This window comes from Ruegeria sp. B32 (assembly GCF_025141855.1).
GTDB classification, from domain to species: domain Bacteria; phylum Pseudomonadota; class Alphaproteobacteria; order Rhodobacterales; family Rhodobacteraceae; genus Ruegeria; species Ruegeria arenilitoris.
This window is the reverse complement of record NZ_CP081106.1, coordinates 369633-600318: the sequence shown is the minus strand read 5'-3', so window position 1 is coordinate 600318 and position 230686 is coordinate 369633. Positions and strand designations below refer to the sequence as shown.

216 protein-coding genes, 2 tRNA genes and 1 riboswitch (2 of these 219 only partly in view) are annotated in these 230686 nt (G+C 62.3%); of the genes, 101 read left to right on the top strand and 117 right to left on the bottom strand.

Annotated features, from left to right (window positions below; translation table 11 throughout):
* A protein-coding gene (locus tag K3752_RS03165) for a tryptophan halogenase family protein (protein ID WP_170339897.1) crosses the window boundary here: on the bottom strand, window positions 1-1641 show its 5' portion. 45 nt of this gene lie to the left of the window's left edge; 1641 of the gene's 1686 nt are visible here — the first part of the coding sequence; the start codon lies at window positions 1639-1641; its stop codon lies beyond the left edge, outside the window.
* A 239-nt stretch (window positions 1642-1880) separates the two neighbouring features.
* Complete coding sequence (locus tag K3752_RS03160; protein WP_170420223.1) at window positions 1881-2396, bottom strand: hypothetical protein; 516 nt, start codon at window positions 2394-2396, stop codon at window positions 1881-1883.
* Between the two features lie 216 nt (window positions 2397-2612).
* Here K3752_RS03160 and K3752_RS03155 point away from each other — a divergent pair, with 216 nt between their 5' ends.
* Window positions 2613-3092 (top strand): YHS domain-containing (seleno)protein, encoded by a 480-nt coding sequence (locus K3752_RS03155; protein ID WP_170371751.1) that lies wholly within the window; start codon window positions 2613-2615, stop codon window positions 3090-3092.
* Window positions 3093-3122: 30 nt separating this feature from the next.
* Here the strand turns inward: K3752_RS03155 and K3752_RS03150 are convergent, their stop codons facing one another.
* From K3752_RS03150 to miaB, 10 genes are all read right to left on the bottom strand, one after another.
* Window positions 3123-3740, bottom strand: a complete 618-nt coding sequence (locus tag K3752_RS03150; RefSeq protein WP_260064906.1) for a d(CMP) kinase — start codon at window positions 3738-3740, stop codon at window positions 3123-3125.
* Window positions 3737-5083 (bottom strand): 3-phosphoshikimate 1-carboxyvinyltransferase, encoded by a 1347-nt coding sequence (gene aroA / locus K3752_RS03145; protein ID WP_260064904.1) that lies wholly within the window; start codon window positions 5081-5083, stop codon window positions 3737-3739. The genes K3752_RS03150 and aroA overlap by 4 nt, the downstream gene beginning before the upstream one ends.
* 68 nt (window positions 5084-5151) lie before the next feature.
* Window positions 5152-5862: a tRNA (guanosine(46)-N(7))-methyltransferase TrmB gene (locus tag K3752_RS03140; RefSeq protein ID WP_260064902.1), complete on the bottom strand. Its 711-nt coding sequence runs from the start codon at window positions 5860-5862 to the stop codon at window positions 5152-5154.
* Window positions 5863-5989: 127 nt separating this feature from the next.
* The gene (gene metK, locus K3752_RS03135) at window positions 5990-7171 is read right to left on the bottom strand and encodes a methionine adenosyltransferase (protein ID WP_170434363.1); all 1182 of its coding nucleotides are present in this window, start codon (window positions 7169-7171) and stop codon (window positions 5990-5992) included.
* A 5-nt stretch (window positions 7172-7176) separates the two neighbouring features.
* Window positions 7177-7225: riboswitch (SAM-SAH riboswitch) on the bottom strand.
* Between the two features lie 42 nt (window positions 7226-7267).
* Window positions 7268-8773, bottom strand: coding sequence for an apolipoprotein N-acyltransferase (gene lnt, locus K3752_RS03130; RefSeq protein WP_260064901.1), 1506 nt, complete (start codon window positions 8771-8773; stop codon window positions 7268-7270).
* Window positions 8770-9654: a hemolysin family protein gene (locus K3752_RS03125; protein ID WP_170357079.1), complete on the bottom strand. Its 885-nt coding sequence runs from the start codon at window positions 9652-9654 to the stop codon at window positions 8770-8772. Before K3752_RS03125 ends, lnt begins: the two co-directional genes overlap by 4 nt.
* Before the next feature lie 36 nt (window positions 9655-9690).
* Window positions 9691-10185 carry an rRNA maturation RNase YbeY gene (gene ybeY, locus K3752_RS03120; protein WP_260064899.1) on the bottom strand — a complete coding sequence of 165 codons (495 nt, stop codon included), beginning with the start codon at window positions 10183-10185 and terminating at the stop codon, window positions 9691-9693.
* Between the two features lie 40 nt (window positions 10186-10225).
* Window positions 10226-11248, bottom strand: coding sequence for a PhoH family protein (locus tag K3752_RS03115; RefSeq protein WP_093964591.1), 1023 nt, complete (start codon window positions 11246-11248; stop codon window positions 10226-10228).
* Window positions 11249-11412: 164 nt separating this feature from the next.
* On the bottom strand, window positions 11413-12177 hold the full coding sequence (locus tag K3752_RS03110) for an outer membrane protein (RefSeq protein WP_170527593.1): 765 nt from the start codon (window positions 12175-12177) through the stop codon (window positions 11413-11415).
* A gap of 183 nt (window positions 12178-12360) precedes the next feature.
* Window positions 12361-13680 (bottom strand): tRNA (N6-isopentenyl adenosine(37)-C2)-methylthiotransferase MiaB, encoded by a 1320-nt coding sequence (miaB, locus tag K3752_RS03105; protein WP_260064894.1) that lies wholly within the window; start codon window positions 13678-13680, stop codon window positions 12361-12363.
* A 122-nt stretch (window positions 13681-13802) separates the two neighbouring features.
* On the opposite strand from miaB, the gene K3752_RS03100 reads away from it, so the two are divergent.
* Window positions 13803-14666: a glycosyltransferase family 2 protein gene (locus tag K3752_RS03100; RefSeq protein WP_170339870.1), complete on the top strand. Its 864-nt coding sequence runs from the start codon at window positions 13803-13805 to the stop codon at window positions 14664-14666.
* Between the two features lie 15 nt (window positions 14667-14681).
* Here K3752_RS03100 and K3752_RS03095 read toward each other — a convergent pair whose 3' ends face one another.
* Entirely contained in the window at window positions 14682-15479 is a 798-nt protein-coding gene (locus K3752_RS03095) for a phytanoyl-CoA dioxygenase family protein (RefSeq protein ID WP_260064891.1), read from the bottom strand.
* Window positions 15480-15565: 86 nt separating this feature from the next.
* Between K3752_RS03095 and K3752_RS03090 the strand changes: the two genes are divergently transcribed.
* Window positions 15566-16462 (top strand): LysR family transcriptional regulator, encoded by an 897-nt coding sequence (locus tag K3752_RS03090; RefSeq protein ID WP_170434355.1) that lies wholly within the window; start codon window positions 15566-15568, stop codon window positions 16460-16462.
* Here the strand turns inward: K3752_RS03090 and irrA are convergent, their stop codons facing one another.
* Entirely contained in the window at window positions 16463-16882 is a 420-nt protein-coding gene (gene irrA, locus K3752_RS03085; RefSeq protein ID WP_170340427.1) for an iron response transcriptional regulator IrrA, read from the bottom strand.
* 186 nt (window positions 16883-17068) lie between these two features.
* Between irrA and fabA the strand changes: the two genes are divergently transcribed.
* Genes fabA through K3752_RS03065 form a run of 4 tightly spaced genes read left to right on the top strand, consistent with a single transcriptional unit; the run spans window position 17069 to window position 19894 of the window.
* Window positions 17069-17578: a bifunctional 3-hydroxydecanoyl-ACP dehydratase/trans-2-decenoyl-ACP isomerase gene (gene fabA / locus K3752_RS03080; protein ID WP_093964585.1), complete on the top strand. Its 510-nt coding sequence runs from the start codon at window positions 17069-17071 to the stop codon at window positions 17576-17578.
* Between the two features lie 48 nt (window positions 17579-17626).
* Window positions 17627-18856 carry a beta-ketoacyl-ACP synthase I gene (gene fabB / locus K3752_RS03075; protein WP_170357074.1) on the top strand — a complete coding sequence of 410 codons (1230 nt, stop codon included), beginning with the start codon at window positions 17627-17629 and terminating at the stop codon, window positions 18854-18856.
* A gap of 5 nt (window positions 18857-18861) precedes the next feature.
* Window positions 18862-19653 (top strand): enoyl-ACP reductase, encoded by a 792-nt coding sequence (locus K3752_RS03070; protein ID WP_093965010.1) that lies wholly within the window; start codon window positions 18862-18864, stop codon window positions 19651-19653.
* 58 nt (window positions 19654-19711) lie between these two features.
* Window positions 19712-19894, top strand: coding sequence for a hypothetical protein (locus K3752_RS03065; RefSeq protein WP_170340421.1), 183 nt, complete (start codon window positions 19712-19714; stop codon window positions 19892-19894).
* Between the two features lie 11 nt (window positions 19895-19905).
* Here the strand turns inward: K3752_RS03065 and K3752_RS03060 are convergent, their stop codons facing one another.
* Complete coding sequence (locus K3752_RS03060) at window positions 19906-20334, bottom strand: peptidylprolyl isomerase (RefSeq protein ID WP_170339858.1); 429 nt, start codon at window positions 20332-20334, stop codon at window positions 19906-19908.
* A gap of 127 nt (window positions 20335-20461) precedes the next feature.
* Here K3752_RS03060 and K3752_RS03055 point away from each other — a divergent pair, with 127 nt between their 5' ends.
* From K3752_RS03055 to K3752_RS03015, 9 genes are all read left to right on the top strand, one after another.
* Window positions 20462-21148 (top strand): haloacid dehalogenase type II, encoded by a 687-nt coding sequence (locus K3752_RS03055; RefSeq protein ID WP_170390854.1) that lies wholly within the window; start codon window positions 20462-20464, stop codon window positions 21146-21148.
* Window positions 21148-21975, top strand: coding sequence for an alpha/beta fold hydrolase (locus K3752_RS03050; protein WP_260064881.1), 828 nt, complete (start codon window positions 21148-21150; stop codon window positions 21973-21975). Before K3752_RS03055 ends, K3752_RS03050 begins: the two co-directional genes overlap by 1 nt.
* On the top strand, window positions 21972-22946 hold the full coding sequence (locus K3752_RS03045) for a threonine/serine dehydratase (protein WP_170357070.1): 975 nt from the start codon (window positions 21972-21974) through the stop codon (window positions 22944-22946). The genes K3752_RS03050 and K3752_RS03045 overlap by 4 nt, the downstream gene beginning before the upstream one ends.
* Window positions 22947-23019: 73 nt before the next feature.
* Window positions 23020-23808: a 3-oxoadipate enol-lactonase gene (gene pcaD / locus K3752_RS03040; RefSeq protein ID WP_170405383.1), complete on the top strand. Its 789-nt coding sequence runs from the start codon at window positions 23020-23022 to the stop codon at window positions 23806-23808.
* A gap of 11 nt (window positions 23809-23819) precedes the next feature.
* The gene (locus K3752_RS03035; RefSeq protein WP_260064879.1) at window positions 23820-24533 is read left to right on the top strand and encodes an alpha/beta fold hydrolase; all 714 of its coding nucleotides are present in this window, start codon (window positions 23820-23822) and stop codon (window positions 24531-24533) included.
* A gap of 124 nt (window positions 24534-24657) precedes the next feature.
* Window positions 24658-25857 carry a TCR/Tet family MFS transporter gene (locus K3752_RS03030; protein WP_093964576.1) on the top strand — a complete coding sequence of 400 codons (1200 nt, stop codon included), beginning with the start codon at window positions 24658-24660 and terminating at the stop codon, window positions 25855-25857.
* Window positions 25858-25937: 80 nt separating this feature from the next.
* Window positions 25938-27032 (top strand): Zn-dependent alcohol dehydrogenase, encoded by a 1095-nt coding sequence (locus tag K3752_RS03025; protein WP_260064876.1) that lies wholly within the window; start codon window positions 25938-25940, stop codon window positions 27030-27032.
* A 31-nt stretch (window positions 27033-27063) separates the two neighbouring features.
* Window positions 27064-28296, top strand: a complete 1233-nt coding sequence (locus K3752_RS03020; protein ID WP_260064874.1) for a mandelate racemase/muconate lactonizing enzyme family protein — start codon at window positions 27064-27066, stop codon at window positions 28294-28296.
* 115 nt (window positions 28297-28411) lie between these two features.
* Complete coding sequence (locus K3752_RS03015) at window positions 28412-28699, top strand: helix-turn-helix transcriptional regulator (RefSeq protein WP_170340532.1); 288 nt, start codon at window positions 28412-28414, stop codon at window positions 28697-28699.
* Between the two features lie 5 nt (window positions 28700-28704).
* Here the strand turns inward: K3752_RS03015 and K3752_RS03010 are convergent, their stop codons facing one another.
* Window positions 28705-31701 (bottom strand): cyclic nucleotide-binding domain-containing protein, encoded by a 2997-nt coding sequence (locus K3752_RS03010; RefSeq protein ID WP_260066246.1) that lies wholly within the window; start codon window positions 31699-31701, stop codon window positions 28705-28707.
* A gap of 272 nt (window positions 31702-31973) precedes the next feature.
* Here K3752_RS03010 and K3752_RS03005 point away from each other — a divergent pair, with 272 nt between their 5' ends.
* Window positions 31974-32309: a DUF3307 domain-containing protein gene (locus K3752_RS03005; RefSeq protein ID WP_254437045.1), complete on the top strand. Its 336-nt coding sequence runs from the start codon at window positions 31974-31976 to the stop codon at window positions 32307-32309.
* On the opposite strand, the gene K3752_RS03000 is transcribed toward K3752_RS03005, so the two are convergent.
* Complete coding sequence (locus K3752_RS03000; protein WP_244952314.1) at window positions 32310-32771, bottom strand: Lrp/AsnC family transcriptional regulator; 462 nt, start codon at window positions 32769-32771, stop codon at window positions 32310-32312. It lies immediately after the preceding gene.
* Window positions 32772-32910: 139 nt separating this feature from the next.
* Here K3752_RS03000 and K3752_RS02995 point away from each other — a divergent pair, with 139 nt between their 5' ends.
* Window positions 32911-36339, top strand: coding sequence for an indolepyruvate ferredoxin oxidoreductase family protein (locus K3752_RS02995; protein WP_260064868.1), 3429 nt, complete (start codon window positions 32911-32913; stop codon window positions 36337-36339).
* Here the strand turns inward: K3752_RS02995 and K3752_RS02990 are convergent.
* The 7 genes from K3752_RS02990 to K3752_RS02960 form a co-directional block, all read right to left on the bottom strand.
* Complete coding sequence (locus tag K3752_RS02990) at window positions 36327-37058, bottom strand: hypothetical protein (RefSeq protein WP_260064866.1); 732 nt, start codon at window positions 37056-37058, stop codon at window positions 36327-36329. The two genes, K3752_RS02995 and K3752_RS02990, sit on opposite strands and share 13 nt — an antisense overlap.
* Before the next feature lie 54 nt (window positions 37059-37112).
* Window positions 37113-38417, bottom strand: coding sequence for an FAD-binding oxidoreductase (locus tag K3752_RS02985; RefSeq protein WP_260064865.1), 1305 nt, complete (start codon window positions 38415-38417; stop codon window positions 37113-37115).
* Window positions 38404-39090, bottom strand: a complete 687-nt coding sequence (locus tag K3752_RS02980; RefSeq protein ID WP_260064863.1) for a TetR/AcrR family transcriptional regulator — start codon at window positions 39088-39090, stop codon at window positions 38404-38406. The genes K3752_RS02985 and K3752_RS02980 overlap by 14 nt, the downstream gene beginning before the upstream one ends.
* Before the next feature lies 1 nt (window position 39091).
* Window positions 39092-40636, bottom strand: a complete 1545-nt coding sequence (locus tag K3752_RS02975; protein ID WP_260064861.1) for a trimethylamine methyltransferase family protein — start codon at window positions 40634-40636, stop codon at window positions 39092-39094.
* 2 nt (window positions 40637-40638) lie between these two features.
* Window positions 40639-43041, bottom strand: a complete 2403-nt coding sequence (locus K3752_RS02970) for an FAD-dependent oxidoreductase (protein WP_260064859.1) — start codon at window positions 43039-43041, stop codon at window positions 40639-40641.
* A 78-nt stretch (window positions 43042-43119) separates the two neighbouring features.
* Window positions 43120-43749: a glutathione S-transferase family protein gene (locus K3752_RS02965; RefSeq protein ID WP_260064858.1), complete on the bottom strand. Its 630-nt coding sequence runs from the start codon at window positions 43747-43749 to the stop codon at window positions 43120-43122.
* A gap of 92 nt (window positions 43750-43841) precedes the next feature.
* Window positions 43842-44339 (bottom strand): class I SAM-dependent methyltransferase, encoded by a 498-nt coding sequence (locus K3752_RS02960; protein WP_170390841.1) that lies wholly within the window; start codon window positions 44337-44339, stop codon window positions 43842-43844.
* A 231-nt stretch (window positions 44340-44570) separates the two neighbouring features.
* On the opposite strand from K3752_RS02960, the gene K3752_RS02955 reads away from it, so the two are divergent.
* The 5 genes from K3752_RS02955 to K3752_RS02935 are packed head-to-tail and all read left to right on the top strand — an operon-like array spanning window position 44571 to window position 51788.
* The gene (locus K3752_RS02955; RefSeq protein WP_170390840.1) at window positions 44571-46343 is read left to right on the top strand and encodes an ABC transporter ATP-binding protein; all 1773 of its coding nucleotides are present in this window, start codon (window positions 44571-44573) and stop codon (window positions 46341-46343) included.
* A complete protein-coding gene (locus K3752_RS02950) occupies window positions 46336-48249 on the top strand; it encodes an ABC transporter substrate-binding protein (RefSeq protein WP_260064854.1) in 1914 nt (637 codons plus the stop codon). The genes K3752_RS02955 and K3752_RS02950 overlap by 8 nt, the downstream gene beginning before the upstream one ends.
* 13 nt (window positions 48250-48262) lie before the next feature.
* Window positions 48263-49291 (top strand): ABC transporter permease, encoded by a 1029-nt coding sequence (locus tag K3752_RS02945; protein ID WP_170436309.1) that lies wholly within the window; start codon window positions 48263-48265, stop codon window positions 49289-49291.
* On the top strand, window positions 49288-50442 hold the full coding sequence (locus K3752_RS02940) for an ABC transporter permease (protein WP_170357056.1): 1155 nt from the start codon (window positions 49288-49290) through the stop codon (window positions 50440-50442). Before K3752_RS02945 ends, K3752_RS02940 begins: the two co-directional genes overlap by 4 nt.
* A complete protein-coding gene (locus K3752_RS02935; RefSeq protein ID WP_170420196.1) occupies window positions 50439-51788 on the top strand; it encodes a CoA transferase in 1350 nt (449 codons plus the stop codon). Before K3752_RS02940 ends, K3752_RS02935 begins: the two co-directional genes overlap by 4 nt.
* Before the next feature lie 84 nt (window positions 51789-51872).
* Here K3752_RS02935 and K3752_RS02930 read toward each other — a convergent pair whose 3' ends face one another.
* Window positions 51873-54245 (bottom strand): mechanosensitive ion channel family protein, encoded by a 2373-nt coding sequence (locus tag K3752_RS02930; protein WP_260066244.1) that lies wholly within the window; start codon window positions 54243-54245, stop codon window positions 51873-51875.
* Window positions 54246-54618: 373 nt separating this feature from the next.
* Here K3752_RS02930 and K3752_RS02925 point away from each other — a divergent pair, with 373 nt between their 5' ends.
* Genes K3752_RS02925 through K3752_RS02895 form a run of 7 tightly spaced genes read left to right on the top strand, consistent with a single transcriptional unit; the run spans window position 54619 to window position 61117 of the window.
* Window positions 54619-55833 carry a glycosyltransferase family protein gene (locus tag K3752_RS02925; protein ID WP_170369778.1) on the top strand — a complete coding sequence of 405 codons (1215 nt, stop codon included), beginning with the start codon at window positions 54619-54621 and terminating at the stop codon, window positions 55831-55833.
* Window positions 55830-57077 (top strand): glycosyltransferase family 4 protein, encoded by a 1248-nt coding sequence (locus K3752_RS02920; protein WP_260064850.1) that lies wholly within the window; start codon window positions 55830-55832, stop codon window positions 57075-57077. Before K3752_RS02925 ends, K3752_RS02920 begins: the two co-directional genes overlap by 4 nt.
* Window positions 57077-58153: a glycosyltransferase family 4 protein gene (locus tag K3752_RS02915; RefSeq protein WP_260064848.1), complete on the top strand. Its 1077-nt coding sequence runs from the start codon at window positions 57077-57079 to the stop codon at window positions 58151-58153. The genes K3752_RS02920 and K3752_RS02915 overlap by 1 nt, the downstream gene beginning before the upstream one ends.
* Window positions 58150-58734, top strand: coding sequence for a histidine phosphatase family protein (locus K3752_RS02910; RefSeq protein WP_260064846.1), 585 nt, complete (start codon window positions 58150-58152; stop codon window positions 58732-58734). The genes K3752_RS02915 and K3752_RS02910 overlap by 4 nt, the downstream gene beginning before the upstream one ends.
* Entirely contained in the window at window positions 58731-59873 is a 1143-nt protein-coding gene (locus K3752_RS02905; RefSeq protein WP_260064844.1) for a glycosyltransferase family protein, read from the top strand. Before K3752_RS02910 ends, K3752_RS02905 begins: the two co-directional genes overlap by 4 nt.
* On the top strand, window positions 59870-60622 hold the full coding sequence (locus tag K3752_RS02900; protein ID WP_260064843.1) for a polysaccharide deacetylase family protein: 753 nt from the start codon (window positions 59870-59872) through the stop codon (window positions 60620-60622). Before K3752_RS02905 ends, K3752_RS02900 begins: the two co-directional genes overlap by 4 nt.
* Before the next feature lie 18 nt (window positions 60623-60640).
* Window positions 60641-61117, top strand: a complete 477-nt coding sequence (locus tag K3752_RS02895; RefSeq protein ID WP_093964551.1) for a class I SAM-dependent methyltransferase — start codon at window positions 60641-60643, stop codon at window positions 61115-61117.
* Here K3752_RS02895 and K3752_RS02890 read toward each other — a convergent pair whose 3' ends face one another.
* Window positions 61118-62260 (bottom strand): alpha-D-ribose 1-methylphosphonate 5-triphosphate diphosphatase, encoded by a 1143-nt coding sequence (locus tag K3752_RS02890; protein ID WP_260064841.1) that lies wholly within the window; start codon window positions 62258-62260, stop codon window positions 61118-61120.
* A gap of 52 nt (window positions 62261-62312) precedes the next feature.
* Here K3752_RS02890 and K3752_RS02885 point away from each other — a divergent pair, with 52 nt between their 5' ends.
* Entirely contained in the window at window positions 62313-62996 is a 684-nt protein-coding gene (locus K3752_RS02885) for a DUF1045 domain-containing protein (protein ID WP_260064840.1), read from the top strand.
* Here the strand turns inward: K3752_RS02885 and phnN are convergent.
* The 7 genes from phnN to phnG all read right to left on the bottom strand — a co-directional run bounded on the left by phnN (window position 62972) and on the right by phnG (window position 68225).
* On the bottom strand, window positions 62972-63526 hold the full coding sequence (gene phnN / locus K3752_RS02880) for a phosphonate metabolism protein/1,5-bisphosphokinase (PRPP-forming) PhnN (protein ID WP_170367846.1): 555 nt from the start codon (window positions 63524-63526) through the stop codon (window positions 62972-62974). The two genes, K3752_RS02885 and phnN, sit on opposite strands and share 25 nt — an antisense overlap.
* The gene (phnL, locus tag K3752_RS02875; protein ID WP_170367844.1) at window positions 63523-64206 is read right to left on the bottom strand and encodes a phosphonate C-P lyase system protein PhnL; all 684 of its coding nucleotides are present in this window, start codon (window positions 64204-64206) and stop codon (window positions 63523-63525) included. The genes phnN and phnL overlap by 4 nt, the downstream gene beginning before the upstream one ends.
* A 24-nt stretch (window positions 64207-64230) precedes the next feature.
* On the bottom strand, window positions 64231-65001 hold the full coding sequence (gene phnK, locus K3752_RS02870; RefSeq protein WP_170585243.1) for a phosphonate C-P lyase system protein PhnK: 771 nt from the start codon (window positions 64999-65001) through the stop codon (window positions 64231-64233).
* Window positions 64998-65858, bottom strand: coding sequence for an alpha-D-ribose 1-methylphosphonate 5-phosphate C-P-lyase PhnJ (locus tag K3752_RS02865; protein ID WP_311201681.1), 861 nt, complete (start codon window positions 65856-65858; stop codon window positions 64998-65000). Before K3752_RS02865 ends, phnK begins: the two co-directional genes overlap by 4 nt.
* A gap of 238 nt (window positions 65859-66096) precedes the next feature.
* Window positions 66097-67188 carry a carbon-phosphorus lyase complex subunit PhnI gene (locus K3752_RS02860; protein ID WP_260064834.1) on the bottom strand — a complete coding sequence of 364 codons (1092 nt, stop codon included), beginning with the start codon at window positions 67186-67188 and terminating at the stop codon, window positions 66097-66099.
* Between the two features lie 3 nt (window positions 67189-67191).
* The gene (gene phnH, locus K3752_RS02855) at window positions 67192-67767 is read right to left on the bottom strand and encodes a phosphonate C-P lyase system protein PhnH (protein WP_260064832.1); all 576 of its coding nucleotides are present in this window, start codon (window positions 67765-67767) and stop codon (window positions 67192-67194) included.
* Window positions 67764-68225: a phosphonate C-P lyase system protein PhnG gene (phnG, locus tag K3752_RS02850; protein ID WP_260064830.1), complete on the bottom strand. Its 462-nt coding sequence runs from the start codon at window positions 68223-68225 to the stop codon at window positions 67764-67766. The genes phnH and phnG overlap by 4 nt, the downstream gene beginning before the upstream one ends.
* Window positions 68226-68327: 102 nt before the next feature.
* Here phnG and phnF point away from each other — a divergent pair, with 102 nt between their 5' ends.
* On the top strand, window positions 68328-69044 hold the full coding sequence (gene phnF, locus K3752_RS02845; protein WP_260064828.1) for a phosphonate metabolism transcriptional regulator PhnF: 717 nt from the start codon (window positions 68328-68330) through the stop codon (window positions 69042-69044).
* Window positions 69045-69050: 6 nt separating this feature from the next.
* Here phnF and K3752_RS02840 read toward each other — a convergent pair whose 3' ends face one another.
* From K3752_RS02840 to phnC, 5 genes are all read right to left on the bottom strand, one after another.
* Window positions 69051-69668, bottom strand: a complete 618-nt coding sequence (locus K3752_RS02840) for a chloramphenicol acetyltransferase (protein ID WP_260064826.1) — start codon at window positions 69666-69668, stop codon at window positions 69051-69053.
* Between the two features lie 24 nt (window positions 69669-69692).
* On the bottom strand, window positions 69693-71060 hold the full coding sequence (gene phnE / locus K3752_RS02835; RefSeq protein ID WP_260064824.1) for a phosphonate ABC transporter, permease protein PhnE: 1368 nt from the start codon (window positions 71058-71060) through the stop codon (window positions 69693-69695).
* Window positions 71057-71938 carry a phosphonate ABC transporter, permease protein PhnE gene (gene phnE / locus K3752_RS02830; protein WP_260064822.1) on the bottom strand — a complete coding sequence of 294 codons (882 nt, stop codon included), beginning with the start codon at window positions 71936-71938 and terminating at the stop codon, window positions 71057-71059. Before phnE (K3752_RS02830) ends, phnE (K3752_RS02835) begins: the two co-directional genes overlap by 4 nt.
* 66 nt (window positions 71939-72004) lie before the next feature.
* A complete protein-coding gene (phnD, locus tag K3752_RS02825) occupies window positions 72005-72907 on the bottom strand; it encodes a phosphonate ABC transporter substrate-binding protein (protein ID WP_170339782.1) in 903 nt (300 codons plus the stop codon).
* Window positions 72908-72975: 68 nt separating this feature from the next.
* Window positions 72976-73797 (bottom strand): phosphonate ABC transporter ATP-binding protein, encoded by an 822-nt coding sequence (gene phnC, locus K3752_RS02820; protein ID WP_170357035.1) that lies wholly within the window; start codon window positions 73795-73797, stop codon window positions 72976-72978.
* Between the two features lie 184 nt (window positions 73798-73981).
* Here phnC and rpe point away from each other — a divergent pair, with 184 nt between their 5' ends.
* Entirely contained in the window at window positions 73982-74671 is a 690-nt protein-coding gene (gene rpe / locus K3752_RS02815; RefSeq protein WP_260064818.1) for a ribulose-phosphate 3-epimerase, read from the top strand.
* A gap of 153 nt (window positions 74672-74824) precedes the next feature.
* Here rpe and K3752_RS02810 read toward each other — a convergent pair whose 3' ends face one another.
* From K3752_RS02810 to K3752_RS02785, 6 genes are all read right to left on the bottom strand, one after another.
* Window positions 74825-76315, bottom strand: coding sequence for a class I adenylate-forming enzyme family protein (locus K3752_RS02810; protein ID WP_260064817.1), 1491 nt, complete (start codon window positions 76313-76315; stop codon window positions 74825-74827).
* A 39-nt stretch (window positions 76316-76354) separates the two neighbouring features.
* Window positions 76355-76774, bottom strand: coding sequence for a PaaI family thioesterase (locus K3752_RS02805; protein ID WP_093964533.1), 420 nt, complete (start codon window positions 76772-76774; stop codon window positions 76355-76357).
* A complete protein-coding gene (locus tag K3752_RS02800) occupies window positions 76755-77882 on the bottom strand; it encodes an acyl-CoA dehydrogenase family protein (RefSeq protein WP_260064814.1) in 1128 nt (375 codons plus the stop codon). The genes K3752_RS02805 and K3752_RS02800 overlap by 20 nt, the downstream gene beginning before the upstream one ends.
* 1 nt (window position 77883) lies before the next feature.
* Window positions 77884-79074: an acyl-CoA dehydrogenase family protein gene (locus tag K3752_RS02795; RefSeq protein ID WP_260064812.1), complete on the bottom strand. Its 1191-nt coding sequence runs from the start codon at window positions 79072-79074 to the stop codon at window positions 77884-77886.
* A 102-nt stretch (window positions 79075-79176) separates the two neighbouring features.
* Window positions 79177-80352: an acetyl-CoA C-acyltransferase gene (locus tag K3752_RS02790; RefSeq protein ID WP_170444345.1), complete on the bottom strand. Its 1176-nt coding sequence runs from the start codon at window positions 80350-80352 to the stop codon at window positions 79177-79179.
* Window positions 80352-82448, bottom strand: a complete 2097-nt coding sequence (locus K3752_RS02785; RefSeq protein WP_260064810.1) for a 3-hydroxyacyl-CoA dehydrogenase NAD-binding domain-containing protein — start codon at window positions 82446-82448, stop codon at window positions 80352-80354. Before K3752_RS02785 ends, K3752_RS02790 begins: the two co-directional genes overlap by 1 nt.
* Window positions 82449-82699: 251 nt before the next feature.
* On the opposite strand from K3752_RS02785, the gene K3752_RS02780 reads away from it, so the two are divergent.
* The 3 genes from K3752_RS02780 to K3752_RS02770 all read left to right on the top strand — a co-directional run bounded on the left by K3752_RS02780 (window position 82700) and on the right by K3752_RS02770 (window position 84258).
* Window positions 82700-83518 carry a cyclase family protein gene (locus tag K3752_RS02780; RefSeq protein ID WP_260064808.1) on the top strand — a complete coding sequence of 273 codons (819 nt, stop codon included), beginning with the start codon at window positions 82700-82702 and terminating at the stop codon, window positions 83516-83518.
* A 2-nt stretch (window positions 83519-83520) separates the two neighbouring features.
* Window positions 83521-83916 (top strand): carboxymuconolactone decarboxylase family protein, encoded by a 396-nt coding sequence (locus K3752_RS02775; RefSeq protein WP_260064806.1) that lies wholly within the window; start codon window positions 83521-83523, stop codon window positions 83914-83916.
* Window positions 83917-84039: 123 nt separating this feature from the next.
* On the top strand, window positions 84040-84258 hold the full coding sequence (locus K3752_RS02770) for a hypothetical protein (RefSeq protein ID WP_093964526.1): 219 nt from the start codon (window positions 84040-84042) through the stop codon (window positions 84256-84258).
* On the opposite strand, the gene K3752_RS02765 is transcribed toward K3752_RS02770, so the two are convergent.
* The 6 genes from K3752_RS02765 to K3752_RS02740 are packed head-to-tail and all read right to left on the bottom strand — an operon-like array spanning window position 84255 to window position 91874.
* Window positions 84255-85553 (bottom strand): aspartate aminotransferase family protein, encoded by a 1299-nt coding sequence (locus K3752_RS02765; RefSeq protein WP_260064803.1) that lies wholly within the window; start codon window positions 85551-85553, stop codon window positions 84255-84257. The two genes, K3752_RS02770 and K3752_RS02765, sit on opposite strands and share 4 nt — an antisense overlap.
* Window positions 85554-85563: 10 nt before the next feature.
* Window positions 85564-86670, bottom strand: a complete 1107-nt coding sequence (locus K3752_RS02760) for a mandelate racemase/muconate lactonizing enzyme family protein (protein WP_260064802.1) — start codon at window positions 86668-86670, stop codon at window positions 85564-85566.
* Complete coding sequence (locus K3752_RS02755; RefSeq protein WP_260064801.1) at window positions 86667-87773, bottom strand: mandelate racemase/muconate lactonizing enzyme family protein; 1107 nt, start codon at window positions 87771-87773, stop codon at window positions 86667-86669. Before K3752_RS02755 ends, K3752_RS02760 begins: the two co-directional genes overlap by 4 nt.
* Window positions 87770-88348 carry a dimethylsulfonioproprionate lyase family protein gene (locus K3752_RS02750; protein WP_170365233.1) on the bottom strand — a complete coding sequence of 193 codons (579 nt, stop codon included), beginning with the start codon at window positions 88346-88348 and terminating at the stop codon, window positions 87770-87772. The genes K3752_RS02755 and K3752_RS02750 overlap by 4 nt, the downstream gene beginning before the upstream one ends.
* Entirely contained in the window at window positions 88345-89424 is a 1080-nt protein-coding gene (locus K3752_RS02745) for an alcohol dehydrogenase family protein (protein WP_260064799.1), read from the bottom strand. Before K3752_RS02745 ends, K3752_RS02750 begins: the two co-directional genes overlap by 4 nt.
* Window positions 89421-91874 (bottom strand): FAD-dependent oxidoreductase, encoded by a 2454-nt coding sequence (locus tag K3752_RS02740; RefSeq protein WP_260064797.1) that lies wholly within the window; start codon window positions 91872-91874, stop codon window positions 89421-89423. The genes K3752_RS02745 and K3752_RS02740 overlap by 4 nt, the downstream gene beginning before the upstream one ends.
* A gap of 68 nt (window positions 91875-91942) precedes the next feature.
* On the opposite strand from K3752_RS02740, the gene K3752_RS02735 reads away from it, so the two are divergent.
* The 10 genes from K3752_RS02735 (at window position 91943) to K3752_RS02690 (ending at window position 100122) form a co-directional block, all read left to right on the top strand.
* On the top strand, window positions 91943-92830 hold the full coding sequence (locus K3752_RS02735) for a MurR/RpiR family transcriptional regulator (protein WP_260064795.1): 888 nt from the start codon (window positions 91943-91945) through the stop codon (window positions 92828-92830).
* A complete protein-coding gene (locus tag K3752_RS02730; RefSeq protein ID WP_170581900.1) occupies window positions 92827-93951 on the top strand; it encodes an aromatic ring-hydroxylating dioxygenase subunit alpha in 1125 nt (374 codons plus the stop codon). The genes K3752_RS02735 and K3752_RS02730 overlap by 4 nt, the downstream gene beginning before the upstream one ends.
* The gene (locus tag K3752_RS02725) at window positions 93935-94327 is read left to right on the top strand and encodes a carboxymuconolactone decarboxylase family protein (protein WP_170357019.1); all 393 of its coding nucleotides are present in this window, start codon (window positions 93935-93937) and stop codon (window positions 94325-94327) included. Before K3752_RS02730 ends, K3752_RS02725 begins: the two co-directional genes overlap by 17 nt.
* Before the next feature lie 191 nt (window positions 94328-94518).
* The gene (gene pcaF / locus K3752_RS02720; protein WP_260064792.1) at window positions 94519-95721 is read left to right on the top strand and encodes a 3-oxoadipyl-CoA thiolase; all 1203 of its coding nucleotides are present in this window, start codon (window positions 94519-94521) and stop codon (window positions 95719-95721) included.
* Between the two features lie 15 nt (window positions 95722-95736).
* Window positions 95737-96729: a 1,2-phenylacetyl-CoA epoxidase subunit PaaA gene (gene paaA / locus K3752_RS02715; RefSeq protein ID WP_170339747.1), complete on the top strand. Its 993-nt coding sequence runs from the start codon at window positions 95737-95739 to the stop codon at window positions 96727-96729.
* Between the two features lie 23 nt (window positions 96730-96752).
* Window positions 96753-97037, top strand: coding sequence for a 1,2-phenylacetyl-CoA epoxidase subunit PaaB (paaB, locus tag K3752_RS02710; RefSeq protein WP_005978248.1), 285 nt, complete (start codon window positions 96753-96755; stop codon window positions 97035-97037).
* Window positions 97037-97798 (top strand): 1,2-phenylacetyl-CoA epoxidase subunit PaaC, encoded by a 762-nt coding sequence (gene paaC, locus K3752_RS02705; RefSeq protein ID WP_260064790.1) that lies wholly within the window; start codon window positions 97037-97039, stop codon window positions 97796-97798. The genes paaB and paaC overlap by 1 nt, the downstream gene beginning before the upstream one ends.
* Before the next feature lie 6 nt (window positions 97799-97804).
* Window positions 97805-98266, top strand: coding sequence for a 1,2-phenylacetyl-CoA epoxidase subunit PaaD (gene paaD, locus K3752_RS02700; protein WP_170440437.1), 462 nt, complete (start codon window positions 97805-97807; stop codon window positions 98264-98266).
* A 10-nt stretch (window positions 98267-98276) separates the two neighbouring features.
* Window positions 98277-99350, top strand: a complete 1074-nt coding sequence (locus K3752_RS02695) for a 2Fe-2S iron-sulfur cluster-binding protein (RefSeq protein ID WP_170339742.1) — start codon at window positions 98277-98279, stop codon at window positions 99348-99350.
* Window positions 99351-99363: 13 nt separating this feature from the next.
* The gene (locus K3752_RS02690; protein ID WP_170365211.1) at window positions 99364-100122 is read left to right on the top strand and encodes a Phenylacetic acid catabolic protein; all 759 of its coding nucleotides are present in this window, start codon (window positions 99364-99366) and stop codon (window positions 100120-100122) included.
* On the opposite strand, the gene K3752_RS02685 is transcribed toward K3752_RS02690, so the two are convergent.
* From K3752_RS02685 to paaG, 5 genes are all read right to left on the bottom strand, one after another.
* Entirely contained in the window at window positions 100123-100338 is a 216-nt protein-coding gene (locus K3752_RS02685; RefSeq protein ID WP_170365208.1) for a hypothetical protein, read from the bottom strand.
* Window positions 100339-100409: 71 nt separating this feature from the next.
* Window positions 100410-101006 (bottom strand): TetR/AcrR family transcriptional regulator, encoded by a 597-nt coding sequence (locus K3752_RS02680; protein WP_005978266.1) that lies wholly within the window; start codon window positions 101004-101006, stop codon window positions 100410-100412.
* Between the two features lie 3 nt (window positions 101007-101009).
* A complete protein-coding gene (paaK, locus tag K3752_RS02675) occupies window positions 101010-102320 on the bottom strand; it encodes a phenylacetate--CoA ligase PaaK (RefSeq protein ID WP_260064781.1) in 1311 nt (436 codons plus the stop codon).
* Window positions 102321-102335: 15 nt separating this feature from the next.
* Window positions 102336-102764, bottom strand: coding sequence for a hydroxyphenylacetyl-CoA thioesterase PaaI (gene paaI, locus K3752_RS02670; protein ID WP_170438675.1), 429 nt, complete (start codon window positions 102762-102764; stop codon window positions 102336-102338).
* Window positions 102765-102766: 2 nt separating this feature from the next.
* Entirely contained in the window at window positions 102767-103552 is a 786-nt protein-coding gene (gene paaG, locus K3752_RS02665) for a 2-(1,2-epoxy-1,2-dihydrophenyl)acetyl-CoA isomerase PaaG (RefSeq protein ID WP_222457264.1), read from the bottom strand.
* Between the two features lie 166 nt (window positions 103553-103718).
* Here paaG and K3752_RS02660 point away from each other — a divergent pair, with 166 nt between their 5' ends.
* The 13 genes from K3752_RS02660 to K3752_RS02600 all read left to right on the top strand — a co-directional run bounded on the left by K3752_RS02660 (window position 103719) and on the right by K3752_RS02600 (window position 117155).
* On the top strand, window positions 103719-104738 hold the full coding sequence (locus K3752_RS02660) for a TRAP transporter substrate-binding protein (RefSeq protein ID WP_260064777.1): 1020 nt from the start codon (window positions 103719-103721) through the stop codon (window positions 104736-104738).
* 56 nt (window positions 104739-104794) lie between these two features.
* Window positions 104795-105301 carry a TRAP transporter small permease gene (locus tag K3752_RS02655; protein WP_260064775.1) on the top strand — a complete coding sequence of 169 codons (507 nt, stop codon included), beginning with the start codon at window positions 104795-104797 and terminating at the stop codon, window positions 105299-105301.
* Complete coding sequence (locus K3752_RS02650; protein ID WP_170340272.1) at window positions 105298-106650, top strand: TRAP transporter large permease; 1353 nt, start codon at window positions 105298-105300, stop codon at window positions 106648-106650. Before K3752_RS02655 ends, K3752_RS02650 begins: the two co-directional genes overlap by 4 nt.
* 43 nt (window positions 106651-106693) lie before the next feature.
* Complete coding sequence (gene paaZ, locus K3752_RS02645) at window positions 106694-108724, top strand: phenylacetic acid degradation bifunctional protein PaaZ (protein ID WP_260064773.1); 2031 nt, start codon at window positions 106694-106696, stop codon at window positions 108722-108724.
* Window positions 108725-108775: 51 nt separating this feature from the next.
* Window positions 108776-109576 carry a PaaX family transcriptional regulator C-terminal domain-containing protein gene (locus K3752_RS02640; RefSeq protein ID WP_170339721.1) on the top strand — a complete coding sequence of 267 codons (801 nt, stop codon included), beginning with the start codon at window positions 108776-108778 and terminating at the stop codon, window positions 109574-109576.
* 72 nt (window positions 109577-109648) lie between these two features.
* Window positions 109649-111130 (top strand): NAD(P)/FAD-dependent oxidoreductase, encoded by a 1482-nt coding sequence (locus K3752_RS02635; protein ID WP_260064770.1) that lies wholly within the window; start codon window positions 109649-109651, stop codon window positions 111128-111130.
* Window positions 111127-112101, top strand: a complete 975-nt coding sequence (locus K3752_RS02630; RefSeq protein ID WP_260064768.1) for an alpha/beta fold hydrolase — start codon at window positions 111127-111129, stop codon at window positions 112099-112101. The genes K3752_RS02635 and K3752_RS02630 overlap by 4 nt, the downstream gene beginning before the upstream one ends.
* Window positions 112102-112172: 71 nt before the next feature.
* Window positions 112173-112249 (top strand) — tRNA-Met (locus K3752_RS02625).
* A gap of 232 nt (window positions 112250-112481) precedes the next feature.
* Window positions 112482-113861, top strand: coding sequence for an amidohydrolase family protein (locus tag K3752_RS02620; RefSeq protein ID WP_260064767.1), 1380 nt, complete (start codon window positions 112482-112484; stop codon window positions 113859-113861).
* Between the two features lie 4 nt (window positions 113862-113865).
* Window positions 113866-114672, top strand: a complete 807-nt coding sequence (locus K3752_RS02615; protein ID WP_260064765.1) for a DUF3299 domain-containing protein — start codon at window positions 113866-113868, stop codon at window positions 114670-114672.
* A complete protein-coding gene (locus K3752_RS02610; RefSeq protein WP_260064764.1) occupies window positions 114669-115850 on the top strand; it encodes a carbohydrate porin in 1182 nt (393 codons plus the stop codon). The genes K3752_RS02615 and K3752_RS02610 overlap by 4 nt, the downstream gene beginning before the upstream one ends.
* A gap of 52 nt (window positions 115851-115902) precedes the next feature.
* Window positions 115903-116913, top strand: coding sequence for a dipeptidase (locus tag K3752_RS02605; protein WP_260064761.1), 1011 nt, complete (start codon window positions 115903-115905; stop codon window positions 116911-116913).
* Window positions 116889-117155: a hypothetical protein gene (locus K3752_RS02600; RefSeq protein ID WP_260064759.1), complete on the top strand. Its 267-nt coding sequence runs from the start codon at window positions 116889-116891 to the stop codon at window positions 117153-117155. Before K3752_RS02605 ends, K3752_RS02600 begins: the two co-directional genes overlap by 25 nt.
* Here the strand turns inward: K3752_RS02600 and K3752_RS02595 are convergent.
* From K3752_RS02595 to K3752_RS02545, 11 genes are all read right to left on the bottom strand, one after another.
* Window positions 117152-118264 (bottom strand): alpha-hydroxy acid oxidase, encoded by a 1113-nt coding sequence (locus K3752_RS02595; RefSeq protein ID WP_260064755.1) that lies wholly within the window; start codon window positions 118262-118264, stop codon window positions 117152-117154. The genes K3752_RS02600 and K3752_RS02595 overlap by 4 nt on opposite strands.
* Complete coding sequence (gene comE, locus K3752_RS02590; RefSeq protein ID WP_170365073.1) at window positions 118264-118818, bottom strand: sulfopyruvate decarboxylase subunit beta; 555 nt, start codon at window positions 118816-118818, stop codon at window positions 118264-118266. Before comE ends, K3752_RS02595 begins: the two co-directional genes overlap by 1 nt.
* Window positions 118815-119321: a sulfopyruvate decarboxylase subunit alpha gene (comD, locus tag K3752_RS02585; RefSeq protein ID WP_170339639.1), complete on the bottom strand. Its 507-nt coding sequence runs from the start codon at window positions 119319-119321 to the stop codon at window positions 118815-118817. Before comD ends, comE begins: the two co-directional genes overlap by 4 nt.
* 49 nt (window positions 119322-119370) lie before the next feature.
* Window positions 119371-119781: a universal stress protein gene (locus K3752_RS02580; protein ID WP_170340249.1), complete on the bottom strand. Its 411-nt coding sequence runs from the start codon at window positions 119779-119781 to the stop codon at window positions 119371-119373.
* Between the two features lie 22 nt (window positions 119782-119803).
* A complete protein-coding gene (locus K3752_RS02575) occupies window positions 119804-120784 on the bottom strand; it encodes a zinc-binding dehydrogenase (protein WP_260064752.1) in 981 nt (326 codons plus the stop codon).
* Entirely contained in the window at window positions 120781-121542 is a 762-nt protein-coding gene (locus K3752_RS02570) for an SDR family NAD(P)-dependent oxidoreductase (protein WP_170369875.1), read from the bottom strand. The genes K3752_RS02575 and K3752_RS02570 overlap by 4 nt, the downstream gene beginning before the upstream one ends.
* Window positions 121535-122842 carry a histidinol dehydrogenase gene (hisD, locus tag K3752_RS02565; RefSeq protein ID WP_260064749.1) on the bottom strand — a complete coding sequence of 436 codons (1308 nt, stop codon included), beginning with the start codon at window positions 122840-122842 and terminating at the stop codon, window positions 121535-121537. Before hisD ends, K3752_RS02570 begins: the two co-directional genes overlap by 8 nt.
* A 12-nt stretch (window positions 122843-122854) precedes the next feature.
* Entirely contained in the window at window positions 122855-124183 is a 1329-nt protein-coding gene (locus K3752_RS02560; protein WP_170340241.1) for a TRAP transporter large permease, read from the bottom strand.
* 11 nt (window positions 124184-124194) lie between these two features.
* Window positions 124195-124707, bottom strand: a complete 513-nt coding sequence (locus tag K3752_RS02555) for a TRAP transporter small permease (protein ID WP_260064746.1) — start codon at window positions 124705-124707, stop codon at window positions 124195-124197.
* A gap of 96 nt (window positions 124708-124803) precedes the next feature.
* Window positions 124804-125949 (bottom strand): TRAP transporter substrate-binding protein, encoded by a 1146-nt coding sequence (locus K3752_RS02550; protein WP_260064744.1) that lies wholly within the window; start codon window positions 125947-125949, stop codon window positions 124804-124806.
* A gap of 24 nt (window positions 125950-125973) precedes the next feature.
* Window positions 125974-126156 carry a hypothetical protein gene (locus K3752_RS02545; protein WP_260064742.1) on the bottom strand — a complete coding sequence of 61 codons (183 nt, stop codon included), beginning with the start codon at window positions 126154-126156 and terminating at the stop codon, window positions 125974-125976.
* Between the two features lie 135 nt (window positions 126157-126291).
* Here K3752_RS02545 and K3752_RS02540 point away from each other — a divergent pair, with 135 nt between their 5' ends.
* Window positions 126292-127317, top strand: a complete 1026-nt coding sequence (locus K3752_RS02540; protein ID WP_260064741.1) for a LacI family DNA-binding transcriptional regulator — start codon at window positions 126292-126294, stop codon at window positions 127315-127317.
* Between the two features lie 14 nt (window positions 127318-127331).
* On the opposite strand, the gene K3752_RS02535 is transcribed toward K3752_RS02540, so the two are convergent.
* Complete coding sequence (locus tag K3752_RS02535) at window positions 127332-128303, bottom strand: LysR family transcriptional regulator (RefSeq protein ID WP_170420139.1); 972 nt, start codon at window positions 128301-128303, stop codon at window positions 127332-127334.
* Window positions 128304-128393: 90 nt separating this feature from the next.
* Entirely contained in the window at window positions 128394-130829 is a 2436-nt protein-coding gene (locus K3752_RS02530; protein ID WP_260064737.1) for an FAD-dependent oxidoreductase, read from the bottom strand.
* A 185-nt stretch (window positions 130830-131014) separates the two neighbouring features.
* Here K3752_RS02530 and K3752_RS02525 point away from each other — a divergent pair, with 185 nt between their 5' ends.
* Both K3752_RS02525 and K3752_RS02520 read left to right on the top strand, forming a co-directional pair.
* On the top strand, window positions 131015-132532 hold the full coding sequence (locus K3752_RS02525) for a trimethylamine methyltransferase family protein (protein ID WP_260064735.1): 1518 nt from the start codon (window positions 131015-131017) through the stop codon (window positions 132530-132532).
* An 83-nt stretch (window positions 132533-132615) separates the two neighbouring features.
* Window positions 132616-133584 (top strand): agmatinase, encoded by a 969-nt coding sequence (locus K3752_RS02520; RefSeq protein ID WP_260064733.1) that lies wholly within the window; start codon window positions 132616-132618, stop codon window positions 133582-133584.
* Here K3752_RS02520 and K3752_RS02515 read toward each other — a convergent pair.
* The 8 genes from K3752_RS02515 to K3752_RS02480 form a co-directional block, all read right to left on the bottom strand.
* Window positions 133581-134561, bottom strand: coding sequence for an arginase family protein (locus tag K3752_RS02515; RefSeq protein WP_170390782.1), 981 nt, complete (start codon window positions 134559-134561; stop codon window positions 133581-133583). The two genes, K3752_RS02520 and K3752_RS02515, sit on opposite strands and share 4 nt — an antisense overlap.
* Before the next feature lie 62 nt (window positions 134562-134623).
* Window positions 134624-136213 (bottom strand): proline/glycine betaine ABC transporter permease, encoded by a 1590-nt coding sequence (locus K3752_RS02510; RefSeq protein ID WP_260064732.1) that lies wholly within the window; start codon window positions 136211-136213, stop codon window positions 134624-134626.
* The gene (locus K3752_RS02505; protein WP_170339611.1) at window positions 136206-137243 is read right to left on the bottom strand and encodes a glycine betaine/L-proline ABC transporter ATP-binding protein; all 1038 of its coding nucleotides are present in this window, start codon (window positions 137241-137243) and stop codon (window positions 136206-136208) included. Before K3752_RS02505 ends, K3752_RS02510 begins: the two co-directional genes overlap by 8 nt.
* Window positions 137244-137327: 84 nt before the next feature.
* Entirely contained in the window at window positions 137328-138278 is a 951-nt protein-coding gene (locus K3752_RS02500) for a glycine betaine ABC transporter substrate-binding protein (protein ID WP_093964480.1), read from the bottom strand.
* Window positions 138279-138625: 347 nt separating this feature from the next.
* Window positions 138626-139402 (bottom strand): heme ABC transporter ATP-binding protein, encoded by a 777-nt coding sequence (locus K3752_RS02495; protein ID WP_260064728.1) that lies wholly within the window; start codon window positions 139400-139402, stop codon window positions 138626-138628.
* Window positions 139403-140476: a FecCD family ABC transporter permease gene (locus K3752_RS02490; RefSeq protein ID WP_409233609.1), complete on the bottom strand. Its 1074-nt coding sequence runs from the start codon at window positions 140474-140476 to the stop codon at window positions 139403-139405.
* Window positions 140473-141321, bottom strand: coding sequence for an ABC transporter substrate-binding protein (locus K3752_RS02485; protein WP_311201680.1), 849 nt, complete (start codon window positions 141319-141321; stop codon window positions 140473-140475). The genes K3752_RS02490 and K3752_RS02485 overlap by 4 nt, the downstream gene beginning before the upstream one ends.
* Complete coding sequence (locus tag K3752_RS02480) at window positions 141321-142373, bottom strand: hemin-degrading factor (protein WP_260064723.1); 1053 nt, start codon at window positions 142371-142373, stop codon at window positions 141321-141323. Before K3752_RS02480 ends, K3752_RS02485 begins: the two co-directional genes overlap by 1 nt.
* A gap of 298 nt (window positions 142374-142671) precedes the next feature.
* On the opposite strand from K3752_RS02480, the gene K3752_RS02475 reads away from it, so the two are divergent.
* Genes K3752_RS02475 through K3752_RS02450 form a run of 6 tightly spaced genes read left to right on the top strand, consistent with a single transcriptional unit; the run spans window position 142672 to window position 147275 of the window.
* A complete protein-coding gene (locus tag K3752_RS02475; RefSeq protein ID WP_260064720.1) occupies window positions 142672-144645 on the top strand; it encodes a TonB-dependent receptor domain-containing protein in 1974 nt (657 codons plus the stop codon).
* 23 nt (window positions 144646-144668) lie between these two features.
* The gene (locus tag K3752_RS02470; protein WP_174819620.1) at window positions 144669-145115 is read left to right on the top strand and encodes a hypothetical protein; all 447 of its coding nucleotides are present in this window, start codon (window positions 144669-144671) and stop codon (window positions 145113-145115) included.
* Between the two features lie 4 nt (window positions 145116-145119).
* Window positions 145120-145785, top strand: coding sequence for a MotA/TolQ/ExbB proton channel family protein (locus K3752_RS02465; protein ID WP_170405232.1), 666 nt, complete (start codon window positions 145120-145122; stop codon window positions 145783-145785).
* 31 nt (window positions 145786-145816) lie between these two features.
* A complete protein-coding gene (locus K3752_RS02460) occupies window positions 145817-146146 on the top strand; it encodes a biopolymer transporter ExbD (RefSeq protein ID WP_260064715.1) in 330 nt (109 codons plus the stop codon).
* The gene (locus K3752_RS02455; protein WP_170524668.1) at window positions 146143-146538 is read left to right on the top strand and encodes a biopolymer transporter ExbD; all 396 of its coding nucleotides are present in this window, start codon (window positions 146143-146145) and stop codon (window positions 146536-146538) included. The genes K3752_RS02460 and K3752_RS02455 overlap by 4 nt, the downstream gene beginning before the upstream one ends.
* Window positions 146535-147275, top strand: coding sequence for an energy transducer TonB (locus K3752_RS02450; RefSeq protein WP_260064711.1), 741 nt, complete (start codon window positions 146535-146537; stop codon window positions 147273-147275). The genes K3752_RS02455 and K3752_RS02450 overlap by 4 nt, the downstream gene beginning before the upstream one ends.
* 23 nt (window positions 147276-147298) lie before the next feature.
* Here K3752_RS02450 and K3752_RS02445 read toward each other — a convergent pair whose 3' ends face one another.
* A complete protein-coding gene (locus K3752_RS02445) occupies window positions 147299-148228 on the bottom strand; it encodes a LysR family transcriptional regulator (protein ID WP_260064709.1) in 930 nt (309 codons plus the stop codon).
* Between the two features lie 111 nt (window positions 148229-148339).
* On the opposite strand from K3752_RS02445, the gene K3752_RS02440 reads away from it, so the two are divergent.
* Together K3752_RS02440 and K3752_RS02435 are read left to right on the top strand one after the other, a co-directional pair.
* On the top strand, window positions 148340-148783 hold the full coding sequence (locus tag K3752_RS02440; RefSeq protein WP_170339584.1) for a cupin domain-containing protein: 444 nt from the start codon (window positions 148340-148342) through the stop codon (window positions 148781-148783).
* A 5-nt stretch (window positions 148784-148788) separates the two neighbouring features.
* The gene (locus K3752_RS02435; RefSeq protein WP_170405241.1) at window positions 148789-149598 is read left to right on the top strand and encodes a glutathione S-transferase family protein; all 810 of its coding nucleotides are present in this window, start codon (window positions 148789-148791) and stop codon (window positions 149596-149598) included.
* A gap of 172 nt (window positions 149599-149770) precedes the next feature.
* Here K3752_RS02435 and xylA read toward each other — a convergent pair whose 3' ends face one another.
* From xylA to xylF, 4 genes are all read right to left on the bottom strand, one after another.
* On the bottom strand, window positions 149771-151078 hold the full coding sequence (gene xylA / locus K3752_RS02430) for a xylose isomerase (protein ID WP_170405243.1): 1308 nt from the start codon (window positions 151076-151078) through the stop codon (window positions 149771-149773).
* Window positions 151079-151086: 8 nt separating this feature from the next.
* A complete protein-coding gene (locus K3752_RS02425; RefSeq protein ID WP_093965003.1) occupies window positions 151087-151818 on the bottom strand; it encodes an ATP-binding cassette domain-containing protein in 732 nt (243 codons plus the stop codon).
* A gap of 71 nt (window positions 151819-151889) precedes the next feature.
* Complete coding sequence (locus K3752_RS02420; protein WP_170340195.1) at window positions 151890-153188, bottom strand: sugar ABC transporter permease; 1299 nt, start codon at window positions 153186-153188, stop codon at window positions 151890-151892.
* A gap of 63 nt (window positions 153189-153251) precedes the next feature.
* Window positions 153252-154271, bottom strand: coding sequence for a D-xylose ABC transporter substrate-binding protein (gene xylF, locus K3752_RS02415; RefSeq protein ID WP_170340192.1), 1020 nt, complete (start codon window positions 154269-154271; stop codon window positions 153252-153254).
* Between the two features lie 151 nt (window positions 154272-154422).
* On the opposite strand from xylF, the gene K3752_RS02410 reads away from it, so the two are divergent.
* Complete coding sequence (locus tag K3752_RS02410; protein WP_170581974.1) at window positions 154423-155640, top strand: ROK family transcriptional regulator; 1218 nt, start codon at window positions 154423-154425, stop codon at window positions 155638-155640.
* Window positions 155630-157141 (top strand): CRTAC1 family protein, encoded by a 1512-nt coding sequence (locus K3752_RS02405; protein ID WP_260064705.1) that lies wholly within the window; start codon window positions 155630-155632, stop codon window positions 157139-157141. The genes K3752_RS02410 and K3752_RS02405 overlap by 11 nt, the downstream gene beginning before the upstream one ends.
* On the opposite strand, the gene K3752_RS02400 is transcribed toward K3752_RS02405, so the two are convergent.
* The 4 genes from K3752_RS02400 to K3752_RS02385 all read right to left on the bottom strand — a co-directional run bounded on the left by K3752_RS02400 (window position 157142) and on the right by K3752_RS02385 (window position 162815).
* Complete coding sequence (locus tag K3752_RS02400; protein ID WP_170365093.1) at window positions 157142-158443, bottom strand: cytochrome-c peroxidase; 1302 nt, start codon at window positions 158441-158443, stop codon at window positions 157142-157144.
* A complete protein-coding gene (locus K3752_RS02395) occupies window positions 158440-159333 on the bottom strand; it encodes an aldose epimerase family protein (RefSeq protein ID WP_260064703.1) in 894 nt (297 codons plus the stop codon). The genes K3752_RS02400 and K3752_RS02395 overlap by 4 nt, the downstream gene beginning before the upstream one ends.
* A gap of 59 nt (window positions 159334-159392) precedes the next feature.
* Window positions 159393-160847, bottom strand: a complete 1455-nt coding sequence (gene xylB / locus K3752_RS02390; RefSeq protein ID WP_260066240.1) for a xylulokinase — start codon at window positions 160845-160847, stop codon at window positions 159393-159395.
* 474 nt (window positions 160848-161321) lie between these two features.
* Window positions 161322-162815: a BCCT family transporter gene (locus K3752_RS02385; protein ID WP_260064702.1), complete on the bottom strand. Its 1494-nt coding sequence runs from the start codon at window positions 162813-162815 to the stop codon at window positions 161322-161324.
* A 173-nt stretch (window positions 162816-162988) separates the two neighbouring features.
* On the opposite strand from K3752_RS02385, the gene K3752_RS02380 reads away from it, so the two are divergent.
* From K3752_RS02380 to K3752_RS02370, 3 genes are all read left to right on the top strand, one after another.
* Complete coding sequence (locus K3752_RS02380) at window positions 162989-164071, top strand: AI-2E family transporter (protein ID WP_260064700.1); 1083 nt, start codon at window positions 162989-162991, stop codon at window positions 164069-164071.
* Window positions 164072-164143: 72 nt separating this feature from the next.
* On the top strand, window positions 164144-164419 hold the full coding sequence (locus tag K3752_RS02375; protein WP_170367714.1) for a hypothetical protein: 276 nt from the start codon (window positions 164144-164146) through the stop codon (window positions 164417-164419).
* A gap of 11 nt (window positions 164420-164430) precedes the next feature.
* Window positions 164431-164901 (top strand): phage holin family protein, encoded by a 471-nt coding sequence (locus K3752_RS02370; protein WP_170339560.1) that lies wholly within the window; start codon window positions 164431-164433, stop codon window positions 164899-164901.
* Between the two features lie 14 nt (window positions 164902-164915).
* Here the strand turns inward: K3752_RS02370 and K3752_RS02365 are convergent, their stop codons facing one another.
* The 8 genes from K3752_RS02365 to napF are packed head-to-tail and all read right to left on the bottom strand — an operon-like array spanning window position 164916 to window position 171413.
* The gene (locus K3752_RS02365; RefSeq protein ID WP_093964456.1) at window positions 164916-165173 is read right to left on the bottom strand and encodes a hypothetical protein; all 258 of its coding nucleotides are present in this window, start codon (window positions 165171-165173) and stop codon (window positions 164916-164918) included.
* Window positions 165174-165185: 12 nt separating this feature from the next.
* Window positions 165186-165881, bottom strand: a complete 696-nt coding sequence (locus tag K3752_RS02360; protein WP_170356964.1) for a NapC/NirT family cytochrome c — start codon at window positions 165879-165881, stop codon at window positions 165186-165188.
* Between the two features lie 30 nt (window positions 165882-165911).
* Window positions 165912-166349: a nitrate reductase cytochrome c-type subunit gene (locus K3752_RS02355; protein ID WP_170339556.1), complete on the bottom strand. Its 438-nt coding sequence runs from the start codon at window positions 166347-166349 to the stop codon at window positions 165912-165914.
* A gap of 12 nt (window positions 166350-166361) precedes the next feature.
* Window positions 166362-167279 carry a quinol dehydrogenase ferredoxin subunit NapH gene (napH, locus tag K3752_RS02350; RefSeq protein ID WP_260064698.1) on the bottom strand — a complete coding sequence of 306 codons (918 nt, stop codon included), beginning with the start codon at window positions 167277-167279 and terminating at the stop codon, window positions 166362-166364.
* Window positions 167276-168094, bottom strand: coding sequence for a ferredoxin-type protein NapG (gene napG / locus K3752_RS02345; protein ID WP_170454116.1), 819 nt, complete (start codon window positions 168092-168094; stop codon window positions 167276-167278). Before napG ends, napH begins: the two co-directional genes overlap by 4 nt.
* Before the next feature lie 27 nt (window positions 168095-168121).
* Complete coding sequence (napA, locus tag K3752_RS02340) at window positions 168122-170614, bottom strand: nitrate reductase catalytic subunit NapA (RefSeq protein ID WP_170369926.1); 2493 nt, start codon at window positions 170612-170614, stop codon at window positions 168122-168124.
* A complete protein-coding gene (locus K3752_RS02335; RefSeq protein WP_260064695.1) occupies window positions 170611-170904 on the bottom strand; it encodes a chaperone NapD in 294 nt (97 codons plus the stop codon). Before K3752_RS02335 ends, napA begins: the two co-directional genes overlap by 4 nt.
* Window positions 170901-171413, bottom strand: coding sequence for a ferredoxin-type protein NapF (napF, locus tag K3752_RS02330; RefSeq protein ID WP_170434145.1), 513 nt, complete (start codon window positions 171411-171413; stop codon window positions 170901-170903). Before napF ends, K3752_RS02335 begins: the two co-directional genes overlap by 4 nt.
* 281 nt (window positions 171414-171694) lie before the next feature.
* Between napF and K3752_RS02325 the strand changes: the two genes are divergently transcribed.
* Window positions 171695-174994 (top strand): adenylate/guanylate cyclase domain-containing protein, encoded by a 3300-nt coding sequence (locus tag K3752_RS02325; RefSeq protein ID WP_260064692.1) that lies wholly within the window; start codon window positions 171695-171697, stop codon window positions 174992-174994.
* A gap of 5 nt (window positions 174995-174999) precedes the next feature.
* A complete protein-coding gene (locus K3752_RS02320; RefSeq protein WP_260064690.1) occupies window positions 175000-176208 on the top strand; it encodes a hypothetical protein in 1209 nt (402 codons plus the stop codon).
* On the opposite strand, the gene K3752_RS02315 is transcribed toward K3752_RS02320, so the two are convergent.
* The gene (locus K3752_RS02315; RefSeq protein WP_260064688.1) at window positions 176189-179857 is read right to left on the bottom strand and encodes a flavoprotein; all 3669 of its coding nucleotides are present in this window, start codon (window positions 179855-179857) and stop codon (window positions 176189-176191) included. The genes K3752_RS02320 and K3752_RS02315 overlap by 20 nt on opposite strands.
* Before the next feature lie 350 nt (window positions 179858-180207).
* On the opposite strand from K3752_RS02315, the gene speB (K3752_RS02310) reads away from it, so the two are divergent.
* Window positions 180208-181173, top strand: a complete 966-nt coding sequence (gene speB, locus K3752_RS02310; protein WP_170356956.1) for an agmatinase — start codon at window positions 180208-180210, stop codon at window positions 181171-181173.
* A 12-nt stretch (window positions 181174-181185) separates the two neighbouring features.
* Here speB (K3752_RS02310) and K3752_RS02305 read toward each other — a convergent pair whose 3' ends face one another.
* Complete coding sequence (locus K3752_RS02305; protein WP_170365069.1) at window positions 181186-181704, bottom strand: DUF2796 domain-containing protein; 519 nt, start codon at window positions 181702-181704, stop codon at window positions 181186-181188.
* 284 nt (window positions 181705-181988) lie between these two features.
* Between K3752_RS02305 and K3752_RS02300 the strand changes: the two genes are divergently transcribed.
* From K3752_RS02300 to speB (K3752_RS02255), 10 genes are all read left to right on the top strand, one after another.
* Window positions 181989-183260 carry an imelysin family protein gene (locus K3752_RS02300; RefSeq protein ID WP_260064682.1) on the top strand — a complete coding sequence of 424 codons (1272 nt, stop codon included), beginning with the start codon at window positions 181989-181991 and terminating at the stop codon, window positions 183258-183260.
* 116 nt (window positions 183261-183376) lie between these two features.
* Window positions 183377-183670: a bacterioferritin-associated ferredoxin gene (locus tag K3752_RS02295; protein WP_170365157.1), complete on the top strand. Its 294-nt coding sequence runs from the start codon at window positions 183377-183379 to the stop codon at window positions 183668-183670.
* Window positions 183618-184103, top strand: coding sequence for a bacterioferritin (gene bfr / locus K3752_RS02290; protein WP_260064678.1), 486 nt, complete (start codon window positions 183618-183620; stop codon window positions 184101-184103). The genes K3752_RS02295 and bfr overlap by 53 nt, the downstream gene beginning before the upstream one ends.
* Window positions 184075-185610: a di-heme oxidoredictase family protein gene (locus K3752_RS02285; RefSeq protein WP_409233608.1), complete on the top strand. Its 1536-nt coding sequence runs from the start codon at window positions 184075-184077 to the stop codon at window positions 185608-185610. The genes bfr and K3752_RS02285 overlap by 29 nt, the downstream gene beginning before the upstream one ends.
* A 3-nt stretch (window positions 185611-185613) precedes the next feature.
* Entirely contained in the window at window positions 185614-186624 is a 1011-nt protein-coding gene (locus K3752_RS02280; protein WP_260064674.1) for an imelysin family protein, read from the top strand.
* Window positions 186625-186627: 3 nt separating this feature from the next.
* Complete coding sequence (locus K3752_RS02275; protein WP_260064671.1) at window positions 186628-187716, top strand: DUF1513 domain-containing protein; 1089 nt, start codon at window positions 186628-186630, stop codon at window positions 187714-187716.
* 99 nt (window positions 187717-187815) lie between these two features.
* Window positions 187816-189705: a biosynthetic arginine decarboxylase gene (speA, locus tag K3752_RS02270; RefSeq protein ID WP_260064669.1), complete on the top strand. Its 1890-nt coding sequence runs from the start codon at window positions 187816-187818 to the stop codon at window positions 189703-189705.
* 23 nt (window positions 189706-189728) lie between these two features.
* Window positions 189729-190940, top strand: coding sequence for a saccharopine dehydrogenase family protein (locus K3752_RS02265; RefSeq protein WP_260064667.1), 1212 nt, complete (start codon window positions 189729-189731; stop codon window positions 190938-190940).
* 130 nt (window positions 190941-191070) lie between these two features.
* A complete protein-coding gene (gene nspC, locus K3752_RS02260; RefSeq protein WP_260064665.1) occupies window positions 191071-192240 on the top strand; it encodes a carboxynorspermidine decarboxylase in 1170 nt (389 codons plus the stop codon).
* Entirely contained in the window at window positions 192237-193079 is an 843-nt protein-coding gene (gene speB, locus K3752_RS02255) for an agmatinase (RefSeq protein ID WP_170340135.1), read from the top strand. The genes nspC and speB (K3752_RS02255) overlap by 4 nt, the downstream gene beginning before the upstream one ends.
* Here the strand turns inward: speB (K3752_RS02255) and K3752_RS02250 are convergent.
* Window positions 193076-193666: an HD domain-containing protein gene (locus tag K3752_RS02250; RefSeq protein ID WP_170339515.1), complete on the bottom strand. Its 591-nt coding sequence runs from the start codon at window positions 193664-193666 to the stop codon at window positions 193076-193078. The two genes, speB (K3752_RS02255) and K3752_RS02250, sit on opposite strands and share 4 nt — an antisense overlap.
* A 104-nt stretch (window positions 193667-193770) precedes the next feature.
* Between K3752_RS02250 and K3752_RS02245 the strand changes: the two genes are divergently transcribed.
* Window positions 193771-194607 (top strand): LysR family transcriptional regulator, encoded by an 837-nt coding sequence (locus tag K3752_RS02245; protein ID WP_260064660.1) that lies wholly within the window; start codon window positions 193771-193773, stop codon window positions 194605-194607.
* Window positions 194608-194609: 2 nt separating this feature from the next.
* On the opposite strand, the gene lptF is transcribed toward K3752_RS02245, so the two are convergent.
* From lptF to K3752_RS02205, 8 genes are all read right to left on the bottom strand, one after another.
* On the bottom strand, window positions 194610-195749 hold the full coding sequence (lptF, locus tag K3752_RS02240) for an LPS export ABC transporter permease LptF (protein WP_260064658.1): 1140 nt from the start codon (window positions 195747-195749) through the stop codon (window positions 194610-194612).
* Window positions 195750-195800: 51 nt separating this feature from the next.
* On the bottom strand, window positions 195801-197240 hold the full coding sequence (locus K3752_RS02235; RefSeq protein ID WP_260064656.1) for an NAD(P)/FAD-dependent oxidoreductase: 1440 nt from the start codon (window positions 197238-197240) through the stop codon (window positions 195801-195803).
* Between the two features lie 11 nt (window positions 197241-197251).
* A complete protein-coding gene (locus K3752_RS02230) occupies window positions 197252-198559 on the bottom strand; it encodes a radical SAM/SPASM domain-containing protein (protein ID WP_260064654.1) in 1308 nt (435 codons plus the stop codon).
* A complete protein-coding gene (locus K3752_RS02225; RefSeq protein WP_260064652.1) occupies window positions 198556-200313 on the bottom strand; it encodes a ferritin-like protein in 1758 nt (585 codons plus the stop codon). The genes K3752_RS02230 and K3752_RS02225 overlap by 4 nt, the downstream gene beginning before the upstream one ends.
* Entirely contained in the window at window positions 200306-202006 is a 1701-nt protein-coding gene (locus K3752_RS02220) for a hypothetical protein (protein WP_260064650.1), read from the bottom strand. Before K3752_RS02220 ends, K3752_RS02225 begins: the two co-directional genes overlap by 8 nt.
* Before the next feature lie 44 nt (window positions 202007-202050).
* Window positions 202051-203610 carry an FAD-binding oxidoreductase gene (locus K3752_RS02215; RefSeq protein WP_260064648.1) on the bottom strand — a complete coding sequence of 520 codons (1560 nt, stop codon included), beginning with the start codon at window positions 203608-203610 and terminating at the stop codon, window positions 202051-202053.
* A gap of 123 nt (window positions 203611-203733) precedes the next feature.
* Window positions 203734-207048, bottom strand: a complete 3315-nt coding sequence (locus K3752_RS02210; RefSeq protein WP_260064646.1) for an adenylate/guanylate cyclase domain-containing protein — start codon at window positions 207046-207048, stop codon at window positions 203734-203736.
* A 204-nt stretch (window positions 207049-207252) separates the two neighbouring features.
* A tRNA-Trp gene (locus K3752_RS02205) sits at window positions 207253-207328 on the bottom strand.
* A 144-nt stretch (window positions 207329-207472) separates the two neighbouring features.
* Here K3752_RS02205 and K3752_RS02200 point away from each other — a divergent pair.
* Window positions 207473-208177, top strand: a complete 705-nt coding sequence (locus K3752_RS02200) for a lysophospholipid acyltransferase family protein (RefSeq protein WP_260064644.1) — start codon at window positions 207473-207475, stop codon at window positions 208175-208177.
* Here K3752_RS02200 and K3752_RS02195 read toward each other — a convergent pair whose 3' ends face one another.
* The 4 genes from K3752_RS02195 to K3752_RS02180 all read right to left on the bottom strand — a co-directional run bounded on the left by K3752_RS02195 (window position 208178) and on the right by K3752_RS02180 (window position 212947).
* The gene (locus K3752_RS02195; protein WP_170365191.1) at window positions 208178-208441 is read right to left on the bottom strand and encodes a hypothetical protein; all 264 of its coding nucleotides are present in this window, start codon (window positions 208439-208441) and stop codon (window positions 208178-208180) included.
* Between the two features lie 177 nt (window positions 208442-208618).
* On the bottom strand, window positions 208619-209794 hold the full coding sequence (tuf, locus tag K3752_RS02190; RefSeq protein WP_170343064.1) for an elongation factor Tu: 1176 nt from the start codon (window positions 209792-209794) through the stop codon (window positions 208619-208621).
* A 116-nt stretch (window positions 209795-209910) separates the two neighbouring features.
* On the bottom strand, window positions 209911-210501 hold the full coding sequence (locus K3752_RS02185; RefSeq protein ID WP_170361569.1) for a hypothetical protein: 591 nt from the start codon (window positions 210499-210501) through the stop codon (window positions 209911-209913).
* Window positions 210502-210598: 97 nt separating this feature from the next.
* Window positions 210599-212947, bottom strand: a complete 2349-nt coding sequence (locus K3752_RS02180; RefSeq protein WP_170530239.1) for a DNA topoisomerase IV subunit A — start codon at window positions 212945-212947, stop codon at window positions 210599-210601.
* Between the two features lie 199 nt (window positions 212948-213146).
* On the opposite strand from K3752_RS02180, the gene K3752_RS02175 reads away from it, so the two are divergent.
* The 6 genes from K3752_RS02175 to K3752_RS02150 all read left to right on the top strand — a co-directional run bounded on the left by K3752_RS02175 (window position 213147) and on the right by K3752_RS02150 (window position 217525).
* Window positions 213147-213773 carry an SH3 domain-containing protein gene (locus K3752_RS02175; RefSeq protein WP_260064639.1) on the top strand — a complete coding sequence of 209 codons (627 nt, stop codon included), beginning with the start codon at window positions 213147-213149 and terminating at the stop codon, window positions 213771-213773.
* A 68-nt stretch (window positions 213774-213841) separates the two neighbouring features.
* Window positions 213842-214669 carry an SDR family NAD(P)-dependent oxidoreductase gene (locus K3752_RS02170; RefSeq protein ID WP_260064637.1) on the top strand — a complete coding sequence of 276 codons (828 nt, stop codon included), beginning with the start codon at window positions 213842-213844 and terminating at the stop codon, window positions 214667-214669.
* Between the two features lie 80 nt (window positions 214670-214749).
* Window positions 214750-214953, top strand: coding sequence for a twin transmembrane helix small protein (locus K3752_RS02165; protein WP_093965306.1), 204 nt, complete (start codon window positions 214750-214752; stop codon window positions 214951-214953).
* A complete protein-coding gene (locus tag K3752_RS02160) occupies window positions 214954-215526 on the top strand; it encodes a cob(I)yrinic acid a,c-diamide adenosyltransferase (protein WP_093965304.1) in 573 nt (190 codons plus the stop codon).
* A gap of 311 nt (window positions 215527-215837) precedes the next feature.
* A complete protein-coding gene (locus K3752_RS02155; protein WP_093965302.1) occupies window positions 215838-216596 on the top strand; it encodes an electron transfer flavoprotein subunit beta/FixA family protein in 759 nt (252 codons plus the stop codon).
* Complete coding sequence (locus K3752_RS02150; RefSeq protein WP_170392199.1) at window positions 216596-217525, top strand: electron transfer flavoprotein subunit alpha/FixB family protein; 930 nt, start codon at window positions 216596-216598, stop codon at window positions 217523-217525. The genes K3752_RS02155 and K3752_RS02150 overlap by 1 nt, the downstream gene beginning before the upstream one ends.
* A gap of 49 nt (window positions 217526-217574) precedes the next feature.
* Here K3752_RS02150 and K3752_RS02145 read toward each other — a convergent pair whose 3' ends face one another.
* Window positions 217575-218402, bottom strand: coding sequence for a DUF6473 family protein (locus tag K3752_RS02145; RefSeq protein ID WP_260064634.1), 828 nt, complete (start codon window positions 218400-218402; stop codon window positions 217575-217577).
* A gap of 165 nt (window positions 218403-218567) precedes the next feature.
* On the opposite strand from K3752_RS02145, the gene K3752_RS02140 reads away from it, so the two are divergent.
* On the top strand, window positions 218568-219443 hold the full coding sequence (locus K3752_RS02140; RefSeq protein ID WP_170361563.1) for a 3-hydroxybutyryl-CoA dehydrogenase: 876 nt from the start codon (window positions 218568-218570) through the stop codon (window positions 219441-219443).
* 56 nt (window positions 219444-219499) lie between these two features.
* Here K3752_RS02140 and K3752_RS02135 read toward each other — a convergent pair whose 3' ends face one another.
* Genes K3752_RS02135 through K3752_RS02105 form a run of 7 tightly spaced genes read right to left on the bottom strand, consistent with a single transcriptional unit; the run spans window position 219500 to window position 224921 of the window.
* The gene (locus K3752_RS02135; protein ID WP_170343441.1) at window positions 219500-220399 is read right to left on the bottom strand and encodes a lysophospholipid acyltransferase family protein; all 900 of its coding nucleotides are present in this window, start codon (window positions 220397-220399) and stop codon (window positions 219500-219502) included.
* A gap of 41 nt (window positions 220400-220440) precedes the next feature.
* Window positions 220441-220710, bottom strand: a complete 270-nt coding sequence (locus K3752_RS02130; protein ID WP_170343440.1) for an HPr family phosphocarrier protein — start codon at window positions 220708-220710, stop codon at window positions 220441-220443.
* A gap of 17 nt (window positions 220711-220727) precedes the next feature.
* On the bottom strand, window positions 220728-221120 hold the full coding sequence (locus K3752_RS02125; RefSeq protein WP_093965293.1) for a PTS sugar transporter subunit IIA: 393 nt from the start codon (window positions 221118-221120) through the stop codon (window positions 220728-220730).
* Window positions 221117-221998, bottom strand: coding sequence for an RNase adapter RapZ (gene rapZ / locus K3752_RS02120; protein WP_170462001.1), 882 nt, complete (start codon window positions 221996-221998; stop codon window positions 221117-221119). Before rapZ ends, K3752_RS02125 begins: the two co-directional genes overlap by 4 nt.
* Window positions 221995-222417, bottom strand: a complete 423-nt coding sequence (locus K3752_RS02115) for an HPr kinase/phosphorylase (RefSeq protein ID WP_254437156.1) — start codon at window positions 222415-222417, stop codon at window positions 221995-221997. The genes rapZ and K3752_RS02115 overlap by 4 nt, the downstream gene beginning before the upstream one ends.
* Before the next feature lie 51 nt (window positions 222418-222468).
* Window positions 222469-224181: a sensor histidine kinase gene (locus K3752_RS02110; protein WP_170361560.1), complete on the bottom strand. Its 1713-nt coding sequence runs from the start codon at window positions 224179-224181 to the stop codon at window positions 222469-222471.
* A 35-nt stretch (window positions 224182-224216) separates the two neighbouring features.
* Complete coding sequence (locus K3752_RS02105; RefSeq protein ID WP_170342637.1) at window positions 224217-224921, bottom strand: response regulator transcription factor; 705 nt, start codon at window positions 224919-224921, stop codon at window positions 224217-224219.
* A 346-nt stretch (window positions 224922-225267) separates the two neighbouring features.
* On the opposite strand from K3752_RS02105, the gene K3752_RS02100 reads away from it, so the two are divergent.
* The 3 genes from K3752_RS02100 (at window position 225268) to K3752_RS02090 (ending at window position 228107) form a co-directional block, all read left to right on the top strand.
* Window positions 225268-226866: a phosphoenolpyruvate carboxykinase gene (locus K3752_RS02100; RefSeq protein WP_170407992.1), complete on the top strand. Its 1599-nt coding sequence runs from the start codon at window positions 225268-225270 to the stop codon at window positions 226864-226866.
* 348 nt (window positions 226867-227214) lie between these two features.
* Window positions 227215-227532 (top strand): hypothetical protein, encoded by a 318-nt coding sequence (locus K3752_RS02095; RefSeq protein ID WP_260064627.1) that lies wholly within the window; start codon window positions 227215-227217, stop codon window positions 227530-227532.
* 32 nt (window positions 227533-227564) lie between these two features.
* A complete protein-coding gene (locus tag K3752_RS02090; protein WP_254440858.1) occupies window positions 227565-228107 on the top strand; it encodes a hypothetical protein in 543 nt (180 codons plus the stop codon).
* A 4-nt stretch (window positions 228108-228111) separates the two neighbouring features.
* On the opposite strand, the gene K3752_RS02085 is transcribed toward K3752_RS02090, so the two are convergent.
* Window positions 228112-228876 (bottom strand): sulfite exporter TauE/SafE family protein, encoded by a 765-nt coding sequence (locus K3752_RS02085; RefSeq protein ID WP_093965287.1) that lies wholly within the window; start codon window positions 228874-228876, stop codon window positions 228112-228114.
* 144 nt (window positions 228877-229020) lie between these two features.
* Here K3752_RS02085 and K3752_RS02080 point away from each other — a divergent pair, with 144 nt between their 5' ends.
* Window positions 229021-230686, top strand: the 5' portion of a protein-coding gene (locus K3752_RS02080; RefSeq protein ID WP_260064623.1) for an acyl-CoA dehydrogenase family protein. Its footprint extends 26 nt past the window's final position; the window shows 1666 of its 1692 coding nt (coding positions 1-1666); the start codon lies at window positions 229021-229023; the stop codon falls past the right edge of the window.

Sequence of the window (230686 nt, the reverse complement as noted above, 5' to 3'; positions counted from 1 at the left end):
GTTCGGCATGTTCTGGATGACCACCGGCTCGGGTGCCGCACCCGGCATCGGAACAGTCGGCTGTGCCGCCTTGGCCATCGCAAAGGTGGGTTGCTTGAGCTCTCCGCGAATGTCGCGCAGCAGGGTTTTGTGATCCGGCATCGCTTTCAGGATCTGCGCCAGGTCCACTTTCGCGCCCTTCCACCATTGGAACCAGATGTCCTTCCGCAATGGTCGAATGCGATCACGAATTCCTGTGCCATACCCCGTGTCATAGACCTGCTTGCCCAGCAGAACCGTCTGATAGACGCGATGATCAAACAGCGTTGCAAACTCGACATCGTGCTGCATCGGAAGGCGGTTTTTCCAAAGCTCGAGGTTTTCAGCAAGCCTGTCCGGCACCTTCATCTCGGTCCGCGCGTCGATCCAGTATTGATCATCGGTACGATTGTTCAGCTTGTAATGCAGGCAAATGAAATCCAGCACCTCGTCATAGAGCTTGTTCATCTGACGATTGTACCTGTCCCTCAATGAGGGTTCGATATCGCGGGTCGGCAAATGCTCGGCGAACCAGCGCACAGCATGGTCGACCATATGGATCGCAGTGCTTTCCAGCGGCTCGATGAACCCACCGGCCAGCCCGATTGCAACGCAGTTCTTGACCCACGCGTTGCGCACGCGCCCGATCCGCATGGGGATCACCCGCGGCGTCGCGCCTTTGCCGCTGTCACCCAGCCACTCCAGATATTCGTCCGCCGCTTGATCATCCGTCCGGTGCGCGGATGAATACACGTATCCCGTACCCACACGGTTGTAGAGCGGCACGCGCCATGTCCAACCAGCGCCAAGTGCAGTCGATCGCGTGACGCTTTCGATCTTCCGCGGATTGGGGTGTTCGATCTGCAACGCCATGGCACGGTCGTTCGGAAGATAGTCCGAATAATCCATGAACGGCTCGCCCAGTGCCTGATTGATGATCAGGCCGCGGAAACCGGTGCAGTCCACGACCATTTCAATATCGTGGCGTCCTGCACGCTCAAGCATCAGATGGCTGACATTGCCCTGTTCATTCAACTCGACCGACTGCACCTCGTCTCGGATATGTTCGACGCCACGCTGCGTACAGACCCTGGTCAGCATGCCTGCAAATTTTACAGCGTCCAGGTGATAGGCATAGCCAAACCGCTGCTCGAATTCGGGTTGCCCCAGAAGCCGCGCGCCCTTGCACAGCCGGGCCAGGTCATCATGCGGCGAGATGGACTGAGTGAAATCCCGGTCCCCGTTGCCAAACCGAAGGAAGTATTCGGCGGCCTCGAGTCCTTCCAGCATCTGGCCATGGGCAAATGGGTTCACATAGTCGATGCGCTTTCCCTTTGCGTCCTTGTTCCAGTTGCAGAATTTGACGCCCAGCTTAAACGACGCATTGGTTTCGCGGAAAAAGTCTCGCTCGGAAATCCCAGCCTGACGGAGCGTGACCGGCATACGCGGCACGGTCGCTTCACCAACGCCGACCGTGGCGATGTTCGGGCTTTCGATCAGGCAGATCCGCGGACGGTCCTTGGGTGCTGACGTGCGCGAAAACACCATCTCGAGAAGCAGCGCCGTCATCCAGCCGGCAGTACCGCCACCCACGATGGTGATTTTTTGCAAACGATTATTCATGTTGTTCTGTCCCTGTTGGCTGTGAGGATTATGCGGCCGCCTGCCCGTTTTGCCGGGCCTCGGTGGCGACCTCCCCTTATCGCTAAGGGAAACTATAGCAGCTTTCAGGCATCCAGCTAGGGCCAATGGCGGCATCAAGTAGGCCCAAACGGGCGCCTTTGCCAAAGCAACGCATGGTCACGACCTGTTTCCCCGGCACCTAACGGCCAGTGATGACGGATGAGCCTTTCGAGGCAGCCTCAGATGTCCTCGCCTTTCTTCAGAAGGTCGTCGATCAGTTCGCGTTGCAGATCATGGCTGTCGCCACCGCCGAACTCGGCCGCACCCCCGGAATAGAGAGTGCCATAGGTCAGGGCGATATTGACGGTCTGCGCCAGGCCCGAGATCAGTTGATCCTTGTTCAGCCGTGACAGCGGGTGGATGAACACGGCCCACAAGGTTCCGTTGGCGATCGCATAGCGCGCGTCCAGCGTGCTATCGAAATTGGCCTGCATCATGCGTTGCAAGTCTTCGGCCGAAAGCTCTGAGGTGCCGCTGATCGCAACCATCGCCCGCATCCGGTCTGCATGCACATCAGTAACAACCAGTACCGGCACATCGGAAATCGTCATGGTAAAGCCCGGACCCTGCGGCTCGGCATCGGGGTCGAGGGCAAAGATGATCTTGCCCAGTCTCTCGTAGGTCATCGGTGGCTCGGCTTCCTGTGCCAACGCATGGCCGGCCAACAAAATCCAGATCAAGGCAAATCGGATCATCCGCTCTCTCCACCATAGACGCGTTCAGCCTAAGCGGGGACTGATCAACTGGCCAAACACAGCTTGGTGAGCCGGTTTGGCTGGCTCTCGGCAAGTGCGAACGATCTGCAAGGTTTTCCGTTCGCGCTGCGATTACGCGTCCGCACGCCCGCATTTATCTGTTCTGCACCGGTCGGCGCGCGTGCCGGCCACAACTGAACACGAAAGGAACACACAATGAAATCTGTTGTACTCAGCGCCCTTGTCGCCGTCCTGCCGATGATCGCCGCACCGGCTTTTGCGGCGGATGAGATCAATGTCTCGAACGGGATCTCGGCCGGCGGTGCGCCGCTGGCTGCTCACGGGGTCGATCTGGTGGCGCTGGTCACTGAAGGCAACCCGGTGGAAGGGTTCGCCACGCATTCGGCCACCTATAGTGGCGCGTCCTACTACTTCACCTCGGCCGAGAACCGCGAAGCTTTCGAGGCCAACCCCGAGGCATACCTGCCGCAGCACGGCGGCTTCTGCTCGTATGGTGTTTCCGTGGGCAAGAAGTTCGATGGCGATCCGGATCAGTACCTGCTGGCCGATGGCAAGCTGTATCTGTTTCTGAACGCGGCAACCCGCGCTAAGTTCCTCGAAGACGTGTCCGGCACCGCCAAGACCGCGGATGACCAGTGGGCGAATATCAAGTCGATTGCGGTCGGCGAACTGTAATCGGACTGTCGCCAAGCGCTGTCCGCGGTCTCACCTTGCCGAGGGCAGCTTTCCTTGAATAACCGCGACCGCCTTTTCCAGCGCGGCCTCGATGCTCAGGTCCGAAGTGTCCAGAATTACGGCATCGTCGGCCGGTTTCATCGGGGCCGTGCTGCGTTCGGCGTCTCGCGCGTCGCGCTCGCGGACATCGGCCAGAACCTGCGCGCGCGTTATTTCCGCGCCTTTGTCAGCCAGTTCCAGATAGCGTCGCTCGGCGCGCACTTCGGGGCTGGCGGTGACGAACAGCTTCACCTCGGCCTCGGGGCAGATCACCGTGCCGATATCCCGCCCGTCCAGCACCGCGCCGCCGGCCCGCAGGGCAAAGCTGCGCTGGAAATCGATCAGCGCTGTTCGCACCTCGGGGATCACGGCCACTTTCGACGCCGCTTGCGCGATTTCGGCGGTGCGCAGGTCGCCCTGCTTCAACTCCTCGGCCGTCAGGGACCGCGCCGCCTCGACCGGGTCGGTGCCGTCCAGCGTGCGCCGGCCGACCGCGCGATACAGCAGACCCGTATCCAGATGCGCCAGCCCGAAATGAGCAGCCACGGCCTTGGAGATCGTGCCCTTGCCCGCAGCGGCCGGGCCGTCGATGGCGACGGTAAAGCTCATGTGCGCTCGACCTTGGCGCCAAGGCCCTTCATCAACGGCTCGAAGATCGGGAACGAGGTCGCGATGGGGCTGCCGTCATCGACCGAGACCGCCTGTTGCGCGCCCATGCCCATCACCATGAACGACATTGCGATGCGATGGTCCAGAAAGCTTTCGCAGGTGCCGCCGCCGGGCACGCCGCCAATGCCCAGCCCGTCGACCGACCACCAGTCATCGCCCTCGTCAACCGTGACGCCGTTGGCCCGCAAGCCACGCGCCATGGCGTCGATGCGGTCGCTTTCCTTGACGCGTAGCTCCTTGACGCCGCCCATCATCGTCTTGCCGGTGGCGTTGGCCGCAACCACCGACAGCACCGGGTATTCGTCGATCATCGAGGCTGCGCGTTCGGGCGGGACGTCGATGCCCTTCATGTCGGGCGAGTAGCGCGCGCGCAGGTCGGCGACCGGCTCGCCACCTTCCTCGCGCATGTTCTCATAGGTCAGATCGGCGCCCATCTCGCGCAGCGTGGTGAACAGGCCGGCGCGCGTGGGGTTCAGGCCGATGCCCGGCACCAGAACGTCCGATCCCGGCGTGATCAGCGCCGCGCAGACCGGGAAGGCCGCGCTGGAGGGGTCTCGCGGCACGGCGATCACCTGCGGTTTCAACTCAGGCCGGCCGGTCAGGGTGATGACCCGGCCTTCGTCGGTATCCTCGACCGTGATTTCGGCGCCGAACCCGGCCAGCATCCGTTCGGAATGGTCACGGGTGGCTTCCTTCTCGATCACCACGGTCTTGCCGGGCGCGTTCAGGCCGGCCAGCAAAACGGCGGATTTCACCTGGGCCGAGGGCACCGGCACTTCGTACCACACCGGCACCGGATCGGCCGCGCCGACGATGGTCATGGGCAGACGCCCGCCCGAGCGGCCCACGGCCTGTGCCCCGAACAGTGCCAACGGATCGGTCACCCGCGCCATCGGGCGTTTGTTCAGGCTGGCGTCGCCGGTGAAGGTCGCGCTGATCGCGCTGGTCGCCATCGCGCCCATGATCAGGCGCACGCCCGTGCCCGAGTTGCCGCAGTCGATCACCTGATCCGGCTCGGCAAAGCCGCCCACGCCGACACCATGCACCGTCCATTCGCCATTCCCGTGCGAGATCACCTCGGCCCCGAAGGCGCGCATCGCCTTGGCGGTGTCCAGAACGTCTTCGCCTTCCAGCAGGCCCGAGATCCGGGTCTCGCCCACGGCCATCGCCCCAAGGATCAGAGAGCGGTGCGAAATCGACTTGTCGCCCGGCACTTCGGCCGTGCCGGTCAGCGGGCCGCAGGGATGCGAGGTCATCGGGATGGGCGTGCCGTGTCCGGACATGAGGGCTCCTTTTGCGCTATCAGTGCCTCTGCCGATTAGCGAATTGGCGCCGCAGCGTCCAGCCGCAATCACCCGTTGCAGCGGAAGGTCAGATAGTGTGGCGTGCGGCCTTCACGCAGGGCCTTCTGCTCGTAGCGGGTAGAAATCCAGTCGTCCCACGGCTTGCGCCAATCCTCGGGGCCCTCGGCCAGCCATTCGAAACCGGCACGGGGCACCTCCTCGAGCGTCTGGCGGACATAGTCCGGGATGTCGGTCGCCACGCGGAAAATCGCGCCGGGTTTCAGCACACGCGCCAGCGGGTCCAGATGCTCGGGCGTCACGAAGCGGCGGCGATGGTGCCGCTTTTTGGGCCACGGATCGGGATAGAGCAGAAACGCGCGCGAGATACTGGCATCGGGCAGCACGTCGAACAGGTCGCGCACATCGCCGGGATGTACCGCCAGGTTGGTCACTTCGGCCCGGCGGATCTTGCCCAATAGCATGGCCACGCCGTTGATGAACGGCTCGGCCCCTATGATGCCGATATCGGAGTTCTGCTGCGCCTGATGCACCAGATGCTCACCACCGCCGAACCCGACCTCAAGCCATACCGGCTTGCCGCCGAACAGCGCGTCCAAGTCGATCGGGGTGCGGTCGGGGTTGCTGTCCCAATCCACCGCGCCCGGCGACAGGGCGGCCAGGTCCTCGGACAGATAGGTCTTTTGGCTGGGCTTCAGGGTCTTGCCCTTGAAGCGGCCATAGAAGTTTCTGCGGGGGCGTTCGGGTGACTGGGTGCTCATGCCGGTGCCCTTACTGCGGTGGGGTTTGCGTTGCAAGGGGAGGGCTGTGCCGGAGGGGCGACCTTCGAAACGAAAAAGGCGCGCCACATCGGACGCGCCTTGCCGTGTTTGATTTCCCGGTGCTGGCTCAGACAGCCTTTTTCAAGGCCTCAACCAGATCGGTCCGCTCCCAGCTGAAGCCGCCGTCCGCATCCGGCTCGCGCCCGAAGTGCCCATAGGCCGCCGTGCGCTGGTAGATCGGCTTGTTCAGCTGCAGGTGTTCGCGGATGCCGCGCGGGGTCAGGTCCATCACCTGTCCGACCGCCTTCTCGATCTCGGCGTCGGCAACCTGTCCGGTGCCGTGGGTGTCAGCGTAGATCGAAAGCGGCTTGGAAACGCCGATCGCATAGCTCAGCTGGATCGTGCAACGCTCGGCCATGCCGGCGGCCACGACGTTCTTCGCCAGATACCGCGCGGCATAGGCCGCCGACCGGTCGACCTTGGTCGGGTCCTTGCCCGAGAACGCCCCGCCGCCGTGCGGGGCCGCACCGCCATATGTGTCGACGATGATCTTGCGCCCGGTCAGACCAGCATCCCCGTCCGGGCCGCCGATGACGAACTTGCCGGTAGGGTTCACATGCCATTCCGTCTGGTCGCTCAGCCAGCCATCGGGCAGAGATTCGCGGATGTAGGGCTCGACGATCTGGCGAATATCGTCCGAGGTCAGCGCCTCATCCAGATGCTGGGTGGACAGCACGACCGAACTGACACCGACTGGCCGCCCGTCACGGTAGATCACCGACAGCTGCGATTTGGCATCAGGACCCAGAGCGGGCTCAGACCCGCTCTTGCGCACCTCAGCCAGACGGCGCAGGATGGCGTGTGCATATTGGATCGGAGCCGGCATCAGGGCTGGGGTTTCGGTAGTGGCATATCCAAACATGATGCCCTGGTCACCGGCGCCTTCATCCTTGTCAGCAGACGCATCGACCCCTTGGGCGATGTGCGCGGACTGTTCGTGCAGCAGGTTCGTCACCTCGACCGTTTCGTGGTGGAACTTGTCCTGCTCGTATCCGATGTCCTTTATGCAAGCGCGGGCGATCTCTTCGATCTTGCCCATGTAGTCGTGCAGTTTTTCCTGATCCGACAGACCGACCTCGCCGCCGATGACCACCCGATCAGTGGTGGCAAATGTTTCGCACGCGACACGCGCTTCGGGCTCTTCATTCAGAAAGGCATCCAGGACCGCATCTGAAATTCGGTCGCACACCTTGTCGGGATGCCCTTCGGAAACGGATTCCGAAGTGAAAATGTAGTTCTGTCGGGACATGAAAGCGCTCCATTAAGATTTCCCCGTCACGCCAGGAAGCCGTTGTGACAGGCATTCGACGGGATACGCCCGAAGAAACAGGGGGTCAATCGGTAATTATGCCCTGCCAAACCGAACGTTGCGCCCAAACAGCAGCAGAAGCACCAACAATAGCCCAAGCGTCAGCCCGTCGCCGGTTCGCGCATACAGTGTCGGAGGCAATGGCGCCGGAAGATGAGCATCCACGAAACCCGCCTGTCCCAAAGGCAGGGAGGCGATTACGTTGCCATAGGGATCGACCATCGCCGAAACACCGGTATTTGCCGACCGCGCCAGCGGCAGACCCTGTTCGATGGCCCGCATCCTTGCCTGCGCCAGATGCTGGAATGGTCCTGTACGGGTTCCGAACCAGGCATCATTGGTTATCTGCAGAAGGAAATCCGGGCGCTGCGGCGCCGCCGAGACATCCTGCGGAAAGATCGCCTCGTAGCAGATCAGCGGCAGAGCCAGACCCAGCTTGCCGGAGTTCAGCATCGCCGCTCCGGGCCCGGCGCTGAAGCCACTTCCCGTGGTCGCGGCCATACCGTGTATTCCGAACCTGTCCATCAGATCGCCAAAGGGGACATACTCGCCGAAGGGCACCAGATGATGCTTGTCGTACAGGCCGGTCTGACGCCCCTGCTCGTCGAGGTAGATCATTGAGTTGTAGATGCGCGGCCCGTCTCCGCGTTGGATACCGAGGATGACGGGCGTTCCCTGAGCGGCCTCGGCAATCGCTTCCAGATAGGGACCCGCACTGCCCAGCCACGCCGGAACCGACGTCTCGGGCCATACGATCAAGTCGGGACGCGGATCGGCGGCAGTGAATTCAATCTGTCGAGCGAAAAACAGCGGGGCAAAAGAAGGGTCCCATTTCTGCTCTTGCGGCGCGTTGGGCTGGACCAGACGAACAATATGACCGGTCTCTGCAACCCTCGGGCGGTTGCTGGCTTGAACCAGCGCCAAACCCGCAAAGATGACAACTGCAACGACGGGCCAAAGTAAAGCCTTGCCGTTGCGAGGACCGGCGACGGCAGCGCCCAACGGCAGGGCAAGCAAAAAGGTCGCGGCCCCAAGGCCATATGGACCAACCCATGCCAGGAGTTGCCCGGCCGGGGCATCCACCCAAATCTGTGCCATTCCCGCCCAAGGAAACCCGGTCAGAACGTAGCCGCGCGCCATTTCAACCAGCGACAGGGTCAGGGCCAGAAAGATGACCTTCCGCGGCCCCACCTCTCGGGTTCCGCGCGCGAGCCAGAAAGCAAACGCCCAGAACAAGGCCAAGCCAGCAGCCATGAACACAAGCGCAAAAGGGGCCATCCAGGCATAACGCTCAGCGTCGATCTGAAAGGGCTCGATGATCCAGCTCAGGGCATTGGCGAAGTAACCGGTTGCGAAAGCCCAGCCCACCCATGCCGCGCGAGCGCGCGTGGAACTGGCCAGAAACAACGGCGCGACGGATGCAAGCGCAATGCAGCTGATTATCCAATAGCCATACGGCGCCAAGCCAAAGGCCGCCAACGCGCCGAGTATCGCGGCCAGTACCACGCGCAGCCAATGCGGCCACCGCAAGGCAGGATTCATGCAGCCATATCCGGCAGCATCACCCGCAGGCGCTTGATGCGCCGCGGATCCGCGTCGATAACCTCGAACTCGGGGCCTTCGGGGTGCAAAACCACCTCACCGCGAGCTGGAACCCGCCCAGAAAGCATGAAGACCAGCCCGCCCAGAGTCTCGATCTCTTCCTCGTCGACATCCTCGTGGCTGGTCAGCGACCGGCCAATTTCGGCCTCGAAATCCTCAAGCGGTGCTTTGGCCTGAACGATATAGCACCCGGGCTTTTCTTGCACCCACAGCTGGTTTTCGTCGGCGTCATGCTCATCGGCGATTTCTCCGACGACCTGTTCGATCAGATCTTCGATCGTGACAAGCCCGTCGACGCCGCCATATTCATCGATCACCAACGCCATGTGGCGACGCTCGGTCTGCATCTTGGTCAGCAAAACACCGATCGGCATCGAAGGCGGAACGAACAGCAACGGGCGGAGCATCGAGATCAGATCGAATTCCGCCGACCCACCGTTGAACCCATGCGTCAGCGCAAAATCCTTGAGGTGAACAAAGCCCAGCGGCGTGTCCAACGTCCCCTCGTAGACAGGTATTCGCGACAGACCGCTATCCCGGAAGACCTGGGCCAGTTCCTCCTTGGTGATGGTCGAAGGCACTGACACGATGTCGGCGGAAGGAATTGCCACATCCTCGACCCGCATGCGCCGCAGATTGATCATGCCGCGTGGCTGAGGGGTTACGGCCTCGTTCCCGTTCACGACGACTTCGGCGTCATCCTCGGCGGAAGAAAAAGCATCAAGAATACGAGAGAAAAGCCCGCTTTTCTCTTTGGTTTCATCGCTGCTCTGCGAGTGCGCGCTCTGCGCCGCTCCAGAACTGCCGTCAATATCGCCCATTTTCCTGTTCCAATAGATCGGGCACCAAGGCCCACATTACTCATTATATGGGTCATCAATACCCATTTTGCCAAGTATCTCGACCTCGGCACGTTCCATCAAAGTGGCGTCAAGGTCACGAATGTGATCATACCCCAGCAAATGCAACACTCCGTGAACCAGCAAATGGGTCACGTGGTCATCCATGGATTTCCCGGCTTCCTGAGCCTCGCGCCAGCAAGTGTCATACGAGATCGCGATGTCTCCAAGCGCGATGTCACCCGTGAAATCCGGCTGGGGCACGAGCGGTGTGCCGCCGGGCTGATCTGCAGCAAGGTCCTCGGCGGGCCAGCTCAGCACATTCGTCGGCGCAGGTTTTTCACGAAATTCAGCGTTCAACTCGGCAATCCGGGCGTCGTCGCAGCCCAGCACGCTGACTTCGCACAAATCGGCATCCACGCCGCAATGCGCCAACGTCGCGGCCACGGCCTTGTGCGCCAACGGCTCAAGACCCTGCCAGCGCGGGTCTTCGATCGTGATTTCCAAGTTCATCTCGTGACGCTCCGAGGCCGATTTGCCCGGGCCCGACGGTTCAACCCGTTTCCCGGCCCGAGTCGGCCTCATACGCCTCGATGATCGCCGCGACAAGCGGATGGCGCACCACGTCCTTGGATGTGAAGTAGTTGAAGCTGATATTCGGGATCGTCTTCAGCAACCGCTCGGCATCCGCAAGCCCCGAAGCCACGCCGCGCGGCAGATCCACCTGCGACCGGTCGCCGGTGATCACCATCCGGCTGCCCTCGCCCAACCGCGTCAGGAACATCTTCATCTGCATCGTCGTGGCGTTCTGGGCCTCGTCCAATACAACGAAGGCATTGGCCAGTGTCCGCCCGCGCATGAACGCCAGCGGGGCAATTTCGATCCGCTTTTCCTCGATCAGCTTGGCCAGTTGCTTGCCTGGCAGAAAGTCATTCAACGCGTCGTATAGCGGCTGCATATACGGATCGACCTTGTCCTTCATGTCACCAGGCAGGTAACCCAGCTTTTCGCCGGCTTCGACGGCTGGGCGGCTGAGAATGATTCGATCCACATGTCCGCCGATGAACATCGACACACCCACGGCCACGGCAAGGTAGGTCTTGCCCGTTCCCGCCGGGCCGATGCCAAAGGCGAGTTCGTTGTTGAACAGCGACTGCACATAAGCCTTTTGCGCGTCAGTCCTGGGTTCGACCAGCTTTTTGCGGGTCTTGATTTCGACAGTTCCACCCTTGAACATTTCAAGCTGGTCGCCATCACGCGAGCCGGTTCCGGCTTCGGAATTGCCCATCCGCAATTCGCGATCAACGTCGGCAGCTTCGACGTCACGCCCGCCTTCCAGTCGGGTGTAGAGGGCCTGCAAAACCTCGATCGCCTGCTTCTGAAGCTCGTCTTCGCCCATGACGACCAGTTGGTTGCCGCGGCGCACGATCTGAACGGACAGTTTCCGCTCGATCTCGGCCAGATTGCGGTCGTATTCGCCGCAAAGATCAATCAATAGTCGGTTGTCAGGGAATTCAACAAACGCCTCGTTCGCGGGCATTTCATCTTGCGGTGGGGTAAGGGCACCGATGGCCAATCCGTTCTCCTGTCTTGGCGTTGTCACCCCAAGCGTAGACAACAAGAGTCGGTCGGCGCAAGCCACAGATTCAAAAATCTGAGCAACTGATCGCAAATCGGTCAGGCGGAAAGGAATTCATGGCCCGGCGCGATGAAATCTCAGGCCGGAATCCGCCTTTGGGATCAGAACTTGTAGTTCAACCCGACGCGAATCCCCTGGTAGCTGGGCGTTGATTTGGTCGAGAAGCCCGAGCCAAAGTCGACGACCTTCGACTGGAACTGCACATATTCGAGTTCGCCAGTAACGGACCAATTGTCGTTCAACTGATGCTCGGCCCCGATGCTGGCCACGAATCCGTTGCGTCGGTCATCGCTTGCGAAAGACTGAGTGGTGCCGCCGCTGGACAGGCTGTTGGTCGTTTCGATTTCACCCTGAACGAACCCGACGGTAACGAAATACAGAACCGAACCGCTGGGGTTGGTCAGCCCGTTCTTGAACCGCAACGACAGCACATCCGATATCTCGGAACCGCCCTGAACGGTCGTGGTGCCTATCTGCGTGGTGACACTGTCATCCAGCGAAGCGAAATCGTACCCGATCTCGAACCCGTAGACGTAATCGCGCCCGCCACGCGCAGGTAGAACACCGCGCCAACCGCCCCGTATCCCGCCATAGGCACCGCTCAGGTCAAGTTTGCCGATGGGAAAGGTGCCCGCATTGGTAGCGAGCCCGAACTGGTCTGTTCCGCCTGATCCATACCCGGCGCTGAACCCCAGATAGAAGGCGCTGACGTCTTTGGAATAACGCTCCGGCCCCAACACGACCGGATCGGAAACGGCGCCGTCCAAATCCCCCGCATGAGTAGGAATACCTGCGCTGGCGGCCAGCAATAGGCCGGCCAGAACTCGGCCCACCCCTGTTTGTCGAATACCTGCCTGACGTGTCACTCGTACCCTCCATTGCGGTGCCCGGGCGACCGGAAGCCCCGCCGATGTAAAGCCCGAAGGCCACCTGAAACACGGCCCCGAGAATTCTGGCTATTCTCCGACCATAGTTCCAAGCGATAAATCAAGGGTAAATTTTGGAAACAAACGCCACGAGTGTTGCGTGAGCGGTGAACCGCGGCCCTGTCACAGCACCTCGCCGGCCAGTGAATTGGCGCCCGAAGCCGTAATCCGGACGTTGCGAAGATCTCCCGCCGAAAGATCGGCTCCGGAAACGTGGACGGCATGCAGATACTCGGACTTGCCAACCATCTGTCCGGCCAGACGCCCGGGTTTCTCAAACAGAACCCGGACTGTCCGACCAACCATCGCATCCTGGATCTCGCGCTGGTGCCGGGTGATCAGAGCCTGCAAGCGTTGGAGACGGTCGTCAGCTTCCTGTGGATCGACCTGCGGACGCTCGGCCGCGGGCGTGCCCGGCCGTGTCGAATACTTGAAGGAATACGCATAGCCATAGCGGACCTGCTCGACCAGATCCAACGTGGCCTGGAAATCCTCTTCGGTTTCTTCGGGGAAGCCCACGATGAAATCGCCCGACATCAGGATATCGGGGCGCGCCTCGCGGATCCGCTCGATCAGACACAGATAGCTTTCGGCGGTGTGGCTGCGGTTCATCCGCTTGAGGATCTTGTCCGACCCCGACTGCACCGGCAGGTGCAGATAGGGCATCAGTTTTTCGCAGGTGCCGTGTGCCTCGATCAGGTCGTCGGTCATGTCGTTGGGATGCGAGGTGGTGAACCGGATGCGCTCCAGCCCGTCGATCTTGTTCAACTCCCAGATCAGCCCGGCAAGGGTCATGTCACCGTTCGGACCTGCCCCGTGATAGGCGTTGACGTTCTGGCCCAGCAGCGTGATCTCGCGCACCCCGCGCTCGACCAGGTCCTGCGCCTCGCGCAGGATACGATCGGCGGGGCGGCTGACCTCGGCCCCGCGGGTATAGGGCACGACGCAGAAGGCGCAGAACTTGTCACAACCTTCCTGCACGGTCAGAAACGCCGTCGGGCCGCGTTTGGCCTTGGGACGGTTCTTGAGCTTCTCAAACTTGTCCTCTTCGGGGAAATCGGTATCCAGCGCCTTTTCGCCCGCACGCGCTTTGGCTTCCAGTTCGGGCAGGCGGTGATAGCTCTGCGGGCCGACGACCAGATCGACCAGCGGCTGCCGGCGCATGATCTCTTCGCCCTCGGCCTGCGCCACGCAACCAGCCACGCCAATCTTCAGATCGGGCTTTTCGGCCTTCAACCCCTTGAACCGGCCCAGTTCGGAATACACCTTCTCGGCCGCTTTTTCGCGGATGTGGCAGGTGTTCAACAGGATCATGTCCGCATCTTCGGGCGACTGCGTTTCCACATAGCCCTGTCCGCCCAACGCCTCGGACATGCGTTCGCTGTCATAGACGTTCATCTGACAGCCATAGGTCTTGATATACAGCTTTTTCGGTTCGGACATGGGCTGGGCCTTTTGCGTTCGCTGGACCGGCGTCGTCTATACCCATCGAACGCCGCTTGCAATGCTAGCGCAATTACCCGAATTTGACGGATATTTCCAGCAAGGCAGGCTACAAGCGGGCAATGAAATACGAATCCCTCGACCACTTTCTGAAATCGGGCCGGGCAGCGTTGACCAAGGGGCCGGTCGCATTGGTTTTTGCCGAAGACGATGTCGAGCTTGATGGGACCTTGCGCCATCACTTGGACTTGGGGTTCAAATCCGTGATCGTATTTGCACCGGCCCAGTTTTCGATCCTGCCTGAAATCTTGGACCGGGTGCACCGGGTCACGATGCGCTGCTCGCCCAGAAACGTGGTGTTCGACACCATAAATCGCGTCATTCAGGCGGCGCCAAACATCTGGCTGTACTACTGCTACAACTCGGAATACCTGTTCTTTCCGTTCTGCGAAACGCGCACGGTCGCAGAGATGCTGGCCTTTCACGCCGAGGAGCGGCGCGACGCGATGCTCTGCCACGTGATCGACATCTACGCCGACGACCTGTCCGCCTATCCCAACGGCGTGGCCCCGGATCATGCGATGCTGGACAGCACTGGATATTATGCTCATTCCCGGCACGACCGATCGGGACAACCGCTGGAGCGTCAATTGGATATGTCGGGTGGCTTGCGTTGGCGGTTCGAGGATCACATCCCGTATGAACGGCGCCGGATCGACCGGATCGCGCTGTTCAAAAGCTGCAAGGGTCTGACCCTCCAACCCGATCACACCTTTAACGAGCCCGAGTACAACACCTATGCCTGTCCCTGGCATCACAACCTGACGGCCGCAATCTGTTCGTTCCGCGCCGCCAAAGCGCTGAAAAGCAACGCGGGATCGACCTTTGATATTCCCAGTTTCCGCTGCCCGTCCTCGGTTCCTTTCCAATGGAACTCGCACCAGTTGCTGGACCTTGGCCTGATGGAACCTGGCCAGTGGTTCTGAGCGGGCCGGAACGGCTCAGCGATTGAGCAGAACCGGGAACCAGTCCTCGCGCAACCGTTGTCCAGCCCGCATGTCATGCCCCGGAAACGGCGGCGACGTCCGGCCCGGACGCTCGACATAACAGGCGTCATCCCCGACCAGCCGCAGCGAGAAGGCGCGGCGCCGGCTGTCGGACTGGTTTCCTCGGGCACCATGCAGGGTACGAAAGTTGAAGGCGACCGCATCGCCGGGTTCCATTTCGAACTCAACGATCCGCATCCCTTCGGCCTCGGGGTCTGGTACCGCGATGTACTGGCCCTCGTCAGGAAAGAAACCCTCCTCCGAAACCCAACGCGTCGGCAACACTTCCTTTTCCCACAGGTGAGACCCCGCCACGCAACGCAGAGTCGCCTGCGTCACCGGGTCGAGCGGCGACCAGAAGCTTATCGTCTGACGCCCTTCCACAAAGTAATAGGGCCCATCCTGATGCCACGGCGTGGCCATCGAGGTGCCGGGCTCCTTGACCAGAACGTGGTCATGGAACATCTGGACCGAACGGGACTCCATCAGGTCGGCAGCGACCTCAGCAACCGGAGAGGCTTGAATGACCTGCCGAAACTCGGGGATGCGAGACCAGTTGCAGTAGTCGTCAAAGAAACGGCCGGTTTCGCCTTCTTTCTTGTTTTCCGACGCATATGGCCCGGGATCAGCCATGTTGCGTGCCACCCCTTCCCGCAAGGCATCGACGTGATCGGCGAACAGGCCCTTGACCAGAACAACCCCGTCATTGCGATAGGTTTCGATCATCTCCGGTGAAACAAGAGGGTGTGGCATTTCGGTCTCCGTCATTTGCTGAGGCCGATTTGCACATGTCTGGCACCCCTGTTCAAATCATATCTTTCAAAATAAGCATTAACTCCATGTTATATATCACCTTGCGCCAGTACGAATATGTTTGCGCCATTGGGCGACACGGAAGCCTGTCCGCCGCGGCACAGCACCTGAACGTTTCGCAACCTGCGCTTTCAAACGCGCTGACCCGGGTCGAAGAACACCTGGGCCACCCACTGTTCTCGCGCCGACGCGGCGCGGCAATGTCGCTGACGCCTCAGGGGCGCGAGTTCATCGACAGGGCCGAAGCCTTGCTGACGAGCGCTGCCCGGATCGAAGAGGCGAAAGCCCTGGTTGCCGGAACAAGCCGTTTGAAGTTGGGTTGTTTTGTAGATCTTGCACCGTTCCTGCTGGCGCGGGCAATGCAAACGATCAGGGACACCCTTCCCGATATCGTTCTGACCCACGGGGTAGACACTTTCGAAGGCTTGATCAGCGGATTGACCGACGGCCGTTTCGATCTGGCGCTCACCTATGATCTGGGCCTCGATGCCGGTTTCTCACGCCACAAGCTGCTGGACAGTACGCCAAACGCGCTGGTCAGTCCCGCGCACCCTTTGGCCGGGCAAGGCAGCGTTTCACTTGCCGAGCTTGAGCAATACCCGCTCATCCTGTCCAAAGAAGGTCTGTCAGCGCAGCATGTCTTGGGCCTGTTCCGGCGTCATGGGCTGCACCCCAGCGTGTCCTACCGCGCGGAATCGCTCGAGATCCAACGCAGTCTTGCGGCCCATGGTGAAGGGGTGGGCATCAGCTATGCCAGCCCGCAAAACGGCCTCAGCTATGATCGGATGCGGCTGCTGAGCCTGCCGATCAGCGACCCCGATGCCACCGAGGCCGTGATTCTGGTTCGTCACGGCACCGGCCCTGCGGACACGACAATCTCTGCTGCTGAACAGGCTCTGGTTAGGTCGCTTGGGAAACTGTGATCAGCGCTTTTTGCGCAGCCGGATGACAACGTCCACCGACGCGATCTCGACCCCGGCCGGCGCTTCGGGCAGACGCTGGATAACCAGTTGCTCGGACGGCGCATCGCTCAGGCGGCCCTCGTCCTCCCAGAAGAAATGCGGGTGGTCATGGGTGTTGGTGTCGAAATAGCTTTTTGAGCCGTCCACGGTGATTTCCTGCAGAACGCCGGCATCGCAGAAGGCACGCAGGGTATTGTAGACCGTAGCAAGGGAAACCGCGTCGCCCTTGTTCTTGGCCGACTCGAACAGGCTTTCGGCGGTAACATGTCGGTGGCGGCCATCGCCCACCAGCAATTCGGCCAAGGCAACACGCTGGCGCGTCGGGCGCAGCCCGGCGTCAACCAACCAGTTCGTAGCGATGTCCCGGCTTTGAGCTGTCATGAAACCATTACCCAATTTCCCCTGCCCCAATATATAAGTGCCGACCACCACCAATTTCAAATGAAATTCATTCGCAACCAACGGCTATGGCGGGCCGGATGTGTTCGGGTGGTCTTGCAGGACCTTGCAAACGGGTGGTAGACGAGGCGAGATTGAATACAGACCCCTGGCAGGAGACGCGGCAGAATGGCCCAATTCCCAAGCAGCTTTGACAAGGACGACCTGCTGAAATGCGCCCGCGGCGAACTCTTCGGCCCCGGAAATGCTCAGCTTCCGGCTCCCCCGATGCTGATGATGGACCGCATCACCGACATTTCAGGCGACGGCGGCGCGCACGGCAAGGGGCATGTCGTGGCGGAATTCGACATCACACCGGACCTTTGGTTCTTCGATTGCCACTTTCCAGGAAACCCGATCATGCCGGGTTGTCTGGGTCTTGACGGACTGTGGCAGCTGACTGGTTTCAACCTCGGCTGGCGTGGCTGGCAGGGTCGCGGCTATGCGCTGGGTGTGGGCGAAGTGAAACTGACAGGCATGGTGCGCCCCGACCGCAAGATGCTGACCTATTACGTGGACTTCACCAAGGCAGTCCAGACCCGCCGCCTGACCATGGGTGTGGCGGATGGCCGGGTCGAAGCGGATGGCGAAGTCATCTATCAGGTCAAGGACATGAAGGTTGCATTGTCGGAAAGCTGACCCCAGCTGACTGACAGTCAACAGGGAATGGAACACAGGAGAACGCAAATGCGTCGCGTCGTCGTCACCGGTTTGGGGGTTGTCTCTTCCATCGGGAACAATGCCCAAGAGGTTCTGGCCTCGCTCAAGGCGGGTAAGTCCGGCATCGAGGCCAGCGAGCAGATGGTCGAGCACGGCTTCCGCAGCCAGGTTGCAGGGACGCTCAAGATCGATGTGTCGGAACAGGTCGACAAGCGCACTTTGCGGTTCATGGGACCAGGCGCCGCGTATGCCCATATCGCGATGAGCCAGGCAATCGCTGACGCGGGACTGAGCGAAGATCAGGTCGTCAACCCGCGTACCGGTCTTGTTGCCGGGTCCGGTGGACCGTCCACCAGCGCCATGCTGACGGCGCACCAGACCGTTCTGAAAACCGGCGCAACCAAGCGCATCGGACCGTTTGCCGTTCCGAAATGCATGTGCTCGACGATCTCGGCCAACCTGGCGACCGCGTTCAAGATCAAGGGGATCAACTACTCGATCACCTCGGCCTGTTCGACGTCGCTGCATTGCATCGGAAACGCGGCCGAGCAGATCATGCTGGGCAAACAGGACGTGATGTTCGCCGGTGGCGGCGAAGAACTGGATTGGACCCTGTCCTGCCTGTTCGATGCGATGGGCGCGATGTCCTCGAAATACAACGACACCCCCGAAAAAGCCTCGCGCGCGTTCGATCAGAACCGCGACGGGTTCGTGATCTCGGGCGGCGGCGGCATCGTCGTTCTGGAAGAGCTGGAACATGCTCTGGCCCGGGGCGCGAAGATCTATGCCGAGGTGACGGGCTATGCCGCAACCTCGGACGGGCACGACATGGTCGCGCCCTCGGGAGAAGGTGGAGAGCGCGCGATGCGCCTGGCCTTGTCCACCCTGCCCGAAGGCCGCAAGGTCGGCTACATCAACGCCCACGGGACCTCGACACCGGTCGGGGATGTGGGCGAAGTCGAAGCCGTCCGCCGGATTTTCGGCGAGGGCAATGTGCCGCCGATCTCCTCGACCAAGTCGATGACCGGCCACGCTCAGGGTGCTGCCGGCGCGCTCGAGGCGATTTTCTGCCTCTTGATGCTGCAGCATGATTTCATTGCGCCGTCGATCAATGTCGACACGCTGGCCGAAGGCATCCAGCCCGGCGAAATCGCAACTGAGGTTGTTGAAAACGCAGGTTTGGACAGTGTCATGACCAACAGCTTCGGCTTTGGTGGCACCAACGGTTCCATGATTCTGTCCAAGTATAACGGGTGATTATGATGTCGGATTCTATGAAGGGTAAGCGCGGGCTGATCATGGGCGTCGCCAATGACCGGTCGATCGCCTGGGGCATTGCCAAGGCCATGCACGAGGCAGGCGCTGAACTGGCATTCACCTACCAGGGCGAGGCTTTCGGAAAACGGCTGGAACCGCTTGCACAGAGCCTGGGCAGCGACTTCATGGTCGATGCGGACGTGACCGATGACGCATCGCTGGACCGAGCCTTCGACGAACTGGCCGCCCGTTGGCCAACGATTGATTTCCTCGTCCATGCCATCGCCTACTCGGACAAGACCGAGCTGACCGGGCGGTTCCTGAACACCACGCGGGCGAATTTCAAGCACTCGCTGGATGTCTCGGCCTATTCATTCATCGAAGTGGCCCGTCGCGCCTATCCGATGATGAAGGAAAACGGCGGGACGCTGCTCACCCTGACCTATCAGGGTTCGAACAAGGTCGTGCCGAACTACAATGTCATGGGTGTCGCAAAGGCTGCACTGGAATCGGCGACGCGCTATCTTGCAAACGATCTGGGCCCCGACGGGATCCGAGTCAACGCCATCTCGCCCGGACCTATGAAAACCCTGGCCGGCGCGGCCATCGGGGGGGCTCGCAAGACCTACAAGTTCTGCGACCAGAACGCCCCGCTGCGATCGAATGCTACGCTCGAAGCGGTTGGCGGCACGGCCGTCTACCTTGCGTCAGACGCGGGGGCCTGCACCACCGGTGAAATCATTCGCGTAGACGGCGGTTTCCACATCCTTGGAATGCCTCAGCCCGACTTCATGTGACGCGATCTTTCCCTGTCGTTGCCAAGATTTTACCAAACTTCCGCGGCAGGGATATCACATGAGCAAACTAGACCGGATAATCGCGACCAATACGCGTGCATCTCACTCTCGTCGCAAGACCGGAGTGCTCAGCAGCCGCGCGCGAACGCTGCTGCTGACCCTGACGACATTGTTGGTATTGTGGATCTTCTATACCCAACCGCAGCTTCGTGAGGCGGTTGGGTCATTGTTGGGCGGCTGAACGCGCGCTGATCAGTTGATCGAAACGACCTCGATGTCGAAGATCAGATCCTGGCCCGCCAGCGGATGGTTTGCGTCCAGGGTCACGGTTTCTTCGTTGGCGTCCACTACCGTCACAGGCAGCGCCTGGCCATCGGGGGTCTGCATCTGCAGCTGGGTGCCGGGGTCCAGCGGGATGTCGTCTGGGATGCCTTCGCGCGGGACGTCCTGGCGCATAGCGGGATTGATCGGCCCATAGGCGTCCTGACAATCCACTTCGACCCGCTTCTTCTCGCCGATTTCCATACCCGGCAGAGCGGCGTCCAGACCGGGAATGATCTGGCCGGACCCCACGGCGAACTCAAGTGGATCGCGTCCTTCCGAGCTGTCGAAAACGTTGCCGTCCCGCAAAGTTCCAGTGTAGTGAATGCGAACTGTGTCGCCTTGTTTGATTGCGGTCATGACTGTCTCCGACCTGAGTTTGGAATGAGCGGTCCAACCTAGAGACTGACCCGGCAATGTAAACCCTTTTACGCTTTAACCCGCGCATGGCCTGTGCCAACCTGCCCCGGAAGATGGGGAGAGGCAGATGGCGATCACAACCTGCGTTTTCGATGCGTACGGAACCCTTTTCGACGTGGCCGCAGCCGCACGTCAGGCGGCCGCCGAACCGGGCCAGGATGCGCTGCGTGACAAGTGGCCTGAACTGGCCAACCACTGGCGGTTGAAGCAGCTGCAATACACGTGGCTGCGTGCTGTGGCGGACGCACATGCCGATTTCTGGGACGTAACGCAGGATGGCCTGGACTGGGCGCTCGAGGCGACAGGCTTGCAGAGGGACCCAGCGCTGCGGCAGAGACTGCTGGACCTGTATTGGGAACTGCAGGCCTATCCCGAGGTTCCCGCCATGCTGAAGGCGCTCAAGGATGGCGGGATGCAGACCGCGATCCTGTCCAACGGATCGCCGCCCATGCTGGAAGGCGCGGTCAGATCTGCGGGTATCGGCGGCGTATTGGACGACATTCTGTCAGTCGAAAGCGTCGGCGTCTTCAAACCGCATGCACGGGTCTATGATCTTGTGTGCGACCGTTTCGGGTGCGAACGATCGAACGTTCTGTTCGTCAGCTCGAATGGTTGGGACGCCGCCGGAGCCAGCGGATACGGGTTCGTTACGGCCTGGGTCAACCGCGCCGGCGAGCCGATGGACCGATTGCCGTGGACCCCGGCGCATGTCCTGTCCGACCTGACCTCGATCCCGGAACTGGCAGGCGTTTGATGCCACAATTCACGACGTCTGACGGTCTGCGCCTGGCCTACGAAGATACAGGCAGCGGCAAGCCACTGCTGTGCCTTGCCGGCCTGACCAGAAACAGCCGGGATTTTTCCTTCTTCGCGCCGCACGCCAACGGACTGCGTGTCATTACGATGGACTATCGGGGGCGCGGCGACTCGGATTTTGATCCGGATTATCGCAACTATTCCGTTCCGCGCGAGGCACAGGACGTGATCGAGTTGCTGGATCACCTCAAGCTAGATCGGGTCAGCATCCTTGGCACCTCGCGTGGCGGGTTGATTGCCATGACCCTCGCCGCAATTTGCCCCGAACGTCTGAGTGCCGTCATTTTGAATGATGTGGGCCCCGTAATCGAACCGTCGGCCATCGGGCGCATCATGGATTATGTCGGCAAGGTTCCTGTCGCAACAACGCTGGAACAGGCCGCGTTTGCGCTGAAACAGGCGATGGACCCGCAGTTTCCGGGCGTATCGGTTGAAACCTGGAGAAAGCAGGCCTCATTCCAATACGAAGAAACCGGCACCGGCCTACGGTTGCGCTATGACCCCGCATTGAGAACCGCATTGCAAGAACAGATTGCTGCGGGCCCGCCCGCTGATTTGTGGCCATTGTTCGAAGCCCTGAACCCGCTTCCCACCGGAGTGATCCGTGGAGCGAACTCGGACTTGCTGAGCGCCGAGACCCTTTCAGCGATGCAGCAGCGTCATGCGGGGTTGATTTCGGCCGAAGTGCCCGAACGGGGCCATGTTCCATTTCTGGACGAACCGCAGTCCATTACCGTCATTCGCAAAGTACTGGATTTGATATGAGCACAATTGACCTGATCGAAGCCGCTGCCGTGCGCCTGCAAGGGCACGCGCGCGAAACCCCGATCCTCACATCGCCGTTTCTGGACGACCTTGCCGGGCGGAGCGTTCTGGTCAAGCCCGAGTGTCTTCAACACACCGGAAGCTTCAAGTTTCGCGGCGCGTGGTCTGCGATTTCCGCCCTGGATTCCGAGGCTCGCAAACGCGGGGTGATCGCGTATTCATCAGGCAACCATGCGCAGGGCGTGGCGCATGCCGCTACGCTTCATGGTGTTCAGTCCGTCATCATCATGCCATCCGACGCACCGGCTCTGAAAATCAAAAACACTCGCGCGTTGGGCGCCGAGGTCATCCTATATGATCGCGCCAATGAAAGCCGCGAAGAGATCGGCGAGGCGTTGTCCCGGGAGCGCGGTCTTACGTTGATCCGCCCGTATGACGAACCGCAGGTGATCGCCGGTCAGGGCACCGTCGGCCTCGAGGTGGCGCGGCAGGCGCGCGATCTCGGTGTGACCGACGCCGATGTTCTGGTATGCTGTGGTGGCGGTGGACTGACCTCAGGCGTGGCACTTGCCCTGGAAAAACATGCGCCGGGTCTCAGGGCGCGCCCCTGCGAACCCGAAGGATTCGACGATGTCAAAAGATCCCTGGCCTCGGGGTCCGTTCAGACCAACAACGCAGCCGCAGGCAATATCTGCGACGCGATCCTGACACCGCGGCCCGGTGATATTACCTTTCCGATCCTCCGTCGCCTCTGCGGACCGGGATTGGCGGTATCGGAAGACGAGGCTCTCCGCGCCATGGCCTTGGCGTTCCTGCGCCTCAAGGTCGTTCTGGAACCGGGCGGGGCAGTCTCGTTGGCGTCGGCGTTGTTCCGCAAGAACGAGATCCAGGGCGACGCCGTTATCGTCGTGGCATCGGGCGGGAATGTCGATCCGCAGGTCTTTGCCCGCGCGTTGGAATTCCTTACCTGACAACGGGTTAGGACAGATGCAATAAATCGCGGCGTAAACTGTCGGAATGATCGCAGCAGAAAAGGCTGACCAGATGCACATCGCTGATTTCGGAGATGTTCAGATTCACTATCGCCTGGACGGTGACCCGGATGGTCCACCTTTGGTTTTTGCCAATTCGTTGGGCACCGACATGCGCTTGTGGGACCCCGTGCTACCTCTGCTTCCCAAAGGTCTGCGCATCATCCGCTATGACAAACGGGGGCACGGCCTGTCTTCGCAACCGGATGGTCCCTATTCGATGGGAAGTCTGGTGCGCGATGCCGAGCGGCTTCTGGACTTTCTCGAGGTGCGGGATTGCGTCTTCGTCGGCCTGTCGATCGGCGGAATGATCGCGCAGGGACTGGCCGTCAAGCGGATGGATCAGATCCGGGCGATGGTCCTGTCAAACACGGCCGCCAAAATCGGGACGCCCGCCATGTGGGCCGATCGGATGGCCGCCGTTCGTGCAGGTGGGATCGAGGCGCTGGCCGACGCAACCATGGAGCGCTGGTTTTCGAAAGCATTTCGGGATACCCCCGATGTCGAGCTATGGCGCAACATGATGGTACGCCAACCGGTGCAGGGGTATCTGGGCTGCTGTTCCGCCATCTCCGGCACGGATTTCTATACGCCAACCAGCGGGCTCAGACTGCCGACGCTGGGAATTGCGGGCTCGGAAGATGGCTCGACCCCTCCCGATCTGGTGCGCGAAACCGTCGACCTGATCCCCGGCTCCCGGTTCGAGCTGATCCGCAAGGCCGGGCACCTGCCCTGCGTCGAGCGGCCCGAGGTCTACGCCGAGCTGCTGAACGCTTTTCTGCGAGAAACCGGACATATCTGAAGGAGGTCACGGTGGCGGAATTTCTTCTTGTTCACGGGTCTTGCCACGGCGCATGGTGCTGGCGCGATCTGATACCGGAACTTGAGAATCTGGGGCATTCGGTCCGTGCGATCGACCTGCCCAGCCATGGATCGGACCCGACCCCAGTATCCGAGGTCACGCTCGAGACATGTCGAGATGCGGTTTTGAATGCCACGACCCCGCAAACGATCCTTGTCGGCCACTCCTGGGGCGGCTACCCGATCAGTGCGGCCGCCGAATTCGCCCCAGACCGGATGCGGGCCCTGATCTATGTCTGCGCCTACGTGCCGGTCCCCGGGCTGTCGATGATAGAAATGCGCCGGCGTGCACCAAGGCAGCTGATTGGCGATGCGGTCGAGAAATCGGCAGACGGACTGTCCTACAGCGTGTTGCCGGAACGGGTGCAATCCCTCTTCTACCACGACTGTCCGGCCGACGTTGTCACCTATGCCCTGGCCCGCCTGTGCCCGCAGGCGATCCGCCCGCAGGACACGCCGTTGGGCCTGAGCGAGCGTTTTGACGGAATTCCCAAGGCCTATATCCGCACTATGGATGACCGGACAATTCCGACTGAATACCAGGAAGAGATGAGCCATTGCGCGCCGCCCGAACTGCGCCTGACGATCGACAGTTCCCATTCTCCATTCTTCTCGCATCCCGCGGATCTGGCCCGCCAATTGGACGCAATCGCTACCCGCGTCTGAGATCCGGCCAGGCCGAGGCTGACGTGCCGTCAGTCGAGATTTTCGCCTCGATCACAAAAGACCGGGTTACAACACGACAGGCGGGCGACTAAGGTCCTGCAAAATAAGTCATTCGTGCGGGTTCATGCGTCTTCCTTTTCTGTTCGTCCTCGGCACTGTCATGATCGATGCCATGGGCATCGGACTGGTCATGCCGATCATGCCTCAGCTGATCGTTGAGGTTCAGGGCGGCTCTCTGGCATCGGCAGCCATCTGGGGCGGGATCCTCAGCACGGCCTTTGCCGCGATGCAATTCCTGTTCGGTCCGGTGCTGGGCAACCTGTCGGATGCTTACGGACGCCGCGCGGTCTTGCTGGTTTCCCTGTTTGTCATGAGCTTGGACTACGTGGTCATGGCCATGGCCGGCAGTATCTGGCTGCTGCTGATCGGCCGCATCGTGGGTGGCATCACCGCGGCCACCCACTCTACCGCAGCGGCCTTTATGGCGGACGTTTCGAAACCTCATGAAAAGGCCGCCAATTTCGGTCTCATCGGAGCAGCTTTTGGTGTGGGTTTCGTCCTCGGCCCTTTGATGGGCGGATTGCTGAGCGAATACGGAACCCGCGCCCCGTTCTGGGCGGCTGCCGGATTGTCATTTGCGAATTTCCTGCTGGGCCTCGCGGTCATGCCTGAGACGGTCACGGACAAAAACCGCCGCGGATTCCGCTGGCACCGCGCGCGTCCTGACAGCGCATTGCGTGCCATCGCCGCCCTGCCCGGCATCCGACCGTTGCTGTGGGTATACTTTTTGTACTCGGTATCGATCTACGTCTATCCCGCCATCTGGTCATACTTCACGACCGAGCGTTTCGGTTGGTCACCGCAGATGATCGGGTTGTCACTCGCGGTCTACGGATTGGGCATGGCGGCGGTTCAGGGCGGCTTGATCCGCCCCGCCACCCGCCACTTGGGAGAGCGGACCACGATCGTTTGGGGCATGATCTTCGAGATCGTCAGCTTTCTGGCCCTGGGTTTTCTCACAAACGGCACGATTGCGTTGATGCTGATTCCGATCACCGCACTGGGCGCCGTCGTGACGCCGGCCCTTCAGGCACAGATGTCACGCGCAACGCCGGATTCGCAGCAGGGAGAGCTTCAGGGGGTTCTGGCCGCGCTCCACGCGCTGTCGATGGTGATCTCCCCGTTGGTGATGACCACCGTTTTCGCCCAATTCGCGCGCGTTGATGCAGCATTCTACCTTCCAGGGGCCCCGTTCCTGTTGGCATTGCTGCTGATGCTGGCCGGATTCGTCCTGTTTCTGCGCGCACATCCCAGCGAAACGTAACAACGACACGGGAATGACGGTTTCTACCTTGCGGACCGCAGATTCCCGCGTCACCGTGGCCCAAACCAAACGAGGGATCCATGCAGACCATCAAAGCCGCCGTATGCCGCGCCTTCAACGAACCGCTTGTCATCGAAGACATCCAGATCGCGCCGCCCGGCATGGGCGAGGTCGAAGTCACGCTGGATGCGGTGGCGATCTGCCATTCCGACATCACCTATGCCAGCGGCGCTTGGGGCGGGTTTCTGCCCGCCGTCTACGGGCACGAGGCCGCCGGTGTGGTCTCGGCCGTCGGAGAAGCCAGCGGAGGGTTCAAGGTTGGCGATGCGGTCGTGGTGACCCTGATCCGCGCCTGCGGGTCCTGCCCGTCCTGCGCCAGCGGCAAGCCGGTGATCTGCGAAACGCCCTATGACACCGTCAAGGGCCCACTGCGCACTGCGGATGGCGGGCCGCTGGAACAGGCGATGGCCTGCGGAGCCTTCGCCGAAAAGGTCGTGGTCAGCCACCGCCAGATCGTCAGGATACCCGACGCGATGCCCAAGGACGTGGCCAGCCTGCTGTCCTGCGGGGTGATCACCGGCGTGGGGGCCGCGGTCAACGCCGCGCAGTTGCGCCCGGGTCAGGATGTCGTGGTCATCGGCGCTGGCGGGGTGGGTCTGAACGCCATCCAGGGCGCGCGGCTGGCCGGGGCCCGGCGGATCGTGGCCGTCGACATGACCGAGGAAAAGCTGGAAATCGCCCAGGAATTCGGCGCCACGCATGGGGTTCTGGCCACGCTGAAAGAACCGTGGAGAGCAGCCTACAAGGCCCTTGGCGGTCGCGGGGCCGATGCCGTTCTGATCACCGTCGGTGCGATCCCCGCCTATGATCAGGCGCCCCGCTATCTGGGTCGCGGTGGCAAGGCGGTGATGATCGGTATGCCGCATTCCGGCGCGCAATCCAGCTATGAGCCGGTCATTCTGGCGGCTTTGGGTCAGGGCATGGTCGGGTCGAAGATGGGCGACGTGGTGATCCAGCGCGACATTCCGTGGATGATCGATCTGTATGAACAGGGAAGGCTGAAGCTGGACGAGCTGATCTCGGGTCGCTGGACGCTGGAGCAGATCAACGAGGCCATCGAGGACACCAAGACCGGGTCGGCCAAGCGCAATGTGATCGTATTCGACCGGGGCTGACGGCCCCGGACAACCGGCGGGAGGAGACAGGATGAAACTGCAGGAACTCGACGTCATCGTGACCGCTCCGCCCGCGCCGGGCTGGGGCGGGCGCTATTGGATTCTGGTGAAACTCACCACTGATACCGGCGTCACGGGCTGGGGCGAGTGTTATGCCTCCTCGGTCGGTCCCGAGGCGATGAAACACGTCATCCGTGACGTCTTCGACCGCCACATGGCCGGCGAAAACCCCGAGAATATCGAGCTGATGTTCCGCCGCGCCTATTCCAGCGGCTTCACCCAGCGCCCCGACCTGACGGTGATGGGCGCATTTTCGGGGCTGGAAATCGCGTGTTGGGACATTCTGGGCAAGGACCGGGACCGCCCGGTATACGCTCTGATCGGCGGCCGGATGAACGACCGCATCCGCGCCTACACCTATCTCTACCCGCTGCCCCAACACAACTTGACCGATTTCTGGACCTCGCCCGAACAGGCCGGGGAAAGCGCCGCCGAAATGGTCCGGCGCGGCTTCACCGCGGTCAAGTTCGACCCCGCCGGCCCCTACACGATGCGTGGAGGGCATATGCCGGCCATGTCCGACATCTCGATGTCGGTGGCCTTCTGCAAGGCGATCCGTGACGCCGTGGGCGACAAGGCCGACCTGCTGTTCGGCACCCATGGCCAATTCAACACCGCGGGCGCCATCCGTCTTGGGCAGGCAATCGAGCCTTATTCGCCGCTGTGGTTCGAAGAGCCCACCCCCCCGGACATGATCGAGGACATGGCGCGCGTCGCCCGCAGTGTCCGCATCCCCGTGGCCACGGGCGAGCGGATGACCACCAAGGCCGAATTCGGCGCGGTTCTGCGCGCCGGCGCGGCCGAGATCCTGCAGCCCGCCTTGGGCCGGGCCGGTGGTATCTGGGAGATGAAGAAGGTCGCCGCCATGGCCGAGGTCTTCAATGCGCAGATGGCGCCGCATCTCTATGCCGGGCCGGTGGAATGGGCCGCGAACATCCATCTCGCGGCCTCGATCCCGAACCTTTTGCTGCTCGAGACCATCGAAACGCCGTTTCATGACCAGCTGATCAAGGGCTCGATCCGGGTCGATAACGGCTTTGTCGAGCCGCCTTCGGCCCCCGGCCTGGGCATCGAGGTCGACGAGGAACTGGCCCGTGCCCACCCCTATTCCGGCGACGGTCTGCACCTGCAGATGCAGGAAGCCCCCTGCGACTATGTCAACGGCAATGCGTTTCAGGGCGGGGCCCCGGCAACCGAGGGATGACAATTTCAGACAAGTTGGTGCATACTGCGTCTACCCCTTATTTCCATCCCCAAGGTACCACGTGACTTTCACTGACGCCGAATTGACGACCCCACAATCCGAATTGCCCTCGGAAATGGAGGAAAGCGCCGCGCAAGCAGCGGCTTTCCTCAAGACGCTGGCGCATCAGGGCCGCTTGATGATCCTGTGCCATCTCGCCGCTGGAGAACGCTCGGTGGGCGAGCTTGAAGCCTTGCTCAAGTTGCGCCAGGCCGCGGTCAGCCAGATGCTGGCGCGCCTGCGAACCGAAGGCCTGGTTTCAACCCGCCGAGAGGGCAAGACGATCTACTATTCGCTGCGCGACGGCAAAGCCAAGCAGGTGATCGAGTTGATGCATTCCCTGTTCTGTAGCCCGCAGGCCTGATCCTGTCAGCGTGATACATAGCCTGCGATCACCTGCAACAGCTTGAACGCGGTCGCAGCATCGTTTTCGACCACCGCAAGGAACTCTTCCTCGCCGATACGCAGACAGGTGAGATCGGTTTCAGCCACCATGCTGAGCGCACGGGGCTCTTTGCGGATCAGGCCCAGTTCGCCCACCAAGGTACCGCTGCCGACGCGGGTCACCAGCCGATCCTCCTCGGGCGGCTGCGGCAGGTACAGACCCGCTTCGCCGTCGATGATCATGTAGGCACCATCGGTCGGCTGGTCATCCTTGAGGAACACGACTTCGCCGGCCTTTGCCTCGTACCAGCGCGCACCAAAGGCCAGCAGCCGCAGCTGACGACGATCCAGCCCCGAAAACAGCGGCGTCTGTTCCAAGGCACGCAGCTTTCGCGTGAGGTCCGCCGAGGCTGCACTGTCACCTTCAACATCCGACGGAACCTGATCGGACACTACGCGCCCCTGTCGGATCTCGACAAACATGTCGAAAGCGCCGGGGTTCTTGAACTGTTCGTTCAGGTAGATGATCGTGGCGTCCGGAAGCAGCTCACGCAGGTTCCTGAACACAGCCACCTGCGTGTCCATGCCATAACTCGCCAGTGCGTTTTCCAGTATCAGGATATCCGGCTTCTTGATCGTCGCGCGGGTAAAGGCCAAAGGCTCGGCCAGCGCGGCCGGCAGGTTCTGCCCGCCCAGCGCGACCGGTACATCGTAGATCAGTTCAACCACCAGCGGACGGGCTCCGTTTTCGGTCAGTACGTCTGCGATCACTTTCCGTACCTCGTCCGACCGCGCGCCCCCGATCTGGCTGACCTTGCCAAAAAGCGCATTCTCCATAACCGTCAATCCCGGCGCAAAGGTGGCCGGGTCCAGCGGCTCGAACACGTCGTTCAGGCGCTCCATCAACTTGTCGGAATGGCTGTGCCGTAGTTCGAGGATGCGATTCTTGAGCTCTTCGGAAAAAGCCGGCCCAATCTGTTCGGCCGAGATCACGAAAGGCACCGCCAGCAGGCTGGCCAACTGGTCATCGTCCAACCCCGATGCGCCGGTTTCCCGGGTCCTCTCTACCAGGTCGACAGCAGCTTCGTAGGTGGCGGCCTCGAGTCCCAGCTTGCGGAACAACGGGTGATCCGTCCCGTCCAGACCAAAGATCTGACGCAGCATTTCGATCACGTCACGTGTCAGGCCGACCAGTGTTTCATCCAGACCCAACTCGCGCAACTGCCCGAGGAAAACGGTCTGCCGGGCCAGCAACTCTTGCGTCACCTGCACGCGTGGCACAGCAAACAGCAGGTTTTCGGCAACGGGCAGTGCAGCGTTGTACGTCATGCGGTCGAAAATCAGGGCTTGCGACTCCAGACCAGCCTTTTTGACGGCGTCCTGCACCAAGGGCCGCAGCTCGATCAGCTTGGCAGCAAGGTCGGGATGCTTTTCAGGATCGAAACCCAACTCGGCCCCGCGTTGGAACAAGATGGGCCCGGAGCCCAGTCCGTCGATCAGCTTCAACCACCAATCGCGCAGCTGCTCGGCCGTTTCGAACCCGGCCAGTGAAGGGTCCAGCCAAGTGGCCCGGAAGGGATCGGGGCTGTTTCCCGCACGCAGCGTTTCAAGGTGGTCCGCGTCCTCCGGTGGAGCGGTCAGAGGCCTGAGCTGCATCGGCATCATCACGTTGCCGCCAACGGTTCCCTGGAACATCACCGGTCGCGATGTGGCATGACCGATCCGGGCCGCCACGACGGCCTGATGCAGCGAGGACAGGTTAACACCCCCGATTTCGACCCTGCCCGAACTTGGCAGGATCTCCCGGGTCAATAGATCCGCCAGGGCCCGGCGGTCCTCTTCGCTGGGGGCGGCGATCCCTATGGTCTTACCGGCGGGGAAGGTCAGGTTCAGATCATCCAGAACCTGATTGCCATCCAGATCACGCACCGAGACTTGCTCCAACTCGATCGGGCCATTCAGGTGCGGTCGGCTGTCGGGCTCGCCTTCGAACAGGGTTTCATCCAGCATGCCGCTCGGGGCGAACCGTTCGATGACCACCTCCCAGCGCAGAGACATGTCCTGTGTCTGGTTGTAATAGGTCAGCAGTTCCTTCCAGGGCGAGCTGAGGTCCTTGTAGGCAGCGAGCGCGGCCACGAGAGCACCGAGCGAAACTGACCCCTGCAGAACCAGCAAACCACCGACCAGGTAGAATAGGAACGGAGTCAATTGAGAGATGAAGTTGTTGATGAACTTCATGAAGAATTTTTTCTGGTAGATCTCGAACCGGATGCTGAACAGCCGGGACAGTTGATCTGAAATCAGCGCTCGGCGGTGGCGCCAGCCGCCGTTCTGCCGCAGGGTTGCCGCGCCTGCTGCATTCTCGCCGATCTGAGCCGCCAGTACGCGCACCTCTTGGATCCGGCGCTTGTTCAACAGGTTGATCTGGCGCTGCAATCGCGGGATCAGCCAGGCCTGCAATGGGATCAGCGCGACAGCAGCCAATCCGAACCAGACGCTTTGCAGGAATAGAAAGGACAGGATTGTCAGCATCTGCCCCGCCTGAAGGACAGGCTGGCTGATCGCATCGCCCATCAGCCCGCCCATCGGCTCGCTTTCGGCGGTGATCATCGAGACCAGTTCGCCCTGACTGACGCGCTCGAAATAGGGTTGAGGAAACAACAGTGCGCGATTGATCAACTGGTATCTGAACCGGCGCAGCATTCGTTCGCTGAGAACGCCTTTCATCGTGTTGATGCGCATCTTCATCAAACCATGCGCCAACACCGCCGCCAAAAAGGCGAAGCACAAAATTACCAGAAACGTCGTCTGCGACAGACTGTATCCCCAGGCATCCACGATCTCGCTGGAGGCGCCGATTGCGTCGTTGATGATGCGTTTGGGCAATTCAAGCGTCAGGTACAGCAGCGGGAACAAAGTTGCCGTCACGGCCAGCAGAACAAGCTGATCACGCTTGGAATACTTCCAAATAAATCCAAAAATTGAACGTTCTATGGCCCCTGCCCCTACTGGTGACCCGAAACTGTTTTGCAGCGATCCTGCCGCGGTCAAAGCAGCACGACGGTACTGCAATCGCGCTTGGATAGGCAAATGGTTTCCAAGGCGAAAACTATTTCGACTTGTGTGAACTAGTTCATTTGCGATCCTGTCTCATAGCCCTTAGTCTGAAGGTCAGGACGATATCGGGAGGGTAGTTTTTGCCTGCTACACTTGGCACTGTGTTGCTTCTGCTGTGTGCACTGCAGATCAAACACATGTTTGCCGATTTCTACCTTCAAACGCCCAAGATGCTGTCTGGGCGGGGGGAGTACCTGCATGTCGGGCGCGCACAGCATGCTGCGGTGCATGTTGTGGGTTCAGTCGTGGTTTTCCTGATATTCGGCGCGCCGCTTTCATTCATTTTGATCATCGGTGCGCTTGAGTGGATCGTGCATTTCAATATCGATTTCGCCAAAGCCAGCTATTCCGACAAGAAACAATTGCAACCTGATCAGGCCGCCTTTTGGCGGGCCGCCGGTTTGGATCAATGCCTGCACAACCTCACTTACATCGCCATGGCCTGGGCCTGGGTTGAATTCGTCGCGCGCTAGTCAGAACTCGACCGAACGATTGCGTTTGACCGCGCGCAGTACCACATTCGTTTGCGCACTTGCCACGGCCGGCAAACGAAACAGAAACCTCTCCAAAAAGACGTTGTAGGCGGCAAGATCGGGACACTGCACTCGCAGGTGATAGTCTGCTTGACCGGTCGTTGCGAAACATTCCTGAACTTCCTTGCAGGTTTCGATTGCCCGGATGAACTCCACGATCTTGTCGGGATCATGCCGCGTCAGATGCACATGTACGATCGCCTCGAACCCCAACCCCAGCGCGACCGGGTTCACAACTGCGCCGTAGCGTTCAATGATCCCGGCCTCTTCCAATGCGCGCACCCGTCTCCAAAGGGCCGAGGTCGACATACCGACCGCGTCGGCTAGGTCCGCATTCGACACACGGCTGTCCCTTTGTAGCAGGGTCAGAATCCGGCGATCTCTGTCGTCCAGCTGCATCATTTGGTAAACCTTTTCGTCTTCTTAGCGTTTATCGGCAAATTTTTTCGAAATGTTATCAAGCTTGCGGACCCATTGGCACAACATTTCGCAAATACCGAACTACAGTTGTTCAATCTCAAAGCCAATCCAGGTCCAAGCCATGAGCCGCCACGACAGCACTCTTCGCACTTATCAACTCACAGACCGGTACGAACAGACCGAGGGTCGCGTGTTCCTGACCGGCACGCAGGCGCTGGCGCGCATCCTGATGGATCAGGCGCGGCGCGACCGCGATGCAGGGCTGAACACGGGCGGGTTCGTCTCGGGCTATCGCGGCTCGCCCTTGGGCGGGCTGGACCTGGAGCTGTGGCGCGCGCGCGAACGGCTGAAATCCGACCGCATTACGTTTATGCCCGCCGTGAACGAAGATTTGGGCGCAACCGCCGTTCTGGGAGCGCAGCAGGCGACGCTGGACCCGCAGTGCAAATTCGAAGGCATCTTCTCGATGTGGTATGGCAAGGGGCCGGGCGTCGACCGCTCGGGCGATGCGCTGAAGCACGGCAATGCCTATGGCTCGGCGCCTAAGGGCGGCGTGCTGGTCGTGGCCGGCGACGACCATGGCTGCGTCAGCTCCTCGATGCCGCACCAGTCCGACGTTGCCTTCATGGCATGGTTCATGCCCACGCTGAACCCCGCCTCGGTCGAGGAGTATCTGGAATTCGGCGAATACGGCTTTGCACTGTCGCGGTTTTCCGGCACCTGGGTCGGGTTCAAGGCGATCTCGGAAACCGTCGAAAGCGCCCGCTCGGTCGAGCTGCGCCCCGACCGTCAGTTCATCCTGCCCGAGATCGACCTGCCCCCCGGCGGGTTGCACGTGCGCGCCGCCGACCTTCCCTCGCCCGCGATCGAGACCCGCATCCAGCACAAGCTGCGCGCCGTGCGCGCCTTTGCCGAGGCCAACCCGATCGACCGGCGCATCTATGACATCGACCACGCCAAGTTCGGCTTTGTCACCACCGGAAAGGCCCATCTTGACCTGATGGAGGCGTTGCGCCTGCTGGGACTGGACGAGGCCGCCTGCCGCCGTCTGGGCATCGACATCTACAAGGTCGGCATGGTCTGGCCACTGGCGCGGCGCAACGCGCTGCGCTTCGTGAAGGGCAAGGCCGAGGTGCTGGTGGTCGAAGAAAAGCGCGGCATCATCGAAAGCCAGTTCAAGGAATATTTCTATGACTGGCCCGGCGACAAGCCGCACAAGATGGTGGGCAAATACGACAGCCACGGCGAGCCGCTGATCCCCTGGACGGGTGAACTCAGCCCGCTGATGCTGGTGCCCATCGTGGCCGACCGCCTGCACCGGTTTTTCCCCGAAGAGGATCTGCCCGCCAAGGCCAAGGCGCTGACGGACCAGCCGCCGCAACTGATCAACGTGCCCGGTGCGACCCGCACGCCCTATTTCTGCTCGGGCTGTCCGCACAACACCTCGACCAAAGTGCCCGATGGTTCGATCGCGGCCAGTGGCATCGGCTGCCACGTCATGGCCTCGTGGATGGATCGCCACACCGTCGGCTATGCCCAGATGGGCGGCGAAGGCGTGCCGCATGTGGTTGCGTCCAAGTTCAACGGCGGAAAGCACATCTTCCAGAACCTCGGCGAAGGCACCTGGTATCACTCGGGCTCGCTGGCGATCCGGCAGGCGGTCGCGGCCGGGACCAACATCACCTACAAGATCCTCTACAACGACGCCGTGGCCATGACCGGCGGCCAACCGGTGGACGGCCCGGTCAGCGTCGCCGGCATCGCCCAGACCTGCCGCGCCGAGGGCGTGGAGCGGATCGCCATCGTGTCTGACGACATCTCGAAGTTCCACCACGCGGATTTCCCGTCGGAAACCACGTTCCACGACCGGGCGGAGCTGGACACCCTGCAGCGCGAACTGCGCGAGATCCCGGGCGTGACCGTTCTGATCTACGAACAGACCTGCGCCACCGAAAAACGCCGCCGCCGCAAGCGCGGCACGATGGAGGACGCCAAGCGGTTCGTCTGGATCAACGATCTGGTCTGCGAAGGCTGTGGCGACTGCTCGGTCGAATCCAACTGCCTGAGCGTCGAGCCGCGCGAAACCCCGCTGGGCCGCAAGCGCAAGATCAATTTGAGCTCGTGCAACAAGGATTTCTCGTGCCTCAACGGATTCTGCCCCAGCTTCGTGACCATCGAAGGCGGCGAACGCCGCAAACGCATTACAAAGCTGGATCTGGGAACACTCGAGGACGGGCTCCCCGACACTACCCTGCCCCGCCTGGACAAACCGTTCGAGTTGCTGGTAACCGGCGTGGGCGGCACAGGCGTGGTGACGGTTGGTGCGCTGATCACGATGGCGGCCCATCTCGAAGGGAAAGGCGCCTCGGTCCTGGATTTCACAGGCTTTGCTCAGAAATTCGGAACCGTTCTCAGCTATATCCGTTTAGGAGACACTCCAAACGCGCTGAACCAGGTCCGCATTGATCAGGGCGCGGCCGATGCGGTGATTGGTTGCGACGTCGTCGTCAGTTCGGCCCCCAAAGCCTCGGCGCATTACCGCAAGGGTACGCGCGTGGTCCTGAACCGGGCTGAAATGCCGACCGGCGATATCGTTCTGCGCCGCGACGCTCAGTTGCAGGCAAATGCCCGTGAACAGGCCATTCAGAACGTGGTCGGGGCTGAAAACCTGTTCGGTTTCGACGCCAACGCGGTGGCGGAAACCCTGCTGGGTGATGCGGTGTTTGCCAATGTGATAATGCTGGGTTTTGCGTGGCAGCACGGTCTTGTGCCGGTATCGCATGTCGCGCTGGGTCAGGCGATTCTGCTGAATGGCGTCGCTGTCGAGAAGAACCGTCTGGCTTTTGCAATCGGGCGCAACATGGCAGTTCGTCCGGACGTTCTGGCGCTGCCTTCCGACGACGTTGGTTCAGAAGAAACACTGGATCAGATGATTGCGCGCCGTTCCGCCTACCTGACCGAGTATCAAAGCGCGAAATACGCGCAGGCCTATGCCGATCGAATCGCCACCTTCCGCTCGGCTCTGCCGCAGGCTGACGAGACCCTGCTGCGCAGCGTCGCTCGCAACCTGTTCCGCTTCATGGCCTACAAGGATGAGTTCGAAGTCGCGCGGCTGATGACTTCGGACCATTTCGCGCAGGATCTGGCCAACCAGTTCGAGGGCGATTTTGCGGTCCGCTTCCATATGGCCCCGCCCCTGCTGAGCCGCAGAACGGACGCCCGGGGCCGACCGCTGAAAAAGGCGTTCGGACCTTGGATGCAGCCGGTTCTGCGGGGCCTGTCAAAGATGCGGGCACTGCGCGGAACAGCTCTCAATCCGTTTGGCTATCATGCCGAAGCGCGCCTGCACCGCGATCTGCTGAATTGGTACCAGGGGCTGTTGGACCGCCTTGTGGCCGAGTACGGGGATCGGGATACCGAAACGTGGCAAAGCATCCTGTCCTGCGCTGACGAGATCCGCGGTTACGGCCCGGTTCGGATACAAGCGGCCGAGACCGCCAGACGAAAGGTCGATGACTTGTTGCGCGCGCCGCGCGCTCAGGCCGCCTGATCCAGCGCCGAGGCTTTGTAGGCCGCAAGCCAAGCCGCATCCAGCCGGTCGACAACGGCTGGATTGAACCGGTCTTCGACCTCCCAATACCGGCCGGATGGCACCATGTAGCCCGCCTCGTACTCGGCCTGCAGCAGAGCATCGACGTGTTCAGTGCGCGGCCGGGCCTCGGGGATCTTTTCGGTATGAGAGACGGACGGATAGACCAGCCGGCTGGGTCCAACGGACAACCGCACCACGTTGCAATCCTGACGCGCCGCCAGCAGCGCCAGCCGTGCCGATTTCGCCTCGAGCGAGCGCAGGGTGACGTCGGCGCGCAAGGGATCGGCCGTTCCCTGGCCGTAGAAATGGGTATTGCCCGAGCGCGGATAGACCATGTCGCAGCCAAAGAAGGCCATCACCGATGGTTTGAGAGCACCCAGCGCCCAGTACCCGGCGGTAAAGGCCATGGTGCCACCGGCATAGACGAAGCCGCCATACGCGTTCTGGATCGGGACATAATCCTGCGCCGTTACGATGCGCTGCGTCACTGTCAGACAGTCGGGGCGGTTCTCGGCCGGGAAATCCTCGGGGTGGATCAGGAAATCCCAATCTTCGCGGATGCGCCAGGCGTTGTTGATGGCCACGATATGAGTGAACGGCCCACGCGCCCATTCCCGCGCCGCCAGCGCTGCGGGCGCACTCCCCAAGATCAGAACTCTGGTGTCATTCTCTACCATCCCACACGCCCTTTCTCAGTGTTTCCCGAGAGCTAGCGCATTTGTCCGGCATGGCTAGCCAAGGACGGAAAAACTGCTTTCCTCGTTGATGGGTCGCTTGCGAGAGTAAAAGCCCACGTCGATGGTGCGTTTGATATGAGGCAGCTCGAATTGCAGGGGCTGGGCGTCGTGATCCGCCCCGCCCTCGCAATACGCGACCAGCGTGGCCATCATTTTGCCCGCGATCGGCGCGTTCTTGTACTGGTTCCCACTGGTGCCGCAGGCCATGTAAAACCCTGGCAGGCTGGACTTGTCATAGATCGGGATCCAGTCGGTCGAGGCGTCGTACAGATCGACCACTCCTCGCGTTCTGGACGGGATGCCCAGGCTGGGAACGCGCTGCGCGTATCGCATAGCCTGCGTCGTCCACTGGTCGGTGAAGTCGTGGTTGTAGTGCACATCGTCCTCGCACCACTGATGCGGGTCGCAGTCCGGGTCCTCGGATCCGATCAGGATATGGTTGCCATGTTCCGGCCGGCAGTAGCAGGCGATATCGCTGTCCGATACGATGGTTCCCTGACGCTCGAAATCGAACCCTTCGGGCGCCGGAACGTGGACCACCTCCTGTCGCAGCGGGCGGGTTTCGATGGTCATGTCGTCCAGCACACCCGCCATGCGGTTGATGATCGACGATCCCGGCCCGGCCACGTTGATCACCACCGGCGCATGAATCTCTTCGCCCGAGGCCAGTCGGACGCCTTTGACCCTGCCACCTTCCTGCAAGATTTCGACGACCTCGGCCCCGGTCCGCACCTGCGCGCCGCGCTGCGTGGCCGCTTGCATCAGGTTCTGCGCGGACAGGGCCGGGTCTGTGACATAGCCGGCCTTGGGCCAGAACACCGCCCCCTGCATCCTGCTGCCATTGGGCTGACCAAAGGCTGGGTCATCCATCCGTTTGGCCGGGGCAAAACTGTCCAGAGAATAGATCGGCAGGCAATCGTGTATCTGTTCGGCGGACCATTCCTCAAACGGGCAATCCAACTCGGCGCTGTATTTCATGTGCTTTGACAGGTGGCCGTTGGCCTCGGTCTTCATGACCAAGCAGCCCTTCTCGCGGAACTGCGCCAGATCGGCCCCGTCGGACAGGCCCAGATACTCGGCCCAGTCGCGCCAGAAATGATAGCCCTCCCACGCAAAGGCGGTGCCGTCGAAGGTTGAATAGTGCATCCGGATGATCGCACAGGACCCGGCGGTCGAGCCATGCCCCACCTGCGCGTTGCGGTCCAGCGACAGGGTCTTCCAGCCGGCCTTGGCCATCTCGAACGCGATGGCCGCGCCGATCACGCCGGTTCCGATGATGATTGCGTCAGGCTGGCTCATGGCTTGATCCTCCCTCCCAGCAGCGCTTGGCATAGGCGCTGAATTCCTCGATTTCCTCGGGCCGCGGTTCGACTCCGGTAAAGACGTACAGGTAATGCGGCACCAGAGACAGGCGCATGGCCAGTGGCTCGTTCAACTGCGCCAGATCATAGCCGATCTGCATGTAGTACAGCACGCGCGCACGGGTTTCGGCCTCGACCGCTTCATAGCCATGGCGGGCGAACATGGCGCGCAGCGCGGCCAGGCGTCGCGCATCGGACTGGTCCAGCATCCGCCGCACCTTGCCCGACCGCCGCGCCCAGTCGCGCACGGCAAAATCCAGCGCCGTGTCGAACAGGGCGGTGTTGACCACGCAGCGGTGCACGTTGCAGACGGCGGCGGTGATGGTCTCGGCCGGGGCCTCGGCCTGCGCGATCAGGGCGGCGGTGTTGGTGGCCTGCCAGCGATCCAGCAGCGCGTCCAGCAGCTGCTGCCGGGATTTAAAATACCAGTAGAACGAGGACCGCGACACCGCCATGCGCTCGGCCAGGTTCAGAACCTTGATCTGCTCGACCCCGTCCGAGATCAGCACGTCCATCGCCACGTTCAGCCAGTCGTCGCGCGTGACCTTGACGTTGCCGACCAGAGGCTCGGCCTTGGGGTCGTCACGATGCAGGATGGGTTTGCTGTTCATCTCAACTCTCCGGCAGCGCGCCGCCCTCGGCGGTTCGGCGGGCGATGAAGTCGCGCATGGCGTCCAGCCCCGGCTGGCCCTGCGCGGGTGGTTCGAAATTGTTCAGAATGTCCCGCCAGACCGCGGTGGCCCGGTAGTTCGCATCGACCGATCCGCGTTCGGTCCAGGTACCGAAATTGGCATAGTCATGCAGGTGCGGTTCGTAGAACTCGGTAGTGTAGCGCTCCATCGTCTGGCTGGCGGCGAAGAAATGGCTGCCGGGCTCGACCTCTCGCAAGGCAGTGTCAAAGCCAATCTCAGCCTGACCGGCCTGAGCCCCTGCGCACAGCTCGGCTACCATGTTCAGCACCTCGGCATCGCAGACCAGCTTTTCGAAGGACACGGTCAGCCCCCCTTCCAGCCACCCGGCCGAATGGATGATCACGGTGGCCCCCGCCATCAGGCAACCCCACAGCCCAAACTGGTTTTCATTGGCGGCCTGCACGTCATTGGCGTTCGAGGCCGACCCGGCCGCCGACCGCCACGGCAGGCCCAGATGCCGCGCCATCTGCCCCGCCGCCAGCGAGGCCTGGAAATGCGAGGGCGTGCCAAAAGCCGGGGCGCCGGATTTCATGTCCACGTTGCTGGTGAAGGTGCCATAGCAGACCGGCGCGCCGGGATTTGCCAGTTGGGTCAGCGTCAGGGCCGCCAGCGCCTCGGCATGGGACAGGGTGATCGCGCCCGCGACCGTGATCGGCGCCATCGCCCCCATCAAAGTGAACGGCGTGATGATCGACATCTGCCCGTGACGGGCAAAGTCGATCAGCCCCTGCGCCATCGGAATGTCCAGGGTGCGCGGGCTGTTGGTGTTGATGATCGTGTAGCAATGCGGGTGGGCGCGGAACTCGTCATCGGACAGACCGCGCGCGACGGCCAGCATCTGGAAGCAATCCATCACCTGCGGCGTCCCGCGCGAGAAGAAGAACGGGAACTTGTCGGTCAGCTCGATCTGCGCCTGCGTGGTGAAATAGTGGCGCAGGTGGGTCGGCACGTCCTGCGGCTCGACCTGCGGCGAGATCATCTGGAACACGTCGAAATGATGGGTGAGTTTCAGGAACTCGAGGTAATCCTGCCCGCTGGCCGGGCGGCGGCCGCGTTCCAGATCGGTGGCATTGGGCGCCCCTGCGCCGGGCTGAAAGACAAGGCTCCCCAGCTCCAGCACAAAGTCGCGATGCCGCGCCCCTGCCAGGCAGGCGATGGATTTCGGGGCCGAGGCCACCGCAGCCTCGACCAGATCGCGGCCGATGAACACCATCTGGCTGTCTTCATCCACCCGCGCGCCTGCAGCAGCAAAGAGACGCCGCGCCTCGGGCAGCAGGACCTTGACGCCCAGTTCCTCAAGCGTGCGCAGAGCGGTTTCGTGCATGTCGGCGATCTGGTCGGCGGGAAAGACCTCCATCACCGGAAACGGGTTGCGCAACTGGCGATAATTCACGTCCCGATGGGTCGCGGGTGCGGACTCCGCACCCCGGCCCCGCCTTCGCCGATCCCTGCCCCGGGCCGCCACGATCAGCCCCTCATCGCCTTGCCCTCGGGATCATATGGCGACGGCGCGATCACCCGCGCGGGCCGCTCGACCCCGACCACGTGCACCGACAGTTCGGTGCCCGGCCGCGCCTTGTCGCGGTCCACCAGCGCCATCGCCAGCGACTTGCCGATATAGTGGCCATACCCGCCCGAGGTCACGAAACCCACTCGCTGGTCGCCCGCCCAGACCGGCTCGTACCCGCTGGCATCCGCATCCAGCGCGTCCACCTCGAGCGTCACCTGAACCTGCGCCGGGCCGTTGCCCTCACGCTCGGCCAGTGCCGCGTCCTTGCCTACGAAATCCTTGCCCCAGTCGATCCAGCGGTCCATGCCGGTCATGCCGGGGGTGTAGGCCTGGGTGAACTCGGCCGACCAGATGCCAAAGCTTTTCTCAAGTCGCGTGGACAGCATCGCGTTGAAGCCGCATTCGCGGATGCCTTCGCTGGCTCCGGCCTCGAGCAGCGCGCGGCGCAGGGCGATGTGGTCGCCATACCGGCAGTTGATCTCATAACCCTTTTCGCCAGTGACCGACATGCGGGCCACCCGGGCGCGCACGAGGCCGATGTCGTAGTCACCGCAGCCCATGAATTTCAGGGTTGAGATATCCTGTTCGGCCAGTTTCTCGACCACCGCCTGTGATTTCGGGCCAACCACGGCAAAGCCGCAGACCTCTTCGCCAAGGTCGCGCACCTGTACGCCATCGATCATGTGATCGTCGAACCAGCGCATGTGCCAGGCCCGCAGGTAATAGCTGCCCATGATCCACCAGGTGCCGTCGCCCCAGTTCAGAACCGTCAGGTCGCCCTTGAGCCGCCCGTTCTCGCCCAGCATCGGCGCCAGTTTCGCGCGGTCCGGTCCCGGCAGTTTCGAGGCCATCACCTTGTTGAGCCAGATTTCCGCATTGGGCCCCGAAACCTCGAACCGTGAGAACCCGGTGATGTCCATCAGGCCCACGCCTTCGCGGATGGTGCGGCATTCCTCGGCCACGATGTCGAAGGCGTTCGAGCGTTTCAGGGTTGGCGTTTCCTCGAACCCCTCGGGCGCGAAATAGAGCGGCACCTCGAGATCCCAGCTGACCCCCCATTTGCAACCCGCTTCGGTCATCGCGTCATGGGCCGGCGACATCTTCAGAGGGCGACCGGCGGGCAGTTGCTCGTTCGGATAGGTCATCACGAAGCGGCGGGAATAGAACTGCCCGGTCGTCTCGCGGATGTAGCGCTTGTTCTGCGCGTAATCGCCGTAGCGCGCCACGTCCATCGGCCAGGCGTCGGCCTCGGGCTCGCCATGGATCATCCATTCGGCCAGCGTCTTGCCGACGCCGCCGCCTTGAAGGAACCCGGCCATCACCGCGCAAGCGGTCCAATAGCCCCGCTTGCCCGGCACCGGACCGACCAGAGGGTTGCCGTCGGGCGAGAAGGTGAAGGCACCGTTCACCCATGTCTTGATGCCCACGTTCTGGATCGCCGGATAGCGTTCGAAGCCCAGCACCAGTTCGTTCTCGATGCGGTCCAGCTGCTCCTGAAACAGCTCCTCGCCATAGTTCCACGGCGCGCCGTCCATGGCCCAGTGCTCGTGATCGACCTCGTAGATACCGACCAGAACGCCCTTCTGGTCCTGTCGCATGTAGGTGAAGCCCTCGAGATCCACTGTCATCGGCATCTCGAAATCGGCCGCTGCGACCTCGGGCACGGTGTCGGTGATCAGATAGTGATGTTTCAGCGGAGAAACCGGCAGTTCGATCCCCGCCATGCGCCCCACCTGCTTGGCCCACAGGCCGGCGGCGTTGACCACATGTTCGCAGGTGATCGTGCCCCGGTCGGTCACCACCTGCCAGCCATCGGCTGTCTGGATCAGTTCCTCGACCTTGGTTTCCTCGTAGTATTCCGCCCCGCGCTTTTTCGCGGCACTGGCATAGGCCTGCACGGTGCCGGTGGTGTCGATATAGCCCTCTCGGTCGGCCCACATCGCGCCCAGAATGCCGTCAGTGGACATGATCGGGCAGCGTTTCTGCGCCTCTTCTGGGGACAGCAATTCACAATCCTCGATGCCGATGGACTGGAAGATGCGGTAGTTCGCCTGCAACCACTCCCACCGTTCGGGGGTTCCGGCCAGCGTCAGGCCGCCGGTCATGTGCAGGCCGATATTCTGGCCGGATTCCTTCTCGATCTCGCTCAGCAGATCGATCGTATAGACCTGCAGCGCCGCCATGTTCGGATCGGCGTTCAGCGCATGGATCCCCCCCGCCGCGTGCCATGACGACCCCGAGGCCAGCCGCCGGCGTTCCAGCATGACCACATCCGACCAGCCGAACTTGGCCAGATGATACAGAACCGAGGCGCCGACAACGCCGCCCCCGATGACCACAACGCGATACTGCGATTTCATCCCGACCTCCCCTGGACGATTCCCAAAGGACGCTAGGGGCACTGTTCACTTCTGTCTAGACATTTCTGTACAGTGCTGTCAGGCGCTGGCGCTGGGTCGCGCCCGCACGCTGTCGAACCAGGCCCGGGTTGCCGTGTTGCCCTCGGGGATGCGCATCTTGATGACACGGGCGAAATCCACGAACACGAAGGTCGAGATATCGGCCAGCGAGAACGCCTCGCCCGCGATGAAGGCGCTGTCTTGCAGACGTTCTTCGAGCAGGTCGAAGAACGCTCCGACGCGCGCGAGGCCGCGTTCGGCCAGTTCCGGGATCTGCGCGTGGTTCTGCGGTCCGGGGATGGCGCGGTCCTTGAAGGCCGGATGCGTGTTGCGCAGCGCGTCTGCGATGGGCGCCCCGCCCTGTTGCTCGACGATCGCGCTCCACATCAGCACCAGCCCTTTCTCGTCCGGTGTCCGCCCCATCAACGGAGGCTCAGGGAAGCGCGCCTCGAGATAGGCAGCGATGCCGAGGTTCTCGGTCAGAACGGTCCCCTCGTCGGTAACCAGAACCGGAATGGTGGCGCGGGGGTTCACCTTTCGGAACGCCTCGCTCATTTGCTCGCCCTTGGCGATCGAGATGTCGCGGGTTTCGATCTGCAGCCCCTTTTCGGCGATGAACATCCGGGCACGGCGCGGGTTCGGGGCGGTCGAGCAATCGTAAAACAGCATGGGCGGTCCTTTGCGTGAACGTCACGCGTAGGTTAGACCGCCCGCCGTGCCGGGATCGAGTCCCCGCGCAAAGTGACCCTGCGGAACGCCGCTCAGCGCCGGTAGATAAAGCAGCGACCCGGAACCGCTTCTGCGGGAAGGGTCTGCTCCGTAAGCGTCTCGAAATACATCCGATCGCTCGAGACCATCAGCCCGCCCTCGGCCAGAAGCGGTTCGATCAGGGGTGACACAAAGCGGGCGAAGGCATCGTTCTTTTCGCGGTTGTGGCCGCCCAGATCGGCATGGATCAGGCTGGCGGTCGCGCCGAACCGATCCAGCGCGGCGGGCAGCGTCTCGCGCACGTCGCCCAGGATCAGACGATCTTCGGGCGGGGTGGAATCGGGGTGCGAGGCCACAGCGCGTTCGAACACATAGACGGGTCGGTTGCGGACCCGATTCATCATGTGATGATAAGTGCGCCCGTTTCCCAGACCCAGTTCGAACACCGGACCGGCCAAATCGGCCGTGTCGGCAATCGCGAAATCCAGACATGCCCGCTGCGAGACCATGCGATCAATGAACAGATCCAGTCGGCTTTGCGCGTCGGACATTGCGAAATATCTCCCTGATACCTTAACGACCACCAATCGCGGCCAATCGCGGCTTTGATGACAAAAACTCAAGACTTTGTGTAGGCACAATGGACTGTTCGTCACGTTTCCGCGACATTTCAGCCCAAGAAGGTATTTGACTAGTCGCCCCCAAGCGCGCGAAACTGCGACAAAAAAACCAGGGAGTTCAAAACCAATGTCACGTGGTGGCCACACGGGTGGAAAGCCCGCATGACGGCCTTGTTGTCTGTCCGAGACCTGAGCATCGGTTTCGGCGCCGGGGAGCCCGTCGTCAGAGATGTGAATTTCGATGTCGAGGCCGGGCAAACGCTGGCATTGGTCGGGGAATCCGGGTCGGGCAAGACGATCTCTTGCCGGGCGGTGCTGCGCATTCTGCCCAGAACGGCCCAGATCCGCAGTGGCGTAATGCAGCTGAACACCTCCAAGGGCAGCGTCGCGCTGTCCGAAATTTCCGAACGTGAGATGCGTGGCATCCGCGGCAATCGAATTTCGATGATCTTTCAAGAACCTATGCGGTCTCTGTCTCCGTTGCACAAGATCGGCAATCAGGTCAGCGAAGTTCTGTGGCTGCATCGGGGCGCCTCCGAGTCTGAGGCCCGCAAGGAAGTGCTGTCGCAGTTCGAACGCGTGGGCTTTCCCGATCCAGCGCGTGCCTATGACTCGTATCCGTTCGAACTTTCGGGCGGGATGCGTCAACGCGCGATGATCGCGATGGCGATGGTGTCCAAACCGGAATTGCTGATTGCCGACGAACCGACAACTGCGCTGGATGTGACGACCCAGGCCCAGGTGCTGGGCCTTATCAAGGATCTGCAGAAAGAAACTGGTATGGCGCTGGTTTTGGTGACGCATGACCTGGGCGTGGTCGCCAATATGGCCGAACAGGTCGTCGTCATGCACAAAGGCCGCGTGATGGAGGCGGGTTCGGCCGAGCTGATCCTGAATGCTCCGGCCCATCCCTATACCCGCCAGCTGTTTGATGCGGCCCCCGAGATCCCGGACAAGGAAGCCGTGGGAATTCCGATGCCGGACGAGGATCTGATCCTCGACATGAAGGATGTGTGCAAGACCTACACGATGCGGTCGTCGCGCGGTTGGAAAGCGGACAAGCTGATTTACGCCTGCCGGGGCGTCGACCTGAAACTGGCCCGCGGCAAGACGTTGGCCGTAGTCGGCGAAAGCGGATCGGGCAAGACCACCGCGGCCCGGATCGCGCTGGGGGCCGAGCTGCCAGACCCGGGCGGCGAAGTGCTTTTTCGCGCCGCGCCGGGCGAAGACCCGATACGTGTCCACCAGATGACCCGCGAGGAGCGCACGGCGTTTCAGCGCAAGGCTCAGATGGTGTTTCAGGATCCCTACAGTTCTCTGAGCCCGCGCATGCGCATTCAGGATGCGATGACCGAACCGCTGGAGATCCACAATATCGGCACGACGGCCGAGCGCCGCGACAAGGCCGCTGAAATGCTGGAACGCGTGGGATTGAACGCCGGTATGCTCAAGCGCTACCCCCACGCTTTTTCCGGCGGTCAACGCCAACGCCTGTCAATCGCCCGTGCGATGATGCTGGATCCGTCCCTGATCGTCTGCGACGAGCCGACATCGGCTTTGGACGTTTCGGTCCAAGAGCAAATCCTGACCCTTCTGGAAAGACTGCAGGACAGTCTGAACCTGTCCTATCTTTTCATTTCTCACGATCTGGCCGTGGTCGCCCGTATCGCGGACGAGGTCGCGGTCATGCGCCAGGGGCTGGTCGTCGAACAGGCTCCACCCGAGACGTTGTTCTACAACCCGCGCCACCCCTACACCAAGGCTCTGATTGCCGCACAACCCGAACCCGATATCAATCGTCCCATCGATCTGAAGCTGGTCGCCCTTGGCGCCGGGTCTCCGGACAGTTGGGATGACGCCTTTAGATTCTCTGACACCATGATACCTTCACTCGTGGAAATGGAGCCCGGCCATAAGGTACGTTGCCATGTTTAAGACCACTCGATTCAAGTTTCTGGCCGCCGCGCTGACGCTGGGCGCGGCGCTGCCCGCCTGGGCCGACACCCTTCCCGACCTGCAGGAAAGCACGTTCTGGAAAGCCGAGGTGGACATCGGAAACCTGCCCCCGGTGCAAGATCGCATCCCGCAGGAACCGCTGATCGTCGACCTGTCTTCGAAAGGGCGCGAATTCGGCAAACAGGGCGGAACCCTGCGCACGATGGTCACCCGGTCCAAGGATATCCGGCAGATGGTGGTCTATGGCTACGCCCGACTGGTGGGCTTCGATGCCCAGTACAATCTGGTCCCCGATCTGCTGGCGTCTTACGACAACGAAGAGAACCGCAAGTACACTCTGCACCTGCGCAAGGGGCACAAATGGTCGGACGGCACACCTTTCACCTCGGAAGACTTCCGATACTGGTGGGAAGACGTGGCCAACAACGAGCTCCTCAGCCCGTCCGGCCCCCCAGATTTCCTGCGGGTTGAGGGCAAACTCCCCACTGTCACGTTCCCGGACGAAACGACGGTGATCTACGAATGGGACGACCCGAACCCGAACTTTCTGGCCTCACTGGCGCAGGCGCGACCACCATTCATCTACCGCCCTGCTGCGTTCCTGAAGCGTTATCATGAGAAATATGCCGACAAGGAAAAGCTGGACTTCGAGGTCAGTGACGCACGTGTCAAGAGCTGGGCCGCCCTGCACAACAAGCTGGACAACCTCTACAAGTACGACAATCACGAACTGCCCACTCTGCAGCCGTGGCTGAACGCGAGCTCGGGCAAGAAGATCCGGCACAATTTCGTCCGCAACCCCTATTACCACCGCATCGACTCGAAGGGTTTGCAACTGCCATACATCGACGTGGTCGAGATGGAGATCGTGGCTCCCGGCCTAGTGGCGGCCAAGGCCAATGCCGGTGAGACCGACCTGCAGGGTCGTGGGCTTGATTTTCGGGATGCCTCGATCCTGAAAAAGGGCGAAGCCAACGGAAATTACAAGACGCTACTCTGGAAAACCGGTGTTGCGTCACAGATCGCGATCTACCCCAACCTGAATTTCGAAGACGAGGTTTGGCGCAATGCGCTGCGCGATGTCCGTGTCCGTCGCGCTCTTTCGCTGGCCATCGACCGTCAGACCATCAACCAGGCGCTGTATTTCAAACTGGCGCATCCGGCCGCCATGTCCGTTTTGCCTGCCTCGCCCTTCTACAGTGAAGAGAATGCGCAGGCGTGGGCGCAATACGACGTCGCACAGGCCAACTCCCTGCTGGACGAGGTCGGGCTGACGCAGCGCGACAAGAACGGCATACGCCTGTTGCCGGACGGCCGTCCCATGGAACTGGTGATCGAAACAGCCGGAGAACGCCAAGAGGTCGAGAACGCGCTGCAGATCGTGACTGATACGTGGCGGGAAATCGGGGTGAAACTGGTCATGCGTCCGCTTGACCGCGACATCCTGCGCAACCGTGTTTTTGCCGGCAATACGATGGCTTCGGTCTGGTATGGCTGGGATGATGGCATCCCGCAGCTGCATACGTCACCGGTTTACCTGGCCCCGACCGACCAGGTGTTTCTGGCCTGGCCAAAATGGGGGCAGCACTATCAAACCGGCGGCGAAGCCGGCGAGCCGCCCGACCTGCCCGAAGCCCAGCGCTTGCTGGAGTTGAACCACATCTGGGAACTTGCAAAAACCGAGGATGAACGCCGGGCGGTCTGGGAGGAAATGTTGAAGATACACGCCGACCAGATCTATGGCATCGGAATTCTGAACGGCGCGCCCCAGCCGATCGTGGTTTCAAACCGTCTGCGCAATGTTCCCGAACAGGCCATGTGGGCGTGGGAACCCGGCGCGCATTTCGGAGTGCACCGCCCAGACGAATTCTTCTTCGCCGACTGACAGGAGCGGATAGATGATCATGCTCCGCTACGCGGTGTATCGCTTTTTCACGATGCTGCTGACCCTGTTGGTGGTATCGATGCTGATCTTCGTGATCATCAACCTGCCGCCAGGAGATTATCTCAGCAATCAGATTGCCGAGCTGCAGGCTTCGGGGCAGTCGGCCGGTGTGGCCAAGGCGGAATTCCTGCGAAAGGAATACGCTCTGGACCGCCCGATGTGGGAACAATACCTGATCTGGGTCGGCTTCTTTCCCGGCCCTCATGGGTTTGAGGGATTGCTGCAGGGCAACTACGGCTGGTCCTTCGAATTCGATCGTCCGGTTGCCGACATCGTCGGGGACACGCTGTGGCTGACCGTGGTCGTGAACCTTGCCGCGATCCTGTTCGTCTATGCCGTGGCCTTGCCTCTGGGCGTTATGGCGGCGGCCAAGTCGCGGACTTGGGTCGACTATACGACCGCCTTCGTGGGCTATCTGGGATTGGCGACGCCCAACTTTCTGCTGGCGCTTATCCTGTTCTACTACGGGCACCGTTACCTCAATTTGCCCATCGGCGGATTGATGGACCCGGTGTATGAGGGGCAACCCATGAGCTGGGACAAGATGAAGTCCATCCTGGTTCATCTGATCGTGCCCACATTCGTGATCGGCACCTCGGGCGCCTCGGCCATGATGCAGCGCCTGCGCGCCAACATGCTGGACGAATTGGGCAAGCCATATGTTGAAACCGCTATAGCCAAGGGCATGTCGCCGTCGCGGATGCTGACCAAGTACCCGCTGCGCGTCGCCTTCAACCCCTTCGTGGCCGACATCGGCAACCTGCTGCCCTCGATGGTGTCGGGATCGGTTCTGGTTTCGGTGGTGCTGGGTTTGCAGACCATCGGCCCCACGCTGCTGACGGCGCTTAAGACACAGGACCAGTTCCTGTCAGCCTTCATTCTGATGTTCGTGGCGCTGCTGACGCTGATCGGCACCATGATCTCCGACATTCTGCTGGTCATGCTTGACCCGCGTATCCGGTACGAGGGGCGCGAAGCATGAGCAAACTTCCCGACGGTCGCTTTGTCGACGACGCCCCGTTTGATCCCGAAGCATCTTTGCAGCAATTGGAGCGCAGGGATCTGGACGCCCCGAATTGGGTTCTGGTCTGGCGCAAGTTCAAGACACACCGGCTGGGTCTGATATCGGGCATTTTTCTGCTGCTGTGCTATCTGATGCTCCCGTTTGCAGGGTTCATCGCGCCTTATGGCCCGAACGAACGAAATGGCGAACATCTCTACGCACCGCCCCAATCGGTGAACTGGTTCCACCAGGGCGAGTTCATTGGGCCGTTCGTCTACCCGATCGTGGCCGAGGCCGACCTCGAGACGTTCCAATGGAAATTCGTCCCTGACACCGAGGATCCGCGACCCGTGCGGTTCTTCTGCGAGGCATCCGAGTACAAGCTGGCCGGGCTCATCCGGTCAAACACGCATCTGTTCTGCGCCCCGGAAGGCACGACACTGTTCCTCTGGGGTTCGGACCGGCTGGGCCGCGATATCTTCAGCCGCATCCTCTATGGCGCGCAGCTGTCGCTGACCGTGGGCCTGATCGGCATTTCGGTCTCGTTCTTCCTTGGCATCCTGTTCGGGTCGCTGGCCGGCTATTTCGGCGGGCGGATCGACTGGGTCATCAACCGCGTGATCGAAATCCTGCGGTCTTTGCCCGAACTCCCCCTGTGGCTGGCACTATCGGCCGCAGTTCCGTCGAACTGGTCGCCGGTTGCGGTGTTCTTCATCATCTCGATCATCCTCGGCATCCTCGACTGGCCAGGGCTGGCCCGATCCGTGCGCGCCAAATTCCTGTCGCTGCGCGAAGAAGAATATGTGCGCGCCGCCGAGATGATGGGTGCCAGTTCCGGCCGGGTGATCCGCAAGCACCTGTTGCCGAACTTCATGTCACACCTGATTGCCTCGGCCACGCTGTCGATCCCCGCCATGATTCTGGGGGAAACGGCACTCAGCTTCCTTGGCCTCGGCCTGCGGGCACCGGCGGTCAGCTGGGGCGTGATGCTGAACGACGCGCAAAACCTCGCCTCGATCGAGATCTATCCGTGGACGGCCATCCCGATGCTACCGATCATCGTGGTGGTGCTAGCCTTCAATTTCCTGGGTGACGGGCTGCGCGACAGTCTGGACCCCTATCAGCAATGAGCCTGCTGGCTTCGCTTCCACCGTCCGAGGCCTATCGGGTCGCCGGTTCCGGTGCGCTTCCCAGCGCCTTTGCCGTATCCGAGCTGGCAACAGCCAGCTTTGCTGCCGTGGGCCACGAGCTTGGACGGTTCATGCAGGCCACCAATCTTGTCTCGCTCCCACCCAAGGCAATGGTCGATCACCGCCTTGCGTCGCTGTGGTTCGGATACTCGTTCAAGCCCGAAGGCTGGGATATGCCAAGCCTCTGGGATCCGATCGCGGGCGACTATCGGGGGGCCGATGGCTGGATCAGGTTGCACACCAACCTCCCCCACCATAGGGAAGCGGCCCTCAAGGTTATGGCGACCGAGGGGGATCGTGCGGCGGTGACGCAGGCCATCAAGAGCTGGTCGGTCTCGAACCTTGAAACGGATATCGTGGCGCAGGGTGGTGTTGCCGCCGCCATGCGCAGCCGGGCCGAGTGGCTTGACCACCCTCAAGGCCGCGCCGTGACGCGGGATCCGTTGATCGGCTGGCACGGCCCACGCCGGATCACGCTGCGCGACAGGCCTCAGGCGCGCGCGGATCGGCCTTTGGCCGGGCTTCGGGTTCTCGACATGACGCGCGTGCTGGCCGGCCCGGTTTCCACCCGCACGCTGGTCGGGTTCGGAGCCGAAGTGCTGCGCATCGACCCACCGGGTTGGGATGAGCCGGGCGTGATCCCCGATATCTCGCTCGGCAAGCGCTGCGCGTATCTGGACCTCAAGCCACCCGCTGGCCTGGAAAAGCTGCAAGAGCTGCTCGCGCAAGCGGATGTCTTTGTCCATGGCTACCGCCCCGGTGCGCTGGATGCTCTGGGCCTGACCAAAGAGGTGCGCGATACGGTCGCTCCAAACCGGGTCGAGGTTACGCTGGATGCCTATGGTTGGCAGGGGCCTTGGGCCACCCGTCGCGGATTTGACAGCCTCGTCCAGATGAGCGCGGGGATCGCTGACGCCGGTCGCGTTTGGGCCGGAGCCGACAAACCCACCCCGCTGCCAGTTCAAGCACTTGACCATGCCACCGGCTATTTGATGGCCGCCGCTGTCCTCTCGGCCCTGACAGAAGCGGCTTCGGGGCATTCGATCATGGATGGGCGCCTGTCGCTGGCGCGCACCGCCGAGTTACTGGCCAGCCTCGCGAAATCCGAGACAGGAGACCCGATCACCGCTGCCGAACCCGGGGACTACGCATCCCGATCGGAAGAGTCCGGCTGGGGCCCCGGCAAACGGCTGAAACCCGCGCTGAGCGTCGGTGAGGCACGGATGCACTGGCCGATCCCGGCATCCCGGCTCGGCACGTCCGATCCAACGTGGCAAACCACCTGAACAAAGGCCCGACCGCCGCGCGGCCCTGCCCAACGCTTGGAACGGCGGCACACCTGCGCCGCAGGTCAAAGGGGCGGGAGCGCCCTAGCGGTCGTCTCCACCGGGGCCGATATCGTCCAGATAATCCTCGTCAATCGCGGCTTGCACCGCGCCGGTGACCGCCTCGCGTTGTTTCGGAGACAGGTCTTCGGGCTCCTTGCCATCGGCCAGTCGTACCGTGACTTCGCGGTGGGCAAACTTGATGCCTTCTCGCGCGAACAACTCGCGGATTTCTTGGTACACCTTTTTGCGCACCAGCCACTGGTCGCCCGGCTTGGTCATAAACTTCACCCGGATGATCATCGCGGAATCCTGCATCTCGATAACGCCCTGCGACTTGAGCGGCTGGATGAAGTTGTCCCCGATCACCGGGTCCTCCAGCAACTCCTGTCCCAGCTTCTTGATCAGTTTGCGGACCTTCTCGACGTCCGTGTCATAGGTCACGCGCAGAGGCAGTTTCATGATCACCCAGTCGCGCGAGTAGTTGGTCAGAACCTTGATTTCACCAAACGGAATCGTGTTCAGGGCTCCCAGATGGTGGCGTAGCTGGAAAGACCGGACCGAGATTTTTTCGACCGTGCCTTTGACATCTCCGATGTCGATGTATTCTCCCTTGCGGAACGCGTCATCCAGCAGGAAGAACGCGCCCGAGAAAATGTCCCGCACCAGGGTTTGCGAGCCAAAGCCCACGGCCAGACCGACAACGCCGGCGCCTGCAAACAGCGGGCTGACATTTATTCCCAGTTCCATCAGAACGATCAGCACGATGGTCACGACCACCACGGCCAGTATGGCGCCCCTGAACAGAGGCAGCAGCGTGGCAAGGCGGCTTTGACCGCCCTCTCCGCCCTCGTCACCCAACTCGGCTTCGGCGGCTCCATCATCGGTTTCTTCAGCGATCTTGGTGTCGATCCAGATCCGGAAGAAGTGGAACAGGATGTAGCCGATGAACAGGATCACCATCACATCCAGCGCCCTGCCAATGGGCAAATCCTCGCTCCAGCTGGCTTCGGGATTCCAGATGACGACCAGCGCATAGATGCCGACGACAAAGGCCAGGATGCCCGCGACACGCCGCGCAAGATCTTCGTATGTCACCAATGTGTGCTTGCGCTTCTCCGCCTCGGGCGTCTCCGAGGTGCGAACGGCCTCCTCATCGGAATCGAGTTCGGCATTCAGAGCCTCGATCTGCCGGTTGCGATCGAAGTACCGCTCGAGCAGATAGTTCATGGCGCCATATGCGATGACGACCGACATGAAGATCATGTAGCTGCTTGCGACGATCGGCAGCGAGTCCTCGGTCTCGAGCACAAGATCCACCGCCAGCTTGAACCAACTGAAGACCAGATAGACGATCAGGGCCGGGGCCCAGCCAAATGACACGAACCGCAGCAACCAGGACACCTGGTCTGGCTGGCGGCCGCCTCGGATGGCGTTCGAAATGGCCGGGGCATTGAACAGGATCATCAGGATGTTCCCGACCATCCCGATCAGGGTCAGCCCGCCATAGACCATCGCGTAGACGTTGTAGTTGAGCCCGAAATCCGCCACCCAGGTGGAAAACAGAACAGCGGTAATGTCATAGGTCGCCAGCGCCGATGCCCAGATGTACAGCCGCTTGGCGTCACGGTCCGAGAATGGCGGCAGCCTGTACTGGCTGAGATACGGCGACAGCACCATCCGCCACAGGTCGGAAACCGTACGTGACAGGAAAAACGCAGTGAAAATCGCCGTGACGGTGAACTGGATCGAGATATCTTCGGCCTCGCCGAAGAACAGATACCCGACGATCAGAGCCATCAGCATTGCAAACACCGTGGCGCCGATACCCATCAGGAACCGGAACACAAGGAACGGCATCTTTTCCCGATACCCCTGCGGGTTTTCCTTGATCCGGGCCACGACCCATCGTCGGGCAAAGCGCTTGCCGTACAGCTCGATCGACAGCCATCGGCCAACCATCAGGAACAGTATGTTCCATCCCAGCACCTCGACATAGGTGAATATCCGGCCATCAGGACTGGTTTGCTCGAGGATGTAGCGCACCTCGAAGATCGAATAGGGCAACGCCTCAAGGCGGGATCTCACGGCTTCGCTGAACTTGGCAAAGCGCTCCTGCGCCTTCATCAACTGCGAACTTTCCGCCATCGGATCATGAGCGATGTCCTCGGGCTGGCCACCAGCCTGCCCAACCGAGGATACGACCTGCCCGGCGCTGTCGATGACGATCACGCTGGCGCCCGCCTCGGTCGCGGCGCGGATCGCGGCCGCAACATCGTTGTCCTGCGGAGCCTCTGTTTCACCGGACGCCACGGGATACCCCGGGATCAGCGAGGTCTGCGCCGCCGCACCGGTCGCGCAGACCAGAGCGATTGTCCACGTCAGGAACAGTACACGGACAAGAAAGTTCGGTTTCATAAAGTCTTGCATCCTGATCTCTTGCTGCACGACAGCCTATAGAACGCACCGGCCTTGATCAAACGATCCACTCGTTGCTTCCCGACATCGTGTAGGACCGTGTTTTTGGCGCAAGCCCAAAGGCAGGATGTTTCCAACCCTCTGGAATTCCTATAAGAGCAGGCAGCATCCGGCAAATCCGGGCTTTGCCAACTTCGGGGAATGTTGCAGGCTTCGCGTTATTGGTGACTTGCGCAATGGCTGTTGCCAAATCGCAATGATTGACGCATTTGCGGCTTTGACACAGACCCTTTGGCAGGCGGTGTCAAAAAATATAAGATAACTGGTGCGAAACGCGCGGAAACTGCACCGTAACAATGATACGAGCGAGGGCATGAGCCTAGGCATCGACGACAAACAGACCGGTCGCGCTCCGCGCATAATGTTCTACAGTCATGATACGTTCGGACTGGGTCATCTCAGACGCTCCCGAGCGCTGGCTGCGGCAATGACGCGGGCGAACCCGCGGGCTTCGGCGCTGATCCTGACGGGCTCGCCCGTTGCCGGGCGCTTCACTTTTCCGCGGCGCGTGGACCATGTACGCCTGCCGGGCGTGACCAAGCGGGCCGATGGTTCGTATGCCGCGCGCACGATCGGAATGGGGATTGACGAGGTTACCGAGCTGCGTTCGGGACTGATCCAGACCACCATGCGCCAATTCGATCCGGACGTCGTCGTCGTCGACAAGGAGCCGACCGGATTCCGGGGCGAACTGCTGCCCACCCTTGAACAGCTGCATCAATCCGGGCGCGCCAAACTGGTGCTGGGTCTTCGCGACGTTCTGGACGAACCCGAGGTTCTGGCGGCGGAATGGGCCCGAAAGGATGCCGTCGCCGCGACCGAGAAGTACTATCACGAAATCTGGGTCTACGGCCTGCGGTCGGTTTATGACCCGACAGAAGGATTGCCGCTCAGCCCGTCGGCGCAGGCGCGGATTCACTGGACCGGCTATCTGCGCCGCGATCTCGGCCCTGTCGGCGAACCTCCCGAGCAGCCCTATATCCTTATCACGCCCGGAGGCGGTGGCGACGGGAAGGCAATGGTCAACCTTGTCCTGTCCGCATATGAAAAAGACCCTGATCTGTCCCCCCGAGCCCTGCTCGTCTATGGCCCTTTCCTGTCCGGTGAGTTGCGCGAAGAATTCGAGGCCCGCGTGGCGGCCCTGAACGGTCGTGTAACGGCGGTCGGGTTCGAATCCCAGATCGAAACCCTGTTCGCCGGCGCGGCGGGTGTGGTCTGCATGGGCGGATACAACACGTTCTGCGAGGTGCTCTCCTTTGACAAACGCGCGGTGATCGTCCCGCGAACCACCCCGCGGCTGGAACAGTGGATCCGCGCCTCGCGCGCCGAGGAACTGGGTCTTGTGCGGATGCTGGACGAGACCCGTGATGGGTTGACGGCCGATGCGATGATCACGGCCATTCGCAACCTGCCGCAGCAGCCCCTTCCCTCGCAGGCGATCCGGGCCGGTTTGCTGGATGGCTTGGACTATGTCTCTGATCGGGTCGAGGCCCTGCTGAGCGTGGAACAGGAACGAGCGACCGGATGACCGACGCAGAGCCGAGACTGGCGGTGTTGGTCAAAGGTTGGCCGCGCCTGTCCGAGACGTTCATCGCTCAGGAACTGGTTGCTTTGCAGGATGCCGGCCACGCCTTCGACATCTGGTCATTGCGCCACCCAACCGACACCAAACGCCACCCCCTGCACGACCGATTTCAGGGGCGGGTGCACTATCTTCCCGAATACCTGTACCAGGAACCCCAACGCGTATGGGCGGCGAGACGAACCGCACAGGCGCTTCCGGGTTACGCACAGGCCTACCGGGTGTGGCGACAGGATCTGCGTCGCGATCCCACGCACAACCGGATCCGCCGCTTTGGACAGGCTTGCGTTCTGGCCGCGGAATTGCCCGGCGACACGCGCGCGCTGTATGCCCACTTCCTGCATACCCCGTCCTCGGTTGCCCGCTATGCTGCAATCATGCGCGGCCTGCCGTGGAGCTTTTCGGCTCACGCCAAGGATATCTGGACGTCGCCCGAGTGGGAAAAGCGTGAAAAACTTCACGCTGACACCTTCGGAGCGGCGTTCGGCGCAACCTGCACCGAGATCGGCGCGCGGCACTTGCGCGATCTGGCCGTTGACCCCGCCCGTGTCGATCTGATCTATCACGGGCTGGACCTGACGCGATTTCCTGAGCCGCCCGTACGAAAACTGCGATCCGTCGATGAACGGTTCCATATGGTGTCCGTCGGACGACTGGTAGAAAAGAAAGGCTTTGATCGCTTGATCCACGCCTTGGCCATACTCCCCCCAGAGATCGACTGGCACTGGACCCACATTGGCGGCGGCACCTTGTCGGACAACCTGCGCAGCCTGGCGGAAAATCTGCGCCTGCAGGATCGCATCACTTGGAAAGGCGCCTGCGATCAACCCGAAGTCATTGCGGCCATGCGCGATGCGGATCTGTTCGTGCTGCCCAGCCGCATCGCCGCGGACGGCGACCGGGACGGCCTGCCCAATGTCCTGATGGAAGCCGCGTCGCAAAAACTGCCGATCCTGTCCACTCCGGTCTCGGCCATTCCTGAATTCATCCGCAACAACGTGCACGGCATCTTGTCCGATGACGAACCCAAGGCGCTGGCAGACGCCATTTCCACCCTGGCCGCCGACCCGCAGAAAGCGGCAATCATGGCTGATGCGGCTTATGACCGCTTGCTTGCCAATTTTCGCATGGACCCCGGCATTGCGCGTCTGTCCCGCCGCCTGAAAGCCTTGTGCGCGGAGGGTACTTGATGGTTCGGGTCGCCTTCTATGCGCCGATGAAAGCCCCAGACAGCCCGGTTCCGTCCGGCGACCGCGAAATGGCTCGCAACCTGATGGCTGCAATCGGGGCCGACGGGCATCGTGTTGATCTGGTCTCGCGGCTGCGCATCTATGACAAAACCGGAGACCCGGACCTTCAGAACCGTCTCGACCGCGAAGCCGCGGCCGAGGTCACCCGACTGAGCACAGAACTGCCTGCAGATACAGGCCTCTGGGTGACCTATCACAACTACTACAAAGCTCCGGACCTTTTGGGGCCGGCGGTCTGCAGGGCGCGCGGGATACCCTATGTTCAGCTTGAGAGCACCCGCGCCATGTCGCGCCTTTCCGGGCCCTGGGCCGGCTTTGCCCAAGCTGCGCACGATGCCTGCGACGCCGCGCAGGTGGTCTTCTATCACACAGCAAATGACTTGATCACACTGGAACGCGAGCGGTTCGGTGATCAGTCATTGATTGAACTCCCACCCTTCCTGCCCCGATCGGACCTGCCTCGGCCCTCTCGATGCGCGGGGCCGATGCTGACGGTGGGAATGATGCGATACGGGGACAAGTTGGAGTCCTTCCGCATTCTGGCCGATACGCTGGCATTTTTGAATGAGGATTGGACGCTGAACATCGCCGGCGACGGGCCAGCCCGCCCGGATGTCGAGGCTTTGATGGCCCCCTTCGGCACACGTGTCCGTTTTTTGGGCCTGCTGAGCCGCGATGACCTGGAAACGATTTACTCCGATGCTGCTCTGTTGGTCTGGCCGGGCGTCAACGAAGCCTACGGGATGACCTATCTCGAGGCGCAGTCCGCGGGCGTCCCCGTTGTCGCCCAGGATCGCCCGGGAGTGCGCGACGTACTGGCGCCTGCCAATCATCCTGCCCCTGATTACGGCGCCGCCGCGCTGGCCGAGCGAATTGACCGGCTGCTGTCCGATCCCGAACTGCGTCGGAGCGAAGGTCAAAAAGCGCGCGACTACGTGGCCGGCCGTCATTTGATGCCAACCGCAACGCGGACGTTCTGGTCGGGAGTTTCTTCGCTGGTAGAGGAGATGTCATGACACGTCTGGCCCTTCTGCGCCACGGTCATACCGCCTGGAACCGCGCAGGGCGCATTCAGGGGCGCAGCGACATCAGCCTCGATGATCAGGCAAAGGCCGAACTGGCCCGATATCGCTTGCCAACTCCTTGGGACCGGGCCGAACTATGGTCCAGCCCCCTGACCCGCGCCAGCGAAACTGCGCGGCTGGTCGCCGGACGCGAACCCGCAACCTCGGCCGCTTTGGTCGAGATGAATTGGGGCGACTGGGAAGGCCAACGCGGGGAAGACCTGATTGCAGATGCCAACACAGGATACCGGCATATCGAGGATTGGAGCTGGGAATTTCGTCCCCCCAACGGCGAAAGCCCGGCCGACATTCGCCGCCGCCTTGTGCCATGGCTGTCCAGCCTGACCGGTGACAACGTAGCTGTCTGCCATATCGGAATCATGCGGGTCATCTTGGCGCTTGCCTGGGGGTGGGAGTTCCAGGGCCCTGCGCCGTTCCGCATCAAACGCAATCGTCTCTACGTGGTCGATTTGGAGCAAATGCGACCGGAGGCAGAGCCCGTCCGGCTTATCCCGCGCGAGGCCGGGTCATGAGGACCATGATCGTAGTCACCCATCTGCTGGGGACCGGACATCTCAGCCGCGCCCTGACCTTGGGTCGGGCTTTTGCGGATGCCGGGCACGACGTGACCGTCGCATCCGGCGGGATGCCCGCACCTCAACTGAACACGGATGGAGTTTCCCTGCTGGCGCTGCCACCCCTGCGTTCGGATGGTACCGATTTCACACGGTTGCTGACGGCCGACGGAGATATTGCAGACGCGGCCTATCTGAACTCCCGCGCTATTGCCCTGACCGAGGCTGTTCGACGGGTAAACCCCGATGTCCTGATAACGGAACTCTATCCCTTCGGCCGCCGTAGCCTGGCCGGCGAATTTCTGGCCCTGCTGTCCACTGCGCGGTCACTGCCGTCCAGTCCGGTTGTTCTGAGTTCGGTCCGGGACATCCTCGCGCCACCGTCGAAAGTCGCCAAAGCTGCGCGGACCGAAGAAATCATTGAGCGTTTCTATGACGGCGTACTGGTTCATTCCGACCCAGAAATCACGCCGCTGGATGCCAGCTGGCCGGTTACAGACAGTTTGGCCGGGCGCATGTTCTATACGGGCTTTGTTGCCCCGCCTGCGCCGGGTCCTCATGAACAGGGGGAAGGAGCGAATGAAATTTTGGTCAGCGCTGGCGGCGGATCGGTCGGACAACCGATCTTTCGCGCGGCCATCGAGGCCGCCCAAAAGATGCCCAACAGGCGCTGGCGCCTGCTGGTCGGCGGTCAGGATGCCGAAGACCGGATTGCCGAACTGAGGCACATGACAAATCGCGAAAATGTCATTCTGGAGCCCGTACGTCCGGATTTCAGGCAAATGCTACCGCTGGCCGCAGCCTCGGTCAGCATGTGCGGGTACAACACCGCCATGGACTTGCTGCAATGCGCGACCCCGGCCGTTCTGATCCCATTCGACGATGGCAAGGAAGTGGAGCAGACCCTGAGGGCAAAGAGCCTCGCGCGCCTGCCGGCCGTCGACGTGCTGAACAGCGCGAAGCTGACCGGAGAGGCATTGGCCCAAGCAGTCGACCGCGTCCTGCATCAAGGCCCGCGCGAACCATTGAACGGCGGGTTCGACGGAGCCAGCAAGTCGGTAGAGATTGCCACCTCGCTCTGGGAGGCTCGGCAATGACAACCGATTGGACACCGCTGCGATCCGAATTGCAGGTGTGGCGAGAGGCTGGGCTTACGCTTCCACTGTGGTGGCGGGACGATGACGCGATCGCACCCAGCCGGCAATTAGACCGTTTGGTGGGCCTGTCATCCCGAACCGGGCTGCCGGTTCATCTGGCCATCATTCCACGCGATGCCAGTCAGGGTCTGGTCGACCAGGTTGCCGACCAGACCAGCTTGGTTCCGGTGGTTCACGGCTGGGCGCACCAGAACCACGCACCAAAGGGCGAAAAGAAGTCCGAGTTCCGCCTGCATCGTCCGCTCGCCTCGATTGTGTCTGATGCACGCCATGGCTTCCTGCGTCTGCAGGAGTTCTTCGGTGCTAGTCTGTGCCCGATGTTCGTCCCCCCTTGGAATCGCATCGCGCCCGAAGTGACGGCAGAGCTTGCTGAGATCGGGTATCGGTTCCTGTCCACGGCCACGCCCAGAACGCACGCAGAAGCAGCGCCGGGCCTGACTCAGATCAATACCCATCTGGATCCGATCGACTGGCGCGGTACGCGAGGGTTGGCCGATCCGAATGCGTTGATCGCCAAAACCGTCTCGATGCTGCAGGATCGCCGCGAGGAACGTGCCGACCCAACCGAACCTTTTGGCGTGTTGACCCATCATCTTGTCCATGATCAACAGATCTGGGACTTTACCGAGGCGCTTCTGGATTGTCTCATGGCGGGCCCCACACGCGTCTGGTCCGCAGGACCACACTGATTACCCGAGGAGACCTTGATGAGCCGACTGGATTCCATGCTGCGACGCCTGACCGCCCAGCGCGACGGGCTGAACTGGGCTGCGGCGCGGATCAAAGGGCTGAAAGGCGATGTTCTGGACATGGGTTTGGGCAACGGCCGCACCTATGACCACCTGCGCGAGATCCTGCCCGACCGGCGCATCTGGGTCATGGACCGGGTTCTGCAATGTCACCCGGACAGCACCCCTCCGGCCGAAGATTTTCTGCAGGGCGAGGCTGAACCGATGCTGAAGAAGCTGGCCGAAGATGGCCCGCGGATCGCATTGGCGCATTATGATTTCGGTCGCGGGATCAAACACGAAGACGTGGCCGAAGCGGCGAGGCTCAGCAAGCTGATTGGCTCGGTCATGGTTCCAGGCGGGTTGCTGATTTCCGGCCAACCGCTGGAAGGGTTCGAGCAGATCAACGGCCCGGACTCCATCGCGCCTGACCGCTATCTCTTCTACCTCGCCTGATCAGGCCACGCGCTGCCCGCGCGACCAGACGGCAGTCAGGGCCGGGACGTCGCCCCGCATTCGAAAACGGATCAGGTCTGCCCGCAGCCCCGGTTTCAGAGCGCCGCGATCCGCTAGGCCCGCCGCCTGTGCCGGAGCCCGTGTCACAGTGGCGATGCCACGCGCCATGTCATCCCAGATGCGCCCAAGGGTAACGGCGGAAAACAGCAAGGCTGACGGCACATAGTCCGACGACAGAATGTCCAAACACCCCAAGTCGGCCAGTTCCCGTGCTGCCACATTCCCAGAATGTGACCCGCCCCGGATCAGGTTTGGCGCGCCCATCATGACCTGAATGTCATGAGCGTGACAGGCCCGTGCGGCCTCGACCGTCGTTGGGAATTCGGCCAGCCGAATGCCATGACGGGCGGATATCGCCACTTGCGCCTCGGTCGTGTCGTCGTGGCTGGCCAGAACCGCTCCGAAGCGGCGCGCGGCGTCCACGGCCTCCTGCTCGTGGCGGTCTCCATTTCGGTCCCTCAGCCCCCGCAACTGGTCGACGTGCCGTGCGAACATGTCGTCATCCATAGCGTACTTGCCTTTGAGATAGGCTTCGAACTTGGACAGGTCCCTAAACTGGCGCTGGCCGGGCGTGTGATCCATCAACGAAACGATGCCCACCCGGTCTTCTGGACCGAATTCCTGCAGTTCCTCGACCAGCGTTTCAGAACAGACTTCGGCGCGCAGATGCAGAAAGTGGCTGATCTTGAGTGCGTCCTGCTCTCGCAACTCCCACAGCTCGCGGGACAGTCCGCGCGCGTATTTCAGATACCGTCCGGCACCGGAGGGGATCGACCCCACCCGCATTGCGTCAAAAACCGTCGTGATCCCGGTGCTGGCCAGTTCCGCGTCATGCGCCAGAATGGCTGCGGCATGGGGCCAGTCCACCTTGGGCCGCGGCTGGATGTGGCGTTCCAGGTTGTCGGTGTGCAACTCGACCAGGCCGGGCGACACATAGTCCCCACCACAGTCAATCGCGCCTTTCGGAACAGCCGCGCCGGTGTCTATGTCAGCGATCGTCTGGCCAACGATACGGACACACCCCCGGACGGTCTCATCCGGCAGAACAAGCAACGCATTGGCAAGGGTCAGTTCATCTGTCATCGGATTTTCACGTGGTTTGAGGTAAGGAGAAGCCACGCAACAGGAGGCCATTGTGAATTTTGCGCGATACGCGATCTATTTCGTTCCCCCAGCCCAATCCGACTGGAGCAGGTTTGCAACCGCGTGGCTGGGGTGGGACATCGATGCGGGACGGACCGTCGAACATCCGGTGATCGACGGGTTGGACGTCGCCTCGGTAACACAAGTGCCGCGCAAATACGGGCTTCATGCCACGATGAAGCCGCCGTTTCGCTTGCGTGAAGATCAGTCGCTGTCCGCTTTGCAGGATACCTGCGCCCGTCTGGCCGGTAAATTCGCCCCCGTTTCGCTGGACGGGCTCGAAGTTGCACGCCTTGGTCGGTTTCTTGCTTTGCGGCCCGTGGGCGACACACGAGACCTGAACGCGCTTGCGGCGGCTTGCGTCCGCGACCTGGACCCTTTTCGTGCCCCGGCCTCGGAAACCGAGATGAACCGGCGCCGAGCGGCCGGGCTGACCATGGAGCAGGACGCCAATCTGACGAACTGGGGCTACCCATACGTTCTGGAGGCATTCCGCTTTCACATCACCCTGTCCGGTCGCCTGAGCAAGCCGATGCTGGCAAACGTGCAAACCGTGCTGAACCAACGGCTTGTCCCATTGCTGCCAGCCCCTTTTGACATAGGGGACCTGGCCCTTGTGGGCGAGGCTGAAGACGGGCGGTTCCATATGCTTCAACGGTACGCCCTTTCGGGTTGAAGGCCGGACAAGATGGTTTCAACGGTCGCATCCAGTGACCCGGAATTGTCGACCTCGATCACGTGGTTCAAACCTTCGGGCAGGGCTGCAGTGGCGCGCCCCAAACGCCGGGCTTGATCGGCCGCGCTTTCCCGGTCACGCACTGCCAGACGTTGTGCCAGAACCTTTGGGTCGGCCGTCAGGGATATCACGATCAGCTCACGAAATTCCTTCTGCGCCTCGGGCAACACAGCCCTTGAGAGGTTGACCAGAACGGCGTCGGCCCTTTGGCGTTGTTCCGTGATCGCAACGGGTATGCCGTAGTGCAGCCCGTGCGCGGCCCAGTGCAGAACAAAGCCGCCCTCTTGGACCATTGTTTGAAACGCCCGGTCGGACACGCGGTCAAAATCCTCGCCGCCTTCGCCATGGGGACGGGTGATGACTCTACGCACCCTTTCGAAGTTCGGCGCGCGCGCCAGCAGTGCTTGGATTACGCTGTCTTTTCCAACACCCGAAGGCCCGACAACCGCAATGACCGGGGCCATCTTCATGCCGCGGCCCTTGGCGAAAACTGAGTGACGTCAACCACGCGGTTGCAGACCCGGTCACGGGCCTCTTGGTCGTGGAATATCCCGATGATAGCCGCACCGCGAGCCTTTGCCTCTTGGATCAGGGACAGCACGGTTTCGCGGTTCCGTGCGTCAAGGCTGGCCGTGGGTTCATCCAGCAACAGCGCCGGATAGTCATGCGCAAAACCACGCGCGATATTCACCCGTTGCTGTTCACCGCCCGAAAATGTCGTGGGGCTGAGGCGCCAAAGCGGTTCCGGAATATTCAGGCGCTGAAGGAGGCCCGCTGCCTTGTCCAGTGCGGTCTGCCGCTCGCACCCCTGAACCAGAAGCGGTTCGGCAACGACCTCCAGCGTCGGCACACGCGGTACGACACGGAGAAACTGGCTGACATAGCCCAGAGTTTCCCGGCGCAGTTGCAGTATCTCGCGCGGTTGGGCCCGGGCGACGTCCAGGCCGCCCACCCGCACCTGCCCCGAGGCCGCCAGGTAATTGCCATAGATCACCCGCATCAGCGTGGACTTCCCGGCCCCGCTGGCCCCGGTCAGGGCCACGCATTCTCCGGCCCCGACCTGCAGCGACGCGCCCGCCATCACGGGGATCACGGCGCCGCCCTGATTGTGCAGGGTAAAGCTCTTGCTCACGTCGATCAGTTCAATCATCGGATTTCATCTTTTCTGTAGCATTCAAACCTGCAGCACGCTGGACACGAGCAGTTGCGTATAGGCATGCTGCGGGTCGTCCAGCACCTGATCGGTCAGCCCCGCCTCGACCACCTCGCCATCCTTCATCACCATCAACCGGTCCGCCAACAGCCGCACCACGGCCAGATCATGGGTGACGATGATAGCGCTCAGCCCCATCTCGCGCACAAGGCCGCGCAGCAGGTCCAGCAGCCGCGCCTGCACCGAGACATCCAACCCGCCGGTCGGTTCATCCATGAAGACCAGCCGCGGACCGGTCACCAGGTTGCGCGCGATCTGCAACCGTTGCTGCATGCCGCCCGAAAACGCGCTGGGTCGGTCGTCCACGCGGCTTTCTGCAATCTCGACCCGGCCGAGCCAATCCAGCGCCTGCCCGCGGATCTGACCATAGTCCCGGCTCCCCACGGCCATCAGTCGCTCGCCGATATTGCCGCCGGCGCTGACCGACATGCGCAGCCCGTCGCGGGCATGCTGATGCACAAAGGCCCAGTCGGTGCGCCCCAGCATCCGGCGGGCCGGCTCGGACATCGTGACCGTGTCCACCGGCCCGTCGGCGCGGGTATCAAAGATCACCTGCCCGGCATCCGGCTTAAGATGCCCGGCCAGACAGTTCAGCAGGGTCGACTTGCCCGACCCGCTTTCGCCGACGATCCCCATCACCTCACCGGGGTAGAGGTCGAAACTGACATCACGACAGCCGATCCGCGCGCCATAGCGTTTCTCGATGCCATTGACCTGCAGCAGAGGGGTCATGCCGCATCCTCCTGCGCCAAACGGCCTTGGTGTCCGGCCTCGCGGCGGGACCGGCAGTAATCGGTGTCCGAACACACGAACATCCGGTTGCCTGCATCGTCCGTGATCACCTCGTCCAGGTAACTGCCTTCGGCCCCGCACAGGTCGCAGGCATGGTCGGCCTTGCTGGCCTCGAACGGGTAGTCCTCGAAATCGAGACTGACCACCCGCGTATGCGGCGGCACCGCATAGATCCGCTGCTCGCGCCCGGCCCCAAACAGCTGGATCGCGTCCATCTCCAGTTTCGGATTGTCGAATTTTGGGATCGGAGACGGATCCATCACATAACGGTCGGCCACCCGGACCGGATAGGCATAGGCCGTGGAAATCGCACCGTGCTGGCTGATATCCTCGTAGAGCTTCACATGCATCAACCCGTATTCCTGCAGGCTGTGCATCTTGCGTGTCTCCGTCTCGCGCGGTTCCAGAAACCGCAGCGGTTCGGGGATCGGCACCTGATAGACAAGGATCTGGTCGGCGCGCAGCCGGGCCTCGGGGATGCGGTGGCGGGTCTGGATGATGGTCGCCTTCTCGGTCTCTTCGGTCGTGGCCACGCCCGCCGTCTTTTCAAAGAACTTTCGGATCGACACGGCATTGGTCGTGTCATCGGCGCCCTGATCGATGACCTTGAACACATCGTTCGGGGTCAGCGTCGCGGCCGAGACCTGAACCCCGCCCGTGCCCCAGCCATAGGGCATGGGCATCTCGCGGCTGGCAAACGGCACCTGATAACCCGGAACGGCCAAGCCCTTGAGAATGGCTCGACGGATCATCCGCTTGGTTTGTTCGTCCAAATATGCGAAGTTATACTCATTCATTTGATGTATCACTTTCGGTTTTTGGTGTTGTTGTGGACGGTTATCTGGTTACCTCGGCCTTCGCGGTCGTCATGCTGTACTTTCTCTGGCGCAGGATACATTCCCGGCGACGGCGCCGGGCCATGCGACGCGACCAACATGGCGAATGGTCCGCGATCGGCTCGGAAACCGCCACTCAGCCATTGGCCGCCGATAAGACAACCCATCAAGCGGACAGGATGCAGGAAGGTCACTGGAGTCATTCAGCCGCCTCCGGTGACGCCAAGCGTCCTTCGGCCTCGCGGCGCAATTTGCGCACCAGTTCCAGTTCGGACTGGAAATCGACGTAATGCGGCAGCTTGATATGCTCCAGAAAGCCGGTCGCCTGAATGTTGTCGGCATGGCTGAGGACGAATTCCTGATCCTGCGCCGGAGCGCCCAGATCGTCTTCGCCCAATTCCTCCCAGCGCAAGGCGCGGTCCACCAGCGCCATCGCGATGGCTTTGCGTTCGGACTGGCCGAAGACCAGCCCATAGCCGCGTGTGAACTGCGGAGGCTCGGTCTTTGATCCCTTGAACTGGTTCACCGTTTCGCATTCAGTCAGGGCGATCTCTCCGATCTCGATCGCGAAACCCAGTTCGGGGATTTCCATCTCGACCGCGACGGTGCCGATGCGCAGCTCGCCCACGAAAGCGTGGTTGCGCGCATAACCGCGCTGGGTCGAATAGGCCATGCCCAGCACGAACCCCTCATCCCCGCGCGTAAGTGCTTGCAGACGCAGGGGGCGGTCCGCCGGGAACTCCATCGGTTCGCGCGTCAGGTCGCCGGGCGGCTCATCGCTGGCGGGTTCGTCCTGGATCAGGCCTTCGTCCTGGAGGAATTCGGTGATGTGCGGGGTCGGCTCGTGACGCGGCGCGGCGGTGGGGGCCTCAGGCTCCGCGCCATCGGCGGCCAGTTTGAAATCCAGCAGACGGTGCGTGTAGTCGAAGGTCGGGCCCAGAACCTGCCCGCCCGGTGCGTCCTTGAACGTGGCCGAGATTCTGCGGTCGCAGGCCATGCCGCCGGTATCGACCGGGGTCGAATATCCAAACCGCGGCAGGGTGGTGCGGTAGGCGCGGATCAGGAAGATCGCTTCGATCAGATCACCGCGCGCCTGCTTGATCGCCAGCGCGGCCAGATCGGGGTCGTACAGAGAGCCCTCGGCCATCACGCGGTTCACCGCAAGGCTGAGCTGTTCGCGGATCTGCGCCAAGGACAATTCGGCCACGTCGGGATCGCCCCGGCGTTCCTCTGCAAGCCAGGCATGGGCGTTTTCAATCGCCTTTTCGCCCCCTTTGACGGCTACGTACATGGCCTAACCCTCGGGCTGGATGCGGGTGCTGCGCGGCAGGGCCGCAACCATATCCCCGCAGGTGAAGAAGAAATCGCACCCCAAGGGGTACATCGCCGAATTGGCCTGCAGCGCCGCGACATCGGGCACGGCCAGGCGTGCAGTGTCGCGGATGCCCGGACCTCGCAGGACGGCACCGGAAAGGTCCAGCGCGTCGCACTCCACGATCAGGGTGGCGGATCGGTCCGGGTATTCCGGCGTTCCGATCCGGTACTGGTCTAGCGGCACCAGATCCTGCCAGCAGCCAACGGCGAAATCCGCCTGCGCGGCGGGGACGAGGGGCGCACCGGTATGGAAGGTCAGCCATTGGCGAATGGCCGGGTTGTCGGCCCCGCCCGCCAGATGAACGCTCGTGTCCGGGTCGCACAGCGTCAGCAGCAGCGTTCCCGCAGCGACCGACAGGCCATCGGGCGGGGTCGCGCCGACCAGTTGCCGCTTCTCGCCCGGCCGCGCCATCACGGTCATGGCCGCACGAAAGGCGTGGGCCGCCTGAACCGGCACGTCGGTGAAACCGCCTGAAAAACGGGTCTGTGGGGTCATTGATCCTCTCCCCGAACCATCGTGAAGAACTCGACCTTGGTGGCCGCGGCCTTGGCGGCCCGGGCCGATCTGGCCGCCTGAAACTGACGGGTCAGCGGCTCGAGGATTTTCGCCCGCACGGCGTCCGCGTCCCCGGTCTGCATCAGCGCGTCGATCAGAGCGGCCGTCTCGGCATGGGTTTTGTCGCGCCCTTGTACATATCCGTGGCCCTCGGTTCCGTCAGGCAGAACCAGAGCGCAGCGCGTGATCGTCATCTCGCCCAGATTGAAGGGCGCACCCGTGCCGCCTGCCCGCCCCCGCACCATGACTCCGCCGATCTCGGGCGTGCGCAACCACTGGAATTCGGGGCGCGCGCCGTAGGCGGTCCACAAGGCCGCCAGCGCCTCGGCCGGCGCACGTGCCAGAAGGCCCAGCCAGGCCCGTCGATCACCTGTCGCGATTTTTGTCTGATCCACCATCAAAGCCTCTTGGCCAAGTTGTCTACAACTACTATACAACTAGACAAATCATAGCGAGGCAGCCAGTGACTCGCAACGAATATGCTGTGAAGTTTTGATGACATGAGCCAAACACCGATCTGGAAGACCATCGCGCTGGCGCTGACCGCCGACATTGCCGAGGGGCGCTTTGCCACAGGCGACCGCCTGCCGACCGAAGCGCAGTTGGCCGCGACCCACGGCGTGAACCGCCACACGGTGCGCCGGGCCCTGGCCGAACTGGCCAGGCAGGGGCTGGTGCATCCGCGCCGCGGGGCCGGCGTGTTCGTTTCGGCGGCTGCAACCGATTACCCGATCGGCAAGCGGGTCCGGTACCACCGGAACATCTCGGCCAGCGGCAAGATCCCGGGCAAGCGGGTGCTGTCGCTGATCACCCGCACCGCCGACAAGACCGAGGCCGAGGCGCTGGACCTGACCCCCGGCGACGCGGTGCATGTCTATGACGGGTTGTCGCTGGCCGATGGCCAACCGATCGCGGTGTTCCAAAGCGTCTTTCCCGCCGCGCGCCTGCCCGACCTGCCCGAAGCGCTGGCCGAGAACGGCTCGGTCACGCGGGCGCTGCGGCGCTGCGGCGTGGCGGACTATACCCGGATCTCGACCCGCCTGACCGCCCGCGCGGCTGATGCGATTCAGGCCCGGCACCTGCACCTGATCGAGGGCGCGCCGGTTCTGCATTCGGTCGGCATCAACGCCGATCCGCAGGGGCATCCGGTTGAATACGGCAAGACCGTCTTTGCCGGTGAGCGGGTCACTTTGACGCTGGATGACGATCACGGGTGATGCCGGTCAATCCTCGTATTTCTCCAGAAAGGCCTCGGCGGGCAACGCGCGGAAATCCGGCAGCGCCGCACGCAGGCGGGCATTGTCCCAATCCCACCATGCCAGAGCCATCATCCGCTCGGCCACGTGCGCGGGGAATCGGCGGCGGATGGGTTGGGCGGTGACACCCCCGACGATGATATAAGGCGGCACATCCTTGGTCACGATCGCCCCGGAGGCGACGATTGCCCCGTGCCCGATCGTCACCTCGGGCTTGATAATGGCCGCGTGGCCGATCCACGTGTCGTGCCCGATATGCGCCAGCCGCCCGGCGCGCAGCGCGAACCAATCCGCATCATCCTCGGCATCGTCCCAATAGTCGGCCGAGCGGTAGTGGAAGTGATGCAGCGACGCTTTCTCGATCGGATGGTCGGTGGCGCCGATCCGGGTGAAACTGGCGATATTGGCGAATTTCCCGATCCGTGCATTGGCGATGTCGCAGGTCCGGTCGCAATAGGAGTAGTCTTCAAACACCGAATTCGCCACCCGCGTTCCGGCACCGATTTCGACAAAGGCGCCGAAGCTGCTGCCGGTTATCTGGCATTCCGGGTGGATGAAGGGCTGGTCCGGTCGCAAGCGCGCCATGGTCTGCAAGTCCTCGTATTCGGTTCAAGGCAACATCAGCGGCTTGGCCTGCGGGTCGCGTTGTTTGCGCGCCTTGGGCGGCCCGCCCTGGATCAGCCGCTTGCGCAACCAGCCCGAAAACCAGTCCATCAGCATGACCATCAGGATGATCAGCACGATGTAATAGGCGACCTCCTCCCAGTCTTTCTGGGTGATGATCGCCTGTGTCAGCAACAGACCGATCCCGCCCCCGGTAATCGCCCCGATCACCGTCGCGCTGCGGGTGTTGGATTCCAGGAAGTACAGGAGCTGACTGAGCAGAACCGGCGTGATCTGCGGGATTACGCCGAAACGATATTTCTGCGGCGCATTGGCCCCGGTGGACTGCACACCTTCGATCTGCTTCTGATCAACATTTTCCAGCGCCTCGGAGAAGATCTTGCCGAAGGTGCCGGTATCGGTGACCAAGATGGCCAGCGCCCCAGTTAGCGGCCCCGGCCCGAAGGCGCGCGCCAGAACCACCGTCCAGATCAACGCATCAACACCGCGCACGAAGTCAAAGATACGACGAGTGGCAAATCGGACCGTTCCAAACGGATTGAAATTTCGTGTCGCCAGAAAGGCGAGGGGCAAAGCGATCATCCCCGCCCCCAGAGTACCTAGAAAAGCCATCAGAAGCGTTTCAAAGATCGCCCACGCAACATCCTGATGGCGCCACATCTTGTTGGTCCAGAAATCGTCAAAGATTTCCGTGGCCTCGCCCGAAGCGGCACGCCCCATCAACTGGCTGAAAGACTGACCGTGATAGGGGCTGTCCAGTGTGAACCAGAACAACTCCCAGCCCTTGAAATACCGGAACACCTCGGCCCGGTTGCGTGTCACGGTCAGCCGACCCGCCGGCGTGGTGATCGCCAGGCGGTTCTTTGACATGTTGATCCAGTCGGGCACCTCGGCAGTCGGCAGTTCGGCCTGCACTCCGGCCGACCGGCTGGGCGTTGCGCGCACTGTTCCGTAACCCGGGATGTCATATTCCACGGCTTGAGGTCCAAAACGAACGATATGGCCATCTTCCAGGTCAATCACGGTGGTTTCGCCCAGAGCGACCCATTCCGGCGCGGCACCATCCGGGTAAGCACCCTTGCGCTCTCCCTCGATCGCAACGGACACCTGTCCGTTTCGATTGTCCCGGGTCACATGAGTCCTGTAGCTGTAACTGTCGGATACAAGCGTCCTGCCGTTTTCCCAGTTGGCCCGCTCGGCCAAGCCGGGCACCTCAAAGGCAAAGAAAACATAGACCAGGTATAGAATGACCAGCCCCGGCAACCCGAAACTCAGCGCCCGTTTGCGCCGAAAGATGTGGTCGGTTTTGGCCTTCAAGTCGTTGATCGGCAGATCAGTGGCAAAGGTGCTCATGCTGCGGCTCCTTTGGCGGAACCGTGTGTCAGGCGGTCACGCAAAACGCCGGACAGTTGATCCACGGCCACGATGGTGACGAAAAGAAGCAGAAAGATGGCCGCTGCCTCGTCGTAACGCCCCTGCCCCCAGGACATGGCGTTGCGCAACTCGTACCCCAAGCCGCCTGCCCCCACGAAACCAAGAATGGCCGAGGCGCGGATGTTGATCTCGAACCGCAGAAGAGCGTAGCTGACATAGTTTGGCCCGACCTGCGGGATCACGCCCAAATACATCCGCTGCGACCAGTTGGCGCCAACCGACTGCAGCCCCTCGATCGGCTTCAGAGAGGCGTTTTCATTCACTTCGGAAAACAACTTGCCCAGGGCACCGGCAGTGTGAATGGCGATGGCAATCATTGCAGGCACTGGCCCGCCGCCAAGGACAAAGATCAGAACCAGAGCGATGACAATTTCCGGAACGGCCCGGCAAATATCAGATATACGACGAAAAACGGGGATCAACGACGGCCACAGCGCCATGCCGCGGGTGGACATCAGCGCCAGAAAGGTGCCGCCCAGAGTGCCCACCAGCGTGGCCGCGGCGGCGATATTCAGTGTTTCGATCAGCGCGGGGAAGAACTCGACCAAATTCGCGGGCAATTCCCCGATCTTCTCCCAGGCCTCAGTCAGAACCTCGGCAGGGTAATCGAAAATGCGGTTCCACCCATCGGCAAAACTACCGGCGTTTCGCATGTCGGCGGTCCGGAATCCGGCCGCCATAAGTGCCACGAACAGGATCAGAAGTATCCCACCGTAAACCCGTTTTCGACGGGTCATGCTGATGTAATCCTCCCGGATCCGGTCGAGGCCGGCGGATCCCGCGGTCAGGTCGGTCATGAAAGGCTCCGATGGGGATAATGGGGTCCGGTTTGCGGCCGGACCCCGAACAGAAGTTGCGCAGGCTTAGTTCGACTTCAGCTTGCGGGCTTCAATGATGATTTCGTAGGCCTCGTGGGTGATCGGCTCGAACGCTTTGGCTTCACCTGCGGCCACGCCATAGAAGCACTCACGGTCTTTGTCGGCCAGCCCGGCCATCAGAGCCGTCATCTTCTCTTTGACATCCGCCGGCAATGCCTTGCGCAGAACCACCGGACCTTCGGGGATCGGCTTCGATTTCCAGATTTCCACCATGTCGTTCATGTCGACCAGTCCGGCATCCACGGCGCGGCGTAGCGCGCCCGAATTGTAGCCGTCTTCCCAGTTGCCCAGACCGTCGGCCCAGGTCACGCCACCATCCACGTCACCGTTGTTCACGGCGACGATCGTCTGCTCGTGGCCACCGGTGAACTTCACCTCACCGAAGTAGTCACCCGACTCCATCGTCGCACCCGTTGCTTGAGGGATTTCGATCGAGGGGATCAGGTAGCCCGAGGTCGAGTTCGGATCACCAAAGCCAAACACCTTGCCTTTCATGTCATCAAGCGAGGTGATGCCGCTATCCTTGCGGGCGAACCCGACCGAGTAGTAGCCATACCCACCATCCACGTTCACCTTGACCAGAACCGGTTCGACCGCCTCGGGGTCGCTCAGATAGGTCTTGGCATAGGCGGAGGCGCCCAGCCAGGCCATGTCGATCGTGCCGCCCAGCAGGCCCTGGATCACGCCGTTGTAATCGGCCGGGGCGAACAGCTTGGTTTCGACACCCAGCGCGTCCTCGGTGTACTCACGCAGACATTCGTTGTTGTTCAGCCGGTCCTGCGCGTTTTCTCCGCCCAGGATGCCGATACGGAATTCGCTGATCTCCTCGGCCATGGCGGGCGCGCTCAGGGCGGTGGTCGCGACCAGGGCGGCAACTAGTTTCTTCATCTGTCTCTCTCCAGGTTGATTGGCCCACCCCATTCATCGGGCCGGGCGATAAATGAGGTGGTTTGGGCTCAGATCGTGGCCTCGGCTTCCATCAGAGCCTTCCGGGTGGCATCCAGTGTTTCGATCTCGGTCGAGGTCGCGGCCTCGGAGAAGCTGGCATCAGCGCCGTAGATCTCGCGGGCGACGCCGGTGGTCAGCTGCTCGGGCAGGCCGTCGAACACGATGCGCCCGTCGCGCATGCCGACCACGCGGTCGCAATAGCGGCGCGCGGTGTCCAACGTGTGCAGATTGGCGATCACGGTACGGCCGTCCTCTTCGTGGATGCGGCGCAGGGCCTGCATCACGACCTGCGCATTCATCGGATCCAGCGAGGCGATGGGTTCATCGGCCAGGATGATCTTGGGATCCTGCATCAGGGCGCGCGCGATAGCGACACGCTGCTGCTGCCCGCCCGACAACGCCTCGGCCCGTTTAGGGGCATGTTCGGCGATGCCAAGTCGGTCAAGAATGTCGATGGCGCGATGGATGTCTTCCATCGGGAACAGATTGAACATGGTCGCCAGCGTCGAGTGCCGGTTCAGCGTTCCGTGCAACACATTCGAGACCACATCCATGCGGGGCACAAGGTTGAATTGCTGAAAGATCATCGCGCAATCGGCCTGCCACGCACGTTTTTCGCGCCCTTTCAGCGTGGTCACGTCGCGCCCGTGAAACAGGATCTGCCCGGCGCTGGCATCGGTCAGGCGGTTGATCATACGCAGCAGGGTGGACTTGCCCGCGCCCGACCGCCCGATGACCCCGATCATGCATGGCTTGTCGACGTCCAGCGTTGCGGTGTCGACGGCGGTATTGTCGCCGAAGCGCTTGGTCAGTTTTTCGATGCGCAGCACGTGCCACCCCCAATTCGTGATGGAGGTCGTCTACAGCTGGTGCTCAAAGGTGATGTGTCGATCCGGTGAAGCTTTTGTAACGGGCTGAAAGCCGATGGCCTATGCAAGGGCTGGGCAATACCGCTCGTCCCGTCTATACGCGGGCTCAACACCTGAACCATCAGATCTGTCACATGAGGCCGCCATGAGCTTTGACCGCAAGATCAAGATCGCACCGTCGATCCTGTCCGCCGATTTCGCCAATTTCGGACAGGAAATCCAAGCTATCGAGGCCCAAGGCGCCGACTGGGTTCATGTTGATGTGATGGACGGGCATTTCGTGCCAAACCTCACCTTTGGCCCGCCGGCGGTCAAGGCGTTCCGCCCGCATGTCAAGACGGTGATGGATGTGCACCTGATGATCACGCCGGTCGACCCCTACATCCAGGCCTATGCCGATGCCGGCGCGGACTATCTGACGGCCCATGTCGAGGCTGGTCCGCACACGCACCGCACGTTGCAGGCGATCCGCGCGGCGGGCATGAAGGCAGGCGTGGCGCTGAACCCCGGCACCCCGGCCGAAGCGGTCGAACACCTGCTGGATCTGGCCGATCTGGCCTGCGTGATGACGGTGAACCCCGGCTTTGGCGGGCAGAAATTCATCGACATGACCGCAAAGGTGAGCCGCCTGCGCGAGATGATCGGAGACCGCCCGGTGCATATCGAAATCGACGGTGGCGTCGACACCACAACCGCCCCGCTGGTCGCGGCGGCCGGCGCGGACGTTCTTGTTGCCGGTTCCGCGGTCTTCAAGGGCGGGTCGGTTGCGAACCCGGACGTCTATGGCCAGAACATCCGCGCCATTCGCGCCGCAGCCGAAGGCCACGCGGTCTGACGGCGGCTCCCGCCCGTCGTCGACGTTTTTTGCAAAACGCCTCCTCCCCTTGGGCCCGGCATCGCGCATGGCGCGATGCCGGGCCCAAGGCCGCAAGCGGGATCGGCGCAGCCAATGTCGCGCGGGCGCGGGAGCGTTTTGCCGCCCCTGCTCCTAGGCCAGTTGATCCGCGAAATGCGTCAGCAGCCTATGTTTTAGAATCTTGCCCGTAGGCGCCGCGGGCAGTGACGTGGCCAGCACGATCCGGCGGGGCCGCTTGTAGCCCGCAAGACGCTCGGCCACGAACTTCGCCAACTCTGCCTCGGACACAGCGCCGATTTCAGGCACCTGAACAAAGGCCAGCACCTGTTCGTCGCCGCCCACCCGATGCCCGACCACCGCAGACTGGATCACCTGCGGGTGGTCGTTCAACGCGGACTCGACCTCGGGCGGATAGACGTTGAAGCCGCCGTGAATGATCAGTTCCTTGGCGCGGCCGACGACGTGCAGATTGCCCTGCGCGTCGAGACGGCCCAGATCGCCCGTGCGCAACCACCCCTGGGCCAGAACCCGGCCCGTTTCCTCGGCGTTGCGATAGTATCCTTTCATCACGTGCGGGCCGCGCGTCAGGATCTCGCCCACGCCATCTCCGCCGCCGGGTATGGTTTCGTCAATCCGCAGTTCAACCCCCGGCAAGGGCGGGCCGACCGAGATATCCGGATCCCCGATCCGGTTGTGCGAGGCGCAGATCCCCGCCGTGCTTTCGGTCATGCCATAGCCATTCTGCAGCGCAACGCCATAGAACGCCTCGGCCTTGCGTTTCCACGCCGGATCCAGCGGGGCGGCCCCGGACGAAGTGTAGCGCAGGGCGCCCGAAGGCAACCGCTTCAACCCCTGTTCCTTGGCATATTGCATCAGAAGCGCATGCATCTGCGGCACACCCGAAAACACCGTGACGACCGCGTTCAACGCGGCAAAGGCGCGGTCCGCCGCGAACCGGGCATCCAGCTGGACGAAGGCCCCGGCCAACACCGACCCGGTAACGATCGAGGCCAGTCCGAAGATGTGCGAAATCGGCAGCACGCCATAGACCACGTCATCTTGCGTCAACCCCCGGAAATTCGCCGAGGTCAGCCCGCCGAACCGCAGGTTTTCGTGAGTCAGCATCACACCCTTGGGCGTTCCGGTCGTGCCGGTGGTGAACAGCATCGCCGCGACATCAGCCAGATCGGGGTCGGGCGCGCTCGGGTACGGCGCGGCCAGATGCAACTGCCCGAAGGCCCCGGAAACAGGCTGGGCCCCTGCCCTTTGCGCATGGTCGCGCGCCTCCGGCGACGCCGCCGACGTGGACAGGATCACCGCCGGGGTGACGTGATCCACGATGCGTGCCAACTCAGCCTCGGTCTGGCGGGCGTTCACCGGCACCACGCAAGCGCCGATCCGGGAACAGGCAAACAACGCGGCCACCGCCGTACAGCAATTCTCGAGCACCAGCATGACCCGATCGCACGGGCGCACCCCCGAGGCCAGCAGGATGTCTGACAGCTCGGAAATCGCGCGGTCAAGCTCGGCAAAGCTCCAATCGGCGCCGAACCCGTCGGCAAAGGCGCGGGCCCGCGGGCGGGTCCGGATCTGGGCATCCGGATAATCGTGCCATTTGTTCATGTCCCTTCGCCCTCCCCTGCGCCGGAACCGGTTTTGCGCTCAGCGTTTCGTGGTGCGCTTGAACACCCCAGCCGCCGTTGCGATCAGGGTTCCGTCGTCGCTGTGCAACTCTCCGGTCACATAGGCCAGCGTGCGCCCGCCCCCCGTTGCGCGCCCCGTGGCCGTCACGCGCCCCTGACGCACCGCCGCCACATAGCTTGTGTTCAGCGACAGGGTCAGAACCAGCGGATGGTCGTCCCGGTCGAACCAGGCCGAGGCGGTGTTGCCGCAAGCCACGTCCAGCAGCATGGCGATGATGCCGCCATGCAGGATGCCCTGGCTGTTCAGGTGATCCGCCCGGATGGTCAAATGACACCGGGCACGGCCGTCGGGGTCAGACAGATCCACCTCGAACCCGATCGCGTTCTGACAGCCCGACCGCCGGACCTTTGGGTCGTCTTCAGGCCGCGCCGAGTGCAATGAACCGCTCCAAATGATAATCCGCGTCGCCGAACCTGTGATCCGACATGACGATCCGCTTGGCAATATGCGCCAGCTCATATTCCTGCGTCATGGCGATGCCGCCATGCATCTGGATCGTTTCCTCGGCCACCAACCGGCCCACCCGCGACACCAGGTTGCGGGCCGCGGCGATCTGCCGGTCGCGATCGGGCGCTTCAAGGTGACCGGCCGCGTTGATCACCGCCGAGCGCGCCTGCTCCAGCTCGATCAGCATATCCGCGAACCGGTGCTGCAGGGCCTGAAAGGTCCCGATCGGACGGCCGAACTGCTTGCGCGTCATCAGGTATTGCCGTGTCAGTTCCACCGCGCTTTCCATCGCACCCAGCACCTCGGCGACCAGCGCGACATTGGCTGCGGCCACAACGTTCATCAGCGGCTCGAACCCCTGCCCCGCCGCGCCCAGACGCGCGGTTTCCGGCAGGCGCACATCGTCCAGAGTGACCTCGGCCGCGCGGCCCCCGGCCAGCATCGGATACCCGCGCAAGCCCAGACCCGGCGTGCCAGCAGGCACCAGAAACAGCGAAATGCCGTCCAGATCGAACGGCCCGCCCGTTTCGCGCGCGGAAACGATCAACTGCCCGGCGACCTCGGCATTCACGACCACAGCCTTGCGTCCGTTCAGGATCAAGTCCGTGCAGTCGGTCCGCACGGTGGTCTCGACCCGGCTCAGGTCATACCGGCTGGCAGGCTCCCCATGCGCCAGCGCCAGATGCAGCGCGCCCGAGACCACCTGATCCAGCAGCGCCCGCTGATCGGGGCTGCCCACCTGCGCGATCAGCCGACCGCCCAGAATGCAGCTGTCCAGAACCGGCTCGACCACCCCGGCCCGGCCCAGTTCCTCGAACACGGTGGCGATGTCAAAGCCCGCCCCGCCGAACCCGCCATCCGCTTCGTCGAACAGCGCGCCCAGAACGCCCAGATCGGCCAGTTCGCGCCAGATGTCGGCGCTGAACCCCGCCGGGCTGTCCAGAATGTCGTTGCGCACCAGAGTCGTATATCTGTCGGCCAGATAGCGCCGCAGCGTGTCCTGCAGCATCTGCCGTTCTTCGGTCAGGTTGAAATCCATCTCAGCCCCCCATCTTGACCTTGGCGATGATCCCGCGCTGGATCTCGTTCGACCCGCCGAAGATCGACAGTTTCCGGTTGTTGAAATACTGGGCGGCGACCGGCGCGGCATAGTCCGGCCCGATCGGGTCGTTGTCGCCTGCCACCGCCTCGGAGGCGAAAGGCATCGCATAAGGCCCCACCGCGCGGCGGGCCAGGTCGTTGATCTCCTGCCGGATGATCGTTCCCTTGACCTTCAGCATCGAGCTTTCGACCCCCGGTGCCTGTCCGGCCGCAGCCTGGCTGATGATGCGCATGTTGGTGGTGGCCATGGCCATCAGGTCGATCTCGACCCGCGCCAGCCGAGCGGCGAAATGCGGGTTCTCGATCAGGGGGCGGCCATTCGCGGTTTCGATCCGGGCAATCCGCTTGACCATGTCCAACCCCGCCTGGCTGAAGCCGACACCGGCGATGTTGGTGCGTTCATGCGTCAGCAGATACTTGGCATAGGTCCAGCCCTTGTTCTCCTCGCCCACCAGGTTTTCGACCGGAACGCGCACATCGTCAAAGAACACCTCGTTGACCTCGGGCGTTCCGTCCAGCAGGGCGATGGGGCGCACCTCGATCCCCGGCGTGTTCATGTCGATCAGCAGGAACGAGATCCCCTCCTGCGCCTTGGCCTCGGGGTCGGTGCGCACCAGGCAGAAGATCCAGTTGGCGTATTGCGCCAGCGTGGTCCAGGTCTTCTGACCATTGACGACATAGTGGTCGCCGTCCCGCACCGCGCGGGTCTTCAGCGAGGCCAGGTCCGACCCGGCACCCGGCTCGGAATAGCCCTGGCACCACCAGTGCGCGCCGTTCAGGATGCGCGGCAGGAAAAAATCCTGCTGCGCCTTCGAGCCGAATTTCTGCAGCACCGGCCCCAGCATCGACAGGCCAAACGGCACGATGCGCGGCGCATAGGCGGCGGCGCATTCCTCCTCGAAGATATGGCGCTGAACCGCGTTCCACTCGGCGCCGCCAAACTCCTTCGGCCAGTTGAAATTCAACCAGCCGCGCTCGTTCAGCGTGGCGTGCCACCACTCATACCCTTCCTTGCCGATGTTCCGGCCAGCCCGGATCTTGTCCGAGATCTCCTTGGGCAGTTTCTCGGCCAGAAAGGCGCGAACCTCGTCGCGAAAGGCCTTCTCCTCGTCCGTATAATTCAAGTCCACAGCCGCCCTCCTCCTCGACGCGATCGGAACCTTGCCTGCTCGGCCCCACGGGCCGGGCTGCGCCGGGCCGGCCCTCGATGGGCTGGCCCGGCGCCCCTTGCTTCAATAGATCTCGAACAGACCGGCCGCGCCCATGCCGCCGCCGATGCACATGGTCACGACACCCAGCTTGGCCCCGCGCCGCCGCCCTTCGCGCAGCAGATGGCCGACCATCCGCGCGCCGGTCATGCCGAACGGATGCCCGATGGCGATCGATCCGCCGTTCACGTTGCATTTCTCGTCATCGATTCCCAAACGGTTTCGGCAGTACAGCGCTTGCGAGGCGAAGGCCTCGTTCAATTCCCACAGGTCGATGTCCTCGACGCTCAGTCCATGCCGTTCCAGCAGGCGCGGCACCGCAAAGACGGGGCCGATGCCCATCTCGTCGGGCTCGCACCCCGCCACGCAGAACCCCTTGAACGCACCCATGGGCTCCAGCCCCCGACGCTCGGCCTCGGCGCTGTCCATTACGATCACCGCGGCTGCGCCGTCCGACAGCTGGCTGGCATTGCCGGCAGTGATGTAGTTTCCGGGGCCGCGCACCGGCTCGAGTGTGGCCAGCCCTTCCAAGGTCGTGTTCGGCCGGTTGCATTCATCCCGGTCCACGGTGACCTGCCGATGCGAGACCTCGCCCGTCTCTTTGTCCTTGACCGCCATGGTGGTCTGCATCGGCACGATTTCATCGTCGAACTTGCCCGCCGCCTGCGCCGCCGCGATGCGCTGCTGCGACCGCAGACCATAGGCGTCCTGTTCTTCGCGGCTGATGCCATAGCGCTCGGCCACGATGTCGGCGGTCTCGATCATCGTCATGTAGATCGCCGGCTTGTGCTCCTGAATCCACGCCTCGGGCACCGGGCGGGTTTTCGGCTGAACCAGCGAGATGCTCTCGACCCCACCGGCCACGATTGGCCCAGCGCCGCCCTCGGTGATGGCCTGCGCCGCCAGCGCCACGGTCTGCAGCCCCGACGAGCAGAACCGGTTCACGGTCATGCCCGAAACGCTGACCGGCAGCCCGGCCCGGATGGCGATCTGGCGGGCGATATTGCTGCCGGTCTCGCCTTCGGGGAAACCGCAGCCGATGATGCAATCTTCGATCTCGGCGCCATCCAGCCCCGACCGCGCGACCGCGGCCTGAACCGCGTGGCCGCCCATCGTGGCGCCGTGGGTCATGTTGAACGAGCCCCGGAACGACTTGGCCAGCCCGGTGCGCGCGGCGGATACGATTACGGCTTGTTTCATCACTCGGCGTCCTTGTTCAGATCATCAAAGCTGCGGCCCTCGGCCACCAGTTTTTCCAGCAGCGGCGCGGGCTGCCAGAAATAGTCATCTTCGGCCGACCAGGCGCGGATGTCGTCCAGAATACCCGGAAGGCCCTGCAGGTCCGCCCATTTCAGCGGCCCGCCGCGATAGCGCGGGAACCCATAGCCATAGAGCAGCACCACATCCACGTCCAAGGGGCGGCGGGCGATGCCCTCGCCCACCACCTTGGCGGCCTCGTTGACCATCGAGACCATATATCGCCGCACGATCTCGTCATCCGTGAACGTGCGCGGGGTGATGCCCTGCGCCGCGCGGTCGGCCGCGATCAGGTCCAGAACCTCGGGGTTCGGCGTGCCGCCGCGCTTGCCTCTTTCATAGACATAGAAGCCCTTGCCGGTCTTCTGCCCGAAATGCCCGGCCTCGCAGAGTTTGTCGGCATAGCTGCTGTCGCGGGCGCGCGGGTCCAGCCCCTCGGCGCGTTTGCGTTTGCGTACCGCCCAGCCGATATCCAGCCCGGCCAGATCGGACACCGCGAACGGCCCCATGGCAAAGCCGAAATCGGTCAGCGCCTTGTCGATCTGGAACGGGCTTGCCCCGTCCAGAACCATGTGGTCGGCGCAGGTGCGATAGGTACTGAGGATCCGGTTGCCGATGAACCCGTCGCACACCCCTGCGCGCACCGAGACCTTCTTCAGCCGATGCCCCAGCGCAAAGCCGGTTGCGACCACCTCGGGCGCGGTCTTGTCGGCCACCACGATCTCAAGCAGCTTCATCACATGCGCGGGCGAGAAGAAATGCAGCCCGATCACGTCCTGCGGCCGCGTGGTGGTGGCGGCGATCTCGTTGACGTCCAGATACGAGGTGTTGGTCGCCAGAACCGCCCCGGGCTTGCAGACCGCATCCAGCTGGGCAAAGACCTGTTTCTTGACGTCCATATCCTCGAACACGGCCTCGATCACCAGGTCGACGGCGCTCAGCGCGTCATAACCTGTGGCAAGCTGCAACTGATCCGACAGGATCGCGTCGTTCTGCTGCTGGCTGATCTTGCCGCGCTTCAGGGCGCCTGCCAAGTTTCCGGCGATCCGGTCCTTGGCGGCATGGGCGGCCTCCTGCGTCATCTCCAGCAAGGTCACGGGCAGACCTGCCAACAAGGCGGCGGTGGCGATCCCCGCGCCCATCGTGCCGCCGCCGATGACCCCGATCTGATGCACCGGACGCGGCTCGACACCTTTCAGTTCGGGCAGTTTTCCCACGGCGCGTTCGGCAAAGAAGGCGTGGATCAGGCCCTTGCGCTGATCCGATTCCATCAACTGCATGAACAGTTCCCGCTCGCGCGCCATGCCCTCGGCAAAGCTGGGCGCCTCGCAGGCGGCTTGCACGGCACGCACGGCAACGGCGGGGGACAACTGGCCGCGGCCCTTCTTCAGAACAGCCTCGTAGACCGCATCGAAATCGACGGGGTCCGGCGCAGGCATCTCTCCGACCGCGCGGCGGGGCGCACCCGAGTCAAGCAGCTCCTGCGCATAGGCCAGCCCGATCTCGCGCGGGTCGCCATCCTGCACCTTGTCGATCACGCCCAGCTTCAGCGCCTCGTCGGCGCGGACATGGCGACCGGTTGTGATCATGTCCAGTGCGGCCTCGACCCCGGCCACGCGCGGCAGACGCTGGGTGCCCCCGGCACCGGGCAGGATGCCCAGATTGACCTCGGGCAGGCCGACCTTGGCCGAGGGAACCGCGATGCGGTAGTGGCTGGACAGCGCAATCTCGAGCCCGCCGCCGAGCGCCGTGCCGTGCAGCGCCGAAACCACCAGCAGGGGCGAGGCCTCGATCCGGTCGCACAGGCCGGGCAACCACGGTTCCTGCGGGGGTTTGCCGAACTCGCGGATATCGGCCCCCGCGAAATAGGTCCGGCCCTTGCCGTAGATCAGCACCGCCTTTGCGCGCTCGGCCTCGGCCCGTTCGATTCCGGCCAGCAGGCCCCGGCGCACATCCACGCCAAGCGCATTGACCGGCGGGTTGTTCGCCGCCAGCACCGCGATATCGCCAATCCGTTCGTATTCCACCGCCTCGGACATCAGACTTGGTCTCCTCTTGCCAACCCCAGCTTGTTCCGCATTGCGGAACAATATTCCGCAACAGATTGAACCCGTCCGCGCGCGGGTTCAACCCCTTATACCCGACTGCGCCGCCGGGCCGCATTTGTTGCCGGCGAGCAGGCCCCAAACAACTTGTGAACCGGATCGCGGAAAACCGTGCTAGGCTTTGCCCACCCGGCCAATGAATTCGGCCCGGAACGAAAACAGATTGCAGAACAGGGAGTTTTGAAATGTGTGACGTTTGCGTAATGAACGCGGTGAAAGACCGGATGCTGTCGCGTCGATCCTTTTTCAAGGCTGGCGCAGCGATGGCGGCAGGCACGGCGCTTGGGACGGTGGCTGCCCCACCAGCGCTTGCGGCCGGCCATGGCGAGGTGCTGGACATGACCCATGTCTACGATGCCGATTTCCCCACCTATTTCGGCCAGCCGGGGATCGAGGCGACACAGGCCTTCAATTTCAAGGAACATGGCTTCAACCTGTTCAACCTGGCCGTCAACGAACACACCGGCACGCATGTCGATGCCCCGCTGCATTTCTCGGCGGATGGGCAGTCGGTGGACGAAATCCCTGTGTCGAACCTCGTTTGCCCTCTGTGCGTGGTGGACATTGCCGCCCGCGCGACCGAGGACCCGGATGCGCAGGTGACCCCCGACGATCTGAAGGCGTGGATCGCAGCAAATGGCGACATCCCCGATGGCGCCTGTGTCGCCATGCATTCGGGATGGGCCGGGAAAACCGCGACTCCCGAGTTCCGCAACGCCGACGGCGACGGCAAGATGCATTTCCCTGGCTTCCACGTCGAAGCGGCGCAGATGCTGATCGAAGGAACCGGCGCGGTTGCTCTGGCCGTCGACACGCTGTCGCTGGACCACGGGCCATCGGCCGATTTCGTGACGCACTACGCGTGGCTGCCCACCAACCGTTACGGCATCGAGAACCTGGCCAATCTCGACAAGGTGCCCGCCAGCGGAGCGACGCTGGTGGTCGGCGCGCCGGCCCATCGTGGCGGGTCGGGCGGCCCGGCGCGCATCTTTGCGATGGTCTGAGCATGGCAACGGTTCGCCTGTTGACGGACGAAGAGGTCAGCGCCGAGGCGCTGGCCGTCTTCGATGACATCCGCGCCACCCGCAACACCGATTACATCAACAATTTCTGGCGCGCTCTGGCCCACGACCCGGCACTGCTGAAAACGACGTGGGAGCGGCTCAAGACCGTCATGGCCCCCGGCGCGCTGGACCCGCTTGTGAAAGAGATGCTGTATGTGGCGGTTTCGGTCGCCAACAATTGCGAATACTGCGTGCACTCCCATTCGGCCGCGGCCCGCTCCAAGGGCATGACCGATCAGATGCAGGCCGAACTGCTGGCGGTGATCGCGATGGCCAGCCAGACCAACGCCCTGGCCACCGCCTTGCAGGTGCCGGTAGACGACCAGTTCAAGGCCTGAGGCTGCGCCTGTCGGGCCAGACTTGCACCAGATGCACAGCGGCTATTCCCTCAAGTGTCTAGCTGCACTGCAGCATCAGGTCTAAATCTCTTTGGTCACATACAGACCAGAGAGGCTCCGCTCATGGCACAGACAAGCACGCACCGCCCTGCAATCCTGAACCTGTTCTCGGCCGTCGCCGATGTGTTCAGCGGCATCTATGATGCTTTGATCCGCATGGGCGAAGCAAATGCCAAGGTCATCAAGATCAAGCAACTCAGCGAGTTGACCGATGAAGAACTGGCTGCGCGCGGCCTCAAGCGCGAAGACATCGTGCGCCTGGTGATGGCAGGCGTCTACTAGGACACGCCCGCACTCTGCATTTCGGCCACGGTCTGCGCGGCCTTGGCATAGGCGGCTTCGCACAGGTCAAAGTCCGCTTCGGTCAGCGCCAGGGACGGATAGGTCTTGCCCGGCGACTTGAACATCCCGTTCTGCATCAGAACCGCATTGAACCGGGTTGCCCTGGCCGTGTCCGCGCGGATTACATCGCGGTAATCGCGCACCTTTCCTTTCGTGAACACGATTTCGAACAGGGTCGGATCGCCGATGACGCGATGCGCGACCCCCTGCTTGGTCAGCGTGGCCGAGGCCATGTCCATCAGACGCTGACCATTGGCGCGCAGCCGGTCGTACTGACCGGGACGGCGCAGCACCTCCATCGTCTTGAGCCCGGCCACCGCAGCCACCGGATTGCCCGACAGTGTCCCCAGCTGCATCAGCCACTTCTCTGGCCCAACGGCGGGTTTGTCAAAATGGGCCATGATCTCGGCCCGCCCGGCGATCGCGGCCAGGGGAAAGCCGCCACCGATGATCTTGCCCAGCGTGGCGATGTCGGGGGTCACGCCATACAGCTCCTGCGCGCCGCCATAGGCGGAACGAAACCCGGTCACCACTTCGTCAAAGATCAGCACGATGCCGTACTTGTCGGCCTCGTCCCGCAGAAGCTGCAAGAAGCCGGGTTCGGGCGGGATGATGCGTTGCAAGGGCTCGACGATGATGCCCGCGACCTGGTTGTCGTGCTCGGCCAGCAGCGATCGGATGTAGTCCGGGTCGTTGAACGGCGCGATCAGCATTTCGGCCTGAACGCTGGCCGGTATGCCCGCGCTGTCGGGAACCGCCTGCGGGAAATTCACCATCCGTGACGGGGCCAGGCTCATCTGCGCCTCGGCGCTCATGCCGTGATAGCCGCCTTCGAACTTCACGATCTTGTCGCGGCCGGTAAAGGCGCGGGCCAACCGGATCGCGTACATGTCAGCCTCGCCGCCGGACGAGACATAGCGGATCTGATCAGCGCAGAGCACGGCGGCGCAGATCTCCTCGGCCAGTTCGACCGCGCGCGCGTTGTTGGCGAAGAACGTCATGCCCTTGGGCAACTGTTCGGCGACGGCCTCCAACACCTCGGGGTGGCCATGGCCCAGCAGCATCGGCCCCGAGCCGATCAGCAGGTCGACATATTCTTTGCCGCCTTCGTCCCAGACGCGGCTGCCCCGGCCCTCGCGGATAAAGACCGACGGGTCGAAATTGCCAAAGCTGCCGCCGGGCAGCACCGCGCGGGCGCGTTGACCCCAATCGGATTGGCTGAGATGTCGCGGCATGGTCGCCTCCCTAATCCAGTATCACGTCCGGCGCGCCCAGGTATTCGCGGTCGGGCGCGATGCCCAGGCCGATCCCGTCGGGCGGCGCGATCCGGCCGCCCTTGCGGGTCGGGCCATCCGGCGCCAGCCGCGGCGCGACATAGCCCGACAGGTCGCACACGTTCATCAGGCGCGCCGGTTCAGTTGCTGCGCCCAGATGCAACAGGGCGGCGGTGGTGATGTCAGACCCCCAGGTGTCTTCGACGCACATCTTCGCCCCCAGATGCAAACACAGGTCACGCGCCCGGCGCGCCGCCGACAGCCCGCCGAATTTCGACAGCTTCACCGCGACTGCGTCCATGCAGCCCAGCGCATGCGCGGCCAGCAGGCTGGCGGTGTCGTGTGCGCTTTCGTCCAGCTTCATCGGCAGTCCGGTGGCGGCGCGCACGCGGGCGCAATCCTTGATCGTGGCACAGGGCTGTTCCAGCATCACATCCAGATCCGCGACCGCCCGCCCCACCCGACTGGCATCCAGAGACGTGGCGCCGCAGTTCCAGTCGCCATAGACCAGCGGGCCGTCGCCCACCGCCTCGCGCACCAGACGCAGGCGTTCGACATCGGCCTGCCAATCGGCATCCGCGCCCAGCTTGACCTGGAACTGGGTGATACCCTGCGCCTGCGCCTCGCGGGCGATGCGGGCCATCTCGGCCGGGGCGATACAGGTGATCGAGTGATAGAGCGGCATCGTCTGCGCCTGCCGCCCCCCCAGCAGCGCGTGCAGGGGCAGCCCTGCCACCTGCCCCGTCAGATCCCACAGCGCGATGTCGATCGCCGATTTGGCATAGACATGCCCCGGCAGGTGCCGGTCCAGCCGCGCCATCAACGCCTCGGGTCCGATCGGGTCGGCGCCCAGCAGAACCGCGGCCATGTCCTGCACCGCCGGGGCCACACCGCGCGCATAGGCGGGCAGGTAATGCGGAATCGGGCAGACCTCGCCCCAGCCGGTCAGATCGTCATCGGTGTCCAGCGCCAGAACCACCGTTTCAACCGTGTCGCAGGCCTTGCCGTCAGCCATGTAATAGGCCTGATGGCTGGTCAGCGGCACATGCCAGAGCGAGATGCGGGTGATGCGGGTCATTGGTACACGGCCTTTGGTTCCCCCAGTGCATCTTCATCCGGGGCTACGCCGAGGCCGGGGGCCTGGGGCAGTTCAAGATGGCCCTGACGGTTGCGCGGGCCGCGCCCGCCCGCGAGGTCCAGCGTCAGCATGTCCTGACAGGCCCAGACGCCCAAGCGGTTGTGGTCGGGGATGGTGGCGGCCAGATGCAGCGCCTCGGTATCGGCCAGAACCGAGCCGCCGGTGGCCATCACATACATGTCGATGCCATGCGCCAGCGCGATGTCCCGCATCCGCGAAGCCTTGGTCAGGCCGCCGACACGGTTGAGCTTGATCCCAAAGACCTCGGCCAGCCCGTCGCGGGCAATGCGTGTGGCGTCCTGCAGGGTGACCAGGCTTTCATCCACGCTGACCGGGGCGGAATGCAAGGCCCGGATGGCGGCAATGTCGTCCAGCGTCTCGCCGGGTTGTTCGAACATCACGCCCAGATCCTCGGTGGCCTTCATCACCCGCAGCGCCTGCTGCCGCGTCCAGGCGCGATTGACGTCATAGAGGATGCGCTCACCCGCCGGGCGGTGCGCCTCGACATCGCGGATGCGTTCTATGTCGCGATCCACGTCGCCGCCCACTTTGACCGAATGCACCCAATAGCCGCGGCCGCGATAGCGATCCATCACCGCGCGGGTTTTCTCGACGGTCTTGGCCCCGACCGAGGAGGCGATCGGCGCGGGGCTGCGCGACCCGCCGCCCATCAGATCGGCAATCGGCAACCCCGCCGCCTGTCCGGCAATGTCCCAGCAGGCCATGTCGATCGGCGATTTGGCATATAGATGCCCGGGCAGCGCGTGGTCCATCGCCCGCTCGACCTCCAGAACCCGACGCGGGTCCAGCCCCAGGACGAAGGGCGCCATGGTCTCGATACCCGCCCGGATGCCCGGCCCATGCGCGGGCACATAGGTGTGGCCCCATGGCGTACCCTCGCCCCAGCCGGTCAGCCCGGCATCGGTTTCGATCTTGACGAAAGTGGCATCCAGCACCTCGAATTTCAGACGTCCGCCGGACAGCCAATAGGGGTGTTCAAGCGGCAGATCGACGTGAAAGACCGAGATGCGGGTGATCTTCATGCGGCGTCCATCCTGGGCAGGTCGTTCAATCCCTCGCCCCGCCACAGTACGAATGTCAGGATCGGCTGATCCCCCGTGGACATGGCATGGCTTTGCCAACTGGCGTGCAACCGCGTGCCCTCAGCGCCAACAAAGGCCCGATCTCCGTCAACCTTGAAGACCGCGCCACCCGCCAGCGTCAGGTAAAGCTCCTCGGCCTGATGGCTGTGCCAGTCATAGTCCAGCCCGGCGCCCCAATAGGCGACATAGCCCCGCAGCTGGGTCGAATGGAAATGACCGGTTGGCCCGAACAGCTCGAAATACCCGTACCGATTGCGGAAATCGGCACCGACCTCTGCCTCGGTATAGGTGCGTTTCCAGTGGGCAAGATGCGCCGCCGACCGGATCGCCTGAACCAACCCCGTTGTCCGGGGCGATCCGGGTTGATCCAGCGCCTGCACCAGTGTCGTGGCGGGGATCGCCCGCGGTTGCAAACCGGTTGCGGTCAGGTCGGTGGGCCAGGTGCCGAATTCCGACAGCGCCGGCATGCTCTGATGCAGGTGCCGCGCGGCTTCGAGAACGTTTTCCAGGGTCATGGGATCACCACGATATTGCCGGTATGATGCTTGTCGATGAAGGCCTGCTGGGCCTCTCGCAGCTCACTCAACGGGTAAGTGGCGGCCAAAGCTGGCTTGATTTGCCCATTTTCTATGTATTTCACGACATCAAAGAAGTTCTGCGGCGTGTTCACGGTCGACCCGGTGAAGGTCAGATCGCGCAGATAGAAGGTGCGCAGGTCGAACTGCACGATCGGACCGGCAATCGCGCCCGAACAGGTATAGCGCCCGCCACGCTCCAGCATGTCGATCAGTTTGGGCCACATCTCTCCGCCCACGACGTCGGCGACGACGGTGATCCGTTCGCCTTTCAACTCGGCCCGCAGGTTCCTGGGGTTGCGCGGCAGGATGCGAGCCGGGCCCAGTTTGGCGACCTCGGGGTGTTTGGCCGCGCTGGCCATGGCGATCACACGGGCGCCGCGCAGCTTGGACAACTGGATCAGCGCCCCGCCCACACCGCCCGAGGCGCCGGGGATCAGAACCGTGTCGCCCTCGCCGACCTGCGCCCTGTCCAACATGCCCTCGGCCGTCACATAGGAACAACTGAAGGTCGCCAGTTCGGCATCGCTCAGGTCGGAGTCGATCGCAGCCACGCCGTGGATGTCGGCCTTGGTGTATTCGGCAAAGCCGCCGTCACATTCCGAGCCGAAATATCCCGCCTTGTCGCGGTTCATCGGCTCGGACCAGTCGCGCAGCCAGCCCGCCACCATCACCCGCCGGCCGATGATCGCGGGATCGGCCCCCTCTCCCACGGCCACGACCGTGCCGACCGCGTCCGCGCCCTGAATGCGTGGGAAGGTCAAGGGCGCGCCGCCCCAAGTGCTGTCGGCGTCATCCACCTCGGAATAGGCGCCGCCGGTGGTCGCCTCGTCCACCGCCTTGGAATACCAGCCGGTGCGGGTGTTCACATCCGTGTTGTTCAGCCCGCAGGCGCCCACCTTGATCAACACCTCCATCGGGCCGGGTGTGGGGGTGGGCCAGTCCTCATGCCATTCGTATTTGTCCAGATCGCCATGCCCGGTCAGGACCATGGCCTTCATCGTCTTCGGGATCATTCCGCAGCCTCCATCGCGGTATCGGTTCGGGGCAGAACACTGTGCGGGTCATAGGCGGGCGCGCCCAGGATCCGCCCGCGACGCGGTGCGCCGGCGATCACCACCTGCACTTCGGTTCCCGGCACATTGGCCTGCGGTTTGACGTAGGCAAAGGCAAGGATCTTGCCGACCGTATGCCCGTAGGCCACCGAGGCGGTGGAACCCACGACCTGGCCGTTCAGCAGGACCGCCTCACCGCCATGCCCATCGTTCTGGCCATCTGGTTCGATCTCCAGATAGGCGCAGACCCAGCGCAGATCGGGGTTCAGGGTCCGGTCCTTGCCCAGGTATTCCTTGTCGGTGCGGGCAAAGCGCAGCACGTCGGCCTCGGCCAGGGTGACCTCGTTGGTCAACTCGCCTGCGCCCTTGAAGGCCTTCTCCATCCGCAGCGCGTTCATCGCGAACGACCCGTAATCGGCGATGCCGTGCGGTGCGCCTGCGGCCCAGAGCGTATCGTAGACGGCCAAGGCGCAGTCACGCGGCATGTGCAGTTCCCATCCCAATTCACCGGCATAGGACATGCGGAACGCCCAGAGCCGGTGACCCGCCACGTCTATTTCCTGCGCAGTCAGCCATTTGAAACCGGCATTGCTCAGGTCGGCATCCGTGCAGGCGGCCAAAACCTCGCGCGCCCGGGGGCCATTGAGGCTGAGCGCGGCCCAGTCGTCGGATCGCAGGATGATTTCGACGTTTTCTTCGTCGCGATGCTGGGTCAGGTGGTCCAGCAGGCGCTGCTCGAAGAAGGCGGCACAGACGAGGTAGTACCGGTCCTCGGCCAGTTTCACGACCGTGGTCTCCAGCTCGATCCGACCACGGCGGTTCAGCATGTGGGTCAGCGCGATGCTGCCCACCTTTTGCGGCAGGCGGTTGGCAACCAGCCGGTCCAGCAGGGCCCGGGCATCCGGGCCACTGATTTCGACCTTGGTGAAGGCCGAGATATCCATGATGCCGACCGCCTCGCGCACGGCCCTGCATTCGGTGGCCACCATGTCATGCACCACATTGCGGCGGAAGGAATAATGGTCGCGCTGTTCAACGCCGTCCTTTGCGAACCAGCGGGGGCGTTCATGGCCATAAACCTCTTCGAACACGGCCCCCTTTGCATTCAGCCGGCCATACAGGGGGGACGGCTTGACCGGCCGCCCGGCAAGACGGTTGAAATGCGGAAACGGAATTTCGTGGCGCAGCTTGTAATCCTCATGCGCCTTGGTGACCTGCCAGTCTTTGGTGGCATAGGCCCCGAACCGGCGCGGATCATAGTCGCGCATCGAAATGTCGGCCGCCCCATGCACCATCCACCGCGCCAGTTCGCGCGTCAGGCCCGGGCCCCAGCCGATGCCGATCTGAGTGCCGCAGCAGCACCAATAGTTTCGCACCCCCGGCGCCGGGCCGATCAGCGGATTGCCGTCGGGCGGGTGCGAGATCGCCCCGTGAACCTCGCGCTGGATGCCCAGATCGGCGAAAATCGGCATCCGGTTCAGGCTTTCTTCCAGCCACGGCATGACCCGGTCGTAATCGGCATCGAACAACCAGTTTTCATAATCCCACGGGCAATGGTCATGCCAGACCGAGTTCGAATTCTCCTTTTCGTAGATCCCGATCAGCCCGCGCTTCTGCTCCATGCGGATATAGCCCGAGACCTTGCGGTCATCGCGGATCACAGGCAACTCGTGATCGAGGTCCTGGAACTGTGGCACCGGTTCGGTCACGAAATAGTGGTGGGTCATCGAGGTCATCGGCAGTTGCAGGCCCGACCATTCGCCCATCTGCCGGGCATAGGCGCCGCCCGCATTCACCACGTGTTCGCAGCGGATCGTGCCCCGTTCGGTCTCGACCACCCATTCGCCATTGGCCGCCTGGGTGATGTTGGTGGCCCGGCAGCGGCGGATGATCCGCGCGCCCAACGCGCGCGCGCCCGCCGCCATGGCCATGGTCACGTTCGTCGGGTCCACATGCCCGTCATCCGGCGTGTGCAGCGCGCCCAGAACTCCGTCGAGGTTGTAGAACGGGTGCAGTTCGGCCACGCGGTCGGGGCCGACCAGTTCGATGTTGAAGCCCAGCGACCGGCCCACCGACAGGGTGTGGCGCAGCCAGTCCATCTCGTCTTCGGTATAGGCCAGCCGGAACGAGCCGCATCCGTGCCATGTCACCGCCTGCCCGGTCTCGGCCTCGAGCGCGCCGGAATAGAGCCTGATGTTGTAGTCCACGCACTTGCCCAGACCAAAGGAACTGGTCGAATGGGTGATCTGCCCGGCCGCGTGCCAGGTGCTGCCGCTGGTCAGCTCGGCCTTTTCCAGCAGAACGACATCCGTCCAGCCCTCGTGCGCCAGGTGATAGGCCAGACCCACGCCCATGACACCTCCGCCCACGATCACCACGCGGGCCTGTGACGGCAGTTCCTTCCCGGACATGATTTTTCCTCTCACCGAGTCGCATTTCTTCTCGACAGGCTAAGGCCACATTTGTACCATCGTCAATCATGAATGACACAAATGTATCAAACACCGTTCTTGACCGGCTTAGCCGTGAATGGGATGCCCTGACGCCAGAGGCGCAAAAGGCCGCCCGCTATGTGCTGGAGAACCCGGCGGATGTGGGCGTTTCGACCGTGCGCGAGATCGCCGAGGCCGCGAACGTGAAGCCCAACACCTTCGTGCGCATGGCGCGGCAGGTGGGCTTTGAGGGGTATGAGGATTTCCGCGCGCCGTTCCGCGACGCCATCCGCCGAGGCACCGTGTCGTTCCCCGACCGCGCCCGCTGGCTGCAGGAGATCGGCAAATCCGGCGAGCTGGGCGGCCTCTATGCTGACATGGTCGGGGCCGCGATCCGGAATATCGAGGAAACCTTCGCCGGGATCGACGCCACCCGATTGCAGGCCGCGGCCGAGGCGATCTGGACATCGCGTCAGGTTTTCACGCTGGGTGTCGGCGTCAACAACGCGAACGCGCGCAACTTTACCTATCTGGCCTCGACCGGGATGAAGCAGTTCCACGCCATCCCCCGGCCCGGTTCGACCCCGGTGGACGATCTGGCCTGGGCCGATGAACAGGACGTGCTGATCGCGATGACCTGCCACCCCTACCGGACCGAGGTGATCGAGGCGGTGAAGCTGGCCCGCGAACAGGGCATGACCGTGGTGGGCATTTCCGACAGCCCCGCCAGCCCGGTCATTCTGAACGCGCAACATGGGTTTGTCGTCGCCGCCGATACGCCCCAGTTCTTTCCGTCATCGGTTTCGACCATCGCGCTGCTTGAGACGCTTCTGTCTTTCGTGGTCGCCCTGTCCAGCGATGAAATCGTCGAGCGTGTGGAGCGGTTTCACCGCCGCCGGCACCAACTTGGCCTCTATGCGGAGGAGCCTGAATGACCGCTCCGCTGACCCGCTCGTTGGAGGCCCGCTATTACACCGACCCGGCGATATTCGAACGGGAGAAACAGGGCCTTCTGGCCCGCACCTGGCAATTTGCCGGCCATGTGGCGCAGGTGCGCGAGCCGGGCGACTACTTCGCCTTTGAAATCGCAGGTCAGAACCTGTTCTGCATCCGCGGGCGCGATGGCGAAATCCGCACCTTCTACAATGTCTGCCAGCACCGCGCGCATGAGATGGTGACCGGGGCCGGCAACACCCGCGTCGTCGTCTGCCCCTATCACGCGTGGACCTATGAACTCACCGGGCAACTTCGCGCCGGGCCGAACATCAAATCGGTTCCGGGCTTCGACCGCAGCGCGATCTGCCTGACCCCGGTGCGGACCGAGCTGTTCAACGGCTTCATTTTCGTCAACCTCGACGATGACGCCGCCCCGATGGACGACTGGTACCCCGGCGTGCGTGCGGAAATCCGCGCCTTTGTCCCGCAGATCGACGATCTTGAGCCGCTGGAATGGGTCGAGATTCCCGAAAACTGCAACTGGAAGGTCAGTATCGAGAACTACTCGGAATGCTATCACTGCCCGACCAATCACCCGACCTTTGCCACCGGCGTGGTCAAACCCGAGACCTATGACATTCAACCCGATGCAGGCGGCGGATACGTTCTGCGCCATACGACCGAGTGTCAGAGCCTCGACAAGATGACCTATCCCATCGACCTGTCCGTGCCCCATGCGGGTGACTATCAGTCGTGGTTTCTGTGGCCGATGTTCTCGTTCCAGTGCTATCCCGGCAATGTGCTGAACACCTATCACTGGCGCGCGCAGGATGCCGATCACTGCACCGTCTGGCGCGGCTGGTACACCGAGGGCGGATCCGAAAGCGCGGTGATCCGCCAACTGGCGGTGCAGGACCGGGAAACCACGGTCGAAGAAGACATCCGGCTGGTTGAAAGCGTGCATCGCGGCCTGAAATCGCGCGGCTATCGCCCCGGCCCGCTGGTGTTGGACCCGGCTTGCGGCGTAATGTCGGAACATTCGATCGCCCGCTTGCAGCAATGGATGCGCGAGGCGGTGGATACAGATGCAAGCGGAGTGGACGATGGCCGACATCTTTGACGAAGACCTGTTTCTGAAGGGACTGGCGCAGCGCAAGGCGACGCTGGGCGACGAATACGTGGAAAAGAACCTGGCCGCGGCGGATGATTTCACCCGCCCATTTCAGGAGGCCATGACAGCCTGGTGCTGGGGCTTCGGTTGGGGGGACGAGGTGATCGACCCCAAGACCCGCTCGATGATGAACCTGTCGATGATCGGCGCCCTGGGCAAGATGCACGAGTGGGAGATCCACTGTCGCGGAGCCCTGAACAACGGCGTCAGCAAGGAGGAGATTCGGGCGATCATCCATGTCGTCGGCATCTATTGCGGCGTCCCGCAGGCGCTGGAGTGCTTTCGCGTGGCGCGCAAGGTTCTGACCGAAGCCGGTCAGCTTTAGTCGGTTCCTGCCCCGAAGATCGAGATCGCCCGCCCCCGTGCGGGTTTTCTCATGTCGGCACAAATACGTTACCGAATTTCGATTTGGCGCACGATTGCGTTACATTTTCCTTGCCGCGAATCGCTTCCGGGCGTATTACCCGACCAAGCGGTCACTTATTGACCCGGACGCAAGACACGAGGTTCTGACGCATGGACGCTTTCATCTGCGACGCACAGCGCACCCCGATCGGACGCTATGGCGGGGCCCTGTCCCAGGTTCGCACCGACGATCTGGCCGCGATCCCGCTGGCTGCGCTGAAAGAGCGGAACCCGCAGGTGGACTGGGCCAGCCTGGATGACGTGATCCTGGGCGATGCCAACCAGGCCGGCGAAAGCAACCGGAACGTGGCGCGCATGGCCGCCCTGCTGGCCGGCTTCCCGGTTCAAGTGCCCGGCACCACGATCAACCGCCTGTGCGCCAGCGGCATGGATGCGGTCGGCATGGCCGCGCGGGCCATCAAGGCGGGCGACTATGACATGGCGATTGCCGGTGGCGTCGAAAGCATGTCGCGCGCGCCCTTCGTGATGCCCAAGGCCACCAGCGCCTTTTCCCGCGCCAACGCGGTCTATGACACCACGATCGGCTGGCGGTTCGTGAACCCGAAGATGCAGCAGATGTACGGCACGGATTCGATGCCGCAGACCGCCGACAACGTGGCTGAGGACTATGACGTTAGCCGCGCCGATCAGGATGCCTTTGCCGCCCGCAGCCAGGCCCGCTGGGCGGTCGCGCATCAGGCCGGCGTTTTTGCCGAGGAAATCACCCCCGTCACCATCCCCCAGCGCAAGGGCGACCCGCTGGTGGTGGACACCGACGAACATCCCCGCCCCGGCACCACGGCCGAAAAGCTGGCAGGCCTGAAGGGCGTCAACGGGCCGGACAAGACGGTGACGGCAGGCAATGCCTCGGGCGTCAATGACGGCGCCGCGGCCATTCTGCTGGCCAACGAAGCTGCCGCGCAGAAGAACGGCCTGACCCCGATGGCCCGTGTCGTGGGCATGGCGGTCGCGGGGGTCGAGCCTCGGGTCATGGGAATCGGCCCGGTCCCGGCCACCCGCAAGGTGCTGGCCCGCACGGGGCTGAGCATCGAGCAGATGGATGTGATAGAATTGAACGAGGCCTTCGCGGCCCAGGGTCTGGCCACCCTGCGTGAACTTGGCGTGGCCGATGACGCACCCCATGTGAATCCCAATGGTGGTGCCATCGCCATCGGCCATCCGCTGGGCATGTCCGGCGCGCGGCTGGTCATGACGGCGGCCTATCAGCTGCGCCGCACCGGCGGGCGCTATGCCCTGTGCACCATGTGCGTGGGCGTAGGCCAGGGCGCCGCGCTTATTCTCGAACGCGTGTAAGGGAGGAGACCCGACATGTACGCTCAGATGATCAAGACGGCAGGAACAGGCGTCAAATCCCGCGAGGAAATGACCGAGCAGGAACGCGCCTTTCAGGACAAGATCGACGCCGACATCAAGATCGAGCCCAAGGACTGGATGCCCGACGACTATCGCGCGACGCTGATCCGCCAGATCGGCCAGCACGCACATTCCGAGATCGTCGGACAGCTGCCCGAAGGCAACTGGATTACCCGCGCGCCAACGCTGGAACGCAAGGCGATCCTGCTGGCCAAGGTGCAGGACGAGGCCGGGCACGGCCTGTACCTGTACTGCGCCGCCGAAACCCTGGGTGTCAGCCGCGACGAACTGACCGAGATGCTGCTGGACGGGCGGATGAAATACAGCTCGATCTTCAACTATCCCACGCTGAACTGGGCCGATATCGGCGCGGTGGGCTGGCTGGTCGACGGGGCGGCGATCATGAACCAGGTGCCGCTGCAGCGCACCTCGTTCGGGCCGTATTCGCGCGCGATGATCCGCATCTGCAAGGAAGAAAGCTTTCACCAGCGCCAGGGCTATGACGCGATCCGCAAGATGGCCGAGGGCACGCCCGAACAGCGCAAGATGGCGCAGGACGCGCTGAACCGGTTCTGGTACCCGTCACTGATGATGTTCGGCCCGTCCGACAAGGACTCGGTGCATTCGGCCCAGTCGATGGCGTGGAAGATCAAGATCAACACCAATGACGAGCTGCGCCAGAAATTCGTAGATCAGACCGTGCCGCAGGCCGAGTATCTGGGCCTAACCATCCCCGACCCGGACCTGAAATGGAACGAAGAGCGCGGGCATTACGATTTCACTCAGCCCGACTGGTCGGAATTCTTTGACGTGATCAAGGGCAACGGCCCCTGCAACACCGACCGCCTGGCCGCCCGCAACAAGGCCTGGGACGAGGGCAAATGGGTGCGTGACGGTCTGCTGGAACATGCCCGCAAGAAACGCGCCCGCAAGGTCGCAGCCGAATAACCCACCCGATAGGAGGACACCTGATGAAAAACGAATGGCCCCTGTGGGAAATCTTCATCCGCGGCCAGCACGGCATGAGCCACCGCCATGTCGGCTCGCTGCACGCGCCCGATGCCGAAATGGCGATCAAGAACGCCCGCGACGTCTATACCCGCCGCAACGAGGGCGTCTCGATCTGGGTGGTCGAGGCCAACAACATCACCGCCAGTTCGCCCAGCGACAAGGGCCCGCTGTACGAGCCCAGCGAAAGCAAGGTCTACCGTCATCCGACCTTTTTCGACATCCCCGAAGAAGTGGGGGCGATGTGATGACCCGCGACGAAGCATTCCTGCAATTCCTGCTGCGGATGGGGGACAACACGCTGATCCTGGGCCATCGCGTCAGCGAATGGTGCGGCTACGCGCCGGTGCTGGAGGAAGACATCGCGTTGGCCAACACCGCGCTGGACCTGATCGGCCAGACGCAGATGTGGCTGGGCCTGGCCGGAGAGGTTCAGGGCGAAGGCAAGTCCGCCGACGATCTGGCCTTTCTGCGCGACGCCTGGGATTTCCGCAACGTGCTGCTGGTCGAGGTGCCCAACGGCGATTTCGGCCGCACCCTGATGCGCCAATTCCTGTTTGATGCGTGGCACTCGATCATGCTGGGCCGGCTGATGAAATCGTCCGACGACCGGGTCGCGGCGATTGCCGAGAAGGCCAGCAAAGAGGTCGCCTATCACCTGGAACGGTCCAGCGACACGGTGGTCGGACTGGGCGACGGGACCGAAGAAAGCCACAGGCGCATGCAGGAGGCGCTGGACTACCTCTGGCCGTATGTGGGCGAGATGTTCGCCAGCGACGAGGTCGATGCCGAGATGTCCGACGCGGGCATCGCCCCCGATCCCGCCAGCCTGCGCGAGGAATATGACGCGCTGGTTCGGCGCGTGCTGACCGAGGCCACCCTGACCATTCCCGACAGCCGCTTTGCCCACAAGGGCGGCCGCGACGGGCGCATGCATACCGAACATCTGGGCCATCTGCTGACCCAGATGCAATGGCTGCAGCGGGCCTATCCGGGCGCAACCTGGTAAAGGCCGATGAACCGTGCCACCGTAGAGCAGGTCTGGGAATGGCTCGACGCCGTGCCCGACCCCGAGATCCCCGTGATCTCGGTCGTCGATCTGGGCATCGTGCGCGATGTGGCCTGGGAGGGCGACACGCTGAAGGTTGCCGTGACGCCGACCTACTCGGGCTGTCCCGCGACCTCGGTCATCGCGATGGACATCGAAACCGCCCTGCGCGACCACGGCATCGACAAGATCAAGCTGGAGACCCGCATCTCTCCGGCCTGGACGACCGATTGGCTCAGCGACAAGGGCCGCGCGAAGCTTGAGGAATACGGCATCGCACCGCCCCAGCCCGCGGGCGGACCCGACCGCTGTCCGCATTGCGGCAGCACGGCAGTGGAAAAGGTCAGCCAGTTCGGCTCGACTCCGTGCAAGGCGCATTGGCGCTGCACCGACTGCCTGGAACCTTTCGACTATTTCAAGTGCATCTGAGGAGGACCGGATGGCACGTTTTCACGATCTGGAAGTCACCGACATCCACAAGACCATCCGCGACGCGGTCGTGGTCACGCTGAAACCGGTGAACGGCGCGGCCGAGGAATTCGACTTTGTTCAGGGCCAGTACCTGACCTTCCGCCGCGAATTTGACGGGGAAGAGCTGCGCCGCTCCTACTCGATCTGCGCGGGCAAGGATGACGGCGTTCTGCAGGTGGGCATCAAACGGGTCGAGGGCGGCGCCTTTTCAACCTGGGCCAACACCGAGCTGAAAGTGGGCGACAGGCTGCAGGCGATGCCGCCGATGGGGGCCTTCCACACACCGCTGGACCCGGCCGCGCATCGGCAGTACCTGGGCTTTGCCGGCGGGTCGGGCATCACGCCCGTGCTGTCGATCCTAAAGACCACGCTGGCACGCGAGCCGAATGCGCGCTTCACGCTGGTCTATGCCAACAAGGGCGTGAACACGATCATGTTCCGCGAAGAGCTGGAAGACCTGAAGAACCAGTATATGGGCCGCGTGAACGTGATCCATATCTTGGAAACCGACGCGCAGGAGATCGACCTGTTCACCGGGTTGGTGACAAAGAGAAAATGCGCCGAACTGTTCCAGCACTGGATCGACGTCGAAAACACCGACACCGCCTTCATCTGCGGCCCCGAGCCGATGATGCTGGGCATTGCCGAGGCGTTGCGCGAACACGGGCTGAATGACAGCCAGATCAAGTTCGAGCTGTTCGCCAGCGCCCAACCGGGCCGTGCCAAACGCAAGCATGGCGATGTGGCAACGGCTGCACAGGCCAACCAGACTCAGGCCCGCGTCACGCTGGACGGCGCCAGCCAGACCCTCACCATGCCCAAGGACCAGACCATTCTGGATGCGGCGCTGGAAAACGCGATGGACGCCCCCTATGCCTGCAAGGCCGGGGTCTGTTCGACCTGCCGCTGCAAGGTGATCGAAGGCGAGGTCGAAATGGTGGCCAACCACGCGCTCGAGGATTACGAGGTCGAGAAGGGCTATGTGCTCAGCTGCCAGGCCTACCCGCTGACCGACAATGTCGTCGTCGATTACGACCAGTAAAGGGAGAGGGACCATGGCCGAAGACATGAGCATCGAAAGCTACCTGGCCGCAGGCGGCGTTCTGACCAACCCGACCAACGTGCCACCCCGATACCGGGCCGAACTGATGAAGCTGATGGCGACCTTCGTCGACAGCGAACTGGCCGGTGCGGCGGGGTTCGCCGACATCATCAACCAGGGCCCGGGCATCAAGGAACGTATCGCGGCGGCGAAGATCGTTCTGGAAAAGACCGACAATGCCGACCGCGTTCTGAAGATCATGGGCGAGTTCGGCGCGGATACCGACCGCTATGCCACGCATCACCCGTGGACCGCACGGCTGAACCGTTCCGCCGATATCGGGGCCACGCGCAGCGAACATGACATGCGCCTTGCGGTCTTCAACTATCCGATCGAAGGCTGGACCGATGCGGTGGTGATGAACCTGCTGATGAGCCGGGCCGTGGGCGTGCAACTGGCCGAGTTCGCGCTGGTGTCCTATCAGCCGCTGGCCGAGGCGTTCCGCGCTATCGCCCCGATCGAGGCGCATCACGGTGAATTGGCCCTGGAAGGCGCGGTCAAGCTGTTGGAACAGGGCGCGGCGCCGGCGATGCAGGAATCGGTCGATTACTGGTGGCCCCGGGTGGCCGCAGGTTTCGGAGCGGGCAACCCCGAGCGGATGGAAAAGCTGCGCCAGATGGGCCTGCGCCGGGCCTCGGGGGTCGAACTGAAAAACCGCTGGCTGGCCGAGGCCGCAGAGGTCGTCACGCGGCTGGGCCTGCGCACCCCGTGATCACCGCCCGCTGGGGCGGCTGATCAGGCCGTATTTCAGGGCAAGCGATCGCAGGCCGCGACGCCTTGACCGGGCCAGCTTGCCCGTGCCCGCGTCACGCGCACCCGCTTTGCGGTTGAATTCATAGACGTCGATGATGCGCTCGGCGCAGCCGCAGGCCTCGCCCATCCCGACCTTGGCGAAATAGAATTTGTCGAACCGTTCCGGTTTTTGCATGGCGCCCTCCGACCGCAAGTAAACGCCGGGACACCCGCGAAAGCCAAATCACAATGCCGGCAGAACCGGTGCTACAGCGCCTTGACGCCCGACAGGGTCAGGTTGCTGACCAGCGCGGCATAGTCCCGGCGCGCCTGCGCATCGGCGCCGGAATTCCACATGTAGTACCAGTTCAGCATGCCGAAGACCGACATCGTGGCCGACCGCAGCTTGGCCCCGTCGCCCTGGAACACGTCGGGCGCGACCTCGGACAGGATCGCGCTGAGGAAATTCACCATGTCACGCTGATACCCGCGCAACAGGCGCTGCTGATCCTCGGGCAGAGCCGACATGCCGCTGGTCTGGACCCGGTGTTCGTCATCCACGCCCTGATAGGCCAGCAGGATCTCGGCCACCACGCGGTGCAGCTTTTCGGGCGGGCTGAGGCCGTCCATCTCGAGCCCGCAGATCAGGTCGCGCAGCTCCCGCAGATAGGTCTCGAGAATGTCGAACAGGATCGCGTCCTTGCTGTCGTAGTAGTGATAGATGTTGGCCTTCGAGATCCCGCATTCGCGCGCAAGCTGGGTCATCGAGGCGCGGTCGAAGCCTTCGCGGGCAAAGACCCGCGCCGCCGATTTCAGGATCTGGGCGCGTTTCTGGTCGTGATCTTTTGCAATCGTACGGGCCAAACCTCACTCCTTGTCTCGGTTGTCGACGACGCGCTTGGCCTTGCCCTGGCTGCGCTCGACATCGCCGGGGTCCCCTACAACGATCTCGGTGGAAACGCCAACGATGTCCTTGATCCGCTTGGTCAGCATCCGCGCGGCGGCGGTCTTGCTGAGCTCATCGGCCGCGTCGGGCATCGCCTCGACATAGACGCGCATCGCGTCCATGCGGCCGGATTTGTACAGCTCGATCTGGTAATGCGCGGCGATGCCGCCGGTGGCCATGACCTGTTCCTCGATCTGGCTGGGGAAGACGTTGACCCCGCGCAGGATGATCATGTCGTCGCTGCGGCCGGTGATCTTCTCCATCCGCCGCATCGAACGCGCGGTGCCCGGCAGCAGCCGCGTCAGGTCGCGGGTGCGGTAGCGGATCATCGGCAGGCCTTCCTTGGTCAGCGTGGTAAAGACCAGCTCGCCCATTTCGCCGTCGGGCAGAACCTCGCCGGTCTGCGGGTCGATGATCTCGGGGTAGAAGTGATCCTCCCAGATGACCGGGCCGTCCTTGGTTTCCACGCATTCGTTGGCGACGCCCGGCCCCATGATCTCGGACAGGCCGTAGATGTCGACGGCATGCATGTCAAAGGCCTGCTCGACCTCTTTGCGCATCGCATCCGTCCAGGGCTCGGCCCCAAACACGCCCACCGACAGAGAGCTTTCGCGCGGGTCCATTCCGACCTTGTGATACTGTTCCAGGATGTTGAGCATGTAGGACGGCGTGACCATGATGCCGTCGGGTTTGAAATCGGTGATCAGGGCCACCTGCTTCTCGGTCTGACCGCCGGACATGGGAACGACCGTGGCACCCAGACGCTCGATCCCGTAATGCGCGCCCAGGCCGCCGGTGAACAGGCCATAGCCATAGGCGTTGTGGATCATGTCGCCCTTGCGCAGACCGCTGGCGCGCAGGCTGCGGGCCACCAGATCGGCCCAGTTGTCGATATCGGCCTTGGTGTACCCCACCACGGTCGGTTTGCCCGTGGTGCCGGACGAGGCATGCAGGCGGATGATCTGCTCCCGCGGCACGGCAAACAGACCGAACGGGTAGTTGTCGCGCAGGTCGTTCTTGTAGGTGAAGGGAAACTTGGCCAGATCGGCCAGGGTTTTCAGATCGTCGGGATGTACCCCGGCCTCGTCGAACCGCTGCTTGTACATCGGCACGTTGTCATAGGCGTGACGCAGCGACCATTTCAGGCGGTCCAACTGCAAGCTGCGGATTTCATCGATCGACGCGATCTCGATCGGGTCAAGATCCGCTTTGTTCGGGGTCAGATCCTTCATGATGTCCTCCTCACCTCAAGTTTCTGGAAACAGGGTGCCATTGATCGCGCGGGAAAAGCCCCGGAACTCGGCGATCTTTTGACCGTCCTGGTTGGTCACTGTCACGTCATAGATGCCGCTGCGGCCGGTCAGGCTCTGCTCGGTCGCGCGGGCGGTCAGCCGGTCGCCCAGCCGGCCCGGCGCGACATAGCTGATCACGTTGTGCTGGGCCACGGTCGACTGGTTGCGGCTGTTGCAGGCAAAGGCAAAGGCGCTGTCGGCCAGCATGAAGGTCACGCCGCCATGGCAGATCCCGTGCCCGTTGCAATGGTGCTGCTGCACGGTCAGCGCCAGTGTCGCGGTGCCCTCGTCGACCTCGACCAGTTCCATCCCCGCCCATTTCGAGGCATGGTCCTGCGCCCACATCGCAGCGGCGGCCTTTTCGGCGCGTTCTTTCGGCGTCATGCTCATTCGCCCCGAAACTCCGGGCTGCGCTTTTCCAGAAAAGCTGCGACGCCTTCGGCATAGTCGGCGGATTCACCGCAGGTCTTCATGGCGTCGGCCTCGATTTCCAGATGATCGGTCAGGCTGTTGGTCGCGGCGGCCTGGATGGTCTGCTTGGTCAGACCCAGGCCCAGCGTCGGGCCGTTCGACAAGCGTTCGGCCAGCGCGCGTGCCTCGGCCATCAGATCGGCATCGGGCAGGGCTTTCCAGATCAGGCCCCAGTCCTCGGCCGTTTTCGCCGCCAAGGGCTCGCCGGTCAGGGCCAGCCCCTTGGCCCGCGCCTCGCCCAGCAGATGCGGCAGGTGCCAGCTGCCGCCGGTATCGGGGATCAGCCCGACCTTGGCGAAGGACTGGATGAATTTCGCGGACTCGGCGGCCAGCACGATATCGCAGGCCAGCGCAAGATTGGCACCCGCGCCCGCGGCCACCCCGTTCACCGCGCAGATCACCGGAAAGTTCAGCGACCGGATCAACCGCACCAGCGGCGCGTAGAAGGTGCGCACCGTGTGGCCCAGATCCGGCGGGCCGTCCATTTTCGACGGGTCGCGATCGGCCAGATCCTGCCCCGCGCAAAACCCGCGGCCGGCCCCGGTCAGCAGGATCGCCCGCGCGCCCTCATCGCGCGCGCCTTCGATGGCGCGGCGCAGGGCGTGGTGCATTTCCTCGGTGAAACTGTTCAGGCGATCAGGGCGGTTGAGAGTGATTTCCACATAATTTCCACGCCGCTGCGCAAGAATCGTATCGCTCATGGGCCGCTCGCTTTGCATTCGTTTCGATATTCTTCTTGCATTAACCGAACGGTTGGTCAATAAATTTCTCCGACGAAGCGCCGAATCCGGGCTTTCGGCCGGTTGATGGTTACAAAAAGGACCATTAACGCATTTGTGACTCATGTTTTGGAGGAGGAAACCAGTCATGAAACTCAACGGGATCAAAACGCTGTTGGCGACGGCTGCCTTGGCAGTGTCTGGCAGCGTGGCATTTGCGGCGGATTACACCCTGACGATTTCCAGCTGGGCGCCGCCCACCCACGGGATCAACGCCAAGATGTGGCCCAAATTTGTCGAGATGGTCGAAGAGGCCACCGACGGCAAGGTGACTGCCGAGTTGAAGCTGGGCATCGCCCCGCCCCCGGCTCAGATGGACCTGATCATGGATGGCGCGGCGGATGCGTCGATCATCTTCCACGGCTATCAGCCGGGCCGCTTCGTGACGACCAAGCTGATCGAACTGCCGGGCTATGAAGGCTCGGCCGAGGCCGCCTCGGTCGCCTATTGGCGCGCTTACGACAAATACCTGAAGGCCGCCGACGAACACCGCGGCGTCAAGGTCATTGCCCTGCACACCCACGGCCCCGCCCAGCTGCACACAAGCAGCCCGGTTACCTCGATGGACCAGATCTCGGGCCTCAAGGTGCGGATCCCCGGTGGCGTCGGTGGCGATGTGGGCACCGCACTGGGTGCGACCGGCATCCAGGTTCCGGCCCCCAAGGTCTATGAAACACTGGCCTCGAAGGCCGCCGACGGCGTTGTCATGCCGTTCGAATCGCGCAAGGGCTTCAAGCTGACCGAAGTGGCCCCGAACGTCTATGAGATGCCGGGCGGCCTGTATCGCGGGTCGTTTGCCTTCATCATGAACGAGGACACCTTCGCCGACCTGCCCGAGGACATCCAGAAAGCGCTGGAAGAAAACGTGTTCGGCGAACCGCTGAGCCGCGAGATCGGCAAGATCTGGGACGAGATCGACGCCATCGGCCGTGAAGCGACCGAAAGCACCGAGGGCAATGCGATCCACGAAGCCGCTGCCGAGGACATGGAGAAATTCTCGACGATCGCCGAGGACGTGCGCGCCAAGGTTATTGCCGAAGTCAACGAAGCCGGCGTCGATGCGCAAGCCGCCTATGACATGATCAAGTCGGAAATGTCCTCGAACTGATCCCTGATGCGGGGCGGCACTGGCCGCCCCCACCCAGCCCCTTCCGGAGCCAACCGATGACCCCTCTCATCCAGCTTGTACGGCGCGCCAGCGTCCTGCCGGTGATCGTCGCCTGCACGGCCCTGTTCATCCTGATGGTGATGACCTTCTGCGACGTGATCCTGCGGTCGGTCTTCAACGCGCCGATCGAGGCCGCCACCGAACTGACGCGCATCCTGATGGCGATTCTGGTGTTCTCGGTACTGCCCATCATCTCGGTCACCAACGGGCATATCGCCGTGGACCTGACCGACGGTATCTTCCACCGCCTGCGGCTCAGCCGGCTGCGCGACGCGGTGATCTATATCATCAGCGGCGTCATGTTGTACTGGCCGGTCCAGCGCGTCTGGATACTGGCCGAACGCGCCCGCGACTATGGCGATGTCACCGAATACCTCAGCATCCCGACCTACCTCGTCGGCTGGTTCATCACTGCGTCGGTGGCGATCACCGCCGTGGTGATGATCATCACCGGACTGCTGCACCTGTTTGCCCCCAAGACCCTGACGGAATCCACTCAATGACCGCTGCCCTCATCGGATTTGCCCTTGTCCTGATACTGGTGCTGATGCGCCTGCCCATCGTCTTTGCCATGGGGCTGGTCGGCACGTTGGGTTTTGCCTATGAACGCGGCGGCTCGATCTTTGACGAGCGCGGGCTGAAGGCCGCGATGTCGATGGTCGGCCGCCAGATCACCGATACCGCGCAGGATTACGGCCTGTCGGTCGTGCCGCTGTTCATCCTGATGGGCCTGTTCGTCAACAAGGGCGGCATGGCGCGCGAGCTTTATGCGGTTTCCAACGCCTTTCTGGGTCACATGCGTGGCGGCATCGCCATGGCGACAGTCGCGGCCTGCGGCGGGTTCTCGGCCATCTGCGGATCGTCGCTGGCCACCGCCGCGACCATGTCCAAAGTCGCGATGCCGCAAATGCGCCGTTATGGGTATTCCGACGAACTGTCGACCGCCTCGATCGCCGCAGGCGGCACGCTGGGCATCCTGATCCCGCCCTCGGTCATCCTTGTCATCTACGGGCTGCTGACCGAAACCTCGATCGGCAAGCTGTTCATGGCCGGCATCATCCCCGGCATTCTGGGCATCCTGTTCTACCTGTTCGCCGTGCGCTGGACCGTGTGGCGCAACCCGGAGGCCGGCCCGGCCGGTGAGCGCGCCAGCTGGGGCGAGCGCATCAGCGCGCTGGGGTCCGTTTGGGCGGTGCTGCTGCTGTTCTTCCTGGTGATCGGCGGGCTGTATGGCGTGTTCGATTTCGAACCACTGAACCTGACCTTTTCGCCGACCGAGGCCGCAGGCATGGGCGCCGCCGGGGCTTTTCTGATCGCGCTGTTCCGCGGCGGGCTGACCGTGGGATCGACCTTTGAGGTGCTGAAGGAAACCTGCTTTACCGCCGCCGCGCTGTTCGCGGTGCTGATCGGCGCGCAGATCTTTTCGAACTTCATCAACCTGGCCGGCCTGCCCGAGGCGCTGATCGCCATGGTCACCGCCTATGACGTGGCACCTTTCGTTGTGATCCTCATGATCCTGGGCATCTACATCATCCTGGGCTGCGTGTTCGAATCCCTGTCGATGCTGCTGCTGACGGTTCCGATCTTTTTCCCGCTGGTGACCTCGCTGGGCTATGACCCGATCTGGTTCGGCATCGTCGTGGTGGTGGTGACCGAGATTTCGCTGATCACCCCGCCGGTGGGCCTGAACGTGTTCATCCTGAAAGGCGTGGTGGGCGACGTCTCGACCGGAACGATCTTTCGCGGCGTGACCCCATTCTGGGTGGCCGACATCTTCCGCCTGGCGCTGATCGTTTTGGTTCCGATCGTGGTTCTATACCTGCCGCAACAGATGGGCGCGCTGGGTCACTGAGCACATTTCGCCGCGCAAGGCGGCCCCAATACAGGAGCATTTCATGTCTCTGAAACAGATTTCCAGTTTCGCCGCGGGCCAGTGGGTTGCGCCCGGCGCCGGGGCCCGCACCATCGCCTCGGCCATCACCGGAGAGCCCTTTGCCACCGCTGGCAACGACGCGCTGGACGTGCAGGCGATGCTGGCCCATGCCCGCGATGTGGGCGGGCCTGCCCTGCGCCGGCTGACGTTCCATGAACGCGCCAAGATGCTCAAGGCGCTGGCGCAGGCCTTGTCGGAACGCAAACAGGCGCTCTATGACCTGAGTTTTGAAACCGGCGCCACGCAGAAGGATCACCTGATCGACATCGACGGCGGTATCGGCACCATGTTCGTCTTTGCCTCGAAAGGGCGGCGCGAGATGCCCGACGGCCATGTCTATCTGGATGGCGATGTCGAGCAACTGTCGCGAAACGGCACCTTCCTGGGCCAGCATGTCTGCACCCCGCTGCAAGGGGTCGCGGTGCATATCAACGCCTTCAATTTCCCGGTCTGGGGCATGCTGGAGAAACTGGCCCCCACCCTGCTGGCCGGGGTTCCGGCGATCGTGAAACCGGCCACCAACAGCTGCTATGTCACCGAGTTGGCCGTGCGGATCATGCTGGATAGCGGCATCCTGCCCGACGGCGCACTGCAGCTGGTCTCGGGCGGGCTGGGCGACATGCTGGATCATTTGACCTGTCAGGACGTGGTCAGCTTTACCGGCTCGGCCGACACCGCGATGAAGCTGCGGCAGAACCCGGTGATCGTGACCAACTCGGTGCGGTTCGTGGCCGAGCAGGACAGCCTCAACGCCTCGATCCTTGGCCCCGACGCGGCACCCGGCACGCCCGAATTTGACCTGTTCGTCAAGGAAGTCGTGCGCGAGATGACGACGAAGGCCGGGCAGAAATGCACCGCTATCCGCCGCATCATCGCCCCCGAGGCGCAGGTCGAGGCGCTGATCGCCGCGATCTCGGCCAAGCTGGCGCAGACCACGATCGGTGATCCGCGGCTGGACGGCACGCGTATGGGCGCGCTGGTCTCAAACGGGCAGAAGGCCGACGTTCTGGCCAAGGCCAGCCTCATCGGGCAGGAGGCACAGCGCGTATTCGGCGACCCCGACGCGTTCGAGGTGGTCGGCGCCGATGCCGAAAAAGGCGCCTTCGTGCCGCCAATGCTGTTTTACTGCGCCGATCCTGACGCCGCCCGGCACGTGCATGACACCGAGGCGTTCGGCCCGGTCTCGACCATCATGGGCTATCGCGATCTGGACCACGCCATCGCGCTGGCGAATCGCGGCCAGGGGTCTCTGGTCACCTCGCTGATCACCCATGACCCCGAGGTCGCGCGCCAGGTGGTGATGGGCGCTGCCGCCTTCAACGGGCGGATCTATATCAACGACCGCGACTCGATGCAGGAATCCACCGGCCATGGCTCGCCCCTGCCGCACATGGTTCATGGCGGCCCCGGCCGCGCCGGCGGCGGTGAAGAGATGGGCGGCGTGCGCGGCGTGAAACACTACATGCAGCGCACGGCCCTGCAGGGCTCGCCCCGGATGCTGGCGACGATCGGCCGGAAATGGATCCCCGGCGCGCCCGAGATCCAAGGCCCCGCGCACCCCTTCACCCGCAAATTCACGGAACTGCAGATCGGCGAGACGCTGCACACGGCGCCCCGGACCATCACGCTGGACGACATCGAACATTTCGCCCATTTCACCGGCGACACATTCTACGCCCACATGAACGAGGACGCAGCGGCCAGAAACCCGTTCTTTCCGGGCCGGGTGGCGCATGGCTATCTGCTGCTGAGTTTTGCCGCCGGCCTGTTCGTCGAGCCGAACGAAGGGCCGGTGCTGGCCAATACCGGGCTGGACGGCCTGCGCTTCATGAAGCCGGTGGTGGCCGGCGACAGCATCAAGGTCCGCCTGACGGTCAAGCAAAAGACTCGCCGCACCGACGAATATGGCGAGATGCGCTGGCACGTGACCCTGACCAATCAGGATGACGAGAAGGTCGCCGAATATGAACTGCTGACCATGAACGCCTACTGAGCGCGCGGCAAAGTGTTTTTCTTGCACAGCCGGGCCGGATAGACTGGGCGCATGACCAACGCGCATCCGTGGTTCACTCAGGCTGTGGCCGAACTGGCCGACCCGCAGAATCAGCGGGTCTGGTCGATCATCGTGTCGCTGTTCGGCGACATGGCGCAGGAGCGTGGCGCCAAGATATCGGGCGGGGCGCTGGGCCGCATCATCGAACCGATGGGCATCAAGCCCGAGGCGATCCGCGTGGCCCTGCACCGTCTGCGCAAGGATGGCTGGATCGAAAGCGACCGGGTCGGGCGCGTCTCGATGCATTTCCTGACCGAATATGGCCGCACGCAATCGGCCCGGGTCACGCCGCGCATCTATGCGCGTGACCCTGCGCCGGATACGCCGCTGCACCTGCTGATCGCCGAGGATGGCACCGGCACCCGGCTGCTGGAAGACATCCTGCTCAGCCACGATTACACGCCGATCGGGCGCAACATCGCGTTGGGACCGGGGTCACCGCCCGTGGACCAGGACGAGTTGCTGATCCTTGAGGTCACCGCCCGCTCGGTTCCGCGATGGGTGCATGAAAAACTGTTCCCGCCAGATCTGCGCGCGGCTTGCCGGTCCCTGCACGAGGCCGTGCGCCACGTGTCCCAAGGCCGCCCGGCCAGTTGGGAGCCCACGCCCTGTCAGATCGCCACGCTGCGCACGTTGATCGTGCATCGGTGGCGGCGCGTCGTTCTGCGTCTACCCGACCTGCCCGACAGTTTCTGCCCGCCGGACTGGACCGGCCCGGCCTGTCGCGCGCAGGTGTTCCGCCTGCTGGACCAACTGCCGCGCCCCCTGCCCGAGGATCTGAACCAAGACTGACCCCACGGCAGGTTTTCCTGAAACGCGGTTTGACCCTATCCTGACCTTGTACCTTTGGGAGGAGGTGCAGGCATGACCCACGACATCGACATGCTGATTGTAGGGGCCGGGTTCTCGGGACTGATCATGGCGATCGAAGCCCGCAAACGCGGCATCCACAACATCGCGATCCTTGAAAAAGCCGACGACATCGGCGGCACATGGCGAGAGAACACCTATCCCGGCGTGGCCTGCGATGTGCCCTCGCACCTGTATTCGATGGCCACCCATCCGAACCCGGACTGGACCCGAGCCTATGCAGGCGGGGCCGAAATCTGGGACTACATGCGCCGCGTTGCGCGTGACGAAGGGCTGTACGATCTGTGCCATTTCCACACCGAACTGAAGTCGGCCCGCTGGGACGGCACGCATTGGCAGGTCGAGACGACCGGCGGCGCGCAGTGGACGGCACGGTTCCTGGTGTCGGCCATCGGCGCCCTGCACATCCCCAGCACTCCCGAGATCCCGGGAGCAGCGGGCTTTCCGGGTCCGGCATTCCACTCGGCCCAATGGGACCACACGATTCCGCTGCAGGGCAAACGCATAGCAGTTGTCGGCACCGGCGCGTCCGCCGTTCAGTTCGTGCCGGAAATCGTCAAATCCGCCGCCCATGTCACCATCTTCCAACGCAGCGCGCCTTACGTTCTGCCGCGTCCCGACGGGCCGATTGCGCCCTGGGTCCGGCACCTCTATCGCCGCATTCCGCTGCTGCCGCGCATCCGCAGGCAGTTCATCTACTGGCTGTTCGAATTCCGCCACCGCGTATTTCGCGGCGAAAAACGCGCGGTCGACTTTGCCATGAAGATGTGGCGCAAAGGGCTGGAGGAGGCCATATCCGACCCCGAGATGCGCCGCATTCTGACACCGGACTACCGGATCGGCTGCAAGCGCGTCCTCAGCTCGAACGACTGGTACCCGGCACTGGCCCGCGACAATGTCAGCGTGATCCCGCATGGGGTCGAGCGGATCGAAGGATCCGAGATCATCGCGACCGATGGCAGTCGGACGGCGGCCGACATTCTGATCTGGGGCACAGGATTTCATGTGACGGACGCGGTCCAAAGGCTGGATATCCGCGGCGCGAACGGACTGAGCCTGCAAGACGCCTGGGCCGACGGCATGCAGGCCAATCTGGGCACCGCCATTGCCGGGTTTCCCAACTTTTTCATCCTGCTGGGTCCGCATACCGGGTTGGGTCACAATTCGGTCGTTCTGATGATCGAAGCGCAAGTTGCCCATATCGGCCGGGTGCTGGAGGAGATGCGGCGCGCGGGTCTGCCCGCGATTGTTCCAAACGCTGACCGGCAGGCCGACTTCACCCGTGAAATGCAGGAACGACATACTGACAGTGTCTGGCAGGCCGGCGGATGCACTTCGTGGTATCAGGACGCACAGGGGCGCAATACGACGCTGTGGCCCGGCACAGTTTCGGAATTCCGCAAACGTCTGGCGAAGGCCGGGCTCGAGCATTACCATCCCGTTGATCCCGCCCAGACCAAAGGACCGCCGACATGACCACCCTGCTGACCATTGCGCTGATCATCGGCGCCGCGTTGATCCTGATGCATCTGTGGACCCGGCGCCTGACGCGGTTGGGAGCCCAAACCGTGCCTCAGCCCGGGCAGATCCTGCCGGTGAATGGCGGTTCGATCCATTATGTCGAACAGGGCGATCCAGAGAAGCAGACGGTGGTTCTGATCCACGGGCTGACCGGCCAGTTGCAGCACTTCACCTATGCCATGACCGACCTTCTGGCCGACGACTTTCACGTCATCGCGGTTGACCGGCCCGGGTGCGGGTATTCGACCCGCGACCACGCGCGGCTGGCCACCCTGCCGGAACAGGCGCGGATGGTCCACGAATTCCTCGAAGCCAAGGGCGTATCGCAGGCCATTCTGGTCGGACACTCGCTCGGGGGCGCGGTGTCGCTCGCCATGGCGCTGGACAATCCTGAGCGGGTTCGGGCGCTGGCCCTGCTGGCCCCGCTCACACATCGGGTACCCAGCACACCCGCCATCTTCAAGGCGTTGGAGATCCGGACCGAATGGCTGCGCAGCCTGATCGCCAACACGATCGCTGTTCCCCTGGCGAAAACCACGGCGCCGCATGTGATCGGCGAGGCGTTCGCCCCTGAACCGGCCCCGAGTGATTTCCTGAACCGCGCCGGTGGCGCCTTGGGGCTGCGCCCGTCAGCCTATATCACCGGATCGCAGGATCTGGCGGGCGTGGACGCCAGCATCGATGCCCAATCCCAACGCTACCACGAACTGAAGGTAGGGGGCGGCATCCTGTACGGGGCCGAAGATCCGATCCTGTCACCCAGCCAGCAAGGCGCACCGATGGTGGAATACGGGCTGAGCTTTGAACAGCTCGAGAACCGCGGCCACATGATCCCTCTGACCGCACCCGAGGCCTGCGCAGAGTTCGTCCGCCGCGTGGCCAACGCTTCGCAATCGCCGTCGAAACCCGCCAACACGGCCGGATGAAGAATCCCGCAATTTCGTGGCATTTCCCTCTTGACCCTCTTCGGCCCCTCCCTTAAATCGCCTCTCACCGTGGCGGAGTAGCTCAGTTGGTTAGAGCAGCGGAATCATAATCCGCGTGTCGGGGGTTCAAGTCCCTCCTCCGCTACCACTTCCTTGAAATCCTCGAGTTGGGCCTTTGGCCGCGTCCGCTTGGCCAGTCGCGGTTATCATCGACTGCCGCTTATACCCTCATGCCACCCGTCTGCATCAAGCGGTTTGGCCAAACGGCCTGTTCCCCTCTCCAATTGTCGACCCCGCAGGTTTGACTTTGGATCGCCGGCCCTATCATATTCAAATCTAGGATTATGATAGCCAAACAGGCACAAGCGGGAGGAACAGTGATGAAACGTCTATACCTTGGAGTGGCCTGTGCCCTCAGTCTCGCTTGGCCGGCGGCGGCCCAAGATGAAAAACCACTTCAAACACTGTTCACCAACGTGCATGTCTTCGACGGCACAAGCGAACAACGCATCGAAAACGCCAGTGTTCTGGTCGAAGGGAATCTGATCAAAACGGTTTCGACCGAAGCGATCGACGCCCCAGACGCCACGATTATCGACGGTGAAGGGCGCACACTGACACCCGGGTTCATCGAGAACCACGCGCATCTCATGTTGATGGGGCCAAGTCTCAGCGCCATGGAAGCCAATTCGACATGGGAGGATTTCGGAATCCATGCCACAAGGATGGCCGAAATGTATCTGATGCAGGGTTTCACAACGGTCAGGGATGCAGGCGGGGCCAACGGTGGACTTCGCCGGGCTATAGACTCGGGTCAGATTCCAGGGCCACGCTATTATCCGTCGGGCGCTTTTCTAAGCACTCGTGGAGGCCACGCCGACTTTGGCAACTTCACTGCACCTCCGGGGACGGACACCAATTTCAGCCGCCTGAACATGGCACAGGAAATCAGCGGCGTTGACGACGTTTACAAATTCGGACGCAACAACTTCCGGATGGGCGCGACCCAGCTCAAATTCATGCAATCGGGCGGTGTCGTTTCGGCCTTCGACCCTTGGCAGTTGCTGGCCGGATCGCCAGAAGAGATCAAAGCCGCCGTGCAGGTCGCGAATGAATATGGCAGCTATGTCATGGCGCATTCTTATCGGAAGGAAGCAATTCTGGGTGCGCTCGACGCGGGCGTGATGTCCATCGAACACGGATTTTCGTTCGACTGCGAAATCGCTGAAAAGATGAACGAAATGGGCGCGTATATCACGACCAATCTCACAGCGTTCGATCCCGGCCTTTTGGATATTCCGGCGGTCAAGAACCAACCATCGAGCCTTGCCAAGGCAATCTCGGCTTCGGCGACTTTCGAGAACTACATCCCGAACATGAAGGAATGCCCGGTCAAGCGCGGGTTCCAGACAGATTGCGTAGGCACAGTCGAAGCCTGCAACATCCAGATCGCGTATGAAAAACACCTGAACAACGAATTCTTCGGCCCCTATCAGTCAATGGTCACACTGACCTCGATCGGAGGCGAGATCGCCCAGTTGTCCGGCGATTTCACCAATCCCTACACCGCCGGTAAGCTTGGAGTGATCGAGGAAGGCGCTTATGCAGACATCCTGCTGATCGACGGCAACCCGCTCGAAGATTTCTCGGTCGTGGGTACAGGCGATCAGTTGTTCGGTGCGGATCCGCGGCCTGACAGCCCCGAGACCATCCGCCTGATCATGAAGGATGGCGTGATCTACAAAAATACGCTCAACTAAGGCCATGATGAGGATTCGCGGTCGGGGCCGCCATGACAAGCCCGCCTTTTTGAACTCCGTCCGAACTCTGCTGATTGCGGCGACGCTTAGCTTGGGTGCGGGCGCGCCGTCTTGGGCTGGCCTCTCGATTGGTTGGGACGATCTGCCCGACCCGACCGTCCAGACCTTCGAAGACCCCTATCGCGATCTCAGCCCCGAGCAATTCGACGACGTCCTGTTCGTCGTGCGACTGCGTGGCCGGCTGCAGCAGGATGTCGGAACGGACGAGGACCACCAGAAGTGGCAGGAGCTTCTGCACGAGACCGAGGACGCGCTGGCCGCGGGCGGTGTCGACGTGGATTGGCTGCTGAGTCAACGCCAGGTCGTGACCGAACGCAGGGAAAAAGCAGCCACGCTTGGCAACCCCTTGTATGACGGGCAAGAGGTCACGCTGTCCGGTTTCGCCATTCCGGCCCCGGCGGACGCGGACGGGCGATCTGTTGTCTATCTGGTGCCCGAACGGGGCATGTGCAGCCATATGCCGCCGCCGCCGCCGAACCAGATGATCCGTGTGATGCTGGATGCCGACTGGGTTCCCAGCTATGTCCACGAACCCGTCCGCCTGACGGGGCGTCTGACGATTTCACCGACCGATCACCAGATGGTGGTGGTGGACGGGCTGATGCCGATGCGCGCCACGTTCCAATTGGAGGCAGACAAGGTCGAGACGCTACAGAACCGCACCGACGGGCTGGAGTGGAGCGAGGACCCGACAGATATTCTTCGGGCCGCGGGGCGGCGCAAAACCGGTGGTCAGGCGGCCTCGGAATGATCCGACGGATTGCGCTGGTGCTGGCGGCCCTTGTCTGGGCTTCGGGTGCGGTCGCTCACGGATTGTCAGGTCCCTCGTCGGTGAATGCCGAGCTCGACCCCGGAGACGGCTTGACCGATCCGCAATTCCGGTCGGATTTTCCACGCAATATCGCGCCTGGATGGTTTGCCTGGAAGGATCGTCTGGCCAAAGACGGGTTCCGTTTCAACATTGACTATCTGGCCCTTGGGCAAACGACGGATGCCGACCTGGGCGCCGGCGAAGCCGCCAGCGGAATTGCCCGTTTCTATGGCAGCTGGCAGGCAACCGAACAGGGTTCGTTGACCTTCAAGGTCGAACACCGGCACAGCTATACCGATGTCGCTCCGCAGTTTCTGGGCCTGGACGGAGGCGCGCTTTCGATCACGGGAACCGCCTTCAACGACACCGGTTTGCTGCTGACGAACCTGTTCTGGTCGCAGAGGGCCGCGGACGGGTCGTGGACGCTGCAATTCGGTCAGATCGACGTGACCGACTTCGTCGACATCTATGGCCTTGTCAGTCCCTATAGCGGTTTCCAGAACCTGTCGTTCAACACCAATCCGACAATAAACGCCCCCAACCCCGGGTTGGGTCTTGCCGGGGGCGTCCGGCTGGGCAGCAATTTCTATGCTGTGGCCAGTGTCGCCGACGCAAACGCCGATCCGTCCGATCCGAACTTCGACGTTTTCAGCGACGGCAACCTCTTCAAATCGCTCGAGCTGGGCTACACGTCGGGCTTTGATCGGATCTACTTCGACAACATCCACCTGACCCTCTGGCACGCGGATGCAGCCGATGACGGCAGCCGGGCCGAAGACTATGGCGCGGCCTTCTCCGCCGCGTGGTTCGTGGGCAACCAATGGATGCCGTACCTGCGCGCCGGCGTGGCAAAGGGAACGGCGGCGCTGTATGATCGGTCCCTGTCAGCCGGCGTCGGGTACTACGGCCGGAACACCGATCTGGCTGGGCTGGGGCTGAACTGGGCCGAAGCCCGTGGCATCGACGGCGATCAGTTCACCCTCGAGGCTTTCTACCGGTTTTCGATTTCGCCCGGCCTGCAGATCACGCCGTCGGTGCAGTTCATCTCGAACCCACTGCTGAACCCCGGCCAGGACAACGTGGCCCTGTTCGGCCTGCGGACAAGGCTCGTGTTCTGACGCTGGCCGGGTCTGCCCACTTGAGGCAATGCAACCCATGGAAAGACACTCGATGAAGCCACTGATGACTGCAGCCGCAACTGTCCTGACAATCGCCGCACCCGTTCACGCCAGCGAAGAGAGCAAGACCTGGGACGCATCGGACGAAGCCAGGCAGTTTGTGCAGGACACGATCGTACTGGGCATGCTGGCCAGCCCCTACGGAACCGGCTGGACCGAAGACGAACAACTGCACACCTACTTCCAACGCGCCCGGGACAACGGCATCACCGGCCATGAAATGACGTTGGCCGCCGCTGACTTGTCGTTCGACACGTTGCTTGAACAGCACTATCACTTCCGCGCCGCCATGGCGCAGCAGCCCGAGAATTATCTGATCGTGAATGAAACACGCGATATCGAGGCCGCGCATGCTCAGGGCAAGACGGCTGTGATCTGGAACAGCCAAACGGCAACGGTTCTGGATGGCGACCTCAAGAAGATGGCCCTGCTCAAGGACATGGGGATCAAAAGCATGATCCTGGCCTACAACGACATTTTCCGAACCGGTTCAGGGCAGTTGGCAGCTTACAACGGACGGGACATCGGTCTGACCCCATGGGGCAAATCCGTGATCGATGAGATGGTGCGCTTTGGCATCCTGCTGGACCTTAGCCACACCGGGTCGAAAACGGCCAACGACGCGATGGACTACATGGACGAGAACTATCCCGGCGTGCCCTATGTCTACACCCACTCGGTTCCGGCAGGGCTCTATGCGAATGAGCCCAACGCCACGACCAAGGGCTGTTACCGAGCCATCCCGGACGACGAGGCACTGCGAGCAGCCAAGTCCGGAGGATACATATCGCCCACATTCACAGAATGGATGATGGACGGGGTATGGCCCGAAGACATCTCACCCAAGCAAGCCGCCGATATGATCGACTATTATGTCCAACTTGTCGGCGTCGACCATGTCGGGATTGCGACGGACGACATGTTTTCAACCGAACTTGTCGTTCAGTTCGCGACCGCGAATGCCAGCATGTATCCAGCATGTATGACGACGGCGGCTACATGATTGACGCGTTCAACAAAGGTGCAACCGGGAATGGTGAATTGGCCAAGATCCTTGCCGCGACAACCGACGATCTGTGGGCGCGAGGCTATTCAAACGAGGACCTCGCCAAAATCTACGGCGGCAACAAAATGCGCGTCTATGCCCAGGTATGGGAGGGCAAGCCGCCCGGACGGTTTTTACAGGAATACCCGGAACGCCTGCGGATGAGGCAGGAGTTCCAGAACCTGTTCCACTCGCGCTAGTCCCCATCCGGTCGTTGAATCTCTGACAAGGTGCTGACACCGATCTGGGCCATGGCGATGTCCATCTCTTCGGACAGCACCGCCCACAACCGGTGCAAACCGGCCTCGCCGCCCGCCGCGACGGCGAATTGCAGGATCCGCCCGAAGAACAGGAAATCGGCACCAGCCATGAGCGCCTTGAGCGCATCTTCTCCGGACCGCAGGCCACTGTCATAAAACAGCGGATAGTTGTCGCCGACCGCAGCGCGGATCTGCGGCAGGACCGAGATCGGCGCGGGCGCGCTCTCCAACTGGCGGGCGCCGTGGCTCGAGACCTGGATGGCGTCGACTCCGGCAGCCTTCAGTGCAACCGCGTCTTCGACGTGCAGCACGCCCTTGACCACCAGCTTGCCCGGCCACCGGTCGCGCAACCTTGCCAGCGTGTCCCAATCGGCCATTGCACGGCTTTCTGTGCGGTCGAACGCGAACCCCTCCATCAGGAAATTCGCCATCTGCGGTTTGCCCTTCAGCAAGGTCGAGATCGACCAGCGCGGGTGCAGCGCGAAATCCAGAAACTGCCACGGCCCGACCCGGAACGGCATACGGAAGCCGTGGCGCAGTTCGCGCGGGCGGCGGCCGACTTCGGGCACGTCAACCGTCAGGATCAGAGTCTTGTAGCCCGCGGCCCTTGCCCGATCGACCAGCTTGAACGTGCCGTTGCCATCGCCGCTGAAATACAGCTGAAACCAGGCATGGCCCCGGGCCTCTTCGATCAGCGCCTCCATCGGTGTCGAGGCCACCGTGGAAACGCCCAGCGGCACCCCGTATTGCGCCGCCAGCCGCGCCAGCATCAGGTCGGCGCCCGGAGCTGACAGGTTGCACATGCCCATGGGCGCGATACCGAAGGGCCTGTCGGCTGGTTGCCCGAATACGCGGGTTGCCAGTGACCGGCTACTGACATCGCGCAGGATCCGGGGCTGCAGGGTCATGGCGTCCAGCGCCGCGCGGGTGCGCCGGGCCCCAGCCTCGGACCCGGCGGCCCCGTCGATATAGTCGAACACCATCCACGGCAGACGCCGCCGGGCCAACCGGCGGGCATCTTCGGCGCTGTGGATGGCGCTTGCGCCCATCAGGCCTGAACGGCCTTCATGAAGCGGTCGCGGATGACGACCGGGTCCATCGTGATCGGCGGCATCTTGGCGTTGCCGCTTTCACATTTGCTGACGATGATGGTCATCTGGCGGGCGTCCAGCGCTTCTTGCAGCACGCTGCCGGTCTCTTCGGCCTGGCATTCGATCACGCGCTCGCAGCCCGCCGCCTCGGCCATCTTGGCCAGCGAGGTCTTCTGCCCCGCATAGGTCGGCTGATCTCCGGTCGAGCCGTACGAGCCGTTGTCGATGATCAGCAGGATGTAGTTGTCGGCCACGTTGTTGGCGATGGTCGGCAGCGTCCCCAGATTGGTCAGGATCGAGCCGTCGCCGTCGATGACGATCACCGGTTTCGGCTGGGACAGCGCCAGCCCCAGACCGATGCTCGAGGCCAGGCCCATCGTGCCCAGCATGTAGAAATTGGTGGGCTGATCGTCGATGGCATGCAGTTCCTGGCTGGGGATGCCGATATTGCACACGACCAGTTGGTCACGCAGGATCGGGGCGATTTCCTTCAGGATTTCAGAACGGATCATTGGTCGCCATAGCCTCCCCAGAAATTGGCGTCGGTCAGGATCGCGACGGGCTTGTTGCACATGAAGGTGTATTTCAGGATCGCGTCCAGTTCGGCCACGTCTTCCTGATGGTGGAAATGGTAGGTCGGGATGTGCATCTGCGCCAGCAGGGCCTTGGTGTGAACGGCCATCTCGACCTGGCAGGCGATGGGCTCGCGCAGTTCGCCCCGGTACGAGATCAGCATCGGCAGCGGCATCCGGTAATACTGAATCAGCGTCGCCAGCGTGTTGATCGTGACCCCGATCGCGGTGTTCTGCATGATGATCGCGGGGCGCTTGCCGCCCATCCAGGCCCCGGCGCACAGGCCCATGCCTTCGTCCTCTTTGTTCGAGGGGATGTGGTAGATGGAGTCGTGGGCGTCGATCTCGGCGATGACGCCGGCCAATTGCTTGCACGGCACCGTGGTGACGAACGAGATGTCGTTGGCCACCAGATCTTCGGTGATCTTCTTGTCTATGTTCATGTCGAAACTTCTGTTCCTGGGTTTGGGCGCCGAGGGCGCGATGGACGGGTCAGGCCCTGCGGTGGACGTGGACGGCACATTTTGCATGCCGCACCACGCGCGACGCGGTGGAGCCAAGGAAATAATCGGTCAGTCCGGGACGGTGCGAGCCGATGACGACGCAATCGAACCCGTGGTCGTTGGCATAGTCGATGATCGTGCGCGCGGTGTGGCCTTTGACCAGTTCGGGCTTTACGTCCGTAAGGCCTTCCAGCTTGTTCATCAGGACTTCGCGGGCGCGGGCAAAGCCATCGGCCACGGCATCCTTATCCAGATAGACGCTGACCGAGCCCTGCGGCATCTCATAGACATGCAGCGCCACGATCTCGGCGGATCCGCCGCCCAAGGCGCGGGCAATCTCGAGCGTTTGTGGCGAAATGCCGTGGTCAAGCGCCATGGGGACAAGAATTTTCTTATACATGGTTACCTCCAGTTCCGGGCAGTCAGGCCCACGGGGACAGCACGATTTTCGGAACCGCGACCTCGCCCGAGCGTAGCTGGGCAAAGGCCCGGGCGCCATCGGCCAGATCGCGTTCTTCGATCCAGTCCAGAGGGCCCAGAGCGCCGTCAAAGATGGCCTGCGCGGTCTGACGGAAATCCTGCGCGGTATAGGTGTAGGTTCCGATGAAGGTGATCTCTTGCAGGGTCATGCGTCGCACATCCAGCCCGCCGGCGTCCTCGCCCAGGCCCACATGCGCGATCACCCCGCCGGGTTGGGCCCGTTCCGAGGCAACCGCACGGGTGGCGGCAAAGCCCACGGCGTCGACCACGATCGGGAAATCGCCTTGCGCTTCGGGTACGACCTTGGCGCTATCCAGCCTTTGCAGGAACGTCCGCCGCAGGTCGTTGGGTTCGACGATGGTCACATCCACGACATCCATCGCCCGCAGCGCCAGCGCCGCCGCAAGGCCAATCGCCCCACCCCCGATCACCAGCGCACGACGCTCCATCGCCGGGTGCAGCGCCTCGAGCGCGAGGCGCGCGGCATGCCAACTGACGGCCAGCGGCTCAGCCAAGGCGGCCTTGGCGAAGGGCACGTGATCCGGCACCTCGACCAGATTGTCCCAAGGCATCGAAACATATTGAGCAAAGGCGCCTTCGCGCGGGGGCATCGAGATGATCTGGCGGTCGGGGCACAGGTTTTCCCGTCCCGCCTGGCAGGTCGGGCACTGCTCGCAATTTACAAGCGGATTGATCGTGACCCGCGTTCCGTCTTTGGGGCCGCCGATCACTGTGCCCGCCGCCTCGTGCCCCAGGATCAAGGGCGCTGGGCGGCGCGCATCATGGCCCAAGTAGGCATGCATGTCGGACCCGCAGATCCCAGCGGCCTCGACCCGGATCAGGTGCTCGCCCGGTTGCGGCGCGGCGTCCGGTACGTCGCGATAGACCAGCTGTTCGACACCTTCATAAACCAGAGCTTTCATTTCGCCGTGAACCCCCCGTCAACCATCAGGATCTGCCCGGTGACATAGTCGGATGCCTGCGAGCACAGAAAAAGGATCGGCCCGTCGATGTCTTCCATACGGCCATTGCGACCGATGCATGTCTGCGCCGCGTTGCGGGCCGCGCGGGCGGAGTCATTGAACACCGCCTGCGTCAGCTCGGTCGGAAAGAAGCCCGGGCCGATGGCGTTGGCGGTAATCCCGTGCGGCGACCAAGCCTCGGCCATGGCGCGGGTTAGCTGGGCGATCCCGCCCTTGCTGGCCCCATAGGCGATCCCGCCGGGAAAGGCCCGCGTCGTCTGCAGCGACGCGAAATTCACGATCCGGCCCCAACCACGCGCCTTCATCGCAGGCACCATGGCCTGGCTGAGGAAGAACGGCGCACCGAGGTTCAGGCCCAGCGTCGCATCCCAGCCTTCCGGTGTGACATCATCGGCGGCCTGTCGCGTGTTCACCCCGGCGGCATGAACCACGATATCCGGCGCGCCGAACGGGGCCGCGATTTGTTCGACCAGCCTTGGCAGGCCTTCCCTGTTGGCCACGTCACCTGCGACAACCGCAGCGCTTGAACCGATCTCGGCCTGCAACTCGGCCAATGCCTCGGCCCGGCGGGCAACGCCCACCACCCGCGCGCCCGCAGCCGCCAGCACCTGCGCAACGCGCCGGCCCAGCCCCGAACTGGCGCCCGTGACGCAGGCCACCCGGCCGGTCAGATCGAACAGGTCGAGGGGGTCATTCATCTGCGGTCAGGTCAAAATTTTCGTCCGGGAAATACTTGGCCAGACGCACATCGGCCGCGCGGGCGTGGCCCTCCATCCCTTCCAGACGCGAAATCCGCGCAGTCGCCTCGGCGATGGGTTTCGAACCCTCGCGCGTCGCCCGCTGCCAAGTGACGATCTTCATGTATTTGTGCACGCTCAGCCCGCCGGTATAGCTGGCCGCGCCCGATGTGGGCAGGACGTGGTTCGTACCGGTGGCCTTGTCGCCATAGGACACGGTCGTTTCTTCGCCCAAGAACAACGATCCATAACAGGTCAGTCGATCCAGCCACCAATCCAGATCCGCGGCCTGCACGGTCAGATGCTCGGGGGCGTAATCGTCGGAACACGCGGCCATCTCTTCGCGGTCCGCGCACAGGATCACCTCGGCATAGTCGCGCCAGGCGGCGGCGGCGTTGTCGCGGTTCAGCTCGGGCAGATCGGCGATCAGGGTCGGAACCAGCTCCATCACCCGCGTCGCCAGATCGCGGTCATCGGTCACCAGCCAGACGGGCGAGTTGTAGCCATGCTCGGCCTGACTGACCAGGTCGGTGGCCACGACGAAGGGGTCGGCCGTGGAATCCGCCAGAATCAGGCTGTCGGTCGGGCCCGCGATCATGTCGATGCCGACCTTGCCGTACAGAATGCGCTTGGCCTCGGCCACGAACTGGTTGCCCGGCCCCACAAGGATGTTGGCGCGCGGCAGCCCGAACAAGCCATAGGTCATGGCGGCCACGCCTTGCACGCCCCCCATGGCCAGGATGCTGTCAGCGCCACTGATATGGGCGGCGTAGACGATCGCCGGGGCCACGCCCTCGCCCGGGCGGGGCGGTGAACAGGCGGTGATGTGACGGCACCCCGCCACTTTGGCGGTGGTCACGGTCATGATGGCGCTGGCGATGTGGCTATACCGCCCGCCGGGCACATAGCAGCCCGCCGCATCGACCGGGATGGCCTTTTGCCCCGCGATGAAGCCCGGCACGATTTCCAGCTGCACATCCGACACGGTGGCCTTCTGCGCCTCGGCAAAGCGGCGCACGTTGTCCTGGGCAAAGCGGATGTCGGCCTTGAGCTTCTCCGGCACCCGGGCGCAGGCGGCGTCGATTTCCGCGGGGGTCATCAGCACGTTGCCCTCGAACTTGTCGAACTTGGCCGCGTATTCCAGCGCCTTGGCGTCTCCGCCGGCCTCGATGTCGGCCAGGATGGTCTTGACCGTGTCATGCACCTCGGACGCGTGGGATTGTGCGGTCAGGGTGGCCTTCTTGAGGTATTCACGCGGCATGTTCAGAAGATCCTATTGGTAGATTTCAGGAAGCAAAGTGGTCGACAGCGCCGGAACGTAGGCGATCAGGATGACGACGATCAGCATGGTCAGCACGAAGGGCACGGCGCGGGCCGCGATCTTGAGGATGGATTCACCCGTGATCCCCGACACCACGAACAGGTTCAACCCCAGTGGCGGCGTGATGAAGCCAACGCCCAAGGCGGTGATCATCATGATGCAGAACTGGATCTCGTTCATGCCGATGTTGTCCGCCAGCGGTTTCAGGATCGGGGCCAGGATGACGATGTTCGGTGTCGTCTCCATGACGCAGCCGGCCGCGATCAGAATGCCGATCATCAGCAGGATCAGCAGGAACGGATCCTCGGTCAGCGAGGTCACCGAGGCCACGAAGCCCTGCGGCACGCCCATGATCGCCAGCGCCTCGGCCAGCGGGGCCGAGAAGGCGATGATCGGCAGGATAACCCCGTTCACCTTGGCCGAGCTGACCAGCATCGACGGGAAGTCCGCCAGCGTCAGCGTGCGCAGGATGAACCCCATGATGATGGTGACGACGACGGCGGTCGCGCCGGCCTCGGTCGGGGTCAGGCGACCCGAAAAGATGCCATAGAAGATGATGCCCGGCACGATGAAGGCGTACCAGCCCGATTTCAGCGCCTTACCCAGATTGGCCAGCCATTCGCCCATGGTCATCATGCCGCCGCCCTCATAGGCATAGAGACGGTTCATGATGATGTTGGTCACGAGAATCGAGATCAGGATCGCAAGCCCCGGGATCAGAGCGGCCAGAAACAGGGTCGAGGCCGAGATACCCAGCACGAGCCCGATGATGATATAAGCGATCGAGGGCGGGATCAGGATGCCGGTACAGGCCCCCGCCGCCACCAGCGCACAGGCATAGGGGCGCGGATAGCCGCTTTCGACCAGTCGGTTGATCGTCATCCGACCCACCGCCGCCGCGCCTGCCGCGTCGGACCCCGAAATGGCCGCGAACATGCCGCAGACCAGAACCGTGGCCGAGCCGAACCCGCCCTTGGCAAAACAGGTCAGCGCCTCGGCCACATCCAGAAACTTGCGCGACAGCCCGGTGCGCACCAGCACGTCACCGGTCAGGATGAACAGCGGCACCGCGGTCAGGGCAAAGGCGTCGATGCCGGTGAACAGGCTTTCGCCCACAAGGCTCAGCGGCAGATCGCCCGACATGATCAGCATCACGATCGCGGCCGAGCCGATTGCGGCCCAGACCGGAACCGCCAGCGCGATCAGGCCGACGAACAGGATCACGGGCAGGTAGAAATCCCAGCCCAGTTCGACCGTTTGATTGAGAGAACTCCAAAGCATCCGGTTTCTCCTCAGTCAAACAGCTTGTCGCCTTCGAAGACGGGCGTGCCGTCACGAAGACTTTTGATATCGTTCATCAACGATTGGATCAGGCGCCAGATCATCAGGGCAAAGCCCGTAGGCACCGCCATCAGGAACCACACCTTCGACACCCGCAGCCCGTCAGTGACCGACCCGAACTTGGCCGAGACATGCACCGCCTCGTAGGACCAGTAGAGCGCGATCACCGCCACCGCGAACATCACCAGATCACCGAAGATATACAGCACCGCCTTGGGCCGGGGGCCGAGGTAATGCATGATGACGTCGATCCGGATATGGGCGCGTTCCTTGACCGCCGCCGCTGCGCCGATCCAGGCCAGATAGATGAAGGAATAGCGGACGATCTCCTCGCCCCAGATCGAGGAATAGGTGAAGATCTCGCGCCGCAGCACCTCGATTGCCATCGTGATGACCAGCATCACGTAGAACACCAGCAGCAGCCAGCGTTCGGCGTTGCGGTCTATGGTTTTGAATAAGGACATCGCTTCCCTCGGCAAGGCTGGGGGGATGGGCCTGAAGGATCAGGCCGCGCAGGTCTGGAAAGGGCGGGCGCGCTTCCGACGCCCGCCCGGTCCGTATCAGGCGTCGTGGACGTAGTATTTGCCTTGGGTTCCGGCCGCTTCGACCAGCTTTTCGAAGGCGTCCATCGACCCGGCCAACTCGGTCTTGAAGGGGTCCCACTCCGAGCGCTGATAACCGCCGGTCTCCTGCCACTCGGCCAGTTGGTCGTCGGTCAGCGAGTGGAACTCGACTCCGGCCTTGTTCAACTCGGCCATGGCATGGGCGCGGGCCGAGGGGACCTTGGCCAGGTTCTGGTGGCTGGTCATCTCCGAGCCCCACATGATGCCCTCTTGCACGTCGGCCGGCATCGAGTTGAACCATTCCAGGTTGCAGGAATAGACCTGGCTGTCCGGCACCGCCTGGGTGAAGGTGACGTGAGACAGAATGTCCTTGAAGCCAAACACATAGAGCGCGCCGACCGACGGGTCGAGCGCATCCGCCACGCCCTGCTTGATGGCCGAGGGGGTCTCACCCCAGGCAACGGGCGTCGGGTTGGCACCGACCATGCGGTAGTATTGCTGCAGCATCTTGGACCCGGGGACGCGGAATTTCACGCCGCTCATGTCCGAGGGGGTGATGATGGCATTTCCTCCTTGGCGCACGGCCACGACGCGCGGGTCGATCACGACATAGAACAGCGCCTTGAAGCCAGCGGCCTCGACCTTGGGGTGCACTTCGTTCTTCCAGGTGTCGGAATGCACCAGGTTGGTGAACCGTTGGTTCGAGCCGCACAGATACGGCATGTTGATCAGGTCCACGGTCGAAGCGAAGGGTGCGAAGTTCGACAGCGAATGCTGCGCGGCCTGGATGGTTCCGCCCTGAACCTTCTGCACCAACGCGCCGCCCGCGCCCAGCTGCCCGCCCGGGGCCAGCTTGACATAGACCTTGCCGTTGGTTGCGTTCTGGATGTTCTCCTTCAGGTCCAGCTGCATGATCGGATAGCTGCGCGAGGCGCCCAGCACATAGGCCGTGGCCACCGTCATCACATGCTCGGCAGCTTGTTCGCGCTCTTTTTCCTCCTTGGCGGTCTGCGCCGCGGCCTCGGATGACCACAACACGCCTCCCGCGCCCGCCACGATTGCCGCCGTGAACGCGCCGCCGGCGCTCAGCTTCAGGAAATTGCGGCGTTCAGCTGACGCCAGTTCCATTTGATCTTTGTTCATTGATTGCCCTCCCATTGGAAAAATTCAGCCGCCGTTCTCCTCGCGCGCGGCCTCTTTTTTCAGAATTGCGACAACGAACAGGATCGACGCCGCGAACAGAACCAGCATCTCGCCCACATCCCCAAGAAACGCGCGGCCTTCAAACGCACCCAGCGCCACGTTCGCGAAATAGACGACGAAGACGATGGCGGATGCGGCAAGGAACATGTTCGGGACTCCGGGTAGAATCGGCACTGATGCCATTTGTAAGCGCTTACATAGAAAATGCAAGCGCTTACATTTCACCTTTCATTGCCAATCCGATCCGGTTAGAATTGAAGAGAACAAAGATTAGGTTTGGAAATGTCGAAGCTGAAGCCCGCCCCGACACTGGATGACGTTGCCAGAAGGGCAGGCGTTTCCACGGCTACGGTCTCGCGTTGCATCAACACCCCGGACAGGGTGGTCGAAGCGACCCGAAAACGCGTGCAATCGGCGATCGAGGCCTTGGGCTATACACCGAATTTCGCGGCTCGGGTCATGGCGGCCAAGCGCACGTTTACCATTGGCGCGATCATCCCGACGATGGAAAACGCCATCTTTGCGCGCGGCTTGCAGGCCTTTCAGGAAGAGCTGCACCAACATGGCTATACGCTTCTGGTATCCAGTTCGGCCTACAAACCGTCAACCGAAGAAGAGCAGATCCGAACTCTGGTCGCCCGCGGCGCCGATGGCCTGCTGCTGATCGGTCACGACCGGGCGCCGCGCATCTACGAATTTCTTGAACACCGCGAAGTTCCGGCGCTGGTTGCGTGGTCGTTTTCCCCGGACGGGCGTCTGCCCTCCATTGGATTCGACAACCGGGCGGCCATGTACGAGCTGGCGAAAAGGGTCCTCGACCTCGGACACAGACGGCTTGCGGTGATATCCGGCATTACCCACGGCAACGACCGCGCGCGCCTTCGACTGGACGGCGTGCGCGACGCTGTTCGGCAGCACGGGCTTGACCCCCAGGTGCTTCAGGTCATCGAGACCCCGTACGAGATCGAACACGGCGCAGAAGCCTTCGCGCGTCTCATGTTGCAGGACACGCCGCCGACGGCTGTCATGTGCGGCAACGATGTGTTGGCCGCCGGCGCTTTGCTCAGGGCTCAGGACATGGGGTTGAAAGTGCCGCAGGATGTCTCGATCACCGGGTTCGATGACATCGAACTGGCCCGGATCCTGCGCCCGGCGCTGACGACCGTGCACGTGCCGCATCGGGAAATGGGTAGAAAAGCCGCCAAGGCATTGATCGAAATGGTAGAAAAAAGGGCCCCTGCGGCCGGTGAACACTTGTTCACGCATATCGTCGAACGACAGTCCTTGGGTCCTGCCAACTCGGGGTGATCCGCGTGCCGGGGTCAGGCGGCCTGATCTTCCATCGTCCGGAAATCACCCTTCAGCCACAAATGCCGCTTGCACATCGGTTCGGTAAAATACTGCCGGATCAAGCTGCTGAGGGCCTTGTGGATCAGTTTAGAAGTGGTGTCCGGATAGACCTCGGTCGTGAACAGAGAAACGATCCTGACAAAGTTCCGACCCGGAAAAGGCGTTGCCCGCACCGAGTCATGATAGCGATGCGCCCGGTGGAAACACCCGGCCGTGGTGATCGCCCATCCGCTGCCTTCGGCGACCAGCCCCATGATCGACTGGTTGCATTCCAGCTCGAACCGGTTGGGCAGGTTGTACTTGTTGCGCGTCAGCTGGATCTCTATCTGCTTGCCGATCGTGTAGTCTCGCGAATACCGCAGCAGCGGCAGGTCGGAATGGGGCGAGAACAGATCCTGCACCTCGCCCTTGAACTTTTCGGGCACGATCACGATGAACGGATCCCGCATCAAAGGGTATTCGACCAGGCCCTGTGTGCCGCCCGGCGGTCGGGTCGCCACGCCCGCGTCCAGCTTGTGCTCCTGCAATTTCTCGATGATCTCGTGGCTGGGCCGCGTGAAATGCCGGAAATTGCAGCGCGGCAGCGCATGGGCCAGAAACCGGATCAGTTCAGGCGCGATCTGGTTGTCGAAATCATCCACCAGGGCCAGCCGCAGATCGGTGGCGTGGCGCCAGTTGCCAGACCGGATCTCGGCCTCGCCCCGCTTCAACACGGTCAGGCCATCGCGTACATAGCGCGAAAATACCTCGCCAGCCGGTGTCAGGCTCATCGGACGACGGCCGTGATCCACAAGTGCGATGCCAAGGGCGTCTTCCAGGCTGCGAAGATGGTTGGAAACGGTGCTGATCGACAAACCCGTTTCCGAGGCCACCTGCTGAATCGAACCGGACTTGGCGATCAGGCGGAACACTTCCAACCAGCGCAGGCTCAGTGTTTTGGACACGGGGCAAAACCCTCCCGCAATTTCGATTTCATCGAAACTAGCGAAACAGAGTTTTTGCTTTCGGGCAATGGTGAATGTTGGTCACACCCATTAGCTGCGCATGCGGGTGAACTCGGGATCGTAGGGGCAGGCAGGGATCACCCGCGCCGGAACCCTGTCACCACACAGGTCCAGCATCATCTCGCTGCCCTCGGCTGACAGGTGCGGCTCGACAAAGGCATGCGCCAGGTTCAGCCCGGTGCGATGCCCCCAGTCGCCTGAGGTCACCGTTCCCACCACCCGATCCCCGACCATCAGCGACGCACCGGGTTGCGCGGGCGCGTGCGTGGCCTGCACTTGCAGGGCAACCAGCTTGCGCGACGGCCCATTGGCTTGCCGTTCGATCAGCGCCGCGCGCCCGATGAACTCCGGCTTGTCCAGCCTAACAAAGCGGCCCAACCCAGTTTCGAACGGGTCATATTCGGTGATCAGGTCGGCCTTCCAATGCAGGAAGGTCTTCTCCATCCGCATCGACTCGATCGCCCGCGCGCCGAACAATTGTAGGCCAAAGGCCTGTCCGGCCTGTCGCAGCGCAAGATAGGCCGCATAAAGCGAGGCGTTGGGCACATGGATCTCATAGGCCAGTTCGCCCGAGAAACTGACGCCCATCACGGTGGCGGGCGCGATGCCGACAAAGCACTCGCGCACGCTGAGCCACGGGAAGGCGTCCCGCGACCAATCCCCGCGCGAACAGGCCGACAGCACGTCACGCGCCCGTGGCCCGGCCAGAACCAGGATGGTCTGGTCGTTGGTCAGGCTACGCAACTGCACGTCCTCGTCGGGGGCGATGTGCCGGGACAGCCAATCCATGTCATGCAGTTCGGCCGCTGCGGCCGAGCCGTACCAAACCCGATCCGGCCCCCGGTCACTGGCGGGCAGATTGGCAATGGTCGCCTCGGCCTTGACCATGCCCTTGTGATTCAGAAGATAGGCCAACCCCACCCGACCCGGGCGACGGGGCAGCGCGCCGCAGACCATCCTGTCGAGGAACGCATGCCGGTCGGTACCGGTGATCTCGATCCGGTTGAACCCGTTGACCTCGGCCAGCCCGACATTCTGCTGCACGTTGGCGACCTCGGCGGCGATCACGTCGAAGGTTTCGTCAAAATCGAAACTGAGCGTCGGCGTGAAATCGGGCGTGGGCTTGATGTACTCGACCCGCTCCCACCCATTCACCACGGTAAACTCCGCGCCCTCGGCGGCCAGAACCGGGGTCAGCGGCGTGGTCTTGGCGGGCCGCCCGGCGGGGCGGTGCTCGTGCGGAAAATGAAAGCGGAACTCGTTCTGATAATCCTCGATCGCCTTCAGCGCGGTCAGCTCGACATTGGCATGCCCGGCGAACCGGCGCGGGTCGAGGCACCAGGTGTCATAGCAGGCCTCGCCATGCACGATCTGCTGGGCCAGAAGCCAGCCGTGGCCGCCCCCCTCACCCAGCCCGGCCCGCAGGCCGATGATGCAGAATGCGTTGCGCTTGCCGGGGATCGGCCCGACCAGGGGTGCACCATCGATCGTGTAGGTGATAGGGCCGTTGACGACCGTGTGGATCCCGGCCTCCATCAGGGCGGGCATGCGGGCAAACGCGCCTTCCAGCACATCGGTCACCCGGTCCAGATCGTCCGGGCACAGCGCGTTGACGAAGTTCGGATCGATCCCGTCCATGCCCCAGGTCTTGCAGTCCTGTTCGTAGAAGCCCAACAGCAGCCCGTTCTTTTCCTGCCGGCAATAATAGTCGCTGATCGGGCAGCGCAGCAGCGGCATGCGGTGGCCGGCATCGCGGATCGCGGGGATTTCCTCGGTCAGGAAATACTGGTGCTCCATCGAGGCCACGGGATGGTGTACGCCCATCATCGCGCCCACCTCGTTCACGCGGTACCCGCAGGCATTCACCACGATGTCGCAGTCGATGTCGCCGTGCTCGGTATGAACGGTCCAGGTGTCATCCTTGTGCTGGGTCAGGGCCGTGACCGGCGCGTTGCGATAGACCTCGGCCCCGGCCTTGCGCGCCCGCCGCGCCAGCGCCTGACACAGCTGGGCGGGGTCGATGTCTCCGTCCAGCGGATCCCACAACCCGCCCAACAGATTGTCGGTGGAAATCAGCGGGTGGCGACGGGCGCATTCCTGGGCGTCGATCACCTCGAACTGCACGCCCATCCCCCGCGCCATCGAAGCGAAATGGCGATAGCCCTGCATCTGCGTTTCGGTATTGGCCAACCGGATGCCACCGTCGCCATGATGGTAGTTGATTGGATAGTCCGGGTCCTCGGCCAGTTCCTTGTACAGGCGGATCGAATGCGACTTGAGCCCCACCATCGTCTGGTTCATTCCGAAATTCGTCACCTGCGCGGCCGAATGCCATGTGGTGCCGGATGTCAGCTCGTTGCGCTCCACCAGAACCACGTCGCTCCAGCCTTCCTGCGTCAGGTGATACAGGGTTGAACAGCCAGCGATTCCGCCGCCGATCACCACGACCTTGGTGCGCGATTTCATGGGTGTGCTCCTTCTGACATTCCCCGAACCCTGCCGAACGACGCAGCGGGCGGGCAATGGCGCAGTGGCCGGTCCCGAAAAATCGAAACGGGGATTGAGATTTCTCAAAACGGCATTTCCGCTTTGGCCGCACCCCGCGTTGCCGCGTACTCTGCAGGGCAGGATCGGATCAGGAGCCTTCGAAGATGCCAGAACAGGGCAAACGCGGCGGGCGGCGGGCCAGGCTGGCGCAACGGGCGGCCAAACCGGCCTTTGACCCCTGCCCGCCCGGCCAGACCGGTGGGCAGTACAAACCCCTGACCTTGCCCGAGATCGCGGCGATCCACGACACCGCCCTGCGCCTGCTGGAAAGGCTGGGCATGGGCGAGGTGCCCGACCGTTTGGCACAAGACCTGATCGCCGCCGGCGCGCGGCCCGGCCCGCCGGGACGGCTGGTCTTTCCCCGCACGATGGTCGAAGGCGCGGTCCGGCAGGCCGCCAAACGGTTTACCCTGCACGGGCGCGACCCGGCCCGGTCGATCGAGGTGGGCGGCGACCGCGTGCATTTAGGCACCGGCGGAGCGGCGGTCCAGACGCTGGACCTGGACAGCGGGCTCTATCGCCCGTCGACCCTGGCTGACCTGCATGACTTCACCCGCCTTCAGGACACGCTGGCCAATGTCAGCTGGTTCACCCGATGCTGCGTCGCCACCGACGTGCCGGACAATTTCGATCTGGACGTGAATACCGCCTATGCGCTGATCCGGAATACCACCAAACCGGTGGCAACCTCGTTCACGCTGGCTGAACATGTCGCGCCCATCGTGCGGATGCTGGATATCGCCGCCGGAGGCCAGGGCGCCTTTGCGGAACGCCCGTTTCTGAAGGCGCATATCAGCCCGGTGATCTCGCCCTTGCGGTACGGCGAAGATGCGGTGGACGTGGTCTATGAATGCATCGCGCACAACATCCCCATGTCCTGCATCACCGCAGCCCAAGCCGGGGCGACCGCGCCCGCAACCATGGCCGGGTTTCTGGCCCAGTCGCTGGCCGAAACCCTGGCCAGCCTGGTCATGGTCAACGCGATCCGGCCGGGCTTTCCCATGGTGTTTTCCAACTGGCCCTTCATCATCGATCTGCGCACCGGCGCGTTTTCGGGCGGCAGTGGCGAAACCGCCGTGCTGAACGCGGCCTCGGCCCAGATTACCAACTGGTTGGGGCTGCCCTCGGGCGTGGCCTGTTCGATGACCGATGCCAAGGCCATCGACGCGCAATACGGCGCCGAAAAGGGCATCACCTCGCTGGCCGCCGCGCTGGCCGGGGGCAACCTGATCTACGAAAGCTCGGGCATGACGGCCTCGCTGCTGGGGGTCAGTTTCGAGGGGTTCGTTCTGGATGACGAGATGCATTCGCACACCTATCGCGCCCTGCGCGGGATCGAGGTGACCGAAGAAAACCTGGGCTTTGACGCGATCTGCCAGTCGGTTCTGGGCGAGGGCCATTTCCTGGGCAGCGCCCACACCCATGCAGCGATGGAGCGCGACTATTTCTACCCCGCCCTTGCCGACCGGGCCGAGCCGCGCAGCTGGCAGGACAGCGGCGCGCGCGATGCCTGGTCCACCGCCCGCGACCGCGCGCGTGAAATCCTGCGCACGCATCATCCGCAATACCTCAGCCCCGAACAGGAGGCCGAGATCCGCGCCAATTTCCGGATTCTGTCCTGATCCGACGCCGTTGTGTCGCGGACCGGGTGTTTTTGACGCGGGCTTGGCGCTAGGCTCGGGCAAACCACGACACAGGGGGCCCCATGGCAAATGCGTTCTTTCAACCCGTCTCGGCGATGGAACTGGCCCGCTTTGCCGGTGTCCCCACCTTCATGCGCCTGCCGGCCCTGACCTCGGACGACGACCGGATGGATCTGGTCGAGCTTGGGCTGGTCGGCATCCCCTGGGATGGGGGCACCACCAACCGGCCCGGCGCGCGGCATGGGCCGCGGCAGTTGCGCGACCAGTCCACCATGATCCGCGCCATGAACCCGGTGACCGGTGTTGCCCCGTTCGAACTGGTCAACTGTGCCGACCTGGGCGACGTGCCGCCCAACCCGGTGGATATCGAGGATACGCTGGACCGCGTCACCCGCTTCTACACCGACCTGACGCTGCGCGGCATCGTGCCCCTGACGGCGGGCGGCGATCACCTGACCACCCTGCCCGTCCTGCGGGCGCTGGCCAGCGACGGCCCGCTGGGGCTGATCCAATTCGACAGCCATACCGACCTGTTCGACAGCTATTTCGGCGGGCACAAATACACCCATGGCACCCCGTTCCGCCGCGCGGTCGAGGAAGGATTGGTCGATCCCGAACGCTTCGTGCAGGTGGGCATTCGCGGCACCGCCTACAACACCGAGGATATCGAATGGGGCGAGGCGCAGGGCATCCGCATCATTCGCATCGAAGAGTTGTTCGACCGCGGCATCGACGATGTCATGGCCGAGGTCCGCTCCATCGTCGGCGACGCGCCCTGCTATTGCACCTATGACATCGATTTCGTGGACCCCACCCATGCCCCCGGCACCGGAACGCCCGAGATCGGCGGCCCCAACAGCTCTCAGGCCCAGCAGGTCATTCGCAAGCTGGAAGGTCTGAACCTTGTGGGCGCGGATCTGGTCGAGGTCTCGCCGCCCTTTGACCCGGCGGGCGGCACCGCGTGGCTGGGCATTTCGCTAATGTTCGAACTGCTGTGCGTGCTGGCCCAGGCGATCGACGCGCGGCGCTAGGCCCGCGCGACGTTCTCGGCGATCATCGAGATCATCTCGAACATCACCGCCGCCGCCGTCAGCGCGGTGATGTTGTTGGGGCTGTCCTTGGTCGGCATCATGCAGACCACATCGCCGCCGACGATGTTGAGCCCCCGCGCGGCATGCAGAATGCCTACGGCTTCGTCGATGTCAAAACCCTTCTCGCCGGGTTCCAGGTTCGACACGCCCGGCGCGATGGTCGGATCAAGGCAGTCGAGATCGAAGGTGATGTAGACCGGCCGGTCGCCCAGAACATCGCGCGTTTGGGCCACCACGTCGGCCAAGCCACGCTGGCGGAACTCGCGCATGGTGACGATGTTGTAGCCATAGTCATATGAAGGCTGCAGCCAGTCCAGGCTGCGCGGATGCCCCCGCAACCCGATCTGCATCGACCGGGTCGGGTCCACCTGCCCCTGATCGGCCAAGTAAGCCCCCCAATGCGCGGCGGACTTCTTGGCCCCCAGGAAATGATCGACCTTGGTGAACACATCCGTATGCGCATCCAGATGCAGAAAGCTGACCGGTTGCCCGCCCGCCAGTTCGCCTCGGCCCAGCGCCTGCACGATCCCGCCCGTGATCGAGTGATCGCCGCCCACCGAAACGGGCCGCGCACCGGCGGCGTCGATGTCACGGTAGAAGGCGGTTATACGCTCGATGCAATCCTCGTTGTCGTTGGCGCGCGGGAACGGCACGTCGCCAACATCGGCAATGCGCGCGCTCGACCACGGATCGATCTGGAACAGCGAATGCACCCGGCGCTGCACGGCGGAGACATGACGCAGCGCACGCGGGCCCAGATGCTGGTCGCGCTCGGTGGTGCCGTTGCCGGCGGAATGCGGCACGCCCACAAGGGCGATATCCTGATCCTGCGGCCCCACATGGGGGCACCGGAACAGGGTCGGCACGCCCCACCAGTACAGGTTGTCCATCATGGATTGTTCGTAGCGGTCCGCCATCGTGTCTCCCCGCCCTGAAGTGAAACCGCCCCAATTGGTGTTCCAGAGGGGCGGCTGTCGCGTCAGATCTTTTCGTCTTCGCGTCGGAAGGCGCCCTGAACGATGCGATCCATGACCATGGCCAGGAACAGGATCGCAAAGCCACCCAGCAGGCCCGGCCCCTTGGCCGCGTATTGCAGCGCCTCAAGGATTTCCTTGCCCAGCCCCCCGCCGCCGATCAGCGAGATGATCACGACCATCGACAGACACATCAGGATGGTCTGGTTCACGCCGGTCATGATCGACGGCAGCGCCAGCGGGATTTCCACGTCCTTCAGCAACTGCCATTTCGAGGCGCCAAAGGCCACGGCGGCCTCTTTGATGCTTTCCGGCACCCCGCGCATGCCCAGCGCCGTCAGGCGGATCACCGGCGGCATGCCGAAGATGATCGTAGCAAGGATGCCCGGCGGGTTGCCGGTGCCAAAGAAGGCGATGATCGGGATCAGGTAGACGAAGGCCGGCAGGGTTTGCATCAGGTCCAGCACAGGCTCGGCCGCGCGATAGGCGCGTTTGGATTTGCCGAACCAGATGCCCAGCGGAATGCCGAAGGTGACGCACAGCAGCACGGCCGCGCCCACCAAAGCCACCGTCTCCATCGCCACGTCCCAATAGCCCAGCAGCGCGATATAGGCCAACGACGCGGCGGTGAAGATCGCCACGCGCGGACCCGCCGCGCGCCACGCGGTCACGCAGATCACCAGCATGACCACCGGCCAGGGCGACCCGATCAGGGCCACGGTCAGCCCGTCCAGAACCGAGCGCACACCGGCAACAATCCCGTCGAAAATGTCTCCGCCCGCGGCGGCTGCGGCGTCGATCCGGGCCTCCATCCAACTGGCCACGACCGAGAACAATGTGCCCTGATCAGGCCCGAGTATCATCTCGGACACTTGTTTTTCGGGGAAGGCATCCAGCAGCGGAAGCGAGGCATTCACTGTGAACTTGTAAACGATCAGCGGTCCGATCGCAGCGATCAGAACCGCCCCCAGAACCGTGTTCCGCGTCGAGCGGCCGCTTTCGGTGCTGTCGGGGTTGATCCGCCAGTTCGAGTACTGTTTTTCGTACACCCGGTCAGCGTAGAACCCCTGAACCAGTTTGAAAACCAACAGCATCAGAAGCCCGGTGACCATGATCCCAAGGGCTTCGGACTGTGCCAGCTGCGCTTTCTCAAGGCTGCTGTCCGCCGCTTTCTGGATATTTGCGGCCAGTTTGTTGAACCGGTCTATGTCTGCCTTCTCGGTTGCATCCGCCGCGCGGGCCAGCAGCTCGTTTGCGCGTTCCTGCTGACGGGCCGCGCGTTCGGCCAGATCGGCCCCCGGGTTACCCCAGGCGCCGCGACCGATCTGCACCCAAGCGATGATCTCAAGGATCAGGAAGGTCCAGAACATCCCCCAGATCGCCCGCGAGGCGGACCAGAACGGCCCCAGCACCGCCGCCCACAGGTTGAACGTGTTCGGGATCGGGCTGGTCGCATCGTGGATCTTGTGAAAGGCGTTGACGTAATAATCACCATTGGGGCCTGCGAATTCGTGGATCGACCGATCCAGCGCCTCGCGGTCCACCTCGATGTCGGAGGCGGCCGTGACTTTCAATTCCGTGGTTGCATCAGTCATTTTTGCCCCCCTGAATTCCGCGCAACAGGCGTGGTTTGGTCACGACGCCGACATCCTGACCGCCATCGGTAATCACCACCGGAAGCTCGGTGTTCACGGCCAGATCGATCAGCTGGTCGAGGTCTGCGCCCTCATCGGCACGCGGCGCGCCATCCAGCGGGCCGGAATAACTGTCCAGCGGCTCCATGATCGAATGTGCCTTGACCAGTTTCAGTTTGGATATGCCCTGCACGAACTCGCGCACATAGTCGTCGGCCGGGTTCATCACGATGTCCTCGGGCGTGCCGATCTGGACGATCACACCGTCCTTCATGATGGCGATGCGGTGGCCGATGCGAATGGCCTCGTCCAGGTCATGGGTGATGAACAGCGTGGTCTTTTTCAGCTGCGCCACCAGCGCCTTGAACTGATCCTGCAACTGCAGCCGGATCAGCGGATCCAGTGCCGAGAACGGTTCGTCCATCAACAGGATTTCCGGGTCCGAAGCCAGCGCGCGCGCAATGCCTACGCGCTGCTGCATCCCGCCCGACAGTTCCTTGGGCAGCCGGTCCTCGTAGCCGGTCAGGTCCACCAGGCCCAGCGCATGATCGGAGACCGCCCAGCGCTTGGATTTCGAGACTTTGCGGATCTCAAGCGGATAGGCCACGTTGTCGCGCACGGAACGGTGCGGCATCAGCGCCATGTGCTGGAATACCATTCCGATCTGCTGCGCGCGGATGCGGCGCAGCTCGGACTCGGAGATCTTGGACACGTCCTGCCCCATGATCTCGATTTTTCCGGCCGTGGGCTCGATCAGGCGATTGACATGGCGCACAAGGGTCGACTTGCCTGAACCCGACAGGCCCATGATGCAAAAAATCTCGCCACGCGGCACTTCGAACGTGGCGCCTTGAACACCCACCACGCAATTGAATCTTTCAAGAACTTCAGGTTTTCCAATACCTTCATTCCGGACCGCAGCCATGGCTTCTTCGGCCCGTGCGCCGAAAATTTTCCAGACATTTTCTAGTTTTACGACAGGTTCGTCCATTTGCCCCTCATCTACGGGGTTGCATCCCGGCAAACAGGCAAAGGGCCGCCGCGATCAGTCGCGACGGCCCCATGCGTTTGTGATTTAGTTCGTCAACCAGCCGATAACGGTGTCTTCGTTTTCAGCCACCCACTGGCGGGCGAAATCGGCTGCTTCGATGTTGTCCACGGCCAGCGCCTTGCCCATCGCGCTCAGATCATCACCCTGCATCTGGTAGTTGCGGAACAGGGCCGCGACCTCGGGGTGATTTTCCTCAAGTTCTTTGGCGTAGTGCAGGTGCAGAGTTGCCCCGTTCCACGCAGTGGAGGCCTCGGACTTGTCCAGCCAGTCCGGGTCATCGGTGGGCTGAACGATCGTCCAGGTGGCCGGATCATGCGGCGGCTCTTCCAGCACGGTCAGTTCTTGGGTCACGAAGATGTAGTGCGGGCTGTAGCAGAAACCGATCCACGGATCGCCGGCCTTGGTCGCGTTTGCCAGGTTGGCATAGGCGATGGTTTCTTCGTACTCGGTCAGTTCGAAGATCTGGTCATAGCCATAGGACTTGGCGCGGATCTTCTCGACCACGGTCGACGCCCAGCCGGGTGCGCCGATCCAGACCTCCGGGGTGCCGTTTCCGTCAGTGTCGAAGATGGCCATCTTGTCCGGATCGCTCAGGTCGTCGATGGATTTGATGTCATATTCCTCGGCAATGTAGGTCGGAACGCACATACCCTGCTCGGCCTGAACCGGGTTCTCGTTCATCACGACTGTGCCGTTCTGCTTGACATAGGTGTCGTGCAGGTTCTGCTGGTTCGGCATCCAGACTTCCGGATGGACGTGCATCGCTCCGGAATCCATCGCTTCGAAAACGATGGGGTTGGTGCCGTTCTGCAATTCGACATCAAGGCCAAGGTTTTCTTCGATAACGACTTCAAGAATGTGCGCGGTGGCGTTCACCGACGCCCAGTTCGGCACACCGATCACGATATCGGCAGCAAAAACCGGGGCAGCGACCGCCATCGATGCGCCCCCCAGTAACGTAGCAAGTTTGTTCATGTTGCATCTCTCCATGTTGGTCGTCTTCGGCGCTGATTCTCGTTGATCGAAAGCGATCGGGCGGACGGGCCAGATCGTCGAGATCGGGTCAGCGTCTCGGGTGTATTGAGCGCGTTTCGCATGTGAACACGCCCCGCACTGAAAAAAGTGAAGCACCTGCCGTTTGACCCATCAAGCGCAACTTCGAACCGAGGTCACGGTTTCGAAATTCTCGCAAAATGGTTTCGCTAAATTCCGAACCACGGTCCCACGCGTCGGGGTGAAGCCCGTGGGACCGTACGTTGGATTGGCACGCCTGCTGCTTGAAATCTGGCTGCCATGCAGTTTGGTTCAGTGGGGATTAAGCCTCAAACCAGCGCCTGCGGCAAGACAAACGGAACGTCAGTTGCCGGCAGCGTGCTGACCGGCAGATCTATGCCATAGACCTGCCGCATCACCTCGTTGGTCATGACGTCCGAAACAGCCCCGGTGCGCCAGACCTCTCCGTTCGACAGAACGCAGACCTTGTCGGCGAACAACGCGGTCAAGTTCAGGTCATGCATCACGACCACGACGCCCCCGCCCTGATCGGCGAATTCGCGCGCGATGCGCAGAACCGTGAACTGATGCGCGATGTCCAGGCTGGCGACGGGTTCGTCCAGCAACAGCCAGCGCGGCCTGTCGCGCCGCACCGCGCTCCAGACCTGGGCCAGAACGCGCGCAAGCTGCACGCGTTGCTGCTCACCGCCGGACAGGTTCTGGTACGAGCGCGGCTCGAACCCCGCAAGATCGACATGCGCCAGCGCGCGCGACGGCAAGGCGTCGTCGCCGTCGGCCAGGCCACCGGGCAGGCCCAGCCGTACGACTTCCAGCGCGGTAAAGGGAAAGGCGACCGCCGAGGATTGCGGAAGAACGCCCCGCATCGCCGCCAGTTCCCAGGGCTGCAGGGCCGCGATGTCCTGGCCGTTCAAGGTGATCCGGCCGGTGTGCGGGATGTCGCCCGACAGCGCCCCGAGCAAGGTGGATTTGCCCGATCCGTTGGGCCCGATGATCGCGGTGACCTCTCCGGGTTCGGCCAGGAAATCCACATCGCGCAGGATCTGCTTGCGCCCGATGCGGACGCTGACATTTTCAGCTTTCATCATTCACATTCCCATCGATCCGTGGCGGCGCAGCAGGATCCAGAAGAACACCGGCGCGCCCAGAATGGCCGTGACGATGCCGATCGGCAGCTCGGCTGGGGCCACGATCACCCGGCTGATCATGTCGGCGGCCAGCAGCAGGGCGGCGCCCAGCAAGGCTGCATTCACCAGCAGCCGGTGGTGATCGGGGCCGGTGCCCAGCCGCAGCAGATGCGGCACGACGATACCGATGAACCCGATCCCGCCCGACACGGCCACGGCCGCGCCGGTGGCGGCGGCCACCGTCAGGATCGCGATGTTCTTGCTGCGTTGGACCGGAATGCCGATGTGATGCGCCACCGCTTCGCCCATGGCCAGGCCGTTCAGGGCGCGGGCCAGACGCTGCGCGCACAGGATCGACGCCAGGATCAAGGGCGCGGCGGTGGCGACCTTGGTCCAGGTCGCACCGGCCAGCGAGCCCATGCCCCAGAAGGTCAGATCGCGCAGCTGCTGATCGTCGGCGACATACACCATGACCCCCGACACCGCGCCCGACAGGGCCGCCAGGGCGATGCCGGCCAGCAGCATCGTCGCCACCGAGGTCTGCCCCTGGTGCGTTGAAACGCGATAGAGGATCAGGACCGAAGCCCAGCCGCCCTGAAAGGCGGCAACCGCGACCAGGCCACTGCCGACCCAGGCCAGAACAGCGGCGGGCAGAAGGTTGCCGAAGACGATGGCGGTGATCGCGCCCAGCCCCGCCCCGGCGCTGACGCCGACGATGCCCGGATCCGCCAACGGGTTGCGGAACAGCCCCTGCATCACCACGCCCGACACCGCCAGCGCCGCCCCGACCAGGATGCCCATCGCCAGCCGCGGCAGGCGGATGTCCCACAGCACGATCCGGTTCAGATCCGACAGGCCCCGGCCATGCAGCAGATCTGACACGGCCATCTTCAACGAGGCCTCGGACGCGCCGACCGAGATGCTGGCCACGCTGGTCACGGCCAGAAGGCCGACCAGGGCCAGGGTCACCCATGCCGCCCGCGACCTGCGGGCCGCGGCGGACGGGCGCGCGCCGTTGTCCAGTGCCAGCATCATGAGCCCCCGACGCCCCGCAATGCGGCCGACAGATCCATGACCGCGTCGGCGGTGCGCGGGCCGAAGCCCAGCAGATAGGCGCCGGGCATCCGGATCAGCGCCCGGTTCCGCCCTGCCGGAGTCAGCCGGACCGCGGGCAGCGCGAACAGCTCTTCCTCCGAGAGGATCGGCCCGCCCTGACGCTCCATCATCAGGATCACGTCCGGCGCGGTGGCGGCCATGGCTTCGGGCGTCATCGTCTTGAAACCCGTCACATCGGCGGCCGCGTTTTTGCCTCCGGCCATGCGGATGATGGTGTCGGCCTGGGTCTCGGCCCCGCCGACGACAAACTCGCCGCCCCGTGCCGAAAGCAGGAACAGCACCTTCACCGGCGCACCCTGCGCGGCGGAGGCCTCGGCCAGCGCCCGGTCCAGCCGGCGCGCCGTTTCGGCCGCCAGGGTTTCGGCCTCGGCCTCGGCCCCCAGCGCGGCCCCCACGGCGCGGATCTTGTCGATGACGCCATCGCGCGAGAATTCGTCGGCAATGGTGACGTAATCCACGCCGGCCTCCTGCAGCACAGCGATGGTCTCGGGCGGGCCCGACCCTTCGAGCGCAAGGATCAGGTCGGGGGCAACCGACAGCACGCCCTCGGGCGACAGGGCCCGGCGATACCCGACATCGGGCAGATCCGCCGCCTCGGGCGGCCAGGTCGAACTGCGGTCACGGCCGACCAGCCGGTGCTGCTGGCCCAGGGCATGGACGATCTCGGTCAGCGAGCTGCCGATGGCGATCACGCGTTTGCTCTCGGCCTGCGCGGCCGCCGCCGAAACCAGCAATGCCGCGCAGAGTGTCACCAGGCGCCGCATCATGCCGCTCCGGTATCGGCCGGGCCGGGCAGCGCGGCCACCAGCGCGTCCCAGGCAGGGCGATGATCGGCCTCGCCGGTGCGGCGCCCGAAGATCTGCAGGATCAGGGCGCCGTCCGCGTCGAAAGCCTCGACCGAGATCGCCGGGCCGCGCTGGGTCGGCTTGTCGACGGCCCAGACCTCGGCGATGTGATCGCTGCGCAGATGCAGGTTGAAGCCCGGATCCAGCACGTTAAACCACGGCCCCATCTGCTGAAGATTTTGCACCGGGCCGCCGTGGATCTCGATGCAGCCGCGGTTGCCGACGAAGATCATCACCTCGATCTGCCGGTCCCGCACCTGTTCGAACAGGCCGGTGACCGCCGCGGGATCAACCGCGCGGGCCAGCGGTTCGCCCGCGATGCGATAGGCGCCCAGCCGGTTCATCCTGAGCTTCGAGGTCAGGCGCAGGAACTGGTGCGTGTCCGTCATCTGGGCCCATTCGTGGCGCAGGGCGTCGGCCTTGTCGGCATTGGCCTTGGGCGCTTCGGCCGGTTTGCGCGGCATGACCGCCATCGTCTGGCCTTGATCCTCGGCAGCCAGTGTCCGGACCAAGCCGTCCCAGTGGCCCAAGTCCGAGCCATCGCGCAGGATGATCTTGTGAACCGCGTCCCCGGCCGCATCGAACACCTGGATCGAGCGGCGCAGACCGGCCTCGGTTTCCCGCTCGACGGCAAAGACATGGTGCCATTGCGCGGGGAACATGCGCAGGTCGATCTCTTCGGTCAGCACCATCGCGGCATGCTGGCCGCTGTGGTAATTGTCGTATCGCCCGATCTTTTCAATCACGCAGGACGGGTTACGCGTCAGCGCCATGACCTCGCCCAAACCGGCCAACTGGCCGAACAGCCCGTCAAGGCCAAGGTTCAGCCGCGTCACGCCCTGCCCGGCAAAGGCCGCGACCAGCTGGCCCTCGCTCAACCCCAGCGTTTGCGCGAAATCGCGGTCTCGCTGACCTGTCTTCTGCGCATAGGCAGCACGAATATCCTGAGGAGCCATAAGCACCTGTTCCATAGCGGGTTTCCCGTCTTCTTCGTGGTTCCAAGGGGGTGCTGGCCCGGGTGCTGATCGCAAACAGCGTCCTGCTGGCAGTGCCGGAATTTCAGGCACGAAATTATGTTGACTGTTTTAGTCACCTTTATTAACGAACACAAGTCGCCACGAACAGGCGATTCCAAAAAACAGCAAAGAAACCGACCAGCGCCAGCGACCTGCAAGCATCTCCGGTCCTCACACTTGTTTCGAAGGGACAGAAATGCGTGCGCGTACTCATATTGCAGGCCTGCTTGGGACTGCCTCTTGCCTTGGTTTGATGGCGTCCATGGTTTGGGCGCAGGAACAGGATGACGGGTTCCTCGGGACCCTGGAACTGGGCGAAAGCAAACGCGAGATCCAGACCGGCACCGGGGTTCCGGTCACGAATATCGACCAGGAAGAGATCAACGACCGTCAGGCCAACACGGTGGCCGAGCTGATCGATTCGGTTCCCGGCGTCACCTTGGTGAACGGCTCGACCCCGCAAGGATCGGGCATCAACATCCGCGGATACGGGGCCAACGGCACCTTCGGCACCGACCAGAAGGTTCTGATCCTGGTCGACGGCGCCACCACCGGCGCGGAAGAGCTGTACCGGATCGGCAACCAGCTGTTCACCGATCCGCAGCTGTACAAAAGCGTCTCGGTCATCCGCGGCACGGTCGGGTCCTTCGAGTACGGCTCGGGCGTCGTCGGCGGCGTGGTTCAGCTGGAAACCAAGGACGCGTCCGACTTTACCGGTGGCGAACCGGGGTTCCGCTTCCGCCAGACGCTCGAGGGGTATTCCAACGGCAACGGCTTTGCCTCGTCGTCGATCCTGGCGTGGCAACCCAACCGGCAGACCGAATTCCTGTTCAACTATACCTATCGCGACCAAAGCGATCAAAAGGACGGCAACGGCGACTCGATCGGCAACAGCGCCTTTACCCTGCCGTCGCTGCTGGCCAAGGGGAAATACAGCTTTGGCGACAACCTTGAACATTCGATCACCGCGACCTGGAACCAGTCCTCCTCGGAAGAGCGCGACGTGCCCTATGATTCCTTCGGTACGACGGCGGACGCCTTTGGCAACGTGGACCGCGACATAGAAACCCGGATCGCCGTTCTGCGTTATCAGTACCGGCCGGCCGGCAACGATCTGGTCGATCTGGACGTCAATCTCAGCTATTCCGAGCAGTCCATCGACAGCAGCTATGTGCCCGGTTCGTCCAGCCTGGAGGGAACGCCCTTCTTCCCCGGCATCCGGGCGCTGGCCGATGCCACGCACAATTACGAAACCACCAAGCTGACGATCAAGAACAGCGCGTATTTCCAGACCGGGGCCGCGTCGCATGATCTGCGGTTCGGGGTGGAATTCATCGAGCGCGAGCGGCTGGACGCCCCATCGGCGCCGGGCGGCACCGACCGTCGCGTCGCGCTGTTTGCCGTTGACGACATCCAGTTCGGCGACCAGCTGACCGTCACGCCCGCGCTGCGGTATGAAACGCAGGACATCAAGGGCAACGGCGACGCGGCCGCGCCCTTCAACGCCAGCTATGACAACGACGCGCTGATGGGCGGCCTGTCGGCCCGTTACGAATTCGCCAGCGGCTTCGCGGTGTTCGCGGGCGGGGCCTATACCGAAAGCCTGCCGATCATCGACGATCTGGGCACACCGCTCTACATGACCCAGCCCGAGAAATCCCGCACCTGGGAGGCCGGCTTTTCCTATGACCGCGGCGACATCTTCGCCGCCGGCGACGCCCTGCGCGCCAAGGTCAATTTCTACAGCACCGATCTGTGGGACATCACCTCGTACGTGTCGGGCACTCCGTCCCAGCCCCTGTCCAAGGTCGAAACCGAGGGCGTCGAGATCGAGGCCTCCTATGCCCATGCCACGGGCTTCTACGTCGATTTCAACGCCAACATCGTGAACGCCACCGAGTTCAGCGCGGCGGGCATCGGATCGCCGTGGCGCAACGAACCCACGGATTCGGCGCGGATCACCCTGGGCAAGCGGTTCGGCGAAACCCTGGATGTCAGCTGGGAGATCTTCGGCGCGAGGTCGGGGCTCGATTCCTCGGGCGATCCGGTGGGCGGGTACGGGGTGAACACCCTGCGCGCGACCTATCTGCCGCAAGAGGGCGCGCTGGCAGGCTTCGAACTGCGCGCCGGGATCGAGAACATCTTTGACAAGGCCTATCAGCCGAACCTGTCGACCCGCAATTCGCCGGGCCGGAATTTCAAGCTGACCCTGGCCAAGACCTTCTGAACCCCACACGGAAAGGACCCGTCATGACAAAAGCCGTGCATCACCTTGTTCGGGCGGTCCTGCTGGCCCTGCCCCCCATCGCGGGGGCGGGGTTGGCCAGTGCCGAAGACACGCAGGGCGCGGGCGGCGTCACGATCGAGCTCAGCTCGGCCGTGGACCAGGATCAGGGCTGCCTGCTGAGCTTCGTGGTCGAAAACGCCCATCCCGCCGATATCGGCGGCGCCGTCTATGAAACGGTGCTGTTCGGCGCGCAAGGCGAAGTGGCCCTGCTGACGCTGCTGGATTTCCAGGACCTGCCCGCCGGGCGGCCCCGCGTACGCCAGTTCAAATTCGCCGGCCTGGCCTGCAATCAGATCAGCCGGATCCTGATCAACGGGGTGCAGGACTGCGCCTATCCCGGCGATCTGACCGATGCCTGCCTATCCGGCCTGACGCTGCGCAGCCGCCTCGAGACCGAATTGATTGGATGACCCGATGGATGCGTTTCTGCAAAGACTGACCGCAATTCTGGACCTGGGCGGCCCGGTCGTGGCCGTGCTGATCGCAACCTCGGTCGCGACCATGGCGCTGATCCTCTACAAGCTGTGGCAGTACAAGGCCGCCGGGGTCGGGCGGCATGTCGAGCTGTCGCAGGCCATCGAAGCCTGGGACCGCAACGACCGGGCAACCGCGCGCGCGCATCTGGACCGAAGCCGCAGCTATCTGGCGCCGGTGGTCGCCATGGCGCTGGAGGGGCACGGGCCGGAACTGATGGACCGCGCCGATGCCGAGGCCGAGGCGCGCTTTGCCGGGCTGGAACGCGGACTGAACGTGCTGGACATGGTCTCGCAGCTTGCGCCGCTGCTGGGGCTGTTCGGCACCGTGCTGGGCATGATCGAGGCCTTCCGAACCCTTCAGGAGGCCGGCAACGCGGTGGATCCGGCGCTGCTGGCCGGCGGCATCTGGGTTGCGTTGATGACGACCGCCGCGGGGCTGGCCGTGGCCATGCCCACCTCGCTGGTCCTGACCTGGTTCGAGGCGCGGATGACCCGCGAACGGGTCTTTGCCAACCGCGCGCTGCGCACGGTGTTTGCCCCCGGCCACGCCGCCGCGTCACGCCCGGCCATCCCGTCCTCAGAGGCGCTGGCCCATGGCGCTTGAAACCCGCAAAAGGCGGCGCCGGCGCCTGTCGATGACATCGCTGATCGATGTCATCTTTCTGCTGCTGCTGTTCTTCATGCTCACCTCGACGTTTTCGAAATATGCCGAGGTCGAGCTGACCACCGCCGCGGCGGGCGGGGCGCAGGCCCAGCGGTCCATCCGGTTCATCAAGCTGGAACGCGACCGCATCCTGATAGACGGCACCGAAGTCGCGCCCGAAGCGGTCGCCGCCCGGTTCGACGGCCGGACCGACGAGCTGGCCTTGATCAGCCTGGGCGGCGGGGCGACCTCGCAGCAGTTGATCGACTTGCTGACCGCCCTTGCGCCCGTGTCCCGGCTCAGCACGCAGGTCATCGGATGATCCGGCTGACCCCCAAAACGAAACCCGGCCGCGAGCCGACGATCGCCCTGATCAACGTGGTCTTTCTGATGCTGGTCTTCTTCATGATCGCAGGCACGCTGGCGCCGCCTCTGGGCCAGGCGGTGCAACTGGTGCGGACGGCGGATCTTGAAGGGCGCGAGCCGCCGGATGCGCTGGTCATCCGCGCCGACGGCGTGCTGGAATATCGCGGGGCCGAGCTGACGGATGTAGCGGCCTATGTCGAGCGCGCCTCGATCGACCTGCCATTGGACGCCGTGCGGCTGGTGCCCGACCGGGCCTTGCCGGCGGTGCGGCTGAAACAGATCAGCGACGCCCTGCGTACCTTGGGCGCCAACCGGGTCTTCGTCGTGACCGAACGGGGCCTGCCATGATCCCGCAATCCCGCATCATGGCCGCCGTGCTGGTCGTGCTGGCCGCCGCGACCCACGCCGCCGCCCTGTTCGAATTCGACACGGACGAAGCGGTTCTCATCGAAGGCGGTGGCGCGGTTGCCCCTGCGGCGCTGGGGTCCTCGTTCCGGGATTACGCGGCCGGAACCGTAGCCTCGCCCCCGGCGGCCGCGCAGCAATCACCCGTTGCCCCAGCACAGACCGCGCCAGAGGCCCCGGCGGACCGTGCGCGCGCGCAGACGGCCATCAGGGTGCAGGCGCAGGCCCCGGCCCAGCGGCAGAACGCCCATACGCCGACCCTGCAAAAACCCGAGCCTCAACAGGCCCGGCCTCCAAAACCACCCACCCCGACCGGCAATGCCGCGGACAGCCGAAAAAAGGGCAGCGCCACCGGCAAGGCGGTGACCGGGGCGGCCTCGGCGAAACGGACGAACCGCGCCGCGCAGAAACAGGGAAATGCCGAGGCCAGCACCTATGCCGGTCTGGTCAAGCGCAAGATTTTGCGCGCCCGTCGCAAAAGCGTGAATATCCAAGGCTCGGTTCTGGTGGCCTTTCGCATCGCCGACAACGGCGCGCTGGCGTCGGTCAGCGTTGCCCGCAGCTCGGGCTCGGCCCGGCTGGATCAGGTCGCACTGGCGCAGGTCCGGGCCGCCGCGCCCTTCCCGCCGCCGCCGGCCTCGGCCCGGCGCACCTATTCGATGGAAATCGTCAGCAAATAGAAACTCAACCCGCGCTTGTCCGGCTACCTGGTGTCCAGCGGCTTCAGCAGATCGAACACTTGTTGCCGCATCCATTTTGCCATCGGATTTGCATCCGATCGTCTGTGCCAGATAGCTATGATGTTGACGGGTTCGATTTCGAACGGCGGGGCAAGGACCTTCAGGCCGAACTCCGGCGCAAACTTCCTGGCCAGCTGAGAAGGCACCAAGGCCACAAGATCGCTTGCACTAACCACTCGGCACACCCCTGAAAACACCGGAAGCGTCATCGCGACGTGCCTTTTTCGACCAACTTTCGCCAGAGCCGCGTCACCCATCGCCGCCAGTTTGCCCTCGGGTGAAAACAGCACATGCGACAAGGCGCAGAAGGTTTCCATCGGAAGTTCGGTGCCGTCTTCGACCTGTGCAAGGAACGGATTGTCAACGCGGCCGACGACCATGAAGGACGACCGGAACAGCACCTCTCGGCTGATCCAATCCGGTGCATCTGTATCCGGGATCAACGCGAGATCAGCATTGTAGCGCTCAAGACTCTCGACATAGTTCTCGGGAACAAGATCCACCAATTGCGCGACCATCTTCGGAGCCTTGCGGTTCAGAACGCCCCCAAGGCCGGGCATCAGCAGCTCGGCGAAAAAGTCGCTGGCCGCGATCTTGAAAGTTTCGGATGCCTGCCTGGGGTCGAAATCGTCATTGCGGCTCAGCAGACTTTCCAGTCGATTGAGTTCCTCACGCAGCCCGTCCTTGATCGAAACCGCAAAATCCGTTGGGACAAGCTGATTTCCCCGCCGCACAAACAGATCGTCACCCAAGGCGTGCCGCAGGCGGTTCAACGCATTCGACACTGCGGATTGCGAGACCCCAAGTCTTTCCCCTGCCTTGGTGGTGGACCCCGCCGTCAGAATCGCGTCAAGAACACGGAGCAGGTTCAGATCAAGCGTTGCGAAATTCATGTCGGTAATACCGCGTATTATGAACTTTCGTTAGATTGATACCGTTTTTTGCGCCTACAAGTAAGGTACCGAAAGCGCTTTCGTTTCATGTCGGATCAAAGGACAGAAGCGATGCATGATCATCTGGTTGATGACGCCACGCTCGAATGGCAGGGCGTTCGTTACAAAACAATTCTGGACCCCGCTGAAACCGGGGGCGCCATGTCGATTGTAGACAGCCTTTCGCCGGTCGGAAGCGGTCCGCCACGGCACATCCATCAGGCAGAAGACGAAGTCTTCGTGATTTTGACCGGTGTCTGCAAAGTCTGGGTCGAAGGTGTCGAAACGCGTGTCGGCCCGGGCGAAAGCATCTTCATACCCCGCGGAAAAGAACATACGTTCAAGGTCATCGGTGATGAGCCCAGCCGTCACCTTGTCATTCTCACACCGGGAGGTTTCGAGGGCTTTTTCCACGCCATGGCAACGGCCCAGTACAAAATTCCGGAAGACATGCCGGACATCGAGGCCGTAGCCGCCAAGTACAACCTGTCATTTACTGGCCCTCCATTGGATTGAACGTCATGACCCAGCACATCGTCTATCATATTCCTGTGTGTCCCTTTTCACAGCGGCTTGAAATTCTGCTGGCGTTGCGGGGGATGAGGGACCGGGTGGAGTTCCGCGTCGTGGACATCACCAAACCCCGCGATCCAGAGCTGCTGAAGAAAACGCGCGGAACGACCGCTCTGCCGGTTCTCGAGACTCTGGACGGGCAGATCATCAAGGAAAGCCTGGTGATCCTGCGCTATCTCGATGAAATGCTCGAAGGGCCAAAGCTGCGGCGCAGCGACCCGGCCGAGCATGCGGTCGAGTCGATGCTGATTGCCAAAGAGGGCGCCTTCACGATGACCGGCTACGTCTATGTGATGAACCAGGACCCCGCGCAGAAAGATGCCCACAACGAAAAACTGCTCGCGCTTTATCGTGACCTCAATGACTTTCTTCTGACCCACAACCCGAACGGTGTTTTTCTGTTCGATCAGTTCGGGTTGGCCGAGGCGGTATTCACACCGATGTTCCAGCGCTTCTGGTTTCTGGAATACTACGAAGACTTTGAACTCCCGCAAAACGGCGAGTACGACAGAGTCCGAAACTGGAAAGCCGCCTGCATGGCCCATGAGGCCACGGGGCAGGTGACACAAGACGAAATCGTGAAACTCTACTACGACTATGCATTGGGTGCCGGAAACGGAGCGTTGGTGGGCGGCCGCAAAGTGTCGAGCTTTGCGTTCGAGCCACATTGGAAGTCGAGGCCAATGCCACCGCGGGACAAATATGCCGGGACGGCATCGGACAAAGAACTTGGGCTGGTAGTCCCGGCATCTGATTGAAGCCAGAAGGCACGCGGGTCGATCGGGGGCACCCGCCGCGGAGGACCGGCGCCCACAACACGCATTCGAATATGGCCCGGTGGTGCACAGTCGGTCTTAAGTCATGAATACCGGCTGATTAAACCGAACCAGTCTTAGGCTTCCGGGCGCGGAACCGTTGAACCTTTAGCCGTCAGACAAACCTGTTGACGTAGTTCTCCAAGCGCTCCTGCCTTCCGGATCGAGGCTCGGGATTGATACCTTCGGCCAACACTCGAGCCGCGATTTCATCCAGCGATGAGGCAAGCATGGATTGCGCCTCCGGGCTGCCCCATCCGGAGTATCTGTCGGTCAACGCGGCATCAAGCCCGCCATCCTCGATCATCGCGGCGGCGGCCTTCAACCCGCGGGCACAGACGTCCATGCCGCCCACATGCGCCGCGACAAGATCCTCGGGGTCGATCGACTGGCGGCGGATCTTGGCGTCGAAATTCGTGCCCCCGGTCGAAAACCCTCCGGCCTTGAGGATGTAGTAGTAGGCCAACGCGACTTCGGGCACGTTGTTGGGAAACTGGTCGGTGTCCCATCCAGATTGATAATCGTTCCGGTTCATGTCGATCGAACCCAGCATACCCTCGGCCGCCGCCACGGCGATCTCATGTTCAAAGCTGTGGCCAGCCAGGATCGCGTGGCCCTGTTCCAGGTTCAGCTTCACTTCGTCTTCCAGCCCGTATTTCCTGAGAAACCCGATGCAGGTTGCGGCGTCGTAGTCGTACTGGTGCTTGGAGGGTTCCTGTGGCTTTGGCTCGACCAGGATGGTGCCCTTGAACCCGATCTTGTGCTTGTAGTCGACCACCATGTTCAGGAACCGTCCCATATGGTCCAGTTCCAGCCCCAGATCGGTGTTCAGCAACGTCTCGTAGCCTTCGCGCCCGCCCCACAACACATAGTTCTCGCCGCCCAGCTTGTGGGTCGCATCCATACAGGATTTCACGGTTGCTGCGGCAAAGGCAAAGACGTCCGGATCAGGATTCGTGCTGGCACCCCCCATCCAGCGGCGATGGCTGAACATGTTGGCGGTGCCCCAAAGCAGCTTGGTTCCCGACGCCTGCATCTTTTCACCGACATAGTCGGTGATTTCCTCGAGCGTGCGCAGGTTTTCGGCAAAGTTGCCCTGTTCGGGGCGAATATCCGCATCGTGCCAGCAGAAATAGGGCTGTCCCAGTATTTCAAACATCTCAAAGGCGACATCGGCCTTCATCCGGGCGCGTCCCATGTCGTCTTGCGGGTGCCACGGGCGAACAAGGGTCGGACCACCGAACGGGTCTCCGCCCTCCCATGCGAAAGAGTGCCACCAGGCGACGGCAAAGCGCAGATGGTCCTCCATGCGCTTGCCCAACACCACTTCGTCCGGGTCATAGTGACGGAACGCCAGCGGGTTCCGACTGTCTACGCCTTCGTACCGGACCTTTTCGATACCCTCGAAGAAACCGCTTGTCATACCTGCCCCTATTCCGAGTTTTGACCGGGCTGCTTGCCCAGAATGATCATCGACAGCAGATCGTCGTCGGTCACGTCCGCGATATCGACCGTGCCGACCAGCTTGCCGTTCTTCATGACCGAGGCCCGATCGCACAAATCCATGACCGCATGGACATCATGGTCGATCAGGAAAATTCCGATCCCCTGCGCCTTGAGCTGGTGAATCAGATCGGCAACCATCTGCGTCTCGTGTGGGCCCAAGGCGGCCGTCGGTTCGTCCATGATCAGGATGCGGGCGTTGAAATAGACAGCCCGCGCGATGGCCACCGACTGTCGCTGGCCTCCGGACAGAGCCGAAACCGGATCGTTGAACTTCTGAAAATTGGGGTTCAGCTGCGCCATGATCTTACGGCATTCGGCCTCCATCGCCGCGTCGTTGACCAGACCGAATGGCGTAGTCATTTCGCGTCCCAGGAACAGGTTCGAGGTGGCGTCCAGATTGTCGGCCAAGGCCAAGGTCTGGTAGATCGTCTCGATATTGTTGGCCCGCGCGTCGCGCGGATTGTTGATCTCGACCGGTTTGCCGTCGATCAGGATCTGCCCGTGGTCCATCTGATAGGCTCCGGACAGGACCTTGATCAGCGTCGATTTGCCAGCCCCGTTGTGCCCAAGCAATCCCACCACCTCGCCGGGATACAGATCGACCGAGACCTGGTCGACGGCCTTGATCCCGCCGAACGAGATCGAAATGTCTCGCATCTCGACCAGAGGTGGTTGCCCGGATCCGCGACCGGATGCCGGCGGCGTTTTCTGAGTTTCCTGCGCTTGCGTCATTTTCCACCCAATCGCTTGCGATAGACGATGTCGATATAGACGGCCAGAACCAGCACGCTTCCGACGACGATGTTCTGGAACGGCGCATCCACGCCGACCATGGCCATGCCCGATTGCAGCGCCTGCATGATCAGCGCACCAAGGATCGCGCCATAGATGGTGCCGATCCCGCCGGACAGGGCGGTTCCGCCAATGACCGCAGCCGCGATCACTCGCAGTTCGTCCAGTGTTCCGATGTCGTTGGAATGGTTGGCCAGCCGCGCCGAGGCGACCACTGCCGAAACCGCACACAGGAAGCCCATCAGCGCAAAGATCTTGACGGTCAGCAGGCGGGTATTGATACCCGACAGCTCGGCTGCGTCCGGGTTGCCGCCGGTCGCGAAGATATAGCGCCCAAAACGGGTTTTGCGGGCCACGACCGTCAGGGTCACAGCGACGATGATCAGGATCAGGACCGAGATCGGGATGCCGTACCCGACGATCAGGCCCTCGGGCATCGTCTCGCCGCGGGCTTCGAACATACGCTGCAACCGGCGCGTCGGAATGGCATAGCTGTTCAGGATGTACACATATCCCAAGATGCTTGCGGCAATGATACCGGCGAGCGTTGCCTCGGCCCAGACGGGTTTGACCGGGAAGCCATGCGCCGCCTTGGCCCGGCGGCTGCCCCACAGCGCCCAGATCGCAATGGCCGCCGCAAACAACCCGAACAGCCAGCTTGCCGTTGTTCCCAACGTTCCGTTCGTTCCCCCGAACATCATGAAATTACTGTCCAGCGGCCCGATTGTCTGCCCGCTTGTCAGATACCAGGCGACGTTGCGCCAGACCAGAAAGCCACCCAAAGTCACGATGAACGCCGGAATGGTCAGGTAGCCGACCATCCAGCCATGAAACGCTCCGATCAGCGTTCCGATGGCAAGACCGACCAGAATGGTGATGATCCAGGTGGCGGGATGGTCCAGACCCATCCCCAACACGCGCGGCAACAACTCGGTCTGCGTCATGGCCATTACCGCCGAGGTGGTCGCCAGCAAAGCGCCAACGGACAGGTCGATGTGCCGGGTTACGATGATGAACACCATACCGCAGGCCATGATCGCCACCGAAACCGATTGGATCGACAGGTTGAACAGGTTGCGGGGCGTCAGGAACCGCCCGTCAGTGACGATATTGAACCCGATGCACAGGATCACGAATGCGCCGATCATGCCCAAAAGCCGCATGTCCAGTTCCAGCTGCTGGAACAGGCTTGGCTTGGTTTTCTGAGGTATCGGCTGAGACGAAGTTTCGGTCATTTCCGATCTTTCATATTCAGCAAGGGTCCCCGGCCCGCCCATGCAGGCCGGGGACTTTGGAGTTTAGTTGCAGGGTGCGGGGCCGTTCTCGACGCCTTGGCACAGATCTTCCAGCGCGATCCATCCGGCATCCACAACAACCGACAGATTGTCCTTGGTGATCGGAACCGGAGCCAGGAAGACAGAATTCATCGTCGTTCCACCCGGCGAGGTCCAGCTGACCACTCCGTCGATTTCCGACGGGTCGGTGCCACTGCTGAGTGCGACGGCAATCTCGCCGGCGGCCTTGCCCAGTTCGCGTGCGTCCTTCCAGACGGAAACGGTCTGCGTACCCAAGGCTACGCGGTTCAGCGCGGCGTGATCGCCATCCTGACCCGACACTGGGATACCTTCCATGCCCTGCGCGGTCAGCGCCGCGACAACGCCACCTGCGGTCCCGTCATTCGACGCGACAACCGCATCGACCTTGTTTTCATTGGCGGTCAGGATCTGTTCCATGTTCCGCTGCGCATTGGCGGGCAACCAGCCATCGGTATAGGCTTCACCGACGATCACGATGTCACCGCTGTCCAGCGCCGCCTGAAGGATTTCCTGCTGACCACCGCGCAGGAAGTCCGCGTTCGGATCCGTAGGCGAACCCTTGATCATGACGTAGTTGCCCTTGGGCATCGCCTCGTACACGGCGCGCGCCTGCATGCGTCCCACTTCGACATTGTCGAAGGTCAGGTAGAAGGCGCGATCGTCCTCGATCAGGCGGTCGTAGGCGATGACGGGAATGCCCTCATCCGCGGCGGCCTGTACGGCCGGACCGATGGCCTGCGCGTCCTGCGCCAGAATGATCAGAGCGTCCACACCCTGTGCGATCAGGCTTTCGATGTCCGACAGCTGCTTGGCCGCGGACGACTGGGCGTCCGCCGAGATATATTCGGCCCCACCGGCCTCAAGCGCAGACTTGATTGCCGCTTCGTCCGTCTTCCAGCGCTCTTCCTGAAAGTTGGACCAGCTTACACCGACGACCGGCTCGGCAAAGACAGCCGAGCCAACCATGGCAACAGCAGCTGAAAAGCTGAGAATTCGTTTCATGATTTCCTCCCGTTGATGGGGCCATCGCGTCATGATTCGCGGCCCTCGTATTTCTGCGTATCATATTTATTTCAGCGGGTAAAATATTTACTCTGTTCGTGGACCTCAAATCCCAATAGATTGAGGCCAACAGAAGATTCGCGGAGACAAGATGCTGAAAAGCAAGGCTTCTCAAAACTCGCTGGACCAACGGAATGCCACGCGCCTGCGGGTGTTGGAGCATATCCGGACCAAGGGATCGATTTCGCGGATCGACATCGCATCGGCCCTGCAGACCAGCCCGGCGACCGTCACCGCTGCAACCGCTGACCTGATTTCCGCCGGCCTGGTCCGAGAGACCGAAGGCGAGGCGCATTCCAAATCTGCCAAACGCGGGCGGCCGCGGGTTCTTCTGCAACTGGACGGGCCCTCCTATCTTGTGGCGGGCCTCAAGGTCGCGCGCCAGGTAATCTCGGTCATCCTGGTCGATTTCGAAGGCAACGAAGTCACCTCGCACATGTACGCCTTGCAAGATGCCAGAATGTCTCCGCGCGATTTCGTCCGCACTGTGCGCCTTGCGCTTGAGGAGACCTGCGCAAAGATCGACCGTACGATCGACGGGCTTTCAGGTGTTTCCATAGGCATCGCCGGTTTGGTCGATGCCGAGAGGAATTTCGTGCATTGGTCATCTTCGATCACCGAGCGCAATGTGAACTTCGCCGCGTTTCTGGACGAAGGCCTGCCGTGCCCGGCCTTCATCGAAAACGATGCGAACCTGGTGGCCAAGGCCGAACAGCTGTTCGGGCTGGGCAAGGGCCTGTCGAACTTTCTTGTCGTCACGATCGAGCACGGTGTCGGACTGGGCATCGTTCTGGACGGCAAGCTGTTCCGGGGCAACCACGGCTGCGGGGCCGAATTCGGGCACGCCAAGGTCCAGTTGGACGGGGCGCTGTGCCAATGCGGGCAACGGGGATGCCTCGAGGCCTATGTCGGCGATTATGCATTGATCCGAGAAATGACCGTCGCCGGGCAAAGCAGCGCGCTGGAAACCGTTTCCGACATTCACGACCGCGCGCACGCCGGAGACCAACGGGCCGTTTCCGTTCTGGCCCGCGCCGGCCAGATGTTCGGCTTGGGCCTGTCCAACCTCATCAATCTGTTTGCCCCAGATTGCATCATTCTGTCCGGAGCACAGGTCAGCTTTGAGCACCTGTGTTCGGACGACGTGATGGCGCGCATTCGAAACGGAGTGGTGAATGTCGACACCGCCCTGCCCGAGATCAAGGTGCATCATTGGGGCGACCTCATGTGGGCCAAGGGCGCGGCGGCCTACGGGATCGAGCAAGTGTCCATCCTGAAGGTGCAGGAGATCGCAGCCCATGCGAGCTGAACTCGCCCTTGTGGCGGCCCTCGCCACGACCGCCAGTGCCGATCCTGCCATCCCCCGGTATCAACCGATCGATGTTCCCTCTCATGTCTACGACGGCGGTTGGGAGCATTTCGTGGGTGGCGGCGTCGCGGTTTTCGACTGCAGCGGAGACGGCTTACCGGAACTCTTCCTTGCTGGTGGGGCGAACCCATCGCAGCTGTTCCGAAACACCTCTCAGGCGCAAATCTCCTTCCAGGCCAACACGCCAGAGCCGCTGTCGCTGACAGGTGTAACCGGCGCCTACCCGATGGACATCGACGGCGATACCCTCCTGGACCTTGTGGTTCTGCGCGTTGGGCCGGACCTGTTGCTCAAAGGTGGGCCCGATTGCCAGTTCAGCCCATTCGCGGGGCCGGGGTTTGAGCCCGATGACCACTGGACCACGGCCTTCTCGGCCACGTGGGAACCCGGGCGGACACTGCCCACTCTGGCCTTCGGAACCTATGTGGACCGCGACAATCCGAATGGCCCATTCGAGGCCTGCGGCCCCACTCTGCTGTACCGCCCCCTTGGCGAAGCCTATGGCCCGCCCGTTCGGCTGGAACCCGGATACTGTGCGCTGTCGGCTTTGTTCTCGGATTGGGGCCGGACCGGGCGCGCGGATCTGCGGATCAGCAACGATCGGCACTACTATGTCCGTGACGGACAGGAACAGATGTGGGCGATGGAAGACACTCCGCGCCTGTATGATCAGGCCGAAGGCTGGCTGCCCTATTCGATCTGGGGCATGGGCATCGCCTCGCGCGATCTGACGGGGGATGGCTATCCCGATGTCTACCTGACCTCGATGGGAGATCAGAAATTCCAGATTTTCGACCCCAAGGCCGGCGGTCCCACATGGCGTGATGCGACCTATGACAAGGGCACGACCGCACATCGGCCGCACATCGGCGCGGACGGGCGACCATCGACCGGTTGGCACGCGCAATTCGCGGATGTGAACAACGATGGGCGTGACGACATTTTCGTCGCGAAGGGCAATGTCGAACAGATGCCGGATGCGGCGCAGGACGACCCAAACAGTCTGTTGCTGCAGCTGGAATCCGGTCAGTTTTTCGAATCCGCGGCTGAGGCCGGTGTGGCGTCGATGGCCAAATCTCGCGGCGCCGCGCTGCATGATCTGAACAATGACGGCTGGTTGGACCTGGTTGTAGTCAATCGCGGATCACCCGCCGAAATCTATCAGAACCAGCCCGCAACAGGGAACTGGGTCATGGTGAATCTGGGCCAGCATGACATCAATTCTCAGGCCATCGGCGCCTTTGTCGAAGTCCGGACCGCTGCCGGATTTCAGACCCGCGAGATCACGATCGGCGGAGGCCATGCCAGCGGGATGGCAGGGCCGCATCATTTCGGTCTGGGCGACGCCAGGACCGTGGACATTCGTGTCGTCTGGCCCGGCGGAGACCGCTCGGACTGGGAGACATACGACACCAACCGGATCATCCGACTGCGGCGCTGATCACTTGTCGACTGGCAGCCCACTGGGCACCCGCTCTGGTACACCCAGCCGTTCGGCGGGATCCTCCAGTGCAGCCAGAAAGCTCAGGATGTCGTCAATCTCTGCATCTGACAGGGCAATCGGTTGCAGTTCGTTGGCCGCGGCGATGGCATCGACCAAGGCCGGATCCTGTAGCGGCCGTTGATCATCGGCTCCGGGAAAGACAGGCAGATCTGCCATTTCGATCGAGTAGCGCCGCAACGCGCCTTCGGGGTCAAGGTGGTGCCGTACCACGTCCTCGAGCCGAGCATAGGCGCCATCGTGACCATAGGGCGCAGTCAGCGTCACATTGCGCAGCGACGGCGTCCGGAACGCAAACGCATCTTCGGTTGCACCGGTTACGCGCAGTCGACCATCATCCCGGACGTGGTTTTCAAAACGAGCAGCCTTTCCCGGGCCGATCTGCGGCATCGCGATCGCATGAAACCCGTGGTCAGTCTGAAACCACCCCGAATGGCACGATCCGCAACCGGCCTTGCCGTAAAACAGCTGCATGCCGCGCGCCGCGTCGGGCGGCAGAGGTTCCTCTCCGCGCATCGCGCGATCAAAGGGACTGTTGTCGGCACGCCATTCAAAGGCGATGAAGTCGGCAATCGCGTTGGCGATGGCTACGAACGAGACCTCCTTTTCGGGGGTCACGTCGCGGAACATCCTTTGATATTCCGGAACCAAAGCCACCCGCCCGGCGATCAGGTCCCATGCACCACCCTGTTGCGTCAGAAGGCCCAGCCGCACCGCCTTGCTGATCGGGTTTTCCGAATAATGTCCGGCCATCTCATCCGGCGACAGAACCGGGAACATGGCCTGAGCCGCCAATGCCGAGCGGAACCCCGGCCGCATATGCTGCCCCAACGGTGTTCTGATGCCGAAAGGTTGCTCAGGAGCATCCTCGAGCCTGCCGTCGTGAAAAAACGTCGTGAACTCGGTCGCGCCAAGGTTCCAGAGGGCCGGGGAATTGCGCGGGATGCGCTGTTCGGGCAGGTTGTCAGACCCAAGCCCGCGGGCGCTGCCCAGCCCAATCCCGCCTTCTCCGATGCCCAGCGACATCCCGTCCGAGGTCCCGAACCTTGGGTGGTGGCAGGTGGCGCAACTGATGTTTTCGTTTCCCGACAGGATCGGGTCGTAGAACAGCATTTGCCCCAGTTCCACGATCGCAAGGTCGGGCTCGATGAACTCGGGAGCCGGGCCAAGGTTCTGGGCCGCTGTCCCGGTGGCAAAGCTGGCGAAAACAGCCAAGGCCGATAAGGAACGGATCACGCTCATGCCCCTGCCTCGGATATCTCAAGCATCAGCGTCTGGTGATACGGTTTCTCGGACGTACATATGATCGAGGGGAACGCGGGGACGTTCGGCGCATTCGGATAGCCCGATGGCTCGATACAGAGCCCGGCATGCGGCGCAAATGGCGCGGACAAATGGGCGGCAGAGTAGACCTGCGCCCCGGGCTGATCGGAATGGACCGTCATCGTCAATCCCGACGGCGCCGCAAGGGTGGCAACCGGTTGGGCCACCTTGCCGCCGGTGCCGAACAGGAAGAAGTGATCGAGGTCCGTGGCGGCCTGTCCGATCGGTTCGGGGGCCGCGAAATCCAGCCCGACCGATGCAGAGTCGACGATCCCGCCAGACGGTATCCCCTGATCGTCCAGTTCCAAGTGACGATCTGACGCCAACTGCAATCGGTGCTCGGAGATGCCTCGAGCGGACCCCAACGTGTAGTAGTTGTGTTGCGCGATGCTGATCGGGGTCGGCCTGTCCGGCCAGGCAGAGATCGAATATGTCAGGCGAGGGAAATCCAACCGGACCCTGACCTCGAAGCGCACAGCCCCCGGAAATCCGCCCGCGCCGTGGGGCGAGACATGGACCAGCACCGCCTCGCACGGCGAAAGCTGCTCGACCTGCCAGAACTGGCGCGAGAGCCCTTCTGCTCCCCCATGCAGCGTATTCGACCCTTCGTTCGCAATCAGCGCATGATAAGTGCCGTCCAAATCGAACCCTGCGCCGCCGATCCGGTTGGCAACCCGCCCGACGAGCGCGCCCAGATAGAACGGGTCGTTCAGGTATTCGGTCGGGTCGTCATAGCCAAGGATCAGCGGTTGGCCCTTGTACCACCACCCTTGCGTGATCGCTCCATAGCCCAGCAATGACACCCGCATGTCCCCGTCTTGCAGGACGATAACCGGGATATCAGTGCAATCAGTGCGACTTTTGTTCATCATCCAGCCAATGGCGCCAGCGCCTTGTAATACGCTCTGTATCGTCTGTAGGCGCTGTCATAGGCTTCGGTCAAATCACTCTGCGGTTCGATGATGGCGTCGATCTCTGGCGGGGTCATGATCTGTTCGGGTGTTGCGTCTCCGGCTGCGCACATGGCCAGCCGCGCGGCACCAGTCGCAGCCCCGAACGCGCTTCCCTTGGGCAGGGCCAGCGGCACATTCAGCGTGGTGGCGATGGTCTGAAGCCAGTAGCGGGACCGCGCACCGCCACCTACGGCAATCAACTGCGCCGGTTCGGTACCGGTGCTCCTCAGGGCCTCAAGGCAATCGCGCATTGCAAAACCGACACCCTCCATCACTGCCTGCACCAGATCCGTCGGCTCCGAAGCGATGTCTAGGCCCAGAAAAGCTCCTCGGATGGTGCTGTCATTATGCGGCGTCCGCTCGCCGGACAGGTAGGGCAGAAAGGTCAACGACGACGGCCCGTTTGGCTGGTCGGGCAGCGCCCCGGCCAGCGCCTCGACCGGTTGGCCCAGATTGCGTGACAGCCAGTTCAGGCTGTTGGTCGCCGACAGGATGACGCCCATCTGAATCCATCGCCGAGGCACCGCGTGGCAAAAGCAATGAACCGCCGTCTCGGGTGCCGGTGCATAGCTGTTCCGAGCCATCAGCAGCACACCCGAGGTGCCAAGAGACAGAAACCCGGACCCCTCGTCGATGCTGCCGATACCGCAAGCGGCCGCGGCGTTGTCGCCAGCACTGCCAGCGACCACAACCGGGCCGGACAGCCCCCATTCCCGAAGCAGTTCATCCCGCAGTTCGCCACCATGGTCAGTGCCCTCGACCAGTCGCGGCATCTGATCGGGCCTCATGTGACCCAACTCCAGCGCCCTGTCCGACCAGTCTCGCGCGCCGACATCCAGCCAGGACGTTCCCGCGCTGTCGGACATGTCACTGACATATTCCCCGGTCAGCCAGAACCGCAGATAATCCTTCGGCAACAACACCATGGCCGTTCGGGCGAACAGGTCGGGTTCATGGGCACGGACCCATTCCAGCTTGGGCGCGGTGAACCCGGGGAACACGATATTGCCCGTGATCTCGCGCATCCCGGGGGTCTGGTCCAACTCTTTGGCCTCTTGCGCCGATCTGGTGTCATTCCACAGAATGCACGGCCGCAGGACGGTGCCGTCCCGATCCAACAGCGTTGCGCCGTGCATGTGGCCACTCAGTCCGATCGCCCGCAGTTGCGCCAGTGCATCGCCGTTCGTCTCACGCAGCCGGCCCATGACGGTCGCGCAGGCGCCGATCCAGTCCTGCGGGGCTTGTTCGGACCATCCCGGTTGCGGGTTCGACGTGGCGATCTCAGCCTCAGCCTCGGCCAGAACCTGCCCGGCTTCGTCCACAAGAATTCCCCTGAGACCCGAAGTTCCCAGATCCAAACCCAGATACACGAGACGCGCCCTCACCCATATTATTTTAGTTGGTAAAATTATTAACCGAGATCAGAAAATGTCAACACCGGAATCCGCCGCGCAAATTCATACGACACAAATAGGGCGGAATGCCCGGTCCTCACCCAACCTCTTTGATCGGCAGCGGATCAAAAAGCTCTCTGCCAATACGCTGTTTGGGCGCTCAAGACTTAGTTCGCTGTGGGTTGCCAACTCTTGCGCATGCTGCCCTATATCTCGGAGATCAAGGCGGGTGTCTCGTTGCATGACGCCATCAGCATGGGGCATGGCTGCAACTCAACCTTCCAGGAAAACGCGCGGGTTCTTTGGGTTACGCCCATCAGGTTTGATGGATGGCGACATCCCCTTTCCCGGCGAACGGGCCTCAGGGATCCGGGCGCAGGCACAGCCAGATCAGAAAGCCCAGGTACAGAAAGACGGTGACGTTCAGAACAGTATCCAGAAACTCGCCTGTCATGGCCCTTCCTCCCGCGCTAGCACCCGGAACAGACAGACCACCAGAACCGGAACTATGAAAACAAAGGCGATCGCCGAAATTGCGATCACAGATCGCACCAGCCCGATATCCCCGACAAAGACCATGGCAAGCCCCAACGCACCCAGAATTGCCCCCCACACCGTGCGGATCCGGGGAGACGGGTTTTCATCACCACCGGTTCCGATCATCGCGAGGGTAAATCCGGCGCTGACGACGCTGGTGACCACAAACAGAAACGCCGCGACGATGGTCGCTGTCTGCGTCAGTCCGGACAGTGGAAACCGCTGAAGCAACGCGAATGTGGTCGCATCCAGGTTCTGCTGATTGACCACGGACAAGGAACCTTGCTGCCGCAGCGCGTCGAAAAACCCAAACCCGCCAAACACGCCAAACCAAAGGATCGAGAACAAGGTTGGCGCGACGATCACACCCAAAAGAAACGCCCGGATCGTTCGGCCCCGGGAAATCCGGGCGATGAAGATACCGACGAACGGCGACCAGGCCAGCCACCAGATCATGTAGTTCAGAGTCCAATCCTGGAACCAGTTGACGAGGTCGTCACCAAAGAACTCGGCCGTGGCAAACCCTGCGGGCAGAACGTGGAACACGTATCTCCCGAAGCCGCTCACGATACCGTTCATCAGATATGAAGTGGGGCCAAGGGTCAACAGATAGACCATCATTGCCACGGCGATCAGCATCGCAGCATTGGACAGCTTCGCCATGCCGTCCCCCAGATCCCGGCGCAGAGGGATGACAAAGGCCACACACATGGCGAAAAAGACCGGAAGCGTCAGAGCCGCCGAATCCGCCACGCCAAGCAATCCGGCCAGCCCGGTTTGCACCTGAAACACTCCCATGGCCAGCGAACCAGCCAACCCCACGGCAATGGCAACGATTGACAGAAGATCAAAGCCCCAGCCCATCGCCCGAACCCACGGGGCCGACCCCAGAGCGTCGTTCAATGGCGCGCTCAGCAGCAGAGTGCCCCCACGGCGGAAGGCGAAATAGGCAATGATCAGACCGACCACCCCGTAGATTGCCCAGGCATGAAAGCCCCAGTTCAGGTAAGTTACGAACAGCGCGTTCCCGGCGGCCCTCGGATCGGGCTCGTATTTTCTGAGCTCTTCGAAATGGGTCAGCGGCTCGGCTGCACCATAAAACAGCAGCCCAACCCCCATCCCGGCCGCAAACAGCATGGCGATCCATGCGGGAGTCGAAAACTCGGGCTCGGCACCATCCGGCCCCAACCGGATGCGCCCAAAGCGCGAAAAGGCCAGAAACAGCGCAACGAACAACAGGCCGCTGGCCTCGAGCATGATGAACCAGCCCCGGCTTTCGAACTGCGTCGCAACCGCGGCAGACGCCAACCGGCCCAGCCCCGCCGGGTCGACAAGACCCCAAATCGCGATGCCTGCGCTGATCGCAAGCGCGATGGCAAGCAGCGAGTTGGTCGATGTGCGGCGCATGGGCTTTGGTCCTTGGATTTTATCCAAGGCCGAGCGTAGAGACCCGTTTGCAACCTGTCCAGAAATCAACTCTTTCGAGAATTTTGTTTGAGAACAGCCGAATATCTGTGCCTAATGGCGGAACCGACCAACGGTGGCGGGCCGCAATGGTGCTGAGCCCGCAGGAGACGTGCATGGCAACTCAACCCAAGGCCGACAACCAGCGCGTGGGCAAGCCTGGGCTGACCTTCTGGTATCAGCTGGTTGTTCTGCTGTTTCTGACCATCGCGTCATTGGTGCTGGCGTCCTCGGTTCTGATACCGCTTTCCTTCGCCATACTGTTGTTTGTGCTGCTTACTGCAACATCTGACCGGATCCAACGGATCGTCATTCTGGGCCATTCCGTACCGAAATGGATGGCGCATCTTGGGGCCTTGTGCCTGATCCTGTTTGGATTGCTGATCATCCTGTCGATCCTGTCCAGCCAGGCCGGTCTGGTGTCCGAGGCTTTCCCGAAATACGAAGAGCGCCTGTCCGGTATTCTGGCAAAACTTGTCGCCCTCGTCGGCAACGAGAACTATGCCGCGGCCCAGAAGGCGCTGAGCCAGATCAACCTGTCGGGTTTTGCCGGCAGCATCATCGGGTCCGCCGGCGCCTTTCTCAGCGCCTTCTTCCTTGTACTGCTCTATGTGCCGTTCATGCTGGTTGAACGCGTGCCGATGCAGACCAAGATTGACCTCGCGATCTCGGATCCAACGCTTGCCAACAAAGTTCGCAACGTGCTGCACAGCACGTCCGCCAGCATCCAGCGCTATGTCGGGATCAAGACTTTCGTCAGCGCGCTAACCGGGTTCGGCAGCTTTCTTGTCATGTGGGCGGTCGGGTTGGATTTCGCCGAGACCTGGGCGGTTCTGGCCTTTCTGTTGAATTTCATCCCCACGGTCGGCTCGATCATCGGTGTCGCCCTGCCCTCTCTGGTCGCTCTTGTCCAGTTCGAGGAACTGAGCCCGTTCCTGATGGTGCTGTTGGGGTGCGGGGCCGTGCAATTCTCGGTCGGAAACATTCTTGAGCCGACCTTGCTGGGCAAAAGCCTGAACTTGTCCCCTCTCATGGTCATACTGGCCCTGACATTCTGGACCGCGATCTGGGGCATTCCCGGTGCGCTGATGAGCGTGCCGATCACTGTCTGCATCATGATCATTCTGACCCACATTCCGGCCACGCGCCCCATCGCCATACTGATGTCGGGCGATGGCCGTGTGGGTCCCGAAGACTGATCTCGGTGCCGACAAACCGGATTACCGGCCCATCGCCCGCGCGACTGGCCGCTTCACGAAAGGACAACGCCAATGGTTACCAAAGCGGAACTTGAACAGCAGGTTGCTGAGTTGAAGCGACAGCTCGAAGAGCAGGCCGAGGAGAAAAAAACGGGCGCGCGCAAGGCGGGCGAAAAGGTGAAAGAGGCCGTCCAGGACATTCCCGATAAGTTGTCGGCAGAGTTCGAAGACTGGTCCGGTGAGATTGAGACCGCGCTGGCCGAGTTGGACGCCATGCCACACAAGAAAGCCATCCTGTTCGCCCTGGGCGTTTTCGCTCTGGGCTACGTGATCGGTCGGTCCAGGTAGGAGACAGTCAGATGAGCCGCATTTCCCGAAACATTTCCATCATCCTGCGCACCGAACGGCTGATCGCTCAGCGGAACATGACCGTCTTGGCCAAACGCGCAGGCTTTTTCGCCGCAGCCGGATTGGCGGGCGGGTTGGCCATCATCATGCTGAATGTCGCGGGCTATCTTGCTCTTGCGTCAGTGATGTCCAAGCCGTTGGCTGCACTGGTCATCGCCCTGATCAACCTGATCGTAGCGCTGATACTCGCGGCCATCGCCAACTCGGTCAGCGCCGAGGCCGACACTGCGCCAGTAGCAGAACTGCGCGACATGGCGATCGGCGATATCGAGGCCGAGGTTCAGGACATGATGTCAGAGGCTCGCGAGACGGTCCGCGACCTTAGAACCGTCTCACGCGACCCTCTGGGAACGCTTGCCCCCGGGTTGGTGACCATGATCGCAAGCGCCGTTCTGAAACACCTGAAGAACCGCAAGGAGTAAGCGGCGACTGTCGCCTAGACGGTCGCCCCTTTCTGACGGATCAGACAGCCAATGCTGCTGGCGCACACACCGACCAGAACGCCGATGATCAACTCCATCGGCTCGACCTTGGCAAAGGTCCAATGCGCGAAAGCCAGGGTTTCCAGTATGCCGATCACCGCGCCCATCGTCGCGGCCAACCACAGTTGGCGGGTCATCATGCCCACCGCAAGGCCCAGAATGCCGGGCAGGCTCAGGATGTTGCCGCCGATTGTTCCAAGAATCTCAAGCATGTCGTGCCACTCCTAGTCGGATGCGCTGTTCAGGAATGATCGGATCTCGGCCGCGCCGGTACTCTGCGCAATTTCAGTGCCGGTCACCGGATCCAGCGAGGCGACCACTTTCTGATACTCCTCCAGATAGCCCGGCGGCAGGCTGTGCGCGATGCCCTGGTGGCAGTCGATGCAGGTCATGTTCTCGTCGATCGCACGCTGATGTTCGTTGGCGGCGCGCGTTTCCTGAATGGTGAAGTCCATGTATTCGAAATTGTGGCAGTTGCGGCATTCGCGGCTGTCCGACGCCTTCATCTTTTTCCACACGGCCGAGGCCATCTTCAGGCGGTGATCCTCGTATTTCTCGGGCGTGCTGATGGTGCCGACCAGCTCGTGATAGACGTCTTTCACCGCCATGATCTTGGCTTCGATCTTGAAGCTCCATTCCTTGGGCACGTGGCAATCGGAACAGATGGCCCGTACGCCGGAATGGTTGTTGTAGTGGATCGTTTCCCGGTATTCGCCAAGGTTGGTTTCCATCGTGTGGCACGAGACGCAGAATTCTTCGGTATTCGTCATCTCAAGGGTCCAGTGGAACCCACCCCAGAACAGGATGCCGGCCAGAAAGCCCGCCAGAACCAGAAAGCCTGCGCTGAACGCGGCGGCCGGAGTCCAGATCCACGCCCAGATGCGGCCGATCAAGCCGCGCTTTTCAGGAGAGTCTGCCATATTTGGTGCTCCTTTCAGTCCAAAGCTGGATCAGTTTCCGGCCGAGGGCTGGAACAGGTTGTCGACCAGGGCCGGCGCATCCGCCTGCGGCACATGGCACTGGTTGCAGAAATACCGGGTGCCCGCGATCTGATCGAGCTCGTTGCCTTCGCGATCCAGATAGTGGGTCATCGACAGGGTCGGCGCGTTGCGCTCACCGGCCTTGGTCCAGTCGTGGCAGGACAGGCACTGATTGGTGCGGATGTCGATCTGGTACTGGTCGATCTTGTGCGGAATCAGCGGCGGCTGCTGGCGATAGTTGCGCTGCATGCGCCCTTCGATGTTGCGGTGCACATCATCTAGGATGGCCGGATCATCGATATCCACGCCTCGCAACGTGGTCACGGACGCGGATTGCGCAAAGGCAAGCCCGGTCACAAGAAGAACAGGGATCAGGGCTATTGCGCCTGTCGCTATTGATTTTTTCATCTTGGCACTCCCTTAAGCAGGTCTGGCGGCGCGCGGTTCTGGCGCGGCGGCTGGATCGGGTGGCGCGACGACGGCGTCATCGAACCGGTGGGTAAGTTTGAATACGTCGACCGAGCACACGTCGATGCAGCGGCCGCATGTGGTGCAATCGGGCGACAGGATCAGCGGGCTGGATCCCGGCTTGCCCTTCAGTGCGGGCGAGATCACCTGGTTCTCCGGACAGACCGCATAGCAATCCATGCAATCGTCACAGGCGGCGCGATTGGTCGCGCTGACCCGCAGCAGGCTCTTGGCGCTGATCAGGCCGTAGAAGGCACCGACCGGGCAGATATGGCCGCACCATCCGTGCCGGGCCACGAACAGGTCAAAGACAAAGATCGCCACGACCATCGCCCAGACAAAACCCATGCCAAAGACCAGCCCGCGGTGCAGCATGGTGATGGGGTTCACCAGTTCCCACGCAATCACGCCGGTCAGGGCTGACACGATCAGAACGGTCGCCAATATCCACAATCGGGTGCTGCGTTTGGGCTGCCAGCCTTTGGGCAGGTCCAGCCGACGGTGCAGCCAATGCGCGGCATCCGTGACCGGGTTGATCGGGCACACCCACGAGCAATAGACCCGCCCGCCGATCAGCGCATAGGCCACCAGAACGATCAGCCCGCCGACCAGCGCGGTCATTTCCGGCCAGTGGCCGGCCACCAGCCCCTGCAGCAGGATGAACGGATCGGTCAGCGGCAGCGCGTCCAGCGTCAGCGATCCGGCCAGCGTGCCCTTGACGATCCAGATGCCGAACCACGGTCCCAACAGGAACAGCGCCAGAAAGAACACCTGACTGAACCGCCGCAGCAGCAGGAACCGATGGGCGCCGACCCATCCCTTGACCTCGCGGGCCTCGTGCCCGACGGGCATATGTGTCCGCGCCGTCATTGGCCTGCCCCCGGAAGGTTGTAGCCCGGTTCGTACCCGCCCGGCGCGGCAAGGTTGTCCGCGCCCGGTCCGGGCAGGCGATCGGGCAGGTCGATGATGCCTTCGACCAGTGGCCCGCCCTTTTCGGCCTTTTCTTCCCATCCCTTGCGGTAATGCTCGGCCGAACTGCCGCGCGCCAGCCGTGCGGGCAAAACCTTGATCGCCGCCTCGGGCAGAACGCAGCTTTTCTCGCAGACGCCACAGCCGGTGCAGCGGTCGGCATGAACCGTCGGCGCAAAGATCGCATGGTGACCGGACCGGTCGTTGTGCGACAGTTCCAGCGTGATCGCCTCGTCGATGACGGGGCAGACGCGATAGCACACGTCGCAGCGCAGCCCCAGGAAGTTCAGGCAGTTCTCCTGATCCACCAGAACCGCAACACCCATCTTGGCGTCGTCAATGTCCTGCAACCCCTTGTCCAGCGCTCCGGTCGGGCAGGCCGCAACACAGGGGATGTCTTCGCACATCTCGCAGGGCACGTCGCGGGCGATGAAGTACGGTGTACCGGTCGCCACCGCATCGACCCCCAGCTCGGCCAGCTTCAGCGTGTCATAGGGGCAATCGCGGACGCAGAGTCCGCAGCGGATGCAGGCCCCCAGAAAGCCATCTTCGGGCAATGCCCCCGGTGGGCGCAAGGCCTCGGCCGGCAGGGCGCGGGCGTCGCGGGCCAGATAGGCCAGCACCGACCCGGCGACCAGACAGCCACCCGCCGCGCGCGCCGAGTCCTGCAGGAACCGGCGCCGTTGCGGCGAAAGAGGTTTGCCGACCAGAGACATTACACGCGACCTTTGCGACCCCAGCCCTTACGCCCGCTCGACCTTGCAGGCGCATTTCTTGAAGTCCGTCTCTTTCGACAGCGGACAGGTCGCATCCAGCGTCAGCTTGTTGGTCAGTTGGCCCTCGTCGAACCACGGCATGAACACAAGGCCACGCGGCACCTTGTTGCGACCACGGGTCTCGACACGGCTGATCACCTCGCCGCGGCGGGTGGACAGCACGATCTCCTGCCCGCGGCGCACGCCGCGTTCCTTGGCGTCCTCGGGGTGCATGAACACCACGGCGGCGGGGAAGGCGCGGTGCAGCTCGGGCACGCGGCGGGTCATCGACCCGGAATGCCAGTGCTCCAGCACCCGGCCGGTGCACAGCCAAAGATCGAACTCTTCGTCCGGCTCCTCTGCTGCCGGTTCGTAGGGCGCGAAGATGATCTTGGCCTTTCCGTCCTTGTGGCCATAGAATTTGACGCCAGCACCCTCAGGCACATATGAATCGTAGCCCTCGCGGAAGCGATAGAGCGTCTCTTTCCCGTCCACGACCGGCCAGCGCAAACCGCGGGCCTGGTGATATGTTTCGAACGGTGCCAGATCGTGCCCGTGGCCGCGGCCAAAGCTGGCATATTCCTCGAACAGGCCCTTTTGGACGTAGAAGCCGAAATGCTCGGATTCGTCGTTGTGGAACCCTTCGGCGGTTTCCGACAGCGGATACTGGTCGATCTTGCCGTTGGCATACAGTACGTCGAACAGGGTCTTGCCACGATGCTCGGGCATCTTGGCCAGCAACTCTTCGTCCCAAACCTCCTCGACGGTGAAGCGTTTCGAGAACTCCATCAGCTGCCACAGGTCCGACTTGGCCTCGCCCGGGGCCTTGACCTGCTGACGCCAGAACTGGGTGCGGCGTTCGGCGTTGCCATAAGCCCCTTCTTTCTCGACCCACATGGCGGTCGGCAGGATCAGGTCGGCCGCAACGGCAGTGACCGTTGGGTACGGATCCGATACGACGATGAAGTTTTCGGGGTTGCGATAGCCGGGATAGCCTTCTTCGTTGATATTGGGGGCGGCCTGCATGTTGTTGTTGCACTGCACCCAATAGACGTTCAGATCACCATCCTTCAGCTTGCGGTTCTGCAGAACCGCGTGGAAGCCCGGTTTGGGCGGAATGGTGCCTTCGGGAATGTTCCACTTGGTCTCGGTGATCTTGCGGTGTTCATCATTGGTCACCACCATGTCGGCGGGCAGGCGGTGGGCAAAAGTGCCAACCTCGCGCGCGGTGCCACAGGCCGAAGGCTGACCGGTCAGCGAGAACGGTGAGTTGCCGGGCTCGGAGATTTTGCCCACCAGCAAGTGCACATTGTACATCAACGAGTTCACCCAGGACCCGCGGGTGTGCTGGTTGAAGCCCATGGTCCAAAGGCTCATGACCTTGCGGTTCGGGTCTGCATATTCCTTGGCCAGTTGCTCAAGCTGGTTCGCCGGCACGCCCGACAGCTCAGAGACGTATTCCAGCGTGTAGTCGGCGACCGAAGCGGCGTATTCCTCGAACGAGATCGGCTCCAGCTTGCCCGAGTCCGGGTTCGCCGCGGCCTGTTGCAGCGGGTTGGTCTCGCGCAGGCCGTAACCGATGTCGGTGGCGGTCTTGGTGATGTTGACGTGGTTCTTGACGAACTCCTCGTTCACCGCGCCGGTCTGGATGATGTGGTTCGCGATGTAGTTCAGGATCGCCAAGTCGGTCTGCGGCTTGAAGATGATCCCGTTGTCGGCCAGCTCGAACGAGCGGTGCTCGAAGGTCGACAGCACATGCACCTGCGCGCCAGGTTTGGTCAGGCGCGTATCGGTCAGGCGCGACCACAGGATCGGGTGCATCTCGGCCATGTTCGAGCCCCACAGCACGAAGGTGTCGGCATGCTCGAGGTCGTCATAGCAGCCCATCGGCTCATCAATGCCGAAGGTCCGCATGAAGCCCACCACGGCCGAGGCCATGCAGTGCCGCGCGTTCGGGTCGATGTTGTTCGTGCGGAACCCGGCCTTCATCAACTTGGCCGCGGCATAACCCTCCCACACGGTCCACTGTCCCGAGCCGAACATGCCCACGCTGGTCGGGCCTTTCTTGGCCAGCGCCTCTTTCCACTTCTCGGCCATCACGTCGAAGGCTTCGTCCCAGCTGACGGGCTCAAAGTCACCGTTCTTGTCATAGACGCCGTTCGATTTGCGCAACAGCGGAGTGGTCAGACGGTCCTTGCCGTACATGATCTTCGAAAGGAAGTAGCCCTTGATGCAGTTCAACCCCCGGTTCACCGGAGCGTCCGGGTCGCCTTGCGTGGCAACCACGCGGCCTTCCTTGGTGCCCACCAGAACCGAGCAGCCCGTGCCGCAGAACCGGCAAGGTGCCTTGTCCCATCGGATGTCGGCATTGGCGACTTGGGCGGCAGCTTGGCCCGTCGCCAGCGGGATACCGGCCGCGGACGCGGTCGCGGCGGCGGCGGTTGCTTTCAGAAACGTACGGCGAGATTCGGAAATGGTCATGACAAGGGCCTCCGGCTGGAATCTTGGCTGGGAGTTTCAGGACGCGGACGGGTCTCCGCGAGATCTTCGAAATGGTGATAGGTCAGGGTCAGCGAGACGACCCCGGGGATCTGGTGCAGGTCCATGATGATCTCGGACGCCAACCGTGTCGGCGTGTCCTCGACAACGACAACGAACCGGCTGTCGTCGGATTCGGCATGGACCTCGACCCCGTCAAACGCAGTCATCGCCGACCGTGCTGCCGAGGTCTGGTCCGACGCGACATGCACGAGGCATCCACAGATATTCATTCACGCACCTCCACTGTGGCGGGCTGGTATCTCTCAAGGGAAACGGCACCGGTCGGGCATGCGGCCGAACAGGCTCCGCAACCGACACATGATGCCAGGTCCAGGTTCACTTCGGCACGGCCTCCGGTTTTCAGGCGGAATCGGATGGCCCCTTGATCGCAGCTGTCCTGGCACACCCGGCAACTGACACCATTTGCCGAAAGGCAGGTGTCGGACACTTTCGCGCGCCACGGCCACTCGGCGAACCGGTCCAGGCTCAATGCGTCGGTCTTGCACGCGTCGGCGCAGTCTCCGCAAAAGGTGCAGCCACCCTGCTGCGGCTGAAACACCGGCAAGCCCGCGTCGTCCATAGCCAGAACTTCCTCGGGACAAACCGAGACACAGTCGCCGCATCGAGTGCAGAGATCGTGGAAGTTTTCGCGCGCCGCTCCTGGCGGCCGCTTCACGCTGTCGTCTTCGCGAGGCAGGCGTCCTGTCAGGAACGCGCGCCTGCTGGCTACTGCAGACATGTGCCGCCCACCTGTTCTAGAAACATTTGTGGTACTCCGTTCATGCTGCGTGGATAGCGGATACGAGTCAACTCTGACTTGATCTTGATCAGATTTGCTCATGGATTGAGCAAACGAATCCTTCCTGAAATCCAACTCTAGAAAGGCGCGGCACAAAGCTGATCCGAAAAACCGGAAACGGCGGATTGCGCAGTCATAATCGAATATTACTATAAAAAATGCAGACTCGACCCGGTGGTCTGTACTAGGCTGCCTGCGGGTGGATACTTCTGAGGGCACCAATGTCTGGCGACCTAAGGGAATGGCTGAGCGCCCTTGGGTTGTCCGATTACACCCAAGCGTTCGCGGAAAACAAAATCGACTTTGCAATTCTTCCTGAACTTACGGGCGAGGATTTGCGCGAGATCGGGGTGACCGCCGTCGGCGACCGTCGCCGGTTGCTGCGCGCGATATCCGAGCTGGACGTCCCGGAAACCGTCGGCGCGTTTGAACCCGAGGTCGAACTGGAACCAGCGAAACGTCAGGTCACGGTTCTGTTCGCGGACCTGACCGGCTTTACCAAATTGTCCAGCGAACACGACGCCGAAGACATGCACGCGCTGCTGAATGCGTTCTTTGGCAAGGTCGACCGCGCCGTCGAGAAATTTGGAGGCCGGATCGACAAGCATATCGGAGACGCCGTCATGGCGGTGTTCGGGGCGCCGATCTCGCACACCAATGACACCGAACGGGCGGCCCGCGCCGCGTTGGAGATTCACGCCGCGCTGCCCACACTTGACCCGCCCCTGTCATGCCATATCGGCATCGCCTCGGGGCAGGTCATCGCCAGCACCACCGGAAGCGAGGCCCATACCGAATACACCGTGACCGGGGACGGCGTGAATCTTGCGTCCCGCCTGACCGACATTTCTGCGCCGGGTCAGACGCTGGTGTCGGATGACATCCAGCGCGCGCTTGGCCCACTGTTCGTGGGCGAGGCGATCGGCACCAAGGCAATCAAGGGCCTTAACAAGGAGGTCGGAATCTGGCGTCTGGACCGTCTGGCCCGGAACATTCGCACGCGGCGCCACAAATTCATCGGGCGGGAACGCGAGATGTCGCTGTTCTCGGCAACATTCGACCGGTGCCAGCGCCATGGAAAGGGTGAGGTTCACATCATTCTTGGCGAACCCGGTATCGGCAAGACCCACTTTTCGGAACAGGTGGCCGAGCTGGCCGCAAACCGGTCCTATTCGATCCACGGGGGCGTGGTGATGGATTTCGGCACACGCGAGGGACATTCGGCCATCCAGTCCATCGCCCGCAGCCTTCTGGGGCTCGACCCGACCGACGACTCCGATGCCAGCACCGCGGCCGCTCATGACGCGATCAGCCGGGGGTGGATCAACCCCGCCAGTTCAGCCCATCTGAGCGCCCTGCTCGAACTTGAACAGGATCCCGGGCTGGCCGAAGTCTATGCCGCGATGGACAACGCCGCACGCATGCGGGGTCGGCGACAGGTCATCGACGAACTGCTGCAGGCCCGCAGCCGCGAGGCCCCCCTTCTGCTCCAGGTCGAGGACATCCATTGGGCGCCACCGGACATTCTGACCATGTGCTCTTACATGGCTGCCGCGACGCGGGACCTGCCTTGCGTTCTGATGATGACCAGCCGGGTCGAAGGCGACCCGATCGATCGGGAATGGCAGATGGGAACGGATGGTGCGCTGGTGTCCAAGCTTGAGCTGTCACCGATGGGTGACGAACAGGCGCGGAAACTGGTCGAGGAATTCACCGCCATCGACCCCGAGCTGTTGGAAACCTGCGTGCAACGCGCCGGAGGCAATCCGCTGTTTCTCGAGCAACTGCTGCGTAATATCGACGGCCTGACCCGCGACACCGTCCCCGGCAGCATCCAAGGCATCGTGCAATCCCGTCTGGACGGGTTGGATCGTCGTAGCAGAACGGCGATTCAGGCAGCATCGGTTCTGGGGCAGCGGTTCTCGCCCGAAGTTCTGAATTATCTGCTGGGTGAAGGCCATCTGGACACGTCCGACCTGATCCGCTCGGCCCTGATCCGCGAGGCCGGGGCAGATCTGATGTTTGCGCATGCTCTGATCCGCGACGGATCCTATGCGACGCTGGTCAAGTCCGAGCGCGCCCGACTGCACCGGCAAGCAGCAAGCTGGTACGAAGGCAAGGACGCCACATTGCGCGCCCAACACCTGGACCGTGCCGACGCCTCCAATGCAGCCGAAGCCTATCTGGAGGCCGCTGAAAACCTGATCCAGGCCTTCCAGTTTGACGAGGCCAGCCCGCTGATCGAACGCGCGCTCGAGCTTTCGGCTCCGCCGGGTATCCGGTTTGACCTGATGTGTGCCCGGGCGGAAACCCATCGCCTTCAGGGCCTGTCGGACAAGGCCCTGAGCGAGTTCAACGAAGCCGCCGCCCTGGCCGAGACTGACGCGCAGATCTGCCGCGTTCATATCGGTCTGGCACAGGCCGCGCGCCAGGCCAGCCTGTACCAGGATGCGCTGCACAGCCTCGACATCGCCGAGGCCGCCGCTGACCGTATCGGATCGGAACGGAATCTGGCCCAGATCAGCTATGTCCGCGGAAACATCTATTTCCCGCTGGGACGGGTCTCGGATGCTCTGCAAAGCAACGAAAAAGCGCTGACGCTGGCCCGCAAACTGGAATCCGTCCGGCTGGAGGTAGGCGCCCTCAGCGGCTTTGGCGATGCAAATTTCATGAATGCCGCAATGCGCACCGCCGCAGGGTTCTACACTCAGGCCGTCGAAAGAGCGCGGGACAAAGGATTGGTCCGGGACTTGGCCGCCAACCTTCACAATCTCAGTGTTGCCCGCAGTTACTCAGGTGACGTGGCGCAGGGCCGGGCCGATGCGCAGGAAGCCATCGAAATCTCGCAGAAGTACTTTGCCTTCGTGCCGGAATGTGTCGCGCAGACCTGCTTGGGCGTCGCGTGCACCTTTCAGGATGACATGGACGGCGCGCTGCAGGCCTTCATCCGATCCGCCGATATCGCCCAGCGCGTCGGTGCCAAGCGACTCGAGGCTCAGGCGCTGGAACATCTGGCCCGGGCGCAGGTTTATGCCGGGCAAAGGCACGAGGCTGAACAGGTGGGGCTCCGCGCCGTGGAAATCGCGTTGGAACATGGCCGCAACTTTGTCGGCCCCAAGGCACTGTCGGCATTGGCCTTGGCTTTGGACGATCCGGATGCCCAGGATGATTTGTTGGATCAGGGCGTCAGGATACTGGGTGAAGGCTGCGTTGGGCACAGCCACCTGCATTTCTACGCAGATGCCTGCGCCGTGATGCTGGCCCGCCAGGATTGGGACCGCGCGATCCGCTTTGCCGACGCCTTGTCCGAGTTCACCGCCCCAGAACCGCTGCCTATGGCCGATCTGTCCATCCGTCACACGCGCCTTCTGGCTGCGACCGGGCAACAGGGCCTCGCCCTGTCTGACCACACCGAGTTTCCCGAACTTCGATCGCAGTTCGATGACCTGGGCGTGGTGCGGTCGTTGATGGGGCATCTGGATTTTCCGGTGGCCGGGATGGCCGGTCAACCGACGGCATGAACCGCATGACGATAGAACAACACGAAGAAACAGGGCGCGGAATGGCGGTAGAGAAAAAGGTCTGGGGCCTGTCAGGCCTCGTGTCGCTGATACTGACGGCCGTATTGTTCTACCTTTGGGCATCGCTGAACCATTTCGAGCAGGACCCGACCCAATTGCCGGATCAGGCCTCGGTCGATACCTATCTCGAGTCGCTGGAGAACGCGCCGGATTATCGGGTCAGGACGGGAATTTTCCTCAAATCCTTCAGTTTCGTCGATGCAAGCGATATCCACGTCACGGGTTATGTCTGGCAACACTATCAAACCGGCGTCCATGACGCGATCAAACCCGAACCCGGTCAGGCCGGGTTCCTTCTGCCCGAGTCCGTGGATGTCGGGAGCGGCCTTATCGAAGAAGCCTACCGGATGCCAGAACCCGGTGGTGAAGTGATCGGCTGGTACTTTGAGCAGACCCTGCGCCAATCCTTCGACTACACCAGCTATCCTTTCGACCACAAAACCGTCTGGGTAAGGTTCTGGCCGGGCCGATTTGACGTGAACGTCGCCTTGGTTCCCGACTTCGACGCCTATCCCGCGACTGGGCCAAAGGACATTTTCGGGATCGACAACCGCATCGTCATGGGCACCTGGGAACGCGAAAATACCTATTTTGACTACAAGCTGTCTGATTTGGACACGACGCTGGGCATCAACCAGAACGAGTTTCAGACCAGACTGCCCGAGCTGCACTACAACTTTGTCATAAAACGCAACTTTGCGAACGCCTTCGTGGTGCACATGATCCCATTGATCGTGGTCACGATGCTTCTGTTCGGCGCCGTAATGACGGTGACGCGGAAGCCGAACCTGGTCGAACGGCACGATTTCAGCACCTCAAGCGTGATCGGCACCTGCTCGGTCCTGTTCTTCGTGATCCTGCTAGCGCATGTGCAATTGCGCGAGGGTTTTGCCGGGTCACCAGTGATCTACATGGAGTCCTTCTTTTTCCTGATGTATTTCATGCTGCTTGTGGTGTCGGTGAACACCTATCTGTTCGTCTCCGAGTCCGCGCCGTCGCTGCGCTTGATCCACTACCGTGACAACCTGATTCCAAAGGCCGCGTTCTGGCCATTTGTCCTGAGCTGCATGATCGCGATCACCGCCTACAACCTCAGCCTCAAGTCACCTCCGTCAAGGGATGCCCCCGAGGCCATCACGCATCAGGACGGCTAGCGGCCGCCTCATACCCGGGCTTGAGCGTCCCTGTGGCCATGTCGATCGAGTATTCGTCGACCAACTCGGACGCACCGCTTTCCAGTTCGGCAAGGTATTTTTCCGGATTGGCGATGACGTAGACGTAGGCCGGTTTTTTCACGCCATCCATCAGGACATTGATCCGCTTGCGGACATAGACATTGTCAGCCGCGCCCGGTCCGTGAAAACCCTCGAGCTTGTCGAGTTCCTTCAACCCGCCCGAGGTGACCCGGTAGACCTCGCCCTTGATTGGACGGCCAGTGCCCTTGCGATCCACCAGTGTGGCCATGCGGTGCAGATAGGCACAGTTCGGGTTGTCGCAAAACGGCTCTTTCGGAACGATCAGGGGCATGGGCTGCCGAGTGACCGCCTGTCCAACGAAATCATCCAGGACGTCCGCATGAGCGTCGTGGTTGGGAAATCCTTTTTTGAGCGATCCGTAGGTGAAATACAGATAGGTCTTTTCGCGTTCATCGATCAGGTCGTCTTCGTCTTCCACCTCTTCCGGTTCTGACAGGGCGTGCGTGTTGGCCCATTCGTCCAGCATCGCGCGGATCTCGTCCGACACCCTGATGCCCCTGGACCGCACCGGGTCCTGAAGGAAGTGGATCAGAGGGCTTGCATCGATGCTCTCCGCCGCCAGCAGTGTTTCTACCATCTCGGCCGAGTTGTTCATCGCGGCGACATGCAGGCTGGTAAATCCGTGGTCATTGACCGCGTTCACGTTGATACCTCTTGCGATGAGGGCTTTGGCAGCCTCGATGTCCGGTTTTCCCAGGTCTTGCCCGTTCTCGGTCAGCTCGCCCTCGCCGCCCGCCGCATAGTGCAGCAGCGTGTCACCATTATGGTCATCGACAATGTCGATACCGGCGACCCCCTCATCTATGGCCTGAAAAACGGGTTCCCATTGGGCGAAGTCATCCGAGGCCGCAGCATCCTGCGCCCATTTGCAGATATTGTGTTCGTGGTTTTCCAGCTCTTCGAAGGCTTCTTCCAGCACCTCCATGATCTGGTCGGGCGTGGCCATCATTCCGATGCCCATCATCCCGTTCGACAGGCGCCCCTTGCGGGGACCCACAAGATCAATCCCCAGATCGCGCAGCTTTTCGACATTGTTCTGGGTGGTGACGTTGTTCCACATGTTGGTGTTGCAAGCCGGACAGAGGATCGCCGGCTTGTTGCGGTACTGCCAGGCCACAAAAACCGAAGTCAGCAGGTTGTCGGCAATGCCGTTGGCGATCTTGCCCATCGTGTTGCAGGTGACCGGCGCGACAATCACGCAATCGGCCCAGTCGCATAGCGCAAGATGCGACGCGCGCAAGGGCATCCCGAACTCGGTATAGCGAAAGTTCCACTCGTCATCGTCGCGGTAGTAGTCATTGTGGGTGATGTAGTCGTCGACTGTCTTGGTTTTCTTCCCGGTCTTTTTTGCCTTGCGGGCCTCGCTGGCCTTGTCGGTCCCGATATCGCGAAAGAACTTTTCGGCCGAAACCGAAGGGATCAGTTTCACGTTGTGACCAGCCTCGGTGATCCGGGCGACCAACTGAGGCACCTTGTCCGCAGCCGACGAGCCGCAGGCGCACAGCAGAACGTTCCGGCGACCGTTTGGCGGGGCTGTCAACCCGCCCTTGGGATACCCGAAGATGTTTTTGTCGAGGCTCGGCGACTCGTGGCGCAGCAAGACAGGCAGACCGGCTTTCTTCATGTCTTCCTGCAGGCCGCCATCCAGGATCATGTCGACGATATCGCTGCGCTTGCCCAGGCATTTCCCATGGAAGAAGAGATAAGGCACCTTTTCTTTGCCGCTTTCCGCGACCAGTTGCCGGCGCATTTTCATGGCGTTGGCCCCGTGTCCGGCGACATCGACCAATTTCAGACCGGTCGCGCCGATATTGGCCAGAATGTTCTTCAGCATGTTCGACCACGGGTCCTCATCCTCGTAGAACAGAACCAGCGGGTTTTCCCGGACGATCCGAGCCACGTCGCTGGGGTCTTCCGGGGGCTGGGTCTCCTCGATCACCAGCATGGCCGGGCTTTTCAGGTCGCGCAGCCCGCGAAAGATATGTCCGCGCGGCGCCTGCCAGACCTGCGAAGTCGCCGGGCTCATATCGACGACCGTGACAAGATCGGCCTTCTCGTCATAGGCCACGCACAGGCACCAGAACTCTTCCAGCAGCGCCGTCTCGCGGAACACGTTTTCGGGCGGCCGGATCACCTCGAACCCCAACACGCGGTTGAAGTCGATGTTGATCATCAGGTGGCGCCCCTCATGTTCGTTCAGACTGCGCAGCTGATCCCGGAACCAGTCTTGCGGCGATCTTTTGTCCTTCCCGGGTCGTTCGGCATAACTGCGGAAGGTGCTGCCGATATGCACCTCGGAGGTGCCGGCCAGATACCGCTGGGCCATCTCGCTCATCTTCTTGGCGGTCGAAACCCGGCTCAGCGCCTCGGTGTACGAGGTCTGGGTCGCGATCAGCAGCTTGTCTTCGGTGACCTGGACATCGCCCAAAATCTGCAGGCTTTCGGCCAGAACGCCCAGGCTGTTCATGTTCGGGCTGGCCCGCCGGAACAGGTTGCGGCGCTTCTTGGGATCGCGGGCCAGATACCTGGTGCTGTCCACATAGTTGCAGTCCTGCCGGAAGGTCTGCAGCGTGGTCTTGACCGCTTCCCGCGCGGAGAACCGCAGCAGCCCGCGCGCGCGCATCGAAGTGCCGTCGCGGTCGGACATGGCCGCGTACAGGCGGTCGATCGTGGTGACCCACAGCTTGCCGTATTTTTCGGGATGCACATCCATCATGTGCACCAACCCGGTGCTGGGGTTGCACTTGGCGATCACCGCGAAATGGCCGCCGGGCATGGTGGGCTTGCCATGCGCGACCCCAACCTGAAAATTCGCCACCAGGATATCGTTGTCTCCGCCCAGTCGATTGGATTCGTCAATCGCCTCAAGCAGCAGCGGCACCGAGGTCGTCGCCTCGTCCATGAAGTAGGCCTGGACCTGCACAAGGTCGCGCAGACCCTGCGAATGGATATAGGTGCACGCCACGTCGAACAGTTCACCCAGCGAGATGCCGTCATTGACGACAAAGCTGGTGGGCAGTTCGCAGACGCGGAAGATGTCGTTCACCTCGCAGCTGAAGCCCAGCGCCGACATGCTCAGCGCGGCCGCGGTCACGCTGCAGCAGTTGATCGGCTGCTGGAAATTCTGAAGATGCACGCTGACCAGATCGCCGAACAGCGTGGCGTAGCATTCGCGTCGAATTTCCGCGGGAATATCCAGCCACTCGTTACTGGCCAGAAAGGCCAGCCGAGTGCCGGGCAAGGCCACGGCCTGCAGGCTGACCGGTATGTCGCGGATCTCCAGATGCTCTTCGTAGAAATAGTCCCCGGTATCGGCGGTCGCCAGATCAACGTCGTTCTGGCGCAGCTTCACGATGCCGTCCAAAACCACATACATCCCGCGCGGCGGTAGTACCGTGTCCTCTAGAACTTCGAACAGATCGAAATGCTGCCTGAGCCGCTCGGCGCTCTGCCGCACCTTTTCGCCGGGCAGGACGGCGAATATCTTCTCCCAATCGGCAGATGTGGCTTCAATCGGTTTTGAATTGGAAATCGTCTGTGTGGACACGGCCAGTTCCTCCCCCAAAAAGTCAGTGGCGCAATGGTTTCGTATTTCGTGGTCACTTTCCTGAAATCAGCATTTGTACTTTGCAGTCTCCCCCGCCGGGCAAACGGCAGACCGCCCGACGCGTGGCGCCATTCAATGCTGGCTCCACCCCTCAATTTGCGCAGGCAATACGAGCGATACCTGCATTCTTAGTACAGATTTTCAGAAAAATCACTGGGATTGTGGGGTTTACCCAGCTTCGCGACCTGATGCGCCGCTGGGGCAGAGCGGCCTTGATTGATCGGGTGATAGACGCCAACGTGCAAGCAACCCGCCAGATCCGCGGCCGGTTCAAAGCAACGGAGCCCCCAATGTCAAAACATGGATATGAATCCGGCCGCCTGAATCTGCCGTTCGTCGGCATCGCCACATTCGGCAAGAAGCCATATGTGCAGGACTGGGACCAGATCGATGCCGATGTCGCCATCCTGGGCGCCCCGTTCGACTTCGGCTGCCAATACCGGTCCGGAGCCCGGTTCGGCCCGCGTGCGGTGCGCGAGGCATCGACTCTGTTCAGCTTTGGTCATGCAGGTGCTTATGATCACGAGGACGATGCCACCTATTTGGGCGAAGAGGTGCGCATCGTCGATCTGGGGGATGCCGACATCATCCACACCAAAACCGAAGCCAGCCACGCGAATATCGAATACGGGGTACGCAAGATCCTTGAGGCCGGCGCTCTGCCCGTGACGATCGGTGGTGACCATTCCATCAACATTCCCTGCATCAACGCCTTTGATCAGGACTGCGCCCGAAACGGTCCCATTCACGTGGTCCAGATCGACGCACATCTGGATTTCGTGGACGAGCGTCATGGCGTTACGGCGGGCCATGGAAACCCGATGCGGCGGGCGATCGAGAAGGACTATGTCTCGGGTATGACCCAGCTGGGCATCCGCAACGTCTCATCGACGGCGAAAGAAGGTTACGAAGATGCACGCGCGCGCGGCTCCGACATCTTGTCGGTACGGCAGGTCCGCAAGCTGGGGACCGAAGGAGTGTTGGACCGCATCCCCTCGGGCGTCCGATACTACGTGACCATCGACATTGACGCGTTTTGCCCATCCATTGCACCGGGCACCGGAACACCAAGCCACGGCGGTTTTTTGTACTACGACGTTCTGGAAATCCTGCAGGGCCTTGCCCGGAAAGGGCAGGTTGCCGGCATCGACCTTGTCGAAGTTGCCCCGGCCTATGACCCGACCGAAAGCACGCAGATCCTTGCCGCGCAGCTGTTGCTGAACTTCATCGGCTTCATCTTTCACCACAAGGAATGAAAGAAACCCCGGTCACATCAACTCGGAGAGATCAACCAACGGGGTCTCGCGTGTAACCGCGACGGCGTGACTACCGCCCGAGGATTGAACCCGCACGTCCACACGTTCAGCCTGCGAAAACCGGTCGAAGTAATCAAATCTCATTTCACCAAGCGCCTGAAGGTTGCTGCACCTGACCGTATATTCGGCCTGGAATTCGGGCCGGTGATCGTCAGACCCCAAGGCCGAACCGGCTTCGCCGCCGACCAGCGCCACGTTCGCCGTGGCCGTGGCACAACCCGCCTCGGCCGTGACCGCGAACAGGGTCATGGGCTGTGACAGGTCCGAAATGGCGACCGCGACCTTCGCCTTTTCCTCTGCGCTCGAAGCGGGAAGCTCAAAGCCAACGATTTCTGACGCAGGAACAGACAGGGACAGCGTGTACCCCGAATCCAAAAAGGCGATCTTCAGTGCTGCGGGTTTTGGCGCCACTTCCTGCTGCGCGTCCAACGCAAGGGGAAACACGCAAAGGGCAAACGCCAGGGATCTCATCACGCAAACACCACCAACTCAAGAATCACACCATCATTGTATCTGCGCGCAATCGGCAGGCAACGGCGCGCAACCCCGTCTGACCCCGCTGGAAATGGCTAGGCAGATCCAGAGAACCCATCCAGCCAAACCGTATTTGGCCGAAACAACGGCGTGTTTCACAATTAATTCCCGACTCAAAGACTCGGGTTGACATAACTTACAATTTCACTCAGTTAATATTCATCTCAGCACCCGCACCGGGTGCTCTTGCCCATTCATTTCGACAGGAAGGCCTGAACTTCATGACCCGCGTATTTTCTACGACCAGCCTGGCAGCCTTGCTGATGGCAACAGCCGCGGCCGCCGGCGACGCCCCCGCCAAGGTCGACATTCTGGACACCTATGCTGACATTGCCGAAGCAAAATATGACGACAGCCTGCGTGCTGCCCGCAAGTTGCAGGCCGCCGTTGCCGCGCTGGTTGACCAGCCTTCTGCTGAAAATCTGACCGCCGCACGCCAGGCCTGGGTTGCGGCGCGTGTTCCGTATCAACAAACCGAGGTCTATCGCTTCGGCAATCCCATCGTCGACGAATGGGAAGGCAAGGTGAATGCGTGGCCTCTGGACGAGGGTCTGATCGACTATGTGGATGCGGCTTATGGCGGCGTGACGGACGAAAACGAGCTTGCAGTTCTGAACGTGATTGCCTCGCCTAGCTTTGAGCTGTCTGGCCAGCCGGTCGACGCCACCGAGATCACGCCCGAGCTGCTGTCTGAGACCCTGCACGAGGCCGACGGGATCGAGGCCAATGTGGCAACGGGTTATCACGCCATCGAGTTCCTGCTGTGGGGCCAGGATCTGAACGGTCACGGCGAGGGCGCCGGCAACCGTCCGTGGACCGACTATGCGCAGGACGAGTCCTGCACCGGCGGCAACTGCGATCGCCGGGCCCAGTATCTGGTGGCGGCGACCGACCTGCTGGTCTCGGATCTGGAGTGGATGGCCGCGCAATGGCAGGACGACGGTGCCGCGCGGGCGGCCCTGACCGACGACGCCGACTCGGGCATCAGTGCAATTCTGACGGGCATGGGATCCCTGTCCTATGGCGAACAGGCCGGTGAGCGCATGCGCCTTGGACTGATGCTGAACGACCCGGAAGAAGAGCATGACTGTTTCTCGGACAACACGCACAACAGCCACTACTATGACGGGTTGGGGATTCAGAACGTCTATCTGGGTCGGTATGTCCGGATTGACGGCACTCCGGTTTCGGGTCCGTCCCTGTCGGATTTGGTTGCGGCCTCGGACCCGGCTCTGGACACCGAGATGAAGACAAAGCTGGCCAACACAATGTACGCGCTAGGCCAGATCAAAACCGCAGCCGAGGCCGGATTAGCCTACGATCAGATGCTCGAGCGCGGGAACGTCGGTGGCGAAACGCTGATCATGGGCGGTGTCGAAGGTCTGATCGATCAGACCAAGACGATCGAACGTATCGTGTCCGTGCTGGGCTTGGGCAATGTCGCATTCGAAGGGTCCGACAGCCTCGACAACCCCGACGCCGTTTTCCACTGATGAACCAAAGCAGCCGGGCGCAGCGACCGCTTGCGCCCGACCCTGCGACAAGCTGTGTCTGGACCCGAAGCAAATACCCTACTATTTGACTAGGAATTACGAAAGGCCGAGTCGCCATGATCGTCTGCCACTGCACCAACATCACGGATCACGAGATCCGCGCGGCAATCGACTGGATGCGCGCGGCAGATCCTCAAACCATCATCACGCCGGGCAAGATTTACCATGCTTTGGGAAAATCGGCGGATTGTGGCGGGTGTATGCCGCTGTTTCTGGACACGATGCGCGCAACCGATAACCTCGAAGTACCCATGCAACTCCGCGCCCTGCGCGTGGATGATACACAGGAGAGTGCAGATGAAGGGCGACCCCAAAGTCATCGAATACTTAAACAAGTCCCTGCGGCATGAATTGACCGCAGTCAGCCAGTACTGGCTGCATTACCGCCTGCAGGAGGACTGGGGCCTGGGCCACATGGCCAAGAAAAGCCGCGAGGAAAGCATCGAAGAGATGCAGCACGCGGACAAGCTGATCGAGCGGATCATCTTCCTCGGCGGCCACCCCAACCTGCAAAAGCTCGACCCGCTGCGCATCGGCCAGACGCCCAAGGAAACCCTGGATTGCGACCTGGCGGCCGAGATCGACGCCCGGGCCCTGTACAAGGAAGCGCGCGAATACTGCCAACAGGCCGGCGACTTCGTGTCGATGGCGCTGTTCGAACAACTGATGGCCGATGAAGAAGGCCATATCGATTTCCTCGAAACCCAGCTCGATCTGTACGAAAGACTCGGCGAAGCAAATTATGCGCAACTCAATGCATCGAAAATGGACGAGGCCGAATAAGACGGGCCTCTTCGTGGTGGCCGTTTTTGCGGCCACCCCTTCCCTGTCTCAGGATCTGCGGGACAGTCATTTGAACCCCCTCCCCCGAACCGACGCTGAACGGGCACGGATCGCCACAGTCACCGCAGCGCCGTCGGATTTCACGCAGCCCCAGCGCTATGAGGACCTGCCGGCAGGCGCCGCGACGGTGCGCGCCCGGACCGATGCGGATGCGTTCTCGCAACCCTCGGCCAACCTGAGCTTTGAGCAGGAGCTGGATTTCAAGGTCGGCAACGGGCTGTTCAAGAAGGTCTGGGTGTCGTCTCCGTCCTCGACTCTGGCCTCGGATGGGCTAGGGCCGCTGTTCAACGCCCGGTCGTGCCAACGCTGTCACATCAAGGACGGGCGTGGCCACACCCCGGCCGGACCCGAAGACAACGCCATTTCGATGTTCCTGCGCGTTTCCATCCCCGGAATGCCCGCGGACGCGCCGGAAGAGATCGCGGGGTATCTCGCCACCCTGCCCGAACCCACCTATGGCGGCCAGATGCAGGATTTCGCCCTTCCCGGCCACAAGGCCGAATACCGGCTGGACATCACCTACGAAGAAATCCCGGTGGAACTGTCCGACGGCGAAGCCGTGTCGCTGCGCAAGCCCACCTACAGAGCGGCCGATCTGGGCTATGGGCCGTTGCACCCGGACGCGATGCTCAGCCCACGCGTGGCGCCGCAGATGATCGGTCTGGGCCTGCTCGAGGCGATCCCGGCCGAGGACATCCTGGCCAAGGCCGACCCGGAAGATGCCAATGGAGACGGGATCTCGGGGCGGCCCAACATCGTGTGGTCGACGGAATTCGGCGAACCCATGCTGGGCCGGTTCGGGCTGAAGGCGGGCATGCCGACGATCATGGAGCAGTCGGCCGCGGCCTTCGCCGGCGATATCGGCATTTCCAGCCCGCTCTACCCCGCGCCATTTGGCGACTGCACCCCGGCCCAGGCCGATTGCCAGACCGCCCCGCATGGTGACGGCGACGAACGCGGCTTCGAGATCGACCAGCAGGGCATGGATCTGGTGGCCTTCTACAGCCGCAACCTGGGCGTTCCCGCCCGCCGCGATGTGGATGACCCGCAAGTTCTGCGCGGGAAAGAGGTTTTCCACACCATTGGCTGCGCGTCCTGTCACACGCCTGCTTTCGTCACCCACCGTCTGCCCGACCGGCCCGAGCACAGTTTCCAGCTGATCTGGCCCTACACGGACCTGCTGCTGCACGACATGGGCGAGGGACTGGCCGACAACCGCCCCGAGGCCCGCGCCACGGGCCGCGAATGGCGTACCGCGCCACTGTGGGGCATCGGCCTGACCGAACGGGTCTCGGGGCATACCCAGTTCCTGCATGATGGCCGGGCGCGCTCGCTTCTCGAAGCGGTCCTGTGGCACGGCGGCGAGGCCCAGGCCGCGCGCGATGCAGTCGTTTCCATGCCCAAACCCGACCGCGATGCGTTGATCCGGTTCCTGGAGAGTCTCTGACCCATGCGCCTGATTGCCGTGATCCTTTCCGCATTGATCCCGCTCTGCGCGGTGGCACAAAGCCGCGATGCGATCCTGACCGACGTGACCCAGGCCCATATCCTGCCGCGTTTCGAGCAACTTGTCGAAATGACCGCCACGCTGGATGCTGCCGCACGAGCCGACTGCGCGCCGGGGTCCGCCGATCTGCGCGCGGCCTATCACGCCGCCTTTGACGCCTGGATATCCGCAAGCCACCTGCGGTTCGGTCCGACCGAGGTCGGAGATCGTGCCTTTGCCCTGGCCTTCTGGCCCGACAGCAAAGGGTTCACGCCAAAGGCGCTGTCGGCGATGATCGCGGCCGAAGACCCGGCCATTGCCGACCCCGATGCCTTTGCCGAAACCTCGATCGCGGGGCGCGGCTTCCTCGCGCTCGAGAGGATGCTGTACGACCCGGCCTTTGCCGATCAGGGCGATGCGGCCTATCGCTGCGGGTTGATCCGCGCCATCGCCGCCGACATCCATCGCACGGCCGGGGCCATCGACCGGGACTGGCACGGCTATGCCCGCATCATGACCCAACCCGGGCCGGACAGCCCCTATCGGTCCTCCGACGAAGCCCTGCAGGAGCTCTACAGGGCCCTGACCACCGGGCTCGAGTTTACGGCCGATACGCGCCTGGGCCGCCCGATGGGCAGTTTCGACCGCCCCCGCCCCAACCGGGCCGAGGCCCGCCGGTCGCTGCGGTCGCTGCGGCATGTGGAATTGTCGCTGACAGCGCTGCGCGATCTGGCGGCGCGGTTGGCGGCCGACCACCCACAGATTGCCGCCGCGCTGGACGACGCCTTTGCCCGCAGCATCGCCCGGGCGCAGGCGCTGGACGATCCCGCACTGGCCGGCGTGGCCGAGCCCCAGGGGCGGCTGCGGATCGAGGCGCTGCAGCAGTCGATCAACGACATCCGCAGCTTGGCCACCGCGCAGTTGGGTCCGACCCTGGGCATAAGCGCCGGGTTCAATTCATTGGACGGAGATTGACCGATGACCAGCCGCCGAGGGTTCCTGGCCGGTTTGGCAGCGGCCACTCTTGCCCCCCTGCCGAGCTGGGCTGAGGTCGGTTCGCCCGATTTCCTGTCGGCTGCGCTGTTCGACGACGGGTCGTACCGCTTGGTCGGGTTGACCAGTTCGGGGGATGTGCGGTTCTCGATCCCCCTGCCCGGCCGCGGGCACGCCGCCGCCGCCCATCCCCATCTGGCGCGGGCCGTTGCATTCGCGCGCCGTCCGGGGCGGTTTGCGCTGGTGATCGATTGCGCGACCGGGGACCAACTGGCCCGGCTCGACGCGCCGGACGGGCGTCATTTCTATGGTCACGGCGCGTTTTCGCCCGACGGCCGCCGGTTGTTCACCACCGAGAACGACTATGAGGCAGGCACCGGGGTCATCGGCGTCTGGGACGCGACCAAGGGCTATGCCCGGATGGGCGAGTTTGCTTCGGCGGGGGTCGGCCCCCATGACGTGGTGTTGATGCCCGACGGCAAATCGCTGGCCATCGCCAACGGCGGCATCGAAACCCATCCGGAGACAGGGCGCACCAAGCTGAACCTACCGACCATGTGCCCGAACCTGACCTATGTCAGCCTCGACGGATCGGTTCTGGAACAGGTCGAGCTGCCCGCGGCGCTGCACAAAAACTCGATCCGGCACCTGGCCGTTCGCTCGGATGGCCTGCTGGCCTTTGCGATGCAGTGGCAGGGCAACCTGTCCCACAAGCCGGCCCTGCTGGGGCTGCATCGGCGGGGTGGCCGTTACCACCTTCTGTCCGCGCCGGATGACATTCAGGCGACGCTGGCCGGCTATGCAGGCAGTGTCGCCTTTTCCGCCGAGGGACGGCAGGTCGCCATCACTTGCCCACGCGGCAACGCGCTGCACGTCTTTGATGCCGAGGCCGCCCGTTTTGACCGCGCCCATTCGCTGACCGACGTGTGCGGGTTGGGCCCCGGGCCATCCGGCTTTGTCTTTACCACGGGGCATGGCGATGTGGGGCATCTGACCGGGCCAAACCCGGCGATATCGCCCCGTCCGTGGATCCGTTGGGACAACCATCTGGTTCCCATTCGCCCTGCGATCTGAATTGGGCTAACCTCCGATACAGATTACACTTGGAAGAATCGAACGGCTGCCGTATTGGCGGGCGAAATTTCCACGCCTGCAACGCAAGGACTGACTTGATTGAAACAGACGCCCGTCGCACCGCATTCCATCTACGGAGTTGAAAAATGGGGCAAGGGTCTCATCGAGGTGACGGAGGACGGCGAGATCGGTCTGCGCAATCCCATGGCGCCCGATGCGGCGGCCATCAGCCTGCCCGGCATTCTGCACGACCTTGATCAGCGCGGGATCAAGGCACCGATGATCCTGCGCATCAGCTCGTATCTGGAACGCGAGATCGCGCATATCAACGAAGGCTTCCGTGATGCGATTGCGCGTACCGGCTACAAGGGGTCCTATCGCGGCGTGTTCCCGATCAAGGTGAACCAGCAGGCGCAAGTCGTCGACCGAATCGTCGAGTTCGGCAAGCAATACAATTACGGGCTCGAGGCCGGTTCGAAGCCCGAACTGGTGATCGCCCTGGCTCACCGTCTGGCCCCCGAGGCGCTGATCGTGTGCAACGGCGTCAAGGACGCGGAGTTCATCGAGCTGGCCATCCTCAGCCGCAAGATCGGGTTCAACACGGTCATCGTTCTGGAAAGCCCGAAAGAGGCCGACACGGTCATCGAGGTTTACGAACGCCTCGGCATCGAGCCGCTGCTTGGCGTGCGGGTGAAACTGACCAACCAGATCAGCGGCAAATGGCAAGAAAGCTCGGGGGATCGGTCGACCTTTGGCATGAACACCGATCAACTGGTCGCGGTCGTCGACAAGCTGCGCGATGCGGGCCTGCTGCATTGCCTGAAGCTGCAGCATTCGCATCTGGGCAGCCAGGTGCCCGACGTGAACGACGTGCGCCGCGCCGTGGGCGAGGCTTGCCGTTACTACACCGAACTGACCCGCGAGGGCGTGCCGCTGACGCACTTGGATCTGGGCGGCGGCATGGGCGTCGATTACACGGGCGAGAAGAAGGCGACCGAAAACTCGATCAACTACACGGTCGAGGAATACTGCGCCAATGTGGTGGAAACCGTGGCCTATGCCATGGACGAGGCCGAAGTGGACCACCCCACGCTGGTGACCGAAAGCGGCCGCGCGGTGGTGGCGACCTCGTCGATGCTGGTGTTCAACGTGCTGGAAAGCACGCTCTATGACGCACCCAACGGCCCCGAGGTGGAACCCGACGACCACCACATGGTGTCCGATCTGGCGGCGGTGAACGGGTACCTCAGCCACGACCGGCTGCAGGAATGCTGGAACGACGCCACCTTCTATCGCAACGAGTTGCGCGCCCTGTTCCGCCGCGGTTACGTGGACCTGCGTCAGATGGCCCGGGCCGAGCGCATCTACCTGTCGCTGATGGCGCGGATCAAGGCGCTGGCGGCCTCGGACGAGGTCGAAACCGATGTGGACGACCAGTTGGAAAAGCTGGCGGACATCTATCACTGCAACTTCTCGCTGTTCCAGTCGCTGCCCGATGTCTGGGCGATCGACCAGCTGCACCCGATCGTGCCGCTGCAGATGCTGGACCAGGCCCCCGACCGCCGCGCGGTACTGTCCGACATCACCTGCGACAGCGACGGCAAGATCGACCGGTTCATTCTGGCCGACGGTGTCTCGCCCAGCCTGCCCGTGCATTCCCTGCCCGAAGATCGCGACTATTACATGGGCGTGTTCTTCGTCGGCGCCTATCAGGAAACCCTAGGCGACCTGCACAACCTGTTCGGCGACACCAACGTGGTCACCATCGACCTGCGCGCCGATGGCGGGTTCGACCTGCTGCATGAACAGGAGGGTGACACGATCAGCGAAGTCCTGTCCTATGTCGAGTTCGACCCAAGCGACTGCATCGCTGCCTTCCGCAAGATGGTCGACGAGGCGATCTCGACCGGCACGCTCAAGGCGAATGAACGCAAAACCCTGATGACTGCCTATCGCGACAGCATCAACGGCTATACCTACTACGAATAACCCCGGCGAAAGGAGAATTTCCCATGGGCAAGACACTGGTTGTTGGCGCGGGTGGCGTCAGCCACGCCGCCGTGCACAAGATGGCGATGAATTCCGACATCTTCACCGAGATCACGCTGGCCAGCCGCACCAAGGCGAAATGCGATGCCATCGCCAAATCGGTCAAGGAGCGCACCGGCGTCGACATCAAGACCGCCGAGCTTGACGCCTACAAGGTCGCCGACACCGTCAAGCTGATCAAGGACACCGGGGCCGAGCTGCTGGTGAACCTTGCCCTGCCCTATCAGGACCTTGTGCTGATGGATGCCTGCCTCGAGGCCGGGTGCCACTATCTCGACACCGCCAACTACGAGCCCGAGGACGAGGCCAAGTTCGAATACCACTGGCAATGGGCCTATCAGGACAAGTTCAAGCAGGCCGGCCTGACCGCGATCCTCGGCTCGGGCTTCGATCCCGGCGTGACCAGCGTCTTCGCCAAGTGGCTCAAGAAACACAAGCTGGACACGATCCGCCAGATCGACGTTCTGGACGCCAATGGCGGCCAGAACGAGCAGGAATTCGCCACCAACTTCAACCCCGAGATCAACCTGCGCGAAGTGCTGGCCGACGCCCGCCACTGGGAAGGCGGCGAATGGAAAGTGACGCCGGCCATGACCCACAAGGTCGAGTTCGACTTCCCCGGCATCGGCCCCAAGAACATGTACCTGATGTATCACGAGGAACTGGAGTCGCTGTCGACCCACTTCCCCGAGATCGAACGCGCCCGCTTCTGGATGACCTTCGGCGATGCCTACATCACCCATGCCAAGGTGCTGCAGAATGTCGGCATGACCCGGATCGACCCGGTGGTGCACAACGGGGTCGAGATCATTCCGATCCAGTTCCTGAAGACCCTGCTGCCCGATCCCGGCGATCTGGGCGCCGAAACCAAGGGCAAGGCCTGCATCGGCGACATCGCCACCGGCCAGGCCAAGGACGGCTCGGGCGAAAAGACCTACTACATCTACAACATCTGCGACCACGAGGAATGCTACCGCGAGGTCGGCAGCCAGGCCGTCAGCTACACCACCGGCGTCCCCGCCATGATCGGCGCGGCGCAAGTGCTGAAGGGCAACTGGCGCGAGCCGGGCGTTCGGAACATGGAGCAGCTCGACCCGGATGATTTCATGGACATGCTGAACAAGCATGGCCTGCCTTGGCAGGTCCACGAACTCGACGGCCCTGTCGAGTTCTGAACCCTCGGGGCGGTCCGCGCGACCGCCCTGCTTCATCTGGCCCAAAATATCCCGGGGGGTCGCCATTGGTCCGAGCGACAATGGCGACAAGTCGCACCCCGGGCTTATCCACCAATCGGAGACGCCGGACATGACCCAACTGATGCAGACACAGGCCGGAGACGCCGGTGCCTTCCGCACCTTCGACCTCAATCGCGTTCCTACGCCTTGCTTCGTCGTCGACGAAAAGGCAGTGGAGCGAAACCTTGCGGTTCTGGCCGATATCGGCGAGCGGTCCGGCGCACATATTCTGTCCGCGCTCAAGGCCTTCTCCATGTTCGCTCTGGCCCCGCTGGTGCGCCAGTATATCGGCGGCACCTGCGCCAGCGGCATCTACGAGGCCCGGCTGGGCCGCGAGGAATATGGCGGCGAGGTCGCGACCTTCTGCGCGGGCTACAAGGAAACCGACATCGACGAAATCCTAGCGCTCTCAGATCACATCATCTTCAACAGCCCCGGGCAGAAAGACCGTTTTCGTGCCAAGGCACAAGCTGAGGGGCGGCAAGTCGGGCTACGGATCAACCCCGAGCATTCCGAAGGCGAGGTCGCGAAATACGACCCCTGCGCCCCGTGCTCGCGCCTCGGCACCCCGGTCAGCCAACTAGACGCCAAGGCGCTGGAGGGCGTGGATGGCCTGCACATGCACACGCTCTGCGAACAGGGGTTCGAGCCGCTGGCGCGCACATGGGCGGCGGTCGAACCGAAGCTCGCGCCATTCCTGAACAGCCTGAAATGGCTGAATTTCGGCGGCGGCCACCACATCACCCGCAACGACTATGACCGCGACGGGCTGGTGGAGTTCATCAAACACATCCGCACCAAATACGGCGTCGAGGTCTATCTGGAACCCGGCGAAGCCGTGGCACTGGACGCGGGCATCCTGGTGGGTGAAATCCTCGACCTGCCGCACAACGGCGTGGACCTGGCAATCACCGACATCTCGGCCACCTGCCACATGCCCGACGTGATCGAGGCCCCCTATCGCCCCGCCCTGATGGACGAAGCCGAAACCGGCCACACCTATCGCCTGGGCGGCCCCTCGTGCCTGGCGGGAGACGTGATCGGCGACTACATTTGGGCCGAGCCGCTGCGGATCGGGCAGCGCTTCGCCTTTCTCGATCAGGCGCATTACTCGATGGTCAAGACCAACACGTTCAACGGCGTGCCCCTGCCCACCATCGCCCTGTGGAACAGCGAAACCGATGACCTGAAGATCATCAAGAAATTCGGCTACGACGACTTCAAAGAGAGGCTTTCATGAGCATTTTCCTCGACAGCGAACTGACCGAGGCCGAACGCAGCGAAGACGCCCGGTTCCGTGTCATCCCGGTGCCGTTGGAACGGACGGTCTCCTACGGTTCGGGTACTGCAGGCGGCCCCGCCGCGATCATCGCAGCCAGCAATGAACTCGAACGCATTACTGGACATTCCGAACCCTGTGTCGATGGCATCTTCACCGAACCTTCGCTGGATTGCACCGGCCCGCTGCCGGACGTCATGGAGCGTCTGGCCCAGCGCACCGAGGCCGCGATCCGCGCCGGCACGGTGCCGGTCACGCTGGGCGGTGAACACTCGCTGAGCTATGGCGCGGTGATGGGCGTGGCCCGCGCATTGGGTCAGCCCCTCGGCATCGTGCAGATCGACGCCCATGCCGATCTGCGCAACGCCTATCAGGGCGAGAAACACAGCCACGCCTCGGTCATGCATCTGCTGGCCGAGGAAGGCGTCCGTCTGGCGCAATTCGGCGTACGCGCCTTCTCGACCGAAGAAGCCAAAAGCCGTCTGAGGAACCGTGTCTTCCATGTGGATGCCGAAGAGCTGGTCACCGGCAACATTCATGCCGTCGACCTGCCCGAGGACTTTCCCGAACTGGTCTATGTCAGCTTTGACGTCGACGGGCTGGACCCGTCATTGATGCCCGCAACCGGCACGCCGGTTCCGGGCGGGCTGGGATACTATCAGGCGCTGCATCTGGTCGAACACGCCTTGAAAGGCCGCCGCTGCGTGGGCTTCGACGTGGTCGAACTGGCCCCGGACGGCAACGCGGCGTGGGATTTCACCACGGCACAGATCGTCTATCGCCTGATGGCCTCCTGCTAGTCCTCGGCGGTTTCGTTGAGTTCCATGTGCCCCTCGCCCTTGTTCAACACGCGGCGCAGCATGGGCTCGAAGAACTCCAGCGGCCTGGTCGGATAGTCCGGGTCGAACGCCTTTTGATCGTATTCGTGGCAGAAATAGCGGCAGTCCTCCCAATAGGGGCTGTCGCGGTATTTGTCCCGCGCGTTGCGGTCTCCACCCAGATGGTGGTTGTAGTAATAGCCCTGGAACACGCAGTGATGTTTCAGGATCCAATGGGTGCGTTCGCTGACATAGGGCTTCATCATCGCCGCTGACAGCTCACCGTGGTTGTAGGGTGACAGGATGTCCCCGGTGTCATGGATCAGGGCAGCAACGACCAGTTCTTCATCCGCGCCATCCTCGTAGGCCCGCGTCGCGGCCTGCAGGCTGTGCTGATACCGGTTGACCGGATAGGGCGTCCATTCCTCGTCCAAGGACCGGATCGCATCCAGAATTCGGTCGGGCAAAGCCGCGTTATAGGCCTCTTCATATTCCATGACGGCGTCCCAATCGGCCTTGGTGGCCTCTTCGAAACTGGTCCAGGTGGGTTTGTGGCTTTTGTCCAGCATGGCGGGTCCTTTGTCTGCGGGTCACAGCCAGACTAGCCGCGACCAGCCAATAGAAAAAATAAATTGATTTTATCACGGCGATCAAAAAATAGTTTCACATGCAGATGCGTGAACTCGAAACGTTTTTATGCGTGGCGGAAACCGGTGGGTTCCATGCTGCGGCCCGACGGATGAACGTGACACAGACGGCTGTCAGTGCACGGATCCGCCAGCTTGAGGCCGCTACGGGCAAAGCCCTGTTTTCACGTGGTGCCGGCGGTACCAGCCTCACCGACTTCGGGGCACAGTTCAAACCCTATGCCGAACAGATGCTGTCGCTTTGGTCCTTCGCCTCGCAGGACCTGCCGGCCCAAAGTCAAGGTCGTGTGGCCCTTCGCCTGGGCGCTCAGCTCAGCATCTGGGACCCGCTTCTGGTCGATCTGGCCGTCCGGTTCGAGCAGAGTTTTGGCAAACTTCTGTTGACGCTCAACTATGACCACACGCTGAACATGGCCGAGGCCGTTGCTTCGCACGTTCTGGACGTGGCGTTGACACATGAGAGGCCATCGCGGTCCGGGATTTCGTGCCAGGAATTGCCGCCCGAGCACTTGATCCTTGTCGAGACGCCCCATCTGGCTGAGTCCGGTACCGATCCTGTTTTCATCAATCTCGAACTTGGTGAAGGCTATCAGGAGCATGTACGCGGTCTTGCCCGGCTGTCTGCTGGGCAAACCGTGTTTCTGGGCAATTGCATGATGGCACTGCGCTATATCCTGCAACGCGGCGGGCGCGGTTTTTTCCCGCACAGCGTTATCGCCCCGCACCTTGAGAATGGCGCGCTGCGCATGGTCGAGGAAGCCGCACCGCTAATTCTACCGGTCCACTTGGTCTCGCGCGCAGAGGACGACCACCAAAAATTGTTGGGTGAATTACACCAGTGCCTGTCAGAGCTGCGGGACTGACCTCAGGCCGGGGATGGCGCGGGTGCGGCAGTTCTCACCCGCCGGCGAATGATCGGTCTTCCGGCGAAAGCGAGGAACACGGCCGATATTGCGAACCCGACAACGGCCGGACCATAGAGCAGCGGCCATAGCTTCGCATCCTTGATCACCACCGGAGATACGAACCCACGCACGCCTTCCAACAAGACAAGAATCGTGAATGCCGCGAATATCTGAGGCCAAAGGCCGAACCGGGAAAAACTGCCCAGCATCAGAGTCGAATACCCCACCAGCGCCACGGTGATGCAGATCGCGATCCAGGAAAACCGCTGGTGCAGCTCTTCCACCAATTCCCCCAACGGGTAGCCATCCGCCGCAGCGACGGCGTCAAGATCGCCCAACAACTCGATCGTCGGAATCGCCTCAAGACTGCGGCGTCCATTGTCGGTGTTTCGGGACAGCTCCGAAATGTCGTATGATGCATCGTCGAAAAGGGTCGACGACAGGGTCTTGCCTTCCTTGTTCAACCGCAGTGCAACCCCATCCACCATCACCAGATGGACGCCGGATCCGTTGTTCACCAGATAGGCGGACGTGCTGGAGTATGTGGCGGGGTTTTCCTGATCGCGACGGTCGGACACGAACACCTCGTGCAATGTGCCATCCAGATCAATCCGACCGATATAGACGGTCACGCCCCGAGCCGGGTGCATGAACTCCCCCTCGTTGAGCAACTGCGCGGTGATGTCACCTGCCACCTCGGCCTGGCGCAATTCCAGCTGTTCCACGGATGCGGGACGCAGAATGACGCTGACGATCGCCATCATCAGCCCCGCTACCAGACCAAACAGCAACACCGCCCGGCCCAGCCGCCATGGGCTGGCCCCGGTGGCCAGCATCACGGTCAGTTCGCTTTCCCGGCTCAGCCGGTTGGTGGCATAGACTGCGGCGGCAAAGACCGCCATCGGCATGACCGTTCGGACAAGTGTTGGCAGGGTCAGCGCCGTGAACTCCAGAAAAACCATAGCCGACTGGCCGCCACTGATGACGTGTTCGAACAGGCTGACCGAGCGGGTGATCCAGAACACGCCCACCAGAACAAGCGTGAAAAAGCCGAAAAGAACCAATAGCTGCCGCAGGAAATACCCATCAAAGCGCGACATGTGACCTCTTTCGGCTGTTTTATCCTGGCGGGACATTAGGCCATTCGCCAGTCAAGGGGAACCGCGATTGCGCCCCAACTCACCGGCCGGCACAAGGATTTTGGTGTGCCACAGCCACCGCAGGACCTGTGCCGCCGAGGTGGGTCCGATGCGGCTCGACCATCGCTGCAGTATATCGGGCACAGAGAGTGGGTCGCGCAGATCGGATATCAACGGCGCCAGTTCGGCCCCTGCCAGCGAGTGGACCGCGCGCGGCAGATTGGGGTGGGTCAGAATCTCTGACCTCAGAACATACGCGTCGCCTTGCACACCGCCCTGTACCAGCTTCGCCTCCGGCGACCGGCGAAGCACCTCGCCGGTGGACAGCTCGGCATTCTGCAGGTCCGCAGGCGGGCGGCGAAGCCAGTCCAGCGGCTGTGCGCGCTGGCTCCAGAACGGCCCAGAGGTGACCTCGTGGTGACGTGCATAGAATGCCGCCGCCAATTCGGCGTGGGTTTCGACGCGTTCGCGCTGTCGTTCCGAATAGAATCCCAGCGCGATGTTGGTGTCGCCGGGCCGGGTCAGAATCGTGTTTGCAACCACTGCGGCCTGCATGGCCTGCGCCATAGCCAGATGCACCCCTTGCGATGACAGCGCATCGACCGAGAAACTCGCTTCGCCCACACGCAGCAGATCATCGGCGGGCGGGGTCAATTCACATTGGCTGCTGGCATCACACCGGCGCACCGGGCCCATTCGCGCCTGCTCCAGACAGCCGGCCAGAAGAGTCGATCGTGCCAGAAGGTTCAGATACAGATCACGCCGGGCTGCCGGCGACAAACCAGTGCAATCCGACGGGTCGACAAAAACGCAAGCGTTGACCGTACCATCCGGCTGTGCTGCGCCCCAATACCAATGGGCATCACCAGCCTCCACGCGGGCCTGCGTGCCAAAACCCGGAGGGGCTTGCCAGTAGGCATAGAGCGCCGTCAATGGCGCTGAGGCCGGGCGGAACCTCCGACCAAGTCCCGCATGCTTGCCCGCCGCATCCACCAAAAGGTCGGCGCGCAGCCGGCCTTTTCCCTGCGCAGTCAGGAGCGGTACCTCCCAACCGGCGCCGGTGCGCCGTGGTCGATAGGCGCGTGCGGGTTGCAACACACGAACACCCGACTGGCGTGCAGCGTCCAGCAGGATGGCATCGAACCGGCTGCGATCCACCAGAAGGCCCGGATCGTCAACTTGCTCACCCCGCCTTTCAAACGCACCGCCCCACATAAGGACGGAACCCGACGATTGCAGGAATCCCGCAGCTTTCATAGCATCGCCCACACCCAGAAACCGCAGAATGGGCCAGATGGAGGCAGGCAGTGACTCTCCGATGTGTTGGCGTGGGAAGATGGCGCGTTCCAGCAGACAGACCCGTCGCCCCAGCTGTGCCAGCCGCATCGCTGTCACGGCCCCGGCCGGGCCACCGCCGATCACGCAGATCTCGGCTTCAATCTCGGCCGCCATCCGCTGCGCCCTCAGGCCGAACGGCGGGCAGCGTCGCCGAAGAAATCCGGGCGGGCAGCCGACAGTCTGACATAGGCCTGCAGGCAATAATCCAGCCAGCCGCGGATATAATCACATGCCGGGCGGCCACGATGAATGACCTCGTGATGGCAACCGCCACCGCACATGTACCGTGCCCAACAGGTGTTGCACGGCGATTGGTTGTGCACGTGGCGCTCGGCCAGCCAGGCTTCTCGCCGCGCATCCGGGCCGTCATGGACATTGCCCATCGCGGCCAAGTCATCCTCGACGAAGCGGTGGCAGGCGAACAGATCGCCATCCGCCGAAACCCCGAAATATCCGCCACCGGCTCCGCAAGCGTAGGGCCGGTGCGTGCCACGGTGGATCTCGTGCATTGCGGCGGCCATGTTCGAGAAGGGGAAGCGGCGGCCCTGCAGCACTGCGTCTTCGAAAACGCGTCCGCAGCGGATCATCTGCGAAAGCATTTCGGCCATGTCCTTGCTGCTCATTTCTTCGCGCCCGGTTGGCGAAGCCAGCATGGGTGAGAACCCGACCGAGTGGAAACCCAAGCCTATGAAATGGTTCAGGGTCTCAGGCAGCTCGAGGTTGCGCGGTGTCACGGTGACCCGAGCGCCCACCTGCATGCGATGCTGTTTGTCCAGCAACGGCTGCACCTTGCGCAGAATGGTGTCGTAGCTGCCGCGCCCACCCTGGTTGGGGCGCAACCGGTCATGTGCCTTGCCAACGCCATCCAGACTGATGGTGACGGCAAAGGCGTGGTCTTCGAAAAACTCAGCGTCTTCCGGGCGCAACAACGTGCCATTCGTCGTGATCGAAAATCCCACATCCACTTTGTTGCGTTGCGCTTGTTCAGCAGTATAAATCGTCGTTTTTCGGATCAGGTCGCGATTGATCAACGGCTCGCCTCCCAGGAAGGCCAGATTGATCCGGGTGCCGGGTTCCGAGTCCTTGATCAGCCGATCGACCGAGGCTTTCGCGACCTCCCATTCCATACTGCGGGCAGGACCACCAAAGCTGCCCTGCGAGGCATAGCAATAGGTGCATGCCAAGTTGCATTTCTGCGCGACCGCCAGCGACAAAGACCTGACCGGCATGCGGCGCGGCGGCGCGTCGTCAATGAACGGCACACCATCAAGGCCCATCTGCGACAGAAACTCTCGCTGTCCTTCGGCGGCCATACCGGCGAAGTGATCCGCCGTTCCGTCGGGCACGTCGAACACGCGCGAGCCATCTACGGCCAGCATATGCTCGCCCAAGGTCGTTTCGAAAAAATGCACCTCGGCAGATGGGTCGATCATGTCTCGACCTCGGGCCAGAACGGGATACCAATACCCTTTTCCGCCAAGACTTCACCGGCGACCCGGAAGCTTTTCATCGTGTCGCGCACCTGCTGGATATACTCCTGCGCTTCGGTGAATCGGTTCTGAGCCTCGTTTTGATAGGCCTGTTCCAGCCCATCAGTGATGCGGCGGAACAGATCCAGTGCCTCTTGCGCCTGCGTTTCCGAGCCCATTTGGATCGGGCGCAGATAGGCAGGTGTGCCGCGGCCCGTTTGGTATTTGGCCAGAACGTCCTTCATCTGGCGGAACCGCAGAAAATGCTCGTCGCCGTCGGTGTCGATCCGCACGGCCAAAGCATACAGGCGCCGATCGGTGAACGCCTTGTGTTCCAGTGTCGCCACGCACTGCGCATAAGCGCGGTCGATGAAGCCGTCGGGGCGTTCGATCTCGATGAAGTCGTCGATGGCCTCAGGCGTCAAAGGGCGCAACGACCGTGGGATGATCCGCTTGGGTCCGATGGGCAGGGCAAGCGCGGGCGTTAGCACCGGTTCGTAATCCTTGCCCTGCAACGACCACAGCAACTGGTTTGCCCAGCGCATATGGGTCATCTCGCCGATCGCAACTTCCAGCAGGGCGCGCCGCGCAAAGATCAAATCATCCTTCAGCGTTGGCCAGCGCTCGCAATCGGCGGTTTCGGGATCGGCCAGCGAAAAATAGGCATAGAGGTATTGCAGGCTGAGCGTCATCTCCATCGGCGCCAGACGGGTCTGCAGGTCTTTGACCATCGCCGCTACGCTTTCATACGGTTCGACACCGGGCAGGTCCGTGTCGGCCTCGTAGACTTCGCCGGTCTCGCGTCCCTCGACGACGATCGGCAGGTCGCTCCACATCTGGTTGACCTCGTAGTGGTCGATCTGGAACGGGCGGTTCTGTTCGACGGTATTCAACGCCGCCACATTGCCCGAGGGCGATTTGTCCGAACGCAGCCAATCCAGATAGGTTTCGGCCACAACCGGATCGTCTGGCGCACCAGTCGGCAGGCGGGTGTCATGCGGTACTTCGGCAGTGACCACATCCGGGTGGTTGGATGGCCAGTAGTGGCAGCCGCAATCCCGAAAGTCATGCGACCAGGGATTGCACAGGCTTTGGGTCAGCTCTCCGGGGTCGTAGGCCGTATCGATCACGCCGGCTTCGGTACGGTACTGCCGGCGGTATCCGTGCAGGACGACCGGCGGTGCGTCGACGACACCGTCGTGATTGCGCCGCTCCAGTGCGATGGTCACCGGATGGTCGTCGCCGCATTCAAGGCTGCGGATGAACCTCCAGACCAGCATGCCGTCGTAGGGTTTGCCCTTGTCGTCGCGGAACGAGATACGTCGACCGCCTTGTTCGACCCAGGCCAGAAACCACCGGCCACTGGACAGTTCGGCGCCGATGTCACCACGATAGGCGTCCAGCAAATCCTGCACCCAAGGTGTCGAACTCTCATCGGGCAACATCGGGTCATAGAAATAATCGACATAGACCAGATGGAACCCTTGCGTGTTTTCGGGTGCTTCCGGAACCGGGTTCAGCGGGACACGCACGGCATTGAAAACCAATCCCGGAAAGAACCTGCGATCGAGGTCGCGCACGTCCATTTCCAGCCCCGGGAAACAATTTCCGACCGACCCGTCCAGCCGGGTGTTGTCAGGGTTTCCGGGCACCTTGTAGGCCGCACGGGCCGTCAGGTTGCGGGGTTTGATGCGGATCGGCGCTGGTTTGTCAGACATCCCGAGGCTCTCCTATCGGTTCAGTTTCGGGCGCGGGCGGGTGCGCCTCGAGGTAATCGATGAAAGACATCACCATGTGGTACTGCCGCCGTGACAGCGAGAGCGGAAAATAGTTGGAATCCCGCATGTAGGGCGGCATGCGGGCGTCGTGCATCATGTCGCGTACGATCCGCGGGTCGCGGAAGGCGGGATCGGGTGTCTGGTCAGGGTTCGGGTCCTCTTCGAACTGGGCCAGAACGCCAAAGGGCGGGCGCATCAATCGCCGCACGAAATCAGGTCTGCGGCGCAGAAAGTCCAAAAGGTTTTCCTCATCGATCAACTGCTCGTGCACAAACTTGGTGGCGACCGTATAGGGCAGCTGTTCATTCGGGACCGAGTTCGAGAAAACCGACACCGGCTGTGGGCGGATCAACTCGTCGATCTTGTCGGGAGGCACCGCGTCCTTTTCCGTCATCGATGCCGCATCGGTGGACGGCAGGCCCGGTGTGGGTGCGATATTGGTCTGCGCCTGAAGAGAGGCATTGTCCTTAAGGCCTTGTGCCCGGATGTCATCCAGATTGATCAGGCTGTTGGTCTCGAACGCCCTTCGGAAGATGTCGACCACTTCGGTTTTTGCATCAAGGTAGTTTTCGGCGGTGACCGAGATCAACGACATGTCGCGATCCGCCAGATCGTCTTCGAGACTGTAGAAAGGCCGGCAATCCGGTGCGAAATCCGGCGGTCCGGTGAAGATGCGCGCCCGGGCGACCAAACGCTGACCTCGAACAGCCAGCGTGGCTTCGATCGTTCCATCACACGTGTCGTCAACCACCCCCCAGGACTGATCGTTGCCGACCCTGGCACCATCATAACTGTCATGCGGTTCGGGATCATCAGACAACCCCGACATCATGATCCATTTCGACCAGGGCGTGTCCGGGTTCAGGATGCGGTTCTGCGCCGGCACGATCTCATGAATCCGGCCATATTCCGATTTGGGCGGGTCATTCTTGTATCCCGGCACAGCAAGGGTAGCAGGACCGAAGGCGGCATCGGGCGGGCCGTATACCTCGCCCTTGGGCGGAGTGAACCGCAAACGCAGAAGACTGCGCTCCACCATCTCGCCGGGCACCGGCTCGTCCGTCCCGTGGACCGGGCGGACAACCCGCACCGAGCCCAGCGGGATCGGGTTGTGTTCATAGACCAGCGGTTGCTGTTCCGACGTGTGCGGACTGAAGGCCAGCAAGGGTTTAGGAGTAAAATCCTCGGCCGCGATCTCGACCCGGGCGCGAAACCCGCAGGCTGCATCTCCGGTGCGGCGGGCGGCTTTCTGATTGCCTACAGCGACCGTGTAGCGGATGTTCTTCAGCGACAGCCCCTGCCCTTCAAGAAGGTTCAGAGTCACAGGAGTTTCATAGGCCTCGCCGGTTTCAGCATCGAACATCCGCGCCCACAGTTCAAAGAACGGCGCGACCGGGCGCAGGGCGCCGGTTCCTTCATCCCGAAATCGGATCTTCCGCGGGTCCGGCAGGTAGGCCGAGACGCTCCCATCCTCGTTTTCCCGCAAAGTCACGTTCGAGCGTATGACCGTCTTGTTGTTGCCATGCGCGTCCAGATCCTGCTGCCATTCGTAGCTTTCCAGCGGGGTCTCGCCCGGGCCAAGCCTGGCAACGGCCATCGGCGGCAGAAAGAAGATTTCCTGTATCGTGTCCATGCCGGGCGCTCTCCAGTTTGGCCATGCCGGTCCGCAACCCGTTTTCAGGGGTACGAATAGCTTTGATAGGTAATCGTCGGGTCCGAGAAGAACGGAGTCGACTTGTCCCGAATGATGTCCGGCGGAGCGTCGTCCGGAACCGGAGAAATACTCTGCTGGTAGTGAAAGAAGTTCTGTGGGTCGAATTTCCGCTTCACGAACAGAAGTGAGTTGAAGTTGTCGCCCCAATAGAGCCAACGATAGTTCAACTGAGTGCGCCGCGGATAATTCTGATAACAGCGATCGATGAAGAAGCCCTCGTCCGTCATCATCTGCATGAACCCATCCAGCCATGGGACCACGACGTCTTTCTCATCCTCGGACAACCAGAACACGTCAACGTAGAAATTCATCGACACGTCGCGGTGAATGAAGGCGTTTCCCTGTTTGCCAACCGGCATTCGGTTGATCGCCCCGCCATACGGCTCGATCGCCACGGCCCCGTAGGCGTTTGGCGTGCTGTCCAGATAATCGACGACCCTTTGCCATTCATCTTGCGACAACTGGCGGGCGATGTACCCGCCCTGCTTGTCTTCGCGGGCTTGATCCGGGACCACCGGGATGTCGTATTTCTCGTCATACAGCCAGGAATTGATCTGCTGGTAGGTCCCTGTCTTGCTGTTTTCCATGTGGCCGCCAATGGGTTCGTCCAACAGCGGCTGAATGACCCGGCGCCCTTCGTCTTCGGGCCCGTGATATAGGGCCGAGACCAAGAGAACCTTCTGGTCTCCTTGATAAGCCAGAAAGATGTAGGCCCCAAATTTGTCCGAGAGACCGTCCTTCATGTAGTTGGCCTGCAGAAACTCCAAAGCCTTGGCAGCCCTGTCCAGCGGCCATTTGATATGAACGCCCCAAACTTCGTACAGGTTGTGCAGCTTGAACCGGATTTCCAGAAGCACCCCTAAGTTGTTGCCGGTGCCTCCCCGGATCGCCCAGAAAAGATCGGCGTTGGTCGTGTCATCCGCGATTACGATACTGCCATCCCACAGCATCACCGTCACGCCCAGGACATTGTCGCAGGCCATTCCGAACAGGCGCGACGTGAACCCGTATCCTCCGCCCATCATGAATCCGGCCACGCAGACATCCTGACACGCGCCACCCGGCACATGCAGATGATAGGAATCCAGCACCGAGTTCAGGACCTTGAACGAGGTGCCGGGGCCGACATAGGCCATCGGGGTATCTGGATCGACCGTCACGTAACACATCCTGCTGGTATCCAGCACCATCGCATTGTTGACCGAGTACCCCGCCGTGCTGTGCCGGCCCGATCGGCTGACCACCCACAGATCATGGGCCCGCGCGAAGGCCAGACTGGCCCGCACGTCCTGAATGGTTTCGCAATAGACAATGATTTCAGGGTAGTCCTGAAAGGCCGGGTTCCAAAGCTGACGATCCGTGTTGTAGTTCGGATCCGTCGGCAAAACGACCGATCCAACCAGGCCTTTTTCAAACTCCCGGATCTGTTCGGGCGTGATCGGATGATAGCGCTGCAGGGACAGGTCCGTTCGGCTGGAGGCGACGCGATCCTTGGCCAGAATGGTCTTGCTTATCTTGCGCATGATGGACGCTCCCTTGGCATAACATGCAGAACGCGCAGGGAAAAAACACTGCGCGCACGTATTACGGTCTTTCCATCAACCCATTTCTGCCCGTCCCAAGCTGGCAGAAAGCTTCCGTGCCGGTCAAGAGATCGTTTCAAGCAATGCCCGGGCTTCGAGCAATTCCGGGATCTCGGCCTTTGGATCGAAACGATCCAGAGCATCGGACAGCCATGGCCCCGGCCGCCCCCCGGTTTTGGATACGCGGCGCGTCAGCTCAACGGCTGCGCGCAATTCGAACAGGCTGGCCCCGCATTTGCGCGCCTCGGACACCGCCTGTTTGAGCATCGGTTCGGGATCTTTCCGCTCATGATCGTCAAGCAACGAGCGGACCCTGAAGACCTCGGCATCGGCCCAGCCTTCGTCGGTGTCTTTGCGCCAAAGTTCAGCCTGCGTCAGCGCCTGCCTGGCGGCCTTGAGCCCCCCGGCACGCACCAGAAGTTCCGCGATCAGCGACAGAAAGAAGCTTTTGTAGTTTCCGGCGCCACTGGACCACCAGTCATCCGACGCCTGCCGCAGGGCCGCGATGTGCTCGGCGTCCGGGGTCTGGTGCGCCCGTGCCCAACTGAGCCACATGCGGGCCGTGATCGACATGAAGGCCAACCTGTGCTCGCGAGATATCTCCTCCAGCGGTGCGACGGTCGCGGTCAGTGCGTCGATATCGCGGTGCAACAGATGGACCATGCACGTATAGGTCAGGACCTGGGCCACGCTATGCGCGTGTTGCAATTCATTGGCCCAGTCCAGAGCCTGCGCCTGAACCTTCTGCGCACGGGCAGGCTCACCCATCAGACTGTAACAGACCCCGAGGAAACCGGCTGTGATGGCCGCATGGTCGGTGCCATAGACATAGGCCAGCTTCCCATGTGTTTTGAAATCATAAAGGGTCCAGGCCTGCTCAAGGTGCGCTCTGGCATCTGTCAGATTGCCGACGTGCAGTTGCACGGCCCCCATGGCGCGGTGCCCTACCATCCGGTGCTCGGTCCGACCGCTGACTTCGGCCAGGTCTAGGATCTGGTCCGCCACCTCACCGGCCAGGCGGTACTCGGCCCGCACAAGGTGAAACGCATAAAGCCCATTGAGAACCGGGAACAGGCGTTCCGTCTCGCGGGCCCGACGGCACAGCTCGCGCAGCCGGCCATAGGCCTCGCCTGTCGCTTCGCCTGCAATCCCGTCAGTCGAGCGCAAGACACCCGCCCGAAGCACTTGCAGATCAATCTCGCGCAAGTCGCGGTCGCGGCTTTTCGGCAGCTCTGACACAAGACCAAGCGCCTTGGACAAATGGGTCAGTGCTTCGGACAGAGCCGACCGCTCGATCGCTCTCTGACCGGCGTTTTGCCAATGGGTAACGGCCTCTTCGGGTCGGTTTGCCAACGTATAGTGCTGGGCCAGAACTTCGGGCTGGGTCTGTGCAAGATAGGGTTGCTGGTCCAACAATACACCCGCGGCCTGGTCGTGCAGGACCTGCCGCTCGGACCGCAGAAGGCTGTCATAGGCCATGTCCCGGATCAGAGCATGGCGAAACAGGTATTCGTCCTCGGCCCCGTCCGGCGGCCGCTGGATGATGCCCGCCATAGCCAATTGTTCTAGGCTAGCCTGCATCGACGCCGCCGGCAGCATGGAGACCGCCGCGACTAGAGCCACCGAAAAGCGTCGCCCGAACACGGCGCCGGTCTGCGCCACGTCCTTTGCCATACCCAGGCGGTCGAGGCGCTCCATCAGCGAATCCTTGAGCGTGCTGGGCACCGACAGCGACGGCAGCGGACCACGCAGGACATAGCCATCCTCGGTCAGCCGCAACTGGCCGGATTCCAGAAGGCCGCGCGTCACCTCCTGTACAAAGAGCGGGATCCCGTCGGTCTTGGCGGCAATCAGGTCGCAGACCGGTCCCGGCAAAGATTTGCCCCCCGCAACATCAGTGACGATTTCCGCCACCTCGGCATTCGACAATCGGGTCAGGGGGATGTGCAACGTGTTGTGGTGGTGCCCCCAGCTAGGGTCGAATCCCTGCCGGGCCGTAACTACGATCAGAACCGGCAGGTCACGAATCCGCTCGATCACCCTATCCGTCAGCGAAAGCGTGGTCGGGTCCACCCAATGCGCATCTTCGAACAGCAACAGAACGGGTTTGCTTCGCGCCATCGACACCAATTGCTGCGTGACAGCTTCCAGCGTCTTTTCAAGCTTGACCTGCGGCGGCAAGTCCAAGGGTCCTAGTGCATCATCGGCATCGATGCTCAACAGATCCGCAATAAGGCGCTGTTGTTCGGACGTCAGATACCGCAGCAGCGGCAGAAGCTTGTCCAGCTTTTGGGCGTCCGTATCCGCCGGCGCGAACCCGGCGGAACGTTCCAGTTGCTGCACGATCGGATACAGAGCACTGCTTGAGTGCAGCGGCGAGCATTGAAAATTCAGACGCAGAATGTCCTGACCCTGCAACTCGTGCGCCAACCCTTCGATCAGCCGCGACTTTCCGATCCCCGCCTCACCCGAGATCAGAACGGATTGACCCGCCCCGTGACTGGCTTCGTTCCACTTGTCACACAGCTTGCGAAACTCGGAGCCGCGCCCGATCAGGCGGCCGGAACCCGCTTCGGGATTGATCTCGAACCGCCGTTCGATCCGTGCGGTACCCTCGACGGTCCAGGCCTGTATCTCGTCCGCAAACCCCTTCAGAACATGCCTTCCGGCATCCTTCAGTCGAAAAGCGCCCCCGATCAGGCGGCGCGTCGAGGGGCTGATGATCAGCGAATTTGGTTCGGCCAGCCCCTGCAGGCGGGCGGCCAGATTCGGCGTCCGCCCCATGACCACGTCGTTTTCCCGCAACCCGTCCCCATAGATGGTGCCGACCACCACAAGTCCCGTGGCGATTCCGATCCGCGCCTGCAGCTCTTCCTTTCGGTCGATCGCGGGCAGTTCGTCCAAAATCTGCAACCCGGCCTCGATCGCGCGCGAGGCCGCATCCTCCTGCGCGTGCGGATAGCCGAAATAGATCATCGCACCATCCCCCATGAAACAGGCGATGTGACCACCGAATTTCGAAACGGCGGTTGTGCAAGTCTCTTTGAATCGCCGCACCAGCTCGCCCAAGTCTTCCGGATCCAGGCGCTCGGACATTGCCGTTGAGCCGACGAGGTCGACGAACATGACCGTCAATTGCCGGCGTTCGGCCACGATTTTCCCCTGTCGGCGGGTGTGCACGGCGTCACCGGCCGTGTCCTGGGCAAAACGCGCGGTTGCGGCAAGCAGGCGACGTCTGGGCCCTAGCGGCAGCCCGAGATCGATCAGATCATGCTCGGACAGATGAACGAGGTCGGACAAGGCCACTTCTGCCGCAGCGAAGGCGGGGGCGTATTTGGACAGCCCCAACTTCTCCAGAAAAGCGGCGATATCCGTCATTTCTCCCCCAACGGCCTGTCCAACGCCGGTTTGTTTTGGCTCGGTCCACCCCGCGCAGATCGCGCGTCGCAAACCGTGGCCCGTTCACTATCCAACTGACTGAACAGCCTTTTCGTTCTTTACCCGCACGTCAAGAGGTTTGGCGAACCAAACCGACACAGCACGGTTGACCTTGGAGGCAGAATTGTTGAATCGCTTGGAGAATGGCAGGGGCAGCAGGGTTCGAACCCGCGACCTACGGTTTTGGAGACCGTCGCTCTACCAACTGAGCTATACCCCTGTGGTGCGCCATCAGATATGCCAGAGGCGCGACGGACTCAAGAGGCTTTTTCAGTTTCTCGGGCACATATGCAATCGACAAAGAAGTTGCGTGCGTCGTGCAGTTCTATAAGACAAGGTTCGGCCCACCGAGAGGAAATAACCCTTGAGCCTTCGCAAGAAGATTGCTGACAGCGAGACAACCCTGAACTGGGCCGCGCGCCGCATCGCCAGCTATATCAGGATGGTCCATCGCAACACCAAATGGCAGCGGATCGGCTATGATGAGTTGGACAAGCTCGCGGAACAGGGCGAGCCGGTCATCGTCGTGCTTTGGCACCAGCGGCTGGCCCAGTCGCCCTATTTCTTTCCGCTGGAAAAGGGGCGCATTTGCTCGATCACATCAGCCGCGCGCGCCGGCAGCATGGTGGGCCGGGTGCAGAAGCTCTTCGGCATGGACACCATCGCCATGTCCAGCCACAAGCGTCACGTGGCCCTGTCGCGTGAAGTGCTGGGCAAGATGAAACAGGGGATCTCGATCGGCATAGCTGCCGACGGTCCACGCGGCCCGGAACGGGTGTGCTCGACCGTCCCGCTGGTCTGGGCGCGCAGCTCGGGAAAACGCGTTTTTGGCATCACCTATTCGGCCCGCCATGGCCGTGAGGCGGGCACCTGGGACCGGCTGCTGCTGCCGCGCCCCTGGCGCAACGAAGGCGTCTTCCTTTGCCGCGAATGGACTGAGACCGTACCCCGCAAGGCGTCGGAAGAGCAGATCGAGCAACTGCGTCACAGCCTCGAGAAGCACATGAATGACATCACCGCCGAGGCGGATCGTATGGTCGGTCGCACGCCTTGGGAACCAAAGCTCTGATCAGCCCGCCTGCTTTCCGCCAAAGTCACGGCGAAGGGCACCGGTTTGCTTGCCCCCAAGCCTTCTGCGTTCCCGAAAAAAATCGCTGACGGTGCAGTCGACTTCGTGATCATCATCGCTGAGAATGGCGTCGCGCATGTCTTCCAGGTCCTTGTTGTGAAGGATTTGCGCCCCGTAATTCAGAAACTCAAAGCCAAACATCGCGTCCTCCTGCTGTTCGGGCATTCTGCCGAGCGTGCACAGGTCGCTTTCGGCGTTGCACATCAGGTAGACATTCAGCTTCTAGAGCAGATGGGCGGAAGGTTAAGATTTCTCAAGCCGAGGGTCGGGGGCACTACCAAATCGAAAACACTGGCAGACTTGGAACCGTCTGATCGGCTTCCCAATAAGAAAAAGGGCGCCCCAAGGGACGCCCTTTCCATCAGTATGCGCTGATGCGCCTTACTCGATGATTTTGGACACGACGCCTGCGCCGACGGTGCGGCCGCCTTCGCGGATGGCGAAGCGCAGACCGTTTTCCATGGCGATCGGGGCGATCAGCTCGACGCCGAACGACACGTTGTCGCCGGGCATGACCATCTCGGTGCCTTCGGCCAGGGTCACGGTGCCGGTCACGTCAGTCGTACGGAAGTAGAACTGCGGACGGTAGTTCGCGAAGAACGGAGTGTGACGGCCGCCTTCTTCCTTGGTCAGGATGTAGGCTTCGGCTTCGAACTTGGTGTGCGGAGTAACCGAGCCCGGCTTACACAGAACCTGGCCACGCTCAACGCCGTCACGGTCAACGCCGCGCAGCAGGGCGCCGATGTTGTCGCCCGCTTCACCGCGGTCCAGCAGCTTGCGGAACATCTCGACACCGGTGCAGGTGGTCTTCTGCGTGTCGCGGATGCCGACGATTTCGATCTCGTCGCCAACGTTGATCACACCACGCTCGACACGACCGGTCACAACGGTACCGCGGCCCGAGATCGAGAACACGTCTTCGATCGGCATCAGGAACGGCTGGTCAACAGCGCGCTCGGGCGTGTCGATGTACTCGTCAACGGCCGCCATCAGTTCGCGGATCTTGTTCTCGCCGATTTCCGGGTTGTTGCCTTCCATCGCGGCCAGAGCCGAACCTGCGATGATCGGAATGTCGTCGCCGGGGTAGTCGTAGCTGGACAGCAGTTCGCGAACTTCCATCTCAACCAGTTCCAGCAGCTCTTCGTCGTCAACCTGGTCAACCTTGTTCAGGAACACGACCATCTTCGGGATGCCAACCTGGCGGCCCAGCAGGATGTGCTCGCGGGTCTGCGGCATCGGGCCGTCAGCGGCGTTCACAACCAGGATCGCGCCGTCCATCTGCGCCGCACCGGTGATCATGTTCTTCACATAGTCAGCGTGGCCGGGGCAGTCGACATGCGCATAGTGGCGGTTGTCGGTCTCGTATTCCACGTGGGCGGTCGAGATGGTGATGCCGCGCGCTTTCTCTTCCGGCGCACCGTCAATCTGGTCATACGCCTTGAAGTCGCCGAAATACTTGGTGATTGCTGCGGTCAGCGTCGTCTTGCCGTGGTCAACGTGGCCAATCGTGCCAATGTTGACGTGCGGTTTTGTACGCTCAAACTTTTCCTTTGCCATTCCTCAGGCGCCCTTTTGCGATTTGGGGGACCCTTGGTCCCGTGGTTACATCTGCGCGCGCGAGATATTTGGTTCAAAGCGGAAAATCAAGCACATCCTGAGGGAAATCCTCAAAACTATGCCGGGTTTTGTACCGCCTGCCCGGATTCAATCGGTTGGATCAGGCCGGGGCGCAGGTCGAACCAACCGTTGTCCTTGTGCTCTTCAGCCAGCCATTCCTCGACGCGGTCCGCTACTTTCAGTGCCAAACCGCTCATCTGCTCTTCTTTGGTGCGTTCGTTGCCCGAGCCCTTCAGAGCGCTGCCACCGGTGGTATCTTCGAGGACCTGGAACTGCTTGCCCTTGGCCAGAAACTCTTTCTTGCCGACATCATAGACGTTGACCAGAACGATCGCTGTGCTTTTGGGGTTGTAGATCACCGGAATGCCAGGAGGCGCCAGCATATAGCCTTCGAGGCTGATCCCGATGTCATACTCCTGCGAGCCCTGATAGCGACCAAGGCGGATATCGACGGCCTTCTGGATCGCTTCGGTCCATTCCTGGGGCGTCGCATCCCGCGACACCGGCCCCTGGACGGCCTTGTCGGCAAACGCATAGTTCACGCGCAGCTTGAATTCGCCCAGATCTTCCGGCTCTTCATAGAGTTGCGTCTGCGTGCAGGCGCCCACCAGGGCCAGTCCGGTAATCAGGGTCAGAATGCGCAGCATTGTCTCGTCTCGATAGGCCTGTTTTTCTTTGATCTAGCGCACCGATGCAGCTTGTGCCAAGCCGTATCGGCAGATTTCCACCGTGGTCGGCGCAAGATCACGAGAACTTGTAATCGCGCGGGAACCCATAGGGCGGTTTTTTTCCGACGCTTGCGCGCTTTGCCAGCCATTGAGACATATCTGCCTCATGCCGCGTCTTGTCGCCGCCCATTGACCATTTCAGACCGTCCTCCCAGTTGAACGTCGTCAGGTCGGACAGGCCGCCATCCAGCTCCAGCGTGCCCTGGCGCCCGCGCGCCATGTTGTATTTCTGGAGACGCACGCCCTTGCCCCGCGTCATCTCGGGCAGTTCGGAGACCGGGAACACCAGAAACTTGCCGTTCTGTGATACCACAGCGACGTGATCGCCCTCGATCGGCTTGCAGATCACCGCGCGCTCGTCATCCTTGACGTTCAGCACCTGTTTGCCGTTGCGTGTCTGGGCCAGCACCTCGTCCTCGGGCACCATGAACCCGTTGCCCGCATCCGAAGCAACCAGCAATTTGCGCCCCGGCTTGTGGATCAGGATATCGACGATCTGCGCCTCGTTGGGCAGATCGACCATCAGGCGCAGCGGCTCACCCATTCCCCGGCCACCGGGAAGGTTCGCGGCGCTGACCGTGTAGACCCGCCCGTTTGATGCGAAGACCAGCAGCCGGTCGGTGGTTTCCGCATGGAAGATGAACCGCGGCCCGTCGCCGTCCTTGAACTTCAGCTCGCGGTTCAGGTCGATATGGCCGGTCATGGCACGGATCCAGCCCATCTGCGAGCAGACGACCGTGATCGGCTCTTTGTCGATCATCGCCTCAAGCGGTACGTCCTCGACCTCGCCTGCTTCGGCAAACCGGGTGCGACGCGCGCCGCCCTCATAATCCTTGCCGAAGGTCTTCTTGGTCTCTTTCAGCTGCTCGGCGATCTTGGCCCATTGCCGACCCTCATCCGCCAGCAGATCCTCGAGTTCTGCGCGCTCTTCCATCAGCGCGTCACGCTCACGGACCAGTTCCATCTCTTCGAGCCGACGCAGGCTGCGCAGGCGCATGTTCAGGATCGCGTCGACCTGAACTTCGGACAATTCGCCCTCGCCCGGCTTGGGCGAGACATAGTCGGCCTCGCTGGTGGCGCGGACATGGTCGATGCCCCAATTCTCGCGCATCAGCGCGGCCTTGGGATCGTCGTCATAGCGGATGATATCAATCACGCGGTCGAGATTCAGGAAGGCAACGATAAAGCCCTCCAACACCTCCAACCGGTGGTCGATCTTGGCCATGCGGTGACGAGAGCGGCGCAGCAGCACCTCTTGCCGGTGATCGAGGAAGGCGCGCAGTACTTCCTTCATCGAACAGACCTTGGGCGTCACCCCGTCGATCAGCACGTTCATGTTCAGGCTGAACCGCACCTCGAGATCCGAGTTACGATACAGCATGTTCATCAACACCTCGGGGTCCACGTTCTTGGAGCGCGGTTCGAGGATGAGGCGGATGTCGTCGGCGGATTCGTCGCGCACATCGCCCAGGATCGGGATCTTTTTGGTCTGGATCAGCTCGGCGATCTTTTCGATCAGCTTGGATTTCTGAACCTGATACGGGATCTCGGTGACCACGATCTGCCACTGGCCGCGGCCCAGATCCTCGACCTCGTATTTGCAACGCAGCCGGAACGATCCGCGCCCGGTGCGATAGGCCTGCGCGATATTCTCGGCCGGTTCTACGATTACGCCGCCCGTTGGGAAATCGGGCCCCGGCACATAGTTCAGCAGCGTGTCGTCACGCGCGTCGGGCGTCTTGATCAGATGCAGACAGGCGTCGCACAGCTCGGCGATGTTGTGGGGCGGGATGTTCGTCGCCATGCCCACGGCAATGCCTGAGGCGCCATTGGCCAGAAGGTTCGGGAACTGTGCCGGCAAGACGACCGGTTCGGTCAGCGTGCCGTCATAGTTGTCGCGGAAATCGACGGCGTCCTCGTTCAGCCCCTCCAGCAACGCCTCGGCAACGATGGTCATCCGGGCCTCGGTGTAGCGCGAGGCCGCCGGGTTGTCGCCGTCGATATTGCCGAAATTCCCCTGCCCGTCGACCAGCGGGTAGCGGACGTTGAAATCCTGCGCCAGACGCGCCATCGCGTCATAGATCGCGGCGTCCCCGTGCGGGTGATAGTTACCCATCACGTCACCCGAGATCTTGGCCGACTTGCGGAACCCGCCCGAGGAGCTGAGTCGCAGCTCGCGCATAGCGTAGAGGATTCGCCGGTGAACCGGCTTCAGCCCGTCGCGCGCATCCGGCAGCGCGCGGTGCATGATGGTGGAGAGAGCATAGGTCAGATAACGCTCGCCAATTGCCCGGCGCAGCGGTTCTGCCACCTCTCCCCCACCTTCGGGGGTCACCATGTTGGGGTCGTCGATCGTGTCGTTCATAGATGATGTGATACGACGCCCGGCGCGCGTGGTAAAGCAACCAAGGCATATTTTGCTGGGGACAAGTCGGGGTTTTTGCAACAGGGGGAGCCAACCCGGCGATTTCCCCCGATTTTCGACTCGGGACCCGAACTATGTTAGGATCCCAACAATTGAATGCTGCCTTTTTCTTGTTGTTATGATTACCGGGGGATGCGCCATGACGCGCCTTATGCTTGTTACTTTTGCCATGCTCGGCTGGTTCTTCTACGTCATGAGCGGTGGATCCGAATTCGAACCGCGCGGAACCCGCGCCGAGGCACCACCCGTCGTTGCGGCGGCTGAGAAACCCGAGCCCAGGCCACTGGTCCCCTCCCCGGCAACCGAGCTTGTGACGAAGGTGGCCCTGCGCCCCGCCAAGCCGTCCGAACCACAGCCGGAACCGATCCCCGCCGCCGATGCCGTCGATACCGAGGCGTTACTGGCGCAGATCGCTGCCGGTCTGAATTCTGATCTGTCCAGTTTCGACAATACCGGCGGCACCTTTTCGCTGGCGTCACTGGATGAGAACGCGGCCGTCCAGGTTTTGGACACCGACGCCGAACCGGAAACGGCAGCCGCCCCTGCACCCGCAGAGCCGCCGAAAGACATTCGTATCGTGTCCGGCACCCGCGTGAACATGCGCGATGGCCCCGGCACGATCTATCCGATCATCGGCAAAGCGCGGATGGGTCAGCAGGTCGAAGTTCTGAGCGAGTCCGGAACCGGTTGGCTGCGCCTGCGCGTGTTGCCCGAGCAACAGGTTGGCTGGATTTCCTCCTCGTTGATCCGAAAAAGCACAAATTGACGTGATGCCGTCATTGCCGGAGGCCGATCCTCGCAATAGTTTTTGCCGAGGACGACTTTGGGGCAGACATGCAGAAATCCATCCTCATCACCGGATGCTCATCCGGCATTGGTCTGGACGCGGCACACGGGATGCGTGCACGCGGATGGCGCGTGTTTGCCGCCTGCAGACATCAGCGCGATTGCGACAGGCTGAGGGCTCAGGGCTTTGACAGCCCAAGAATCGACTATACCGATGCCGAAACGATCACTTCGGGATTGGCCAGTGTTCTCGAAGAAACGGGCGGCACGTTGGACGCGCTGTTCAACAACGGTGCCCATGGCCTGCCCGGCGCGATCGAAGACGTGCCCACCGACGGGTTGCGCCATATCTTCGAGACCAATGTTTTTGGTTGGCACGAACTGACCCGCCAGGTGATACCCGTCATGCGTGCACAGGGCCATGGCCGCATCGTACAGAACTCGTCGGTACTGGGTCTGGTCGCCTTTCCCTGGCGCGGCGCCTACGTCGCCACGAAATACGCCATCGAAGGCCTGACCGACACGATGAGGCTGGAGCTGCGCGGCACCGGCATCAAAGTGGTGCTGATTGAACCCGGCCCCATCACCTCTAAACTGCGCGAGAAGGCCATACCGGTTTTTGAACGGTTCATAGACTGGGAAAACTCGGCCCTTCGCGACAAGTACGAGGGGTCGCTGCTCAAACGTCTGTACGAAGACTCGGGTCCCGACCGGTTCGAGCTGCCGGCGTCTGCGGTAACCGACAAACTTGCCCGCGCGCTCGAGGCAAAGTCGCCCAAGGCTCGATACTACGTGACCACACCGACCTATGTCGCGGGTTATCTGCGCCGCATTCTGCCAACGGGCACGATAGACCGCATCCTTTCGGGTATCTGAGACGAAATTACCCGTTCGCTTTCGGGGGCCGCCCCGCTAGATGGTGCGCAAAGGATACAACAAATGCGGACGGTGAGTTCATGGACCTTCTAATGGGCGTACTTCTTTTGGCGATGGCGGCGGTCGTCGTTGTTCTGGCCATCGGCATATCCAATTTCGGCAAGGGCGGCATGGCGGCTGCCAAGAAAAGCAACAAGATGATGCGGCTGCGCATCCTGTTTCAATTCATTGCCGTGGTGCTGATCGTGCTCTACGTCTATCTGCGTGGACAGGGAGTGCAGTAGATGGTCGTTCTGAACAAGATTTACACCCGGACCGGGGACGATGGCAAAACCGCGCTGGGCAATGGCGAACGGGTTGCGAAGTATTCGGGCCGCGTGGCGGCCTATGGCACGGTGGACGAACTGAACGCCTTTGTCGGCGTGGCCCGCACCGAGGCCGAGGGCGAGGTCGATGCGGCGCTCGCCCGCATCCAGAACGATCTGTTCGACCTGGGCGCTGACCTGTGCCGCCCGGACATGGAAAAAGACGCCGAGGCCGACTACCCGCCCCTGCGGATCGCCCCGGCCCAGATCGATCGTCTGGAATCGGAAATCGACGCGATGAATGCCGACCTCGAGCCGTTGCGCAGCTTCATCTTGCCGGGCGGATCAAAGCTGGCGGCGCATCTTCATGTCTGCCGCACGGTCTCGCGGCGCGCCGAGCGCCTGTCTGTCGAACTGACCAACATGGAACCGGTGAACGAGGCCGCGGTGAAATACCTCAACCGCCTCAGCGACTGGTTCTTCGTGGCAGCCCGCTGCGCCAACAACGGCGGCCGCGATGACGTCTTGTGGGTTCCGGGCGCGAACCGCTGAAAGCGGCACAACGTCCAGCGGACGTTGGGGCGACCGGACGGGCGAAGCCTCGGCCCGAAGGGCGGGCGCGAACCGCTGAGACCAAAACTTCTTGAGAGTGATTTCGCACCATCCGGCGCGGCAAAACCGCCCATCGGCCGGGTAACAATATTTCGTTCCTTCACGTCAAAAAGCGTGAAACGCGACGTCCCCACGACATGACGTGACGATTTTGCCCTGTCCCGAGGCCCCGCAAGGCGCTATCTAGGCCGACGAGAGCATTGGTGGAGTCGCATTGCGGCTTGCCGTTTTTGTAAGGAGCGTACGCAAAAATGAAGGTACTTGTGCCTGTCAAGCGCGTGATCGACTACAACGTTAAAGTTCGCGTCAAAGCGGACGGCAGCGGTGTTGATCTCGCCAATGTCAAAATGTCGATGAACCCGTTCGACGAGATTGCCGTCGAAGAAGCGATCCGCCTGAAAGAAGCCGGCAAGGCCGAAGAGGTCGTGGCCGTTTCGATCGGCGTCAAGCAGGCGCAGGAAACGCTGCGCACCGCGCTGGCGATGGGTGCAGACCGCGCCATCTTGGTCGTCGCGGCGGACGACGTCCACCAGGACATCGAGCCGCTGGCCGTTGCCAAGATCCTGGCCAAGGTGGTCGAGGAAGAGCAGCCCGGACTGGTTCTGTGCGGCAAGCAGGCGATCGACAACGACATGAACGCCACCGGTCAGATGCTGTCGGCACTGCTGGGCTGGAGCCAGGGCACCTTCGCGTCCGAACTGGACATCGAAGGCGACACCGCCAAGGTCACGCGTGAAGTTGACGGCGGTCTGCAGACCATCAGTGTCAAGATGCCGGCCATCATCACCGTCGACCTGCGCCTGAACGAGCCGCGCTATGCGTCGCTGCCGAACATCATGAAGGCCAAGAAAAAGCCGCTGGACGAAAAAACCGCCGCCGATTACGGCGTCGACGTCACGCCGCGCCTCGAAGTCGTCAAGACCGAAGAGCCGCCGGCACGCGCCGCCGGCATCATCGTGGGCTCGGTCGACGAGCTGGTCGGGAAACTCAAAGAAGCGGGGGCTGTGTAATGGCTGTACTTCTGCTTGCCGAAGTCAACAATGGCGAACTGGCGATGGACGCAACCGCCAAGGCGGTCACCGCAGCCAAGCAGCTGGGTGACGTGACCGTTCTGGCCGCGGGCGGCTCGGCCGCCGCTGCCGGCGAAGCTGCCGCCAAGATCGACGGTGTGTCCAAGGTCCTGGTCGCCGAAGACCCGTCGCTGGGCCACCGTCTGGCCGAATCGACCGCCGCGCTGATCGTCAGCCTGGCCGATGGCTATGAGCATATCGTGGCACCCGCCACCACCGACGCCAAGAACGTCATGCCGCGCGTGGCCGCACTGCTGGACGTGATGGTGATCTCGGACGCGTCGGGCGTGGTGGATGGCTCGACTTTCGAGCGCCCGATCTACGCGGGCAACGCGATCCAGACCGTCAAGTCGAACGACGCCAAGAAGGTCATCACCTTCCGTACGGCCAGCTTTGATGCGGCCGGCGAAGGCGGATCGGCCCCGGTCGAGACCGTATCGGTAGGTGAAAACCCCGGCCTGTCGGAATGGGTCGAGGACAAGGTCGCCGAAAGCGACCGTCCCGAACTGACCTCGGCCGGCGTCGTTGTCTCGGGCGGCCGTGGTGTTGGCTCGGAAGAAGACTTCAAACTGATCGAAGCCCTGGCCGACAAGCTGGGCGCGGCGGTTGGTGCCAGCCGCGCGGCAGTCGACTCGGGCTATGCCCCGAACGATTGGCAGGTGGGTCAGACCGGCAAGGTCGTTGCACCCGATCTGTACATCGCGGTTGGTATTTCGGGTGCGATCCAGCACCTGGCCGGCATGAAGGATTCGAAGATCATCGTCGCGATCAACAAAGACGAAGAAGCTCCGATCTTCCAGGTCGCGGACTACGGCCTGGTCGCGGACCTGTTCCAGGCCGTGCCGGAACTGACCGAAAAGCTGGGCTGATACGTCCAGACTTCGAAACGATCAAGGCCCGCCAATCGGCGGGCCTTTTTCATTCGAGGTCTCGGATCGCAGGCAGCAAACGTTCTGCAATAGCCCGGTGCGTGGCCGGTCCGATCATATATTCCGCCATCGGTTGCTGCATCGTGCCGAACAGCATGTCTTCAAGATCATCCGAAGCACCTGAAGGGCGCACCGTCATCTTCACGGTTGGCACCCCTCCATCCGACACCCCATCAATCATGGCCTGAGTAATTGGCACCGGATCAGATACCCCCCGCGCATCCAGCCCGACTGCCGGGCTGTGATCCCAGTCCAGCCACAGCAGCAGAACCCGGCTGGTGACGTTGTCCAACAGGGTGCGAAGCGCCTCTGCCCAAGCCCGCCGCAACTCGGCGGCCACCACTTCGAACCGTGCGTCCGAAAATGCCGACAACCTGGACATAAGGTGCCGCACAAAGTGCACTTCGGCAAAATCAACTTTGGGGTACAAGGTGGAAAGGTCCGAGGTCGCCTCGAGCACTCGATCATTGCGTCGGGGATGAACACGGTAGAACCGGTTGGACTGATTCAGCGCCGAGGGCAGTTGCACAACGCAAACCTCGGCGCCATTCATCAGGCTCAGAATTTCCGGATCCCGCGCCAACCCCTCGGCACCTGTGAACAGACTGCCCAGATTCAGACACTGCATTTCCAGCCGCTGCTCCAACGCGGCGGGAAACGGAGAATCGACGAACCGACCGAATGTCTCGGTGCCGCCGACGCAGGCCACATATGGTACCTGCAACGCTCGCTTTGGTCCGCGAAACCACAATTTTGACGCCCCGTACCGGTAGACGGATTCCTCGACACCAGTCGCGCCCGACTCATGATAACTCATGTCAGCCACCCATTTTCTTCACCCAATTGCCATTCTGCGGCCTTAGGTGTTTAGAAAACTCTAATGTGCGCATTTGAAGCGAATTGGACCGGTCCCAACCCCTTGCCGCCCAACCCGGACTGCCGATAATGTCCCCCTGAACCTTGATGCGGAAGGCAGTTCAATATGGACGTGAAATCAGTCGGAGTAATCGGCGCGGGCCAGATGGGCAACGGAATCGCCCATGTGATGGCGTTGGCAGGGTATGACGTTCTGCTGAACGACATCAGCCAGGATGCGCTGGATGCTGCCATTGAAACGATCAAGGGCAACCTGGCTCGTCAGGTGTCACGCGGCAAGATCGGTGACGACGAGATGCAGGCCGCACTGCAGCGGATCAAGACCACGCTGAATCTTCCGGAGATCGGCCAGACGGATCTCGTGATCGAAGCCGCGACCGAACGTGAGGCCATCAAGCAGGCGATTTTCGAGGATCTGCAGCCGCATTTGCAGGCCCACACGATCCTGACGTCGAACACTTCGTCCATTTCGATCACACGGCTAGCCAGCCGGACGGATCGGCCGGAGCGTTTCATGGGGTTCCACTTCATGAACCCGGTTCCTGTCATGCAATTGGTCGAGTTGATTCGCGGTATCGCCACCGACGAAGAAACCTTTGCCACCTGCAAGGCCGTGGTGGATCGGTTGGGCAAAACCGCCGCCAGCGCCGAGGATTTTCCGGCCTTCATCGTGAACCGCATCCTGATGCCGATGATCAACGAGGCCGTCTATACTCTGTATGAAGGGGTCGGCAGCGTTCAGTCGATCGACCAGTCGATGAAGCTGGGCGCCAATCACCCCATGGGTCCGCTGGAACTGGCCGATTTCATCGGGTTGGACACCTGCCTGGCCATCATGAACGTCCTCCATGATGGGTTGGCGGATACAAAGTACCGCCCCTGCCCGTTGCTGACGAAATACGTCGAGGCCGGCTGGCTGGGCCGCAAGACCGATCGCGGGTTTTACGACTACCGTGGCGAGGTTCCGGTCCCGACGCGCTAGGCCGTCAAGAGACCGCCCCGCTCGCCCGCGATCTTTTAGCGCAAATGAACGGTGGATCAGGCTTGTGGTGACTGCCCCAAGCCCAGCGTGTGTTTTCTGAGCCAGGTCATGAATCCGCGTGGGTCGCGTTCGAGCAGTTTCATGTCCTCGTCCGAAATCGGTTCTCCGATCACGGGGCCGACCGGTTTGTTGCAGGACCGGACGATCTCGTGCAGCAGAAGTCCCTGACGCAAAATTGCCGATAGTTTGTTGGCAATCTGGTACCAGCGCGAATTGCTGCCGGGGAAGTAGATGGGCAGAACCTTGGCACCGGATCGCCGGATCATCTTGGCGGTGAACACGTTCCATTCGCGTTCCTGAGCCGGGCCGAACCACGTGTCGGACGACATCACCACGCCGGATGGGAACAGCGCGACGACACCACCGTTCTTGAGGTGCTCCATCGCTTTGCCCCGCATCTCAAGCATCTTGCTCTGGGCTTCGGGGTCATGTGGGAACGGGACAGGGATCATGAACGAGGTTGCGGCCTCGTCCAGCCCGGTCAGAACCGAGCGGGTCAGGATGCGATAGTCCTGGCGCACGCGTCCGATCAACTCGGCCAGGATCATGCCGTCCACCATCCCATGCGGGTGATTGGCCACCACCACAACGGGCCCCTCTTTCGGAATGCGCGCAATCTGGTGTTCGGGCGTGGTCAGGTCGATTCCCATGATACCCAAGGCACCACCCCAGAATTTCTGGCCGCGATACTTCTCATTCTGCTTTTCGAACTTGTTGACCATGCGCAGAATGGTCAGCTTGCCCGTGCACCATTCGATCGCCTTGATGGCCGTCGAGGTCCAGGCGTCGTCAAACGAATTTGCGTAGGTCAGCGTGCGGCGGTCGTAGATTTCGCCCGCTTCCGCGGTCTCGGCCACCACCGTGTTGGTCTTGGTATCGTGCGTGGTTTCCGCCAATTCCTGGTCTTCCCGTTCTTGTTTCGTGGCAGTGCCCTGCGTCAGAAACCTTCGCCGAACTTGTCGTTCACCAATGCTTCCAGCGCGTCTGCCAGCGCCTCAGCATCCGGCCCGGACGTTTCGACGTCAATAGTCGTTCCTCGCGAAGCCGCCAACATCAAAAGGCCCATAATGCTGTCACCCGACGCGGACATGCCGTCTTTGGACACTTCGGCGCGGGCGTCAAACCCTTCGACCACCTCGACCAATTTGGCTGAAGCGCGCGCGTGCAAGCCCTTTTCGTTGATGATTTTCAAGCTTTTGGTGGCCATATTCAATCGATCCGATGTCAGTCCAATGTCACATTTTGCGCATTGATGTACTTTCGTCCAGCCTCCATGGCCCTACGGACGGCGTCCCCGACCGGAAGTTGGCGGCTTTTGGCCAGTTTGATCAGCATCGGAAGGTTGGCGCCGTAAAGAATTCTGCGGTCCTGCGGCGCACAGGCGCGCAGGCTGAGATTCGAGGGGCTGCCCCCGAACAGATCGGTCACGACAACAACTCCGTCGCCGACATCCACAGCATCCGCGGCCCGGCAGATTTCGGCCTGCTTTTCTTCGCGGTCATGATCAGCGTCGATCGACACTGCCACAAGGCCGGGTTGCTTGCCCACGACGTGTTGCATGGCCGCCAGGTATTCCTGGGCCAATCCGCCATGCGCCACGATTACAATTCCGATCAATCCGGCCTCACATTCAACGATCGACGTTCCATCTCGCGGTGTCTAATTGCCACCGGCTGCCCCTGCTCTGCAAGGGCTTTTGCGACCGCTTCGGCCATCGCGACCGAGCGGTGCTGACCCCCGGTGCAGCCGAAGGCGACCGACAGGTGTGTTTTGCCCTCGGCCTTGAAGGCGGGCAGCAGAGACAGCAACAGTTCCACCACCCGTTCGAAAAAGGCGGCATAATTCGTGTCAGCCTGAACATAGGACGCAACGTCCGGATTTCGACCATCAGCCTCGCGCAGCTCCGGACGCCAATAGGGGTTGGCCAGAAATCGGCAGTCGAACACCATGTCGAGGCCCAGCGGCAGCCCCCGTTTGTAGGAGAAGGACTCGATAGAAACGGCCAGATGCCGGCCTCCTTCGGGGGCGAACCAGCGTTCGACCTCGGATCGCAGCTGGTGCACGTTGAGCACGCTGGTGTCGATCAGGGTGTCGGCGATCTCGCGGATCGGCTCCAACAATTCCTTTTCCTGGCGGATGCCGGTTTCGGGGCTGGCATCGGTTGCGACCGGATGACGGCGCCGGGTTTCCGAAAACCGGCGCAACAGCATGTCGTCGCTGCAATCCAGATAGAGCGTGGACAGGTCCACCTGGCTCATCCGGCCCAGTTTGGCGACCAATTCGATAAAGCCGATGGTCGAGAAATCACGATTGCGGGCATCGATTCCCAGCGCCATCGGCCGGGATGGATCCGCGCCCTCCATCAGGCGCAGCAACAGGCCCATCGGCAAGTTGTCGATGGCCTCATAGCCCAGATCCTCGAGCACATGAATCGCCGTCGACCGGCCCGCGCCCGACGGACCTGTCACTAGAACGATGCGCGTTTGTGCTGTCATGTGCTTGGCCATTGCGGATCGACGCGCCCCATTTTCATCAGTTGAACAAGTGCTGATGCCAAGTTGGGGACGCCGGCGGCACGAAGCAAGGGAACAGGATGTCCCAGCACAAGAACCTGTCGCGGTTCCGGCAGTCGCTGGGATTCCACTTGATCCAGATCCACGATCCATTCCAACGGAACGGGGCCGCAGGCCGTGGCGCGCAGCAGGCCGACGCCGCGGGCCTCGACCAATCCTCGGATCTGAGGGACCGCATCCGCAATCACCCGGTCGCCCGACAGGGTTAGGTTTACACGATCATCGGCGACCATGTCCGCGCCGAAGCCCATCATCTGCAATGCAAGTGCCGATTTTCCGGCCCCGGACGGCCCCGAAATCAGGGCGCCGCGGCCTGCAACGGCAACGCATGTGGCGTGCATGCAGACCGGATCATCGCTAGGTTTTTCGGGAAGGCGCAAAGCGCACATCGCTCAAAGGGGAAGACCCACGACAAACCGCGCACCTTGCGGGTCCGACGTGATGTCCGCCTCGGTCGGGCGGATGTTCTCGGCCCAGATGACGCCGCCGTGGGCCTCGACAATCTGTTTCGAGATCGCAAGTCCAAGACCCGAGTTGTTGCCGAAATGCTCGGCCGGGCGCTGCGAGTAGAAGCGCTTGAAAACCTTGGTCAGGGCCTGGTCCGGAATACCGGGGCCGGTGTCTTCGACAACAACGAGAACCCGATTTTCGCGTTGGCGCACCCAAACGCGGATCGCGTCGCTTTCCTCGCAGAAGGAAATGGCATTTGTAATCAGGTTCACGAAAACCTGCGCCAGACGGGCCTCGAGCCCGTTTATGACGATGGGCTTGGACGGCAAATCCGTGATGTAGTCGATCCCCTTCGATCGGGCATCTTCGCCCAGGTACTGACTGATATTGCCGATCAGCTTCAGTAGATCGAAGGGCTGTTCCTGCTCTTTGACCAGTTCAGCGTCCAGGCGGGACGCATTCGAGATGTCGCTGACAAGGCGGTCCAATCGGCGGACATCGTGCTCAATAACGCCCAACAATTTCTCGCGCTGATCGTCACGCTTGACCATTCGCAGCGTACCGACGGCCGATTGCAGGCTGGCCAAGGGGTTCTTGATTTCATGCGCGACGTCAGCCGCGAACTGTTCGTTGGCGTCTATCCGGTTGTAGAGCGCCGTCACCATTCCCCGCAGCGCACGGCTAAGCCGACCAATCTCGTCCGGGCGAGCACTCAGGTCGGGGATGCGGATACGGCCGGGATTGACCCCGGTACCACGGTCCTTGCCCATTTCGGCCGCAGCGGCCAGATCCGCCAGCGGGTTCGCGATGGTCGAGGCCAGCACAAGGCTGAGACCCACCGAGACCAGCAGGGCAACGACAAACATCTGCAGAATGCGCTCCTGCTCTTTCCGAGCCAGTGCGTCGATTTCTCCGGCGGGACCGGCCATTGCGACTGCCCCCACAGGGGCGCCATCCAGAACGATTGGCGACGCCGCCACAATCACGGTGTCTCCGGCCGCATCAGACACGGCGTGAACCTGCATGTGGCCGTCCAGCGCGTTTGGTATGATGTCCTGAACCCGCTGTGCCAGCGTCGGCGCCTCGGTTTCAGATCCGGTGGTGAAAACCGAATACAGACCATTCCAGACGGCGGTCAGGGCATCAGAGATCAATGTGCTGCCGGTCGGAACATCCGCCTCGGCCTGAATCAGGCCCGGCAATTCCGACACGGTCGAGGAACCCCGTGTCCAGCCGATCAACGTGCCGGTGCTGTCATAGACGAAGACTTCGCCGCCTTCGGGGATGCTCAGCCCGGCAAGTGTCGCCTTGACGTTCAGGTCAGAAGCGTCCCGCGATCCGGCAACCTGGCGCAGCTGGGCCTCGAAGACGTTGCTGACCAGTTGCGCATCGCCGATCAGGTTCCGCGCCGTTTGCTGGACCCTCTCTTTTCGCGTGTCGTCCAGATACAGCAGCCCAGCGACCAGGATCACCAAAGCAATCAGGTTGAACGTGATGATCTTGCGCGCCAGCGGCGAGTTGCGCAGCGTGAACAGAGTACGCCGCGATCGCCGCGCGCGCAGCTCGGCCGACTCGGGGTCTTGCGGGATGACCCAATCATCGCCCAGAACGACGTCACCGTCGCGCAACTCGCTGGATTGCTCGGTGTCACGCACGAAACAAATTCACCTTTGCAGAAAGCCGGCCCGGCTTATTCCTCGTTGTAACGGTACCCGATACCGTACAGCGTTTCGATAGCCGAAAACTCGGGATCAGCCGCACGCATCTTCTTGCGCAGACGCTTGATGTGGCTGTCGATGGTCCGGTCGTCGACATAGACCTGATCGTCATATGCGACATCCATCAGCTGATCGCGGCTTTTGACGAAGCCGGGGCGCTGCGCCAAGGCCTGTAGCAGCAGGAATTCCGTGACCGTCAGCGAAACATCGGTTCCCTTCCAGCTGACCGCGTGACGCAGGGGGTCCATGCGCAGATCGCCGCGCTCCATCACCTTTGCGTCCCCGGTGGTTGCCGCCGACGCATCCCCGTCGGTCGCTTCCTGACGGCGCAGCAGCGCACGGATGCGCTCAACCAGAAGGCGTTGAGAGAACGGCTTTTTCACGTAGTCATCCGCGCCCATCCGCAGGCCCAGAACCTCGTCGATCTCATCGTCTTTGGACGTGAGGAAAATCACCGGCATCTGGGTTTTCTGCCGCAGCCGCTGCAGCAGATCCATGCCGTCCATGCGGGGCATCTTGATGTCCAGAACCGCCATATCCGGCAGTTTCTTGTTGAACGCGTCAAGGGCTGCCTGCCCGTCATTGTAGGTTTCGACCTCGAACCCTTCGGCCTCGAGCGTCATGGATACGGACGTCAGAATGTTCCGATCGTCATCCACCAGTGCAATCTTAGACATAGGGCTGCCCCTTTACCTGCTCACTCACGATATATTTTTGCTTTTTGTAGGGCATTCTTGGCTTTTTTAAGGCCGCGAATCAATCCGGATGTACGAATCGCGCCACATTGTTCACGATCCTGCGACAAAAAGGTCGTCCTGCGCTTCCGAAAGTGCCCGGGTTTTCCGACCGGAAAATCTTGGTTGCGCTAAACCCGGCCTTGGTTGCGCTAACTGTGCCAAACCGTCCTGTTCATGCCCTAAACGGCCGTGATATGAGGCCTTTATCCGCCGGACTAACCGGCACTACGCCTCATGAGCGCAGACGGCCCCAACCGCCGCAGCGCCGCCACAGGAGAAGACACGAATGACATTTGGACGGGTAAACCCGCAGTTCCGCCTCGAAGATCAAGGCATCGAGGGGCTGGGCAATGTCTATTACAACTTGATGGAGCCGGCGCTGATTCAGAAGGCGCTCAAGCGGAATGAAGGCACGCTGGGCAATGGCGGAGCGTTTCTGGTGTCCACCGGCAAGTTCACAGGCCGGTCCCCCAAGGACAAGCACGTCGTCCGGACCGAAAGCGTGGCGGACAGCATCTGGTGGGAAAACAACGCAGAAATGAGCCCCGATGGCTTTGACGCGCTGTACACTGACATGCTGGCCCATATGAAAGGCAAGGACTACTTCGTTCAGGATCTGGTTGGCGGCGCGGATCCCGCCTATGCGATCAATGTGCGCATGGTTACGGAACTGGCCTGGCACAACCTGTTCATCCGGCACCTGCTGCGTCGCCCGGACCGCGAGGACCTGGACGAATTCATCGCAGATTACACCATCATCAACTGCCCCAGTTTCCAGGCGGACCCGAAAAAGCACGATTGCCGCAGCGAAACGGTGATTGCGCTGAATTTTGACCGCAAACTGATTCTCATTGGCGGCACCGAATACGCGGGCGAGAACAAGAAGTCCGTGTTTACGCTTCTGAACTACCTGCTGCCGGAGAAAGGCGTGATGCCGATGCATTGCTCGGCCAACCATGCGGTGGGCAACCCCGTCGACACCGCCGTGTTTTTCGGCCTGTCCGGCACCGGCAAGACCACGCTTTCGGCTGATCCGGCACGTGTTCTGATCGGCGACGACGAGCACGGCTGGTCGGATCGCGGGACCTTCAACTTCGAAGGCGGATGCTATGCCAAGACCATCAATCTGAGCGCCGAAGCGGAACCCGAGATCTACGCGACCACGTCGAAATTCGGCACGGTGATCGAGAACATGGTCTTTGATCCCGAAACCCTGAAACTGGATTTCAACGATGACAGCCTGACCGCCAACATGCGGTGCGCCTACCCGCTGGAATACATTTCGAACGCCTCCAAGACGGCGCTGGGCGGGCACCCGAAAAACATCATCATGCTGACCTGTGATGCCTTTGGCGTCCTGCCGCCGATCGCCCGGCTGACCCCGGCGCAGGCGATGTACCACTTCCTGTCGGGCTTCACCTCGAAGGTTGCCGGAACCGAGCGCGGCGTGACCGAGCCGCAGCCCACCTTCTCGACCTGCTTCGGCGCCCCGTTCATGCCGCGCCGCCCCGAGGAATACGGCAAGCTGCTGCGCGACAAGATCGCCCAGCACGGCGCAACCTGCTGGCTGGTCAATACCGGCTGGACCGGCGGCGCGTACGGCGTTGGCAGCCGGATGCCGATCAAAGCCACGCGTGCCCTGCTGACCGCCGCACTGGACGGGTCGCTGGCCGATGCCGAGTATCGCAAGGACGCCAATTTCGGCTTCGACGTTCCGGTGACGGTCCCCGGCGTGCCCGAAGTTCTGTTGGATCCGCGCCGTACCTGGGACGATCAGGCCGCTTTCGACAAACAGGCGGAAAAGCTGGTGCACATGTTTGCCGAGAACTTTGAACAGTATTTGCCGTTCATCGACGAAGACATCAAAGCCGTCGCAATCGGCTGAACCGACATGCAGGGGCGCGGTTGCGTGCCCCTGCGCGCACAATAACGGGTCCTTGCAGTTATTTGTTCTTCCTGCAGTTGTAATGTGACATTGGCATGAACAAATTCGTTGCCCGCCTAAAAATCATGCAGTAAATCAAGGACCCATTACAAGGAAATAGCCCGGCGCAAAATGCACCGGGCCGAGACTGAAAAAACCTTTGGGCAGCTCGCGCGCGGACACTCACACTCGCAAGATGAGCAGCCTAATCAAGGCGGTAGTGTATTATCAAGGGGATGAGTGTCAACATGAGATATGCCGTGTGATAGGCGACTATCATGGGTCATTTGACCAAGCGGATATCAACTGGTGGCACTGGTAAAATCAGGAATGGAAATGACCGAGATCTCGAAACTGGCGGAACTGCGCAAGTTGATGCAGAGCATGGAACGCACGTTGGGGCTCGAAAAGCTTTCTCCGGTAGAGCGTGACATTTATTACGCGGCCGAAGAATTGTCGAAAGACTCGCGCGAAGTCCGGACCTATGGCCTGATCGAGCACACTTTGGTGCAAAGCGTTTCGCGCCCGACCTTCTTCCGCGCCCTCAAGTCGCTGGTACAGAAGGGCTACTTGTCCCAAAGCGGGAACGCCAACCGGGGACGGTATGTCGTCAACGCCCCGCGTTGACCGCTGAGCAATCCTGAAAGAAGCGTGACGTGATGCGATCGTGGGCCTCTGACACGTTTTATGCTTCGTTGGCCTATATCGGCGCATCGTTTCTGACATTTTGGGTTTTGATGCCCATGCAGAACGTGTTCTTTCCAGAGTACCCCAGCCGTGCCAGCCTGTTGTTTCTTCCGCACGGCGTGCGGGTCCTTGCGGCGTGGCTCTTGGGGTGGCGTGCGATACTGGCCATGCTGCCCGGTGTCTTTCTGGTTTTCGCGACACTCGGTGGCTCGGACGTTTTTCTGACAAGCCGCCTGCTGGCCATCTTGATTGCGGTCACGACGGCGCCGGCCGTATTCTATTTGTTGAAATGGCTGGGATGGGATCTGTTTCCCGCCGCTGATCGGGCGCCCTGCTGGGCCTGCATCATGGGGGTCGGGGTCATCACGTCAATCCTGGTGTCCGGCCTGACCAACCTGGCGTTTGGCAGCGCGACGGCCGAGTATTTTGCCTTTTTGATCGGCGATCTGTCGGGACTGCTGTTCCTGATGTTCGGACTGTTTTTTGCCTTCCGCTATTTTGAGCACAAGGGTTGAGCGTTCACCCGAACACCCCCCTGCGCAGCAAGTTCGCACCTGCGATCATCAGAACCAACAAAGTCGCCTTGCGGAACGTAGCCTGATCAATCCGATCATGCATCCGCAACCCCAGCCACATGCCGGCCAAAGCCGGAAGGGTCAGTGCAGCCGAGAACGGCACGGTTTCAGCCCGCAACACGCCTGATCCAATATGCGCCACGACCAGAGCCAAAGCTCCCAAGCCATAGATCACGCCCTGAATGCGCAATTGTTCGGATTTGGGGGTATTCAGCGCAGTCAGATAGGCAACGGTCGGAGGTCCCCAAACGGCTGATATGCCGCCAATGAACCCGGTAACCGCACCGACCGCGGCCTCGATCTTTGGCGATTGCTCAGACAGGCTCAGTTTCACGCCCAGCAGTTGGATCGTGGCAAAGAACGTGACGGGAATTCCGATCATCAGAAGGAAAGCCTGCGATGGAACCAAGCTGATCAGCTGAGCGCTCCCCAGCAGAAAGACCAGCCCGACGGAAAGAAAGACCCGGAACTGCCGGATCGAAGACATCGCTGCCGCGCGCCCTTCTCTCAAGGCCTGGATCCCGTTCGTCACAACCGTTGGCAGGATCAGCCCGGCCAGCGCAAGCTGGGGCGGCAGCATCATGCTGAGCCCTGAAATCAGGACCATCGGCATGGCGAAACCGACCATGCCTTTCACCGCTCCGGCCAGAAAGGCGACCGCGAACGCAAGGCAGAGTTCGGGCAGGGACATCAAAGAAAACAGATCCATTTCCCCTACATATCACCGCAGAATTTCTCTGCACCGCAAAATTCGTTACGTAATTTTTGGACTTTTTCGACGCTATTTGTGTATTTTTGTTGCGCTGCACGTGCAGCATGATATGACCAGACAACCCAGCAAAGGACGTGATTCATGGCCCATGACGGACAAGATATGACGAACATGACTTCTCAGCCGGTTCTGCCTGATCTTCTGACCCTGACGGGGGCCGCGCTGCCGGCGGTTCAGTCCGTCTTTGACCGGGCGCGCGATGCGGTGCGCGAGATGGTCACGGCCGAGGGTCGCGTCTCGGGCGCTTTGGTCGAGGCGAACCAGACCGCCGCGCATGGGCTGGCCTGGCTGGCGACCTACAACCAGTCGCTGCAGCAGATGCAGAAATGGGCCGAGGCGTTGCAGGCGGAGGGCAAGTTCTGCGAGATGGAGCAGTTGCTGCACCAGATCGCCTTTGGCGAATATCTGCACCAGGTCGCCGGCGGCATCCCGATGAACCAGGGCGAGGTCGTGCGCCTGCAGGATCTGGGGCTGGGTTGGGATGCGCTGTCGGGCTTCCAATGCGCCGAGGTGCAAACTCTGATGGCACAGGCCAACAGCCAGGCCGCGCGCAGCCGACTGGTTCAGCTGATGCAAGACCAATCCGGGGCCACCATGTTCGGCGACTCGGGCCTGGATGAAGAGCTTGAGATGATCCGCGAGCAGTTCCGCCGCTATGCGCTGGATCGGGTCGAGCCAAACGCCCATGAATGGCACCTGAAGGACGAGCTGATCCCGATGGAAATCATCGAGGAACTGGCCGAGATGGGCGTATTCGGCCTGACCATCCCCGAGGAATATGGCGGGTTCGGCCTGTCCAAGGCGTCGATGTGCGTCGTTTCCGAAGAACTGTCGCGCGGTTACATCGGCGTCGGCAGCCTGGGCACCCGGTCCGAGATCGCGGCCGAGTTGATCATCGCGGGCGGCACCGACGACCAAAAGGCCCAATGGCTGCCCAAGATCGCCAGCGCCGAGATCCTGCCCACCGCCGTGTTCACCGAACCCAACACCGGCTCGGACCTCGGCAGCTTGCGCACCCGCGCGGTCAAGGACGAAAACGGTGACTACAAGATCACCGGCAACAAGACCTGGATCACACATGCCGCACGCACCCATGTGATGACGTTGTTGGCACGCACCGATCCCAAAACCACCGATCATCGCGGGTTGTCGATGTTCCTGGCCGAAAAGACGCCCGGCACCGACGACAACCCCTTCCCGACCCCCGGCATGACCGGCGGCGAGATCGAGGTGCTGGGCTACCGCGGCATGAAGGAATACGAGCTGGCCTTCGACGGCTTCCACGTCAAGGGCGAGAACCTGCTGGGCGGCGAGGAAGGCAAGGGCTTCAAGCAGCTCATGGAAACCTTCGAATCCGCGCGTATCCAGACCGCCGCCCGCGCCATCGGCGTGGCCCAAAGCGCGCTGGACATCGCCATGCAATACGCGCAGGAGCGCAAGCAATTCGGCAAGGCCCTGATCAACTTCCCGCGCGTGTCCGGCAAGCTGGCGATGATGGCGGTCGAGATCATGGTCGCCCGCCAACTGACCTATTTCAGCGCCTGGGAGAAGGACAACGGCCACCGCTGCGACCTCGAGGCCGGGATGGCCAAGCTGCTGGGCGCGCGCGTCGCCTGGACCGCGGCCGACAACGGGTTGCAGATTCACGGCGGCAACGGCTTTGCACTGGAATACAAGATCAGCCGGGTGCTGTGCGACGCCCGCATCCTGAACATCTTTGAAGGTGCCGCCGAGATCCAGGCGCAAG

Bases quoted from the DNA above. Each gene is read 5' to 3' on its own strand.
- K3752_RS03160 (WP_170420223.1), bottom strand. From the start codon at position 2,396: ATGATCCGATTTGCCTTGATCTGGATTTTGTTGGCCGGCCATGCGTTG.
- K3752_RS03155 (WP_170371751.1), top strand. From the start codon at position 2,613: ATGAAATCTGTTGTACTCAGCGCCCTTGTCGCCGTCCTGCCGATGATC.
- K3752_RS03150 (WP_260064906.1), bottom strand. From the start codon at position 3,740: ATGAGCTTTACCGTCGCCATCGACGGCCCGGCCGCTGCGGGCAAGGGC.
- aroA (WP_260064904.1), bottom strand. From the start codon at position 5,083: ATGTCCGGACACGGCACGCCCATCCCGATGACCTCGCATCCCTGCGGC.
- K3752_RS03140 (WP_260064902.1), bottom strand. From the start codon at position 5,862: ATGAGCACCCAGTCACCCGAACGCCCCCGCAGAAACTTCTATGGCCGC.
- metK (WP_170434363.1), bottom strand. From the start codon at position 7,171: ATGTCCCGACAGAACTACATTTTCACTTCGGAATCCGTTTCCGAAGGG.
- lnt (WP_260064901.1), bottom strand. From the start codon at position 8,773: ATGAATCCTGCCTTGCGGTGGCCGCATTGGCTGCGCGTGGTACTGGCC.
- K3752_RS03125 (WP_170357079.1), bottom strand. From the start codon at position 9,654: ATGGGCGATATTGACGGCAGTTCTGGAGCGGCGCAGAGCGCGCACTCG.
- ybeY (WP_260064899.1), bottom strand. From the start codon at position 10,185: ATGAACTTGGAAATCACGATCGAAGACCCGCGCTGGCAGGGTCTTGAG.
- miaB (WP_260064894.1), bottom strand. From the start codon at position 13,680: ATGTCCGAACCGAAAAAGCTGTATATCAAGACCTATGGCTGTCAGATG.
- K3752_RS03100 (WP_170339870.1), top strand. From the start codon at position 13,803: ATGAAATACGAATCCCTCGACCACTTTCTGAAATCGGGCCGGGCAGCG.
- K3752_RS03095 (WP_260064891.1), bottom strand. From the start codon at position 15,479: ATGCCACACCCTCTTGTTTCACCGGAGATGATCGAAACCTATCGCAAT.
- K3752_RS03090 (WP_170434355.1), top strand. From the start codon at position 15,566: ATGTTATATATCACCTTGCGCCAGTACGAATATGTTTGCGCCATTGGG.
- irrA (WP_170340427.1), bottom strand. From the start codon at position 16,882: ATGACAGCTCAAAGCCGGGACATCGCTACGAACTGGTTGGTTGACGCC.
- fabA (WP_093964585.1), top strand. From the start codon at position 17,069: ATGGCCCAATTCCCAAGCAGCTTTGACAAGGACGACCTGCTGAAATGC.
- fabB (WP_170357074.1), top strand. From the start codon at position 17,627: ATGCGTCGCGTCGTCGTCACCGGTTTGGGGGTTGTCTCTTCCATCGGG.
- K3752_RS03070 (WP_093965010.1), top strand. From the start codon at position 18,862: ATGTCGGATTCTATGAAGGGTAAGCGCGGGCTGATCATGGGCGTCGCC.
- K3752_RS03065 (WP_170340421.1), top strand. From the start codon at position 19,712: ATGAGCAAACTAGACCGGATAATCGCGACCAATACGCGTGCATCTCAC.
- K3752_RS03060 (WP_170339858.1), bottom strand. From the start codon at position 20,334: ATGACCGCAATCAAACAAGGCGACACAGTTCGCATTCACTACACTGGA.
- K3752_RS03055 (WP_170390854.1), top strand. From the start codon at position 20,462: ATGGCGATCACAACCTGCGTTTTCGATGCGTACGGAACCCTTTTCGAC.
- K3752_RS03050 (WP_260064881.1), top strand. From the start codon at position 21,148: ATGCCACAATTCACGACGTCTGACGGTCTGCGCCTGGCCTACGAAGAT.
- K3752_RS03045 (WP_170357070.1), top strand. From the start codon at position 21,972: ATGAGCACAATTGACCTGATCGAAGCCGCTGCCGTGCGCCTGCAAGGG.
- pcaD (WP_170405383.1), top strand. From the start codon at position 23,020: ATGCACATCGCTGATTTCGGAGATGTTCAGATTCACTATCGCCTGGAC.
- K3752_RS03030 (WP_093964576.1), top strand. From the start codon at position 24,658: ATGCGTCTTCCTTTTCTGTTCGTCCTCGGCACTGTCATGATCGATGCC.
- K3752_RS03025 (WP_260064876.1), top strand. From the start codon at position 25,938: ATGCAGACCATCAAAGCCGCCGTATGCCGCGCCTTCAACGAACCGCTT.
- K3752_RS03020 (WP_260064874.1), top strand. From the start codon at position 27,064: ATGAAACTGCAGGAACTCGACGTCATCGTGACCGCTCCGCCCGCGCCG.
- K3752_RS03015 (WP_170340532.1), top strand. From the start codon at position 28,412: ATGGAGGAAAGCGCCGCGCAAGCAGCGGCTTTCCTCAAGACGCTGGCG.
- K3752_RS03005 (WP_254437045.1), top strand. From the start codon at position 31,974: ATGTTTGCCGATTTCTACCTTCAAACGCCCAAGATGCTGTCTGGGCGG.
- K3752_RS03000 (WP_244952314.1), bottom strand. From the start codon at position 32,771: ATGATGCAGCTGGACGACAGAGATCGCCGGATTCTGACCCTGCTACAA.
- K3752_RS02995 (WP_260064868.1), top strand. From the start codon at position 32,911: ATGAGCCGCCACGACAGCACTCTTCGCACTTATCAACTCACAGACCGG.
- K3752_RS02990 (WP_260064866.1), bottom strand. From the start codon at position 37,058: ATGGTAGAGAATGACACCAGAGTTCTGATCTTGGGGAGTGCGCCCGCA.
- K3752_RS02985 (WP_260064865.1), bottom strand. From the start codon at position 38,417: ATGAGCCAGCCTGACGCAATCATCATCGGAACCGGCGTGATCGGCGCG.
- K3752_RS02980 (WP_260064863.1), bottom strand. From the start codon at position 39,090: ATGAACAGCAAACCCATCCTGCATCGTGACGACCCCAAGGCCGAGCCT.
- K3752_RS02970 (WP_260064859.1), bottom strand. From the start codon at position 43,041: ATGAAATCGCAGTATCGCGTTGTGGTCATCGGGGGCGGCGTTGTCGGC.
- K3752_RS02965 (WP_260064858.1), bottom strand. From the start codon at position 43,749: ATGCTGTTTTACGATTGCTCGACCGCCCCGAACCCGCGCCGTGCCCGG.
- K3752_RS02960 (WP_170390841.1), bottom strand. From the start codon at position 44,339: ATGTCCGACGCGCAAAGCCGACTGGATCTGTTCATTGATCGCATGGTC.
- K3752_RS02955 (WP_170390840.1), top strand. From the start codon at position 44,571: ATGACGGCCTTGTTGTCTGTCCGAGACCTGAGCATCGGTTTCGGCGCC.
- K3752_RS02950 (WP_260064854.1), top strand. From the start codon at position 46,336: ATGTTTAAGACCACTCGATTCAAGTTTCTGGCCGCCGCGCTGACGCTG.
- K3752_RS02945 (WP_170436309.1), top strand. From the start codon at position 48,263: ATGATCATGCTCCGCTACGCGGTGTATCGCTTTTTCACGATGCTGCTG.
- K3752_RS02940 (WP_170357056.1), top strand. From the start codon at position 49,288: ATGAGCAAACTTCCCGACGGTCGCTTTGTCGACGACGCCCCGTTTGAT.
- K3752_RS02935 (WP_170420196.1), top strand. From the start codon at position 50,439: ATGAGCCTGCTGGCTTCGCTTCCACCGTCCGAGGCCTATCGGGTCGCC.
- K3752_RS02930 (WP_260066244.1), bottom strand. From the start codon at position 54,245: ATGAAACCGAACTTTCTTGTCCGTGTACTGTTCCTGACGTGGACAATC.
- K3752_RS02925 (WP_170369778.1), top strand. From the start codon at position 54,619: ATGAGCCTAGGCATCGACGACAAACAGACCGGTCGCGCTCCGCGCATA.
- K3752_RS02920 (WP_260064850.1), top strand. From the start codon at position 55,830: ATGACCGACGCAGAGCCGAGACTGGCGGTGTTGGTCAAAGGTTGGCCG.
- K3752_RS02915 (WP_260064848.1), top strand. From the start codon at position 57,077: ATGGTTCGGGTCGCCTTCTATGCGCCGATGAAAGCCCCAGACAGCCCG.
- K3752_RS02910 (WP_260064846.1), top strand. From the start codon at position 58,150: ATGACACGTCTGGCCCTTCTGCGCCACGGTCATACCGCCTGGAACCGC.
- K3752_RS02905 (WP_260064844.1), top strand. From the start codon at position 58,731: ATGAGGACCATGATCGTAGTCACCCATCTGCTGGGGACCGGACATCTC.
- K3752_RS02900 (WP_260064843.1), top strand. From the start codon at position 59,870: ATGACAACCGATTGGACACCGCTGCGATCCGAATTGCAGGTGTGGCGA.
- K3752_RS02895 (WP_093964551.1), top strand. From the start codon at position 60,641: ATGAGCCGACTGGATTCCATGCTGCGACGCCTGACCGCCCAGCGCGAC.
- K3752_RS02890 (WP_260064841.1), bottom strand. From the start codon at position 62,260: ATGACAGATGAACTGACCCTTGCCAATGCGTTGCTTGTTCTGCCGGAT.
- phnN (WP_170367846.1), bottom strand. From the start codon at position 63,526: ATGAAGATGGCCCCGGTCATTGCGGTTGTCGGGCCTTCGGGTGTTGGA.
- phnL (WP_170367844.1), bottom strand. From the start codon at position 64,206: ATGATTGAACTGATCGACGTGAGCAAGAGCTTTACCCTGCACAATCAG.
- phnK (WP_170585243.1), bottom strand. From the start codon at position 65,001: ATGACCCCTCTGCTGCAGGTCAATGGCATCGAGAAACGCTATGGCGCG.
- K3752_RS02865 (WP_311201681.1), bottom strand. From the start codon at position 65,858: ATGAATGAGTATAACTTCGCATATTTGGACGAACAAACCAAGCGGATG.
- K3752_RS02860 (WP_260064834.1), bottom strand. From the start codon at position 67,188: ATGTACGTAGCCGTCAAAGGGGGCGAAAAGGCGATTGAAAACGCCCAT.
- phnH (WP_260064832.1), bottom strand. From the start codon at position 67,767: ATGACCCCACAGACCCGTTTTTCAGGCGGTTTCACCGACGTGCCGGTT.
- phnG (WP_260064830.1), bottom strand. From the start codon at position 68,225: ATGGTGGATCAGACAAAAATCGCGACAGGTGATCGACGGGCCTGGCTG.
- phnF (WP_260064828.1), top strand. From the start codon at position 68,328: ATGAGCCAAACACCGATCTGGAAGACCATCGCGCTGGCGCTGACCGCC.
- K3752_RS02840 (WP_260064826.1), bottom strand. From the start codon at position 69,668: ATGGCGCGCTTGCGACCGGACCAGCCCTTCATCCACCCGGAATGCCAG.
- phnE (WP_260064824.1), bottom strand. From the start codon at position 71,060: ATGAGCACCTTTGCCACTGATCTGCCGATCAACGACTTGAAGGCCAAA.
- phnE (WP_260064822.1), bottom strand. From the start codon at position 71,938: ATGACCGACCTGACCGCGGGATCCGCCGGCCTCGACCGGATCCGGGAG.
- phnD (WP_170339782.1), bottom strand. From the start codon at position 72,907: ATGAAGAAACTAGTTGCCGCCCTGGTCGCGACCACCGCCCTGAGCGCG.
- rpe (WP_260064818.1), top strand. From the start codon at position 73,982: ATGAGCTTTGACCGCAAGATCAAGATCGCACCGTCGATCCTGTCCGCC.
- K3752_RS02810 (WP_260064817.1), bottom strand. From the start codon at position 76,315: ATGAACAAATGGCACGATTATCCGGATGCCCAGATCCGGACCCGCCCG.
- K3752_RS02800 (WP_260064814.1), bottom strand. From the start codon at position 77,882: ATGGATTTCAACCTGACCGAAGAACGGCAGATGCTGCAGGACACGCTG.
- K3752_RS02790 (WP_170444345.1), bottom strand. From the start codon at position 80,352: ATGAAACAAGCCGTAATCGTATCCGCCGCGCGCACCGGGCTGGCCAAG.
- K3752_RS02785 (WP_260064810.1), bottom strand. From the start codon at position 82,448: ATGTCCGAGGCGGTGGAATACGAACGGATTGGCGATATCGCGGTGCTG.
- K3752_RS02780 (WP_260064808.1), top strand. From the start codon at position 82,700: ATGTGTGACGTTTGCGTAATGAACGCGGTGAAAGACCGGATGCTGTCG.
- K3752_RS02775 (WP_260064806.1), top strand. From the start codon at position 83,521: ATGGCAACGGTTCGCCTGTTGACGGACGAAGAGGTCAGCGCCGAGGCG.
- K3752_RS02770 (WP_093964526.1), top strand. From the start codon at position 84,040: ATGGCACAGACAAGCACGCACCGCCCTGCAATCCTGAACCTGTTCTCG.
- K3752_RS02765 (WP_260064803.1), bottom strand. From the start codon at position 85,553: ATGCCGCGACATCTCAGCCAATCCGATTGGGGTCAACGCGCCCGCGCG.
- K3752_RS02760 (WP_260064802.1), bottom strand. From the start codon at position 86,670: ATGACCCGCATCACCCGCATCTCGCTCTGGCATGTGCCGCTGACCAGC.
- K3752_RS02755 (WP_260064801.1), bottom strand. From the start codon at position 87,773: ATGAAGATCACCCGCATCTCGGTCTTTCACGTCGATCTGCCGCTTGAA.
- K3752_RS02750 (WP_170365233.1), bottom strand. From the start codon at position 88,348: ATGACCCTGGAAAACGTTCTCGAAGCCGCGCGGCACCTGCATCAGAGC.
- K3752_RS02745 (WP_260064799.1), bottom strand. From the start codon at position 89,424: ATGATCCCGAAGACGATGAAGGCCATGGTCCTGACCGGGCATGGCGAT.
- K3752_RS02740 (WP_260064797.1), bottom strand. From the start codon at position 91,874: ATGTCCGGGAAGGAACTGCCGTCACAGGCCCGCGTGGTGATCGTGGGC.
- K3752_RS02735 (WP_260064795.1), top strand. From the start codon at position 91,943: ATGAATGACACAAATGTATCAAACACCGTTCTTGACCGGCTTAGCCGT.
- K3752_RS02730 (WP_170581900.1), top strand. From the start codon at position 92,827: ATGACCGCTCCGCTGACCCGCTCGTTGGAGGCCCGCTATTACACCGAC.
- K3752_RS02725 (WP_170357019.1), top strand. From the start codon at position 93,935: ATGGCCGACATCTTTGACGAAGACCTGTTTCTGAAGGGACTGGCGCAG.
- pcaF (WP_260064792.1), top strand. From the start codon at position 94,519: ATGGACGCTTTCATCTGCGACGCACAGCGCACCCCGATCGGACGCTAT.
- paaA (WP_170339747.1), top strand. From the start codon at position 95,737: ATGTACGCTCAGATGATCAAGACGGCAGGAACAGGCGTCAAATCCCGC.
- paaB (WP_005978248.1), top strand. From the start codon at position 96,753: ATGAAAAACGAATGGCCCCTGTGGGAAATCTTCATCCGCGGCCAGCAC.
- paaC (WP_260064790.1), top strand. From the start codon at position 97,037: ATGACCCGCGACGAAGCATTCCTGCAATTCCTGCTGCGGATGGGGGAC.
- paaD (WP_170440437.1), top strand. From the start codon at position 97,805: ATGAACCGTGCCACCGTAGAGCAGGTCTGGGAATGGCTCGACGCCGTG.
- K3752_RS02695 (WP_170339742.1), top strand. From the start codon at position 98,277: ATGGCACGTTTTCACGATCTGGAAGTCACCGACATCCACAAGACCATC.
- K3752_RS02690 (WP_170365211.1), top strand. From the start codon at position 99,364: ATGGCCGAAGACATGAGCATCGAAAGCTACCTGGCCGCAGGCGGCGTT.
- K3752_RS02685 (WP_170365208.1), bottom strand. From the start codon at position 100,338: ATGCAAAAACCGGAACGGTTCGACAAATTCTATTTCGCCAAGGTCGGG.
- paaK (WP_260064781.1), bottom strand. From the start codon at position 102,320: ATGAAGGATCTGACCCCGAACAAAGCGGATCTTGACCCGATCGAGATC.
- paaI (WP_170438675.1), bottom strand. From the start codon at position 102,764: ATGACGCCGAAAGAACGCGCCGAAAAGGCCGCCGCTGCGATGTGGGCG.
- paaG (WP_222457264.1), bottom strand. From the start codon at position 103,552: ATGAGCGATACGATTCTTGCGCAGCGGCGTGGAAATTATGTGGAAATC.
- K3752_RS02660 (WP_260064777.1), top strand. From the start codon at position 103,719: ATGAAACTCAACGGGATCAAAACGCTGTTGGCGACGGCTGCCTTGGCA.
- K3752_RS02655 (WP_260064775.1), top strand. From the start codon at position 104,795: ATGACCCCTCTCATCCAGCTTGTACGGCGCGCCAGCGTCCTGCCGGTG.
- K3752_RS02650 (WP_170340272.1), top strand. From the start codon at position 105,298: ATGACCGCTGCCCTCATCGGATTTGCCCTTGTCCTGATACTGGTGCTG.
- paaZ (WP_260064773.1), top strand. From the start codon at position 106,694: ATGTCTCTGAAACAGATTTCCAGTTTCGCCGCGGGCCAGTGGGTTGCG.
- K3752_RS02640 (WP_170339721.1), top strand. From the start codon at position 108,776: ATGACCAACGCGCATCCGTGGTTCACTCAGGCTGTGGCCGAACTGGCC.
- K3752_RS02635 (WP_260064770.1), top strand. From the start codon at position 109,649: ATGACCCACGACATCGACATGCTGATTGTAGGGGCCGGGTTCTCGGGA.
- K3752_RS02630 (WP_260064768.1), top strand. From the start codon at position 111,127: ATGACCACCCTGCTGACCATTGCGCTGATCATCGGCGCCGCGTTGATC.
- K3752_RS02620 (WP_260064767.1), top strand. From the start codon at position 112,482: ATGAAACGTCTATACCTTGGAGTGGCCTGTGCCCTCAGTCTCGCTTGG.
- K3752_RS02615 (WP_260064765.1), top strand. From the start codon at position 113,866: ATGATGAGGATTCGCGGTCGGGGCCGCCATGACAAGCCCGCCTTTTTG.
- K3752_RS02610 (WP_260064764.1), top strand. From the start codon at position 114,669: ATGATCCGACGGATTGCGCTGGTGCTGGCGGCCCTTGTCTGGGCTTCG.
- K3752_RS02605 (WP_260064761.1), top strand. From the start codon at position 115,903: ATGAAGCCACTGATGACTGCAGCCGCAACTGTCCTGACAATCGCCGCA.
- K3752_RS02600 (WP_260064759.1), top strand. From the start codon at position 116,889: ATGTATGACGACGGCGGCTACATGATTGACGCGTTCAACAAAGGTGCA.
- K3752_RS02595 (WP_260064755.1), bottom strand. From the start codon at position 118,264: ATGGGCGCAAGCGCCATCCACAGCGCCGAAGATGCCCGCCGGTTGGCC.
- comE (WP_170365073.1), bottom strand. From the start codon at position 118,818: ATGATCCGTTCTGAAATCCTGAAGGAAATCGCCCCGATCCTGCGTGAC.
- comD (WP_170339639.1), bottom strand. From the start codon at position 119,321: ATGAACATAGACAAGAAGATCACCGAAGATCTGGTGGCCAACGACATC.
- K3752_RS02580 (WP_170340249.1), bottom strand. From the start codon at position 119,781: ATGTATAAGAAAATTCTTGTCCCCATGGCGCTTGACCACGGCATTTCG.
- K3752_RS02575 (WP_260064752.1), bottom strand. From the start codon at position 120,784: ATGAAAGCTCTGGTTTATGAAGGTGTCGAACAGCTGGTCTATCGCGAC.
- K3752_RS02570 (WP_170369875.1), bottom strand. From the start codon at position 121,542: ATGAATGACCCCCTCGACCTGTTCGATCTGACCGGCCGGGTGGCCTGC.
- hisD (WP_260064749.1), bottom strand. From the start codon at position 122,842: ATGCCGCGTGAATACCTCAAGAAGGCCACCCTGACCGCACAATCCCAC.
- K3752_RS02560 (WP_170340241.1), bottom strand. From the start codon at position 124,183: ATGCTTTGGAGTTCTCTCAATCAAACGGTCGAACTGGGCTGGGATTTC.
- K3752_RS02555 (WP_260064746.1), bottom strand. From the start codon at position 124,707: ATGTCCTTATTCAAAACCATAGACCGCAACGCCGAACGCTGGCTGCTG.
- K3752_RS02550 (WP_260064744.1), bottom strand. From the start codon at position 125,949: ATGAACAAAGATCAAATGGAACTGGCGTCAGCTGAACGCCGCAATTTC.
- K3752_RS02545 (WP_260064742.1), bottom strand. From the start codon at position 126,156: ATGTTCCTTGCCGCATCCGCCATCGTCTTCGTCGTCTATTTCGCGAAC.
- K3752_RS02540 (WP_260064741.1), top strand. From the start codon at position 126,292: ATGTCGAAGCTGAAGCCCGCCCCGACACTGGATGACGTTGCCAGAAGG.
- K3752_RS02530 (WP_260064737.1), bottom strand. From the start codon at position 130,829: ATGAAATCGCGCACCAAGGTCGTGGTGATCGGCGGCGGAATCGCTGGC.
- K3752_RS02525 (WP_260064735.1), top strand. From the start codon at position 131,015: ATGCCAGAACAGGGCAAACGCGGCGGGCGGCGGGCCAGGCTGGCGCAA.
- K3752_RS02520 (WP_260064733.1), top strand. From the start codon at position 132,616: ATGGCAAATGCGTTCTTTCAACCCGTCTCGGCGATGGAACTGGCCCGC.
- K3752_RS02515 (WP_170390782.1), bottom strand. From the start codon at position 134,561: ATGGCGGACCGCTACGAACAATCCATGATGGACAACCTGTACTGGTGG.
- K3752_RS02510 (WP_260064732.1), bottom strand. From the start codon at position 136,213: ATGACTGATGCAACCACGGAATTGAAAGTCACGGCCGCCTCCGACATC.
- K3752_RS02505 (WP_170339611.1), bottom strand. From the start codon at position 137,243: ATGGACGAACCTGTCGTAAAACTAGAAAATGTCTGGAAAATTTTCGGC.
- K3752_RS02500 (WP_093964480.1), bottom strand. From the start codon at position 138,278: ATGAACAAACTTGCTACGTTACTGGGGGGCGCATCGATGGCGGTCGCT.
- K3752_RS02495 (WP_260064728.1), bottom strand. From the start codon at position 139,402: ATGATGAAAGCTGAAAATGTCAGCGTCCGCATCGGGCGCAAGCAGATC.
- K3752_RS02490 (WP_409233609.1), bottom strand. From the start codon at position 140,476: ATGATGCTGGCACTGGACAACGGCGCGCGCCCGTCCGCCGCGGCCCGC.
- K3752_RS02485 (WP_311201680.1), bottom strand. From the start codon at position 141,321: ATGCGGCGCCTGGTGACACTCTGCGCGGCATTGCTGGTTTCGGCGGCG.
- K3752_RS02480 (WP_260064723.1), bottom strand. From the start codon at position 142,373: ATGGAACAGGTGCTTATGGCTCCTCAGGATATTCGTGCTGCCTATGCG.
- K3752_RS02475 (WP_260064720.1), top strand. From the start codon at position 142,672: ATGGCGTCCATGGTTTGGGCGCAGGAACAGGATGACGGGTTCCTCGGG.
- K3752_RS02470 (WP_174819620.1), top strand. From the start codon at position 144,669: ATGACAAAAGCCGTGCATCACCTTGTTCGGGCGGTCCTGCTGGCCCTG.
- K3752_RS02465 (WP_170405232.1), top strand. From the start codon at position 145,120: ATGGATGCGTTTCTGCAAAGACTGACCGCAATTCTGGACCTGGGCGGC.
- K3752_RS02460 (WP_260064715.1), top strand. From the start codon at position 145,817: ATGACATCGCTGATCGATGTCATCTTTCTGCTGCTGCTGTTCTTCATG.
- K3752_RS02455 (WP_170524668.1), top strand. From the start codon at position 146,143: ATGATCCGGCTGACCCCCAAAACGAAACCCGGCCGCGAGCCGACGATC.
- K3752_RS02450 (WP_260064711.1), top strand. From the start codon at position 146,535: ATGATCCCGCAATCCCGCATCATGGCCGCCGTGCTGGTCGTGCTGGCC.
- K3752_RS02445 (WP_260064709.1), bottom strand. From the start codon at position 148,228: ATGAATTTCGCAACGCTTGATCTGAACCTGCTCCGTGTTCTTGACGCG.
- K3752_RS02440 (WP_170339584.1), top strand. From the start codon at position 148,340: ATGCATGATCATCTGGTTGATGACGCCACGCTCGAATGGCAGGGCGTT.
- K3752_RS02435 (WP_170405241.1), top strand. From the start codon at position 148,789: ATGACCCAGCACATCGTCTATCATATTCCTGTGTGTCCCTTTTCACAG.
- xylA (WP_170405243.1), bottom strand. From the start codon at position 151,078: ATGACAAGCGGTTTCTTCGAGGGTATCGAAAAGGTCCGGTACGAAGGC.
- K3752_RS02425 (WP_093965003.1), bottom strand. From the start codon at position 151,818: ATGCGAGACATTTCGATCTCGTTCGGCGGGATCAAGGCCGTCGACCAG.
- K3752_RS02420 (WP_170340195.1), bottom strand. From the start codon at position 153,188: ATGACCGAAACTTCGTCTCAGCCGATACCTCAGAAAACCAAGCCAAGC.
- xylF (WP_170340192.1), bottom strand. From the start codon at position 154,271: ATGAAACGAATTCTCAGCTTTTCAGCTGCTGTTGCCATGGTTGGCTCG.
- K3752_RS02410 (WP_170581974.1), top strand. From the start codon at position 154,423: ATGCTGAAAAGCAAGGCTTCTCAAAACTCGCTGGACCAACGGAATGCC.
- K3752_RS02405 (WP_260064705.1), top strand. From the start codon at position 155,630: ATGCGAGCTGAACTCGCCCTTGTGGCGGCCCTCGCCACGACCGCCAGT.
- K3752_RS02400 (WP_170365093.1), bottom strand. From the start codon at position 158,443: ATGAGCGTGATCCGTTCCTTATCGGCCTTGGCTGTTTTCGCCAGCTTT.
- K3752_RS02395 (WP_260064703.1), bottom strand. From the start codon at position 159,333: ATGCGGGTGTCATTGCTGGGCTATGGAGCGATCACGCAAGGGTGGTGG.
- K3752_RS02385 (WP_260064702.1), bottom strand. From the start codon at position 162,815: ATGCGCCGCACATCGACCAACTCGCTGCTTGCCATCGCGCTTGCGATC.
- K3752_RS02380 (WP_260064700.1), top strand. From the start codon at position 162,989: ATGGCAACTCAACCCAAGGCCGACAACCAGCGCGTGGGCAAGCCTGGG.
- K3752_RS02375 (WP_170367714.1), top strand. From the start codon at position 164,144: ATGGTTACCAAAGCGGAACTTGAACAGCAGGTTGCTGAGTTGAAGCGA.
- K3752_RS02370 (WP_170339560.1), top strand. From the start codon at position 164,431: ATGAGCCGCATTTCCCGAAACATTTCCATCATCCTGCGCACCGAACGG.
- K3752_RS02365 (WP_093964456.1), bottom strand. From the start codon at position 165,173: ATGCTTGAGATTCTTGGAACAATCGGCGGCAACATCCTGAGCCTGCCC.
- K3752_RS02360 (WP_170356964.1), bottom strand. From the start codon at position 165,881: ATGGCAGACTCTCCTGAAAAGCGCGGCTTGATCGGCCGCATCTGGGCG.
- K3752_RS02355 (WP_170339556.1), bottom strand. From the start codon at position 166,349: ATGAAAAAATCAATAGCGACAGGCGCAATAGCCCTGATCCCTGTTCTT.
- napH (WP_260064698.1), bottom strand. From the start codon at position 167,279: ATGACGGCGCGGACACATATGCCCGTCGGGCACGAGGCCCGCGAGGTC.
- napG (WP_170454116.1), bottom strand. From the start codon at position 168,094: ATGTCTCTGGTCGGCAAACCTCTTTCGCCGCAACGGCGCCGGTTCCTG.
- napA (WP_170369926.1), bottom strand. From the start codon at position 170,614: ATGACCATTTCCGAATCTCGCCGTACGTTTCTGAAAGCAACCGCCGCC.
- K3752_RS02335 (WP_260064695.1), bottom strand. From the start codon at position 170,904: ATGAATATCTGTGGATGCCTCGTGCATGTCGCGTCGGACCAGACCTCG.
- napF (WP_170434145.1), bottom strand. From the start codon at position 171,413: ATGTCTGCAGTAGCCAGCAGGCGCGCGTTCCTGACAGGACGCCTGCCT.
- K3752_RS02325 (WP_260064692.1), top strand. From the start codon at position 171,695: ATGTCTGGCGACCTAAGGGAATGGCTGAGCGCCCTTGGGTTGTCCGAT.
- K3752_RS02320 (WP_260064690.1), top strand. From the start codon at position 175,000: ATGACGATAGAACAACACGAAGAAACAGGGCGCGGAATGGCGGTAGAG.
- speB (WP_170356956.1), top strand. From the start codon at position 180,208: ATGTCAAAACATGGATATGAATCCGGCCGCCTGAATCTGCCGTTCGTC.
- K3752_RS02305 (WP_170365069.1), bottom strand. From the start codon at position 181,704: ATGAGATCCCTGGCGTTTGCCCTTTGCGTGTTTCCCCTTGCGTTGGAC.
- K3752_RS02300 (WP_260064682.1), top strand. From the start codon at position 181,989: ATGACCCGCGTATTTTCTACGACCAGCCTGGCAGCCTTGCTGATGGCA.
- K3752_RS02295 (WP_170365157.1), top strand. From the start codon at position 183,377: ATGATCGTCTGCCACTGCACCAACATCACGGATCACGAGATCCGCGCG.
- bfr (WP_260064678.1), top strand. From the start codon at position 183,618: ATGAAGGGCGACCCCAAAGTCATCGAATACTTAAACAAGTCCCTGCGG.
- K3752_RS02285 (WP_409233608.1), top strand. From the start codon at position 184,075: ATGCATCGAAAATGGACGAGGCCGAATAAGACGGGCCTCTTCGTGGTG.
- K3752_RS02280 (WP_260064674.1), top strand. From the start codon at position 185,614: ATGCGCCTGATTGCCGTGATCCTTTCCGCATTGATCCCGCTCTGCGCG.
- K3752_RS02275 (WP_260064671.1), top strand. From the start codon at position 186,628: ATGACCAGCCGCCGAGGGTTCCTGGCCGGTTTGGCAGCGGCCACTCTT.
- K3752_RS02265 (WP_260064667.1), top strand. From the start codon at position 189,729: ATGGGCAAGACACTGGTTGTTGGCGCGGGTGGCGTCAGCCACGCCGCC.
- nspC (WP_260064665.1), top strand. From the start codon at position 191,071: ATGACCCAACTGATGCAGACACAGGCCGGAGACGCCGGTGCCTTCCGC.
- speB (WP_170340135.1), top strand. From the start codon at position 192,237: ATGAGCATTTTCCTCGACAGCGAACTGACCGAGGCCGAACGCAGCGAA.
- K3752_RS02250 (WP_170339515.1), bottom strand. From the start codon at position 193,666: ATGCTGGACAAAAGCCACAAACCCACCTGGACCAGTTTCGAAGAGGCC.
- K3752_RS02245 (WP_260064660.1), top strand. From the start codon at position 193,771: ATGCGTGAACTCGAAACGTTTTTATGCGTGGCGGAAACCGGTGGGTTC.
- lptF (WP_260064658.1), bottom strand. From the start codon at position 195,749: ATGTCGCGCTTTGATGGGTATTTCCTGCGGCAGCTATTGGTTCTTTTC.
- K3752_RS02235 (WP_260064656.1), bottom strand. From the start codon at position 197,240: ATGGCGGCCGAGATTGAAGCCGAGATCTGCGTGATCGGCGGTGGCCCG.
- K3752_RS02230 (WP_260064654.1), bottom strand. From the start codon at position 198,559: ATGATCGACCCATCTGCCGAGGTGCATTTTTTCGAAACGACCTTGGGC.
- K3752_RS02225 (WP_260064652.1), bottom strand. From the start codon at position 200,313: ATGTCTGACAAACCAGCGCCGATCCGCATCAAACCCCGCAACCTGACG.
- K3752_RS02220 (WP_260064650.1), bottom strand. From the start codon at position 202,006: ATGGACACGATACAGGAAATCTTCTTTCTGCCGCCGATGGCCGTTGCC.
- K3752_RS02215 (WP_260064648.1), bottom strand. From the start codon at position 203,610: ATGCGCAAGATAAGCAAGACCATTCTGGCCAAGGATCGCGTCGCCTCC.
- K3752_RS02210 (WP_260064646.1), bottom strand. From the start codon at position 207,048: ATGACGGATATCGCCGCTTTTCTGGAGAAGTTGGGGCTGTCCAAATAC.
- K3752_RS02195 (WP_170365191.1), bottom strand. From the start codon at position 208,441: ATGTGCAACGCCGAAAGCGACCTGTGCACGCTCGGCAGAATGCCCGAA.
- tuf (WP_170343064.1), bottom strand. From the start codon at position 209,794: ATGGCAAAGGAAAAGTTTGAGCGTACAAAACCGCACGTCAACATTGGC.
- K3752_RS02185 (WP_170361569.1), bottom strand. From the start codon at position 210,501: ATGCTGCGCATTCTGACCCTGATTACCGGACTGGCCCTGGTGGGCGCC.
- K3752_RS02180 (WP_170530239.1), bottom strand. From the start codon at position 212,947: ATGAACGACACGATCGACGACCCCAACATGGTGACCCCCGAAGGTGGG.
- K3752_RS02175 (WP_260064639.1), top strand. From the start codon at position 213,147: ATGACGCGCCTTATGCTTGTTACTTTTGCCATGCTCGGCTGGTTCTTC.
- K3752_RS02170 (WP_260064637.1), top strand. From the start codon at position 213,842: ATGCAGAAATCCATCCTCATCACCGGATGCTCATCCGGCATTGGTCTG.
- K3752_RS02165 (WP_093965306.1), top strand. From the start codon at position 214,750: ATGGACCTTCTAATGGGCGTACTTCTTTTGGCGATGGCGGCGGTCGTC.
- K3752_RS02160 (WP_093965304.1), top strand. From the start codon at position 214,954: ATGGTCGTTCTGAACAAGATTTACACCCGGACCGGGGACGATGGCAAA.
- K3752_RS02155 (WP_093965302.1), top strand. From the start codon at position 215,838: ATGAAGGTACTTGTGCCTGTCAAGCGCGTGATCGACTACAACGTTAAA.
- K3752_RS02150 (WP_170392199.1), top strand. From the start codon at position 216,596: ATGGCTGTACTTCTGCTTGCCGAAGTCAACAATGGCGAACTGGCGATG.
- K3752_RS02145 (WP_260064634.1), bottom strand. From the start codon at position 218,402: ATGAGTTATCATGAGTCGGGCGCGACTGGTGTCGAGGAATCCGTCTAC.
- K3752_RS02140 (WP_170361563.1), top strand. From the start codon at position 218,568: ATGGACGTGAAATCAGTCGGAGTAATCGGCGCGGGCCAGATGGGCAAC.
- K3752_RS02130 (WP_170343440.1), bottom strand. From the start codon at position 220,710: ATGGCCACCAAAAGCTTGAAAATCATCAACGAAAAGGGCTTGCACGCG.
- rapZ (WP_170462001.1), bottom strand. From the start codon at position 221,998: ATGACAGCACAAACGCGCATCGTTCTAGTGACAGGTCCGTCGGGCGCG.
- K3752_RS02115 (WP_254437156.1), bottom strand. From the start codon at position 222,417: ATGCACGCCACATGCGTTGCCGTTGCAGGCCGCGGCGCCCTGATTTCG.
- K3752_RS02105 (WP_170342637.1), bottom strand. From the start codon at position 224,921: ATGTCTAAGATTGCACTGGTGGATGACGATCGGAACATTCTGACGTCC.
- K3752_RS02100 (WP_170407992.1), top strand. From the start codon at position 225,268: ATGACATTTGGACGGGTAAACCCGCAGTTCCGCCTCGAAGATCAAGGC.
- K3752_RS02090 (WP_254440858.1), top strand. From the start codon at position 227,565: ATGCGATCGTGGGCCTCTGACACGTTTTATGCTTCGTTGGCCTATATC.
- K3752_RS02085 (WP_093965287.1), bottom strand. From the start codon at position 228,876: ATGGATCTGTTTTCTTTGATGTCCCTGCCCGAACTCTGCCTTGCGTTC.